Origin of the sequence: Advenella sp. S44, assembly GCF_002810445.1 — a bacterium.
Lineage (GTDB): Bacteria > Pseudomonadota > Gammaproteobacteria > Burkholderiales > Burkholderiaceae_B > Advenella.
Map to the genome: position 1 here is coordinate 286,323 of NZ_NEXS01000003.1, position 230,686 is coordinate 517,008.

Consider the following 230,686-nt stretch of genomic DNA (forward strand, 5'->3'; position numbering starts at 1 on the left):
ATGCCCAAGGATAAAGAGCGTTTTGAGATGTATCGCGATGTTTTGCAGTCCAGGGTGTCATGGGATGACCATATCATTCTGCCCTTGGGGCCCCACCTTCATATTGTGTGTTCCGCAAAAACAGGAGAGTGGGTCACCAAATGCGAATGTGGTCATGAGTTCGGCGCGTACGATCAGAACTGGAAGTTGCAGGCCAGCATATTTGTACGTGATACACCAGAGGCCATGGAGGAAGTTTACCCGCTTTTGATGGCCCCTGATACGCAATGGCAGGTCTATCGCGAGTATTATTGCCCGGATTGTGGCGTTATGCTAGATGTGGAAGCGCCTACACCGTGGTACCCGGTCATCCACGATTTTTCGCCGGATATCGAGGCGTTCTATAAAGACTGGCTAGGCCTTCCCGTGCCGAAAAAAGGGAAGTAAAAAGCAGGCGGCAGGGGGGGCAGCCAAGCAACCAAGCGGCCTGCCCCACGCAGAATTGTCTTGAAGCATAAAAGCGACATCATGATTGTAAGGGCTATTACATTCGTGATGTCGCCCTGGTTTTTTCAGTCGACGTTCTTTCAGCCTCGGCGCTTTCTGCCGGGAATCTTTCATCTCTCGCAGTTACATCCCGCAAGGGTGCTCGGTATTGCTGTACCGATACACCGTGAATGCTGGCAGCACAGTCGGGTCATTGCGCTTGACGTACACGTGGCTGCGTTATAACGAAGCCATGTGTCGGCCTTACAGCAACACCAGGCTTAGCAGCCATACCGTAATTATTCCCACTACGCCCTGAATCAGGGTGGCCATGGTCTGCGCGTAATAGGCGGTCGATACGCGCATACGGCTGAACTGGGTGACAACCCAGAAGAAGCTGTCATTGGCATGCGATACCGTCATGCCGCCTGCACCGATAGCCATGACTGTCAGAACCCGACCCATTTCACTGTCCAGGCCCAGTTGGCCAAGCATCGGCGCAACCAGTGCTGAGGTCGTTACCAGGGCCACTGTTGTTGAACCCTGGGCAGTCTTGAGCGCTGCCGACACGATAAACGGCATGAACAGGCCGATGCCCATGGCCGACAGCGTCGTGCCGATATAGTCACCCAGCGGCGTGACGTTCAGAATGGCGCCAAAGGCCCCGCCGGCGCCTGTGATAAGCAGAATCGGCGCGGCAGATGTCAGCCCTTCGGCAACGTAATCATGAAACTGTTGGCGCTTGCCCGTGCCCTTGAGCAGGAACATGGCAGAAATCAGGCCGGCGAGCAGGGCTACAACCGGATGTCCAAGAAACAGCAAAACGTTGGCAAAGGCGCCTTCGCCAAGTGGCTTGCTGGGAAACGCGACAACCGAGCCGATGCAGATCAGGATGATAGGCAGAAAGATCGGAGTGAACGCCTGAAGTGTACTTGGCAGTACGCCGTATTCTTCGCGAGTTTTCATCAATCCCTGATTCGGGCCGGTAGGCACCACCGGCTCTTCCAGTTCGATGTCTTTTTTCAGGAAAATATTGGCCCAGAGCAAACCGGCCAGCGCCGTAACGGCAGAGACGACCAGACCCACCAGAATGACAAGGCCCAGATTGTCGCCCAGCCCCAAATTGCCGGCCGCGGCAATGGGTCCCGGAGTCGGCGGCACAAAGGTGTGGGTTGCGTACAAGCCGGTAGCCAGCGCCACGCTCATGGCGATCAGTGACACATTCATACGTTTGGCGATGGCTTCTTTGAGAGAGTTCAGAATGACATAGCCCGAATCACAAAAAACCGGAATGGAAACCAGATACCCGATGACAGACATGGTCAGTGTTGGAAAACGGTTGCCCAGCAACTTGATAATGCTGTCGGCCATGGTAATGGCGGCGCCGGTTTTTTCCAGTATGACGCCGATGATCGTGCCCAGTACAATCACGATCCCGATACTGCCCATGATGCCACCGAAGCCGGTGGTAATGTGTTTGACAATATCCAGCAACGGCACCTGATACATAAAGCCGCCGATAAAAGCCGCAGCCAGCAGTGCCAGAAATGGATGGAGTTTGAGTTTTGTTGTTGCCAGTACAATCAGTGCGATCAGTATGACAAGAATGGCGACCAGGTACATTTCAGTTGTCCTAATGCAAGTGTGTTAAAAGTAGATGTAAAAATTGGTAATATTCCGGCGATTGTATCTTAAATATTGCCGCCATACCGCGCACTTTTTTCTTGTTGTTACGCTTATACCGAATTGTCCAGGATTACCGCTATGGCTCTCGCTCGTTAGTTACGTGCAGAGTGCCAATCCTGAGTTCATCAGAAAAAGTAAAGACCATTAAGAAAAAGTGGCTTGCGGGCAACAGGGGGGCTGCTTCACAATGATCTGAGTTCATCAGTTGGGGAGCACAATGACAGCCCGCTGTCCTTGGCAAACAGGTCGTGCCACCTCAAATATTATTTGCAACGCCAACCAGTTTGGCATACACAGGCAGTTCAGGAAAATGCAATGAAGGACAATACACAAGGCGAAAATGTGGGTCAGCTCCAGCTGATCGTTGGCATGGCCATGTCTGGGACCATCGGGCTCTTTGTGGTCTGGTCGGGCCAGAACCCCTTTAACGTCGGATTCTGGCGCTGCCTCATTGGCGGCCTGTGCCTGCTGTTATTTTGTTTTGCCAAGGGTTATCTGAAGCTCGCGCAAGTAACACGGTTACAGTGGGCGCTGCTTGGGGTCAGCGGCGTGGTGCTGGTGCTCAATTGGGCAGCGCTGTTCGCTTCGTATTTGCATGCGGGTATTGGCGTTGGAACGGTAATCTACAATACACAACCGTTCTTCCTGTTGTTGGCCGGCCCGCTGATGTTCGGCGAGCGCATCACGCTCAGGCAGGTCTTGTTGGCGATACTGGCCTTTGGCGGCGTGGTGCTGATTGTTCTGCCGGCGCTGCTCGGAATCCAAGTGGATGTGCTGTTTTTGCAAGGCGCCGGTTTCGCCCTACTGGCGGCCATTTTGTACTCGGGTTTGACGATTGCCACTAAAAAGCTGACCGGCATCAAGCCTCATGTTGTCGCAATGTGTCAGTTGGGAATCGGTCTGGTCTTTCTGGCGCCAATCATGGCGTTCGAGCAGTTGCCAAATACCTCGATGCAGTGGTTATCTGTCGGAGTAATGGGGGTATTTCACACCTTTCTGATGTATATCCTGATCTATTCGGCGTATCAGACACTGCCAATGGGCAAGATTGCAATTCTGTCGTACGTGTATCCGGTGGTCGCCGTCATTGCCGACTATTTTGCGTTTGGGCATGAAGTGGGCGGCTGGCAATGGCTGGGGATTGTCATGATTCTCGCTGCGGGCATCGCCAACGCAAGCCATTCGGCGGCTACTGTGCGTTCGTCGCAACAACTGGCAGACAAGGAAACCGCTGGCACCGGTGACAGCGCCACCGGACAGGCGACCGTCCATCCAGTGCGAACACAGTCGCGATAAATTAGAATGCAACACTTGGAACAGGCACCATAGCAGGAGTCGGCACCACAGTAGGAATAGGTATCACACCAGGAATAGGTGTAACAACAGGGAGACGGGCGACACCGAGATAGGATGCGACGCCTGGAAGAAGGGTAATACGAGGGAAAAGCGTATTGCCTGGGAGAAGTACAACACCAAAGAATGGTGCACGCCAGGAGGAAGGTAATACAGTTGTTCTGACGATCAGGCAGGTGTCCGTCGCCTTCTACGCCGTTCCGGTAAGCTGCCTGCTGCTAAAACTACCGATCGGAAAAACTTGGCGACTGTGTGTGATGCTGTGTCTGGTAAGAGGCAGCTTCCTGCAGTAGCCACTGCCGGAATTTTTGTGCGCCTTCGGACAGGCCGGCCAGTGACGGCCCAAGCAGAAAGTAGCCCAGTTCCGAGCGCAGCGTGAGCGGATCCAGCGCGACCAGCTTCTGTTCCTTCAGGAAAACATCCAGCAATACCATCCGCCCCAGCAGCACGCCCTGATGGGCAAGTGCTGCATCCACCGAAAGACCGGAGTCTGTGTAGGTAAGGCGATAGTCGGGCAATGTGGACTCTGGTGCCTTCGCGTGCAGCCACTCTCGCCATGTGACGTCCTGATCGTCCCCGCCCAGCATGCCCCGATCACCAATCAGTGGCAAACGGGCAAAATCGCCCGATTCGATCAGCGGGGCCCAGGCAGGATACTGTCGCGCAGTACAGACGGCCTGATGCGATTCTTTCATCAGGCTGTCGCACAAAGGCGTTTCGTATTGTCCCTTGCCATATCGGATTGCCAGGTCCAGGTCGTCAAAAGTGAAGTCGATCAATTTAGGTGAGCTGTCGATGTCCAGCCGGATCGTGGAATGCTGGCGAAAGAACGCAGGCAGACGCGGGTTGAGCCAGAATCGGGCGAATGATGGCAGCACGCTGATACGCACCAGCAGCGGATCTCGCGGATGCTCAAAAGACCCGGCCAGCAGGTCGAAGGCCTGCGATAGCTTGGGCAGCGCATCACGCCCGTAAGGGGTGAGGACCATGCCGCTGCGGGACTGAGTAATGACCCGCTGGCCCAGATGGTGCTCCAGCTGTTTAATTTGCTGGCTCACGGCCGATGGCGTGACGTGCAGCTCCTTTGCCGCCAGCGCCATGGATTTGAGACGAGCGCTCGCCTCGAATGCTTTGAGGCTGTTTAGCGGAGGAAGGGGCTGGCGGGTTTTCAAAAAAGGGCCTCGGCAACAAATGGATTTTAGTTTTGTTACATGCTGTCGATTGTAGGGCTAAACGGCGAATTTGCCGACAGGATTCGCACGCATCTCGCCGCGTGTTGTATAAAGCGGACGTGTTGAGCGCTTGTTCGGGAAAAATCAGCGTTTTTGACGCCCGTGGCGTGAATGTCGCGTCTCCCTGCATATGGCAAATGTATTGATCTCTGGCAAGCTTTCTCGCAAGTCATTCGCAAGCCGTCCGGGAGGCATGCGGGGGAAGTTAATCGGCGGGCGGCGCCAATCGGTGTGCGTCGTAATGAGCGTCCATAATAGACCCGGACAGGGCGAGTGTCCGCGTCTTCAAAGTAGAAAAGGCTTCGCTGTGCAACCACGATATTTTCGAGGGCCGGGACATCGAACGAAACGAGAGTGTGACGAAAAAGAAAAAGGAACTTAGGACGACTAAGGGAAAAACGCATACATAAAAACAAGCGCCAGCTAATAAAAAGGAAAAGCTCCCTGTGATAAAAAAATAGTCGCTTGTGGAGGAAAAAGAAAATACAACAGCGATCGCCTGGAAAGGTTTCTTCTGGTGAACAAGACAGGGCGCGCCGGTGAACGAGCAAAGGCTTGTTGAGCGAGCGAAAAAATCTTTCATAGAGAAAAAGAAAACGCCGCTCATGACAAAAGAAAATGCCGCCCATCATGAAAAAAGCTCCGGTCCGCGATGGGACAGGAGCTTTTTTCAGTTGCGTCGAGTGTCACTTACATTGCGTTTTTGAAGTCGCGATCAGCGCGGTCAAAGTTATCCGTCACAGCCTGTGATGGGGCTTTGGTCAACAGCGATACAGCGATAATCGCAATCACGCCTGCAATGAATCCAGGGACGATTTCATACAGGTCGCTGCCGCTGTACTGCTTCCACAAGACAACGACCAACGCACCAGCTACCATGCCTGACAGCGCACCTGCAGCATTCATGCGCCGCCAGAAAACCGACAGCAGGATCACTGGACCGAAAGCGGCGCCGAAACCGGCCCATGCGTATGCAACGAGGCCAAGTACGCGACTGTCCGGGTCAGATGCAATCCATATGGCAAGCAATGCGATCAACAGCACCATCGCTCGACCAATCCAGACCAGTTCTTTCTGGCCCGCATGCGGACGGATGAAACCTTTATAGAAGTCCTCGGTAATCGCACTGGAGCAGACCAGCAACTGGCAGCTGAGCGTACTCATGACGGCGGCCAGAATGGCTGACAAAATGACACCCGCAATCCAGGGGTTAAATAGAATTTGTGCCAGTTCGATAAAGATGCGTTCGCTGTTCTGGTTGACGGGGGCCGCCTGATCAGGATTGAGCTGGAACCACGCAATACCGAAATAACCAACAGCAACCGCGCCGCCCAGGCACAGAATCATCCATGTCATGCCAATGCGCCGCGCTGCTTTCAGGCTTTTGACCGAGTCTGCAGCCATGAAGCGGGCCAGGATATGTGGCTGACCGAAGTAGCCCAGGCCCCATGCCGCAGCACTCACAATTGCAATAAAGCTGCCGCCGGCGATCAGGCTTGAATAATTCTTGCCTGCTGTGGCTGCAGCCTGATCAATGGTCGCAGTAACGGCAGAAAAATCGCCCATGCCCAGCAATACCATGATCGGCGTGAGTATGAGGGCAAAAAACATCAGCGACGCCTGGATTGTGTCAGTCCAGCTGACCGCCAGAAAACCGCCGATAAAGGTGTAGATGATGGTTGCGCCTGCTCCGAGCCACATTGCGGTGACATAGTCGACGTGGAAGAGGCTTTCGAACAGGCGGGCGCCCGCCACGATGCCTGAGGCGCAATAGATGGTGAAGAAAAACAGAATGATGGCAGCCGCCGCAATCTTGATGATGACGCTGCCGCCGCCGAAGCGACGATGAAAATATTCGGGAAGCGTTAGCGCATTGTTGTTATATTCCGTGTGCATGCGCAGGCGACCGGATACCAGCAGCCAGTTGAAATAGGCGCCAACGGTCAGGCCGATGGCAATCCAGGCTTCGGACAGGCCTGCCAGATAAATTGCGCCGGGCAGACCCATAAGGAGCCAGCCGGACATATCAGAGGCACCCGCGGACAGTGCCGTTACAAAACTGCCCAGGCTGCGTCCGCCCAGGATATAGTCATCAAAATTGCGTGTCGAAAAGTAGGCGATAAACCCGACTGCCAGTACGACAATCAGATATATGGCGAACGTGATGATCATCGGATTAATGTCGCTCATTCCTCGTTCCCTGTTTCTATCTGTTTAAAGTGGTGGATTTTACGGAAATGCCAAAAAAATGAATATAAGGGTTAACTCTTATAAAATAAGGTTAACTTTATGATTTGATATAGATATTGTCGTGTGGTTTTTTTCGGAATTGGCCGGGTTAACCCCGGTTTTGCATCATTCTGTTCGCAGGTCGCCGAAAACAGGACCCTAAGCAACCTGCGATGCGCTGTGTGTGTTGCTACCAGGCTCAGGGTGCCCTGGCCAAGGAAACTGAAAAATCTACAGTTTTTCGCGCAGTTCATAATCGATAATCACATCGTGCGCGTCGCCGGCGCTCTCGGGACGCAGTCCCATCCAGGAGCCCAGGCCCAGGGGCGAAGCCTCGCCCAGGCGAATTCCCTTGACGTCCTCTCTTTTAAGCACGATTTGAGCATCCCAGTTCAGTTCAATGCCGACGTAATGTCGCAACCAGTGCGTCAATTGTCGGGCCTTGCGCGTACCCGGCATGAACTGGTCAAACTCGGTGCGGCTGAGCGGACCTAACGACAATCGAAATTTATGCTGGGCATCGCGCACCGAGCTGCCCAGGATTGTGTCCTGGCCCAATCCCATGCTGCCATTCAGGCCCAGTTGCTGCGCTGGGTCCAGGGCGATCCATTGCGGTACAAACTCTTTGAGGCTGACATTAATATTGAAGAAGGTTTTCAGTATCTGGATAATGCCTTCCGGATTGCGCGTCTGCCGAACCAGATGGCCTGCAAAGAAATATTTGGCGTGATCCATGATCGAATCGCGCTGCTTCAGGGATTCCTGTCCCTGATTGATCAGGCTCGCAACATGACGGCTGAAATTTTCTTCGGGGCGATCAAGACTTACCGTGCTTTGCGCATCTGCCCAGGCGCGGTAAAACAGTGCAATCAGGCGATGATGAAAAATATCGGCGAAGGCCGAGAGGGTGTGATCGCGGTGATGTACGATCCGTTCCCGCACATATTCTGTCAGGTGCAGCGGCAGAGGACCGTTGGGGCCAAACAGGCCATAGCTCAGAACGGAGACAACGGGCGGGCCGTCTTTATCACGATCGACATCGCAAATGGTGGAAGGCGCGAACGCCATGGACGGTTCCTGGCGCAGTCGCACCGGCTCACGCGAGGGCAGTGAGTCTCGTCCCAGCGGCTTTCTTGTGCCACTGCGTGCGTCCAGCCAGCGCAGTACATGATACAAACCGAATCTATAGGGGTCTGCTTCAAGTTTTTGCCAGAAGTCCGGCGGCAGCGTATTGGCTGGCGTCACAGGATCCGAAGGTGTATCCATGCGGTTGGTATACCTGTCAAAAGGTGTATAAGATATCTTGGCGAAATGACATGGCGGTTGCAGCCCGTGTATGACGTGGCGGTTACAGCCAGTGTACCTGAAACCTTGATATATTGCGCAAGGGCAGGCGTGCCGCAGGTGCACATCATATCAGATATCGAAAAGGGGGCGATATCTGTCAGAGCAGACAAAGCCGGCATCCCGCGCTGCGTCGACAAGGCCAGCGATGCCAATCCATGGCGCTAAATCGATGAATACGTCTTGGCTGCCAAAGAGCTGCAACTAAAGAGCCGCAACCAAAGAACTGCGCAGCCCATGACAAGCAAGCTGCTCGTTGTTTACATTTAGCAAAACTTTATGATTCGAAAAGCGGCGCAGATCACGTAACATACAGGGCATTCTTTCACAGGCAGGTCATATCTTTCGGTTACGCTTTTCAATCCACACATGACAGCAAGCAAAATAATCAATTATGTCTGAAATTAATCGCAGCGATCTATTTGGAAAACTCGACACTTTGCTGTACCGTGCCCTGGAAGGCGCGACGGCATTTTGCAAACTGCGGGGCAACCCGCATGTGGAATTGGTGCACTGGCTTCATCAAATCATGCATGAACATGATAGTGACCTGCAGAAAATTATTCGATATTTTGAGCTCAATCCCGATCAGCTGGAGCGCGGTATCGTGGCCACGCTGGATGAGTTGCCGCGCGGCGCCTCGTCCGTTTCTGATCTGTCTGAACATCTGGACAATGCGACCGAAAGGGCCTGGGTTTACGGTTCGCTCAAGTACGGCGAAGCGCGCATTCGCAGTGCGCATCTGATTCTGGGGATTCTCAAGACGCATTCGCTGCGCAATGTGCTCTATGGCATTGCACCCGAATTCAAGAAAATCACGCCCGATGTGCTGGCCGATAATTTGCCGGCCATCGTTCGCGATTCTGTCGAGCAGCAGGACAGCGCTGCGCTGTCTGCGGGCGCAACCGGCGCGCCTGCTGCCGGCGGCAGTGGCAAGTCGGCGTTGTCGCAGTACGCGGTCGATATGACGGCCCGGGCGCGCAACAATGAAATTGATCCGGTTTCCGGTCGCGACGAGGAAATCCGCCAGATTGTGGATATTCTGATGCGCCGTCGCCAGAACAATCCACTGCTGACGGGAGAGGCCGGTGTGGGCAAGACGGCCGTGGTCGAAGGGCTGGCGATCCGCCTGGCCAGTGGCGATGTGCCGCCTTCGCTGCGCGACGTATCGTTGTACCTGCTGGACATCGGGCTGTTATCTGCCGGTGCAAGCATGAAGGGAGAATTTGAATCGCGCCTGCGCCAGGTCATTGATGAAGTGCAGGCCAGCGAAAAGCCGATTGTGCTGTTCATTGATGAAATCCATACTCTGATTGGCGCAGGCGGGGCCGCAGGTACGGGCGACGCGGCTAATCTGCTTAAGCCGGCATTGGCGCGCGGGCAATTGCGCACGATCGGCGCGACAACCTGGGCGGAATATAAAAAGTATATTGAAAAAGATCCGGCGCTCACGCGTCGCTTCCAGGTAGTGCAGGTGCACGAGCCAGCCGAGGCGAAGGCGCTGATTATGTTGCGCGGTCTGGCAGGGAGGCTGGAGTCCCATCATCAGGTTCTGCTTTTGGATGAAGCCATTGATGCCGCGGTTCGGCTGTCACACCGTTATATACCGGCACGCCAGCTTCCCGACAAGGCAGTGGCGCTGCTCGATACCGCGTGCGCCCGCGTGGCGGTCAGTCAGCATGCACAGCCGCCGGCTGTTGAGGATTCGCGTCGCCGGATTGAGCACCTGCAGATTGAACGCGATATTGCACAACGTGAGTTGCAGGTAGGTGTTGGCAGCGAAGAACGCATTACCAATCTTGATAATGATTTGCAGGCGGCGCAGCAAGAGCTTGGTCGGCTGCAGGAAAACTGGCAGACTGAGCAGGGGCTGGCTGCCAGGCTATTTGAGTTGCGCCAGGTGTTGCGCAACGAGGATACCAGCGAACAATTACGCGCCGAGACACTGGCTGCGCTCAAAGAGGTGCAGCAGCAGCTGGAGGCTCAGCAGGGCGAGGCGCCGCTGATCTTTCCTTCGGTGGATGCCAATGCGGTGGCTGCTGTTGTGGCTGACTGGACAGGCATTCCTGTAGGACGTATGGTCAAGGACGAGGCCAGTTCGGTATTACAGTTGTCCGATTCCCTGGAAAAACGGGTGATTGGCCAGCGCGACGGGCTCGATGCGATTGCTCGGCGTATCCAGACATCTCGTGCCCGGCTGACAGACCCGAACAAGCCGGTCGGCGTGTTTCTGCTTTGCGGCCCCAGCGGCGTGGGCAAGACCGAGACAGCGCTGGCGCTGGCCGAAACGCTTTACGGCGGCGAGCAGAATCTCATATCTATTAATATGAGCGAGTTCCAGGAAGCACATACAGTATCCACGCTCAAGGGCGCACCGCCAGGCTATGTCGGTTATGGCGAAGGCGGCGTGCTGACCGAGGCCGTGCGCCGTCGTCCCTATAGCGTGGTGCTACTCGATGAAGTGGAAAAGGCGCACGCCGATGTGCATGAGATTTTCTTTCAGGTCTTTGACAAAGGCTGGATGGAAGATGGCGAAGGGCGCTATATCGACTTCAAAAATACGGTGATTATCCTGACCTCGAACGTCGGCACTGATCGCATCGTGGATCTATGCAAGGATCCGGATTTAATGCCGGATGCCGAGGGGCTGACCGGCGCCTTGCGCGAGCCGCTGCTTGGTGTCTTCCCAGCAGCGTTACTGGGTCGACTCGTTGTGGTGCCGTATTTGCCGCTGTCTGATCAGATGCTGGGCAGTATCGTGCGCCTGCAGCTGGAGCGCATCAGGCTGCGGTTGCAGCAGAATCACAATATTGATTTTGACGTAACCGATGCCGCCGTGTCGCAGATCGTCGGGCGTTGCACTGAGGTCGAGTCGGGGGGGCGCATGGTAGATGCCATTCTGACCAATACCGTGTTGCCGAAAGTGAGCCAGGAAATTCTGATGAGCACCATCGAAGGACGTCGTCTGAACCGAGTATCGCTGGATGCGCAAGAGGGTGAATTTGTTTATCAGTACAGCTGAAAGCCAATTCAATTGAAATTGAGCAACCGGACAGGCGACGCATGCTGATTGTGATCTCTGACGGTTAATTCCGATGAATTTGGATCGGCAAAATGCCCGTTAACGCAGCGGGCATTTTTCGTATGGGGTCGTGCGACAGGCGGTTTGCCCGGGACACGGCCTCGTCCTGAATAATGTTATTCGTTGCACAACCCGGTCTGAAAAACGATGTTATTTGTCGACACCGCCCGGTCCTGGGCGATCCTATTTGTCGTCCGGGTCCTTGTCTTTTTCTTTATAGCCGGAATGGGCGGCCCGGCGCAGCGTCTCAAGAATATTATCCTCCTTGTGGCTGTCCAGGGCGGTATCCTTGTTCAGGGTAGTCGGGCTGTCGTCGCTGAAAATCGTGTGACGATCTTTGTCCGCGCCGTCCGAGGGCAATGCCGCCAGTGGATCCCCGTCAATCGAAGGATGATGCATGCCTTGGGGCTTGAGCAGCTCCACCGGATTATGATGATTGCGATTGGCCGCCGACTCCATATCGAACGGGTGCTGCTCGTCCGAGGTTGTGGCACCTACTGGCAGTACGCCGGGGCCGCTGAGCAGATCCTTGAAAATATCGTCCGGGTTTTCTTCGGGAGCAGGGGTGGCCGCTGTAGCGCTTTCATCCGCTTGCGCGATGTTTGTATTGGACGATATTGGACTGGGCGATGAGGGCTCAGAAGTCGCGCCATTATCGTGCAGCGGAGCGACCGTGGTGTTGGGTGCGGGTGTCGGGGGCGGCATTCTATTGATAGGCGTGCCCAGCGGATGCTCTTGGGCAAGAGGGTCTGCCTGAACGCCGTCATCGCTTGTTTCTGCCGGTGGCTGGTAGGCCGGATGCCAGGTGGGCAGCTTGTCGCTACTGTCGGCGTGTGAAGTTGCAGAGCCTGTAGCTGCGCTTATGCCAGTCGCGCTCGCGCCTGCCGCTGCAGCGCCACCGGCGAAGGCGGCGGTGTCATACGGTGTTGCGCTTAGTGCGGCGTTATCAATGTCGCCGGCAGGGTCCGATGACGCTTGTGAATCACCTAAGGTGATCTGGTAATCACCCACGGTAATGCTGTCGCCATTGTTTACCGTGCTCTCCTGGGACAATCCAAGAGGCGTGTCGTTGACAGCGACGCGGCCCATGCTGCTCATGTTGAGCACGGTCGCGGCGCTGCGGCTGTCATCCAGTCGGACAATGGCCTGCAATGTGCTCAGTTCACCCGACGGATCGGGCAGATTCACGTCATTCTGCTGTCCACGGCCTATCGTGCCGCCGGGCGGTTGCAACTGACAGGTGAATGTGGTGGCGTTGTGCAGATGTTGTACGGTCAGTTTCATGATGGGTTCTGCTCCTTGACCGAGGACGGCGATGGCGTCCCCGTCATGCCGCGCCGGTCTATTTCGTCAGAGGGCGTATGGGCGTAATGCTGCCGCTGGCCGAGGCGCTGCCAGAGCCTGCGGTTTGCGCTGGCTGATGCTGTGCCTGTACCCGTTCAAACACCGGTCCCCATGACGGGTGTGATTTTTCGGCCGGAAGCAATGTGAAATTGGGGTTCAGTGTCAGGATCTGTTCAAATGTGCTGGCACAACTGCGCTTGGCTTCAGTCAGGCACTCGCTGAATGCCTTGTATTTAAGAGCCGTGGTGTGCAAGGCCACCGACCCGGTGCTTAGTGCCGGGGTGTTGCTCACCTGGGTAATTACCGCCTGGTATTGCCCGGCCATAAAAGTTTCGCGTACCGGCCGGATTTGAACTTCTTCGGACGAGCTCAATGCATTTGAGCCCGAGTCGCCCCACAGAGAGCATGCAGACATCATGACACTGGCAGCCAGCACACCGGACACGAGAAGCAGACGTGAAGCGCTTGTTTTTTTGAATTGAGACATGTTTGTGTAATAGAAATATTTCATAATGCAGTTTGACGTTGCCTGTTAATACAACTGAAATATACCGTTTTAATGTTGCATATGACAATTGCAGATTACCCGCGATGCCGGCATTTCCCGGAAGAAATATTTTTCATTGAATGTTATTAGCCACCGCGCTATGTACAGGATATTAATACTTCCAGATGACAATAGCATGTTAATTTGACGGCATCGTGCTTAGGAAAAGTAAATTATGTAACAAACAGGTAACTTTCGAAAAATACTGTTTAATTTAACTACATCTTAACCAATTTCAGTAAAAGTATAGGCTTTTGTGCTTGATGTTTTGGTCTGTCATAAACACAATTGAAATCGACGTATCCGCCGGGTATGAAGGAGCGGCCGGGATTGATTGCAACAGGCATAATATCAAGGGCCGACGGGACAGACAGCAACTGGCATAAAGCTCGGTCTGCAAATGCAGATTACGGCGGCAATCGCCAGCTGTGCCAACGCACGGTCAGCAATTGCAGGCTATTGAATGAGGACATGGTAAATGACATCAATTTATAACAAGATCATAAAGCTGGGGACAGTCGGTCTGATCGGCGCTGCTGCGCTAGCCGGGTGTGCTTCCACTGAATCCAAAATGGCGGTTCCCTACATTGTCGAATTAAAAGCAGATAGTCAGGTAAACCCCAATGCTTCGGGCAAGCCTTCTCCCATTAAGATCACGATATACGAACTGAAGTCAACCAATGCATTTGACACGGCCAACTATTTTGCCCTGATGAAGGATCCGCGAGCCGTACTGGGTGACCAGATGCTTGAGGTCAATTCAAGCATCATCAAGCCGGGAAGTACCGAGGAAATCAAGGCTTCGGGCAATACCCAGGCCAAGGCTATCGGTATTGTTGCATCGTACCGTGACCTGAATAACAGCCAATGGCGTCTGGTCGTAGACCTGCCGGAAGCTGAGACCACCAATTTCTATAAATTCTGGCAGTTCTCTCCCAACGAAGCCCGTATTCGCGTTGATGTGCAGAGAGCCGCTATTAACGTCAACAAAACAGAACCAAAATAAACTGCAGATTGTTTTATGAGCATAAAAGATAAAGTAGTCTGGTCCGAGGGAATGTTTCTTCGCCCTCATCATTTTCAGCAGTTCGAGCGATTCCTGGAACACAATCTGCGGGTGCGCATTGAAAGCATTTCAAGTGTGTTCTGGGGTTTCCAGGACCTGGATATCGATATCGATGCCCTGGCGCTGGGAAAGATCGCACTGAAAAAAGCAACAGGTCTGTTTCCCGACGGCACGCCATTCAGCTTTGATGCCGAGTCTGCGCCGTTTGCATTTGAGGTGCCCGCCGGCACCCTGGACACGCGGATATACCTGGCCATTCCGCGTGTACGGGAAGGCGCCGAAGACGTGGTGTTTGAAGAGACGGCCGACTCACTGGCTCGCTATAGCGTTATTGAAGAAGAAGTGGTTGACACTTGTGAAGTCTCGCTCGGAACGGCAGTTGTCCAGGTTGGCCGGTTGCGCTTTCGGCTCATGCTTGAATCTGATTTCGGTGACGAGTGGATCGGTATGCCGCTGGCCCGTGTCACGGAGCGCAGCGCAGACAACAAGGTGGTGCTCGATTTCACTTATATTCCGCCGGTACTGTCCAGCCACGTCAGTTTTGCGCTGACCAGCTTTATCCGCGAACTGTTCGGGCTACTCAATGCGCGTAGCGAGTTGCTGGCCGCCCGCTTGAACCAGCCGGGTCGCGGCGGGGTGGCCGAGGTTTCCGAATTCCTGATTCTGGAAACCATCAATCGCTATCGTGGCGCCCTGTGGCACATGACGACACTTGGCAATTTACATCCGGAACGGATTTTCCACGATTTTCTGATGCTGGCCAGCGACATGGCCACGTTTTCGGGCACGGGAAAGCGCATGGAGACATTTCCGGCTTATGTACATGATGATTTGCGCGTCAGCTTTGAGCCGCTGATGCAGGTGCTGCGCCGGGCCCTCACCACCATTCTGGAAGAGCAGGCCATTCGCATACCGCTGCATGACAAAGGCCAGGGATTGCGGGTGGGGCAGGTTACCGACCCGCATCTGCTGCAGTCGGCCGAGTTCATTATTGCCGTGCATGCGGACATGCCGGCAGAGCTGACACGCACGCGCTTTCCCGCACAGGTCAAGTTGGGGCCGGTAGAGCGTATCCGTGATCTGGTGCATCTGCAATTGCCAGGCGTGTCTTTGAAACCGGTCACCAACGTGCCGCGTCAGTTGCCGTACAGTGCCGGGCACATTTATTTTTCCCTGGAGAAAACCGGCGATATGTGGAAACAGCTGGAACGCACCGGCGCGCTGGCGCTGCATCTTGCCGGGGAGTTTCCGGGACTGACACTTGAGTTCTGGGCGATCAGAGAGGATCGGGACAGGTAAACATGGCAGAAAATTACGCCGGGACACCAATAGGTCCCTGGGCAAACTCCACTGCAATGCCCGAGGCAGGCAAGTTGCGGCCTGATGACTATGTCATCAGCGGTTCCAATACCCTGGTTGCCGCAGCCAATCCGCTGCTGGTGCTGATTCCCCAGATTCGCAACACGCGTTCGCATCCTTCGCCTGCCCAGTTGCGTGAGCATCTGGTGGATGAAGTGCGTCAGTTTGAATTGCGTGCGCAGCATGCGGGCATACGCAATGAGACGATTCTGGGTGCGCGTTATTGCCTATGCACCGCGCTGGATGAAGCGGCAGCGTTGACCCCCTGGGGCGGCGGCGGGATGTGGTCGGCCAACAGCCTGCTGGTGACATTCCATAACGAGACCTGGGGGGGCGAAAAATTCTTCCAGTTGCTGGCCAAGCTGTCGCAGAACCCCGCACAGCATATCGATTTGCTGGAACTGCTTTACTACTGTCTGGTGCTCGGTTTCGAAGGTCGTTACCGCGTCGTGGACAATGGTCGCTCGCAGCTGGAGACACTGCGCCAGCGCCTGTTGCTGATATTGCGCAATGCCCGTGGCCAATACGCCGCCGCATTGTCGCCGCACTGGCAGGATGCGCCAATTCTGAACAAGGTAAGACGTCTGCCGATTCCGTTGTGGGTGTTTGCGGTTCTGGCTGTGGCCTTGGGTTTTGTGTCTTTTCTGGGTTTGCAATGGAGCCTGGGAGACCGCTCGGACAAGCTGTTTGCTGATGTGATCAAAATCAAGCCGCCTACGGTGCAGATCAGTGCGCCGAAACAGGAAAAACGCGAGCCAGTCAAGACCAACCGGATTGCGCCGTTTCTTGCGCCTGAAATTCGCGAGAATTTGCTGACGGTGCGCGACGAAGCCGATCGCAGTGTGATCGTGCTGCGCGGCGATGGGCTGTTTGAATCGGGCGCTGATGGCATCAGCTCGCAATATCTGCCGGTGCTCTCCCGTGTGGCCGATGCGCTCAATGCTGTGCAGGGCAATATCCTGGTGACCGGATACAGCGACAACGTACCTATTAAGACTATTAAATACCCATCTAACTGGGAGCTGTCCCAGGCCCGGGCTGATGCAGTCAAAAAACTGCTGGATGAACGCTTGGCTGATAAATTGCGGGTGCGTGCAGAGGGTCGCGGCGAAGCCGATCCCGTGGCGCCCAATGATACCGCAGAAAACCGGGCGCGCAATCGGCGCGTGGAGATTACCTTGCTTGTTTCACCTGTTGCCCCGGGCGCGTCTGCCCCTGCCGATCCGTCGGCCATGCCTGAGCGGGGGGCAAACCGATGATCAGTCGCTTTTTCAGTTTTCTTTTCAGTCGCGGCCTGTGGGTTTTTCTGGGCCTGCTGGTCATCTCGTTTTTGATATGGACGATCGGTCCGAGCCTGTCGGTCAATAACTGGTACTTGCTGGATTCGCCCAAAGTGCGTCTTTGGGTCATCGGCACCATTTGGGGCATCTGGCTGCTGCGCATTATCTGGCGCAAGTGGCGAGAAGGGCGGCTCAATGCACAATTGCTGGGTCAGTTGCGCAAGCCCCGTCCCGAAGCGGAACTCAAGGCAATGCCCGAAGCCGAGCGGGCAGAGATCAAGGTCCTGTCCGAGCGGTTTGATGAAGCCATTACACTGCTGCGCAACTCGCGTTTTGAAGCCGGCCAGAGCAAGTCGCCGCTGGCGCGCTTTTCCAAGCAATATCTGTATCAGTTGCCATGGTATGTTTTTATCGGCGCACCGGGCTCTGGCAAAACCACTGCACTGGTCAATTCGGGTCTTAATTTCCCGCTGGCTGATCGTTTCGGCAAGGTTGCCCTCAAGGGCATTGGCGGTACCCGCAATTGTGACTGGTGGTTCACCGACGAGGCGGTGTTGCTGGATACGGCAGGCCGCTATACCACGCATGAAAGTGATCCGACGGGCGACGAACAGGAGTGGAAAGGGTTTCTGAACCTGCTGACCAAGTATCGCGGCCGCCAGCCGATCAACGGCGTGATGCTCACGGTGAGCGTGGCCGACCTGCTTAGCGCGACCGATACCGAACGCGTGGCGCATGCCGCTGTGCTGCGTCGCCGCCTGCAGGAGTTGCGCGAAGAACTGGGCATTCAGTTCCCGGTATACGTGCTGGTGACCAAAACCGATTTGCTTTCCGGATTTGAATCCTATTTTGCGACCTTCAGCCGTCAGGAACTGGACCAGGTCTGGGGTTTTACGATTCCGTATGAACAGGCGCAAAAGCCCGATTTCAAACTGATGGACGCTTACGACGCCGAATATGAGCTGCTGCAAAAACGGCTCTACGAAGCGTTGCCCGATGTGCTGGCTGCAGAGCCGGATGAAACACGACGGGCCCTGGCGTATTTGCTGCCGCAGCAGTTCGCCGGCCTGCGCCAGGTATTGGGACATTTTCTGAGCGATGTTTTTTCCAGTTCCAAGTTTGAATCGGTGGTTATTCCTCGGGGTATTTATTTCACTAGTGGTACGCAGGGCGGGCAGACGTTTGATCGGGTCACCGGCCAGCTCAGGAAATATCTGAAAATCGAAGGCATCCGCGACCAGGGACCGGGTATACCGCTGGAGGCGGGCAAGAGCTATTTCCTGCATAACCTGCTCAAGGACGTCGTTTTCCCCGAGTCCATGCTGGCCGGCCTGAACCTCAAATGGGAACGTCGCTATCGTACGATCCAGTGGGGCGGCTATGTGCTGCTGACCGCCATTCTTGCCATTTGCCTGCTGGGGTGGCTAAACAGCTATCGGAACAATCGCAACTATCTGGATTACGTTACCGATAAACTGCCAGAGTTTAACCAACTGAGCCGCGACATTAAGATTACCGAGTCGGGCGACGTGCTGGGTCTGGTGCCGTTCATGAATGCGACGACAGACCTGCCCAATGGCGAGGATTTCCCGGTTGAGAGTCCGCCGGTGTGGAATACTTTCGGACTTTACCAGGGCAGCAAACTGGCCGCTGCGGCCAATAGTATTTACGATGAGACAATCAAGCAGGTATTGCTGCCGCAAGTGTCGCGCCGCATTGAAAATGCGCTGGAGAACGCGCCGCCCGACGATCTTGAGTATTCATACGAGGCTTTGCGCGCCTATCTCATGATGTACGATGCTGAGCATTATGATCCGTCTTTCCTGCAGTCGTGGGTGCTGTCGGACATGCAGAAAATTCTGCCGGCCGGGTACACCACGCAGGATTATGATCAGCTCAAATTTCATATCAATCGCCTGTTCAACAATGGCGTGATGTCCTCGCCATTTCCGCGTAATGACGCGCTGATCGAACGGGTGCGCGCCAATCTGGATCGCCATGCCTTGGCCCAGCGGGTGTACAGCCGCATGCTGCGCCTGCTGTCCGGGCAGAACCTGACGCAAAGCACGTTTATTACACTGGGCGGGGCCGAGGCGTCTGCGGTTTTTTTTCGCAAAAGCGGCAAGCCGTTGAACGAAGGGATTCCGGGGCTGTACACCTATAACGGCTATTGGAATGTCTTCAGCAAGAACGTCGAAAATGTGGCGACGCAATTGCGCGAGGACGATACCTGGGTGCTGCAGGTCAAGGCAGGCAGCTTTGCCGATGGTAGCAATCGCAAGCTCTTTGAAGATGTAAAAAAAAGATACTTTGACGACTACGTGCGGTACTGGGACAACTATCTGGCAGATGTCTCGGTGCGCGAGCCGCAAACCATGCTGCAAAGCATAGAAATTGCCCGCAGCCTGTCTTCCGCCAATTCGCCCCTGGTCAAATTTGTCAAAGGCGTTGCTTTGGAGACCACGTTGCTGCGCGAAGACGAAGAAAACCAGCGTTCGCTGATTGACCGGGCGCGCGAGCGCGTGACTGGCTCGACCCAGTCGCTGGAGTCCATGTTCGGCGCAACCGGCATAGACAATCCGATACGCCGCGATGCGACTGACCAGAAACTGGAAAAAACCGTTGATAACCATTTTGTACAGTATCGCGAACTGGCACGCAGCGCCGGCCAGGGTGTCCCCCCGCCGATTGAGGGCACGACCGGGCTGCTCAACGAGTTGTATACCTATCTGACCGCTGCCGATACGGCCTTGCGCAGTCAGAGTCCACTGCCGCCGGCCGATGTGTTGACCAAGCTGCAGGCCGAAGCCGGGCGGGTGCCCGAGGCGGTGGGTGGCGTGTTGACGGATCTGTCTGTCACGGCATCGCGGCAGGTGGCTGCGGTTCGCCAGGAAAAAGTGGGAGAGGACGTCAATGCGGTGCTTGGCAATTTTTGCCGCAGGTCCATTGCCGGCCGCTATCCTTTCGGCAATTCGTCCAAGGACGTGGCGCCCAATGACTTTGCGCGTTTCTTTGGACCGCAACAGATGATGGACCAGTTTTTTCGTGACAACCTGGCCAACCTGGTGGACATGAGTGGCGGCAAATGGCGCTTCAAGCCTGGCATTGATGGCAACAAGGGTGGTGTTGCCGGTTTTTTGGACTCCTTTGAAAAAGCGGCGGTGATCCGCGATGTGTATTTTGCTGCCGGTAAAATGGAGCCGTCCTTCAAGGTCGCGGTGCGGCCCGTTGATATGGACCCGGAAATTACCCAAATGGTGATGGAAGTGGACGGCCAGACGCTCACATACGCGCACGGCCCGCAGGTAGGAACGACACTGGAATGGCCGGGCAAGCAGGGCAGTAACCAGGTCAGCATCAGCCTGCAGCCGCAAGTCGGAACGTCGGGTATTTCTGCCTCGGGCCCGTGGGCACTGAATCGCCTGCTCGATCGAGCCAGTCAGCGCCAGGGGCGCTCACCGGAAGTGACGCTCGCCACTTTCAATATTGGCGGTCGCCGGGTGACGCTGGAGTTCACTGCCTATTCAGCCAAGAGTCCATTTCGTCTGAGCGATATGCGCAGTTTCAGATGTCCGGGGAAGGGTTAGATATGGACGGGATCAGTATTGACCAACTATCAGACTCGCTGGGCTGGTATGGAAAAATGCCTTCCAGCGGGGATTTTGTGCATCGACGGCTCGACCAGAACATTATTGGCTGGTGGCACCGCTGGCTCAGTTCCGGACTGGTCGCCATGCACCAATCGGTACTGCTGACGGCCGAGCAGGAATATCTGAGCGCGCCTATCTGGAATTTCCTGATCCCGGCCTCGCTGGGATGCGATATGGTGCAAATGGGCTGTCTGGCGCCAAGTCGCGACCGGGTAGGGCGCGCCTATCCATTGTTGGCTGTGCTATATGTGCCGGCGGCGCAATATCAGGCACAACAAGTCTCGGGATCGGGACGGTTTTATGAACACCTTGGACGCAGCTTGCTGGCGGCGGTCGGGCATGGATGCTCGGCGGCACAGTTCGAGCAAAATATCCAGGGCGCTCGCGGCACGTTGACGCAAATGCTGACCCGGGCCTCGACACAGGTAGTTGAAGATGACGGCAGTAGCGATATACTGGATATTCTGAACGGCGGACATGAGACCCCGCCCATCGAGAAACTGGATCAGGATGATTCGCGCTGGCCGGAACTGGCGCTGTGCTTTAACAGTGATGCACACAACAGTTACTGGTGGACCAATCAGGCCAACGGCGCCGCGCAAAAATCGCTGGTGCACGGCGGGGCGCTGAATATTACCCTGTTCAATTCGCTGTTTATTACGCACACGAATTTCAGGTTGTAGTTATTTACCCATTAATGCATTTGACCAGCCTGGCATAGGAAACAACATTATGGCGATCTCAATACAGGACCTTATACGTAACGCTGATCCTTCATGGCAGTCGCTGGATAAGACTCCATTGGGAACAGGATCCGCATCCCAGGGTCAGTTGGAAGATCTGGTGCTCGATTTGCTGCCGCAACTGAAGGCGCTGCATGCGCAGCAGCGTGTTTACGCAGTCTGGTCGCCACAAACTGTGTTCCTGGATCCGGTCGGACGTGCCAAGTTGCTTCCCGGCGCGGGCCAGCCTTTTGTCAAGCAGGGTGCCCAAGCCATAGCAGGTTGCGAATCTTTTGCCGCCATCGAATTGCAGACCGACGATCCGGCCTGGCGTATCGGCCCCTGGACCGATGTGTACGGCCTGGGGTCGCTGCTGCGGGCTCTGATTTGTTCAGAGGCACCGCAAAGCCCGGTACGCCGTTTTGTCAAGGATACCCAAGAGCCGCTGGTCGCATCTGCGCCAGCGGGGTACTCACGCCAGTTTCTGCGCACCGTCGACCTGAGTACCGTGCTGCAATCATCGTTGCGGCTGCAGTCGGTCGATGAGCTGTCGGCCATGATGGGCTTGTCGGCAGCCAGCCCGGGTTCGCCGGCGCATCCATCGGCTGTACCAGGGGCCGTCGCAGGCGGGCTGGCAGCGCAGGCAATTCTGAGTCCAGCCGCGGGTCATACGGCATCCAATGCGGCGGCAGACGAGGCACCGGCAACCGGCCAGGCAACGGCGCAGCCGGCGACACAGACACCCCAGGCGCACGACGCTGCGCAGGGGCAAGCAGGTCTGGCCGACGCGGCCGGGACAGAACAGGGCCGGCAGGAGCAGGCCAGACAAGAACAAGCGAAGCAGGAACAGACTGTACAGGAACAAGCCAGCGGCGAGCAATTGCGGCAAGAGCAGATACGACAAGAACAGGCCAGGCAGGCACAAGCTAGTCAGGAAAAAGCTAGCCAGGAAAAAGCCAGGCAAGAACAGGCCCAACATGAGCAGATTGACCAAGAACAAGCCAGACAGGAACAACTTGAGCAGGAACAGGCCAGACAGGAACAGGCCAGCGAAGAACAAAAGCGGCAGGAACTGATCCGGGCTGAAGCGGCAAAAGAGGCACAGGCCAGTGCCGAAAAATCGCCAACACCGTCCATGACAACCAAGTCGCATGATGAGGTCGCCGCCGCCAGCGACGCGCAATACCGCGAAGCGCCGCTCTCCGAGTCGTCACCGGATGAGCAGGACCAGGCCGGACCAGAAGATGACAGCCCTACCCAAGCCGCTACAGAACCGGCCAAGAGCGAATCGCGTTTGCAGGCCGGCTCAGCCGGTGGTGGAGGTCGTGGTGGTGCGGGTGCTGATGATAGCGCCGGCGATCCCCCGCCGCCAGGCGGGGAAAGAAAAAAGGCGCCGGTCCTGCTGGTCGCGGTTGTACTGGCCGCCATCGCAGCAGGCGCGTATTTTGGGTTTGGCGGACAAGTGCCGAGCGATAGTGCCCCGGAAACGGCAGCGACAGATCGCTCAGCGCCTTCAGCGACGCCAAGCGATTCGAGCTCATCGCCGGCAGCGGGTCAGTCCGGCGAGTCTTCCACTGATACGCAGACGTCTACTGCAACAACAGCCGAAAATGCTACGACACCGGAATCAGAGTCGGCAACAGCCGGTTCAAGCGCCGCTGCAGATAGCGCTGCTTCAAACGATACTGGTAATCCGGAAAGCGCGGCCACCTCTGATGCGGCCGCGCAAATTTCTTCGACCGCAGCGACACCGGAAACTGCGGCCCCGTCTGATTCTGCCGAACAGATTTCTTCAACTTCCGCTACACCGTCAGCTGCGACTTCCGCTGCGGACCAGGGCGCAGGCAGTGGGGCGGCAACGTCAGACTCGACACCTGCTGCGCCGGCAACAGAACCTGCAGTGACTGAGTCGGCTGCAGGTCCGGACAGTGCTGCATCAGTTGCAACTACGGAAGGCAGCGCATCATCATCAACGGATACCAGCTCGATGTCCACGGGGCAGGCGGGCGATCCGGCAAGCTCCGGTGATACCGCTGCGTCTGGCGACTCGGCCAGTGAGTCTGGCAACCCGCAAGTGACTGCCGACCAGGCGCGCCGCGAGCAAGAGGCCAGGCGCATCGAAGAGGCGGCCAAAGCGGAAGAGGCGCGATTGGCCGCTGAGAGCCAGGCTTCGCCTTTGACATCGTCTTCCTCCCCTGACACGGGTTCTGGTGCGCCGGCGACCGATACTACGACATCGACCACACCATCGGCATCGCCCACATCAGAAGCTACATCAGAGGCCGCATCGGCACCGACCGCGTCATCGGAGCCGGCCAGCACGACAGCGCAGGAAACCGGCACGGCGGATGCGGGTGACACAGGCGCAGCCACCGACTCACAAACGTCTGCTGCCACGGAGTCGTCTGCCGCGCCGGTCACAGGCAATACCAACGGTGCGACGGCACCGGCAGGGCAGGCGGGCGCGAGTGCAGCAACTGCGGCTGCCGCTGCTGCCTCGGGCGGTCCGGCGGCTGCGGCGACCAATACCGCACCCGCCTCAGCCGCGAATGAGTCCGCTGAGATGAAAGCGGCAGATGCCGCTCGCGAAGAAGATCAGAACCAGCTTGCCCAGGAAAAGGCAGCGCTGGAAAAGGCGCGTCAGGAAGATGCACGCCTGAAGAAGGAGCGTGAACGCCGCCGAGCTGCCCAGGCGCGCGCCGAGCGCAACGCAGGCGCTACGAGCAATGCATCAAAAGGCACAGTTTCATTTGTGATCCGGCCGTGGGGTAATGTATTCATCAACGGACGTTCGCGTGGTGCCAGTCCGCCATTTCGCAGTCTGCGGCTGGATCCGGGCACCTATAATGTCATGATTACAAACGGAGATTTGCCGCGCTATGTTCGGGTGATTACCGTCAAGGCCGGTGAAAATATCACAGTTGTACATCAATTCCAGTAACATGCGGGGTAAGATCAATCACTAATACGGATGTGGACGGGATGAAAAGGGTAGTATTGCGCAGGTTTTTTCTTCCGGGGGCCTGTGCGGCATTATTGTTGCTGCATGCTCCTGTGGCTACGGCGCAAAGTGCGGGTGGCTATAAGCCTGAGTACTCGCTTTCGTTTGTGTCCGACGAGCGCATTGTGATCGGCAGGACTGCCAAGCGCTGGCGAGATCTGGTCGCGGAGAAAACGGAAGGACGTGTCAATATCCGGATGTATCCCAATGCATCGCTGGTCAAAGGCGAGCAGACCCGCGAAGCGACGGCCGTGCGCCAGGGTGTAGCCGATATGGCTGTCGCTTCCGCAAGTAACTGGTCAAGCCAGTTCCGCGCGCTGTCGGTGTTCTCCCTTCCATTTTTTATTCCCGACATTGATGGCACCGCGGCGCTGATCCGGGGCGACCTGGGTAACCTGGTGCGTGACAATATGGACAAGGCGGGCATCGTCACCCTGGCATGGGGAACCTCGGGCTACCGCCAGCTAAGTAACTCGCTGCGGCCGGTGCAGTCGCCTGCCGATCTGAAGGGTATGCGGATCCGCGTGATCGGCCTGCCACTCTTTATGGACTTTTTCAAGGCGCTGGGCGCCGCGCCGGTACAGCTGAATCTGACGAGTTTACCCGATGCTTTGCAGAAAAAGGCCATTGATGGACAAGACAATCCCCTATCGGTTTTTACTGGCTTTAAATTCAATGAAATGGGCCAGAAATATCTGACAATGTGGAATTATCCGGCAGAGCCGATTTTTATCGCCGTCAACAAGAACGTCTGGAACAACTGGTCCCGCGACGACCAGCAACGGGTTCGCGAGGCCGCAGAGCAGGCAATGAGCGAAACGGCCCCGATCCAGACCGCGCAGACAGCCCGACAGGCGCTTGATAAGACAGTCAGCCAACTGACGCAGGCAGGTGTGCAGGTAACACAGCTGACCGACCAGCAGCAGGCGGCATTCAAGAGCGCCACATCCGGCGTTGTGCAGAACTGGTCCGACAGAATCGGCCAGGATTTGATTACGATTGCCAATGCCGATATCAAACGGGGACCCGGTTTGCCGCCGGCCAGCGACCCCAATGCCGTCCCTGACTCTGCCTTGCCGGCTTCGCCCAATCCGCAGCCGCCGCCTGCCGATGAGACCAGCCCTGCCCCGTCCGACGCTGCACCAGATAACCCGGAACAAGCTGCACCAGATAACCCGGAACAAGCTGCACCAGATAACCCGGAACAAGCCACGCCTGATGACCCGGCACAAGCTACACCTGCAGACCAAGAGTCAGACAACTGACAGCGGTCCGGCCACCGCTGGCGGACTCGAACAAAACCGTGTTCGCCTGCCGCCAGCCAGGGTCGTGTTCCAGCCCCCATCGCTGACCGACACGCTGTACACAAAAAAGCACTGTCAGAATCCGGATTTTCATTCCGTTTCCTGCAGTGCATTTTTTGTCCCGATAGGGGCAGAGGCGGGTGCAAGTGCGCCTGCTGTAAAACAGACCGGATGCGCACTTGCAGGCCACTAACGCTGCCTGCGTTTAACGCCTGGCTGGTTTTAAGCGATAGTCATCAGGCTGGCGTTACCGCCGGCTGCCGCGGTATTGGTGCTGATACTCTGCTCATGGACCAGGCCACTGATGGCATAGCGACGTCCCTGCAGGATTTCATCCGTTTGCAGGCCCTGGGCAATGACAATCGGGCCTTTCTTTGCAGCCAATTGCAGATTCAATCGGCGCAGGGTGTCGCCATCGCCTTCGAATAGGGCAGCATCCAGCGCCGCATCGCTGATGCGGTCTTCAGCAATAAACTCGATGGGCTGGACAGCCTGGGCCCGGGCGATTGCGCTTATCCATTCCCGTACCGACGGCGTGTCCACAAACAGGGCCTGATTGCCTGAATCCAGAATTTGCTCCAGTTGAAGACCGGCGCCTTCGGCAGAGGCAGGCCAGGCCAGCACGGTGCCGCGCGGCACCAGCCGATACACATTGGTCTCGCCGGTAGGGCCTGGCAACAACGTGCCGGCAGGGTTCAGGCCCGGCAGGTCGACCCCTCTTGGCATATCGTCGTTGCCCTGGGAGAGCAGGCGATACAGATAGAGCGGGCCGCCCGCCTTGGGCCCGGTGCCTGATAGACCCTGGCCACCGAAAGGCTGAACGCCAACTACCGCGCCCACGATATTGCGGTTGACATAAATGTTGCCAGCGTGAATGCGGCTGCTGACGCGGGCAATGGTCTCGTCTATGCGAGAGTGAATACCGAAGGTCAGTCCATAACCTGTCGCATTGATCTTGTCGATCAGCGCGTCCAGTTCCGCCCGTTTGTAGCGCACAACGTGCAGGACCGGACCGAACACTTCGCGCTCCAGTTCGCTGATGTCATTAAGTTCGATAATGGTAGGTGCGACAAACGTGCCCTTGTCGGTGGCGCCGTCAAGCGGCAACTGTTCAACGATATGGCCAGACTGACGCATTTTCAGGATATGACGCTCAATAATCTGGCGCGCCTGCTCGTCAATGACCGGGCCCACGTCGGTAGAGAGCAAGTCGGGGCGGCCGACGGACAGTTCCTTCATTGCGCCCTTGATCATAGTCAGCACATGGTCGGCTGCATCTTCCTGAATGCACAGCACCCGCAGGGCAGAGCAGCGCTGTCCGGCAGAATCGAATGCCGAATTGAGCACATCGTATACCACCTGCTCGGCCAGTGCAGAGGAGTCGACAATCAGCGCATTCTGGCCGCCGGTTTCAGCAATCAGCGGGATCGGATGACCATGATTGTCCAGGCGCGCCGCCAGCTTGCCCGCAATAATGCGCGCCACCTCGGTCGAGCCGGTGAACATGACGCCGCGAATGTCCGGATGGGATACGAGCTGGTCGCCCACGGTTTCACCTGGGCCTGGCAGCAGTTGTACCGCTTCTTTGGGGATGCCGGCTTCATGCAGAATGGCGACGGCTTGGGCTGCGATCAATGGCGTTTGCTCGGCGGGTTTGGCCAGTACGGTGTTGCCCGCTGCCAGCGCGGCGCTCACTTGCCCGGTGAAAATTGCCAGCGGAAAGTTCCACGGGCTGATGCACAGTACCGGGCCCAGGGGGCGATGTCGATCTTCATTGAAGTCGTCTTCGATCTGGTCGGCATAATAGCGCAGGAAATCGACGGCCTCGCGCACTTCTGCAATGGCGTTGGGCAGGGACTTGCCGGCTTCGCGCACGATCAGGCCAAGCAGGGGCTGCATGCGCGATTCCAGCAATTGGGCAGCGCGACGCAAGGCACTGGCACGATCTTCAATCGGCGTGGCTTGCCAGATGGGCGCCATCGTTGTGGCCGCGGCCATGGCCTGGGTGACATCATCGGCGGTCGCTTCAATGACTTCACCGACCACATCGCGCTGATCGGCCGGATTGAGCATTGGCTTGCGGCTGGTGGTATCGCTTTGTTCATTGTCTGCGTCATACAGCGTGGGGGCGGCCAGCCAGGGCTGAGTGGCGCCATTGAGTAGTGCCGCCGCCAGTGAACCCAGGCGATGCTCGTTGGTCAGGTCCAGGCCGCTTGAATTGCGTCTGCCGGGCTCGCCATCGGTGCTGTATAAATCGCGTGGCAGTGGAATTTTTTCGTGTGGTGCACCCAGCGGCGTCATGGCGCTGGCCACCTCGATCGGGTTGGCAACCAGGGTGTTGATATCAATGTTTTCGTCGCCGATCTGGTTGACGAACGATGTATTGGCGCCGTTTTCCAGCAAGCGCCGCACCAGATATGCCAGCAGCGTTTCGTGTGTGCCAACAGGCGCATAAATGCGGCAGGGGCGATTGAGTTTTTTGCTGCCGACGACTTCTGAATAGAGAGCTTCGCCCATGCCATGCAGGCACTGGAACTCGTACTGACCCGGATAGTAATTATTACCTGCCAGGTGATAAATGGCAGCCAGCGTTTGCGCATTGTGCGTGGCAAATTGCGGATACACGGCATCGGGTGCCGACAGCAGTTTGCGGGCGCAGGCCAGATAGGAAACATCGGTGTAGACCTTGCGGGTATAGACCGGATAGTCTTCGAGCCCATCCAGTTGTGCGCGTTTGATTTCCGTATCCCAGTAAGCACCCTTGACCAGCCGGACCATCAGGCGATGACGAGTGCGACGGCCCAGGTCAATGACATAATCGATCACATGGGGTGCGCGCTTCTGGTAGGCCTGGATTACGAACCCGATGCCGTTCCAGCCTTCGAATTCGCGGGCGGCGCAAAGGGCTTCGAGCAGATCCAGGGAAAGTTCGAGTCGGTCGGCTTCTTCGGCATCGATGTTCAGACCGACATCGTAGGAACGAGCCAGGCGCGTCAGCGCTACCAGCCGTGGCAGCAATTGACTCATGACCCGGTCACGCTGGGCGCGTGAATACCGTGGGTGCAGGGCAGACAGCTTGATCGAAATGCCTGGGCCCTCATAGATGCCGCGACCGCCCGAAGCCTTGCCGATTGCATGAATCGCCTGCTCGTAGGATTCATAGTAGCGTTGCGCATCGACCGCGGTGGTGGCTGCCTCGCCCAACATATCGTAGCTGTAGCGGAAACCTTCGGCTTCGAATTTGCGGCTATTGGCCAGCGCCGACGAAATTGTCTGGCCCGACACAAATTGTTCGCCCATCATGCGCATGGCCATATTGACGCCCTGGCGAATGAGCGGCTCGCCCCCCTTGGCAATCATGCGGGTGAGGGCCTTGGACAGGTTTTGCTCGCTGTTGACTGCGACCAGCCTGCCGGTCAGCATCAGGCCCCAGGTGGCGGCGTTGACGAACAGCGACGGAGAGCTGCCCATATGGGACTTCCAGTCCCCGTGACTGATCTTGTCCCGGATCAGGGCATCGCGCGTGGCGCGGTCTGGAATACGCAGCAGCGCTTCGGCCAGGCACATAAGGGCGACGCCTTCCTGACTGGACAGCGCAAATTCCTGGATCAGGCCTTCGACACCGCCGCCGGGGCTTTTGTCTTTCAGTGACTTGACCAGTTTGAGGGCCAGTTCACGCGTCTGTTCAGGCTTGGCCAGCGCCGCCTGCTCCAGTAGCAGGGGAACGCATTCGGGTTCGGGCCGACGGTATGCCGAGGTAATCGCCGCCCGTAGCACCGATTGCGGCTGCACGTCCTGACCGAATTCATAGAATGGCGGCTTGCGGCTATCCAGCGGATAATTTACGGCATTATCGCTTTCCGTGGTTGTTGGTGTCAGGTGACGCAATTCGTCGGGCGTCAGGCCCCGTTCAATCTGCTCCAGATACGTAATCAGCGCCTGCTTATGCAGCCAGTGCGGGGTGCAGTTCAGTTTATCTGCATGATATTGAAGGCGATTTTTCAGGTCAATATCGACCTTGATGCCTAATGTGGTAGTCGTAGCCATATGCAACTCAAGTCTGATTGGGTGATGACGCTGAGCGTACCGAATCTGTCGAAAAAATTATATTAGGGTTAACCCGAAATAAAACGGTTAACCTATGGATTTATTGAAGTATTTGAGTGGTATTGGCGCGATAAAAAGCGAGGTTAACCGGTGATGGGCATTGGAGATGTGGAAAGCGTGGGACGAATAATCGGGCGGTTTGAAGCGTATGGCGCTTTCAATGCGGCTCTGCAACGGCGCAGTGGGGCCCCACGGCAACATGGCTAATGAAATTGCCGGGTGCCACGCGCGTCGGACGCGGCTTCCCAAGGCGCCTGTTCCACCGAAGGCATTACAGCAAGGTGCCGCCAAGGGAACCGGCAACCAGCAGCGTGCCGGTCCAGATATTGGCACGAAAAAGCGTGAAGCTGCGGTCAGGCTTGCGTACGTCAAAGGTGGACAGTTGCCAGTAGAAATGCAGGGCAATAACCAGCATGCTGACATAATACAGCCAGCCAAACCCCAGCATGATGCCGGGCACGGTCCACAGTATGACGGTGCCTGCGTAAAATCCGATAAGCCAGGCCAGCCCCTGATCGCCAAAGCGAAGCGCGGTTGAACGCAATCCCAGCTGTGCGTCGTCTTTCATGTCGGTATATGCGTAAATCGTATCGTAGCCGATCTGCCATGTGACGGCGCCCATCCACATAAGAATGGCCGCCAGCGGCACGCTATTGGTTGTGTCGGACCAGGCCATCAGCATTCCCCAATTGAAGGCAATGCCCAAAACCACCTGGGGCCAGTAGGTAAAACGCTTGCACAACGGGTAAAGGAATACCAGCGGCACCAACGCGACGGCCAGCCAGCGGCTGTAGCTATTGATGAAAAACAGCAGCAAACCGGCAACCGCCAATTGCGCCACCAGAAAGATAATGGCCTGTTTCAGAGTAATTTGCCCGCTGGTCAACGGACGAAAGCGGGTACGCTCTACATGTTTGTCGAATTCTCGGTCACAAATGTCATTGATCGTGCAGCCGACGCTGCGCATCAGCAAGGCACCAAGACAGAACACGACAAAGCGCAGCAGCGTGGGCAGGCCGTGTTGTGCCTGAATCAGTGCCGCGATACACGGCAAAAGCGTGAGCCAGGTGCCAACAGGCCGATCCAGCCGGCACAGTCGCGCATAAGGGCGCCAGGCCACGGGAAGATAGTGTTCTACCCAGTCATTATGGTGGATGTCATTAAGATCGGAATGGATGCTGGGCATGTTTTGATCTGAAATGTCGCAAGGGCGTTGCGGTGGTACGAAAAAGGAGATTTTAAAGGTTTTGCTGCTCAAGGGGGCGCGCGCAACAGGCAGGCTGCAATATCCGGGCAGGCGGGCAGCGACTTTTCCCGTAATGGCCCGCATTCTGGGTACAATTGGAGCCCCACTGTGCGGTGTTGGAAGCCATCCAATAGCGCATAGCCAATTTGCCGTTCATGCGCGCGGGGCGTTCTGTTTTGCGCCCAAGCGGCGTTGCAGCGACGTTCATTCTGTCAGACAGCCTATGTTCAGCTTCGATAATGTTTCCGGCTTCAAGTCGGTTTCCGCCATGTACGACAACCTGGTTTCCCAGGCTCGGTCCGTTTTTGATGGCGAGCCGGACCGAATTGCCAATGCCGCCAATCTGGCGGCACTCGTTTATCATACCGTACCCGATTTAAACTGGGCCGGTTTCTATTTCTATGATGGTAACGAACTGGTGCTTGGTCCCTTTCAGGGCCGGATCGCCTGCGTGCGTATCGCTATCGGAAAAGGCGTATGCGGTACGGCAGCAGCCACCGGTCAGGCGCAGTTGGTGCCCGACGTGTTTGCCTTTGCCGGCCATATCGCCTGCGATGTGGCATCGCGCTCGGAAATCGTCATTCCGTTGCACAAGGACAATCAGCTGATCGGTGTCTGGGACGTAGACAGCCCCAGGCCGGGGCGCTTTACGCAAGAAGATCAGGCGGGTATGCAGGCGCTGTGCCAGGTATGGCTGGACGCCTGTGATACGGTCGGCCAGTAGATTTCATCGGTATGGGATGGCATTTGGCGGGGTGGTGCTACACAGATAAACCCTTACTTGCCCGTGTTTCGATTGAAATCATCATAGGGATGTTCGTAAAATCCCCCAATTTGTCAGTCACACATAAAGGATAATAATGCCCGATAAGATCGAATTGATCGCAACGGTGCTGTTTGCGATCGCGATTGTGCACACTTTTTCGGTGCCGTATTTTGCCAGGAAGGCACATCAGGGCGGACCTCACTCAGGCTTGTGGCATGCCTTTTCCGAAGTCGAGGCGGTATTCGGCTTATGGGCCGCCGTTCTGATCATCTTCATGGGTGTGACCGGCGGGCTCGATAGTGCTGTCAAATACATGGACAGCCGCAATTTTACAGAACCGCTGTTTGTGTTTGCCATTATGGTGGTGGCTGCCAGCAGGCCCATTCTTGTGATGGTCGGTACAACGGTACGCTATCTGGCGCAGGTGGTGCCGTTGCATACTTCAATTGCCACTTTCCTGCTGACGCTGACCCTGGTGCCGCTGGCGGGTTCATTTATTACCGAACCGGCAGCCATGACGCTGGCGGCTCTGCTACTTAAGCGTTCGTTTTTTGATCATAGCAGTCACACCCGGTTCAAGTATATGACCGTCGGTGTGCTGTTTGTCAATATTTCCATCGGCGGGGTGCTCACTTCGTATGCAGCCCCTCCTGTGCTGATGGTGTCCGGTACATTCGGTTGGGATACCGTCTACATGGCAAGCCATTTTGGCTGGAAAGCCGCCATCGCGGTCTTGATCAACGCCGGAGTGCTTACCTTTCTGATGCGCAACGAGCTTTTGGCCGCCGGCGAGCATGCCTGTGAACAGACTCGCAACGACAGCGAGTCGCGCAGGCCGTTGCCGCGCATCGTGATTCTGATTCATCTGGCCTTCCTGGCAAGTATTGTGGTGTTTGCACACCATCCGGCCGTGTTTATCGGGTTGATGATGCTGTTTGTCGGATATTGCACCGCGTATGAACACTATCAGGACAAGCTGATGATCAAAGAGGCGTTGATGGTCGCATTCTTTCTGGCAGGTCTTATCGTGCTGGGTGGGTTGCAGCAATGGTGGCTGCAGGACCTGCTGGCTGGCTTGTCGCCCGATCTGCTGTATTGGGGCGCCACTGCATTGACCGCCATTACCGACAATGCTGCGCTGACTTATCTGGGCTCATTGGTGGAGGGCACCAACGAGGTCTGGCGCTATATGCTTGTTGCCGGTGCGGTGACGGGCGGGGGCCTGACCGTTATTGCCAATGCGCCGAATCCGGCCGGGTTTTCCATCCTGAAATCTTGTTTTCCCGACGAGGCGATCTCGCCCAAATACCTGTTTTTGGCGGCGCTGATTCCCACGCTGGTCGCGGCGGCGATGTTTTTGCTGCCCGTGCAACTTCTGGGAAATACAGGCCTGTGAATTGCGATAAAATAAGGGGTTAATTTGGGGATAAGTCCCCGCTTTTTTGGGTAAAATCCCGTTCACCTCTGTTTTTTGCGAGTTCGTTGTGCCTATTTATGCGTATAAATGCAGCGCCTGCGGCCATGCCAAAGATGTGCTGCAAAAAATGTCCGATGCGCCACTGGTCGCCTGTCCCGAGTGTGGTCAGAGTGCGTTTTCCAAGCAGGTTACTGCGGCCGGTTTTCAGCTAAAAGGTTCTGGCTGGTACGTAACCGATTTTCGCGGTGGCGGGGCCAATGGCGCCGGCAATGCCGCGGGCAAGCCGGAGACCGGCAGCGCCGGACAGAGCGCGCCCGCTGCAGCAACAACACCAGCACCACCCTCATCTGAAGGCAGCGCGGCGTAATTTGCCGTCTGCCAGCGGCGACGCGGTGTTTTTGACCTGCGTCGCTTCAAGCGTTTACACAAAATCAAAGAATTTCGGAGCATTTTTCATGCGTACCTGCTACACCGGTCAAGTCAGCCTTGATCAGCTGGATCAAACAGTCACCCTTTTCGGTTGGGTGCATCGCCGCCGCGATCATGGGGGCGTGATCTTCATTGATCTGCGTGATCGTGAAGGCATCGCACAAATTGTGTTCGATCCTGATAATGCGCAGGCGTTTGCAACCGCGGAAAGCATCCGCAATGAATATTGCATTCGTATTACCGGTCTGGTGCGCCGCCGCCCTGAAGGCACAACTAACCAGGAACTGGTTTCCGGTGAAATTGAAGTGTTGTGCCGGGAAGTCGAAGTGCTTAACGCCTCGGTCACGCCGCCGTTCCAGCTTGACGATGAAAACCTGTCTGAAACTACACGTCTGACGCATCGCGTGCTGGATCTGCGTCGTCCGCAAATGCAGCGCAATCTCATGCTGCGCTATCGTGTCTCCATTGAAGTGCGCAAATTCCTTGATGAGTTGGGCTTTATCGATATCGAGACGCCCATGCTGACCAAGAGCACGCCCGAAGGTGCGCGCGACTACCTGGTGCCATCGCGGGTGCATGACGGACAATTTTTTGCCCTGCCGCAGTCTCCACAACTGTTCAAGCAAATGCTGATGGTGGCCGGCTTCGATCGCTACTATCAGATTGTCAAATGCTTCCGCGATGAAGACTTGCGCGCGGATCGCCAGCCCGAATTTACTCAGATCGATTGCGAAACATCATTCCTGAATGAAGAAGAGATCCGTGAAATCTTTGAAGGCATGGTGCGTCATGTGTTCAAGCAAGTGCAGGACGTTGAGCTGGACGCAAGCTTTCCGATTATGAGCTGGGACGAGGCCATGCGTCGTTTCGGTTCGGATAAGCCGGACATGCGCGTCAAACTTGAATTTACCGAACTGACCGATGTCATGAAAGACGTCGAATTCAAAGTCTTTTCCGCGGCCGCTGCACAGCCGGGCGGACGCGTGGTTGCGCTGCGCGTGCCAGGCGGCGCCGAGTTGTCACGCAAGGAAATTGATGACTACACGCAGTTCGTCAGTATTTATGGCGCACGAGGCCTGGCGTGGATTAAAGTGAATGACCCGGCCAAGGGGCGTGAAGGCCTGCAATCTCCGATTGTCAAAAACCTGCATGACGCTGCCATTGCCGAAATCCTGCAGCGTTCAGGCGCAGCCGCGGGCGACATTATTTTCTTTGGCGCCGACAAGGCCAGGGTCGTTAATGATGCCATGGGCGCCTTGCGTGTGAAGCTGGGCCACAGTGACTTTGCCAGGTCCACGGGCTTGTTCGAAGACTCCTGGAAGCCATTGTGGGTCGTTGATTTCCCAATGTTCGAGTACGACGAAGAAGAGGGTCGCTATTTCGCTGCCCATCACCCGTTCACCAGTCCAAAAGATGGTCACGAGGATTTCCTCACAACCGATCCTTCCAAAGCCTACGCCAAGGCTTACGACCTGGTGCTCAATGGCTGGGAAATCGGTGGCGGCTCGGTCCGTATTCATCGGGAGGAAGTGCAAAGCAAAGTATTCCGTGCGCTCAATATCAGCGACGAAGAAGCCCGTGCCAAATTCGGGTTTCTGCTAGATGCCCTGCAGTATGGCGCGCCGCCGCACGGCGGCCTGGCTTTGGGACTGGATCGCCTGGTTACCCTGATGGCTGGTGCCGAATCCATCCGGGATGTGATTGCGTTCCCCAAAACGCAGCGGGCTCAGTGTCTGCTTACGCAGGCGCCGTCACCGGTTGACGAAAAGCAGTTGCGTGAATTGCATATTCGTTTGCGCAGCAAAACAGTCGTCGAATAACAAAAAAAGCCAGAACATGTTTCTGGCTTTTTTTTGCGCGCGATTGTCGGGTGAATGCGATATGCACGGCATGCATTTGCTGTGGCAGGACTATAATTTCGCTATCTTGCTGTCAGGTTTCTTTTTTGTTACCGAGCCAGGCGGTAAAAAAACATGCATTCGGGTACGATCACCCGCAAACCGTTCATTGAATTCAGGAGAGACGTTATGACGACCGAAATACAGACCTCGCTCGCGGGCAAAGTTGCATTGGTAACTGGCGCAGCCAGTGGGCTGGGCAAGGAAATTGCCGGGACTTATGCCAGGGCCGGCGCGGCGGTGGGCATTGCCGACCTGAATCTGGACGGCGCCAATCAGGTGGCCGATGAGATCAATGCGGCTGGCGGCAAAGCTTTCGGAATCGCCATGGATGTGACCGATGAGGCACAGGTGAACAAGGGCGTGGACGATCTGGTGGCCCAGTTCGGCGCACTGGACATTCTGGTCTCAAATGCCGGTATCCAGACGATCGAATCGATCGACAAGTTTGAGTATGCAAAATGGAAAAAGATGCTGGCCATTCATCTGGACGGCGCGTTCCTGACAACCAAGGCGGCCCTGCAGCATATGTATAAGGCGAAAAAAGGCGTGGTTATTTACATGGGATCGGTTCATTCCCATGAGGCTTCGAAACTGAAGGCGCCTTATGTGACTGCAAAGCATGGGCTGCTAGGCCTGGCCAGAGTGCTGGCCAAAGAGGGCGCAGCCCATAATGTTCGTTCACATGTGATTTGCCCCGGTTTCGTGCGCACGCCCATCGTGGAAAGGCAGATTCCTGAGCAGGCGAAGGAATTGGGTATATCTGAAGAAGAGGTCGTCAAGAACGTGATGCTGGCCGGTACGGTAGATGGCGAATTTACAACGCCCCAGGATATCGCGCAAACAGCCCTGTTTCTGGCCGCTTTCCCCAACAATGCGCTGACTGGCCAATCGGTCGTGGTCAGCCACGGCTGGTTTATGCAATAAGGCGAAGTCACATGGTCCAGTTGCCCGAATACGAGCGAATTGCACTGGTTTTGCAGGGCGGCGGCGCACTTGGCGCCTATCAGGCGGGTGTGTTCGAAGGTCTGGAACAGGCAGGGATAGAGCCGAACTGGATTTCTGGCATTTCCATTGGCGCACTCAATACCGCAATCATTGCCGGCAACCCGCCAGGCGAACGCGCTCAGCGGCTGCGGGAGTTCTGGGATACCATCTGCCAGTCCAATACCGGTTTTGGCATGGTGCCGTGGCTGGAACAAAGCCTGTTTCGGCTGAACGACCTGACGCGCAGCGGCCTGTCAGCCATGTACGGCATGTCGGCCATGATGGACGGGCAAAAGGGGTTTTTCACTCCGCGGTTTCCACCGCCCTCGCTGTATACGCCAGGCAGCGTCGAGCATACCGGATTTTACGACATGGCACCGCTGCGCGCGACGTTGGAGCGGCTGTGTGATTTCGATCTCATCAACGAAGGACATTTGAACGTGTCGGTTGGCGCCGTGAACGTGCGCACCGGCAACTTCACTTACTTCTGTAATGACAGGCATCGTCTGACGCCGGAGCATTTCATGGCATCGGGCGCATTGCCGCCGGCCTTTGCGCCAGTTCATATCGACGGCGAGTACTATTGGGATGGCGGCATCATGTCTAATACGCCGCTGGGTTATGTGCTGGACGCGCAGGTGAACGCCGACACTCTGGTTTTTCAGGTTGATTTATGGAGCGCCCGGGGGCATGTGCCCGACAATATGATGCAGGTCTACGACCGGGTCAAGGAAATCCAGTATTCAAGCCGCACCAGACTGGTGACCAATCAATGGGCGCGCATGCAGCGCATGCGCGGCGTCATGGCCAAAGTGCTTGAACAGTTGCCTGACAAGCACACGCTCGATAGCGATACCCTGGAAACGGCGCGGGCGATAGCCGACAGCAAGCATTGCAATGTGATCCAGCTTATATATCGTGATCGTGAGTACGAGTCCTTCAATAAGGATTATCAGTTCGGGATAAGCGCGATGCGCGACCATTGGAAATCCGGGCTCAAGGACATTCGCAATACACTGTCGCATCCGGAATATCTGGCTATGCCCGACAATGACATTTCATTTGTGACGCATGACATTCATCGCAATCAGAGTCAAGCGCGTTCCCGCCGGCAATTTTAAGCGAGGCGAGTGTTTGGGCAGATAATGACGATTGGTTTCGGTTGACGCTAACCAACCAGAAGCCCTTGGAGTTTCCTCTTAGCGGATGTAGCTCATATCCACGTAAGTCCATATCTGACGGCGCTTGAATCTTGCCCCCCTTACTCTTGCGCAAACGTATTGCACTGCTTCATATCGCCACTGCTCAGGCCGCGCTTGAACCAGCTCATGCGCTGTTGCGACGATCCGTGGGTAAAGGAGTCGGGCACGACATAGCCCTGCGCCTGTTTCTGAATGTGATCGTCGCCCACGGCAGCAGCGGCGTTCATGGCCTCTTCAATATCGCCATCTTCAATAATGGTGCCGTCTTTTTGCAGTTCATGCGCCCAGATACCGGCAAAGCAGTCTGCCTGCAGTTCGACGCGCACCGACAGGTCGTTGGCCTGACGCTCGTTCATTGAACTGCGTGCCTGGGCCATTTTGTCCATCACACCCAGCAGATTCTGTACATGATGGCCCACCTCGTGGGCGAGCACATAGCCCTGCGCAAAGTCACCCTGTACGCCCATCTGCGCGCCCATTTGATGAAAAAAGCTCATGTCCAGATAAACTTTACGGTCGGCGGGGCAATAAAACGGACCCATCGCCGCCTGGCCGACACCGCAGGCCGAGCGGGTAGCGCCCGAGTAGAGCACCAACGCGGGATCCTGGTACGTGCCGCCATTCTGCCTGAATATGTCAGACCAGACGGTTTCGGTCGTTTTAAGTACCTTGGAGATAAAGACTTTGTCTTTATCACTGGCAACCGACTGGCCCGACTGTGACTGCCCGACCGGCTCCTGCTGCAGGATATCGCCACCACTCAGAATGGCCATCGGATTGATGCCCAGGAAGTACCAGGCAGCCAGCGCGATGACGATCGTCCCGACGCCGATTTTGCCGCCGCCAAGCCGCATGCCGCGGCCCCAGCCGGGCCCGCCGGATCGGCGCCGGTCTTCCACATTGCTGCTTTGTTCCTGATCGTCTAATCGCATATTGATGATCCCTCTTGTGCAAATCTGCCATAAAAACAGCAGGTTGTTTTTTTATTTGAAATGAGTATGACTGCGTCCTGATTTTATACGGTAACCATGCGCCGCTTGCGGCAATTGGCGTAACCGGATGCAAGATCTACATTCCGGATGAAATCCCCCCAAGAACCCGGTTAGCATTCTTTTGCGGGTTTTCACGATTAAAATAGGGCTATGAAAAATAAGTTGAATCCTGTTGTTTCAGGTGCGCTGCAAGTCGCCGGCGCCAATGCTGGGGAGGGCGCTTGCCCATACGCCCACACGCTGCTGCCCGCTATCGGAATGCCCGTCCATTGCAGTGAGGGCCGCCGCGATCATGGCTGACATTATTCGTGCCATAACCATTTACGCGATTCCGCTGATTTTCGCCATTACGCTGGCCGAAGCGGCACGCGGTTTTGTTGCTCACAAGCTGGGCGATCGCACTGCGCTGATGCTGGGTCGCCTTACCCTGAATCCTGCCAGGCATATCGATCCTATCGGCACGATATTGGTGCCACTGCTCTTGATCGCCGCCAATCCGGGGTTTGTTATTGGATGGCCCAAGCCGATTCCTGTGAACGAGTCCCAATTTGCCAATCCCAAGCGCGACAGTATCCTGCTCGCGCTGGCCAGGCCGGTTTCCAATCTGCTGATGGGGATACTGTGGGTGATCACTGCACGTGTGCTGCTTGGCTTGGGCTTGTTCGACAGTTACTGGTGGAAGGTGGCGATTGCGGGCTTTACTCTGAATATATTCCTGATGGTCTTTAATCTGTTGCCCATTCCTCCGATGGACGGCAGCCGGATCATCGCGGGCTTTTTGCCTGCAAGACTGGCCATCCCGTACCAGCGACTTGAGCCTTACGGTTTTTTCATTGTGCTTGGACTGATTTTCCTTGGACTGTTGCAGGCTGTGCTGTTACCGGTAGTCAGCGTCGTGCTGGCGTTGCTTGGACGCCTGTTTCTGTTCGGATAATAACAAATCATGACCACACTTAAAGTTGTCAGCTATAACATTCACAAAGGCAAGTCGGCATTTGGCAAGCGCGAGTCGCTGGCCGATCTGCAGTCGGGCCTGACGCAATTGGGTGCCGATCTGGTATTTCTGCAGGAAGTGCAAGGCCGCAATAGCCGGATTGAATCGCTGCATGCGCAGCCGGACATGCTGGCAAATCATCTGTCCATGGATGTGTGCTACGGCTGCAACGCCGTACGCACCGATACCGACCACGGTAATGCGCTGTTGTCGCGGTTTCGTATCCTGAGCCACGAAAATGAAGATATTTCCGATCACCGCATGGAACAGCGTGGCGTGCTGCATGCACGTGTGGAAATCGACGGCAAAATGGTTCACTGTTTTGTCGCCCATCTCGGATTGTTTGCCGGCAGTCGCGGGCGCCAGGTTATTGCCATTATCGAGCGCATCAAGCGGATGGTGCCGGACAATGAGCCGCTTATCCTGGCGGGCGACTTCAACGACTGGAACGAAAAGCTGGCGCCTTATTTCGATCATGAACTAGGCCTGCACGAAGTGTTTGCCAACAGCCCGCTACGCATTGATAACGAGTTGCCGCGCCTGAAAACGTCGCTGCGCAGCATGATGAATGGACGCGGCCTGCTGTCGGTGGATCAGCTTGCGCCGCCTCGCACCTTTCCCGCCGTGTTTCCGTGGCTGCGCCTGGATCGCATGTATCAGCGCGGATTTACCATCCTGTCGGCGCAGGTGCTAAAGGGGCGGCCCTGGGCGCGCATTTCCGATCATGCGCCGATTCTGGCCGAACTGGAACTGGCGTAAATGGACTTGCCTGGCAATGAACCTGGCCTGCTCGTCGCTTGTGCGCGGGAACGCAGCGCCTTTGGGCAAATTCGCAAGCAAGCTGGGGCCGTTCTTCGCTACAATAGCGACCAATGTTCGGCGTTTGCCCGGGGTGGTCGGCCCAAAGTGTCCGCCGCCTGTCTTTACCCCTTAAGGACGCACCCAGTGACCCGGTGGCAGACCTTCGGGCAGTTCACAGTACGATAATCGCCAAGATGACAAAAAAAATCCTGATTGTTCGCTCTTCTTCCCTCGGGGATCTGGTGCATATGCTGCCGGCAATCTCCGACATCCATCGACACATGCCCGATGCGCAAATCGATTGGGTCGTGGAAGAGAATTTCGCTGAAATTCCGTCCTGGCATCCGGCTGTCCATGAAACTATTGTCATTTCTCATCGCCGCTGGCGCAAGCAATGGCTGTCGCGCCAGGCGTGCAACGAGCGGCGCGTCTTTGCCAGGAATCTGCGCAAGCGGGACTACGATATTGTGCTGGATATGCAAGGGCTAATGAAATCGGCCTGGGTGGTACGCCAGGCCAAAGGTCGTCGTCACGGCCTGGACTGGCGCTCGGCCCGCGAGTCGCTGGCTTCTCTTTTTTATCACGAACGCCATAAAGTGGAATTCTGGCAGCCGGCCGTGCGCCGTCAGCGCCTGCTGGCGTGCGCCGCGTTAGGCTACACATTCAGCGGAGAACCGGATTTTGGCCTGCAGTCGTTCACGGACAACACGCCGATACAGGACTACGCCGTCATCATGCCTTCGGCCAGCCGGGAAGACAAGTTATGGCCCGAACCAGACTGGTTGGCAGTATTTGATCTGCTCAAACAGGCAGGGCTGGGCCTGAAACTGCTTGCAGGCAACGAAAAAGAAGCCGCCAGGGCACAGGCTCTTATCCGGGATTTCGATAATGCGCAAGTATTGCCAAGAATGAATCTGACCGAAGTTGCTAAACTGTTGGCAGCCTGCAAAATTATGGTCGGTCTGGACAGTGGCCTGACGCATCTGGCAGCGGCGCTGGGCCGTCCCACGATTGGAATTTATAGCGCCTCGACACCGGTTCGAACCCCGCTTGAAGGAGCCGGGTTTACCGCTAGCCTGGGCGATCGCGGTCTGCCACCAACGCGAGATATGGTGGTGTCAAAAGTGAAGCAGGCTTTGCAGGCCTGATCGTTATCTTCCTTGTCGCCGTCCCGGTACCTAGAATCAGAACATGAATCGCTTTTTTTATACTGCAACCTTAAGACTGGCCTCCCCGTTGCTGCTGTGGTGGTTGCAGCGCCGCGCGCGCAAGGCCGGCGGCGTCTGGGATATCCGCGGGCCCGAACGTTATGGCCGCTATACCGAAAGACTGCAGCCGGGGCCTTATGACGATGAAGACGGTTATGCCGAGTCGGTTTTCGGTTTTGCTCGTCCTGTGTGGGTGCATGCGGTGAGCCTGGGCGAAACCCGGGCGGCCCAGCCGTTGGTGCAGGCCTTGCTGGACCAGGGACTGCCCGTCCTGCTTACGCATTTTACGGAAACCGGCAGGTCAATCGGCGCCAAACTATTTGCGCCGGACATCAACACCGGTCGCTTGTGTCAGGCATGGATGCCTTACGATTTTCCCGAAGCGGTGCAAGGCTTCCTGGATTACTGGAAGCCGCGCTGCTGTATCCTGATTGAGCGCGAGATCTGGCCGAATATGGTGGCGCAAGCCAAGAAGCAGAACATTCCCGTTATCGTGGCCAGTGCCCGTTTTTCTGCCGCTACGTTGCGCCGCGGCCAACTGCTGGGCAGTGTCCTGCGCAAGGCGCTTACCAGCATCGACCTGATCTTGACGCAGACGCACATTGATGCGGCGCGTCTTGCCGACATTGGCGTCAAGCGCACGCGGGTGGTCGGAAACCTCAAGTTTGACCTGCGCATCTCGCCCGAACAATCACATATGGGACAGGTGGCCCGGCGTCATATCGGGCGGCCGGTCATTGTGATTGCCAGTACACGCGAAGGTGAAGACGAATTGTTTTGCCGCGCGATCGCTGAAGTGAAAAAGACTTATCAGGGCGGGCAGGCAAGTGCGGATCGGCAAGCCGAACCGCAAGCCAAAGATGCGTCAGCCGGGGCCCACAATCGGATGCCGCTGTTTGTTCTGGTGCCCCGGCACCCGCAACGCTTTGAAGACGTTGCCGGTTATCTGGCAGATGACGGCCTGAGCGTTTGTCGACGCAGCGACTATCCGACTGACAGCCAATTGCGAACGGTCGATGTATTGCTTGGTGATTCGGTGGGGGAAATGTTCTTCTTCTATGGCCTGGCCGATGTAGCGATCGTCGCCGGCAGTTTTGCCGAACTCGGTGGGCAGAACCATATTGAAGCGAGCGCGCTTGGATTGCCCGTTATAGTGGGGCCGCATACTCGCAATTTCCAGCAATCGGTCGAGGATGCGCTGGCCGAAGGCGCCGCACGACGGGCCCAGACGCCGTCCGAAGCGGTCGGACTGGCCCTGAAGGTGCTGGATAATCCGGAGCTGCGCCTGGGCATGAGCCGCGCCGCCAAAGAATGGTTGTCCCTGCACGAGGGCGCGACTGATAGAATTATGGCTGCCTTACAGCCTTATCTTAAGTAAATCATGTCCCTGTTACCCAGCGCCTCCGTCCTGCAAAAGACCCTTTATAGCGCATTGCCCGACTTTGCCAGTATTGCTTGGGTCGAAAAAATCGGCTCGACCAACGTCAATCTGATGCAGGAAGTCAGAAATACGCAGTCCGCAATGGGCCGCCCGGCGCTGCTGGGCGCCCATACGCAGACCAGTGGCCGGGGCCGGGCGGGGCGGCGTTGGGAAAACCCGCCGGGCTCCACACTCATGTTTTCCTGCGCCTATGACGTGTTCGTTCCGCCGGCACGCCTGCCCATGCTGGCGCCGGTGGTTGGAATTGTCGCCTGCGAGCAACTGCGAAAAATTGCCGGACCGGCGATTCAAGATCGTCTGCTCATGAAGTGGCCCAACGATATTTTGTATGATCAGGCCAAACTATCGGGTTTGCTGGTCGAATCGACTCGTCCTGCGCGGCGCGAATCGCAGCATCATCATGTTGTCATTGTCGGCATGGGCATGAATTTGTCCAGTGCCGTTGAACTGACCCAGCATCTTGGGCGCAAGGTTGCGGACTGGACGTCGGTGCTGGGCGATATGAGCGAAGATCCGGGGCGCTCTGAAGATATCGCCTTGTTGGTTGCGCGTATCGCCAGGGCATGGCGAGATGCCTTTGCCCAGTACGAGCAGCAGGGATTTGCCGCCTTCATGGCACGCCACGCTCAGATTGATGCGCTGCGCGAGCATCAGGTCAATGTGATTCAGGATGATCGGATCGTGTTGTCAGGCGCCGCTTGCGGCGTTAACCAGGACGCCTGCCTGCTGGTAGAGTCAGCTGGGCAGCAACACGCCATTACCATTGGCGATATTTCCATCCGTCCTGAAGGGCAGGGCTAAGCCGATGCCAACCATTCTGATTGATGCCGGCAACTCCCGCATCAAAGTTTCGTTTTTCGATAATGCTGCGCGCTCGGCCGACAGCGGCCAGGTCCATGCCTTTGCCGCTGCCGACTTGAACAGGCTGGCCGATCTTGTCAGACAGTTGCCGCAGCCGCCGACACGGGCGCTGGGCGTGAGCGTAACCACTGAGGCGATTCGCCAGGAACTGGACGCGATTGTCGCGCCTTGCGCTATTGAATGGCAGACGCCAGGAGCGCGCCTGTTGCGCCTGAAGAACCGCTATCACAATCCGGCCGAACTGGGCCCCGATCGTTGGCTTGGCATGCTGGGTGTGCTGACAGCGCGACCCGTTGATGGGCCCAAGATGCTGGTCAGCTTCGGTACGGCGACCACCGTCGACACCATCGATGATCATGAGACGTTTCTGGGCGGGGTCATTTTTCCTGGTGTCAGCATGATGCAGTCATCGCTGGGAGCCGGCACGGCGCGCCTTCCCATTGCGCCGATGCCCGCGCAGGCTTGGCCCGCTTTTCCACAGAGCACCCAGGCGGCCATTGCTACCGGCATCGTCGCAGCGCAAACGGGTGGAGTGATCCGACAGTGGCAGCAGGTCACAGAACATCTGGGCCGCGCACCGCTCATGTTCGTGACCGGTGGCGCGCGCGCGGCCATTCTGCCGGAACTGCAGGCGCAAATTGATTCGTTCAGTGTCGATATGGGATTTGGTACAATACCGCTAATCGAATGCGAGTCGCCGGTCCTCGATGGCCTGCGCGCGCTTGCACAGCACTCACCGGACGCCTGATATGCGCACGCTTTTTTTTGTTATTGTCCTGGCTAATGTCCTGACTTACGGACTGGGCGCCGGCTGGTTTGGCCTCACACCCGACCAGTCGCGTCTGGGCGCCGCCATCAAGACTCCCACCGAATTTCGGCCCGGCGCAATTGATGTAGGGCCCATCAAATAATGGCGATCCAGACCAAACCCTTTGAAGCCGCCGGCCCGGCAGGTCGCATAGATTGTCTGGTCGACTGGCCCGATCCGGCTCAGCCACTATTGGGCTGGGCGCTCGTTCTGCATCCGCATCCGTTGCACGGCGGCACGCGCAACAATAAAGTCGTAACGACCCTGTCCCGCGCCTATGCGCAGGCCGGTTACGCCGTATTGCGTCCTGATTTTCGTGGCATCGGCAAATCCGAAGGCAGTTTTGACCAGGCGCGTGGCGAGACGACAGACATGCAGCAACTGATCCAGGCATTTGTGGATGCCCATCCCGATCTGCAAGGCAAGCCTTGGCTGCTGGCCGGCTTCTCATTCGGTTCTGCGGTGGCGGCGCAATTGTATTCGGTGCTGCAGCAAGAGGAAACACAGCCGTTGCCACAATTGCTCACGCTGGTGGGTACGGCAGTCAAACGGTTTGCCTGGCGTGAAGTGGTGCTGCCGGCCAATACCTTTGTCATTCATGGAGAACGGGATGAAGTGGTGCCGCTGCAGGAGGTCTTTGACTGGATTGCCGATTATCGCGTTGCCGTGACGGTTATTCCCGGCGCGACCCATTTTTTCCATGGGTATCTGATCGAGTTAAAAAAACTGGCAAGCGACGCTCTGCAACAGATCTCGGGCGAAACCGCCGTGTAACGCATTTTGTCCTGCAAGCGCTTATAATTCCTAACTGGCAGGCTTGTCACTTATTAAATCCCTTCTCTTATCCGGATCCGTTTCCATGTTCCTACGTCGTATAGTTCTTATCCTGATCCTCGTCCTGGTCGCAGGCGGTGCTTATGTCCTGTTCAATAAATCCAATAATGGCGCGCCTGCCGGTAGTACGCAGACCACAGGCTTAAGTACGACGCAAACGGATTCCGCTGCACAGCCAGGCCCGACCACGCCGCCCAAGCCGGAATCGCGTTCCAGCGTGCCGGTCACCAATGCCAGCACGCCGGTGCTCAGCGAAGTGGCAGGCATGACGCCACCGCAAACCAACGTGAAGGCATGGTTTCTGATAGACGCGACCTCGGGTCAGATTCTTGGCAACCAGGAACCGGATTTGAAAGTTGCGCCGGCATCGCTGACCAAATTGATGACGGCCAGCCTGGTATTTTCCGCGCTTGATCAGAACCGTATTCGGCCTGAGCAGGAAGTGACTGTTTCGGAAAAAGCCTGGCGCACCGGCGGTTCGCGCATGTTCATCCAGGTCAACACCCAGGTGACCGTAGATGACCTGATCAAGGGCATGATCGTGCAGTCGGGCAACGATGCAACCATCCAGCTGGCCGAGACCGTGGCCGGCAGCGAAGATGTTTTTGTGAACCAGATGAACCAGGAAGCGACGCTGTTTGGCATGAGCAATACTCACTTTACCGATCCCACCGGCCTGCCTGCGCCCGATCATTACACCACGGTGCGCGACTTGTCGGTGCTGGCCCAGCACGTCATTAAGGATCATGCCAAGTATTACCACTATTTCAGCCAGCCTGAATTTACCTATAACAAAATCCGCCAGCAAAACCGTAATGGTCTGTTGTCACGCAATATCGGCGTGGACGGTCTGAAAACCGGCCATACCGAAGATGCCGGCTACTGCCTGATTGCAGCCGCCGAGCGTGATGATCGCCGTCTTATTTCAATTGTGGTCGGCGCCGCTACCGTGCGGCAGCGTGAGCAAATGAGTCAGAGTCTGCTGGACTGGGGCTACCAGAACTTTACCGCCAGGCAAGTGGCAACCGAAGGCGCGCCGCTTGTCAGCCCGCGTGTATGGGAAGGCACAATCAAGCAGGTCAAGCTGGGTTCGGCCGATGGCGTCAGCGTAACCGTACCGCGCGGCATGGAAGACAAGGTTCAGACCATCACGCAGATCAATGGCAAGCTGGTCGCGCCACTGGCTAAAGGGCAGACGGTGGGTAATGTCCAGTTCGTGCTCAATGGCAAAGTTCTCAAGCAGGAGCAACTTACCGTACTTGAAGACGTACCGCAGGCCGGCTTCTTCGGACGCATGTGGGACAAGGTCCTGAGCAGTTTCAATAGTTAATCTTTCAGGCAGGGTGTGGTGATACAGGGTATAGACAGCGACAGCATCGTTTATCTGAACGGTGAGTATGTACGCGCCGACGAGGCGAAAATTTCGGTATTTGATCGCGGTTTCATTTTTGGCGACGGCGTGTATGAAGTCGTGCCCGCATACAACCGCAAGCCTTTCCGGCTGCAAGAGCATGTGCGGCGTCTGGAGCGCAGCCTGAAGGCCATCCGCCTGGAAACGGGAAAAACTGCGCAGTTCTGGGGCCAACTGATGCAGGACATGATCAGTCGCGCCAAAACCGATGATTCCTTCATCTACTTGCAGGTCACGCGCGGCGTGGCCAAACGTGAGCACGTATTTCCCGAGCCGCCGGTGGCGCCCACTATTTTCTGCTCCAGCGGCCCGTTCATCCGGCCCACTGCCGAGCAGCGTGAACGCGGTATTCGCGTGATTTCGGGTCCGGACGAGCGCTGGTTGCACTGCAATATTAAATCTGTGTCGTTGCTGGGCAATGTCCTGGCCCGCCAGGCCGCCGCCGAACGCGGCATGGATGAAGTCATACAGTTTCGCGATGATATGCTGACTGAAGGCTCTCTGAGCAATATGTGGGTGGTCAAAAACGGCACTCTGCTGGCGCCCATTAAAAACCATTTGATTCTTGAAGGCATCCGTTACGGCCTGCTGGCCAGGCTGGCCGAGCGCGCCGCAGTCCCGTTCGAAGCCCGCAATATCGCGCGTGCCGAAGTTTTTGCCGCCGATGAGATCCTTGTTACCTCGGCGACCAAGGAAGTGCTACCGGTGCTTGAGCTGGATGGTGCACCGGTTGGAAACGGACAGCCCGGCCCCATATATAGAAAGTTAAGGGCCGAATATGACAAGGAAATTTCCCGACTATGATGAAAGAGATCCCGCCCGAGCAGTCGCTGATAGAGTATCCCAGCGACTTTCCCATCAAGGTCATGGGCGTTCAGCATCCTGAACTGGCACAAATCCTCACAGACGTGGTCCTGCAGTTCGATCCGCAGTTTGATCCGGCTACCGTGGAAATGCGAGCAAGCAGCAAGGGCAACTACATTGGCCTGACATTTACGGTGCGCGCAACCTCGCGAGAGCAATTGGACAATTTGTATCGTGCGCTGCATGGTCACGAGCTGGTCAAAATCGTTTTGTAATGCAAGTACAGGTACGCCACCTGGACGGACCTGCGCCCTACGAGCCAGTATGGCAGGCCATGAAGTCGTTCACCGAGAGTCGCCGGAAAGACACGCCCGATGAAATCTGGCTGGTGGAGCACTGCCCGGTCTATACACTGGGACAGGCCGGCAAGCCGGAACATTTGCTCAACACCGGGGCGATCGAGGTAGTCCGTTGCAATCGTGGTGGACAGGTCACCTACCATGGCCCCGGGCAACTGGTCGTCTATCCACTGCTTGATTTGCGCCGCCGGGGCATCTACGTCAAGGAATACGTGGCGCTGATCGAGGACGTCGTGCTCGATACCCTGGCCAGTTTCGGCCTGCAGCAGGCCTGTCGCAAGGCCGGTGCGCCCGGTGTCTATGTGCCGTTGCAAGACGGCAGCCTGGCCAAAATCGCCGCGCTCGGCGTCAAGATCAGCCAGGGCTGCGCCTATCATGGCCTGGCCCTGAACGTTGACATGGACTTGCAACCGTTTGCGGGTATCAACCCCTGTGGCTACGCGGGTTTGCAAACGGTCGATCTGAAAGCCGTGGGCGTCAATACAACAGTGCAGGAAGCTGGCATGCGCGTGCTTGAGCGGCTATTGGCGCGATTTTCCTGACATGCGCGCTCGTTGCGGTTTGGCTGTATTTGCGCCAGGCTGCGACGCCGCAAGGCTCGAACCTGGCCTGGCGGTTCGCCCGGCGAATCTGCATTTGCACCCGGTGACCAGGTATGCACTGACATTGCTTAAATAGATGCGCTGGCGACGGCTAAATGCCTGCATTGGCATCCGCCAATGAGGAACACTGACACCGACTAAGCAGGTGCAGACATCTCCTAAACTTATGGCGCTCTTAGGGTTTTTGCTGATAAGCCTGTATTAAGCGTTAAAATGAGCTGAAATTTGCTGCGGTTTTCATGAACCGCCGTCAGGAATACCACCTGCCTTATTGCCGTAACGTCCATTCCCAAAAGGGCCGTGACATCACTATGACTACAAACACAGCAGTAACCCCGACTGTCAAAGACGAACAGTACGACGCCACCAAGAAACAGAAATCCTTCGATAAAACATCGCGGATTCCCATCAAGATTATTCCGGTTGAACGCCTGAAAAAGCCCGAGTGGATTCGAGTGAAGGCGGCGGCGCCCAATTCGCGCTTTAACGACATCAAGAAAATCCTGCGTGAACACAATCTGTTCACGGTCTGCGAGGAAGCGTCCTGCCCCAATATCGGCGAGTGTTTCGGCAAGGGTACGGCCACTTTCATGATTATGGGCGACAAATGTACGCGTCGCTGTCCATTCTGTGATGTGGGCCATGGCAGGCCCGATCCGCTGGATGTTAACGAGCCGTCCAATCTGGCCAAATCCATCGCCGCGATGCGCCTGAACTACGTGGTCATCACATCGGTTGATCGCGATGATCTGCGTGATGGCGGCGCGGCCCACTTTGTTGAATGCATCAACGAGACGCGCAGCCGTTCTCCCAAAACCCAGATTGAAGTGCTGGTTCCCGATTTTCGTGGCCGCCTGGACAAGGCGCTGGACATTTTCGGCAACGGCCTGCCCGATGTCATGAACCACAATTTGGAAACAGTGCCCCGCCTGTATAAACAGTCTCGTCCCGGTGCCGACTACATGCACTCGCTCAAACTATTGCGCGACTGTAAACAGCGCTACCCGAACGTACCGACCAAGTCCGGTCTGATGGTCGGGCTGGGTGAAACCGACGAGGAAATTTTGCAGGTCATGCGCGATATGCGTGATCACGATATTGATATGCTGACGATCGGTCAGTATCTGCAACCTTCAGAGCATCATCTGCCGGTGCTGCGTTACGTCCATCCCGATACGTTCAAAATGTTCGAGGAAGAGGCCTATAAAATGGGCTTTACGCACGCCGCCGTCGGCGCCATGGTGCGCTCGTCCTATCATGCCGACGAACAGGCTCATGCGGCCGGGTTCTGATCGGTAATTTGCAAGCAAGGTCCGGATAGCGATAAGGCTGACGCTTTATCGCTATTTTTTATGGCTATTGTCTGGGACGCGCGGTTGGACGGGTCAGATGAGCTTTCGTGCAAGGTTTACCACCTGGCAACCCCGCAGCCTTGAACCTTGCATTCTTGCGGGTATTTAGCCGACCGGCCATGCCGCCGATCGCCTGCTTGCATTTTTTCAGTCAGTTGCCGCGTCGGTTTTTCCGCGAGTCGTTGCACTATAATCCGCTCAATATCAATCCGATTTGAATTTGCAGAGTGGGAATCCCGGAATGAAACTTCTGATTACCGGCGGCGCCGGTTTTATTGGCTCGCACACCGTTGTCGAATTACTGAATGCCGGACACGAAATCGTCGTGCTGGACAATCTGTCCAATAGCTCGGTCACATCGTTAAAGCGGATAGAGAAAATCACCGGAAAGTCTGTCATCTTCATTGAAGGCGATATTCGCGACCGGCCTGTTCTGGATGCGCTGTTCGGTGCGCACAATATTGATGCTGTGGTGCATTTTGCCGGCCTCAAAGCCGTGGGCGAAAGCGTCAGGCAGCCACTGCAATACTACGACAATAATGTCGGCGGGACGATCACCCTGACCGAAGCGATGGACGAAGCCGGTGTCCGCCGCATCGTTTTCAGCTCATCTGCGACTGTCTATGGTGAGCCGCAAGCCATACCAATTGCCGAGACATGTCCGGTGGGCAACCCAACCAATCCCTATGGCAGTTCGAAACTGATGGTCGAACGCGTACTGCAGGATCTGGCCAAGTCCGACCCGCGATGGTCGGTGGCGATTCTGCGCTATTTCAATCCTGCCGGAGCGCACGAATCTGGGTATATCGGCGAAGACCCCAACGGCATTCCCAATAACCTGTTGCCTTACATTACCCAGGTGGCCATCGGGAAACTGGAAAAATTGGCCATATTCGGTAGTGACTACCCGACGCCCGACGGCACCGGTGTGCGTGACTATATCCATGTGGTGGATCTGGCGCAAGGTCATCTGGCTGCGCTGAATTTTATTCAGAAAAAATCCGGCGCCCATGTCTGGAATCTGGGTACGGGCAAAGGCTACTCTGTGCTGGATATTGTCAAGGCATTTGAAGAGGCGACCGCAGTGTCCATCCCATATACGTTATCCCCTCGTCGAGACGGCGACATTGCCGAGTGTTGGGCCAATTGCGACAAGGCAAGCCAGGAGCTGGGCTGGACGGCCAGACGCGGGTTGTCATTGATGATGTCTGACAGCTGGCGCTGGCAAAAAAACAACCCACAGGGGTATCGAAGCGATGACAGTGAGCCACAATAGCGACAAGCGCCTGGACGGCTCGCTAAATTAGAGCCCAAACGAGACGATCCGAACGAGGCGGTGCATGCATGATGGTTGACGCGAAGGAGACTGCTTAGACGAGACGGCCCGAACGAGACGGCCCGAACGAGACCGCCCTAACACGCCGGCGCAAGCGTGATGGTTGGCTCAAAGGAGATAGATCAAAACGAAATCACACCGGTGAAATCGTCTGGACGAAATAGGCCACATGAAACAGGGCGACCGAAATAGCGCGACTAAAATAACGCCACTAAAATAAGGCGGCTGAGCTAGAGCGATTGAAAATGGCGCCGATAAGCTTTCGCAGCCACCCGATCGCGTCTGGCGCACCAACTGGCGAGCTGGCCTAGCGCAGGTCTTTGTATACGTCCATCGTGCTGTTGGCAAATACCGACAGGTTAAAAAGCGCTTCGGCACGCTGCCGCGTATGCGCAGCGACGGTTGCCCGGGTGGCCGCATCGGGCAGAATCTGCGCAAGCAGGGCGCGCAATGCGGTAACGTCCTTGACCGGTGTAATCCAGCCTGACACGCCGTGTTCCAGGTTCTCGGGCAGGCCGCCGGCATCACTCACAATGGTGGGTAGCCCACAGGCCATGCTTTCCCGCGCCGCGAATGACAGGGCCTCTTTGTGCGACAGCACAAACCCCAAGTCGCTGGCTGCCAGCACAACGCGTGCATCGTCCAGTAACCCAGGAAAAATCACCTGATTGTGCATTTGCAGCCCGTTAATGCTCTGGACAGTATCGTCCGGTGGCGGGTCACCCGCGACGACTATACGGCAACGCCTGCGCAATGCGTCGGGCAGCCCCGCCACCGCATAGACCAGTTCGAGCCAACCTTTTTCAAAATCGGTCCCGCCGGTGCTGCCAAAGACAATCAGTTCAGGATCGTCCGTGCCCAGCAAGCTTTTGCGTGCCGCGCTGCGTTCGGCGTCGGTGGATGGTGCAAAGTGCTGCACGTCAACGCCGTGATGAATCACGTGTATGGGAAAATGGGAATAGGCACTGTCGGCGAACAATCCTGCAACGTAGTGGCTGACAGCAATGACGGCATCTGTAGCCAGTTTTGCGCGCAGCCAGTGCCCGAGCGTATGCACCGAATGATCGTTGTGCTTGGTAAACACAATGCGCGGTCGTTGTCGCTTTGGCAGCCCCAGGCAGGCCAGCATCACGTGCCGGTGGTCCGCAGAGGCATTGACGTGGATAATGTCAAATTGCTCCTGCCTGATCAACTGTCGCAACTGGCGGATTTCCGGAATCAGTTTGCCGATACGGGCGTTAAAGGCCTGTGCCCTGACCGTCGCCCCGTCCAACTCGCTGGCATAGCGAAACAGCCGGCTGGTACCGGGTGTGGCCAGCCAGCAGTCATGGTCGGTGAACTGTTGCAGCAGGTTCAGAATGTAAGTGACATGCCCGCCGCCGTTGCGCTTGTGGAAATTGGTAAAGAGAATTTTCATTCCATTTGCGAGCGAATGCGTTCAATCCAGTAACGGGTAGAGGCGTCGTGCGACGCATCTGCCGGGGCGCCTTTTAATTCGGCAGTAATGTCGGTTGCCAACACCTTGCCATATTCCACCCCCCATTGGTCAAACGGGTTCAGCCCCCACACCAGGCCCTGGACAAACACTTTATGTTCATACAACGCCAGCAAGGCGCCCAGGGAGAAGGGCGTCAGGCTGGGCATCATAATCAGGTTCGAGGGCCGTCCGCCAGGGTGGACTTTATGGTTTGCCACTTCCCTTGCGGCCGCTTCAGACATGCCTGCGGCTATGCTTTCCTGCACCGCCTGTTCGTAGGTTTTGCCATTCATCAGCGCTTCGCGCTGGGCCAAACAATGGGCAAGCAACTGGATATGGTGCTCTTTCCAGGCATGGTCCTCATGCTGACAGGCAATGAAATCGACCGGCGCACCGTCGCTGCCCTGATGCAACCACTGGAAAAACGTATGTTGTGCATCGGTACCCGGCATCCCCCAGACCGCCGGCCCGGTAGGCACGGTAATCGGTTGTCCATTGATATCGACTGATTTGCCCAGCGACTCCATTTCCAATTGCTGGATGTAGGGAATCAGGTTGGCCAATCGGGAATCATAAGCAGAGATATTGAGCGAGCCGTAATCCAGGATACTGCGATTGGCAATGCCGGCCATGGCCAGCTGCACTGGTGCATTCTGTTCGATGGGTGCAGTCATGAAGTGGTCGTCCATGGCCTTGGCACCGCTTTGCAGTCCCGCAACCACATCGGATCCCACCGCCAGGCCGGCAGCAACGCCCACGGCCGACCAGATGGAAAAGCGGCCCCCCACCCAGTCCCAGAACCGAAATATCTGGCTTTGTAGCAGCCCCCATGCCTGGGCAGCTTGCGGGTTCGCTGTGACAGCAATCACCTGATTCAGCGGCTTGGCAATACCAGCTGCCTGCATCCATTCGATCGCACGGTTGGCGTTTTCCAGGGTTTCAGCGGTTTTGAATGATTTGGACGCCACGACGATCAGTGTTTCGCGCGGATCCAGGCCCGCCAGGCCGCCCTCGACGGCGTGCCCATCAATATTGGCAACAAAACGGATATTGCGCCATATGCTGGCATAGCCAAAGGCGCCAACGACCAATCTCACACCCCAGTCGCTGCCGCCAATGCCGATATGAACAATATTGCGCCAGCGTCGCTCGCTGTCGCTGCGCCGAACGAACTCCAGCGCGCGCTTGCGTTCTTCGGCAACCTCTTCAATGGGACGGGGGGCACGCAGCTGCGTGTGCCAGGCGGCCCGGTTTTCTGTAGTGTTGACGTGTTCGCCATCAAACAGCGCCTGTCGGGCGCCCGTCAAGTCGCGTGCCTGGAGCAGGGCGGTGGCAGTATTGAGTACGTCCGCGCTATAGGTTTGGGCGGTGAGGTCTATCTGCATGCCACCGGCCTCGATAATCCGCGGGGCAGGAGCTACGCGGGGTGCCTCCTTGATAGCCTTGACGTAGGCTTGCCATTGCGGCATTTGTGCCAATGGCTTATGAGAATCCGATTCAGTATTCAAGTTGTTCCTGCCAAAAATAGTTCAGGGTTAAAGCTTGTCGGGCGATAGCGCCAAGTATACCGTAAGGAATAAATGAGAATGATTCTTCTTTCTTGCAGAGTTGGCCTGAAAGAAGGTCTTGCCGCCGATGCAACACCTTTGCAATACTTTAACGGCTGACGGGCGAAGTGGCGCTTTTAAGCGGTAAACTAGCTGCTTTGTTTTCCGATCCGTAGTGTAATACATGGCGTATATTATATGGACCAGTCCTGAAACGTGAACGAACTAATTCCTGCCCGCCGATTTGACCGCTTTTTCGAGCAGCTCCTGTTCTCCAGGGTGTTTTCGATCGTGATCGGCTGGAGTCTGAGCGTTGCGTTGCCCTATGTGTTGATGTGGGGACCACGGGCGATCTGGTCACCCGACAACGGCCAGGTAACGGCGGCACTGGCCACTACGCTGGCGCTTGTTCTGTCCAACGTGGCCGTATCCCGCCTGTTGACCCGTTACCCGGGTGGACGAAACGCCGCCCTCATTGCGCCTCAAGTTCTTGTAATCTATCTGATTTTGTCGCTGGTCGTATTAGTGTTTCGCCTGGAAGTGTCACGATATCTGCTGTTTGCCAGCGGTATTGTGGCGTTGTTCTGGCTGCATATTGAATTTATGGCGCTGCAGCATCTTAAAAAGGTGAAGCTCGCGGTGATTGACATGGGACGCGCCGTTGAATTGACAAAGATCCCGTTTATCGACACACGCATTCTGAAGGTGCCGGATCTGCAGGAAATCCGTTACGACGGCGTGGTCGCCGATTTCGATGCCATTGATGGCACCTGGGAGCGCTTTCTGACGCGCTGTGTGCTCCAGGGCATAGCGGTTTACAATGCCAAGCATTTGCTGGAGTCGCTCACGGGACGGGTATCGATCCGCAAAATGTCTGAGAACGATATCGGTTCGCTATTGCCTAGTCGTAACTACGAACGTCTTAAGTTCCTGTTCGATATTTTTATTGTTCTGCTTACATTGCCGCTGGTGCTTATCGTGTGCGCCGTCACGGCCGTCTGTATCAGGATAGATAGCCCAGGCCCGATCCTGTATAGCCAAACCCGCATTGGTCGCGGCAACCGGCCGTTTACCGTCTATAAGTTCCGCAGTATGGCCTGTACGGGCGATATGGCCGAGGCATTTGCGCAGGAATACGACGGTCGGATAACCCGAGTGGGCCGCGTTATCCGATTGCTGCGCATTGACGAATTGCCACAGTACATCAATGTGATCCGTGGTGAAATGAGTCTGATTGGCCCGCGCCCGGAGCAGCCCACTTTTGTCGAACAGTTTGACGAACTTATTCCATTTTATAGCTATCGGCATGTGCTCAAGCCGGGCATTACCGGCTGGGCACAGGTTCGCTCCGGTTACGCGGCCGATGTTGACGAAACGCAGATCAAGATCGAACATGATTTCTATTACATCAAGAACGCCTCTATTGCCTTGGATATATATATTGTCTTTCTTACAGTGAAAACGATTCTCACCGGCGCCGGGGCTCGATAATTATTCGTCGCGACGGAAACACCGAGCAAAAGCGACTGTGATGCGATAGTCATATCTAATTGATATGTTTATAAACTTGATTGGCTTTAATCATGAAACCTGCCCTTGTATTTGTTAGGTCTTTTGTTCCCGATTTTGACGGAAAATTAAAAAAATATATGTCGGTGCTCGACCAGGCGGGTGTTTCCTATCATTTTGTAGGGTGGGCAAGAGCAGATATTTCGTCCGAGCAAGGTGCACGTTTTTCCTATTTTAAGCGCCGAGCACCTTTGGGAAACGGATTGAAAAATATTTTCAACTTACTTCTCTGGAATATTTATTTGTTCCAATGGCTATTTAGTAAGCGAAAATATGTAAATTGCATACATGTTGTAGATTTTGACAGCGTCATTCCATGTTTTCTCTTCAGTCGGCTTTTCAGGCGTCCGCTGATATTTGATATCTATGACAAATATACATCCATGCGAAATATGCCGGGGCTTTTAGCGCGGGCCATCGACAAACTGGAGAATTATTGTATCAAGCGAGCAGATTTGTCTATTCTTGCTGATCGATGTCGGTATGAACAACACGGATTAAGTCCTGATGCAAAAAATGTTATCGTGCTTGAGAATGTGCCTATTGCTGCTATTGAAAAAATGCTTCTCCCTGCGCCCGAGGCAAAGCGGTTGAACATAGGCTATTTTGGTGTCCTAGAACCCGTACATAGAGGCCTAGAGGACTTACTCGAACTCGCTCATCAGTGTCCGGAAACGGGATTGCACATCGTTGGATATGGTCCTCTTGAAGCCTTTATTGCGAATAAAGCAGGAATGAGTGCAAACATTCATTTCTATGGGGCACGTTCGTCTTTGGAAGGACTGGCAATAATGGGAAGGATGGACGTCATGGCTGGCTTATATTATCGATCAGTCCCAAACCATTTATACGCTGCGCCCAACAAGTACTATGAGCATTTGATGCTTGGCGTGCCACTGGTAACGACAGATGGAACGCCACCTGGTAACAAGGTGGAGCAGTTCAATACGGGATGGGCCATATCGGAAGGACTTCAGCCTCTAATTGAGTGGGTGTGCAGTCTACAACACGAAGACGTAAAGAAAAAGTCTCGAGCTGCTACCCAGTTATGGGTGGCAAATTACGCGAATTACTATGAAACTCATTACCAGGGCGTATATGCGCGCGTAATCACCGAGTTGATGGATCGAGGGTGATATGGATAATGCGCAGATTAGTATCATTTTGCCGACTTATAACTCGGAGCGTTTTATATCAACGGCGATAGAGTCCGTGTTAGGGCAGACGTACCCTGACTGGGAACTGGTTGTCGTGGATGATGGATCGACAGATCAAACTAGGTTTATTATTGAATCATATGCGCGGCGGGACGCGCGGATTGTGTTTATACGGAATAGTCGGAATTCCGGCGTCGCCTATTCTCGGAATATCGGTCTGCAATATGCGAAAGGTGAATATATTGCCTTCATAGACAGTGATGATGCATGGAAAAGCCAGAAGCTTGCTATCCAGTATGAATTCATGCAGTCGTCGTCGGTTCAGTTCTCATATACAGCATACGAGCGACTGAAGAATGGGAGGAGATTGAATACAGTCGTTCCACCCGAGTTCATTAATTACAAGGGGCTGCTGGGTGGAAATTGTATTGGATTATCTACGACATTATTACGCCGTGCAGTAATTGGTGACGCGACCTTCATCAAAGCTGGTCATGAAGATTATATTTTTTGGTTGACAATTCTTGAAAAAAGCGGTGTGGAGGCCAGATGCGTCCCTCCCACAATACAACCCTGGGTTAGTTATAGCATCCACGAAAATTCGCTATCAGCGGATAAGGCCAGAGCAATGATGTGGCAATGGCGTATATATAGACAAATACTAGGCTTCGGTTTTTTTAAAAGTGCCTATTATTTTTGTACGTATGCACTGCGGGCCATAGCGAAACGAATGTAATGTACGGTGTCTCGATGTTTCGCAAATGGTATTTTTCCCCACATTATTTATGTCGATGATGACGGCGTAAAGTTGAGAGCGTATGCTTGGGAGAGACAAAAAAACGCCTTAAAAACCTAGCAGGTGCAGTCCATCTCCAAGAATGAGACGAGTGTATTTCGATTATTGCTCTGTTCAGAGAGTCAACTCTATCGTTCGCCTCTTGAGCCGTTTTATTCGCGGTATCAAGCTCCATCTGCATTTGTTCGATAGTGCTAGTATTGGCGATATTACTCGCATTCAAGCGCTCGATCTCCGTGATATGCTGGCGGTTTGCGACGGTTAAGTGCTCGTTCTGTTGTTCCAGTGTTTCCAATTTTTGAAGATATTTCTTCAAATCCAAATCGTACAGAAGGTTTCCATCTTTGCTTATCAAAGATTCGTTGAGCGTCAAGTTATAATCATCAAACCAATTCGTGTTGACATATAAGAGAAATATCTGCTCGCCTTGCCAGTAAGTATTCTGAATTTCTTTGCAATCAAGTGGTTTAGCCCATACGAGGCGAAAATTATTCGTGAGCTTTAGAGGGATGTTTTCTGCCAAGAAACTAAAAAAATGCTCCTCAATGCGATCAAGTTCGCGATAAGGAAGGGCAAGCGCAACACATTTGTCAGCGCGCGAGGCGATTCTGGATAACACCTCATATGGATTGTGGAAGTGTTCCAGTGTATTAGACGAGAATACTATATCGTATCGGTCATCAGTGGATTGTTTACAATCGAGCCAATCGCGACAAAGGAATTTGATGGCCGGGTATCTTGAACTCGCCTGATCAACTGCGACCATCGAAAAATCGACACCAGTAACCTGTTCTGGCGACAAATACCCCGCTAGAATATCGGTCCCGTCCCCTTGAGCGCAGCCCCAGTCGACGATAGTGAATTTCTGGCTTTTAGCCGATAGCCAAAGCCATGACGGTAAATTCTCAATAGCCAATCTGGCAAAAAAGCGTGATTGTTCGGGACCGGAATACGTTTTCCAATCTTGAGTAAATCGACTATTCCAATATTCGTCAGAATTAACTGTTTCGTTGCTTTCCATAGTGGCAGTATGAGCTTAAGATAAAGTGAGATATTTTTCATTTTAGAAAAATACAATATAGGAGCGTTTGTGCCATGTAGGCGCTACTCGTTTTATCCACCAATGAGACGTGACAACCCGGTTCCAAATTTTCTTTTAGCCCAGCGATAGCCACGTAATGGCACGTTCAATAAACTTTCGATTCGTGCATCGATCCAGTACCAACGGTGAGTTACCGCCCAACCCCACAAAATGGGAGCATAGCCGAATGTACGGGCAATTTTTAACTGCCAATAAGCTCTGCGTCCGAAAGACTCTTGAACGATACCGCTGTTGACCCAACTGTTGTCAAAAGTTTCGTCCGCAACCGCAAATATTTCTTTTAGCGCTTCTTTTTTTGAGTATCCCGTGAGCGTTCGTATTTTAGGTATCCAGGATACACAATGACGCACAACATAATACATCAGATTCATTTGATTTTGATCAAACGCATTTTTCTTTTTATAAAAATCAAGCATGTCTCGCAGGACAGGAACAATATTCATTATCCGTTTATCGGTTTGCTTGATTGACTGTGTGGGGCGGGTGATATCGTAGTTATAAAGCTCTCGGTTTACGTAATATATGTTTTTGGCGGCCAGGTAACTTTTGGGCACAAAATTTGCATCGGCAAAAATCACTCCTGGTAGGAACTTGACATCTTTGTCTGCAAATATTGAGCGATGATACAGACGTCCGCAAGGGGTAGGCCAGTTTCGAAATAGCATGCCCCTTTCGTCGTCCGAGAGCAATTTCTCGCCCTGAATCGGAATGGGAATGTAAGGAGCGGTATGGTCACTGAATATGTATAGTAGATTGCCTATTAACAGATCCGCATTGGATTCAGTGGCTTTGCTGTACATAAACTCAATTGTGTCCGGATCTATGAAATCGTCGCCGTCCAGAATCATGATGTATTCGCCGCGAGCCAATTCAATGCCAAAATTGCACGCGGAACCATGTCCGCCGTTTGGCTTGGTATATGGACGGAAAATATGCGGATATTTCTGCACATATTCATCTATGATAAGCTGACTATCATCGGTGCCCCCGTCATTGACGATAATCGCTTCGAATTGCTCAAACGTCTGGTTTGCAACCGATGCAAGGCAACGATCGATATAGAACTCGAGATTGTAGACAGGAACAACAACACTAACAGCGGGTGTCATGCACGCTCCTTAGGAATAATTTCCTGTTCGAAGACGTCGAGGGCTCTATTAATAATATTGTTCATATCATAATAGCGGTACTCAGCCAACCTACCGACGATAATTAAATTGGAAAGCTGCTGTGCCAAACTCTTGTATTTTTGATAAGCAGTTTCGTTATCGGGTTTTGGGATGGGATAATATGGAATATTTTTCGATGGATCATGCCGATCATATTCTTGAGGAAATTCCTTCATGATTGTCGTTTTTTTAGGCTTGTCGGCCATCATGTGCTTGTATTCAGAGATTCTTGTATATAAATGTTGATTCGGATAGTTGACAGTTCCTGTCGGCTGATAATATTCAACATCATGCGTTTCGAGGTCGAAACGCAACGATCGATAAGGTAATTCACCGTAACAGTAAGAGAACAACTCATCGAGGGCACCTGTATATACGACGGTTCCCGTAAACGGCTCATCTTTGTATGTAATCTGACCTGCTTCAGCGTCCATTTTGAGTACACTGTGGGCATTGGTAGACAAAACTATGTCAATGCTCGGGTGGTCCAGCATCCGCCTGAACATTTCTGTGTAGCCTTCTTTGGGTAAAGCTTGATGTGACTCTTGAAAATATCGATCATCATAGGAAATATGGACAGGTACACGCGCAGTAATGGTCTCAAAGTCCAAGTTTTCCGGCTTATCTCCCCATTGTTTGGTTGTGTAATTCAGATAGATATTCTCAAAGATGAAATCACCGAGTTGTTGTAACTTCGGGTTTTCGTGCTTTCGAAGCTTAGATACAGGCACCTTGACATCCATTCCAAACTGTTCAATAAGTAGTGTTTTCAATTGTTCGGCAGCATCAGGAAGCAGTCGTTCAAGAGACGTGAGATTGAATGGAACCGGCACCATTTTGCCCTGGACTTCGGCAAGGACGCGATGTTGATATGGGTGCCAATCGGTATATTGCGACAAATATTCAAGAACTCTTGGACTGTCGGTCCTGAAGAGATGAGGACCATATTTGTGAACCAAAATTTGATTTTCATCGTGGTAGTCAAACATATTGCCGGCAATATGATCTCGTTGTTCAATGACCAATACGGACCTTCCAAGTTGTGTCGCATATCGTTCGGCAATGATCGCACCAGCAAACCCACTGCCTACAACAATTACATCATACTTTTCCATAATCAATTCTCTCTATTGGCGGAGTAAAAAACAGCCTCCATTTGCTGGCTGATATTGTGACAAGCATACTGTTTGTAAACATCGAAATCCGGGCGCACTTTTTGATCAATATAACGCTTCAACACATATGCTATACGGTCAATTCGCAAATCGGCAACCAAATTCCCGGATGCGGTTAGAATATCGTAACTTGGACCTTTTGGCATTGTAATGCCGATGATGGGCCTTTGTGCGCCCATGTAGTCCGCTAGTTTGCCCGCCAAAAATGGATTGCAGTCCAAATCATCTTCCTGCTTATCGAAAATTCCGTCTATGAGCAATAGCGCATCACAATTTTGCATCATCCTCAGACTGTCCATATAGGATATGGGATCTTCAAACCGCACATGATTGCGATTTTTCATAAACGCGTGCACGCTGACATCGTGAGAGCAGGGAGATCCACCGTAAAATAAAATTTCAAACGTATTTTTGTAATGCGGGTATATTTCTAGTAGACGGTCCACCGCGCGTAACACCGGCTCTGCGGTACGTTTGACATGGTAAAGTGTTCCCAAATGCCCAATGATAAATTTCTCACTGATCGGTTTTTTTATTTTGTCGTACATCAGGGGATCATAGCAATGAGGTATGACAACCGCCTTGTGTTCGTATTTTCGCAGGGTGCCGTGAAACATCAGCTCTTTTTGATATGGATTGTTTAGAATAATCCGATCTGCCTCAATAATAGTCTTTTCTTCGGTCAGGCGATCTTCGTCTACCAAGGGGTAGCCGTGGATATACTTAATATAAGGATTCTTAGCGAATAAATCGCCAAAATAAGCTACCCATGGAAGCTCTGGATGTTTACGTTTAATTTCGCCTGCTACGGCGTGCGAAACTAGCTCGTTCGAATGAGACACTAGCACGTCGTATTTTTTTCGGCTCTCGTCGAAGAATTTTATGGTTTCTTCACTGAAGAACTGCCTTGCTTTTAGCGTTCTTGGATTTTTGTGGTCGGCTTTGATTTCCCTGGTATTGAAACGAGCATTGGTAACGTAATCAAGAATATGCTCGTCTTTGATATCGCGCTGCACCATCGCAATATCAAAATCGATATTCGTATCCTTAATTCGCTTAAAGAAATCGAGGTCAGCCGAACCAATATATGGTGCGAAAAACCAAGAAACGGTAAATGCTTTAAGTCTTTCCATTATATCCACATGTAGTATGACGCAGAAATGCGCATACGCTAAATTAATTTAAAATTTTGATAAACGAACAAATTATAGGCTAAGTCTGGATAATCCCAGCATTCCTAAAATAAAAGGCTCAATCACTACATTTGGCTAGATCTTAAGACGGATCCCAGTAAAGGTTACCTAGCCAGAATAGTCTGTTTAATCCTTGGTTGAAATTTACCGAAAAGTTTGGCTTCATCGAGAACGGAGAAATAATGCGCTCCCTCAATATATTCGTAATAATGAATGTCGTGATATTCCCTGTTTTCCACCGCGGCAACCAATAGGTATTTTCCACTGGTCAAGTAGTTTTCAAATGAGCACGTAACTGTAAATTGGTTCTGCTCAGGTAGCTTTTTTCCCGAAAAATCTTGGGTTGTAGAAACAATCAGGTCGTTACCTTTTAAGTCCTTGATTGAAAACGCTACGCTTAAATGATTTCGATCTATTGATTCGGGAATATTGAGTTCAATATGGACTTTAATGTTCTCTCCCCAATAGTGAAGATCCTTTCTCTCATTGTTTTCATCACATACCGAGGCGGAAGAAATGAGCCCTGTATGTGATCCCCAATGAGTGACCGGTCGCGAATCCAACGTAATCTTTGCATTGGGCATTGCCTTGCTTCCGACATGGCGTTCTGCAAGCTGGCTATCCTTACCGTTGTCTATATCGAAGCTTCCAGCGGAAGCTGGATCTAAAGCGGTTGGTACGTTCGCATCGCCATCCTTGAACAAATATTCAGTGTAGCGTCCAGTCACGGGAAATACTTTACCGTCATCAATAAGTACGCCTTTGTCGATCCAGATGGCGCGGTCGCATAAGGTTCGTACCGACCCGACATCGTGGCTTACAAATAAAATCGTTGCGCCTTTTGACTGTATGTCTTTTATTTTTTTCATGCATTTGGCAACGAACCGAGCATCTCCTACGGAGAGGGCCTCATCGATAATCAGGATTTCCGGGTCCACATGAATCGCTATCGAAAATGCTAATCTGGCAAACATACCGCTGGAGTAGGTTTTAACCGGCTGATCAATAAACCCTTCTAGCTCCGAGAACGATAAAATGTCAGGCATTTTTGATGCCGTCGCTTCATCAGAGAGTCCTAGTATAGCTGCATTCAAAAATATGTTCTCACGCCCAGTGAATTCGGGATTGAAACCCGCACCCAGTTCTAATAACGCGGCGACTCTCCCATGGGTTTCACAAGCGCCCTCTGTCGGAGCTACGGTGCCGCAGATCATTTGCAACAGGGTCGACTTCCCGCTTCCGTTACGCCCAATGATACCGACTGTTTCGCCCTTCATGATTTCGAATGAGGTTTGTCGTAACGCCCAGAATTCATTATAGTATTTGCGTTTTCCACGCAAGAGCATTTGCTTTAAGCGGTCACTAGGTTTGTTATATATATGGTAACACTTACCGATATCCCGAACGGAAATAGAGACTTCAGATGACATCTGCAAATCCTTTACGAGTTTTCTGGAACCACCAAAAACCGAAATAAGCGATAGCAAAGGATACGCCCATATATATCGCCCATCCAATCCAATTGATCGGAACGCCCCAAATCATAATATTGCGGACACTTTCCACGGCGAAAGTCAACGGACTGACATGTAAGAATATTTGATACTTTTCGGGCAAGGATTTACTTGAATAAAATATGGGCGATAAGAACATAAGGACGGTTGTGACTAGTCCAATAATTTGTGAAACATCTCTCAAATACACGCCCAGCGAGCTTAATATCCAACTCAGTCCCAAAGTGAGCAGCATGAGCGGTATGAGAATTAGGGGCAGGTACAGTATTGTCAATGGCGGGATGCCAAAGAAAAGCAGATAAAAAATGACCCATACAATTAAGCTACAGCAAAAATGGAAAAAAGCCGATCCCAGTGCAATTACCGGTAGTATTTCCAGCGGAAACACTACTTTCTTAACATAATTGGAGTTACTCAGAATGAGGCCAGGCGCTCTGTTTATTGTTTCGGCAAACAGATTAAAGATGATTAAGCCAGAAAATAGAACCAATGCGAATTCGGTTTTGGATTCGGAACCTCCCGGCCATCGTGCTTTGAATACGACACTGAATACAAATGTATACACGGTGAGCATAATTACCGGTGTAACAAAAGACCAGAACAGTCCCAAAAAAGACCCTTTGTAGCGACCGACCACCTCTCGCTTCGCGAGTTTAAAAATCAGTGCGCGGTTGGCGTAAAGCGAGGTTGCAATTCCGCGAGGGGAGTAACCTGAATGTGCTTTCGAACTCATAAATTTTGTTTAGTGCTGGCTTTAGAGTGAATGACTATGGATTTTTATTGAGATCTTTATCATTGCTGAGTTTGGTTCCGGAGCAGAAAACCAGATGGGAGGAGTCATATTACGATACAACGACGCTACTTAACGTCGAAAAATAATATCAGATTTTCAGAACACAAGCTGTCTATACAGGAACTGATCGCATCGTGTGAAACATATCTTCTACGCTGATAGCTGTGTTAATTGCAAGATTGACGTCGGGTCTGCTGAAAAGTGGAATTATAGTAGCACAAGTAAATCAAATCGTTTTGCCGCTATGGACTTGCCCCGGCAATACAAGCCGAAGTGTGCCAGTGATACTGCCGGCTGGTGGATATATCGACTTGCCAGGCAACCAGCGAGACCGATTGGCCAGGCTCGAATGTGCGTTGCTCCTGAGCCAGCTTCTCTGCAGTCGTCTAGCGCCTGCGGTGCTGGGCCTTCGTGGTCACCACGATTAAACCATTGTGATCTGATGAGCTTATTGTCGTGTACATAGTGTTTCCAGCTGTTAGTGTTGAAATACTGCTTGATCTATAAATTAGCGGTTAATTCAGGCTCGGACTACTAACTTCTATCGTTTACACTTAATTTTTAAGAATTCATTCTGAAATTGGGCAACGTTTGAAATAGCCGAAATTGTCAGTTTCTATCGTGGATACAACAGTTGTGTGTCTTATAAAACGGGCTTTGGGAACTTATGTGCATTTTGGGCCGTTTGCCTGCACGCTTTATCATTTCGTTTTTTGAGTTTACTTTTCGTCAGGGTATTCCAGCCACTTAAGCGCCAACGGTTACGAACAATTGATAAGAATTCCAAATAATATTTACAGATGCATATACACCACCAAGGATGTGACATCATTAATTTGTATTAACATAGTCCCGGTTATTCAATAAAGAAAGGCCCTGATGTCCCTGTTTTCAACGACTTCCAAAACGCAGTCCGCATCCTACGAACCTGGCGTTGATGGTCTTCGCGCTCTTGCGGTGATTGCCGTTCTGTTTTTCCACGCAGGCTTTCAGGCGTTCAGTGGCGGTTATGTCGGGGTTGACGTCTTCTTTGTTATTTCGGGCTATCTGATCACGGGGATCCTGCTCAACAGTTGCATTGATGGCAAATTCTCGTTTCTGCGGTTTATGGCGCGGCGTGTCGCTAGGCTGTATCCGGCTCTGTTGCTGACCCTGGTGCTGTGCCTGATTGCCGGTTTTCTGCTGTTTTCTCCTGCCGACTATGTCGCGTTGGCCGATTCCAGCGTATTTGCCCTGTTTTCGGTATCCAACTTCCGCTTCTGGCTGGTGTCGGGCTACTTTGACACGTCGTCGGAAACCAATCCTCTTTTGCACACGTGGTCATTAGGGGTCGAACAGCAGTTTTACCTGATCTGGCCGTTTGTCATTTACCTCGTATACCGGCTGAACCGAAGCCTGCTGCCTTGGGTGCTGCTGGTGTTGGGAGCGGCGTCGCTGGTATTGTCGCAGTGGTATCTGTCGGTTGACACATCGGCCAATTATTACCTGACGCCGTTTCGGGTTTTTGAGTTTGCCATTGGTGGGCTGATGGTGTTTGCCGTGGATTATCGCAGGCGGCATACGCCCGGCGCAATCCAGTATGAATGCATCATGGCGGTGGGTATCGCGCTGTTGCTCTACAGCATTTTTGCCTATGATAAAACCACTACTTTCCCGGGGCTGAACGCGTTGGTGCCTGCCATTGGAGCGGCCTTGTGCATCTACGCAAGCCCGGCCAAGTACCTGGGCAATATTTTCAGAAATCGCGCCATGGTCATGGTGGGGCTGATCTCGTACTCAATGTACCTGATTCATTGGCCGCTCATTGTTTTCTATAAATATTATATTTACCGTCCCTTGCTGCTGTCCGAAAAATGGGCTTTGGTGATCGCACCGTTCTTTATTGGTTATTTGATGTATGTGCTGGTGGAAAACCGGTATCGAAGAATTGATCTCAATAGCTGGTATTTCGGGCAGACCATACAGCGTGTATGTGCACTGGCGCTGATCCTTGTCCCGGCCCTGATCATTATGACCTCCAATGGCATGAGCTTTCGGATGAATGATTATTTTACCGAGCACACGGCCAATTCGCCGCGATTCCATGAAGAACAGTATGGCGGGCAGGGGTTTGCCATGGGCAGTCAAATATTAGGCGACGCCGATGGCCGTCGCAAGTCTGCCGTGATTGTGGGTGACAGCTATGCCCGGCAGTACGCCTTCGGCCTGAATCAGGAACTGGCCGCCCATAAGAAGTGGGTGGATACTTCGTTTGAAGATGGGTGCTTTTTCGGGCCGGGTTATACCCGTCTGCTCGATGGCGTGCCACGCCAGGACTGCACTGAACGGCTGGAATATGCGCTCAATGAAGCCAAACTGTCCAAGGTGCCGCTGTTGTATGCAGTGAGCTATCAAAATTACCAGACGACCATGGGTACTCCGGACGGCAAGCGCGTGGATTTTCCCGATGCGCAGGCCTATATCCATTTTCTTGAAAAAAACTTCGACGCCATTCATGACCGGATCGGGCTGGACAATACGCTTGTCATTATTGGCGCGCCGCCTGGCGCGGGCTCGCAGGTTGGGCTTGCTTCTTGCGTTGACCGGCCGGGCTACTTGCCGTTGGCTTGTGCCAAATACCTGGAACTGGAAGAAGAAAAAGGCAATGCCTATGCGCTCAATCGGAGCCTGGAAAACTATGCCCAAAGCCATAAAAATGTCGAATTCATCAACCCGTATTCAGTGCTGTGCGAAGCGGGCCGTTGCGTGACCATGATCGACCGCAAGCAGTTCCTGTATTCCGATGGTACGCATCTATCCAAGCAGGGCTCGGCCTATGTAATACGTGGCTTGTGGCCCAAGCTCAAGGCGATATTCGGATCCTGATTCATTGCGCAAGCTTTGCTACTTTGCTGCTGCTGTTGCGAATGCGTTGCTGATGCTTTTTTCTAATGCTTTGTCGCTGAGCCAGGCTCAGACGGCATAGCGCGAAGAGCCACAGAATCATTGCTCCTGTATCTTGCGGATCAGCCCTTCCTGTGTGGTAGAGGCGATCAGGTCGCCCTTGCTGTTGTATACGTGCGCTCGGCAAAAGCCCCGGGCATTGCTGGCGCTGGGCGACTCCAGGCTATAGAGCAGCCATTCGTCCATACGGAACGCGCGATGGAACCAGATTGCATGGTCTATGGTCGCCATTTGCATGCTTTTGGAAAACGGGGTCTGGTTATGTGGCAGCAGCGAAGTGAACAGCAGATAAAAGTCTGAGGTATAGGCAAGCATGGCGCGATGCAACAACGGGTTGCCCGGCAGCTTGTCTGCTGCGCGGAACCAGATATGGGCCTGCGGGTCGTAATTGCCCGGCTTGAGCATATGCATGGGTTCTACTGGCCGCATCTCAATGGCAAAATCCCTGCCGACCAGGCTGGCCAGGCGTTTGGGCAGTTTATGTTCAAAATCGGCGATGAGCTGCTTTTCGTTTTTGAGCGAATCGGGGGGCGTGACGGCAGGCGCGGGCGTTTGGTGTTGAAAACCCGGCTCTTCGCCCTGGAAACTGCTGCTCATGATGAAAATGGGCTGGTCCAGTTGCGAGGCGATAACGCGCCGGGCTGAAAAACTGCCACCGTCGCGAGTGCGTTCTACTTCAAAGCGGATTGGCTTGCTTGTGTCCCCCGGACGCAGAAAGTACGAATGCAAAGAATGCACAGCGCGACCCGGGCTGACCGTCAGCGACGCTGCCATCAGGGACTGCCCTAGCACCTGTCCGCCGAAAATGCGGCCCGTACCAAAGATGTCGGTGCTGATACCATTGAAAACGTCATTACCCAGTGACTCGATCTGCAGTTGCTCAATAAGGTCTGGCAGTACGTTCTGTTTATCCATAGGTGTTCATTTTGCCAAATGAGAGGAAAGTCTGATTCTAGCAGAAGAGTTCGGGCGACAATGCGTCGATCCGCGAATATTGTGGGTGTCGCGCCATTGCAGCCAATAGTTTTTGCAGCTTGATACAAATTTGGCCAAGTCTTAATAACCCGTTTTATAATTCCGTTCAATCAAAGTCTCCGCTTTGTCATGGGCTTTATGGAAAAGGAACATCGAATGCCGCATGTCATCCAGAACAAATTGGCAGGTCCTGTTTTTCTGACCTTCATACTGGCGCTGGTGGCGATGCCGCTGGCCATTATGAGCACGCAACGTGTTCCCAGCCCGCTTTTTTATTTTCTGATTGTTTGGTCGCTGCTCATTGTGGTGGCGTTTCGGCCGGCGCAAGATACGTTCCGGCTCAGAACATTCTCGTGGCTGTTCGCCCTGTGTGCCGTTTTTGTTGTCGCCGTATTGCTGTCCGAGCTGGTCAATGGCCGCAGCGATGGCGCCGGATTTGAAAAAGCGCTGCGCTTTTCTGCCGGTCTGCCCCTGCTGGTGGCTGCCGGTTGTTATATTCCGCGCCGCTGGTTATCCTATACCGTTGTTGGCGTTTATGCGGCGCTGCTGTTTGCTTTCGTATTCATCGTCAACCTTTCCCTGCCTGACTTTATCCGGCCGGAAACCAGCGCCGTCTATAACGCCGTGGGTTATGGCGATCTGACTTTTCTGCTTAGCGTCATTACGCTGTATTCCTGTAATATCACGTTCACCCGCTTTTCCAGGACGGAAAAGATTCTGAAAATCATTCTGGGCATACTGGGTATTGCTGCGTTTGTCCTTACCCAAACCCGTAGCGGCTGGGTGGCGGTGCCTTTTTTCCTGTTGTTTGGCATCATGATCCATATGCGTCAGAACAACCGCATGAAACTGGCTGGTTTATTTCTGGCTGGCCTGGTCCTGGCGGCAGCCGTCACGCTGACCGTACCTGGCATTAAGGACAGGGTAGCGCTGGGCGAGAAAGAGTTCACCGAATGCATTACGACCGACCGCGTCAAGCTGTCTTCAATATGCATACGCCTGCAGCTGTGGCGTTCAACCGTTGCCATTTGGGAAGAAAATCCGCTATTTGGATCTGGGGCCAATAACTATTTTTCTGACTTTATGAAAACGGAAGGCGTCGAGCGCGGGCTGGTTTCCGACGTGGTGGCCAACCAATGGGGAGAACCGCATAACGACTGGCTACAGGCATTGAGCAGTTACGGCCTTTTTGGCGTGCTGGGCCTGTTTCTGCTGTACTTTGCGCCGGCGGCCGTGTTTGTCAAGCGCATGTTACGCACGCCCGATGAAGAACTCAGAACGTATGCGGCAATGGGGGCCGCGGTCTGTGTCGGCTTTGCGGTCTTCGGGCTTTCGGAGCTGATGTTCCGGGGTTTGCGTACGATGGGTTTTTATACGGTCATGGTCGCCGTTTACCTGGCGCTGTCCACAAGAACCCGGGGTGTTGAACATTAATCAAGGAAAAAATCTTACGCGTTTTTGTCAAATACGTTATGCCGCAGTGGCCAAATTGATCTTGGGCACATTTAATATTTTTTCGGCGCACCCGGTATTGTGCAGTCATGTGGCAAATCGGATAACAGTAAAATAGCAATGTTGTCCGATCATGAGGATTGAAAGACATATATGGGCGAACAAGAAAAGGTAGCCATTCTGATGGCGCCGCGTCTGGGCGACTCTTTGCTCATGATGGTCATTGCCAATAATTTTCGCAACAATGGCGCTCAAGTGTCGATTTTTGGGGATTATATCTGGCAGTTGCGGGACTGGTTTCCGGGGTTTGCCGTTCATCCCTCACTAGCCCAGGAACAGGCGCAGGTCGTGTTGAGCGACTACGACCGCGCGATACAGATGCATCCGGGCTGGCCGTTTGATCTGACCGAAAAACATCCCAATGCACTTATCTACGACGAGCACGTTGTCATTACCGGCAAGGGGTTTGTCAAAGCCTATCAGATGCGTGATTTTTGCCGCGATTATTTCGGGCATGTCGCGGTCACACATACCAATGGCATGGTGGCGCCGGGTCAAATCAACAAAAGCCGTTATCCGAAGCGGGTGGCCATCCACCCGACATCTACCGGCGCATTACGGTGCTGGGCGCCTGGTCATTTTCGCAATCTGGCAATTGAATTAATAAAGGCAGGTTTTGAACCTGCCTTTATCGTGTCGCCGGACGAGCGTTCCGACTGGACCTGGGTCACGGCACTGGGCGCCGTGCTGCCAGAAAATCCGGAGCTGGCCGGCGTAGCGCGCTATGTCCGTGAGTGTGGCTGGTTCATTGGCAACGAGTCGGGAATCGGGCACCTGGCATCAGCCACCGGCATTCCGGTACTGACGCTCACGGGCCGCATGAAACGCACGCGGGCATGGCGGCCGGCCTGGAGCGTGTCTCGTATTGTGGCGCCACGGTATATTCCCGGAGGCCGATTGCGCGACAGATACTGGCGCGTCTTGCTCACGCCGCAACACGTGATGTGGGCGTTCGGCAAATTGCGGTCAGACACGGCAGCGGCAACCGACGCCAATAACGGCGCTGATACCATCATAAAAGCCAAGGAAGCGGTCTGATTCAGGCTGCTGTCACAACGGATACAGGGGATACACAATGAGTCTGGCCGAGCAGTTTGCCACCGTCAATGATCAGGTGCGTCTGGCGTGTGAACGCGCTGGTCGGGATCCGCAACAGGTTGCCGTTCTGCCGGTATCCAAAACGTTCGGACATGAAGTGGTCCGTCAGGCCATGGCGCTGGGCCAGCGTCGGTTTGCCGAGAACCGGGTTCAGGAAATGAAGGAAAAAGCATTGGTGCTGAATGATTCATCTATAGACTGGGTCATTATCGGTTACCTGCAAACCAACAAGGTCAAGGAAGTGGTGCGATATGCCGCCGAACTGCAGTCGCTTGACCGGCTGGACCTGGCGCAGGCGCTGGACAAGCGGCTGCAACAGGCTGGCCGCAGCCTGGACGTGCTGGTGCAGGTCAAGTCCAGCCAGGAAGAAAATAAAACCGGGATGGCGCCTGAATTGGTGCCGCAATTTCTCAAGGCCCTGCACGATTATGACACCCTGAACGTCAAGGGCTTCATGACCGTGGCGGAAAATACCAGTGACCCGAAGCGAGTGCGGCGCTGCTTTGAGCGCGTGCGCCTGTTGCGTGATCAGTGCCAGAATGAGCTGGGTGATGCACTGCCGGTTTTATCCATGGGCATGAGTTCGGATTTTGCACTGGCGATACAGGAAGGGTCGACGCAATTGCGTATCGGATCGGCATTATTTGGCCAGCGACCGCGCGCGGGCTGACGATTCTGGTTTGTCAGGACGCAAGCGCTATCATGCGCCGTAGCGACGCAGTCCCTCAAGATCAAGAATGCAGACTGCGCCGTATTCCACTTGTAATAATTTTTCGCTTTGCAGTTTTTTAAGCGCCTGATTGGCGCGCTGGCGCGAGACACGGGCCAGGTAGCCCATTTCTTCCTGCGTGATTGCCAGTCGCTGTTTCAGACCAGGATACAGCAAGGGATTGAACAGTTCAGCCAGGCAGCGGGCCACCCGCGCATCGGCATTCAATAGCCGGTCGTGTTCGGCGCGCCCGATAAATTGCCCGACGCGTTCGTTCAGCATATCCAGCAAATAACGATTGAATGGAATGCTGTTGTCCAGCAGCCATTCGAAAGTGCGTGCTGGCAACCTGGCTACATAAGAATCCCGCAGCGCCACAACATCGTACTTGCGACATTCCTTTTTCAGGATACTGCCTTCACCGAGCCAGCCGCCTACAGGGATGCCGGTAAGCGATGCGACCTTGCCATCGGCATTACCCACGGAAATGCGAATCAGACCGTCCATGACGCCGATCCAGTGATCGGCACTCTCGCCTTTGCGCGCAATGAGGGCGCCGTTTCCGTAATGGGCAACGGTTACATCCTGGAGAACGCGCCGCTGATGTTCCGGCGCAAGCAGACTGAACCACTGCGCGGCCTCTTGAGAAAAAGATGACATAGGACTTACCCTAGAAAATCATAGAATGTCGTGATGGCGACAGTTAGCTTACAATCAAACCGTTAACTTAGCAATACATAAAGTTTCCGGGACCATTGCCAATACACGGTTTCCGGACCGGGGCGGGCAAAACGAATAAATAACGGCCCGAAGACTAAGGCAAGGAGACAACATGCCGCAACACGTCAATAGCGCGAATGCCGTCTTTGCGCAGACATTTCCTGCGCTGCTGCAGCATCACGCAGCGGTCAGGGGCAGTCGGCCTGCGCTCAGGGAAAAAGACCTGGGCATCTGGCAAACCTATACCTGGGCACAGGTTGCAGCGCAGGTGCAACGCGTAGCCAATGGCTATTTGCATTTCGGTGTGCAGCCTGGCGAGCATATTGCAGTTGTGGGTGAGAACCGGCCGCGCCTGTATATGGCAATGATGGCCGCGCAGGCAGTAGGCGCCATTCCTGTGCCCATGTATCAGGATGCGGTGGCTCAGGAGATGGTCTATGTGCTGCAGGACGCCAGTGTACGAATTGTCGTGGCTGAAAACCAGGAACAGGTCGACAAAATGTTCGAGATACGCGAGCAGGTGCCTGCGCTGGCGCATGTGATCTATGACGACCCACGCGGATTGCGTCATTACAGCGATCCCGTGCTCATGTCCTGGGAAGCGCTGCAGCAATTGGGAGATGACCATGCGGCAAGTGCACCCGGCGCCTATACTGAGGCGGTAAACCGGATCCGTCCCGAAGATACCGCGGCCATGTTCTATACCTCGGGCACCACGGGCAAGCCCAAAGGCGTGGTGCTCACGCATGCTGCGCTGATCGACCGGGCGCAGGTGATTCAGAAGCTGGAAAACCTGACCGACAGGGAAGAAGTGCTGGCCTATTTGCCGCCGGCCTGGATCGGCCAGAATATGTTTTCCTATACCCAACTGCTGGTCACCGGCTTTACGGTGAATCATCCCGAATCGCCGGCGACTGTGGCGATCGACATGCATGACATCGGGCCTACTTATTATTTCTCGCCGCCGCGCATCCTGGAAGATTTGCTCACGCACGTGACCATTCGCATGGAAGACGCCGGCAAATTTAAAAAATGGCTGTTCGATACCTGCATGAAACTGGCTCATCGTGTCGGTGCACTTATTCTGGATGGCGAGTCTGTCGGCATGCTGGATCGCATCAAATATTCAATAGGTAATATTCTGATTTACGGCCCGCTGCGCAATACGCTGGGTATGAACCGGGTTCGCGTCGCGTATACCGCAGGAGAGGCCATTGGCCCGGACCTGTTTCGCTTCTATCGTTCAATCGGTATCAATTTGAAGCAGCTTTACGGTTCGACCGAAACATCGGTGTTCGTGTGTGTCCAAAGCGACGGGCAGGTATCGGCCGAGACCGTGGGGCCGCCGGTAGAGGGTGTGCAGCTGCGCATTGCCGACAGCGGCGAAGTCCAGGTCAAAAGCCCGGGCCTGTTTCGCGAATATTATCGCAATCCGGAATCGACTCGTGAATCGTTTACCGAAGATGGCTGGTATCACACGGGTGATGCCGGCATTATCGACGGGCAGGGCCAGCTGCGCATTATCGATCGCGCCAAGGACGTCGGCCGTCTGAGTGACGGGCGCATGTTCGCGCCAAAGTATGTGGAGAACAAGCTGAAGTTCTTCCCGTTTATCAAGGAAGCCGTGGCATTCGGCGCAAACCGTGACTTTGTCACGGCCTTTGTCAATATCGATCTGGAAGCCGTGGCCAACTGGGCAGAGCGGCGCAGCCTGGCCTATGCCGGTTACACCGACCTGGCCTCGCGCCCGGAAGTTTATGAATTGATTGCCGATTGTATTAACAAGGTCAATGCCGATGTTGCGCAGGACCCGCAGTTATCGGGACTGCAGATTCACCGCTTCCTGATACTGCATAAGGAGCTGGACCCCGATGACGGTGAACTGACGCGCACGCGCAAGGTGCGTCGCGCTTTCATTGCCGAGCGCTATGGCGTGCTGATTGACGCGTTGTTTGCCGGCAAGTCCAGCCAGTACATTGAAACCGAAGTGAAATATGAAGACGGGCGGGCCGGAAAAATTGCCGCAGAGCTCAAAATCCACCCCGCCGTTGTTGTCCCCGACACTCTGAAAAAGGCCGCATAAGCATGAGCCAGGAACGTGAAGCCCGAATCGGAAATGTAATTCTTGATATGCAGGGTATTTCGCTGCGGTTTGGCGGCGTCAAGGCACTGACCGACATTTCTTTCAATGTAAAGGAACACGAAATCCGCGCGATAATCGGCCCCAATGGCGCCGGCAAAAGTTCGATGCTCAATGTTATCAATGGCGTATATGTGCCGCAGCACGGCAGCATACATTTTGACGGCAAGCAGTTTGGCCGGATGACGCCACGCCGCGCCGCAGAGATGGGCGTGGCCCGCACCTTTCAGAATCTGGCGCTGTTCAAGGGCATGAGTGTGCTGGAAAACATCATGACCGGACGCAATCTGCGCATGAAGAGCGGGTTGTTGTCGCAGGCTTTGCGGATTTTCGGCGCGGAAAAAGAAGAGATCGCCCATCGCGAATTTGTCGAGAATATCATCGATTTTCTTGAAATCCAGGCCTATCGCAAAACGCCGGTGGGGCGACTGCCATACGGGTTGCAAAAGCGCGTGGACCTGGGCCGGGCGCTGGCCATGGAGCCGCGCATGCTGCTGCTGGATGAACCCATGGCCGGCATGAATATCGAAGAGAAGCAGGATATGAGCCGCTTCATTCTGGATGTCAATGACCAATTCGGTACGACGATCGTGCTCATTGAACACGATATGGGTGTGGTCATGGATATCTCCGATCGTGTGGTGGTGCTCGATTACGGGAAAAAAATCGGCGATGGCACGCCATCGGAAGTGCGCGCGAACGAGGACGTTATTCGCGCTTATTTGGGTGTGGAGCACTGATCATCATGGCCTATTTTCTGGAAACGCTTTTTGGTGGTCTGATGGGTGGCATGCTGTATGCCCTGGTCGGACTGGGTTTTGTTCTTATCTTCAAGGCATCGGGGGTCTTCAATTTCGCCCAGGGCGCCATGGTGCTGGTCGCTGCGCTGTCCATGGCACGGTTTTCGGTATGGATTCCGCAATGGCTCGGATTTGAAAGCCTGCTGCTAGCCAATATTCTGGCTTTTATTGTAAGCGCCGGCGTGATGGTGCTTATCGCCTTTCTGGTCGAGCGCCTGGTTCTGCGCCATCTGGTCAATCAGGAAGCGACCTCTCTGTTGATGGCCACGCTCGGTATTAGTTATTTTCTGGACGGCCTGGGACAAATTATTTTTGGCAGCTCGGTCTATTCCATTAATGTCGGCATGCCCAAGGATCCCGCTTTTATCCTGGACTCAGTATTCGAAGGCGGCATCCTGATCAGTCTAGAAGACCTGACCGCAGCCATCATTTCAGCGGTGCTGGTGGCGGTGCTGGCTTTCTTTTTTCAGTACACCTCCACGGGACGGGCCCTGCGCGCCGTGGCCGATGATCATCAGGCAGCACAATCTATCGGCATTCCCCTGAACCGGATCTGGGTCATTGTCTGGGTCGTTGCCGGCATCGTGGCTCTGGTGGCGGGCATTATCTGGGGCTCGAAATTCGGTGTGCAGTTTACGCTGTCCACGGCTGCATTGCGCGCATTGCCGGTTGTGATATTGGGCGGGCTGACCTCGGTGCCGGGAGCCATTATCGGCGGCCTCATTATCGGGGTCGGCGAAAAACTGTCCGAGGCCTATATCGGCCCGTTTGTCGGCGGCGGGATCGAGATCTGGTTTGCCTATGTGCTGGCGCTGGTGTTCCTGTTGTTTCGCCCCCAGGGTCTGTTTGGCGAAAAAATTATTGACCGTGTTTAAAAGGCAGGGGAATCCATATGTTTTATCGTGAAAACGGTCAGTTCAAAGTCAGTTACGGGCAGGATCAGCAGATTTTCCCCATCAGGCAGGATCGCATTTTTATTGCGCTGCTACTGGTCGTGGCCATCGTGGTTGTGCCGCTGCTATCGTCCAATTATTTTCTGGGCGGGATCATGGTCCCGTTCCTGATTCTGGCCATGGCGGCTATCGGGCTCAATATTCTGGTGGGCTATTGCGGCCAGATCTCCATGGGTACCGGCGCTTTCATGGCCGTGGGTGCTTATGCAGCCTGGAATTTCGGTGTGCGCTTTCCCGAGCTGCCGCTTATTTTCCAGCTTTTGCTCGGCGGCGTCTTTGCCACGCTGGTGGGAATACTTTTCGGCATTCCAAGCTTGCGGATCCGTGGTTTGTATCTGGCAGTGGCAACACTGGCCGCGCAGTTCTTTGTGGACTGGACCTTCCTGCGCATTCCGTTCTTTACCAATAACTCGTCATCCGGCAGTGTGTCGGTGCCACGCCTGGATTTTTTCGGGCTGCCGGTGCAAACGCCCTTGCAAAAGTATCTATTCGTACTTGCCCTGGTAATTGTTATTGCTGTGCTGGCCAAGAACCTGGTGCGTGGCGCCATCGGGCGAGAGTGGATGGCTATACGCGATATGGACGTGGCCGCTGCCGTGATCGGCATCCGGCCCATGTATGCCAAGCTGAGCGCATTTGCTGTCAGCTCGTTCATTGTGGGCATTGCAGGCGCCTTGTGGGCGTATATCCATCTGGGTTCATGGGAACCCTCGGCCTTTGATCTGAACCGCTCATTTCAGTTGCTATTTATGGTGATCATCGGCGGGCTTGGCTCTATTGTCGGCAGTTTCTTCGGGGCGGCCTTTATTGTTCTGGTTCCCATTATGCTGAACCGGATTCCGGAGATGCTGGGGCTCTCGCTCGGGGTGGATACGGCAGCGCATATTGAGCATATGGTATTTGGCGCGCTGATTGTATTTTTCCTGATTGTCGAGCCGCATGGGCTGGCGCGGCTGTGGAGTATCGCGAAAGAAAAATTGCGGATATGGCCGTTTCCGCACTAGTTGTGGTCAGTTTGCAGTGCTGGAAGTATTCAATAAATAAAACCCATCTGGATGAAAATCCGAGGAGAGAGACATGAAATTGAACATAAAACAATGGATCGCGGCTATCGGTGTTGCCGGCGTGCTGGGTACGCTGCCCATACAGGCGCAGGCGGCCGATGAGCAGTTTATCCCGCTGCTGACCTACCGTACGGGTTCGTTTGCGCCGCTGGGTATCCCCTGGGCCGACGGCAAGATTGATTACCTCAAACTGGTCAACGCGCGTGATGGCGGTATTAACGGCGTGAAGATTGTTTATGAGGAATGCGAAACCGCCTATGCGACCGATCGCGGCGTAGAGTGTTACGAGCGTCTTAAGGCAGCCCACGGCGGCGCCTCGGGGTTTGACTCGCAATCTACCGGTATCACATTTGCGGTTTCAGACAAGGCGCCGGGCGACAAGGTGTCTATTGAAACCGTGGGCTATGGCCTGTCCCAGTCTGCCGACGGCTCGGTTTTCGAATGGAATTTCCCTTTGCTGGGCACATACTGGACAGCCGCTGATGTAATGGTTCAGGATATTGCCAAAAAGCTGGGCGGCGAAGACAAGCTCAAAGGCAAGAAAATTGCGCTTGTGTACCACGACTCTCCTTACGGCAAAGAGCCGATCCCGTTGCTCAAGGCGCGTGCCCAGGCCAATGGCTTTGAACTACAGCTCTATCCGGTCACCGCCCCGGGTGTTGAGCAAAAATCCACATGGCTGCAGATTCGTCAGAAACGACCCGATTATGTGTTGCTGTGGAGCGCGGGCATCATGACGCCAACCGCCATTCGTGAAGCACAGGCAACCGGTTATGCGCGTGACAAGATTTATGCGATCTGGTGGGCCGGCTCGGAAGGCGATGTGAAAGATCTGGGTGAAGTGGCAAAAGGCTATAACGCCATCACGATTCACAATACTGGTGAAGCCAAAGGCAAGGTCTATGATGACTTGAAAACCCACTTATTCGACAAGGGCCAGGGTTCCAGCAAGAACACGCTGGGCACCATCGCCTACACGCGGGGGCTGGTCATTTCGATGCTACAGGTCGAAGCGATTCGTACTGCCCAGGAGAAATACGGCAAGGGCAAGCATATGACGTCCGAACAGGTGCGCTGGGGCTTTGAGAACCTGGATCTGACCGAAGACAGGTTAAAGCAAATCGGGTTCGATCAGATTGTTAAACCATTCAAAACATCTTGCGCCAATCACGTTGGCCAAGACTGGGCCAGGATCGTTCAGTGGGATGGCAGCAAATTTGTCCCGGCATCAGATTTGTATCAGGCGGACCAGAAATATGTGGGACCCCTGGTCAAGTCCGAAGCAGAAAAATACGCGCAGGCCAAGAAAATCACGCCTCGTGACTGCGACAAGGCTTCTTCCTGAGGCGCAGGGCACGTCCGCCCCCAACGCGGTACGGCGTTGACGGGCGGGCCACCTATCAGACAGCACATAGCGGGATATCAATATGCAAACCACGTCACAGACACCAGATGCCACCATCGCACCGGGATCGGAACGATTGTTATTGAACGTCAACGGCATTGAGGTGATCTACAACCATGTGATTCTTGTACTGCGCGGCGTTTCGCTGGTGGTGCCGGAAGGCAAAATCGTCGCGCTGCTAGGGGCAAACGGAGCCGGCAAGACAACGACGCTGCGTGCCGTCTCGAACCTGCTCAAAAGCGAGCGAGGCGATGTGACCAAAGGCACGATTCATTATCAGGATGAACGGGTGGACAGTATGACGCCGGCCGACCTCGTCAAGCGGGGCGTGGTTCAAGTCATGGAAGGCCGTCATTGCTTCGGTCACCTGACCATCGAGGAAAACCTGTTAACTGGTGCTTATACGCGCAAGGTGAGCAAGGGTGACATTAACGCCTCGCTGGATCGGGTCTACCAGTATTTTCCAAGGCTCAAGCAACGTCGCAGCAGTCAGGCCGGCTACACCTCGGGTGGCGAACAGCAGATGGCCGCCATCGGTAGGGCCTTGATGGCCGATCCGAAAATGATCCTGCTGGATGAGCCATCCATGGGCCTGGCGCCACAGATTGTCGAGGAGATTTTTGAGATCGTGCGCGATCTCAATACCCGCGAGCGGGTGAGTTTCTTGCTGGCCGAGCAGAACACCAACATCGCGCTGCGTTATGCGGACTATGGCTATATCCTGGAAAGCGGTCGCGTGATGATGGACGGCACCGCGCAGGCGCTGGCCACCAACGACGATGTGAAAGAGTTTTATCTGGGTATTGAAAGCGGAGATCGAAAGAGTTTTCGCGACACCAAATTTTATCGCCGCCGCAAGCGCTGGCTGGCCTAGGAGCAGAGAATGACTGAGTATTTCGATGCTCTGGAAGTGCGCGATCAGGGGCAGCGCGAAGCTGATCTGTTTGCTGCATTGCCCGCCGCGCTGGCAGCTGCACAAGACCGCGCGCCCGCGATTGCCGCGCAACTGGAAGGCATGCAGGTAGAGCAGATCCGCAGTCGACAGGCGCTGGCCAAGGTGCCGGTATTACGCAAATCAGAATTGCTCAAAAGGCAGCAGGCGCAGCGCGCCCGGGCCGGCAACGTGGCTAAACGCAATGTGGTAGAGCACGTTTTCGGTGGGTTTTCTGCTATTGGCTGGGGCCAGGCGGCCCGTGTGTTTGCTTCGCCCGGACCGATTTATGAGCCGGAAAGTAAACGCCCCGATTACTGGCGCTTTGGCCGCGCGCTTTACGCGGCTGGTTTTCGGCCTAACACCTTGTTGTATAACTGCTTTTCTTACCATTTCACCCCTGCCGGCTCCATGTTTGAAACCGCCGGGCTGGCCATTGGCTGCACGGTGTTTCCCGGCGGGGTGGGACAGACGGAAATGCAGGTGGCAACCATTCACGATCTGCAGCCCGAGGGGTATGCCGGCACGCCCAGTTTTCTCAAACTGATTCTGGAAAAGGCCGATGAAATGCAGGTTCCGCTACCTTCGCTCAAGCGGGCCCTGTTTTCGGGCGAAGCCTTTCCGCCGTCGTTGCAGACGTGGTTTGCGCAACGCGGCATCCATGGCTATCAGGCATACGGCACAGCCGACCTGGGCCTGATCGCCTACGAATCTGAGGCGCGCGACGGGCTGATTATTAGCGAGGATATCGTGCTGGAAATTGTGCGGCCCGGAACGAATGAGCCGGTGCCCGACGGTGAGGTCGGCGAAATCGTCGTCACCACCCTGAATCCCGACTACCCGTTGCTGCGGTTTGGCACAGGGGATTTGTCGGCCATCATGCCGGGACATTCGGCCTGCGGTCGGACCAACAAGCGGATTCGCGGCTGGATGGGGCGGGCAGACCAGACCACCAAGGTGCGGGGTATGTTTGTGCATCCCGAGCAAATTGCGGCGGTCGTCAATCGCTTTGAGCAGGTCAGCAAGGCCAGGCTGGTCGTTTCCGGCGAAACCGGGCGCGACGATATGACGCTGTTTGTTGAAGTGGATGGCACGCCTGCTGCCCAGCTGCAGGAAAAACTGGGCAACGTCGTGCGGGAGGTCACCAAGCTGCGTGCCACGATTGTTTTTGTTGGGGCTGGTGAACTGGCCAATGATGGCAAGGTGATCGAGGACAGTCGGTCTTACGAGTGACAATCGCCTCAGATGGGGGGATCCTGCAAGGCTTGCAACAGGGCTTGGTCAAAATCGGCGGCAGGACGGCCCAACTGTTCCATGACTGACGTGGTCTTTTGCGTCAGATAGCGCACCGGGCTCTGTAGCGCCGCTTCAAAGCGATTGGCCATGGCGGTCAGCATGGCGCTGTCGGCGTTAACCAGAATGACCGCATGGGACAACAGCGAGAACAAAGGCGTTGCGGCCGCCTTGTTGCGGCGCCAGTATTGGGCCGTGCCCGCAATTTTCTTGCCATCGACAGCCAGATTGAACCTGCCGTCGCAAAAGGAGCCCTGCACCGGCTGGGGCGTGGCCTCAATTGCGCAAGCGGCCAGTGTGCGGGCGATTAGTTCACAGAGCCCCAGGTATTGGGATTCTGCGTGCTGCAGGGGGTATTTGGCGGCTATCGGATAGGCCAGATGCAGATTGATCACACCCGATGCCTGTGGGACCACGCCGCCGCCCGAGAGGCGCACATCGACTGGCAGGCCTTCTTGCGCCAACTGGCTGCGGGCGGCATCAAATTGTGGATGGCGCTGATAGCTGCGCGGCACGCTGATGCCCGGTGTGGCATGGTGGATGACGGCATAGCGTTGCCCCTGGTCGGCCAGATCCAGCAGCGCTGTCTCGCCGTCTCGTCGGCTGCGTCCATCACGGAAAATGGTATTGGCAGCCAGCAACAAAAAGGGTGGATTCATGGGGGCAGGCAAGTCTCGCGTGAAATTGATCCATTCAGCGGGCAGATGGGATTGCGATAGCACTACCCTGCATGCCTTTGCTTACCCCTGGCGCGTCCAGGCTATCAGGCTTCGGCCTGTTCCTTTGCCTGCTTTTTCAGCTTGGTCTTAATACGATTTTGCTTCAATGGCGACAGATATTCGACAAATACCTTGCCCAGCAAGTGGTCCAGCTCGTGTTGTACGCAAACGGCCAGCAAGCCTTCTGCGTCAAATTCATACGTTTCGCCTTGCTCATTGAGCGCGCGCACACGGATGCTTGCCGAACGCTCTACCTTGTCGTATATGCCCGGCACCGACAGGCAGCCTTCTTCATAGACCTGTTTTTCGTCGCTTTTCCAGATGATTTCGGGGTTGATCAGCGCCAGAAGGTCGTCGCCTTCCTCGGAGACATCAATAACCACAACGCGTTCGTGTACGTTGACCTGCGTTGCCGCCAGCCCGACGCCGGGTGCATCGTACATCGTTTCGGCCATGTCGCGAACAAGCTGGCGAATGCGGTCATCCACCTGGGCTACGGGTTTTGCCACCGTATGCAGCCGGGGATCTGGAAATTGAAGAATAGGTAAGAGTGCCATGGCAAATATTATAATTGAAATCAACGTTGCTGGGGTACACAGCCGCAAGGCGGCTGTCAGCGACAAAGACGAGGCGGCAGTATAAAGTCCCAAGGCAGCGGGATCAGAAGGTTACAAGGCGATCAGAATAAAGTCACCACGTAGACAGAATAAAGTCATAAGGTGGCCGCAATAAAGTCATCCTGTGGGTGCCGCAGAAAAATCCCGCTTTGCCTAGCCGCTATGTTCTTATAATGGGGTGTTTTTTCACAAATTCAAGCGGGTGAGTATGGCAATGTCAGATGAAGAGCGGTATGCGTGGATTCGTCTCACGCTCGAGCCCGGTATCGGTCCCGTGACCGCCCGCCATCTGCTGGTTGCCTTCGGGTTGCCGCAGGATATTTTCGGGGCGTCGCCAGCGGCGCTGATGAAGGTGGTGCCGCAAAAGCTGGCATTGCAGCTGGCTGGGCCGGTCAATCCGCAAATCCACGCACTCATAGAGCGCACTTTTGAATGGCTGGGGCGTGCGGGCCATCATATTGTGACGCTGGCCGACGAACATTATCCGGCGCGATTGCTGGACACTGCCGATCCGCCATCGCTGCTTTACGTCGATGGCGACCCTCAGGTGCTTGCCGGGCCTGCCATTGCTATGGTGGGAGCGCGCTCCGCTACCGTTGGCGGCACCGATAACGCTTTTGCGTTTGCCCGGCACCTGGCCGAGGCCGGCTGGACGATCGTCAGCGGCCTGGCGCAGGGCATTGACGCGGCCGCCCATGAGGGGGCATTGGCCAGCGGCGTGATGCCGGCCACGATTGCCGTCATGGGAACCGGGATCAATCGCGTCTATCCGGCAATCAACAAGGATCTGGCCATGCGCATCCGGGAGCAGGGGGCGCTGGTCAGCGAGTTGCCGCTGGATACCGCAGCCGTGGCGCACCAGTTTCCGCGCCGCAACCGTATTGTCGCCGGGCTGTCCCTGGGCGTATTGGTGGTGGAGGCCGCGCAACGTAGCGGTTCGCTCACTACGGCACGCCTGGCAGGGGAAAATGGTCGCGAAGTGTTTGCCATTCCCGGTTCCATCCATTCTCCGCTGTCACGCGGCTGTCATGCGCTGATCCGTCAGGGTGCCAAGCTGGTGGAAACCGCCCAGGACATCGTCGAAGAACTCTCGCGCAGCGGCGCTGTGCCAAAGTCCGGGGCGGGGTCCGACTCCGGCTCGCAATCGGCGCAGCAAGAGCCGGCTGTACAGAAGCAGGGAAGACCTGTCGCGGCCCGCGGGTCGGCCAGATCTGACCTTGCGCCAGCCGTTCCCGACATGGCGACAGACAGCGTCAATCCGGTACACGAGCACGTTCTGCAGAAAATAGGATTCGATCCGGTTTCCATGGATATGCTTGTGCTCCGACTGCAGATTACGGTCAGTGAACTGGCGGGATTGCTGGCAGAGCTGGAGATGACCGGAAAAATCGTTCGGCTGCCTGACGGGCGTTATCTGCAACGAGCGAATCCCTTACAATAGTTGCATAACAAGGCCGTTATCATTCTCCCGCAAGCGGTACACCCGCAACATTCCCTTTATATTCAAGCCCAAACAGGAGCACTTAATGAGCGCCAGGTTCAAAGTTCTGATCATTATCGGCAGTCTTCGTGAAAAATCCTACAATGCTGCAATTGCACGGCAACTGAGTTCGCTGGCCCCTGACAACCTGGAACTGATTTACGCCCCTTCCATTGGCACGCTGCCGCACTATAACCAGGACGTGCAGGATGCTGGCTTTCCCAAGGAAGTACAGGCCTTTGCCGATGCCATTGTCGCAGCCGACGGCCTGATTTTTGTGACACCTGAGTATAACTACTCGGTGCCCGGTGTACTGAAAAATGCCATTGACTGGGTATCCCGAATGCGCCCCCTGCCATTTGACAACAAGGCAGGCTCGATCATTTCGGCCTCGGGTGGCGCCATCGGCGGCGCCAGAATGCAGTATCACCTGCGCCAGATCCTGGTCGCCATGAATATGCATCTGGTCAACCGGCCCGAGATCATGGTCGGCACAGTACAGAATAAAACCGAAGGCGAAGGCGGCAATATTACCGATGAAACCACACTGACTTTCATTGGCAATCATCTGAAGGAACTGGCTCGGGTGCTTGAGCTGCATCATCAAAAACAGAACCAGGCCTGATCGGAGATCATCATGGCAATTGCGCAACACGTAAAAGTGGTGGAAGTGGGGCCACGCGACGGCCTGCAGAATGAAAAACAATTTGTGCCGACGGAGGTCAAGATTGAATTAATTGATCGACTGTCGGCTGCCGGTTTCCAGAATGTGGAGGCGGCCTCTTTTGTCTCGCCCAAATGGGTGCCGCAAATGGCCGATGGTGCACAGGTCATGGCGGGAATTAAGCGTCGACAAGGTACCGTGTATTCGGTGCTGACGCCCAACCTCAAAGGATTTGAGGGGGCGCTTGCGGCCAAAGCCGACGAAGTCGTGATCTTTGGCGCGGCCAGCGAGGCGTTTTCGCAAAGGAATATCAACTGCTCCATCGCCGAATCCATTGAGCGCTTCGAACCGGTAGCCGCAGCAGCCAAAGACGCCGGATTGCGCCTGCGCGCCAGTATCAGCTGTGCGCTGGGTTGCCCGTACGAGGGCGAGATAGCGCCGGCAGCGGTTGCCGATGTGGTCAAGCGCATGTTGGCGCTGGGCTGCGACGAAATCGACATTGCCGATACGATCGGCGTGGGCACGCCGCGCAAGGTCACGGCAGTCATGAACGCCGTATCGGCGGTGGCCGACCCGGCCATGTTGTCTGCGCATTTTCATGACACCTATGGCATGGCGCTGGCCAATATTCTGAGTGCACTCGAAGCCGGGATCGCGATCGTGCATTCATCCGCGGCAGGTCTGGGTGGCTGTCCCTATGCCAAGGGCGCCACCGGCAATGTCGCCACCGAAGATGTCCTGTACATGCTGCATGGCATGGACATCGAAACCGGCATCGACCTGGATCAGGTCATCAACACCGGGCAGTGGATTTCCGATTACCTTCAACGCGCCAATGCCAGCCGTGCCGGCAAGGCGATTATCACTAAGAGACAGGCGGCGTAAGCGAATTTATGGTCATCAACTTTTTACCGCTTACCGAAGCGGAGCGCGACCAGTTGCTCGCCTCCATCCACCCTTTGCCCATCCGTGGACCGGCCTGGCGCACCTGGGTCAAGACGGCTGCCTGGCTTGTCCTGGGCCTGATCGTATTGCAGTTCTTTATTGCCTTTAACAAGGCAGGCATGCAGATGCTGTATTCCATGACCGGCCTGATCCTGCTGGTTGTTTTTGTGGCACTTGCCGTGACCACCCGCTATATGCAGACTTCAATCACCACCATTGACGCCGACGGCATGCGACAAAGCTGGCTGACCCGGCGTGAAGTGGCCTGGCAGGACGTGACCTTTGCCAAGTTCGTCCCCATGCTGGCCTCCAAGCGGCTGGTCGTCTTCACAAAAAAAGGCAAGCCCGTTGTGTTCCAGGGCGGAACCCGGGAACTTCAGATCGCGTTTGCCAAAATCTCGCTGGCATTCAAGAATCGCAAGGTTTGATGTAATAAAAAATGCGGTAAGCAATGGAATGAGTGTGGCTTTTCCTGCGTGTTGCCTTTTGCTGTCTAAGCAACACGGCGGATTTCTGAAATGGTAAAGAAGCCCCTCATTCAAGCTGTCGTCGCCACGCAGGATCAACTGGCGTTTAGCCGCTCGTCTGTTGCAGGCGACGCTTGCTAGGACGCAAGCCGGCGCGACGCTGTCGCAGGAGGGTGATGTTGATGTGCCATATAAGGAGAGGCCGAAATTGGAAGCGTCTTTAAGGTATGCTACTTAATTGTCCATTACTTTCCAAGTATCACGATTATGCTGAATGTTGTTTTTGCGGGAACGCCCGAATTTGCCCGCCAGGCGCTGGCAGCCATTGTGCAGGCCGGATTTTCGGTTCCTCTTGTCATGACGCAGCCCGATCGTCCCGCCGGCCGCGGGATGAAGCTGACGCCCAGCCCGGTCAAACAATTGGCTGTTGCGCAGAACATCCGCGTAATCCAGCCGACAAGTCTGCGATTGGACGGCAAGTATCCTGACGAGGCCGTCAGTGCCCGGCAGACGCTGCAAGCTCTGCAACCAGATGTCATGGTCGTGGCCGCCTATGGCCTGATCCTGCCCCAGTGGGTGCTGGATTTACCCCGCTATGGCTGTCTGAATATCCATGCCAGCCTGTTGCCACGCTGGCGCGGAGCGGCTCCTATTCAGCGTGCGATCGAGGCCGGGGACACTCAGACGGGAATTGCAATCATGCAGATGGATGCAGGTCTGGATACCGGCAATGTGATCGCCAGCGCTACCCTGCCCATCGGCGATCAGAACGCTGCGCAGTTGCACGATGAATTGGCCGTCATGGGCGCCGAACAAATTGTCGCCGTGTTGCAGACGCTGGATCAGGACAAAGTGCTGCATTCGCGCCCGCAGCCGCAAGAAGGCGTCACGTACGCTGCCAAACTGGACAAGCGCGAAGCGGCGCTGGATTTATCTGAAGATGCTGTTGCGCTGGCGCGCCGTATCCGTGCTTTTAATCCGGTGCCGGGTGCAACGCTGATGTTGCCGGGACTGAATGATCCGGTCAAAGTGTGGGATGCCTGCGCGTTGAAAACTGATGCTGCAGGAATGAGTGCATCGGCAGTGCCCGGACAGGTGCTGGCGGCAACGCCCGAAGGCATTGATATCGCGACCGTCAATGGCACACTTCGCCTGTTGCAATTGCAGAAAGCAGGTGGCAAGCGTCAGCCGGTTTCGGTGTTTGTTACGGGATGGAAACCGCCCGAGGAGTGAGTCAAGGTTTCTATCAGGTTCGGCCTATCAGGTCCACGCCGATCAGCCTGGTAATAATTGGAGCCGCAGATCATTTGGGGTGTCAAAAAGAAACTGCGGTCCTTGTGCCCGGAGCACGTCGGGATGGTTATATCCCCAGGCTACGCTGGCGGCGTGACAGCCCGATTCTCGCGCGGCGTCAATATCACGGATTTCATCGCCGATCAGCAGACAGGTTTGCGGCGTGCAGCCGGTCTGCCGGTACAGGGTCTTGAGCCGGGATGCCTTGCCGAACAGGTCGCTGCCGCAGCGATACTGGTCGATCAATGCCGTGGCCATGCCCAGTGTGCGCCGCACATTGACCTCACTGTTTGAGCTCAACACGGCAATCTGGTAACCGGCCTGTTTAAGCGCCGCCAGGGCCTGCTCTATGCCCGCAAACAAGCGCACATCCGGCGAGGCCTCTTGCATGCGCTGGCGAAACTCCATCAGAATGGCCGGCGCTTTCCAGAAGGGGATATTCAGCGTGCTCAGGATCTGGCGCACATCGCGATGCCGCAATTGTTCCTTCTCATCTTCGGCCGGATTGCGAAACCCGTATTTTTGCGCCACGCTGGCTAGCACCGTATCAAACCACGGCAGGGTGTCAGCCAGCGTGCCGTCAAAGTCAAAAGCCAGCAATTGATAAGGCAGGGACTTCATCGGTCAATCACAATCATGATAGCGGTTTGTGATCGGCCCACAGATCGTATTCGTTGCTGTCAGTCACGGTACAGCGCACGATCTGGCCAGGCTGCAGTTTTTCAATGCTGCTGATAAACACACAGCCGTCGATTTCCGGCGCATCGGCATGTGAACGACCAACTGCATCGCCATCTTCATCAATTTCGTCAATCAGAACGTCAATGTCGCGTCCGACCTTGCGTGCCAGCCGGGCAGTGGAAATCTCCTGTTGGTGAGCCATGAAGCGCTCCCAGCGATCCTGCTTGACCTCGTCGGGTACATGATCGCCCAGGGTATTGGCAGGTGCGCCCTCTACCGGCGAATACTGGAAACAGCCCACGCGGTCCAGTTGCGCTTCGGTCATCCAGTCAAGCAAATACTGGAAGTCTTCCTCGGTCTCGCCCGGGAATCCCACAATAAAGGTGGAGCGGATGGTCAGGTCTGGACAGATTTGGCGCCATTTGTGAATGCGCGCCAGCGTGCGGTCTTCAAACGCAGGCCGTTTCATGGCTTTGAGCACCTTGGGACTGGCGTGCTGGAACGGGATATCCAGATAGGGCAGAATTTTGCCTTCAGCCATCAGCGGAATCACTTCATCAACGCTGGGGTAGGGGTAAACATAATGCAATCGGACCCAGACGCCCAGCTCGGACAGGGCCTGGCACAGTTCGGTCATGCGGGTGCGTACAGGACGGCCATTCCAGAAGCCGCTGCGGTATTTGATGTCCACGCCATAGGCGCTGGTGTCCTGGGAAATGATCAGCAGTTCTTTGACACCTGCATTGGCCAGACGTTGCGCCTCTTGCAGTACGTCGCCCACCGGACGGCTGACCAGATCGCCGCGCATGGACGGGATGATACAGAAGCTGCAGCGGTGATTGCAGCCTTCGGAAATCTTCAAATAGGCATAATGCCTGGGTGTCAGCTTAATGCCTTGTGGCGGCACCAGATCCACATAGGGATTATGGTCGCGCGACGGCGGTGCGACACCATGCACGGCGCGGACCACTTCCTCATATTGTTGGGGGCCGGTCACGGACAAGACACTGGGATGCACCTGGCGAATGACTTGTTCCTCAACGCCCATACAGCCAGTCACAATCACTTTGCCGTTTGCCGAGATGGCCTCGCCAATGGCGTCCAGCGACTCTGCCTTGGCGCTGTCGATAAAGCCACAGGTATTGACCACGACAACGTCGGCGCCTTCATAGGAGGGAGAAATATCATAACCTTCAGTGCGCAGCTGGGTCAGGATGCGTTCAGAGTCAACGAGTGCCTTCGGGCAGCCCAGACTGACAAAGCCGACGCGGGGAGCGGACATAAAAAACCTTTAATAAATGGAGAATAAATACGAAAACAATCGCAAGCAACGTATTCGAATGGAGTATGGGAAGTAAAATGCCTTCTGCCAGTTCCATTGCGAGGTCGCCGATGCTGCCGGTTTGGCGTGTGCCCTTGTATTGCTGTACTGTTTGACAACAGTACAGGCAAGTGCAGGGCTTGCACAACAGTAGCGGTTTGCCTGCATTGTTGACAACGCCGCTGGTTGGCAGTGCGGGCAACATAGCCCCGCTTTCCGACAAAACTGCGAAAACTGCCATGGCTTGTTTTTGGTCTGCCAGCCCGCCGCCTGTCGCGACGCGTTTGCTATCGCAATGAATAATCAGGCAATTTTACCATTTCCGCTCACTAACGGTGTATATGCACAGTCAATTTTTTATGCTTGGGGATCTTAGTCTATGACCCGTCCCGCCCAGCCCGTCGTCTCGCCCCAAGCGACGCCGGCCACACCGCCCTTAAGCGAGCTTTTGCTGGCAACGGCATATGCAGTGCAGGCAGTCGGCGAAGGCCGCTCCCTGACCGATATTTTGAATGCCGAGCCGGCGAATCGTCGCGCCGCGGTGCAGTCCCTGTCATTTTACGTTATGCGCCAGTTGGCCCGCGGGCACGCGCTGGCAGACCTGCTGCTGGATCGCCGTGCGCCCAATGCGCTGGTGGAGAGTCTTTTGAGCACGGCCTTGTGCCTGTTGTCCATCGATGAGAGTGAAGTGCACCATGATCCGCGGGTGCCGGTCTATGAATCCTACACCCTGGTCAGTCAGGCCGTGACCGCGGCCGGCCTGGATCGAAAAACGGCTGGCTTTAAGGGGCTGATCAACGCCTGCCTGCGGCGCTTTGAGCGGGAGCGCCCGGCGCTATTGGAGCAGGCCCATCTTCGCAGCAATGTGCGCTGGGGCTTTCCCAAATGGTGGATCGCTCGGGTGCGTCAGGCCTATCCCGCGCAATGGGAATCAATCCTGGGCAGCAGTTTTCAGGCGGGACCGCTTACGCTTCGGGTCAATACACGCAAAATCAGCCGCCAAGCCTTGCTGGCGGCACTGCTGGAGCAACAAATTGCCGCCACGGCTATTGGCGAGCACGGCGTGATTCTGGCGCAGCCGCTGCCGGTGGCCAGAATCCCCGGTTTCGAGGAAGGCTGGTGGATGGTGCAGGATCCGGGTGCGCAACTGGCTGCCGAGCTCTTGCCGGTCACCGACGGTATGCGCGTGCTGGACGCCTGCGCCGCGCCGGGCGGCAAGACGGCGGGTTTGTTGATGCAGGCGCAGTTGCAGTTGACTGCACTGGATATTGATGAGCGCCGCCTGGATCGCGTAGCCGCGAACCTGCAGCGGCTTGACTTGCATGAGGAAGGCGTGAAGCTGCGCGCCGGCGATGCGATCGATTTGTCATCGTGGTGGGATGGTCAGCATTTTGATGCCATTCTGGCCGATGTCCCCTGTACCGCTTCCGGTATTGTGCGCCGGCATCCGGATATCCGATGGTTGCGCCAGGAGCAGGATATCGCGGAAACGGCCGCATTGCAGCGACGTATTGTGTCTGCCTTGTGGCAGACACTCAAGCCGGGCGGCGTGTTTTTGTACGTGACGTGTTCGATTTTTCCGCAAGAGGGCATTGAGCAGGCCCAGTGGATGGCGCAGTCCCTTGAGGGTGCCACTGCATTGCCGGCTCCCGGCCAATTGCTGCCCGGACAGGGACAGGAGCACGATGGCTTTTTCTACGCCCTGCTGCGTAAACAGGATGAACGCGCATAAAGGCAGCGGGTTTGGCTGTCGGCATCGGTTTGGTTGAGGTATCATAGGGACACCACTCACAGGGGACACCGCAAGCGCCGGTGTTGCCAGGCCCGATAACGAATCACGCATGCACACCCAGCCCGTTCCCATGCCGCTTGCATTTATTCTGAGGCTTGCACTGACCGTGCTTCTGGGACTGACCGTCACCTGGGGCGCGGGCTTGCACGCGCAAACGCCTGCCGCAAGACTGGGCGGGGCAACAATCAATAGTGTCCAGATCCAGCAGCAGTCCGATGGCTACGTGCTCAATGCAGACGTGGATCTACCGCTCTCGAATGACCTGGAAGTGGCGGCGCAGCACGGGGTGCCGTTGTACTTTACCGTAGAGTTCAGGCTGGTGGAACCGCGCTGGTGGTGGTTTGACCGCGAAGTCTATGACCAGTCCCAAACCTGGCGCGTCGCCTACAATGCGCTGGTGCGCCAATGGCGTGTGACTTCCGGCGATTATTCGGTGCCCGAAATGTCGCTGTCCGATGCCCTGCACACCATTACACGCATTTATAACTGGCCGGTAGGGCCGTTCACCGGCCTGGATCCTGACCAGCATTACGAAGCACAGTTTCGCATGAAACTGGATACCTCTCTTTTACCGCGTCCCTTTCGTATGGATGCCCTGGGCGGTCGCGCCTGGGCCTTATCGACACCATGGAAAAATTTCGAATTTCTATTTTCGGCAACCACGCCCAGTCCCTGATCAAATGGGTGGTGCGACTGGTATTTATTGCCGCCGTGCTCGCGGCCCTGGTATTGATGGGTCTGCTGGTTCGCTCTACGGGCAATTCCTCAAGGCTGGCACAGCAGTACGATTTGCTGCTGTTGCTCAACGGGGTACTGGCGCTGGCATTGTTCCTGTGGGTCTCGATGCTGACCATTCGCCTGATCCGGCAATTGCGGTCCAGGCAGTTTGGCGCCCGATTGACGTTTCGTTTTGCACTCGCGTTCGCCGTGATGGCGATTATTCCTGGCGTTGTCATTTATCTGCTTTCGGTGCAGTTTATGTCGCGATCGGTCGAATCCTGGTTCAACGTCAGGGTGGACAGCGCCTTGCAGTCTGGTCTGACGCTGGGCCAGGCATCGCTTGACAGCCAGGTGGGCGATTTGCTGTCGCGTGCCAGGCTGATGGCCGACGATTTATCCAACGTTCCCGATCAGGAATTGTCGGTCGCGCTAACCCGCCTACGTGAAAACACGACGGTGGGGGATGCCTTGGTATTTACGGTATCCGGGAGCCGGGTGGTCGCGTTCTCCAGTTCCTCTTTTGGCAGCTTGTTGCCGCAAATGCCGCCGGTATCGGTGTTGAATCAGTTGCGGCTGTCTCGTTCCTATGCCCGCACCGAGGCGGTTGACGGTACGGATTTTGAGAATCCGCAGTTGCGCATCCGGGTCATCGTGCCGGTGTTTTCCAATTCCTTCAAGCTGGATGCTCCGCTGGGGGCCTCGCCCGAGCCGTATCTGCTGCAGTTGACCCGTCTGGTGCCGGAAAATATCGGCAGCAATTTGAACGAGGTGCAGAAAGGGTTTCGCGACTATCAGGAGTTGGCCCTCTCGCGCAAGGGAATCCAGAAACTGTACGGCATCACCCTGACGCTGGCGTTGCTGGTGACGCTGTTTACCTCTATTGCCGTGGCGCTGGCTATCGCACGGCGTCTGGTCAAGCCGCTATTGACGCTGGCTTCCGGCACACAGGCGGTGGCTGTTGGAGACTACCGACCCTTGCCTGAACCCACGGCCATGGACGAAATCGGTCTGCTTACCCGATCGTTCAATGCAATGACGCGCCAGCTTGACGAGGCGCGACGCCAGGTCGAGACCAATCGCATTCAGTTGGAGCGCTCCAATGCCTATCTGGAAAGCGTCATGGCCGGCCTGTCCTCGGGCGTAATTGTTTTTGATGAGCGATTCAATGTGACCACGGTAAACAAAGGCGCCCAGTCCATTCTCGATGTTGATCTGCGCTCGGTGCCGGGGCGGCCGCTGGAGGTGGTCGATTCTCTGATTGAGTTTACCCGGCAGATTCGCAGGGCTTTTGCAGATCACGCGGCCGTCGGATCGGAGCGCCACTACTGGCAGGAACAAATCACGCTGTCGACCAGCAGCGAAAGCGATGAAACCGACGATGTCACGCTTTTGATGCGTGGCACCCGCTTGCGCATTGATGGACGGCCCACCGGCTATGTCGTGGTGTTCGACGATATTTCAGAAGTGATATCGGCAAACCGCGCGCGGGCCTGGGGCGAAGTGGCGCGGCGACTGGCCCATGAAATCAAAAATCCGCTGACGCCGATCCAGCTGTCGGCCGAGCGGCTGGCCATGAAACTGGAAGGGCATCTGGATGAGCGCAACGCCGGTATCCTGGCGCGCTCAACCAATACCATCATCAATCAGGTCTCATCGCTGAAAAAAATGGTGGATGACTTTCGCGAGTACGCCAGAACCCCCCCGGCGCAAATGCAGCATGTCGACATCAATGCCCTGATATCGGACCTGGCAGTCTTGTATGGCTGGGACCCCGAAGGCCATGGGCCACACGACGAGCCCCTGTATCGCCATATCCGCCTGGAGCTGGCGCCGGAGCTGCCGCTGGCCGAAGCGGATCCCACGCAGTTGCGCCAGGTCTTGAACAACCTGTTGTCCAATTCGCGTGATGCCATGGCTGAGATGCAGCTCGATGGCGATGAGCCCGGTATCACCATCCGCACGACGCTTACGCGTTCCGAAAAGGATCAGAGTACGGATGGGCAGGCAATTCGTATTACACTCGAAGACAGAGGTGGCGGATTTCCTGCCAAGGTATTGCAGACAGCCTTTGAGCCGTACGTCACGACCAAGGCGCATGGCACCGGCCTTGGTTTGCCGATAGTGCGTAAAATAATTGAAGAGCATGGCGGCAGAATCGACATTGCCAATCGCAAGGACGGTGGAGCGCGTGTATCAATATTACTCACGCGGCTGACTCCGAAAACCGGCAATTAGCGCGTTCCCGTGGTTATAATTGAACCCGGAACTTTGATCAGTACCAAAAAAATGCAGTCAGAAAGTAATAGGTGACAAGATATGGCCAGAATTCTGGTGGTTGACGATGAAATTGGTATACGCGAGCTTCTGTCGGAAATTTTATACGACGAAGGTCACACCGTAGAGCTTGCAGAAAATGCTTCGCAGGCCCGTGCCGCTCGCCTGCGCTACCGGCCCGATCTGGTGCTTCTTGATATCTGGATGCCTGATACCGATGGTGTCAGCCTGCTCAAGGAGTGGGGCTCTCAGGGTTTGCTGGATATGCCGGTTATCATGATGAGCGGCCATGCTACGGTAGATACCGCGGTTGAAGCCACCCGCATAGGCGCCATGGATTTTCTTGAAAAACCCATTACGCTGCAAAAACTGCTCAAGACCGTGCAGGCCGGGCTAATGCGCCCGCACGCCAAACAGGTCATGGCTGCGGCTGGCAATGGCGCTACTCGTGCGCCGGCTGCCGCTCCCGCTGCCCGAACAGGCATGGCGCCAACGCCTGTGGCCGCAGCGGCCCCGGGCGCGCCGTCTGTCGCCGAGCCGGAAGCACCGGCTCAAGGGTCGCAACTGGGCAGCATCTCGCTTGACCAACCGTTGCGCGATGCCCGCGATGAATTTGAACGCGTCTACTTTGAATATCATCTGGGTCGCGAAAATCACAGCATGACCCGAGTGTCGGAAAAAACCGGCCTGGAGCGCACACATCTGTATCGCAAGTTGCGCCAACTGGGTATTGATTCCTCTCGCAAACGCAATTCATGAAGATCCTGATCCTTGGCGCAGGACGCGTTGGTGCAAGCGTTGCCGAGAATCTTGTTTCTGAAAAAAACGATATCACCATTGTGGATACCGATGGCGAACGCCTGCGCTATCTGCAGGACCGCATTGACCTGCGCGGCGTGCAAGGCGATGCCTCCATGCCTGAAGTGCTGCGCTCGGCGGGCGCCGACGATACCGATCTGCTGGTCGCCTGTGCTGCTACCGATCCGGTCAACCTGGTGGCCTGTCGCATCGCCAAAGATGTCTTCAATATTCCCCGTCGCATTTCCCGTGTCCGCAGCTATGACTTTGCCAGCAATCCTGAGTTGATCAAGGAAAGCTTTGGCGTTGACTCGGTCATCAGTCCCGAAAACAGCGTAACTACGTATCTGCACAGCCTGATCGAATTTCCGGAGGCCTTGCAGGTGGTGGAGTTCGGCGGCGGTCGCCTGAGCCTGCTGATCATCCGTATCGGTCGCATCAGTCCGCTGATCAATCTGCGCGTCAACCGCAACGGACACAATCTGCCAGACCTGAACGCGCGCGTGCTGGAAATTTTCCGCAATGGCGCCTCGGTCGCGCTGGATCATCAGTCTGCCATTCAACAGGGTGATGAATTGGTTGTCGCTGTCGATACCCAGACCGGCAAGGAAGCGGTCGACAAGCTGCAGTATGCCTCACGCAAAGTGCGCACGGTCATGATAGCCGGCGGCGGCAATATTGGTTACCGGCTCGCGCGCAAACTCTCGCAGGGCAGCTATAACGTACGCATTCTTGAGAGCAACCGCCAGCGGTGCGAGACCCTGGCCACCTTGCTGCCCAGCAAAGTACTAATCTTGCAGGGCGATGCAACCGATGAAGCTTTGCTCGATAACGAAAACATCGAAGAGATGGATACGTTTCTGGCTGTGACCAACGATGATGAAGACAATATCATGTCGTCCTTGTTGGCCAAGCGGCTGGGCGCCCGCAAGGTCGTGGCCCTGATCAATCGCAAGGCGTATGGTGAATTGATGGAAGGCAGCCTGATCGATATCGCCGTATCGCCTTCGCAAGCTACCATCGGCGCGTTGCTGCGCGATGTGCGACAGGGTGCCGTTGTGGCCGGACACCGGCTACGCTGGGGCAATGCCGAAGCCATTGAGTTCGAAGTCAATGGCGATAACAAGAGTTCACAGGTGGTGGGCAAATCCATTGCCGAGCTCAAGTTGCCGAGAACGGCGATTGTGGCAGCCATTTTGCGTGAAGACGACGTGATCCTGCCCGAACCATCGACAACGATTCAGCCTGGCGATCATGTGGTTGTTTTTGCCGGCACCCGGCAGGACATGCGGCGGGTTGAGAAACTCTTTCAGGTTTCGGTGTTTTTCTTCTAGGCCGCCAACATGCGCAATATCCTGAATGTCCTGCATGCGCTTAGCCTGACAATGCTCGTCTTTTCCACGATACTGTTGTTTCCGCTAGGCGTCTCGCTCTATTTCGAGGATGGCGCGCACAATGCTTTTCTGATCAGCCTGGGTATTTCTATTGTGATATCCGGCGTGTTGTGGCGGCTTACCAGCAGCTCCAAGGACGAAATTAACGCACGCAACGGTCTGCTGCTTGTATCGCTGGTCTGGTTGGTATTTCCCCTGATTGCGTCCCTGCCATTTGTGATTGATGCACAAATAGAAGGGCATTCGCTGACCTTTACCCATGCCTACTACGAAGCCATGTCGGGTATTACCACGACAGGCGCATCGGTGTTGAACAATATCTCGTTGTTGCCGCCGTCCATCAATATCTGGCGCGTGACCCTGATCTGGGTGGGCGGTATGGGGATTCTGGTGATGGCTGTCGCCATTATGCCGCTGCTGGGAGTGGGCGGTTATCAGATCATGCGCGGAGAAATACCCGGCCCCATGAAAGAAGAGAAGCTCACACCGCGCATCGCAGGTACGGCCAAGGCGCTGTATGCGATTTATATCTCGGTGTCCGCGCTTTGCGTGATTTGCTATCGGCTGGCTGGCCTCTCGTGGTTCGATGCCTGGTGCCACGCGGCCTCGACCATGGCGCTGGGCGGATTTTCCATTTATGACGAAGGCTTCCAGCATTATGATTCGGCGCTGGTCGACGCCGTGGCCTGCATATTTATGATCGTCGCCGGTATCAGTTTTGCCACGCATTACAATGTATTTAGATTTCGCAAGTTGCGCTATTACGTGACATGCCCGCAAACCAAAGTGTTTGTCGCCATTATGCTGCTGGGCGGACTGAGTGTCAGTATCTGGCTGTACTTGCACGGTGTGTATCCCAGCATCGGCCAGGCGTTGCGTTTTGGCATGTTTAACACGATCTCGCTGGCGACCACTACCGGTTTTGCCAATACGGACTATCTGCACTGGCCGATATTGTTGCCGGTTGTGATGCTGTTGCTCGGCAGCTTTTCTTCGTCAGCCGGTTCCACCGGTGGCGGCATCAAGCTGATCCGGGTCATCGTGATTTTCAAGCAGATCGGAGCCGAATTGCGCAAGGTGCTGCACCCGCATGCCGTGTGTCCCGTCAAACTGCAACGGCAGATTGTGCCGCCCGCCATTATTTCGTCCATCATGGCTTTCGTGCTTGTGTTTGTACTCATGAATGTGGCGCTCACCGGGGTGATGGTCATGTCCGGGCTTGATTTCAGCACCGCGTCATCGGCTGTCTTTGCCAGCCTGTCCAATATCGGCCCCGGCCTGGGGGCCGTCGGCCCGATGGGCAACTATTCCGGCCTGAACGATTTCCAGATCTGGATTTGTACTTTTGCCATGTTGGTCGGCCGCCTGGAGTTTTTCACCATACTGGTTCTCTTTACGCCAGGTTTCTGGAAGAAATAGGGCGCATGTTGCGTCCCGCCCATTCCCCCTACAGCTAACGTTGCCCATGCTTCATATTGCCCTGTTCGAACCTAAAATCGCCCCCAATACCGGAAACATCATTCGGTTGATTGCCAACAACGGCTGCTGGCTGCATCTGATTGAGCCCATGGGATTTCGTATTGATGATGCCAAGATGCGTCGGGCAGGGCTGGATTATCATGATCTGGCCAACGTGACGATTCATCCAGACTATGCGTCGTTTACGTCCAGCGTACCGGGCCAGCGGATTTTTGCGATCACGACCAAAGGGACGCGGTCCTATACGGACGTCGCTTTCCAGGATGGCGATGTCCTGCTTTTCGGCGCCGAAACGACCGGCCTTTCGCCGCAAGTCATGGCTACGTTTTCCGACAGCACACGACTGAGGATTCCGATGCTGCCGAATAACCGGAGCCTGAATCTGTCCAATGCCGTGGCGATCGTCAGCTACGAAGCCTGGCGGCAACTGGGCTTTGTGGCCGGTAGCTAGTATCAGTCCGGAAAGCCGATAGCAGAGGGCTCATCGCGAATAACGCAAGGCGTTCGTGCAATGACAACGGCGAACACCTTTTGCACGCCCGCCGCTTTCAATGCGCGGGCCGCCGCATTCAGCGTACTGCCCGTGGTCAGCACATCGTCCACCAATACAACGCAAGGCAGCGGCGCATTTCGCGCGCAATAATACACATGTGCGGTATTGGCGCGCCGTTGCAGGCGATTCAGTGTGCTTTGCTTCAGACGCGCCGGCTCCCGGTACAGCAGTGAAAGCAGCACCGGCATTTTTAACAGGCGACCCAGCCTGATGGCGAACTCGCCTGCAGGATTAAAGCCACGTCGTTGCAATGAGCGATGGCTGCCAGGTATAGGCACCAAGGGTGTAGTCGCCGGCCATGGTGGCGTCGCGTGTTGGGCATGGCCCCACTGTATGGCATCAACCGCCAGTGCAGCAAAAATGGTTGCCAACTGAAATTGACGCGCATTTTTGAAACGCAGCACCAGGCTGTCGGCCGGGGCGACATAATCGAACGCGGCCACGACGTTTTGCACCGCAGGCGTCTGGTCGTCGCAGTCGGGGCATGGCACGTTAGCCGGCAGCGCCAGTGCACAACGTGCGCAGCGCCAGGGGTAATGGCGCATGGAATACTGCACATCATGGGTGCAGCCGGCGCATAAGCGTCCTATGGGCGCTGGGCCGTTGCATAGTGGACAGGCTGTCAGCGTCTGGCGGGCAAAGTGAGCGCGCAAGTCGGAAAATCGTCTGGAAAGCGGCCCCTTTTTGGCCATGGCGGATTCCCCTTCATTACAATGATAGATTGCATAATTTGCCGCAATACGTTTGCGGTATCAATCAGGTTTGTGATAACAATGTCCCAGCTCATTCACTCGGCCTCCCGGCTGCCCATCAATATGGCGCATGTCCGTCAGCAATTTGCCCGTCGTGGCACACTGGAGGACGCGCGTTTTTTCTACGATGAGATCGCCACGCGCATGATCGATCGGCTGGGCTATATCAAGGTGGCGCCCGAGCGGATTGTCGATGCCGGCTGCGGTCCCGGCAATTCATTTTATTTGCTGGCAGCGCGCTACCCGCAGGCATCGATTGTTGGGGTGGATCATTGCGCGCCGTTTATTAAACACTGCGAAAGTCAGTTTGTATCCAGGGGGCTTAAATCTGTCTTGCAAAAGATCAGGGGAAGACAGGGCTTTTCTTTTGCGCTCGCCGATATGGCTGCGATGCCCATGGGGCCGGAATCGGTCGATATGGTGTGGTCCAATCTGGCCCTGCACTGGCATCAGCAACCGCATGACGTCATACGTGAATGGCGTCGGGTCTTGCGCAACAACGGCCTGGCCATGTTCTCCTGTCTGGGGCCCGGCACCTTTCGCGAATTGCGCAGCGCGGTTGCGGCGGCCGGCATTCAGACCCAAACTATGCAATTTGTCGATATGCATGATTTCGGAGACATCCTGCTGGAAAATGGCTTCATGGATCCGGTCATGGACCAGGAGGTCATTACGCTGACTTATCGCACGGTGCCCGCCTTGCTCAAAGATGTACGCGGCTTGGGTGGCAATCCGAGTGAGGCGCGTGCCGATGGATTGAGGGGGCGGGCGTGGTATCGGCGCCTTTTCGAGGCATTGGAAGCCGGACGAGGAGCAGATGGCTTATTGCGCTTGTCATTGGAAGTGGCTTATGGGCATGCGTGGTGCAAGCCGGTGAGACAAAATGCGGCGGGCGAGACCCTGGTCCCCGTTAGCGCCATCAGGCGGGCGCTGCGCTGATAGACGGGCTGCGCGCAGTTGTCAACGCGAACCTCAGCGTGGCGCCTCCCCCAGCGTGGCGGACCCTGTATGACGACCCCCAGTACTGCGCCCCCAATATGACGACTGTGATTGAGGCGGCTTGAGCGGCGATTGGCGATGGCATGGGTAATGTGGGATAGGGGATGCAGATGTCGCGGTGCCGGCGTGCTGGCGCAGATTTCGGATGCAGGGACTGGCTTCGGGGTACAGTTGCCAGGTGCCAGACCAAATGAGCTATTCGCTGCGTGACTCGCGCGATAGCAGCCGCGACACGGCGTCAAGTGGCGATACCTTGTCGAACAGCACGCTGCAGACCGCCTCGGTAATGGGCATATCAATATCCAGGCTACGCGCCCGCATCAGGGCAGCCTGCGCGCAGCGTACGCCTTCGGCCGTCATGCCGGAAGACAGAATTGTATCCAGGTCCTGCCCCTGGCCCAGTGCGACGCCAACCTGCCGGTTGCGTGACAGGTCTCCGGTAGCGGTCAGGACAAGATCGCCAAGGCCGGTCAGTCCGCTGAACGTGGCAGCATCGCCTCCCAGAACTAGACCCAGGCGACTCATTTCAGCAAGCCCTCGTGTAATGAGCGCTGCGCGCGCGTTCATGCCCAGTGCCAGGCCGTCGGCAATGCCGCAGGCAATGGCAATGACGTTTTTCATGGCGCCGCCCACTTCAACGCCAACCACATCCTGGCTTCGATAAATTCGAGTATTGCCTGCATGCAGGGCTGCGGTCGCCCGTGTGCGGACACACTCATGGCGGCTGGCGACGGTGAGCGCCACCGGAAGCCCCTGGGCCACTTCACGCGCAAAGGAAGGGCCGGACAACACGCCGGTATGCGGTATGGTATCGGCAAGAATGGCCTGCGCCACTTCGTGTGGCAGGCGCGCCGTTTGCTGTTCGAACCCTTTGCACGTCCATAGTACAGGCGTTGTCTGCAGGCCGGCGGCGGGCAGGTGATCGCGCAAGATCGCGCAGGTGTGCGCGATGGCCGCTACAGGCGTGCCCAGGATAATGAGGGATGAAGATGCGTCCTGCAGAAAGGCGAACGCCTGTTCAAGGCTGTCGCAGGCCAGAAGCCCGGCAGGCAGGGCGATGTCCGGCAGGTATCGCCGATTGCGGTGCTGCAGGTTGATGTCATGCGCCGTTTTTGGATCGCGCGCCCAGATCATGACCTGGGCGTTATGACAGGCGGCATGCGCCAGTGCTGTGCCCCAGCTGCCCGCGCCAAGAACCAGCACACGCAATGGCAACAATGTGGACACAGACGTCATGCGTGTTTATTGGCGCGTTGTACCGGGCGGAACGTAAATGCCTGAACCACTACTGTCGGCGGCTTCATTTCCGCCAGCCTGACCTGCCTGCTCCTGTGCTTGCTGTGCGCGCTGTTCGAACAGGGCCTGGAAGTTGACTTCAGCCAGGTGCAGCGGAGGCAGAGAAGTGCGGTTGATGGCATCGGCCACGTTGGCGCGCAGATACGGAAACAGCATGGTAGGGCAGACAATGCCTATCAGAGGCTCGAACTGTTCTTCGGGCACATTGGCGATTTCAAAAATGCCTGCCTGGGTGGCTTCAACAAGATACAGCGTCTTGTCGCCGACTTTGGTGGTCGTTGTCACGGTGACAGTCGCTTCGAAAACGGTTTCGGCCAGCCGCTCGCCGCCAACGTTCAGGGAGACTTCGACATTGGGCGTTTCCTGTTCCAGGAAAATTTGCGGCGCATTAGGCATTTCCAGCGACAGGTCTTTCAGATAGACGCGTTGCATCGCAAATACCGGATCTGTTCCTGTTGCGTCGTTGTTGGATGCAGCGTTGTTTTCGTCAGCCATATAACTTCCTAATTATGTAAATGTATTAAAAATATGCGGGTTATGCACCCAGCATGGTAACCAGTTTTCCTTCGCGGTCAAGGGCCATCAGATCGTCACATCCGCCCACATGTTCGTGGCCGATGAAGATTTGTGGCACGGTTGTGCGCCCGCCTGAGCGTTCGATCATAGCAGCACGTTGTTCGCGATTGGTGTCAATGCTGATTTTTTCAAAATCGGCAACACCGCGTTCACGCAACAGTTTCTCTGCCCGTACACAGTAAGGACAGGTTTGCTTGTAATACATGGTCACTTTTTGCATGATGAGTCTCTACGTAGGAGTTGGTCTGGCGCTGCGCTGCAGCGCGGTCCCAGGTGAAGTCAGGCGTGGTGCTTGACGGGCATGCCCTCGGTTTTCCAGGCGCCCATGCCGCCGGCCAGCGTATATACGTTTTCGGTGTTCTTGCCGCGCAGTACGTCAGCCATTTTGGCCGATTCACGCCCATTATCGCATACCAGGATCAGTGGTTTGTTGCGAGGCAGTGTACCGGCCTTCTGTTCGAAGTCGGCTGCCGGAAGATGGCGCGCAGACGGGATAGAGCCGCTGCGAAAACTATCGACAGGCCGCAGGTCAACAAACACGGCGTTTTCACGGTTAACCAGATTGACCGCTTCTTTGACGTTCAGGCCGGTGTTGCCCTTGCCTCGCTTGCGCAACTGGGGAAAAATCAGCAGTGCGCCGGAGACCAGCAGAAAAATGAGAAAGTAAATCGAGTTCTGATAAAAGAGAAAATCCACGGTGCATCCTGTAAATGCGTTTTTTAAACGCTGAATTTACTGATTATAAAATAGCTAGCCTATTCGCGATAAGACTTCTGTAAAATAGAGGAAAATTAATGGTTGACCCGGGCCGCAGGCACGTGGCGGGCCGATTTTCAACCCGGTAACGTTTTTTAGTTTGTCTTGCGGGAATCAACAATGTATAAGCTAGTGTTAATGCGCCACGGCGAAAGCCAGTGGAATCTTGAAAACCGGTTCACCGGCTGGAAAGACGTCGACCTGACCGAAACGGGCCGCCAACAGGCCTGGGACGCGGGCCAGCTGCTCAAAAAAGAGGGTTTCACCTTCGATCTGGCATTCACATCTGTGTTAAAGCGGGCAATCCGCACGCTCTGGATTGCGTTGGACGCCATGGACGCCATGTATACGCCCGTGCATCCGAGCTGGCGCCTGAACGAGCGGCATTATGGCGCGCTCGAAGGGTTGAACAAGGCCGAAACTGCGCAGAAGTATGGCGACGAGCAGGTCCTGGTATGGCGGCGTGCCTACGCGATCGCCCCTGAACCCCTGGAGGGCAATGACGAGCGGCATCCCCGCTTCGATGAGCGTTACGGGCGCATCGCGCCAGCCGATTTGCCTGCGACCGAATGCCTTAAGGATACCGTGGCACGGGTATTGCCCTTATGGGAGGAGTCCATTGCTCCTGCCATCAAGGCAGGTCGCAATGTGCTCATATCGGCCCATGGCAATAGCCTGCGCGCGCTGATCAAACATCTGGATCAGATCTCCGAAGAGGATATCGTCAATTTGAATATTCCCACCGGTCAGCCCTTGGTTTATGAACTGGATGAAAACCTCAAGCCCATTAAACATTACTACCTGGGCGATCAGGAAGCCATCGCGGCTGCCATGGCTGCGGTTGCTGCCCAGGGAAAAGCCAAAAAGGACTGATGTGATCGGGGTCTTGCGCAAGTTGCGGCTTCTGTTTGAATGCCGGCCATAGGGAAGGCGCCATGAGTGGACGCGGCTCCCTGTTATCGCTTCGTTTGCTCGGGAGCGCCACGCTTGCCTGTATGGTGTTGCTTGCGGGCGGGCCGGCGGGCGCGCAATCGATCTCTTCGCTTACCAAACAGCAGCAGAATGCCGAGCAGTTGCGCCGCGATCTTCAGGAAAAAATTGCGCAAGTGCAGAAACGCATCGACGAATCGGAGAGCGACCGCAAGGATGTGACCGAATCGTTGCGTCAGTCTGAAACCGAAATTTCCCGGCTCAACGCGCGGCTTGATGATCTGGATAGTCAGCGGGACAAGACCGAAAGGGAGCTGGACAACTTGCGTAAACAGCAGGCCGGACAGCAGGCGCTGATGGAACAGCGGCGTCAGGAATTGGCCCAGCAGCTCAAGTCCCAGTACACGCACGGCGTCTCGCCGTGGGCTGCACTGCTCTCGGGCGATGATGCGCAAAAAATCGGCCGTGACCTGACTTATCTGAGCTATGTCGCCAAGGCAAGAGCGCAGGCCGTCCAGGCCCTCAATACTGAAATTGCCCGGCTGGACGCGGTCAAGAAAAAGGTGGCGGGTCATCAGAAAACGTTGCAGGCGCTGGCCAATGAAGCAGAAAAAGGCAAAGCAGAGCTGGAGCAGGAAAAACAGAAGCATGCCAAGGTACTGGCCACTATTGAGGCAGATCTGAAAGCGCGGCGCTCGCAAGCCGGCAAACTGGCGCGGGACGATAAACGCCTGAATGCGCTGATTGATGATATCCAGGGTAGTATTGCCAAGCAGCGCGAGGCCATCCGTCGGGCTGCTATCGAGCGGCAAGCGCGCGAGGCTGCCAGACGCAAGGCGCTGCAGCAGGCGCGTGAGCAGGCTGCGCGTCAGGCTGCCCAGCAGGCCGCGCTCGCGGCAAAACGCGCCGAACAGGCTGCGCGTCAGGCCCAACAGGCCCGCGAGGCAGAGCAGCGCGCCTACATGACGGCCGAAGAGCAGGCAGAGGCATTGCGTCGTGCCCGCGAAAATGCGCCATCTGCCGCGACCGGCCCGGCGCCTTCTTCGCCGGATCTGCAGACTGCCAGCCGTTCAGAGCAAGCGGCCCGGCAGCAATTGGCGCAGGCACGGATACAGCGGGAAAATCTGGAAATTGATCGCGAAAAAGCTCGCCTGGCTCGCCTCAGGGCAGAAGAAGAAGCCCGGCTGGCGCAAAAAGCGCGTGAAGACGAACGGAAGGCCGCAGCAGATGCTTCATCGGGCAGTGCCGGCCTGCAGCGCGGCGCGCCCTGGCCCGTGCGTGGTACTGTGCAAGGTCGGTTCGGCACGCCGCGCCCCGACACGGGTGACGTCTGGCGGGGAATCCTGATCCGTGCCGGCAACGGCGCACCGGTCAAGGCGGTGGGCGGTGGTCGCGTGGTTTATGCGGCGTGGATCCAGGGGTTTGGTAACCTCATCATTGTGGATCACCAGAACGGCTATCTGAGTGTATATGGTTACAATCAGAGCCTGAGCAAGGGCGTAGGGGATCGCGTGCGTATTGGCGAGACCATTGCCCGTGTCGGGGCTACGGGGGGGCAGGTTGAACCGGGCCTCTATTTTGAAATCAGACAAGGATCTACTCCGGTAGATCCTGTGAGCTGGCTGGCCCGGTAACGGTGCCCTGTATTTATCCGGAAAACTCTATGAAATTGTTTGCAGTACGCCAGTTATCATACGTGACCATGATCGGGCTGATTCAGGCTTGTCTGGTCTATTCGCCGCTGGCTTGGTCCCAGCAAAAGGCCGCTAATCCCTCGCGGCAGGTTCCGGCCCCAGAGACGCACGCGCCGCTGCCTGCCGAAGAGTCGCTGCCGTTTACCGAGCTGCAACGCTTTGCGCGGGTTTACGCCGCGATCAAAAACAGCTACGTTGAGCCGGTTTCCGACCAGAAGTTGATCGAAGCGGCCATCAAGGGGATGGTCGAGGACCTGGATCCGCATTCTGCCTACCTGGACGCGCTTGAATATGAAGAGATGCGAGTGTCCACGGACGGCGAGTTTGGCGGCCTGGGTATTGAAATCGGCCCCGAAAAAGGCTTCGTGAAAATCATTTCGCCGATTGAAGATACGCCCGCCGCCAAGGCCGGGATTATGCCTGGCGACATCATCACCGGTATCAATGGCGAAAGCATGGAAGGCAAGCCGCTCAACGATGTCGTGAAAAATCTGCGGGGAGAGGTGGGTACCTCCATCAAGCTGTCGGTCAGTCGTCCTTCCACGGGCAAACAGCTGGATTTTGACCTCGTTCGGGCAGTCATCAAGGTGCAGAGCGTGCGCAGCAAAATGCTTCCCGATGCGATTGCCTATGTGCGCATATCGCAATTCCAGGAGCGCACCGGGCCCGATCTGGTAACCCACCTCAAGCAATTGGACACCAAAGGCAAGCTCAAGGGACTGGTACTGGATCTTCGCAATGACCCCGGCGGCCTGCTAACGGGTGCCATCGGGGTCTCGGCCGCATTTCTGAAACCGGGCGTGAACGTGGTATCAACCAAATCCCGTGACGAGCATGATTCACGGGTATTCCAGGCGCAAGCGCAGGATTACGTCCACAATGGGACCGACTATCTGAAAGGACTGCCGGCCTGGACTCGGACGGTCCCGATGGTGGTGTTGATCAATGTCGGATCTGCGTCGGCTGCCGAAATTGTCGCGGGTGCGCTTCAGGATCACAAGCGCGCTACGGTCATGGGCAACCGCAGTTTCGGCAAGGGCTCGGTGCAGGTGGTCATGCCGCTGGATGATAATACGGCGCTCAAACTGACCACGGCACGTTACTTCACGCCATCGGGACGATCCATTCAGGCGACCGGCATTGTGCCTGATGTGGTGGTTACCGATAGCGAAAAGGGCGATCTTTTCAGCTTCCCGCGCGAGGCGGATCTGGCCGAGCACCTAAGTAACGAGCAGGCCGGAAAAGATGGCGAAGTCAAAGGTACGGCCTTGCTCAAGCCCGATGAAGCGGCGCAGGAGCAAGAGATCTTTGAGTTCGGTTCGGATGGCGACTTCCAACTGGCCCAGGCCGTCAATAAGCTGCTGGGCAAGCCGGTCAAGGGTAGCGCACCAACAGCTGATAAACCGTCGAGCGAGGGGAAAAAGCCGGCTGAAGCAAAAGCCTCGGAGCCCACTTCCGGCGATGCCCCAAAGACGCCGGAGGGCCAGAGCGATAAACCTGTCACGCGGGAGCCTGCAGACGCAGGCCAACCTGATAAGGCCGAGCCTTCTGTTGCGCCGCCAGCAGATCGCAAGGCGCCCGCCGATGCGCACGACCCCGCAGCGCCAGAGCAACCGGCAGGAAAATAGCAAATGGATGATAACCAGTTGCTGCGCTATGCGCGACACCTGATGCTGGACGCCATCGGTATTGAAGGACAGGAGAAACTGCTTGCCAGCTCTGCGCTGATCCTGGGGCTCGGCGGCCTGGGCTCGCCGGTCGCCGCTTACCTTGCTTCAGCCGGTGTGGGTCGGCTGGTGCTGGTGGACGACGATCAGGTTGAGCTATCAAATCTGCAACGCCAGATCATCCATACCACCGCGCGTATCGGGCAAAGCAAGGCAGTGTCTGCGCTTGCGGCCATTGCTGAACTGAATCCCGATTGTGTGGTCGAAACCGTGGTCGAACGGGTCGATACCGATAGGCTCGGACAATTGCTGCGCGGCGTCGATATTATTGTTGACTGCACCGATAATTTCCGCACGCGTCAGGCAATCAATGAAGTGTGCGTCGCACAAGCCAAGCCCTTTGTGTCGGCCGCAGCGATCCGGTTTGCCGGGCAGGTCACTGTGTTCGATACGCGTCACGCTGATGCTCCCTGTTACGCCTGCGCGTTTCCGCCATCGGACAATCTGCAGCCCGACAACTGCGCGACCATGGGTGTTTTTGCGCCGCTGGTTGGCATCATCGGCAGCGTAGAGGCGGCCGAAACCATCAAGACGCTGCTGGGGGTGGGGGAAAACCTGCGGGGCCGTTTGATGATGCTCGATGCCCTGTCAATGCAATGGCATACGCTTGAGCTTGAGCGCAACGCGGCGTGCCCCGTATGTGCGGGGCGTGACCGTTAATGGTAGTCCTGTGCTGCCTATTGCCTGATTAAATTACACTTGTCATTAGTGGGCGCCTGCAGGGTGAGCAGCGTGCTGCGCAATTCATCACGCCTGAAATAATGAATAGTGACCTGCTGACCTGCGCGATACCGGTCCAGCAGCTTGTCCCAGTTTCCGACTTCAATGCGCAGTCCGTCCATCGCCAGCAGGATATCGCCTGCCGACAGTCCTGCCGCATGCGCCGCGCCACCCTCCAGCACTTGCGCCAGTCCGGGCTCGCCTGTTGGGGTCGCTCGCATGGTCGCGCCAATGGCCGGCGCGCGGCGTTCTGCCTGCCAGGTCAGCGTCACGCCCTGTTTTTCCAGCAGCGCTGCCAGGGGCAAATCATCAGTGTGTTCGGTGGCCGCTTCAATAAATGATTGCAGATCCAGGCCCGTTGCCTGTTTCAGCACACTTGCAAATTCGTCTTCCTGCAGACCACGCTGGCGAGACTGGTAGAACCGGCGGCCATAGCGTTCCCACATCAGGCGCATGACGTCGTCCAGCGATTTGCGGTTGGCGGTGGCGTTGCGTATGCTCAGGTCCAGCGCCAGCGCCACAAGTGATCCCTTTGTGTAGTAGCTCACGATATTGTTGATGGAACTCTCGTCCTGGCGGTAATATCGATTCCATGCGTCAAAGGAACTGTCGGCCACGCTCTGCTTGTGGCGGCCCGGTCCCCGGTGCACGGCTGTGATGGTCTTGGCCAGAAGGCGAAAATAGTCATTTTCGTCCACAATACCGGCGCGTAGCAGCATCAGGTCATCGTAATACGAGGTAAACCCTTCGAAAATCCAGAGCAGGCTGGTCAGGTTGGGCTGACTCAGGTCATACGGCGCGAAAGCCTGCGGCTTGATGCGCTTGACATTCCAGGTATGAAAATATTCGTGGCTGACCAGTCCCAGAAAACCGGTGTAGCCCTCGCTGCGCTCATCGTTGCCGATGACGGGCAGATCCTGGCGCGATGCGACCAGCGCTGTCGAGGCTCGGTGTTCAAGCCCGCCGTAATCCTTGCCTGTCACATAAGTCATGAAAACATAGCGATCGGCGCTATCCAGAAACGGGGCGCGATGCGTGCGCGGTTCGAAAAAACGAATCTGGGTTTCGCAGATTTTCGCGGTATCGCGCGCAATGCGCTTGAAGTCGACATTGGGCAATACGCCGGTAAATACCATTTCGTGCCTGGCCCCGCATACGGTGAAGGTTTCCACATGGGGCGTGCCCATTTCAACAGGATGATCGACCAGCGCATCATAATCGGGCGCTTCGTACGCGCCGAATCTGTGAGGCAGGTTCGTGTTCCGACCACGGCGCGCCAGCGGCAAGCTAGTGTAAACGCGCCAGTGGCGGGTGCTGGCGCCGGGCGCGATGGTCACCTGGCATGGTTGCTTCTCGCGTCCATGTACCTTCAGAAAAACGCTGGTGCCGTTGAAAAAACCGTGGGTCTGGTCCAGGTGCGCACAGCGTACCGACAGATCCCAGGCATAAACCCGATAGCTGAGCGTCAGGCGTCGCGAACAGGGTGCAATCTGCCAAGTGTGATTGTCCAGCTTGTTGATGGGCAGCACAGATCTGCCGGTTTTGGCGGTCAGCTCATGGATGTGACGGGAAAAGTCCCGGATCAGATAGCTGCCGGGAATCCATGCGGGCAAAGAGACGATCTGCCCGCGACGATCAGGATTGTCAATTGTGATCTGGACATCAAAATAGTGAGCGGCGGGGTCGGCGGGCGTGATCTGATAGGAAACGGAGGGCATACTGACTCGGTAAAATTGAAGGTTAAGTCAGTAACTATAGCAAAAACCGACGGTTTGTCGTTTTTTGACCATTCCGTAGCTACAATAATTGACACAATTTCAGCGAAGATCCGAATACTCACAGGGAGACCGAAGCATGTCAGAAGAATTTGTATTATCACGTGTCCAGGGCGCTGTCGGCGTCATCACCATCAACCGTCCCACGGTGCTCAATGCGCTGAGTAATGAGCTGATGCAAATGCTCAGCCAGACGCTGCTGGCCATGCAGGCGGACAACAATATCAATGTTATTGTGTTGACCGGTTCCGAAAAAGCCTTTGCAGCCGGTGCCGATATTGCGGCCATGAAGGGCTGGGACTACATGGACGTGTACAAGAGCAATTACATCGGCGGCGACTGGGAAACCATGAAAAACGCCATTCGCAAGCCGGTTATTGCGGCTGTGTCTGGCTATGCCCTGGGCGGCGGCTGCGAGCTGGCCATGATGTGCGATACCATCTATGCTGCCGACAATGCCCGTTTCGGGCAGCCCGAAATCAAGCTGGGTACGATCCCGGGGCTGGGCGGCACGCAACGTCTTACCCGTGCAGTCGGCAAGGCAAAAGCCATGGATCTGGTGCTTACCGGTCGCATGATGGATGCCAAAGAGGCAGAAAGCGCCGGACTGGTCGCCCGGATTTTGCCGACAGAAAATTTTCTTGAGGAAGTGATCAAGATCGCGCAGGACATGGCAGCCATGTCCCAGACTACGCTCATGATGGCCAAGGAATGCGTTAATGTGGCGCAGGAAACGACGCTGGAGCAGGGCCTGTTGTTCGAGCGCCGTGTATTTCACGCAACATTTGCGACAAAGGACCAGAAAGAGGGCATGGACGCCTTTGTAGGCAAGCGCAAACCTGCCTTCAATAATATGTAAGAAAACATCCCCGCGTATTGCCTACGACTTGAAATATAAGATATACTTCCATGGCTTAACTGAATGCTAAAAACCGTTATGAACGGCGCGGGGGCTTTACTTATGAATCAACCATCGGGGGCCGCCGAAGCAGATCGTACGAAGCATTTGCCGGAAGGGTCGGTTACGCAGTCCGGGGCGTCCACAGATGCGCCCGTTGCCAAGAACCAACCTGCAGCAGGAAAGGCTGCGCCGGCAATGTCAGGAACGGCACAAACAACGCCAAAAGAAGCGCGTCCACTGAGTCTGACTCCACAAGAGCGGGCCAGAATGAACGCAAGGGCGGCCAAGGGGCTGGTTAATCTGGTGCTGGCGCAAGCAATGTTATTGCTGCTTGCAGCGCTGGCCAGCTGGCTTGTCGCGGGGAACTATGCGGCGCTATCTGCGCTGGCTGGCGGGCTGATTTATCTGATCCCATCCTCGTTCGCTGCCCTTCATATGCTTGTAAAGATTTACAGTCAGGCTAACGCCGGGGTGCTTACGTTCTTCTGGGCGCAAGCGCTCAAGATTGGCGGAACGCTGGCATTGCTGGCACTGGTTGTCAGGTTCGCGGGAACCTATCTTGTCTGGCCGGCATTGTTGCTGGGGCTTGTTGTTGTATTGAAGGGGTATGTCCTGCTGCTTGTGTTGAACAAACTCAGGTAGTCAGACATAAATGGGATAAATCAAAATGCAGCCTGAAACAGGCTGCGAATTTGGAGTACGTACTAAATGGCTGCACCTGCCGAAGTATCGCCTCAGTCAGCTTATGTCCAGCATCATCTGGCGCACCTGAACAATACGGGTCATCCTCAATCCACCATCCTGGATATGAGTGTTATCAATTACGATTCCGTGTTCTGGTCTCTGGCCATGGGCCTGGTTGTCGTATTCCTGCTGTGGCTGGCAGCCCGTCGTGCCACCTCTGGCGTGCCAGGCCGTTTCCAGGCCGGCGTTGAAATGGTTGTTGACATGGTCAATGATCAGGCCAAAAGCATTGTCCATAACGAAGTGTCACGCAAGTTCATCGCGCCGCTGGCCCTGACCGTATTCCTGTGGGTTACGCTCATGAATACGCTCGATCTGATTCCTGTTGATCTGGCCGGTGCCATTTTCGGCTGGCTCGGTCTGGCTGGCGATCATCATGCGCATGGTCCACTGTATTATCATCGTATTCTTCCTACTGCCGATTTGAACGTTCCCATGGGAATGTCTCTGGCTGTGCTGCTGCTGTCTTTTTACTACGGTATCAAAATCAAGAGCGCCGGCGGGTTTGTAAAAGAGCTGTTCACTGCGCCGTTTCATGCGCATGGCTTTGCCGCTGTGCTGCTGTCGCCTTTCAATCTGTTGCTCAATATCATCGAATACGCAGCCAAAACCGTTTCCCTGGGTATGCGGCTGTTCGGTAACATGTTCGCCGGTGAACTGTTGTTCATGCTGATCGCCTTGCTGGGTGGTGCGTGGACCGGTTTTTCCGCAATGAATATCGGGCTTGGCATCGGCCAGGTACTGGCCGGATCAATCTGGGCTATTTTCCATATCCTGATTATTCTGCTCCAGGCCTTTATTTTCATGATGCTGACCCTGGTATATCTTGGTCAGGCGCATGAGAGCCACTAAGATTTCGTCATAGCAGATTCTGTTATGCCGTAGTGGGCAGATCGGAAAACAAATCCGATCTGCCGAGTTTTAAGCAGTAATTTTCCATCTTTAAATTGTTTTAGGTTCATAACCACAAGGAGTTGTCATGACCACAGCAGCTTTCGTTGCTCTTGCTTGCGCTTTCATCATCGGCCTGGGCGCTATCGGCGCGTGTATCGGTATCGGTATCATGGGCGGTAAATATCTCGAAGCATCCGCTCGTCAGCCAGAACTGATGAACGTTTTGCAAACTAAAATGTTCTTGTTGGCTGGTCTTATCGACGCTGCGTTCCTGATCGGTGTTGGTATTGCCATGCTGTTCGCGTTTGCAAGCCCGTTTGGTGCCTGATAACAAGACGTAAGACCATCCTCGGATGGTGGTGAACAAGATGGAATAGCGAACCCTGAACTTCAGGGTTCGCCAATGACAAAAGTTCAAGTAAATTTCAGGATTTCGCCCAGGCGAAACCGCCCATTATTGAAGGGAAACGACCGTGAATTTAAACGCGACGCTCTTTTTCCAGACGATCGTTTTTTTTGTGCTGGCGTGGTTCACGATGAAATTCGTGTGGCCTCCGCTGATCAAGGCCATTGAAGAACGTCGTCAGAAGATTGCCGATGGTCTGGCTGCGGCCGACAAAGGCAAAGCGGATCTCGCTCAGTCCCAGGCTCGTATCAGCCTGATCGAGGCAGATGCCAAGCAGCAGACACATGCTCGCTTGCAGGACGCTGAAAAACATGCCGCATCAATTGTTGATGCTGCCCGTGGAGAAGCTGAAACGGAACGTTCACGCATCATCGCTCAAGCCCAACAGGACGCCGAGCGGGAAGTGCAGCGCGTACGGGACAGCCTGCGTGACGAAGTAGCTGCCCTGGCCGTCAAAGGCGCAGAGCAGATTCTCAAACGCGAAGTCAATCCTCAGACGCATGCCGAGTTGCTGAACCAACTCAAGGCACAGCTTTAATTCGGAAATACCATGGCAGAACTATCAACCGTTGCCCGTCCGTACGCCGAGGCGCTTTTTGCCACAGCGAAAAATGATCCGGCAGGTCTTGCTGCATGGTCGGATGCCGTCAATGAGCTCGCACAGCTTTCTGATCTGAAAGATGTGCGTGAAGCGATGTCAGATCCGCAACTGGAACGAAAAACAAAAGAAGACGTTTTTCTGGGCCTGCTCAAAACGTCGTTGTCGCAGCAAATGCGCAATTTCGTTGACCTGCTCATCGAAAACGACCGTCTTTTGCTCCTGCCACAAATTGCCGAGCAGTTCGAGGCGCTCCGAAATCGCAATGAAGGAACTGCCCAGGCAGAGATCACCAGCGCTTTCGAGATGTCCGAAGCCCAGGTGCAGGAACTGATTGCCGGGCTGGAAAAAAAATTCGGCTTTAAACTGAAGCCTGTTGTTACTGTTGATCCATCGCTTATCGGTGGTGTTCGCGTAACAGTAGGTGATCAGGTATTAGATACTTCCGTGCAGGCTCAGTTGAGCCGCCTGCGCGACACACTGGCGGCTCACTAAGCGCCATACATAACAGGATTTCAGGAGTCTGAACATGCAACTCAATCCGTCAGAAATCAGCGAACTGCTCAAAAGCCGTATTGAAGGCCTGGGCGCTTCTGCCGATGTTCGTACGCAAGGTACGGTTGTTTCCGTAACCGACGGTATTACACGTGTCCACGGTCTTTCCGATGTGATGCAAGGTGAAATGCTGGAGTTCCCCAATAACGTCTACGGTCTTGCTCTGAACCTCGAGCGTGACTCTGTGGGTGCCGTTATTCTGGGTGATTACACCGGCGTATCCGAAGGTGACCAAGTCAAAACAACCGGTCGTATTCTCGAAGTACCCGTTGGCCCCGAATTGCGCGGCCGCGTTGTGAATGCACTGGGTCAGCCCATCGACGGTAAAGGTCCGGTCAACGCGAAAGCAACCGACATTATCGAGAAAGTGGCGCCGGGTGTTATTGAACGTCAGTCTGTTTCCCAGCCTCTGCAAACCGGTATCAAGTCCATTGACTCCATGGTGCCTATTGGCCGTGGTCAGCGCGAACTGATTATTGGTGACCGTCAGACAGGTAAAACTGCTGTCGCCATCGACGCGATCATCAGCCAGAAAGGCAAGAACGTAACCTGCGTTTACGTTGCGATCGGCCAGAAAGCGTCTACGGTCAACAACGTGGTGCGCAAGCTCGAAGAGCTCGGCGCCCTCGAATACACCATTATTGTCGCAGCCACAGCCTCTGACTCTGCCGCTATGCAGTATCTGTCTGCTTATGCTGGTTGCACCATGGGTGAATACTTCCGTGACCGCGGTGAAGACGCCCTGATCGTCTATGATGATCTGACCAAACAAGCCTGGGCATACCGTCAGGTTTCCCTGTTGCTGCGTCGCCCGCCAGGCCGTGAAGCCTATCCTGGTGACGTGTTCTATCTGCACTCCCGTCTGCTTGAGCGCGCTGCCCGCGTTAACGCAAACTACGTCGAAAAATTCACCAACGGTGAAGTGAAAGGCAAAACCGGTTCTCTGACCGCGTTGCCTATCATTGAAACCCAGGCTGGCGACGTTTCCGCGTTCGTTCCAACCAACGTGATTTCCATTACCGACGGCCAGATCTTCCTTGAGACCGATCTGTTCAACGCCGGTGTACGTCCAGCGATCAACGCCGGTATTTCCGTTTCACGGGTTGGTGGCGCGGCACAGACCAAAGTTATCAAGAAACTGTCCGGTGGTATTCGTACCGACCTGGCGCAGTATCGTGAGTTGGCAGCATTTGCCCAGTTTGCCTCTGACCTTGATGACGCGACACGCCGTCAGCTCGAACGTGGTAAGCGTGTGGTAGAACTGCTCAAACAGCCTCAATACCAGCCTTTGCAGGTATGGGAACTGGCCATCTCACTGTACGCCGTGAATAATGGCTACCTGGATGACGTTGAAGTCGAAAAAGTCCTGCCCTTTGAAAAAGGCCTGAAAGACGAGCTTAAGAACAAGCACGCCGATCTGATTGGCCGTATCGAAGATACAAAAGAACTGTCCAAAGAAGATGAAGCTGCACTGAAAGATATCGTTGCCGGCTTCAAAACTGGTGGTTCATACTAAGTAAGTCCATGAGGTGTGTGGCCTGTTGCCACGCACCTTCCTGAAATTGGTTTAACAGGAAAGCGAAATGCCTGGAATCAAGGAAATTCGTACGAAGATCAAGAGCGTGCAAAACACGCGCAAGATCACCAAGGCCATGGAGATGGTGGCAGCATCCAAAATGCGCAAGGCGCAGGAAAGAATGCGTGCCGGCCGTCCCTATGCCAAGAAAGTACGCGAAATCGCTGCACACATGATGCAAACGCATCCTGACTACCGTCATCCGTACATGGAAGAACGTACCGATATCAAGGCGGTTGGTGTAGTGCTGGTCACCACAGACAAAGGTCTGTGCGGCGGCCTGAACACAAATATCTCCCGGATGGTGCTGGCGCGTCTCAAGGAATTTGAGGCCAAGGGTATCAAGGTCCAGACGACTGCCCTGGGTAATAAAGGGTTGAGCCTGCTAACACGTATTGGCAGCAATCTGGTATCCAACGAAGTGCAGCTTGGTGATCAGCCGCATCTTGAGCGTCTGATCGGCGCACTCAAGGTACAGCTGGATGATTACCTCGATGGCAAGATCGACGCCCTTTATGTGGCATCCACGCATTTCGTGAACACCATGAAGCAGGAGCCAACAATTATGCGGCTGCTGCCATTGCCTGATGGGCTGGCTGATCCGTTTGTCGCCGGTGCTGCAAAATCCGAAGACGAACAGGCTGCGATTGAATCGAGCTACAAGTGGGATTACATCTTCGAGCCCGATGCAAAATCGGTCATCGACGATCTGCTGGCTCGATACGTCGAAGGTCTGGTGTATCAGGCAGTTGCGGAAAACATGGCGTCAGAGCAGTCGGCACGGATGGTGGCGATGAAGGCTGCATCGGACAACGCAAAGAAAGTGATTGAAGATCTGCAACTGGTTTACAACAAAACCCGTCAGGCTTCCATCACTAAAGAAATTTCAGAAATCGTGGGGGGCGCCGCGGCCGTGTAACCTTCGGGTCAACGCGAACCGGCATCTTTCAATCGTTATTAAGTAAGGAATCGACATGAGTAACGGTACCATCGTTCAGTGCATCGGCGCCGTCGTGGATATTCAGTTCCCACGCGACAACATGCCAAAAGTTTATGAAGCCCTTGTCCTGGCGGACAACGAATCAAAATTCGCCGAGAAAGGTTTGACACTGGAAGTCCAGCAACAGCTGGGCGACGGTGTCGTGCGTACGATTGCAATGGGCTCCAGCGACGGCTTGCGTCGCGGCATGGCAGTTGACCGTACCAATGCGGCAATTTCCGTTCCTGTCGGTGAAGGCACGCTGGGCCGCATCATGGATGTGCTGGGTCGTCCAATCGACGAAGCCGGTCCTATCGCCAGCGAAGAAAAACGTGAAATTCACCAATCTGCACCAAAATTTGATGAACTGTCTCCTTCAGTAGAATTGCTGGAAACAGGCATCAAGGTGATTGACCTGGTCTGCCCGTTTGCCAAAGGCGGTAAAGTCGGCCTGTTCGGCGGCGCCGGTGTGGGCAAAACCGTTAACATGATGGAACTCATCAATAACATCGCCAAACAGCACTCCGGTCTGTCTGTGTTTGCCGGGGTGGGTGAGCGTACTCGTGAAGGTAACGACTTCTACCACGAAATGGAAGAATCGAACGTTCTGGACAAGGTCGCCATGGTGTTCGGCCAGATGAACGAACCGCCGGGAAACCGTCTGCGCGTGGCCTTGACCGGCCTGACAATGGCTGAAAAATTCCGTGACGAAGGCCGTGACATTCTGTTCTTCGTTGACAACATCTATCGTTACACGCTGGCTGGAACGGAAGTCTCGGCGCTGCTGGGTCGTATGCCTTCAGCGGTGGGTTATCAGCCAACACTGGCCGAGGAAATGGGTGTTCTGCAAGAGCGTATTACCTCGACCAAAACCGGTTCGATTACATCGATCCAGGCCGTTTACGTTCCTGCCGATGACTTGACCGACCCGTCTCCTGCTACGACCTTCCAGCATTTGGACTCTACCGTCGTGCTGTCACGTGACATCGCTTCTCTGGGTATTTACCCAGCGGTTGACCCACTGGATTCGACCAGTCGTCAGCTGGATCCCCAAGTGGTGGGTGAAGAGCACTATGCCGTGGCTCGCGGTGTTCAGCAGACACTGCAACGTTACAAGGAATTGCGCGATATTATTGCGATTCTGGGTATGGACGAGCTGTCTCCGGAAGACAAGCAGGCTGTTGCCCGTGCTCGTAAAATTCAACGCTTCCTGTCTCAGCCTTTCCACGTTGCCGAAGTCTTTACCGGTTCTCCAGGTAAATACGTGCCGTTGGCTGAAACCATTCGCGGCTTCAAGATGATTGTTGACGGTGAATGTGATGCGCTGCCAGAGCAGGCTTTCTACATGGTCGGCACCATTGACGAAGCCTTCGAAAAAGCGAAAGGCTTAAAATAAGGAATAGCTATGGCTACTTTACTCAAAGTAGATGTTGTCAGTGCTGAAGCATCCATCTTCTCGGGCGAAGCCAAGTTTGTCTCTTTGCCAGGTGAAAGCGGAGAGCTGGGTGTTTTGCCCGGCCACACGCCGCTGATCTCCAAAATCCGTCCAGGCACGCTTAAAATTGTGCGTGAAGACGGAACAGAAGAGCTGGTGTTTGTAGCCGGTGGTATTCTTGAAGTGCAGCCATTTGGTGTTACAGTGCTGTCCGACACGGCAATCCGTGCGGCAGACCTGGATGAAGCCAAAGCCGAGAAGGCTCGCCAGCAGGCGCTGGAAGCACTCGAGAGTGCACACGACAAGCAGGATATTGCGGCTGTCGAAGCCGAGCTGGCCATGCTGGCAGCCCAGGTTGCTGCTGCCCGCCGTCTGGCCAATATGAAAAATCGTCACTGATTTTTCATTAACGCTGCAGTACAGAAAGAAAAAAGACGCTCTCGTGGCGTCTTTTTTTGTGGGTGGCGCAGGCTGTGCGTGATGGCAGACCGCGTGTGGTGCAGGCTGTGGGCGGTTCAAACCGATACTCGGTCCGCCCACAAGTTTCATGCCTGATCTGCCAGGCCGGCCACGTTAGCCACGCCATCCGACGGTTTGAGACCCAGGCCTCAAGCCGTCGTCGAGCCTGATCTTACTTGGATTTTGATTGTTCTGCGGCAGCGCGCAGTTGATCCAGCGTGGCTGTCGGGGTAATGGCCTGCGGATCGATCAGGCAATGCAGGATGGCGGGCTTACCGCTAGCGACCGCTCGTTCGAATGCAGGCCCAAATTGCTCGTTCGTTTCAACCCGTTCGCCATGTCCGCCAAACGCCACGGCATAAGCGGCGAAGTCCGGGTTTTGCAAGTTGGTAGCGCTGACTCGACCCGGATAATGCTTCTCCTGGTGCATGCGTATGGTGCCGTACATGCCGTTATCAAACACCAGCACAATAATATTCAAACCGTACTGAACTGCAGTAGCAAATTCCTGGCCATGCATCAGGAAGCAGCCGTCACCGGCAAAGCAGACCACTTGTCGTTGCGGCATCACGCGCTTGGCGCCGACTGCGGCGGGCGCGCCATAGCCCATTGAACCAGAGGTGGGCGCAAGCTGGGTATTGAAGTGATTGAAGCGATGAAATCGATGCAACCACGTCGCGTAGTTGCCGGCGCCATTGGTCATGATTGCATCGGGCTCCAGATGTGCTTCAAGATACGCCATGACTTCACCCATCTGCAGCGCGCCGGGCGTGCTGACCGACTCGGGGTTGCTCCACGCCAGATACGATTCATGAGCCGATTCAATGTAGGCCTTGCGCGCAACGTCACTGCCGGCATCGAGCCCTTCGGCTGCATTAACCAATTGTGCCGGCGTCGCATTGATGGCCAGCGCTGCCTGGTAAACACGGTTTAGTTCCTGGCTGTCCGCGTGAACGTGAATCAGCGTTTGCCTGGGCACCGGGATATCGAGCAGGGTGTAGCTTTGCGATGCAATTTCAGACATGCGGCCGCCAACCAAAAGAATCACGTCGGCGTCCTGCGCCATCTTGAGCAGTTTTGGATTGCTGCCCAGACCAATATCACCCACGAAATTAGGATGCGTAGAGGGAAACAAATGCTGGCGGCGGAACTGGACTGCGACGGGAAGCTGCTGTTGTTCGGCGAAGCGGACAAAGCCCTGGACGGCCTCTTCGGTCCAGCGCGAACCGCCAACAATGGCCAGCGGGTTTTTCGCACCAGCCAGCAGCGAAGCCATTTGCGCCATTTGCTCCGGCGCAGGTGCACAAACAACCGGTTCTACGCGCGCAGCGTCTGCGACGTTGGCCATTTGCACCAGCATGTCTTCGGGCAGGGCGATGACAACGGGACCGGGGCGTCCGGACATAGCGACGTGGAAAGCGCGGGCGATAAGCTCGGGAATGCGCGTTGCGTCATCGATTTCCGTGGTCCATTTGGTCTGCGTACCGAAGACGGCGCGATAATCCACTTCCTGGAAGGCTTCACGTTCTCGCATGCCGGTTTCAATCTGCCCGACAAACACAATTAACGGGGTTGAATCCTGCTTGGCAATATGAATCCCTGCGAGCGCGTTAGAGGCGCCCGGACCGCGGGTCACCATGCAGATGCCCGGCCTGCCGGTCAGCTTGCCATGGGCTTCTGCCATCATGGCCGCGCCGCCTTCCTGGCGGCATACCGTTACATTGATGCTTGCATCGTGTAGCGCATCCAGAACGGCCAGGTAACTTTCACCTGGGACACAAAAAACATGATCAACGCCCTGACGGACGAGCTGATCGACGATAATTTCTCCACCTGGACGACTCTGGCTATTGTTTTGCATGAGTGTTCTATAATGATTCAATTGTGAAAGGAATGCTGCCTATGACGCCAAATCATGGCGTATTTCACGCGTATTGAGTGTCTCACGCAAAATCACAGACAACATAATCATTGTAAAGTATAGGCGATAAGAATATGAATTTGATTTCGAGAGGCTTTTTTCCGCGCGCTTTTTCTATTGTGGCTGGCTTAGGGATGTTAGCTGCAGTCAGTTCGGTGTCTGCGCAGGAAGAAGCATATCCATCAAAACCCGTGACGGTACTGGTTGGTTTTGCCGCCGGTGGTACAACCGATGTCCTGGCCCGTATCGTGGCCAAGGGCCTTGGCGATGAACTTAACGAAAGCTTCGTGGTCGAGAACAAACTGGGCGCTGGCAGCAATATTGCCACAGACCAATTACTTCGCAGGAAACCAGACGGTTATACGCTCATGATGATGGCCGTAACCACCACGATCAACCAAACGCTGTACAAAAACGCCCGGTTCAACATCGAAAAAGATATTGACCCGATCGTGCTGGTTGCCAAGGTTCCCAACATTCTGGTTGCCAGCAGCAAGACGCCGTATAACAACGTAAAAGAGTTCGTCGACTACGCCAAGGCTAATCCAGGCAAGGTCAATTATGGCTCTTCGGGTGCAGGCACTTCCATCCATCTGGCTGGTGAGCTCTTCAAGCAGCAGGCCGATATTGATATGTTGCATATCCCGTTTAGCGGCAGCGGCCCGTCCATGACGGCTCTGGTGGGCGGTCAGACAGACGTCGTATTTGAAAATATGCCGGCCGCCGTGCCGCAAATCAAGGCCGGCAAGATCAAGGCGTTTGCTGTTACAACCGATAAACGCTCCGATGCGTTTCCCGATGTTCCTACTTTGCAGGAATCCGGATACCCGCAGTTCAACGTTTCCTCGTGGTTCGGATTGGTCGCTCCCAAGGGGACACCCAAGCCCATTATTGACAAAATCAATGCCACCGTTGAAAAGATCCTGGCCAAGCCTGAAGTGATCGAGCAGCTTGCAAGCCTGGGTGCGACGGCAGAGAAAAATACTCCGGAAGAATTCTCCAAATTCGTCGCTGACGAAACCCACACATGGGGTGAGGTCATTCGCAAGGGTAATATTTCAATTGACTAATTGAGTTAGCGGCAGGCATCTGATTTTACGATAGCGGTGTCGGCATATAAAAGAAACGGCAGCAGGGCGTTGGCCCCGCTGCCGTATTTTATTGACTCGCGGTCATTCGTATTGGCTCCGCGATGAGTGCTGCCGGGGCCACTATCGGCTGGCAGCCGTTAATGATTCAGGTCGGTTGTATCGGTCGACGATTGCATCGATCAGGATCAGGGTAGTCTGCCCGGATGGTTTGCCGCTCGACAGTGACCTTGATTAGGACGGTTTCGTCGGTCGACCATGGTAATGATCCGGTCGGTTCGTTGTACTCGATTGCACTGCCATTTCCGATGAAATGCATTGCCTCGGAATTCTTGTTTGTTATTTTGGTTGTTATTGCGGTGGCGCAATATGTAAGATGCGGCGCCAGGCGATTTGCGAATCCGTTTTATAGGCGAGCCGTCGCTGCAAAAGCAAACTGGCACAACAGCGCTCCGGCTGGTTTTTCAGTTCGCTGTTAAGTTTGCTGCTATATAAAAAAGACAACATGCTGTGGCTAAAGACGCATGCTCTGGAAAACCAGTCTAGATGCTTCAATCGCGGCATTTGCCGGTATGGGAAGCTGGCTATCCTGTCTCTTGCGGGGACGCTGCTCTATACGGTTTGACATCTGCCTGCCGCTACAGTGGCCGTTGGCCGCCGTATTCTCATTTGCAGGCAGATGGACCGTCAGTCAATCACCCGATCGGCGCACGATTGCGTTCGCCATATTTACTGCTACAACGTTATTGCTACAACGTGATGCACCCGCGCACGTAGGCGCAGGAGCGGCAAGCCATTACCAGCTGAAACCGCCTTCGGAGTCGGTTTCATCGATGGCTTTTTCTGTTTCCTTGACCATCTCGTACATCATCACGCAAGCGGCGGCGATAGAGCTGGCGACAACTTTGACCAGACCGGTCAGGCTCAGTGCGCGTTCTTCGTTGATGGCTTTGTGGATCAATTCACGTTCCATTGAATCGCTGAAAGCAAGTTCAGGGGTATCGCTCAATGCGAGGGCGTTTCTCATAGATAAATTCATGGTATGGGCTCTTTAAGTGACTGTTAAACAAGTGGGTTAAGTCTAGGTATAAACCATTATAGGGTTAACCCTAGGAATAAGCAAGCAACGACAGCCTTTTGCTCCTGCAGTGCAGCAAAAACGTTGTTTTTTCCACAAAAACAGGGACTTAACCGTATTTGCCCTAGTGTGATAACTGCGAATTGCCGCAAGCCAATGGGACATTTATTCTGTACTTTTCGTTACATGAGGAGGGCAAATAAGGTGAAAGAACGACTCGATTGTGCGCTTATCCGTATTTCCGGGTGTGAAATGCTCGCAGAAACGCTGCTCAAGCAGGACCGTCTGCACAGTTGTCGTCTGCATTTGACCCCAATAGAGCCCGCGTGTGCCGTACAAAATGACCCATTCCCGCCAGTCACGCTGCTTCAGGACATGACCTACTCACTACGCCATTTTGATGCGATCTGCCTGCCGGTCTCGGCCGCCTCGCTGGTCTGGACCCGGCTGCTATTGCAGCAAACCCGAATCGAACAGCATCGTCCCATCTTTGTACTCGGATTGTCGCTGCGGCCGATCGGGCTTATTGATCTGCTGGAGCTGGGCGTGGTCGACTTTGCATTATGGCCCTGCGAGCCCGAAGAAATCCGCGTACGGCTCCTGCGTGCGCTGCAGCAGTTACGTAACCAGCACGCGAGACTGCCTTCGCTGCTGGGCGATACCGTCAGCACTCAGCAGTATGCAGTCCAAGATCCGGCTACCCTGTACCATGGCGATCATGGGTCTTTAGCCTGCATGCGGCTGACTGCCGACAAATCCGGATCGTCCATGCACTTGCTACGCAAGCTGTCTAATCAGGGGCCCACTACGGGCGAGATTCCCGGCGCGGGTACCATTCCCCATCATGCATCATCGCCAGCGTCGCCAGTATCTCTCTTGCATGGCGTCAGAAGCGCCGTACTACCGGCAGCAACGCCGGCAAATGCGTATCTGGCATTACCGACAATTCCCAAAGTATGCTGTCAGGAGATAGCGCAATTTCCTGAAGGCTTCCAGCAGCTCAAGTCGGTGGTGGTGGCGCAGTTTGAGCGCACCTACCTGACCCACGCGCTGGCGCGTAGCAAGGGCAATATTGCGCTGGCAGCACGCAATTCACATAAACACCGCCGGGCTTTCTGGGCGCTCATGCGTAAACACCAGATTAGCGCAGATCCATTTCGTGATCATGATTTTTAACCGAAAATGGCGCCTGATCACCAAACCGCTTAACGGCCAGGTGACTGTCTACGGATATTCTTACACCAGGTACGATACAATCTGTCCGGTAAGAAAATCACAGAATTAGAGATATTTTAAAGGTACACGATGGCTTTTCCGGTTTTGCAGAACGATGTATTCTTGCGCGCACTGCAGCGTCAGCATGTTCCCTATACGCCTGTGTGGTTAATGCGCCAGGCGGGGAGATATCTGTCCGAGTATAATGAGACTCGCGCCAGGGCAGGATCCTTTCTGGGGCTGGCCAAAAACCCAGACTACGCCACAGAGGTCACGTTGCAGCCGCTGGAACGTTTCCCGCTGGATGCGGCCATTCTGTTTTCAGACATCCTGATGCTGCCCGATGCCATGGGCCTGGGGCTGCAGTTTGTCGCGGGCGAGGGTCCTCAGTTTGCGCGGCCCTTGCGTACGCAACAGGACATCGAGCAGCTTGCCGTTCCCGATATGAACCAGTTGCGTTATGTGTTTGATGCTGTCAGCCAGATCCGCCAATCGCTCAATGGCAGTGTGCCGCTAATCGGGTTTGCAGGCAGTCCCTGGACAGTCACCTGCTACATGGTAGAAGGACGAGGTTCGTCTGATTACCGCCAAATCAAAACACTCTTGTATGCGCAGCCCGCATTGCTGCATCACATTCTTGAGGTGACTGCCCAGGCGACGGCACTATATCTGAATGAGCAGATTCGCGCCGGCGCCCAGGCAGTCATGATTTTCGACAGTTGGGGTGGTGTACTGGCCGACGGCCTGTATCAGCAGTTTTCACTTGCCTATATCACGAAAGTCATCAGTCAGCTCGAGCGCAATCATGAAGGCGCCGTCGTGCCGGTCATTGCCTTTACCAAAGGTGGCGGATTGTGGCTGGAAGACATTGTCAATAGTGGCTGTGATGCTGTCGGCCTGGACTGGACCGTCAATCTGAAACAAGCGCGTGAGCGCGTTGAGGACCGTGTTGCGTTGCAAGGCAATATTGACCCTATGGCACTGTTTGGAACGGAAGACGGCCTTCGTCAGGAAGTGCGCCGCGTCATTGACGACTTTGGTCCGGTAAAAAATGGGGGGCATGTGTTCAATCTCGGACACGGAATCTCACAATTTACCCCGCCTCAGAATGTGGCAATTATGGTCGATGAAGTACACCGCTATAGCACAAGCAAGCACGCTTAGGGCCAAGTTGTACACAGTTGGGGTGCATCTGTTGTTTTCCGGCAAACGGCGGTGACACAATCGGCACTTGTTTCAAGTTGTTGAAATTAAAGAAATTAGTTTATGGCGATTCTTCATTGAAAAATATTTCATCCCTTTTTCTATTTCAATAGTTTTTTTGTAATATAGTTTTCCCCAAAGTTATCCACAGGCAGTATCGGTTATTCAATAAGTGATTGGCCCCACATGCTTTAACGATGAAACCTGTGAAACTACTTTAAGTGTTGCCATGAAAGTGTAACTGAATGGCAATGCGCAAACCGATGGTTTGGGGCGCCATCAGCCTATTATTTTTTTCGGGAATTAAGCGTGCAAGTCAGCTGGGTTCGGGTCGTGTTGGATATTCCCCGTCAGGAAGCATTCGACTATCGATGCGAGCAACCGGTGGAAATCGGGCAACGTGTGATCGTGCCTTTCGGCTCCCGACAATTGGTTGGTGTGGTCATCGAACTGCTGGATGCTCCCGCGCTAGACCTGGATCAAATACGGGATGTGGATCAGGTGCTGGATGACTTGCCTGCCTTTTCCGCTTCATGGCTGGCCCTGGCCCAGTTTGCATCGCGCTACTACCAGCGCTCGCTCGGTGAAGTGATTCTTCCGGTATTGCCCAACGGGTTGAGAAAACCTGCCGCCTATCTTGGAAAGCGGGCAGCGGGAGGGCCGGTTGCGCGGGCTGACCGTAAGAAGCGACCCCCTGCAATAACAGCGGTGTCTTCCCCTATTGTATTGAATGCAGAACAGCAGTTTGCCGTACGGCAAATATGTGCATCAAACGGATATTCTCCGTATCTGCTGCACGGGATTACGGGCAGCGGTAAGACAGAGGTGTATTTGCATGCTGCGCTGCGCTTTCTGCAACAAGGGCGCCAGATACTGATGCTGGTGCCGGAAATCAACCTGACGCCGCAGCTGGAGACGGCTGTCCGCGCGCGATTTGCAGACCTCGTCGCGCCTGAAGAAATTGCAATATTCCATAGCGGGCTGGCCGATGGCGAGCGCCTTAAGGCTTGGGCGGACGCCCAGCGTGGCAAGCTCAAGGTGTTGCTTGGCACCCGCATGGCAATATTTGCACCGCTGGACAATCCGGGACTGATCATTGTTGATGAAGAACACGATGCTTCGTACAAACAACAGGAAGGCTTGCGTTATTCAGCCCGTGACCTGGCTGTCTGGCGCGCTCATCATGCCGGGATTCCGCTAGTGCTGGGGTCGGCCACTCCGTCTCTGGAGACCTGGCATCATGCACTCAGCGGCCGCTATACCCGGCTAGTTCTGGAGCAACGCGCCAAAACACGCTATCTTCCGCAAATCCGCCTCGTCGATACCCGTAAGGCCAAGCTTGTTCAGGGATTCGAGGCAGGCGTGCTTGGGGCCATTGGCGATCGGCTTGAACGCGGCGAGCAGTCCATGGTGTTCCTGAACCGCAGAGGCTATGCCCCTGTCATGCATTGCGCGGCTTGCGGCTGGGTGAGCCAGTGCTCCAGATGCTCGGTGCATACGGTACTGCATCGCAATCCGGGCAGCGGCTACCAACTGCAGTGTCATCATTGTGGTTTTCAAAGCCGTGTTCCTTCTATTTGTCCCGATTGCGGCAATCAGGACCTGCAGCCGCTTGGACGCGGAACGCAAAGGGTCGAGGAGTTTCTCCAGGAAACGTTTCCGGCTGCCCGAATCCAGCGGATCGACGCCGACAGCACGCGGTTAAAAGGCAGCGCCTTGCGGCTGTTCGATCAAGTACATACCGGCAATATCGACATTCTGGTGGGCACGCAAATGGTCGCCAAGGGTCATGATTTCAAGCGGCTGGGGCTGGTGGCCGTGCTCAATGCCGATTCCATGCTGTTTTCTGCCGACTTTCGTGCGCCCGAGCGCTTGTTTGCTCAATTGCTGCAGGTGGCCGGTCGCGCCGGACGTCACGCGGAAGGCGGGCAGGTGCTGATCCAGACGGGCTATCCTGATCATACCGTCTACCAGACATTGCTGAACAATGATTTCCCTGCGTTTGCCGATGACCTGCTGGCTGAGCGCCAGGACACCGGTTTGCCACCCTTTACTTACCAGGCCCTGATCACGGCCGAGGCGAAAAGTGTGAAGCTGGCACTGACCTTTCTAGAAAGTATCCGGGAATGCGCGGTGTCGATACTTTCACCCGATGGCCAGTCGCAGCCGGTGAATCTGTATGACCCGGTGCCCTTGCGAATTTTGCGGGTTGCGCATGTTGAGCGTGCGCAACTGCTGGTCGAATCAATATCAAGACCGGCGCTGCAGCGATTTTTGCAGCAATGGCTGCCGCAGGTTCAGGCTATCGGACAAAAACAGCGTATGCGTTATTTCATCGAAGTAGACCCCCTGGAAATCTGAATAATGAACAATGCTCTGCAATCGATGAACCCGGCGCAGCGTGAGGCGGTGCTGTACCTGAGCGGTCCGTGCCTGGTGCTGGCTGGCGCCGGCAGTGGCAAGACCCGCGTCATTACCCAGAAAATTGCGTATTTGATCAACGAATGCGGCTACGATGCCAAAGGTATCATCGCCCTGACGTTCACAAACAAGGCCGCGCGCGAGATGGCCGAACGGATTGGGCAAAGTGTGGAAAAAAAGCGGCTTAAAGGATTAACCATCAGCACGTTTCATGCGCTTGGGGTGCGGTTTCTGCGCGAAGAAGCCGTTCAGGCCGGCTTAAAGCCTGGCTTTTCCATTCTAGACTCGACCGATGCGCTGGGCGTGATCCAGGAATTGCTGGCCACCACCGACAAGGGGCGGTTGCGTACCGTACAGCAGGAGATCTCGCTTTGGAAAAACGGACTGATCACTCCTGATGACGCTGAAAAAATTGCCCAAACCCCCGACGAAATCGAAGCGGCTCGTGTATATCGCAGCTACGACGCCACCTTGCGCGCGTACCAGTCGGTGGATTTCGACGACCTGATCGTCATGCCGGCAAGGTTGATGAGTTCCAACGACGAAGTGCGTGAACGCTGGCAACGTCGCTGTCGTTATATGCTTCTGGACGAATACCAGGATACCAATGTCTGCCAATACCAATGGGTGCGATCCCTGACTGGACTGCGGGATATGTTCACAGCGGTGGGCGATGATGATCAGGCCATCTATGCCTGGCGCGGGGCAACCATAGAGAACCTGGCCAAACTGCCCCAGGATTATCCGGCGCTCAAAATTATCAAGCTGGAGCAAAACTATCGGTCTGTTGCCACTGTGCTGGATGCGGCCAACCAGGTCATCAGCCGCAATCCCAATCTGTTTGGAAAAAAGCTCTGGTCCACGCTTGGGCAGGGCGAACCCATTCAGGTGGTGGTCATGGACAATGAAGAGGCAGAGGCCGAATCGGTTGGCATGCGTATTTCGGCTTCGCGTTTTGAACGCAATGCGCGATGGAAAGATTATGCCGTGCTCTATCGTGGGAACCATCAGGGCCGCTTGTTCGAGCAGACCTTCCGCGAGTTGCGCATACCTTACGTCATCGCGGGCGGACAAAGTTTTTTCGATAAGGCAGAGGTTCGCGATATTATTGCCTATCTGCGGATTGTCGCCAACGAAGAAGACGATCCTGCGTTCATCCGCGCCGTGACCACGCCAAAACGGGGCGTGGGGCAGGCAAGCCTGACGGCGCTGGGCGATACTGCCACGCAGCTCAATTGTTCGCTGTTTGATGCCGTTCATGATGAGCTGACTGCAACGCGCATCGCGCCACGACAACTTGAGCCCCTGAAGGTTTTTGTTGATTTCATTCGCAATATACAATGGCGTGCCGGTCGCGGCAGAACCGATGGTCGCGCGGCGACACAGGCCGAAGGGGCAACCGAGTTGCTCGACGAATTGATGAAATACATCGATTACGAGCGCTATCTTTATGACACCCAGGAAGAACGCGCGGCACAATCGCGCTGGCAGAATGTGCTTGAGCTAACCAATTGGCTCAAGCGCAAGGCGCAAGAAGACGGTCTGACGCTTGCCCAGTTGGTACAGCATATCGCCCTGATCACCATGCTGGAGCGCAGCGAAGACGACGAAGATCCGGATGCTGTCAGGCTGACCACGATCCACGCCTCCAAGGGGTTGGAATATCCCTATGTTCATATGGTGGGCGTAGAAGAAGGGCTGCTGCCTCATATGGGCAAAGATGATGAATATGGCGATGCGAATAAGGACGCCGAGGCGCTGGAAGTGCGCATTCAGGAAGAGCGCCGTCTTATGTATGTCGGCATCACCCGGGCGCAATTTCATTTGACATTGACCTGGTGCAAAAAGCGTCGCAAGGCTCGTGAAGACCTGATTCGTGAGCCCTCCAGGTTTATTGGTGAAATGGGCCTGGAGAGTGGCGTCAAGGTCGTGGTCGATCCATTCAGCGGTATGACGCCCAAGGAGCGGCTGGTCCGGCTCAAAGAGATGCTGCAGAAAAAACGGTAGAATGTCAGCTTGTGCCGCTAGCTCGCATAGTGACGCATTGGGTATTGCCCGCAGCACGGTGAGCGCAGCGAGCCATCTTGTATCAAGCCTCAGAACCATGATTTAGCAGGCAAGCGAATGATTTTCACCAGATATGCGAATCATTTTAGTAAGCAAGCGAGCCATTTTTTGCACGCCCAGCAAGCCAACTTTTTTAATTAATCACGTTTGACATGTCAGTCGTAGACGACAACGCAATTTAAATACGGAGAAGCAGGAAAATGACACAGCGCATGGCGCCATTGGCGAACATCAGGGTACTTGATCTGACACGGGTGCTGGCTGGCCCTTGGTGTACCCAGAATCTGGCCGATCTGGGCGCCGACGTCATCAAGGTGGAACGTCCGGGCAGTGGTGATGACACTCGTGGCTGGGGACCTCCCTATCTGAAGGATCAGCAGGGGGCCGACACCACCGAAGCGGCTTATTATTTGTCGGCAAACCGGAATAAGCGTTCGCTAGCGCTTGATTTCACCTCAGAGGCAGGACGCGAAGTGATTTTGGCGCTGGTGGCAAAAGCCGATATTGTCGTGGAGAATTACAAAGTCGGTGGCCTGAAAAAATACGGGCTCGATTACGACAGCCTCAAGCAAATCAATCCGCGACTCATCTACTGTTCCATCACCGGATTCGGACAAACGGGGCCGTATGCCACCCGCCCGGGCTATGATTATATTATCCAGGGCATGGGCGGACTCATGAGTATTACCGGAGAACACGATGATCTGCCTGGCGGCGGCCCCCAAAAGGCGGGCGTGGCAGTGTCGGACTTGATGACGGGCATGTACGCAAGTGTCGCCATTCTGGCTGCGCTTAATGAGCGCCATACCAGCGGATTGGGACAATACATCGATATGGCACTGCTCGATTGCCAGGTGGCGATGCTGGCCAACCAGAATCTCAACTACATGACGTCGGGACAGGCGCCCAAACGCGCGGGCAATGCACATCAAAATCTGGTGCCTTACCAGGTCTTTGAAGTCGAAGACGGCCACCTTATCCTGGCAGTCGGAAACGATACGCAATTTGCCTCGTTCTGCCGCCTGATCAATATGCCGGAACTGGCGCAAGACGATCGTTATCAAAAAAATGCGGGCAGGGTGGTCAACCGCGACACGCTCATTCCCCTGCTTGTCACGGTGATGAAGACCCGTAAGCGTGATGCCTGGCTGGCCGACCTGGAAGCGAACAATATCCCGGCCGGACCCATCAACACGATCGACCAAGTCTACGCCGATCCGCAAGTGGTTGCGCGTCAAATGAAACTGCAATTGCCTCATCCGGCGGCCGGCACAATGCCCATGACGGCTAGCCCCATGCGATTTTCTGATACGCCCATTCAATACCGCAATGCGCCGCCGATGCTGGGCCAGCATTCTGAAGATATTCTCAGGCAAGAGCTCGGCTGGAGCAATGAGCAAATTGCCGCATTACTCGGCAAGTAGCTTGGTAGCACTGCCTGCTGGCCAGATGAGCGGTGTATTGGTACAGCAGGCAGTGATGAATGACTTCAAACGCAAAAGCCGGGTAATCGCTAATGCACGCTTCTGTCGATATGCTGATATTTGGTAGCGCAGAGGCACAGGCAGATAGTCCGAGCCAAGAAAAAGCCCACTTGAATTAAGTGGGCTTTTCAACGGCAAACGGGGTGGATGCTGATTATTTTACGGCCTTGACCATATAGTCGACAGCAGCCTTGACCACTTCGTCGGATGCGGAGGAGCCGCCTTTTGGAGGCATGGCGTTCAAACCATTGACGGCAGCGTCGTAAAGTTTGTCCATGCCAGTTGCAATACGGGCGTCCCATGCAGCCTTGTCGCCCAGTTTTGGCGCACCGGCAATGCCGGCGTCATGACAGGAGAAACAAATCTGTTTGTACAGCGCTTCGCCTTCGGCAAGCTTGTCATTTGCCGGGGCGGCGGCTGCAGCGCCAGCGGCGGCACCAGCAGCACCTTCAGCAGGAGTAGCGCCCTCGGCAGGAGCAGCACCTTCAGCAGGAGTAGCGCCCTCGGCAGGAGCAGCACCCTCGGCAGGAGCAGCACCCTCGGCAGGGGCAGCACCTTCAGCAGGAGTAGCGCCCTCGGCAGGAGCAGCACCCTCGGCAGGAGCAGCACCTTCAGCAGGGGCAGCGCCCTCGGCAGGAGCAGCGCCTTCAGCAGGAGCAGCGCCTTCAGCAGGAGCAGCACCTTCAGCAGGAGCAGCACCTTCAGCAGGAGCAGCACCTTCAGCAGGGGCAGCACCTTCAGCAGGGGCAGCGCCCTCGGCAGGGGCAGCGCCTTCACCGTCAGGAGCGGCCGGTTCCTTGAACGAGCCACCGGAGTGGTTGGCAAGATATACAACTGCGCGTTCCACTTCCAGATCGCTCAGGCTTGGGTCGCCCCCTTTGGGAGGCATGCCATTCAGGCCATTAATGGCCAGCTTAACCACTTCGGGCTGACCAACTTTAAGGCGTGGTGCCCAGGCGGCGTTGTCGCCGATTTTTGGTGCACCGGCAACGCCGGTGTCATGACAGCCCATACAGAGGCTTTTGTACACTTCTTCGCCGGTTTTGATCTTCTTCGGGCCGGCATCGGCAGCGGCAGCAATGACAGGAGCAGTGTTGTATTTGGCAACTGGCTCAATCCGAGCAGCGATCGATTCTTCAGTTTGCGAGTCGCTACCCGCCCCGGAGCTACTGGAAGAGCTGACAACACTGACCAGCAGGATAATGATAAGTACAGGGAGTATGAACGCGAGTACGACGACGACAATCAGCTGCTTGGGCGTTTTGATCGGGCTAACATGTTCGTCGTGTTCATCGTGGTGTTCTGTTTGATCGCTCATAGATACATCCTACAGGTCATTGCAATGTTAAATAATGGAAAAAAAGGAGCCAATTGACTCGCATACTGCCGGACCATGCCCTTTCCCCCCGAAAGTGAAATAATAAGTAATGTTGGATTATAACGATTGTCACCCCGTTTTGTACGTGAATACGCCCTGCAACGGGTGAAAGTCTCTGATTTATGCAGAAATTAACTGTGCAAGTATACCGCTACACCCTTACAGGAATCTGCACAATAGGGTAAAATAGCGGACTTGGTTAAATGTCTCCGTAGTTCAATGGATAGAATAAGAGTTTCCGAAGCTCTTGATACAGGTTCGATTCCTGTCGGAGGCGCCAAAATTTAGTAGTTAGTGTTATTAGCAGTTATTAGTTATGCCACCTAGTTATGCCACCTAGTTATGCCGCCTCGGCACATTGTAGTCTCAGGTGGTGGGTTAAAGAGGGGATAGCTTTAAGACAAGCGTCCATTTTGGGCTCTACCCCATAATCGGGGGATAGGGTACTCACCAAACCCAATTCATTTGACCATTCCAGCCGCATTGAGCCAAGACTCGCAAGCGGTAATTCTCAAAATTTCTGAACCCAAATGCCCGTCGTGAGAGCATTTCCATTTCCGCATGATTTATCTTGAATGTCGTATGTGAGTGTGCGGTCAGGCGAATATCGATAACGATTCAGCCTTGGCTTGAACACTATTGCCTGGATAGCGGATCGCAAGAATACCCAGCGATTTCTAATGTCATTTTTTCTTTCAACTGAAATTATTCTATTGCAATGAAAAAACCCTGCATTGATCAGCATCATTTTTTGATATAGACATAGACCTATACAGCACAGACACAGACTCAGAGACAGAACGATGGCCTGACGTACGCTTTGACAGGGTCCACAAGGTCTGCTACAAATCACACGGGCTAGATGCGAGCCTTTCGGCTGACGGTTGCCCGGCCAGTCGTTAATCCGCTATCGGTCGGGCAGCGTTGGGCCGGGCAGCAATTCATTCTAGGCGTCAGTACCGTAGCAATCGGCCCAGCAGTTTGGCGTTTCGTACAATCTGACGTGCGTCAGCTTCAGTTGATCGCCATATTTCGCAAGGTAAGCTGCGGCCAGGGTATTGAAGGCGATTTGTACCAGATTCTCGGCAGTCGGCACGCGATCCAGCACAACGGTTTTATGGTCTGGCAGTGAATCAAGAAAGGCGCGTACTGCGGTGTCGCCGTAATAGACCAGAAAAGCGTGGTCCCAGACGTCAACGATGCGCTCCTTGGCGATGGCTTTGACGTCGGAAAAATCCAATACCATGCCATGGTCAGCCGCGCCGGCAACGGTCGAAACCGGTCCTGATAGCGTAATCTCAAGGGTGTAGCGGTGTCCATGCAGATTGCGGCACTGGCTGCGATGATCGGGAATGCGGTGGCCGGCATCAAAATGCAGAGCACGGGTCACGGTAATCATGGAATTCCTATGTATTTATGTGTCTGCAGGCTCAGGCGCCACTGGGGATGATCCATGCAATACCGGACAGCGTGCTCAGTGGCTGCCCGTCGATCTGGTCCGTCCATGGGTTGCAGGAAAAAATGCGAAAAATCGAGTGCTTCAAAGCGTTCGGGCGGGGCGTCGCTCTGGTGAAAGACGAGCTTAAGTTCATTGCCTCGCGTTTGAACCAGTTTGTTATTTCCCTTGGGACTGACGCAAATCCAATCGATTCCGGCAGGTGCAGCGATGGTGCCGTTGGTTTCGATGGCAATTTCGAAGCCTTCGGCATGAACCGCGTCTATCAACGAGGCGTCCAGTTGTAGCAAGGGCTCGCCGCCGGTAAATACAACATAACGTGACGTACTATCGGGACCCCAGGTTTGAGCGAGCGTGCGTGCCAGATCGGCTGCGGCGCTGAATTTGCCACCGCCCATACCATCGGTTCCGATAAAATCGGTGTCGCAGAATGTACAGGCGGCCGCGGCGCGATCGACTTCTCGTCCTGACCATAGGTTGCAGCCGGCAAAGCGGCAAAAGACAGCCGCGCGGCCTGCGTGCGCGCCTTCACCCTGAAGCGTCTTGAAAATTTCTTTTACGGCGTATGCCATGAGTCCGGCCAAAAAATAATGCTAAGACCCTATTTTAGCCAATTGTGAAGAACCCAATCAATTTATTGCCGTATTCGGTTTTTTCAGTTCCTGCTATTTGTTCAACCCGCGAATATGGAAACCGGCGTCCTGCAATTGCCCAATCAGATCTCTGTGTTGTTCCTGGCTCAACGCCATCAGTGGCGGGCGAACGCGGGCCCATTGGCCGTTTGAACTCCAGTGGGAAATCGCCGATTTAAGCGCAGGAATCATAGGGAAACGCTGGAATATCTGGCGGATTTTATCAAGATCCTTCTGCTGGCTATCGGCGTCGGGTCCTTGCCAACTCCTGTATAAAGCATCAATGGCCTGCGCATTGACATTGGCCGTGGCGCTGATACATCCTGCGCCGCCGGCGCGCAGCGTCTGCAGCAAAAAGGTTTCACTGCCGGCAAACACGTCAAAGCCTTCGTGGGCGAACCGTTCTAACATGGCCTGTGTATTGCTCCAGTCCCCGGAAGAGTCTTTGACGCCGGCGACAACAGACGGATAGGATTTGAGCAGTTGTTCAATCAGCGGCAGGGTGATGCCGACCTGCGCAACCGGCGGAATATGATATAGATAGATTCTCAGGCGCTCATCGCCAACGCGCTGGATAACTTCAGAGAAGTAACGGTAAAGACCCTCGTCCGATACCCCTTTGTAATAGAAGGGCGGCAACATCAGCACGCCGGCGCAATCGCGTTCGACGGCATGCCGGGTCAGACGCACGGTTGTGGGCAGATCGCAGTTGCCTGTGCCTGGCATCATCCCGTTTGGGTCAAGTCCGGCGTCAATGACGGCGTCAATCATATCGATGCGCTCATCGGATGATAGTGAATTGGCTTCTGAATTGGTGCCCAGAAACGCCAGACCAATTCCGTTGGACTGAAGCCATTTGCATTGTTCGGTAAACCGCTGAAGGTCGACCGTCGAATCTTCATGAAATGGGGTAACAACGGGGGACAGTACCCCTTTGATTCTATTGGACATGATGTCTCCGGTTGGGATTGTGCTTGTGATGCGCGGGGGTGCCTGCGGGGGCGACAATGGCCTGCCATGATCTTGTCTCGCCGTCGAAAACCACCGGCGCATCCGCTTGGTGCGATGCGATGATTGGCATAAGATCGTTTTCCTGTTGATGACGAGTGAAATGACGAGGTCACATAGTGCTATTATTGAAAGTTCGTAACAGGAGAACAATATTGTTTTGCTGCATTTAGAAGTAAGAAAAACTGATTTTTGCGGCCCGTATTATCTGGATCGGGTTTGCTTTATCACAAGTGAGAGGATAGACGTGGACACCCGATTCCTGGAAAGCTTCGTGCAGGTCGTCGAGCTCGGGTCAGTGGCTGCCGCAGCCAGGCAGCTGGATTTGACGCCCACCGCCGTATCGCTCAGGCTCAGGGCGCTTGAAAGGGACGTCGGCACGGCGCTGATCAAGCGCGTCGGTCGCACGATGATGCCCACTGAGGCAGGCAGCAAGGCGTTGCGACAGGCCAAGCTGGTGCTGGCAGAAGTAAAAAATTTCAATTCGCTGGCCAGCAACACTGAGTTGCCCGCCGGCCCGCTAATGCTTGGTGCAACGCCATCGGTCGTCAAGGGTATGCTTCCCGGTATGCTGAGAAAATGGCTGGGTAAATATGAAGGCACCAAGATTGTGATAGAACCGGCGGCCTCCACCGTGCTCTACCAACGTTTGTTGCAAGGAGAACTGGATGCGGCCATTCTGGTGCATCCCTTATTCGAGGTGCCCAAAACCGTGTTGTGGCGGCCGCTAAGGAAAGAGCCGTTGATCCTGCTTGCGCCGGCCCGGCTGCAGGGGCAGGACCCGTTTTCGATATTAAGAAACTATCCATTTATCCGTTATGACAGACGTGTTGTCGCGGGGAAAATGGCCGACGATTACCTGAAATTACACGGGATCTATCCTGAACCCTGGCTGGAGCTGGATGGGCTGGACTATATTGCTGATCTGGTGAAGGCCGATCTGGGGGTCTCTGTCGTACCCGACTGGAGCTATGGAAATCCATATGATCCGGGTCTGGTTCGCCATCGGCTGCCGGGGCCAGTGCCTACGCGCAATCTGGGCATCATGTGGCTACGTTCCAATGTGAGAGAAAAGCTCATTCATGCGTTTATGGAGCTGGCCGATTGACGGGCGGTGCGTCGGCTCGCTGTCTTGCTGCGTCGCCAATAGCGTTCAATGCGCCAAGTCAGGCGCAGATTGCCTGTCGGTCACGCAAGAGATCTGTGCTTCTATGGGAAGTCTGCTGACGGGCACGCTGCCTGATGCCTCTGGTTTAGCATCTTTCGGACATGAAGTTCAATGGCCCATTACCAGCCAGGCCGTACTTGTCATCATCTTGCAGACTGCCATCACGTACGATGTCGACCAGCATTCTCGCAAAGATTTCGGCACAAGGCACCAGTTTCTGGTCTTTAATCTGCACCAATGCCCATTCGCCGAATCGGTTTCGCGTCATGGGTATATTCAGACGCACGGCATCTCGTTCCAGCAGCGCCTGCTCCATCATCAGGTTGCTGCTGACAAAAATGATATCCGAATCTGGCACCAGGCGATTGATGAGCGAAATATCATCACATTTGAAATTGACCGCAAACACGTCATTGTGATCCAGGCCAAGACTATGTTTGAACTCTGAAAAAACCAGAGTGGGCAGGCTGACAGAGGCAAAGGGGTAATCCAGAATTTCTTCGGGCCCGATTGCCCTTGACCGGTCGGATCGTATCAGAGGGTGATTGGCATCGCAAAACAAGGCAACCGTCAGGCCGCCAATCGGGGTCACTTTCAGCAACGGGCTGTCTTCCAGGTTGCGAATATCGGCGATGAAGTAATCAATTGCCCCTTCTTTCAATTGCATCAGAAGGTTGGTCCAGTTGTCTATCCGGATATCCAGGGAAATTCTCGGATATTGCATTTGCAACTGCCTGATGGCGGTGTGCAGGAAGCATTTGGCCGGAAAAGGTCCCGATCCCACTTTGATGGTGCCTTGCTCTCCTGTTTTGAGATATTCAAGATTCTTGTGAAAGTTGCGGGTTTCCGCCAGCAAGTGTTTGGCGTGCTCGATCACGAATCTGCCGGTGGGTGTAACAAGCACTGAATTTTTGGTGCGATCAAAAATGACGATTCCGATTTGTTGTTCAATGGCCTGGATGCTTTTGCTCAGGGCCGATTGGCTCAGAAAGACGCGCTCTGCCGCTTTGCCGAAGTTCAATGTCTCCGACAGCGCTACGATATGGTTCAGTTGTTTGAGGTTCATCTTTGTTTAAGTGTCGTTATGAGTTCCGTTCATCACCTCTACCCGAATTATTCATTATATAGAATCAGGGCCAACTGGTATATTGCCTGAACGATGCATAAACGGAATACTTTATTCCGATTTTTCAGCACAAAATAATTCTGTATTAAACAGAAAAAGGGAGACAGGCCCGTGAAGGAAACCGGTGGCTACAACACGCCTAGCGGATGGAATGCGGTTGCAAGCAACCGCATCGTCGGCAAACGGATGCAACGCGATCTGAAGGTCCGGTTTCTGGTGATCGGAGCCGGTTTCGCAGGGTTGGCCATCGCAAGGCGGCTTGCTGCACGCTTTCCTGACGAGGCAATCGCTCTGGTTGACGCGCTGGAGCCAGCCGAAAACAGTTCCGCACGCAATTCCGGGTTTATGATCAACCTGCCATTTGCCAAAATTCGCGCCAATTCGTCTTCAGACCAAAACCAATGGCAAACCCGACTCATGTCGATGGGCCAGCAATTGCTGGAGCAAACGGTTGCCCGGCACGGGATCGATTGCGACTGGCATACGGTTGGGCACTATAAAGTGGCGACAACACAATACGGCGTTACGCAACTGCAGCAACTGCGACAAACCCTTACCGCCAACCGAATCGCATACCGGTCATTGTCTTTAAGCGACATTCGGCAGGAACTTGGCACGTCCCATTACCGCGATGCAATCTGGCTTAGCCAGTGTTCCCTGGTGCAGCCGGCTGGGCTGCTTAATGGTCTGATCGATAGTCTGCCGCAGAATGTAGAGCGCTATTTCGCGTCTCCGGTTTCCCGCATTTCCGGCAGCGATCCCTACGTCGTACAAGCGGGTACGTCCGAGATTCGCGCCGAGACCGTTTTCCTGGCCGTCAATGCGTTGCTGCCGCAATTTGGTCACGCAAAATACCGGCAACTTGCCATGTATACCTATGCCGGTCTGTCAAGACCGCTGGACGGGCAATATGGTCAATTGCTGGGCAATCAGCAGCAGTGGGGCGTAACGCCGGTGGAACAGCTTGAGGCGACCACTCGCAAGACGCCGGATAACCGTCTGCTCCTGCGTGCCGGTTTCTCCTACAAAGCAGAGTTGGCTTGTGATGAGGTCAGACGAATATTGCAGTCGAAATTGCAGGCCCGCTACCCGGACGCGCCCGCAGATATGTTCGAGCACACCTGGGGCGGGGCAGTCAGCCTGACGCGCAACGGCCAGTCCGTGCTGGGGCAATTTGGGCGGCGCCTGTTTGGCGTATCCGGTTGTAATGCGTCGGGCATATTGAAGATGACGGCTCTGGGCACGCTGTTGGCCGACATGGCTTGTGGGGTTGGTTCATCGTTGCTGCAGGAGACCCGGATTCATTGTCGGCCCGGCTACATTCCTCCAGAGCCTTTTCGAACAGTCGCCGTCAATCTCAACCTGCAAAAGCTAAAGAGGCAGTTGCAACCCAATTATGGAAATTAAAATGATCGAAACCGTCAAAAGCAGTATTGTCAATCATCCGGATACCCCCATCAGCAACGCCGTACTGGCTGGAGCGATGGTCTTTACCGTACAAGTGCCACGCGATCCGCAAACCTTTTCACCTAGTGGAGAAGGGGATATTCGACATCAGGCCGACCGCGTTTTCTCACAACTGGCTCACGTGCTCGAATGCGCCGGCTCGGACATGCAGCATGTCGCGCAAATGACCATTTATCTGGTCAATTCGGACGACGCCGCGGGTATGAATGAAGTGTATAAACGTTATTTTCCGGCGGCTCCCTATCCGAACCGGGCGACGGTTGTTGTCAAGCAATTGCTTGGCCCCAACTGCCTGATTGAAATCGTGGTCCACGCGATGCGCAAGCAGGACGCCGCATGAACCCGGTCACCATCATTGGCGCAGGCATCGTCGGTGTCTGCACTGCAGTGACGCTGCAACAGCGTGGCATACCGGTGCGGTTGATTGACGAGCGAGAACCGGGAACCGGCACCTCTTTTGGCAACGCCGGTCTGCTTAGCATGGATAGCTGCATGCCGATAGCTATGCCCGGAATGATCAAAAAAATTCCCAAATGGCTGAGCGACAAGGAAGGGCCATTGAGCGTGCGACCCTCCTACTTGTCAACAGCGGCGCCGTGGTTGCTCCGATGGCTCAAGGCTGGATTTAACGAATCCGGTGTGCGACGCTTGTCGAGCGCCTTGCGCGCGCTACATCGGGACGCAGACCAGCTCTACATGCAATTGCTGGGGCCGCAAGCGTTTGCGCAGGCATTTCATATGACCGGTCAGCTTCATATCTGGGAAAGCGAAAAGGACAACGACGCGTTGGGACGCCAGATACGTGCGGACAATGGCGTGACGCCCAGAACGCTCAATGCCCAGGAAATACAGGATTTAGTGCCTCATATCTCGCGCAAGGTCAAACGCGGCGAGCTCTACGAAAAAAATGGTCATGTGGGCAACCCGTACCAGTTGGTCCAAAGCTTGTTCCAGCTGTTTTTGAATAATGGCGGTCAGTTCGTTCAACAGAAAGTTAACGGTATCAGTCGGGATAGCGACACGGGCCAATACCGCATTATCATGGCGGCACAGGACCTGAGCACTTCTCAGCTGGTTGTCTGCGCGGGTGCCTGGGCCAAACGATTGCTTGCCGGGCTCAATGTTGCGGTTCCGCTGGAAACCGAACGTGGCTACCATGTTTCATTCCAGCCCGATGCGCTGCAGTTGCCTATTCCGGTTCTGCATAAGGAACGGGCTTTTGGCGTCACGCCCATGGTTGATAATCTGCGTGTTGCCGGTTTTGTGGAAATTGCCGGACTGGACGCCGCACCGGATATGGCGCGGGAAAAGGTACTTCTGCAGCAGGCAAAACTGCTTTTTCCGGATCTTGAACTGGATAAAAAGAAAGGTTTCTGGCTTGGTTTTCGTCCGTCGACGCCTGACAGTTTGCCCATCCTGGGTACGGTCGAAAAGTTGCCGGAACTGTACCTGGGATTCGGCCACGGCCACACCGGTATCACCGGGGCACCCAAATCAGCCCAGATTCTGGCCAACCTGGTCACCAACACACCCAATGACGTAGATATTACGCCATATGGGCTTGATCGTTTCTAGCAGCTATTTTTGGGAGACAACCATGAAAAACAAAGACGTCAAAAGCAATCTCGCATTTACCCGTCGGACTGTATTGAAAATGGCGGGCGCCACTGTAGTTGCGCCTTCGATCTGGATAAAAAACGCGCAGGCAGCGCAAGATCGCGTGGTGATTCGTTCACCTGGCGGCGCCTATGATGATATTCGTAAAAAGTTGATCTATGAGCCGTTTACCAAGGAAACTGGGATCCGGGTTGTGCCGGTTGCCACAACCACCGGTAAGCTGGAAGCCATGATCCGTTCTGGCAATATTGAGATCGACATTATCGACAATGACGATAGCGTGCTGCTGCAATGGGAAAATGAGCTGGCGCAGCTTGATTACCAAAATTTCAAATTCACCGATCCGGATGATATTCTGCCTGAATATAGGCATGCCAATTATGTGGGCAATTTCGTGTATGGCGATGTCATGGGCTACAACACAGGAAAATTCAATAAGGAATCGGTCCCCAAAACCTGGACTGACTTTTGGGATTACAAACGAATTGCCGGCACCCGAGCCCTGGCTGACATAGATACCGGCGCGCCCAATCTTGAGTTCGCGCTGCTGGCCGATGGCGTGCCAATGGACAAACTTTATCCGCTGGATATACCGCGCGCCTTTAAGGCATTGAGCCGTATCAAACCGGGTGTAGCCAAGTTCTGGACATCCGGGGCCCTGTCCGTACAGTTGCTCAGTACGGGGGATGCTGATATCAGCCCGGTATGGAGCACCCGTATCCTCAAGGGCATCGAGAACAAGGCGCCGCTTGCCATCAACTGGAACCAGCATGGCGTGCGCGTGCAGGCGTACGCGGTTTTGAAGAAATCAAAAAATCAGCAGCAGGCTCAACAATTGATTGACTATTGCCTGCGTCCTGAGGTTCAAAGTCAGTTCAGCGCGTTGTGGAATAGTGGTCCTGTCACCAAGGCTGGCTATGAGGCATTGACCGCAGAAACCCGAGAGAAAATCCCCGGCGGAGATCGTACGCGCGATCACGGGTTTCTGATCGATGCTGGCTGGTGGTCAAAAAATCGTGCTGAAGTCGGCAAGGAGTGGGCAAATTGGGTGCTAAATTCATGAAACAGAAAGGACATATCCAGTTCCGCCAAATCAGCAAAACATTTGGTGCGCAGCGCGTGGTCAACGAAATCAGTCTGGAAGTGGCTCCCGGCGAGTTCTTTTCACTGCTAGGGCCTAGTGGTTCCGGCAAGACGACCACCCTGATGATGCTGGCCGGGTTTGTGTTGCCCGACTCCGGGCAGATACTGCTCGATGGTCGGGATATTAGTACGCTCAGCCCGCAGCAGCGCAATCTTGGGATGGTCTTTCAGAATTACGCACTGTTTCCCCATATGAGTGTGCTGGACAACGTCATGTTTCCGCTCAAGGTGCGCAAGATCGCTGCAAAAGAGTGTATCGAGCGCGCCAAATGGGCGATCGAAATGGTGCGCTTGTCCGGCTTCGAACAACGCCTTCCCAAAGCCCTGTCCGGCGGCCAGCAACAGCGTGTAGCGCTGGCGCGCGCCATTGTGTTCCATCCTGAAGTGGTGTTAATGGATGAACCACTGGGGGCGCTGGACAAAAATCTGCGTTATCAAATGCAGATGGAAATCAAGGAACTGCAGAGCCGCCTGAATATGACAGTTGTATTCGTCACGCATGACCAGGAAGAGGCCATGAATATGTCAGATCGCATCGCGATCATGAATAACGGGCGGATCGAACAGTTGGGCGAACCCAGGCAGGTGTATGAGTCTCCGTGCAATGTGTTTGCCGCAGGTTTTCTTGGAGAAGCCAATCTGCTGTCATATGAGGACCTGGACCAGAGCTGGCGTCAACAAATGAATATGCAAAGCGGCGATTGTCTGTTCATGCGGCCCGAACGCGTAACGCTGACAGAGGGCAGAAACAATGAACCGGACGGGACACCCCAGCTGTCTGGAGAGGTTATCCATGTTTCGTTTCTGGGGCATATTGTCAGATACCAGATAAAGATTAATGACAAGATCAAGGTTTATGCCGATATGACCAATGCTGCAGACATGCCTGTCTATGACATAGGGCACATTGTGCGCCTTGGATGGCGCAATCGGGACGATATAAGGGTGATTCGTTATGAATAACGCACTCGTGCTGCCGGGCGGGCACAGCGCAACCGGCAACAAATCGGCATTCAGTAACCGCTTGCTGTTGTATCCGGTACTTGCCTTCTTGTTGATCTTTTTTGTGCTGCCCATTGGATGGTTCTTTATCAAATCTGCACTTGACTATGAGGGCAACTTCCTGGTCATGCTTTATCAGACATTTACTTCCAAACTGTTTCTGGCGGTGGCATGGAAAACAGTCTGGCTGTCGCTGCTCGTAACATTGCTCTGCCTGGTATGTGCATATCCGATAGCCTACACAATGACCCGCGCCGGACCATTCAGGTTTACGCTGATCATTATCTGCGTCATCGTGCCTTACTTCACCTCGATCATCGTGCGAACTTATTCGTGGATGATCATTCTGGGAACTAATGGTGTGATCAATTCGTTTCTGATGCATACCGGACTCATCAACAAGCCGCTGGGCCTGATGTACAACATGACCGGAGTGACTTTTGGCATGACCTATGTCCTGCTGCCTTATTTCGTGCTTACGCTGTTCTCCGCAATGAAGGGAATCGACCTGTGGCTGTTGCACGCCGGGCGTGGCATGGGCGCCTCTAATTTGTACATCTTTCGTCGCATCTTTTTTCCGTTAAGCATGCCGGGCATTATTTCCGGTTTTCTCATCGTTTATATTCTTGCCATCGGCTTCTTTATAACGCCTGCCCTGATGGGCGGCCCCAATGACACCATGCTGGCCATGCTCATTCAGCGCAATATCGAGGTCTCGGTCAATTGGCCGTTGGCTTCTGCTTTATCGTTGTTTCTGCTGGTCATTACCCTGATCGTCTATGCGCTGTATTGCAGATATACGGATCTGGACAAAATGTTGGGGAAATAGGAAATTATGATGCGCGACCCTATAAGAATTGTTAACTTTATTTCGTTCCTGCTTTGCATCGTATTGATTGCGCCGATCCTGATCGTTGTCATCATGTCCTTTGGGCAAAGCAGCTATATGACCTTTCCACCGGAGGCGTTTTCTCTTTCATGGTACGGCGAGTTTTTTTCCAGTCCCGAGTGGATGAGTTCGTTGCTGTCCAGTTTCATCATTGCGATCCTTGCCAGTCTGATCGCCACCACGTTGGGATTTCTGGGCGCCTATTCGCTGGTGCGAGGCGACTATGGCAACAAGAAATTATTAATTTCCTTTTGTCTGCTGCCTCTGATTATTCCAACGATCATTACTGCCGTGGCCTTGTATTTTGCATCGGTACCGCTGGAGCTGGTCGGGTCCAAGATATGGATTGCCATTTGTCATGCCATGCTTGCTATTCCCGTGGTATTGCTCATTCTCATCAGTTCCCTGCAGAATATCGATGTATCGATTGAACGCGCCGCAGAAGTCTTTGGCGCCAGCAAACGCTATACATTTATGCATATTGTGATTCCGCTGGCCATCCCGGGCATCCTGTCATCTCTGTTTTTCAGCTTCCTGACTTCATTTGACGAGCTTATCGTCTCCCTTTTCCTGTCGGGCCTGGAAAGCCAGACAATGCCAGTTCGGATCTGGAATAGTTTGTTGATGAACATGGAGCCGGTTATTGCTGCTATCAGCACCTTCCTGATCGCTGTCACCGTTTTCTTGCTGCTACTCGAGCTGTTGGTGAGGAAATCCCGCGCACGCCGCGCCGGCATGGCCGGACAGTAGAAAACTTTTTCTGGTCGGCAGACAAATGCGCTGACCGCACTGGTGTTGCAAGTGCGGTCAGAATGCAGGCACTTGGCCAGATAGCTGATGTTGGAGGACGATTCACGGGCCTTACCGGTACCTGCGCGAAAGCGCCTAGTGAGCGCCATTGCCCAATGCCGCCACAGCCATCCAGACTGCCATCGCGACCATCATCAGGTTTTCGGTCAGGGAAACAAATCCCAGCGGTACCTTGCTTGATCCGCCTACACAGGCACACTTCAATTCCCGTTTATCAATGTAAACGGCTTTGAAAACTGAGACGGCGCCTATCGTTCCGATAAAAAGCGCAACGGGCACCGACAGCCACGTGAGGAGATGACCGATCATCAGTATGCCCGCCAGGGCTTCTGCGAATGGGTAAATATAAGAGTACGGTACCCACCGCCGGGCAAGTAAATCGTAATTGAGGAACATGGTGGAAAAGCTTTCCACATCTTGTAGCTTAAGCAGTGCAAGTATGGTCATGCTAAATGCAATAAACCACTCGATAGCCTGTATGGTCAGCGGCTGTCCATATACCAGGTAGCTGACGGCCAGCGACATCAGCAAGGTGGTGCCAAAGAGCGCGATGACAGGCTTGTAGCTTGTCTGATCGGAATCTGCCACCTCCTTGCCAAAATAACGCCGTACCTCGTCATAGCCGCCGATTCTTTGCCCATCGATAAAGATCTGCGGTGTCGTAGGTACTGCGTGCTGTTCCTTGAAAGACTCAGTTTCTTCGCGCGAGGTCAGCCAATGATCTTCGATGTCATAACCGGACCGGCGTAACAGGTCCTTTGCTTTCAGACCAAAAGGGCAGATGTGCTGCTCCATGACCATGCGATAAACGACTGCTTTTTTTCGGACTTGCGTTTTTTCCATCTCTGCCTCCTGACAATGTCGGATATGAGGGGTGTAGCAAGAAGTTAATTCAAGCGGCATCCTGTTGATTGAATGCCAGATGTAGTATTCAATTCCCGATGTCTTTCAACACCAGAGCCTGGCGTAGTGCTTGGCGCGATCTGCTTTGTCAGGTCGTGTAGGTTCATTATATGTTTTTTGCACGAGGTCTGTTATCTGCGTGTTAATCGGTATCAACGGCGCACCGGCGCATTGTGAACCCAACTTTGTATACCGGCCGTGCTGCGAAAGTCATCGGCTGATCTGACTGGTATTTCTGGATAGAGGGCATTCCACATCCGCGCCATGGCGCGACCCGGCCCGATCTCAAGCACGGCATCCGGTTGTTGTTCCCGAACGGCCTGCAGGCAGCTAGCCCAGTCCATGGCATGGCTTATCTGGCTAGCCAGCGCATCTAACGCCTGCCCCACGCGTAGGGCGGCGCGACCATCCACCGCGCTCAGCACTTTGAACAGTAGGGGCGCCGTATTGCGATAGAGAGCAAGATGCCGTGCGAACGCTGGCGTAGCGAACTGCAGGAGCGCAGTATGCGAAGGCGTCTGAACGGACAGCCTGACAACGCGTATGGCGCCTTGTTCGTAGGCCAGTTGCCCGGCATACTGCAAGTCGTGCTCAAAACCGCCAATGACATAGTGTTGCTCGGGATTGCTAATGGCAAGATGAGTATTGCTGGTGGCGGTAATCTCTTCGATATTCTTTAGGGGCAGACCCATGATGCTTATCATGCCAGCCTGTTTTTGAATGCAATCGTCCATGCAGGCAGCACGCTGTGCTGCCAGTGTGATCCCCTGCTGCATGTCGAAAGCGCCAGCTGCGCTGCAAGCAGCCAACTCTCCGAGAGAATATCCTGCTGCGCAAATCGGTCGCGGCAGTAGCGGCTCCAGTTTGTGCCATCGTTGCAGTTGAAATGCAAAGATAAACGGCTGGGAAATCCTGTTTTCACCCAGTGTCGCGCAATCGACAAAAGTTTGATTCCAGACATCTGACAGTTGCATCGACAATTGAGCCGCCATTTTCGGTGAAGCCGCTTCCCGCAGTGCCCGAAAATGCTCAGGAGATTGCTGTCCCTGGCCGCTGAACAAGATGGCAAGACGCATATTAGAGAGACTCCAGAAACAGCACGACACCTAACAAATCGGCGGATCCGCCCGGACTTAAGCGGCGCGCCACGAATTGTGCATGGAGGGTTAGGACCTGGCTTTGCCAGTCCCGAGCGTGCACCCCACCACGAGCAAGAAATGCTGTGGCGGCCTCGCGTGCAAAATTCAGGCCCTCACGACCGCCTCGCCAGAGCAGATTGGTGTCTTCAAGTTCGGCCATGAGCGCAAAGAAACACTGGATGGCGCTCTGTTGCGGGCATTGTGTTTGTACCAGCGCGCGGCGATAGGCAGGCAAGCCGATTTTGATGGCAGAGGGAAAGCCGGCGGCGGCCTCGGCCCGAGCGCCCCCACTGCCGTAACGTCGTTGAACGACAGCACCGTGACTATCGTTGATGGCTTTTGCCGTAGCCATAATGGCAGGGCCCCATAAATTTGCAACACGCCGGCTGACCGATTCGACAGAGCAGGAGCCGGCAAGGGCAATGTCAACACCTGTGGCCGCACACAGCAGACCAAGGTTGAAAATTGCCCCACGGTGAGTGTTAATGCCATTGGTAGCCTGCAGCATGCGCTTCTCTGCGATCCGCCCGCAACATTGCAACTGTGAATAAGTGGGGGTTTGCATGCCCAGGCGAGATATCGCCGGAAAATATTCTCGCAGTGCGTGAAGGCTTCGTACAAAGGTGCTGAAATCCATGTCAGTATGGCTGCCGCTGTCCATGGGGCTGACCAAGCCTGGTTTAGGTGCGAGTGCCACTTCCCGATACAGCGCCCGGATTGCCAGCCGGCCAATGGTTTCCGGTGTCCATGTAGTCTGCGGCGCGTGCTCGGTGCGTTGTTCAGGTTTGGCGGATTCAGCAAACATGCTCGTGTCCCTTTAAACGCGATAGCAGATCCGTTACGTGAAGTAACGCTACGCAGGTATTTTCCTTGGCGACAACCCGCAGCGCCGGTTGCAACAGTGCCTGGGAAAGCTCCTTCCAGTTGACGGCGGTACGATTGGCAAAGCGTATTTCACCGTCCAGCGAGCAGGGCAGGGCATGCTGAGCCTGCTGTAGGGCTGTCAGACAGGGGACAAGTTGAGGCGCACAGGCAATATCGCAGACAAGATCAATGTCAGACCGGTTGTGCCGATATGTCGTGCCGCTTAGTATTTCCCATGCCAGCGATCCATACACGCTGACTGCAATATCGTATTGTTCGCATTGCCGCAGCAAAACAGCCAGCGGCGCGCCGACGGCGCTAGAGCACGTATCTATGCAATATGCGAGCGTCAGCGGGGGCGTGATTTTGCGGACTGCATCGCGACAGACCGATATACTTATTCTTTTGGGCTCTGATTCCGGTGGCAATGTGAGCCCCAACAGGATCTGCGCGGCGTCCGTCGCTGATTGCCGGGCCACCACCAGTGGCCGCTGAGCCTGCAGCCAGCGCTGCAGGGCTTCGTCAGCGGCAGGGTACTGCATCGGGCTCAGCAGCCGGTAATTTGCGGTCGGGTAAAGATAGGCAAGATCATGGCGGCGCATGGTTTATTTCCTAGGCGGCCAGAATCTGGTCGACAATTCTGGCCGCCTGTACCCGTCCGGTCCTGTCCTGGCCTGTCTGCATGCGCAGGTCTGGACCGGCTTCGCCTTTTAATAATCTGGCAAGCGCAGCCTCAAGTAAGGTAGCCGAGGGCGTCTCCCATATATCCTCGATTGCACCCATGCGCTGGTAATTTTCGGCACCTGGTGCGAAGGTAGGGGAGCTGACTGACAGTTCCAGCAGTTTTGCATGATCTATTTTGGTTACACGCGCCATGGCCTTCAAATCCATGACCCGAACTTGCGAACTGGCCAGCGCGTAGGCGCGATCGGCCATGAGTCCGAAAGACAAATAGCCGCCGCTGACCGCCTCTCCGGTGACCAGACTCAGGCTGAGATGGCCATGTCGGCGGGCCAGGTCGACGCAGGCTGCCAGATGCGCCAGGCTCCCATTAAGGCAAAGAAGCTCTTGGGCACGCGATAGCGCCTGACCCTGGGTGTCGACGAGAAGTATCAGCGGCCGGCGAGGATGCGCATCAATCGTAGTCAATATCTGCTGTGCCAGAAAAAGTGCAATCTCATGGTCGATGGCAGCAGCATCCGTTGTTCCCAACACGGCTACCTTGCCGGCGTTGGTGCTTGCTGTTCCCGCCAGTTGATGCCCGTGGATTCGAACGTGATGTCCGGCTGGAAACAATGTATCCAGAATGGTTGTCAGGTTCATGTGTAAAGTTCCTCATGCAGTCGGGTCAGGCCCGTGCAGTTCATCATGGGAATGTCGGCAGGATCCTGGATGCCCAGGGCCTGCCAGACTTCCAGCCCATCGCGCATGCCTTTGAAATTGTCCGTTCGTGCCAGCAGGCGCGATTGGTTTTGTTTCTGCGCCGCCAGATCAGGTGGCGCAAATTGATTATCTGCAAGCAACTGCCTGGTGGCAGCCCGGAATGCAACCGGGTCGTCTTCTACCAGAGCGGCGCAGTCGTTCATCAGATAACGGTGTTTGCCGCCAGTCACACGCCATACCAAGGCCCGATCACGGGAATCGAACTCCTCAACGCCCGCCACGGTTTCGATGACCTCAGGCCCCGACAACGCAAGGCGACCTTCTTCGGACATGACAATTGCAGAACACAGGCAGGTCACAATACCCATGCCGCCGAACGCGCCGCAGCTGCCTCCCACCAGCGCTATTACCGGTACGCCAGCGGAACGCGTATCCAGTATGGCGCGCATGATTTCGGAAATGGCGATCAATCCGGCATTCGCTTCATGTAACCGGACGCCACCCGAGTCGATGAGAAACAGGACTGCAGCCGGTTTGTCGCGCCTGGCGCGGCGTAACAGGCCGACAATCTTGGCTCCATGGATCTCACCAACTGATCCGCCCATGAACTGGCCTTCCTGAGAAATAATGAATACCGGTTTTTCATCCAGGGCGCCTTCGCCAATGACTACCCCGTCATCGAAGGCGCCGGGAGTATCCAGTGCCGCCAGATGCGTGCTTGGCGAGCTCTCTGTCGGGGGTATCAGTTCGCGGAAACTGCCTTCATCCAAAATCCAGGAAAGTCGTTGTCGGGCAGTGGCTTCGAAGTAACTATGGCGTAACGATAGCGCTGATCCATTTTCCGTGGTCATTGCAAACCTCCTGCATATTGATTGATAGCCTGCGCGAGCCTGAGCGTGACCACCGCAGGTGTTGCGCCCATATCGTTAATGGCAATGTGCGTGCCGCCCGCGGGATGATGTGATATAAATTCTGCCAGAACGGCCTGCCAGATTTCCCCGAATCCGCGGGCAGATGTTGCTACCTCAATTGTGCAGGACCCCGCAGTATCAGCAGGTCGGACCAGGACTTCCAGGTTGCCCGAGCCAACGACGCCACAGAGCACTGCGCCGTTAGCGGGTTCGATAGTGGGTGTTGAAAAGTGATATTGGAGTTTTTCCATGCAGATCACCAATTTCTGAATCGGGAAGGGGGGGCATAAAGATCGCCGGACCATCTGACGAGATCTTTAACGGAGCGGGCCGCCAACAGATCGCGTGTTGCCATGCGAGGATCAATGCCCAAATCTTCGGGTCGGCGCACCACGCCACGATCGCGCAAATTTTCGACCATACGCCGGTCGCGTGCCATGCCTACAGGTGTAAAGCCGGCGACGCCGCGAATGGCCTGCGCGCGTTCCTCGGTGCTGCGACATAAAAGCAGATTGGCAATGCCTTCTTCGGTCACAATATGCGTGACATCGTCGCCGTAAATCATGATGGGAGGCAACTGGGCGTCCATGGTCGCTTTCAATTGCCAGGCATCCAGCTCCTCTACAAATACCGGGGTCATATGTTCGCGAAACGTTTCTACCGTTTGTACAACCAGCTTGCGCCCGCGTATCGCATCGGGTCCGGCTGCTTCTCTGCCCGCCTTGAGCCAGGCGGCAGAGGCATGTCGCCTGCCATGCGGGTCTGAGCCCATATTAGGTGCGCCGCCGAAGCCCGTAATGCGTCCGGTAGTCGCGGTTGAACTATTGCCGGCCAGATCGATTTGCAGTGTTGAGCCGATGAACATATCGCAGGCATACAGGCCGGCCGTCTGGCTGAGAGCGCGATTCGAACGCATACTGCCGTCGCGGCCTGTGAAAAATACGTCAGGGCGGGCCGCAATGTAGTTTTCCATGCCGACTTCCGAGCCAAAGCTGTGGATGGATTCCACACAACCGGATTCAATGGCCGGAATCAGGGTGGGGTGGGGATTGAGGGCCCAGTGGGTGCAGATTTTTCCTTTCAGACCAAGTGCGGTTGCATAAGTAGGTAGCAGTAGCTCAATCGCTGCGGTGTCAAAGCCGATCCCATGATTGAGCCGTTGTACGGCATATTCGGCGTAAATGCCTTTGATGGCCATCATGGCCATCAGGATCTGCACTTCTGTAATCTGAGCCGGGTCACGGGTGAACAAGGGTTCAATATAGTTGGGACGCGGTGCGACTACGGTAAAGTCGACCCAGTCCGCCGGAATATCGACCCGTGGCAGTGTATCTACCCGTTCGTTAACCTGAGCGATCACGATCCCGCTGCGAAACGCCGTGGCCTCTACAATGACGGGTGTATCTTCGGTATTAGGGCCGGTGTACAGATTGCCGGCAGCATCCGCCGCCTGCGCTGCAACCAGGCAGACATTGGGAGTCAGATCGGTGAAGTAGCGGCCGAAGAGTTCCAGATAAGTATGGATGGCGCCGATCTCAATCTGTTTATCCTGTACCAGTCGAGCCAGACGAGCTCCTTGCGGACCTGAAAAAGAAAAATCCAGTCGGCTGGCAATGCCGTTTTCGAAAAGATCCAAATGACTGGGCAGGGCGAGCACAGACTGAACCATGTGCAGGTGATGCAATTTTTGCGGATCGCAAGCGGCCAGCGAGTCGGCGAGAAAGTCGGCCTGTTTCTGGTTATTGCCTTCCAGGCACACGCGGTCGCCGGGCTCAATAACCGTCTGCAGCAACTGGGTAATCTGCTCTTGCGTGATTTTAGGGGCCAGGCCCAGATTGGCGGCGCGTTCCAGACGTCGCTGTCGTCCGCGTTTTCGTGTATCCCAGACGTTGGGGGAACCAGTGTGATTCATAGGATATTCCTGTTGCTTAAATTAACCGAATAACGCTCTTGTCGCGAGAAACAGAACAGAGGGCCCCATCAGGCAGCCCAGACCGGTATAAAACGTTGCCGTCAGCGCGCCATAAGGCACCAGACGCGGGTCTGTGGCCGCCAGACCTGCCGCAACGCCGCTTGTTGTTCCAGCCATGCCGCCAAAGACCATCGCCGAACGCGGATTATCCAGACGCATGAACCGAGCCGTGGCAGGGGTAAAGACCATAACAAGGATTGCCTTGATCAGGCCCACGCCGATGGACAGAGCGATGACGTCTGAACTGGCACCGATTGCCGCGCCGGTAACCGGACCTACAATGTAAGTCATGGCACCGGCACCAATTGTTGCCATGGATACGGGGTCGCGGTACCCGAATGCATAGGCAACACTGGCTCCCACAACGAACGGGAGTACGATACCCAGCATCAGTGAGACCATACCGATGAGTCCGGCCTTTTTCACTTCCTCTACCTGTACGTCAAATGCCGTCGCAACGATGGCAAAATCACGCAACATGGCGCCGCCCATCAGCCCTATCCCGGCAAAGAGCTTGATGTCAGCCAGCCCTTTGGTGCCACCCGTTTCCATTCCGCCCCAGTAGGCAAGAATTAAACCGATCACAATTGCAATGGCCGAACCATGTACGCGCCCGTTGGTCAGTCGTCGTGACAGATGGCCTGATATCCATATGATCAGACCGACGAAAGCGAAGGCGGCGATCAGATTGTTCTGCATAATGGCTTGTTTCAACATATCCATAGTCATGTCTCCCTTCAGGCCCGCTCTGCAGCGAGGCTGGCTTGCCAGGTAGCGCCGGCATCTTCAGGACCGCGGCGGTTGATCGCCGCGATAACGCATACAGTAAGCACCACCGTCAAGATGGCGCCCAGTATGGCGACCGGGCCGCCCTTGAGTGCGGCTACAACATTTTGTTGTGAAGCCATTGCAATGACGATCGGAATATACATGGCCGACCAGAATCCCACGCCAGCCAGTGTGGTGGCAGGCATGAGTCCTTTGTTGTGAAGATAGGTGCGGGCTGCGATCAACAGCATCATAGAGATGCCGACACCACCTACGTTGGCTTTGACCCCAATCAGCATGCCCAGCAGGTCGCCGACGTAGATTCCCAGTAAATGACATGCAGCCAGTATGGCTGTACCGTAAATAATCATGGTTTTGTCTCCGGATGTTTTTTTATGACGCATCGTTAAGCGTTGTTGTAACCAAAAAGAAATCCGGTCTGCATAGACAACATTGCGAACAATGCTAAGATCCCTTTTCGTAAGACAGACAATAGACAGGGACGGCGGGCGTTTCAATCAACCTGTACGTTAATCGTTTAGCCTGAGGTTAAATATTTTGCGGTCCCGCAGTGCGTTTCTATAGTCAACGGGCGTGCTGTTTAACATGACCTATCGTTTACCCTAGTCATCATGAAAGATCCTGTGAGTTAAAGCCTATGGCCATTGACGAATCCATTACCCTGAAAAAATTGGAAGTTTTTCTGGCTTTCATGGATCGCAATAGCCTTGCGCGGGTCGCTGAGGATCTGGGCCAGAGTGTTGTGAGCGTACACCGTGCGTTGCATTCTCTTGAGCAGGCCATCGGCTGCCCGTTGTTCAAGCTGGAAGGAAGGAATCTGGTTCCGCAGGATACGGCGCGACGACTCGCCGAATCTGCCCGCAGGGTCGTGGCCGAATGTGAAGAAGGCATTCACGCGGTGCGAGACATGGCGGGAATCAATGCGTCCCGGCTCAGGCTGGGCGCCATTTATTCCCTGACGCTGCATTGCATTCCGCACTTGATTGTCGGAACCAAGTTGCGCAAGGACGGGCTCAATATAGAACTGACACTCGGTTCGAATGACGAACTGCTGCAAAAACTGCAAGCGGGCAGGCTCGATGCCATTGTCATTGGGGTACATGATGGTGTCGACAGCAAGCGCATGATTACGGTGCCATTATTTTCTGACGAAATGTTTTTGGCTGTGCCATTGGATTCGCCCTATGCGAGCCGCACCGAGGTCGATTTGCGCGAGCTGGCTAGCGAGAATTTTGTGACACTGGCCGACGGGTTCATAACATCATTCAGTTTTAACCAGATGATGGAGAACGCGGGTATCTCACCTGTGATAGGGATGCATGTGGGCGATATTTTTTCGCTGATCAATTTGGTTAGCAACGGCATGGGAATCAGTTTGCTGCCCGGCCGAATCGCCTCCTTTACGCCGCGTATCAAATTAATTCCATTAAGTCCTGGTCATACCTATTCCCAATACATCGCATTGCTGTTTCTGGATAGCCGGGGACAGGACCGCAATTTGCTGGCTCTGGCAGCAGAGGGGCGCACCTACAGTCGCCGCCTGTTGCACGATGGAGATTTCCCATTGTTGGGCGAGGAGGAATGAATGGGCGGGCAGTCTATATGGCCACCCGTTGTGCATACACCACAAATCCCTGTAGATGTCCGTAATCACGGGGCTTTCAGGGCCGCCCTCGGCGAGAGTGGAGTACCCTTTATTCGAACAAATGTCGCAAATATGTCACAAATGTAATAGAAAACGGCTAGCGTATTCACTATGAGTGAAAACCCTTATGGCCTAAGCGTGCAAAATAATTGCCTGGGCAAGAATCATGCCAGTTTTATGTATCTTCCAACGAAACGTCTCTAAGCCAGTGCTAGTGAGAAATGAAACGGTAACCTGCTGATTACAAATGTAATTACGTATAAAAATACGACTAATTCAATTGTAATTTGATTATTACCATGGCCAATATAGTCTCGGTAATTTGGCAGCCAACATCATCGCTGCTATGTGTGCAAACTGCCGTATCGGCGATTTTTCACGGCGGGTGGTTCCTTTACATAAATGTATCAGAACTTTATATTGCTTGAGATCTGAATAGTTTCTGAACCGTTCGGGTAAGAAGATGACCATCCTTGAGGAGATTAGATACATGAAAAAGACTTTGCTTGCTGCAGCATTGGCAGTCGGCTTCGCCGGTGTAGCCCACGCAGAAACTTCTGTAACCCTGTACGGTATCGTCGATGCCGGTATTGGCTATCAACAAACTAAAGTGACCCAGGGCGATGCCTGGGCCAAAACACGTGACATTGGCATGATTAACGGTGTCAGGAACGGTAACCGCTGGGGTATGAAGGGTGCTGAAGACCTGGGCAACGGGACAAGCGCGATCTTCCAATTGGAAAGCGGCTTCGATATGGGCAACGGCAGATCTGCACAGGGCAATCGCCTGTTCGGTCGTTACGCTTATGTCGGCCTGACCGGCAGCAACTGGGGTACGCTGACTTTGGGTCGTCAGACCCACGTGGGATCTGACACAGTCTCGTCACTCAACCCGTTCGGCGTCAGCTATATGCAGGCCGGTGTACTCAATGGTGCATTCGGTGCTTCTACCTATGCGCGCATGGATAACTCCATCAAATATATGAGCCCTGATTTTGCCGGCTTCAAGGTAGGCGTCGGCTATTCTGGCGAGAATACGAAAACTACTGGCAACGATGGTTTCAGAGAGCGTGATACTTCCAACTGGATCACGACCGGTATCTCTTACGATAATGGCCCAGTCTCTGTTGGCGCTTCTTATGATCGTTTCCGTACAGACGTGCGTCTATCCGGCGTTGAAGATCAGAAGGGCACTACACATATGTGGAACCTGTTTGGCGCCTACGATCTTGACGTTGTCAAACTGTTCCTGGGTTACGGTCAGGTCCGCGGCTCAATGGCCAATGATGTCATCGTATCAAGCGGTGTAGGTAGCACCGGTCTGAACAGTGAATTTAACGATTTCACTAGATTGGTCAATCCGCAAGGTCCCAACTATGCAGAAACAAACAGCTACCGTCAACAGGCCTGGATGGCTGGTTTGACAGCCCCAGTTGGCGACAGCGGCAAGGTTATGTTCTCGTATCAGGGAAGCGCAACCAAAAACAGCGATGACCAATTCGACGGCGCCAAAGGCCGACTGAATATTTTCAGCCTGGGTTACGAACAGAAATTGTCCAAACGTACGGCTGTTTATGCAATCGCATCTTACGGCACGGGCAAACTGAAGTTTGACAACACCGAAAACGTTAAACTGAAATCAACGCTGGTTGGTGTCGGTCTGAATCATCATTTCTGATGACTTGACGTATCGGCGATGCCATTTGCAAGCATTGCCGATACGGCTTGATGCAGTAGAATAAAGGCTTGGAGCTCTGCAGCCAACCGTGGTGAGTGAATATGTTCCGAACATTCCGCTCATCCAAGACGTGCGGTTGCCTGGCAACGTATCTCGGATTCTCCAGGCCCTTGCTCCATCTCCGTAGTTTGAACCCCAGGGCGCCAGTCGTTTCTGGGGTTTTTTCTGGTGAGTACAATCAATGCATTCGCTTGCAGCAATGAAATATATTATCGTCGCAATTGGCCAAGGCTATTTACGACGACTATTTATGGCGACTATTTACGGCCGCTACTTACGGCAGCTAATGACGCAGGGTATTGCAGTCGGAGCAAGTTGGCCTTGTGTTTATTTAAAAAGGTAATAATGCGAGCGCCTCTGTCTTACAGTAACTCTGCAGGCATTAGGGGGCCGGGGTCATAGTCTTGAAGGCAGGTTCGTTTGTTTTGCCGCAAATCTAATATCTAATAGCGGCGGAAAGCATTCCCTTGAAATGATTGCAAGAAGCAAATCATTGTGGCACCATATCTTGAGTAACAACGGGAAGCCCGGGGAAGCAGATTTATGTCAGAGTCAACTTCAGCCTCACAGCAAAACCAGCCCTTACAAATTGACGATATCACCGTCATTGACGATACCAAGCTCAAGAAGGCGGTGACCGCTGCCGCGTTGGGTAATGCCATGGAGTGGTTTGATTTTGGCGTGTATGGTTTCGTTGCTTATGCGCTTGGTAAAGTGTTTTTCCCTGACGCCTCTCCTGCTGTCCAGACCATCGCCGCCCTGGGCACGTTTTCCGTTCCGTTTCTTGTGCGACCGCTGGGTGGGGTATTTTTTGGCGTCATGGGTGATCGTTTCGGGCGACAGAAGGTGCTGTCGCTGACCATCATCATTATGGCCATCAGCACATTTTGTATCGGGTTGATCCCTTCCTATGCGACCATCGGCCTCTGGGCGCCTCTGCTGCTACTGTTATGCAAACTGGCCCAGGGCTTTTCGGTGGGCGGCGAATACACGGGCGCTGCGGTCTTTGTGGCTGAATACGCACCTGACCGGCGACGGGGTTTCCTGGGAAGTTGGCTCGACTTCGGATCCATTGCCGGCTTCGTGCTGGGCGCCGGACTAGTCGTTCTTTTGCAGACAATCCTTCAGGAGCAGACTTTTCTTGACTGGGGCTGGCGTGTTCCTTTCTTTATCGCAGGCCCCTTAGGGCTACTCGGACTCTATCTGCGTCACGCTGCCGAAGAAACGCCAGCTTTCACGCAACAGCTTGAAAAGATGGAAAAAGAAGATAAGGACGCGATCAAGGAGAAGCCTAGCGTATCCTTTCGCGAAATTTACACCAAATACCGCAAGGCATTGCTGGTCAGCATCGGCATGGTGCTCGTAACCAATATCACGTATTACATGTTGCTTACCTATATGCCCACCTATCTGTCCAGCAGCCTGGGCTATACGGAAGAGCATGGTGTGCTGATTATTGTGGTGGTCATGATCGGGATGCTGTTTGTACAGCCTGTGGTCGGTTTCTTCAGCGACAAGATCGGAAGAAAGCCCTTTCTCAGGTTGGGCAGTATCGGCTTGCTGTTGCTGGCCATACCGGCCTATTACTTTATTGGCAGCGACAATACCGGTCTGATTTTCCTGGGGCTCTTATTTATCGCCATCGTGCTCAATTGTATGACGGGAGTGATGGCATCGACACTTCCGGCACTGTTTCCCACGCGTATCCGCTATAGTGCACTGGCCAGTTCGTTTAACGTCGCCATTATTATTGCCGGCTTAACGCCCACTGCGGCTGCATGGCTTGTGGAAGAAACCGGAAATCTCATGATGCCGGCCTATTATTTGATGGGCGCTGCCATGATTGGCATTATTACTTCTTTTTATCTGCCAGAGACCGCCAATAAACCCATGCGTGGCGACACGCCCACCGCTTCCAACAGACATGAAGCCAAGGCGTTGCTCAAAGAGGCTTACGAAAGTATCGAGGAGACCGTCGCAGATGTTGATGAGGAAATTATCGCGCTACAGGAACAGCTTGATGCCCTTCAGGCCCGTCGCCAGCGCCTGGTGGATCGTCACCCTGAGATGGAATAAAGGCAATTGGGAAGTCGGGGGGATAGAAACGCTAAAAGAAGTCGGTTGAGATGATACCCGTATTACCCATCTCAATGGCGTTTCGCTGGTTGTGCAACATAGCCTGATCGGGCTTAAATAGAGCGATGAAAGCACGCACGCAGGTGCTGGTCCTAGAACCAGTGCTGGCGCCCAACAACAAGATACAGCTCTCATTCAAATGCGCTTCTGTCTGTAACGGTGGCGTATGCTGTACTGTCAGCTGGCCTGACGTACGTCATGATCCTGCCGGCGACTTATCCGGTGATTCGTGCTCGTTTTGTCATCGGCTTGCAAATTACTTGATCCAAATCAAACATTCACCGTGCTCAGACTATTTTGTTTGAGAAAATGCAATATTCATTTGTGATTTTTGATGCACTCTGTAAGTTCTTTAACAAAGTCCTGAAGGAGAAAAAATGTATGTCATGCGTCATATAGTCGCAACATGTGTGATTGCGCTGGGCTCGCTGGTCGCCGTGCCGGTCGCTGCCCATGAGGCAGGCGACTGGATCGTCAAACTTGGTATAACGCGTGTGTTGCCCACATCAGACAATGGCACTACAGGAAAGGATATAGTTCCGCGTGGAATAGCGCTGGATGTCAAGGACAGCACGCGCCCCAGCTTGAGCCTGACTTATATGGCAACTCGTCATATGGGCATTGAGTTGCTGGCAGCAGCGCCTTTTAAACACGATATCCGGGGTAATGCCCCCGATCTGGGCGGAGATCTTGGCCGGATCGGCACCACCAGGCAGTTGCCTCCAACGCTTAGCGTTCAATGGCACTTTTTGCCAGAGGCCAGGGTTCAGCCTTATGTCGGCGTCGGGGTCAACTACACGACGTTCTTTGACACGAAACCGACCGGCGCGCTGCGGGATCTGGGCGTGGAAAAGCTCAAACTCTCTGACTCCTGGGGGCTGGCGGCACAGGTGGGGGCAGATGTAAAAATCAATGAGAACTGGTTGTTGAATGCCAGTGTTCGCTATATTGATATCAAAACCCGCGTTCGGCTTGACGGCACTAAAATCGGCACCGCAAAAATCAATCCATGGGTTGCCACGGTTGGTGTAGGATATCGATTCTGATGCGCACCAGGCGAACATACGTGACCTGCTGCGGCGGGCTCAATCCACCTGCTTTCAATCCTTATTGCTGTCACGGCCGGAAGCGATCACGTTCAAGATGAACATTGTCCGTTGCGCTACCGGCAGGCGGGGCACGCGCACCAGTGCATAGCCATATTGTGAATACGTCTTCATCATCGCACGATAGGTTGCAATGGCGGTCGGCAGGTCCTGTCGGCGTTCCTGGTCACGGCGATAGATCTGTGGCCACGGCGGCAAAATGAATGCTGTCGTATGATATCGACAATGGAATGCTGCTGATTGCAGGAGTTCAGGGACGGGCAATTGCTCCAGCTGCAGGTAGGCGATGACGTCCACAATACCGCGGTCAAAAAAAACCGGACCATTCATCCTGCATGCACGCTGGTAGGACGCCATGTCGCGTTCGTACATGCGCTGGGCATACGCGGTTTTGTCGTTCCATGGCAGAGCAACGCCACCAAAGCCCAGCTGCTGGCGTATCACGGCCCGGCCTGCTTCGGGCATACAGAGGTAGCCCATATCGGCCAGATGGTTGATCAAAGTCGTTTTGCCGGAGCCGGGTCCGCCGGTCAATACAAAAAAGTTGGCTGATTGAGGATTCATGTCTGATCAGGGTCTGATTCACAAATTAAAGATGCAACAAAGAACGATCGCGTGTGTTGCGCCAACAGGAGGTCAACAACAGAACGCGGCATTGTGTGGAGGGAAAAGGCGAGGGTGTTGGCTGGACGAACAGAACTGGTGCACCGGCAGGCGCCGCCGCGGATCAGGAGGGGTATAACAAGAAGAGGGCGCCCGAAAACTGAGCGATGGGGAGACACAAGCCGTTGCTGCGAGTGTCGGGTGAGGGCTAGCCAAAGTGGTTGCTAGCGGATGATCGGTAGATGTTGTGAGTGGCGCTAGCTCTAGCTCTAGCTCTGCATATTGCCCTGATCATTATTGGCAGGCCTGTTATATCAATGCATCGATATCAATGCATTGATATAACTATCGATAGGATTTTACCCAAACCCCTTATATGGCGTCAAAGGCAGCCTGCAAATCGTCTTTGCTCGACTTGCCGCTTTGTAGCAGAAGCATCAGCAGAATACGAGCCTTTTGCGGGCTCAAATTGCCCGCCATAATGGCACCGGCGTCTGCTGTGGTTTTACCACCACCTTCAAACCCATAGTTGTCCATCACGCGACCGTTGTATACGCGGGTGGAAATCACAACCGGAATTTGTTTATCCAGGGCATATTTGACAGCGTCGAACATTGGCTTGTTCATATTTCCCATGCCCAGCGCCTGGACAACGATGCCTTTTGCGCCCTGGTCCACGGCACTGCGCAGCAGGCTGCCATCGGCGCCGCCGTACATGGCAATAATTTCCACTTTCGGCATGGTTTCGGCGTCAATGGCGATATGCTGGCGATGCAGGGGCGCTCTGGCAAAGATCACACGGTCAGGATAGACCTCACCCAGAAATCCGTAGTCGCCCGATTGAAATGTTTCCACATTGGCCGTGTGTGTCTTGGTGACGTGACGTGCGGCATTGATCTGGTTGTTCATGGCCAGCATGGCGCCTTTTCCCTTTGCCTGTTCATCGACGGCAATGCGCACGGCATTCAGCAGGTTGCGTGGCCCGTCAAAATCGGGCGAGGAGGCATTGCGCTGGGCGCCAATCAGGACGATAGGCTTGTCAGTCTGCACGGTCAAATCCAGCCAGAATGCGGTCTCCTCCAGGGTATCGGTACCATGCGACACAATGACACCGGATACTTCAGGTCGTTGCACTGCGGCGCTGACCGCCTTGCTCAGTTCAACCCAGCGAGGCGGATCCATATAGTCAGATGGCACGTTCGATAGATTGTTCACTTCGATTTTTGCATATTCAGCCACGTCCGGCACCGTGGCAAGCAGGTCATCGCCGGTAATGGCAGGCACGGGTGCTTTCTTGACCGGATCAATTTTCATGGCGATTGTGCCGCCGGTGGCGATAAATTGAACGGTTGGTTTTTCCTGGGCGTGGGCGGCGCTGACTAGTGTCAGGCACAGTCCGGCTAATACAACTGAGATTTTTTTCATGATCGTCCCCTTATTGTGATTTAATTAACATGAATGTGATCCTTGTACAGGGTCGGCATAAAGCCATCCTGTGCCAGCATATGGTACCAGTATCAAGTTTCACATTTCAGCATTCCCGCAATTTCCCCATCAGTTCCTTTCCCAGCTCATCCGGGTCAACTGGCCCGCCCGTCAAGGAGTCCGCAACATGAAACGAAAAAAAGCGAGTGATTTTCATCCCGAAGTCCTCAAGCTGTTTGACGCCTATGTGCACGGAGGCATCAGTCGCAGGCAGTTTCTTGAGCGCTCGACGCGCTATGCCGCAGGCGGGGTCACTGCGTCTGCGATTCTGAGTAGCCTTGCACCCAATTTTGCCTGGGCTCAGCAAATTGAGCCTGATGACAAGCGAATTAAAGCCGGCTATGTGCAATACCCGTCCCCTCAGGGCACTGGCACCATGAAAGGCTATCTCGCACAGCCGGCGGAAGCCAAGGGTAAATTGCCTGGTGTGGTAGTCATACATGAAAACAGGGGTCTCAATCCCTATATCGAGGACGTCGCAAGACGACTGGCCATAGAAAACTATGTCGCTTTTGCGCCCGATGCGCTGACGCCCGTCGGCGGTTACCCTGGAGATGAGGACAAGGCGCGCGAGCTTTTTGCAAAACTGGATCCGGCCAAGCGCACCGAAGATATGTTGGCGGCTGCGCAGTTTCTGAAAGAGCACGACGCTGTGAATGGAAAGATTGGCGCCGTAGGATTTTGCTATGGCGGCGGGGTGGCCAATATGCTGGCCGTTCGCATGCCGGATCTGGCCGCTGCAGTTCCATTCTATGGAGGTCAGCCTGCCGCTGCGGACGTGCCGAAAATCAATGCGCCGTTGCTGATCCATTATGCCGGCATTGACGAGCGTATCAACGCGGGATGGCCGGATTACGAAGCCGCGCTCAAGGCCAACAATAAAAGATATGAAATGCACATGTATGACGGCGCCAATCACGGTTTTCATAACGACACGACGCCTCGTTATGATGAAGCGGCAGCTAAGCTGGCGTGGTCACGTACGATGGAGTTTTTCAAGTCGAATCTGCAGGGGTAGTGACGGTCCTGACCTGAACAGGTGGACAAGCAGCGCGGGCTTGACGCCCGCCGCTTGCCGACACTTAGCGTTTATCGCGATGAATCCAGAACGTAAATTTGAATTTGTCTTTTGGATAAATGTTGACTGTAATAAGAAAAACTTTTTTTGCCTGATCCAAATAATGGCGGGTTATCTCCAGACCTACCGAGTCGGCTTTTACCTGCAGTAAGTGAGCCACCGCTGCGGGAACCTGGGTAGCCCCGACTTGCTGTTTCAAATCAATGACGGTACGGCCTGTGCGCTGTTCGATGAAATGGCACAACAAGCCGGAGCCATCCTTGAGAAGATCCAGTATGGCCTGTCCATCGTCGGGGTCCATATAGGCATCGGTCCAGCAAATAGGATGATCCCTGTCTGTTAGTTCGGTGCGCAGTATCTGAACACGGAGCCAGCGCTTTCCGGCCTTGCACTCCAGCGTAGCTGCCAGTGCATCATCACAAATAATTTGGCTGATATCCAGGACATTTCGGATGGTTTTGCTCGCATAATTAACCAGATCCTCAATACTATGCAGTGATTTGCTGTACTGGCTGGCGGGGTTGGCCGCCTCTACAATTGTGCCTGCCCGGCGCTTGCGGGATATCAGTCCCAACTCTTCTACAACCCTCAAGGCAGACCGTATCGTTGTTCTGCTGACATCGAACTGGCGTGCAAAATCAACCTCGCTTGGCAATCGGGAGCCCACCGGATAAATGCCATCCCTGATGTTTTTTACGATGGTATTGGCCAGTTCCGAGTATCTGACATCCATAATTTGCATTCCTCTAATAGATGCACATTGTACTTAGGAAACGGCTTCTGAGTCATTGGGCTTGTCTGCGCGTTGCCTTGGCGGTTCAGCAATATGGGTTCTTGACGGATGCAAAGAAATTACTATAATAGTACGTACCAATAAATAGTACGTACCAATAAATGGTACGTACTATTAAATCTAAAATAATGCCCAAGGAGACTATGATGAAAAAATATGTCGTTGGACTGGCCGTTGGCTGGAGCCTTGCTGCTGTGAGCTGCGCGCAGGCGCAGTATCCCGAAAAACCTGTGTCAATAATTGTGCCGTTTCCTGCCGGACAGACCGGCGATCTTATCGCCCGGACTGTGGGTGAAAAACTGTCTAAAGCGCTGGGCCAGGCATTTATTGTCGAAAACAAAGGCGGGGCTGGGGGCACGATTGGTACGGGTTATGCAGCGCGCGCAAAACCTGACGGTTATACCTTGCTGTTGACCAGTACGGGTCCGTTTTCGATTGCGCCCCAATTGTATAAATCGCTAAGCTACGACCCGCTGAAAGATTTACAGCCTGTTGCCGAAATAGCCACCTCTCCGCAAGTATTGGCTGTGAACCCTGACAACGGCATCAACTCCTTAAGAGACCTGGTGGCAAAGGCGAAACAGGAAGATTTAAACTTTGCTTCTGCCGGTACGGGCTCCACTCAGCATCTGACAATGGAATATTTTCTAAGTACAGCGGGTGCAAAAATGACCCATGTTCCATTCAAAGGCAGCTCGGAGGCTCAGCCGCAGGTGATCAGCGGCCTGATTAGCGGACTTTCTGACACGCTCCCGGCGATTTTGCCGCAGATCAAAGCAGGCAGACTCAAAGCGCTGGCTGTCGTCGATTCAGAGCGCTCAGAGTTTCTGCCTGACACACCATCGACAGACCAGGCCGGGTTCCCAGGTCTGAATACCGTAGCCTTTTTTGCTTTGATGGCGCCCAAAGACACACCGCCAGACGTTATTGAATTGCTGAATACACAAGTGAATAAGACGTTAAAGGATCCGGCCATGCTTGAGCAGTTTAAAAAATTGGCACTGACTCCAGCCAAGGAACAAACCGCCGCGCAATTTACCGCTTATCTGGAAGACGAGGCGCAAAAGTGGGAAAAAATTACGGATACAGCCAAAGTAGAAAAAAAATAATAATAGACGGAACCAGCAAATGAAAATAACCCGCATTATCGAACGTCCCGTGCATCTGAAAAGTAATATTTCAAATGCACTGGTCAATTTCTCTGAGCATACCGTGTCGCTTGTGGCTGTCGTGACTGATCAGATACGCAATAACAAGCCGGTAGTCGGCTTATCTTTCAACTCTATTGGCAGATATGCGCAAAGCGGCATTATAAATAGGCGGATGATTCCCAGAGTAGCGCAGGAGCCGGCTGACGCATTATTGGACGAGAACGGAATGATCTGTGCGGAAAAAGTGTTGGCTTGCGCGCTGCGTAATGAAAAGCCAGGAGGACACGGGGATCGTGCTGCAGCCGCCAGCGCATTGGAGCTGGCTATTTGGGATCTGAATGGAAAACTGCAGGATTGTCCGGTGAGCCAGTTGATCCGGCAGCGGTACCGATTGGACCATGATGGGGGTCGTGTATTTGTGTACGCTGCTGGTGGCTACTATTATGAAGGCGAGGGTAGCCGAAAACTCAAGGACGAACTTCGATCCTACCAGGACAGCGGCTTTACGATGTACAAAATGAAAATCGGCGGCGCCAGCCTACAGGAGGACACGCGCCGGATTGAGGCAGCTCTGACCGTCGCAGGAGCGGGGAAAAATCTGGCAGTGGACGCCAATGGCCGGTTTGACCTTGCCGCCGCAAGAGCGTATGCCCAGGGCATTCAGCCCTATCAGTTGCGTTGGTTCGAAGAAGTCGGTGATCCCCTGGACTTTGAACTGAATGCAACTATCGCAAGCGAATATGAGGGGCCGATAGCGACAGGCGAGAATCTGTTCTCGCACCAGGATGTGAAAAACCTTGCATTGTATGGCGGAATGCGTCGCAATCATGATGTTTTCCAGATGGATTCGGGATTGGCGTATGGCATCACAGAATATGCGCGCATGCTAAATGAAATAGAGCGTCGTGGCTTCAGCCGAAAATTCTGTTTTCCTCATGGCGGCCAGTTGATGGCCTTGCAAGTGGTCGCGGGTTTTGGTTTGGGAGGCTCCGAGGTATATCCGGGCATATTCCAGCCTATGGGCGGTTACGGCAATACAACGCAAGTAGTCGATGGAATGGTCAACGTCCCGGATGCGCCCGGCTTTGGGTTCGAATGCAAGCCGGAGCTCATTTCGCTTTTTGCAAATATGATTGGATAGGATTGAGAAAAAATGCGTGAAATTAACACTGAACTGATAACGAATACGGTTGCACAATTGTGTATTGATGCCTGCCATCATTTGCCGGAAAACTTGGTGAGTAGTTTTCATCGTGCAGCGGAAACTGAAGTGTCCCCGTTGGGAAAACAGGTATTAATCAAACTAATCGAGAACGACCGCATTGCCAGAGAGAACAATGTTTCTTATTGCCATGATACGGGCTTGACCATTGTCTATGCGGAAGTGGGACAGGATGTTCATATTACAGGCTGTAATTTCAACGACGCGCTGCAGAGCGGGGTCAGAAAAGGCTATGCCGAGGGATTTATGCGTAAGTCCGTTGTCGGCGACCCGTTAACAAGAACGAATACGAATGACAATACACCTGCCGTTCTGCATACGGAAATTGTCCCGGGCGAACAGATTCGCTTGACGGTTTTGCCCAAGGGAGGGGGAAGTGAGAACTGGAGCACGATGAAATTTTTGCTGCCAGGCGAAGGTGTTCAGGGTGTTAAAGACTTTGTTCTTCAGGCAATTATCAAAGCCGGAGGAAGTGCCTGCCCGCCATTGACTGTTGGGGTCGGACTGGGAGGAAGTTTTGATAAGGTAACAGAAATTGCCAAGAAAGCCATTTTGCGAGACATTGGCGTACATAGTGAGCTGCCGCATATCGCACAGCTGGAGTCAGAGTTGCTGGCTGAAATAAACAGAACAGGAATCGGTCCGCAAGGTTACGGGGGTTCGAATACTGCATTGTGGGTCGCTGTGGAAACGTATGCCTGTCATATTACGGCGCTGCCCGTTGCTGTCAATATACAGTGTCATGCCTCACGTCGCAAAACCGCCGTTATTTGAAGAGAGATATGTCATGAAAACCTATTACCTGACAATGCCCATTTCCGATGACCAGATCAGCCAGCTCAGGGTAGGCGATGAAGTATATCTGAGCGGGGTAATCTACATGGCGCGTGATGCTGCGCATAAGCGGCTTATTACGCTGCTTGATCAGGGAAAATTGCTGCCGGTAAATCTGAAGGGGCAGGTGGTTTTTTACGGTGGGCCTGGGCCGACCAAACCCGACCATGTCATCGGTGTGGTGGCGCCAACGTCGTCTTACCGAATGGACCCCTATACGCCGAAGTTATTCGAATATGGGGTTAAAGCCGCTATCGGAAAAGGAAATCGTTCAAAGGAGATTCGCCAAGCCTGCATTGATTTTAACGCCGTGTCGTTCTCGGCCATTGGCGGCATTTCTGCAACTCTGTTTGCCTGTATCAGGAAAGCAGATGTGGTTGCGTATGAAGATCTTAAGACCGAAGCGATTCAGCGACTGGAAATAGAAAACTTTCCCCTTCTGGTGACCAACGATACCTGCGGCGGTGACCTTTACGAGCAGGAAGTGCAAAAATATCGCAAGCTGCTTAACGCCTGAAAAAAGACGTTATCAAAAAGTCGAAAACGCTCCTTTTGCGGCATACTGTTTCATACGATTAAGTAGAACAACTGGCGATTGCGCTGTTGCTGGGATAGTGAAATTGGTACATTTGCAAAGACTGTGCTTTTTCAACTTCCTTTATTTAAACTTTAGAGTCATCATGAACCACTTTTCCGATCGATTTCCCCCTTTGCCGCCAGAAACCTGGAGTGCCGAACAGAAGCAGTACGCGCAAGAAATTATCAATGGCCCGCGCGGTGCGCTTTTGTCGCCTTTCGTGCCCTTGATGCGCAGCCCCGAGCTCATGGCTCATGCCAGTCGTATGGGAGAGTACTTGCGGTATCGCAGTGCGCTGGGACAGCGGCTGTCTGAGTTGGCCATTCTGATTACATCAAGGCGGTGGTCGCAGCAGGTCGAATGGGCAATTCATGCGCCGATTGCGCTGCGCGAAGGGGTGGCTGAACAAACGATTGAGGCCATCCGCCAGGGCCGGCAACCTGAAGGTCTGCCAGAAGACGAGGCAGCACTTTATGCGTTTTCAACAGAGCTTTTTTGCAATCAGTCGGTCAGCGATCACACTTACGATCGCGCTTTGGCGCTTTTCGGCGAACAGGGCGTGATGGACCTTGTCGGAATCAATGGCTACTATTCGTTGCTTTCCATGGTCATGAATGTAGCCAGAACGCCGGTTCCGGCTTCCACGGCGCAGCCGCTGCCGGCAATGCCTGCAGTATAGCGTTGTTGCGTGGTATGCGATTGCAGGCGTGATGGATTACAAGCGCAATAGATACACATGCAATAGATACACATGCAATGTATACAGATGCACTGGTTACAAGACAGGCGCATTAAATAGATCGTCTGGCCGGCGCAGCTTGTGTCCTACCGTGAGGTCAGGGCAGATTTTCCCGGAAAATGATTTGGCTTTGAACCGAATCGATTCCGCTCATGACCGGCCGTCGATCGCGCAAGTTTGCAAAGATCCGGATGCAGTTCATGGTTGATGACTGTGGATTCTGAGTAATGACCGCGTCCATGGTGCCGTCGATCAGCAAGGCGCGGGTGTCGGGGGTAAGTCCATGCCCGATAAACACAATTTTATGCGCCAGTCCTGCTTCCTTGAGTGCTCTTGCCACGCCGTCGGATGCGCCACCAATATTGTAGATGCCGGCAAGGTCCGGTGATTGTTCCAGCAATTGTCGGGTCAGGCGGTAGTTTTCTTCGGCACTGTCCAGCCCTTCGCGCAACCCAGCCACTTCAACAGTGGGAAACAGTTCCTTGAACATATACAGAAAGCCCATTTCCCGCTCTTCGTGAGCGCGATAGCTCAGACTACCGGCAATCATGGCAACTTTAGCTGGGCGCGCGCCGATGAAGCGGGCAATCAGGTACGCTGCCGTACGGCCGGCAGCACGATTGTCCAGTCCAACATACGCGGCGCGACGGGTGTTGGAAATATCGGTGATCAGCGTTATTACATGCTTGCCCTTATCGACAAGTTCCTCGACAGCATCGCGCACCAGCGGATGCTCGATTGCCATGCAGGCAACGCCATCGGCGCGTTCTGCCTGTCGTCTCAGGCTTGTGGCCAGTAACTCGGGATTGAAACCTTCCACATATTCGACTCTGCATTTGACGTTGTAGGGAGCCCAACTGTCCTGGGAGTAGGTGACGGTGTCGCCCAACATCCTGACAAAGCGATTGGTGCCTTTGGGTAGCACAAACGAAATACGCATGGCATTGGGTGTGAGCGCCGCATAAAGATCATGTTCGGGCAGATAGGACAGCTCGGCGGCAGCTTTCAGGACCCGTTGGGCAGTGGCTTCGCGTACACCCGGTCGCCGGTTCAGGACGCGGTCTACCGTCGCCGTGGACACATTGGCCAGTTTAGCGATATCAATGATATTGGCTTTGCCGGAGGCTTTCTCAGATTCCATCATTACATCAAAAACCATCATTTAATTTAATTGACTCTAGTATGTTAACACTATATCGTTGCGGTTATAAAAATAATAAAATCAAAAAACATCATTTTTTTTGTCTGGAGACAAATATGCAGAAGTATTCCCGCCGCAGCATGCTGCGCACTCTCTCTGCCATGCCGCTGGCGGGCGTCGTCGGTGCGTTACCCCAAGTGGCACGCGCTGCCGAATTTTCCTATAAGTATGGCAATAACCTGCCGCTGTCTCATCCACTGAACATTCGTGCCAAGGAAGCTGCCGATGAAATCCGGGAAAAATCCGGCGGACGAGTCGATATTGCCATTTTCCCTAACAACCAGCTGGGCGGTGACACAGATATGCTGTCGCAAGTGCGCTCGGGTGGAATCCAGTTCTTTACGCCGTCTTCACTTGTGATTGCCACGCTGGTGCCAGTGGCCGCCATTAATGCGCTGGGCTTTGCATTCAGTGATTATGATCAGGTGTGGAAAGCAATGGACGGCGAGTTGGGTGCGCATGTGAGGGCGTCGATTCGCAAGATCCGTCTGTATGCCTTTGACAAAATGTGGGACAACGGCTTTCGCCAAATGACCAGTAGCAAGGGGCCGATAGAGCAGGCATCTGATCTGGAAGATCTGAAAATCCGGGTGCCGGTCAGCCCACTGTCGATTTCCATGTTCAAAGGGCTGGGCGCGGCACCAACCAGCCTTCAGTTCAGTGAAGTGTATTCGTCCCTGCAGACCAAAATCGTGGATGCTCAGGAAAACCCTTTGCCGATTATCCAGGTGGCAAAGCTGTATGAAGTGCAAAAATACTGCTCTCAGACCAATCACATTTGGGATGGTTTCTGGTTTATTGCCAATGGCGCGGCATGGGATCGTTTGCCCGACGATCTGAAAGCGATTGTTGCCGATGGTATCAATGGCGCGGGTATGCGCCAGCGCGAAGACATCAAAAAGCTGAATGAATCAGTCCAGACTGAATTGCAAGCGAAGGGGCTTGCCTTTAATGCGCCTGGCCCTGAAACGTTCCGGGAAGCCTTGCGTAATGCAGGTTTCTATCAAGAGTGGAAGCGCCGCTTTGGTGATGAGGCCTGGGCAGCGCTGGAAACCTCGGTAGGGAAACTGGTTTAGTGATGGAAAACGTAATAATGACCGAGCCTGCCATGGCGATGCAAACGCCGGCTGCAACAACCGCGTCCGGTACTGGCAGGCTTGTGCTTGCCGCAGACAAGGCACTGGGCCGCTGCGTTGAGCTGGTCGCAGTTGCCTTGATCATTCTAGAAGTTGTGATTCTGTTTTCAGGTGTTGCCGCAAGATACATACTGCATGTGCCGCTGGTGTGGACCGATGAACTGGCATCAATCCTGTTTCTGTGGTTGTCCATGCTGGGCGCTGTAATCGCGCTGCGACGCGGACAACACATGCGAATGACAGCCTTCATTGATCGTGTCTCGCCCAGGCAGCGGCTGTTGCTCGAAGGGTTTGCTTACTCTGCCTCGCTGGCTTTTCTGCTGCTGTTTCTTTATCCGGCATTTGAGTATGCCTACGAAGAATCCTATATTGTGACGCCAGCACTGGAAATCAGTAATGCATGGCATGCTGCGGCATTGCCGGCAGGTATTGCACTCATGATTCTGACTTCGGTGTTCCGCATGGTCATCAGCACAGATCGCAGGCAAATGTTGATCAGCGCCGGCGTGACGTTGACGTTGATGGTCATATTCTGGGCAGCCCACCCCCTGCTCATGGAGCTTGGTAAATTCAATCTAGTGATTTTCTTTGTGTTTGTGGTGGCCGCTTGCGTTTTTTCCGGTGTCCCGATTGCATTTTCGTTTGCGCTGGCCACGTTCGGATACCTGACTCTCACTACCCAAACGCCAATTGTGGTAATGGTAGGGCGGTTGAATGAAGGCATGTCCCATCTGATACTGCTGGCTGTGCCGCTCTTTATCTTTCTGGGGGCGCTTATTGAGATGACTGGTATGGCGCGCGCCATGATCCAGTTCCTTGCCAGTTGCCTGGGGCATGTTCGCGGCGGACTCTCTTATGTATTGATTGGCGCTATGTACCTGGTGTCCGGCATTTCGGGTTCCAAGATTGCGGATATGGCTGCTATTACGCCGGTGCTGTTTCCCGAGATGGAAAAACGGGGCGCCAAAAAAGGTGAACTCGTGGCATTGCTATCGGCCACAGGGGCGCAGACCGAAACGATTCCTCCATCTATCGTGCTGATCACTATCGGCTCGGTCACCGGCGTATCTATCGCAGCGCTTTTTACCGGGGGTATATTGCCAGCCGTTGTTCTGGGGTTGTGCCTGTGCGTGGTTGTCGGCTGGCGCTACCGTGGCGAAGACCTGACAAAGGTCGCCAAAGTGCCCAAGCGTGACATTTTCCGCTTTCTGCTAATTGCCTTGCCAGCCATCTCCTTGCCGTTTGTGATACGCGCTGCGGTGGTGGAAGGTATTGCGACAGCGACCGAGGTATCGACCATTGGCGTGGTCTATTCGATCATGCTGGGCCTGCTGGTCTATCGGCAGTTTGACTGGAAGCGTGTGACACCTATTCTGGTAGAAACGGCCACGCTCTCTGGCGCCATCATGCTGATTATTGGTTGCGCCACGGCCATGGCCTGGGCGCTCACCCAATCGGGATTTTCCAGTGACCTGGCAGCGCTGATGGCGGACGTGCCCGGAGGCGGCTATGGATTTCTGATTATCTCGGTGTTTGCATTCATCATACTGGGAAGCATTCTGGAGGGCATTCCGGCCATCGTCCTGTTCGGCCCCTTGTTGTTCCCTGTTGCGCGCGCCCTGGATATTCACGATGTGCATTATTCAATCGTTGTTATCTTTGCAATGGGTATCGGACTGTTCGCGCCACCATTTGGCGTGGGTTATTACGGCGCTTGCGCCATTGGCAAAGTCAATCAATCCGAGGGCATGCGATATATCTGGGGCTATATTGTTGCGCTGTTCGTGGGACTGATGATCGTCACGTTCGTGCCCTGGATATCTATTGGTTTTATCAAATAATTCCGATTCTCCTACAGGTTCATGATACCTGTTGCTGCAGGCATCATTTTTCTCAAATAGCTGGAACACAATATGAGTACATTCTTTGGCGAAATACGCCAACTGGGATATGTCGTCGACGATATCGAAGAGGCAATGGCCTACTGGAGTAACACGCTGGGCGTCGGCCCCTGGTATTACAACCCCAGGGTACCGATCAGAAATTATCAATATGATGGTCAGAATTACGAGCCACATAATTCAGTGGCGCTGGCCAACTCCGGTTTCGTGCAGGTCGAACTGATACAGACGCGCAACGATGTGCCCTCGATGTACCGGGATTTCCGGCAGGCGGGCCGAACGGGCTTGCAGCATGTCGCCTATTGGACAGAACACTATGATGCTGATCTTGAACGGTTGCTCAATCAGGGCTTCAAGCCGCGCATGAGCGGCGAGGTCGGCGAGCAGGGCAGGTTCATCTATTTCGATACGGAATATCATCCGGGTACAGTGATCGAGCTGTCCGAAGTGGCGGGGCCCAAAGGACGCCTGTTTGATCTGATTCGCGCTACCTCGGAAAACTGGAACGGGCAACAGGCCATTAGACCGTTTCCGGACCTGGATACATTATGAGCGAGACCGAAGTACACGCGCGTTATGTGGTGGAAACGCCGTTCGAGCCGGCCCAAGTGGCTCAAATCATGGCGGGTGAGCAATCTAGCGGTACGTTTACTCGGGTTGCTGGCGAGACCGACGAATTGCGCAGCAGAACCCGTGCTACAGTAACTGCCATTCATGAGTTGCCGGCGGGCAATGCGCCCAGCCTGCCTAATGCCTGGCTTGAGCGCAAGAATATTGGCGGCCCATGGCGGCGGGCACAAATTGATATTTCATTTCCGATAGCCAATTTTGGCGCAAACCTGGCGACATTAGCTGCGACGGTCTCGGGTAATCTGTTCGATCTGGGTGAAGTCACCGGTCTGCGTCTGGAATCGCTCACATTACCCCCTTCGTTCCGGATGCGTTTTGCCTTGCCATGCCTGGGCGTTGAAGGCACACGGTCCAGTATTGGCGTGACTGACGGCGTCATGGTTGGCACTATCATAAAGCCCAATGTCGGCATGAGTGCGGCGCAAACCGCCGCGCTGGTCAAAACCCTTTGCGAGGCCGGCGTTGACTTTATCAAGGACGACGAGGTGTGTGCCAATCCGGACCATGCTCCGCTTGCCCAGCGTGTGCCCGCAGTGATGGCGGTCATCCGTGAACATGCCCAGCGCACCGGAAAAAAGGTGATGATGGCATTCAATATCAGCGATGATTTGGATAGTATGCGGCGTCACGCCGAGCTGGTCGAGCAGCAGGAAGGGACCTGCATAATGGCCAGCCTCAATTATTGTGGGTTCTCGGCAATCCAGAGTTTAAGAAACAGCACGTCGCTGGCGATTCATGGACATCGTAACGGTTTTGGAGCACTCTCGCGGCACCCCATGCTGGGTATGGCATATCAACCGTATCAAACGTTGTGGCGGCTGGCGGGGGTGGACCATATGCATGTGCATGGCTTGCAGGGAAAATTCTCACAGTCAGATAGCGAGGTGATAGCCGCAGCATCCGACTCCCTGACGCGCATGTCTGACACGGTCGATGACCGGGTGTTGCCGGTGTTCTCCTCGGGACAATGGGCCGGTACGGTGCCGGTGACCTGGCAATCGGTCCAAAGCCAGGACCTGTTGTTCATGTCGGGCGGAGGCATCCTGGCCCATCCAATGGGGCCGACGGCCGGTGTGATTAGCTTGCGCCAGGCCTGGGCTGCACAGCAGGAAGGGATAGCGCTGGAGCAATTCGCTCGTAATATGCCCGAACTTAAAGCTGCACTGGCATTCTTTGGCGACAAGCAATCATGAGTCTGAAGTTCGGCTGGTATGGTGATGATTTTACCGGGGCAACCGATACGCTTGCCGTTGCGGCGCGCGCAAACCTGCGTAGCATCCTGTTTCTGGACGTGCCCACCGACGCGCAACTGGCGCGTGTCGGTCCGCTGGATGCAATTGGTATAGCCGGTACAGCTCGTGGCATGGACCCCCAACAAATGCAGGACTATCTACCCCAAATCGGCAACTTCTTCCGGGACCAGCATGTGCCGGTGCTGCATTACAAATGTTGTTCCACTTTTGACAGTGCGGCGCATACCGGTAATCTTGCGGCCGCAGTCAGGATCCTGGGCGATTATGTGGGAGCGCCGTTTGCCCTGTTTGTTGGTGGACAGCCCGATATTGGCCGTTACTGCTGTTTCGGCAATCTATTTGCCGCTGCCGGCGAGTCGGGTCAGGTGTATCGTATTGACAGGCATCCCACGATGCAGTGTCATCCGGTGACACCGATGCATGAAGCCGACCTGAGATTGCATCTGCAATCGCAGGCAATGGCAGATGTTACTAATATTCCTTATACGGCATATCAACAGCACCCGGCCCTCCTTGATGCGCAAGTGGATCGATCCGTTCAGAGCTACCGTAGCGCCAACGCCAACGGCAAAATGAACACAGGCGTACTTTTCGACGTTTCTGATAGTAGGCAACTCGCAAGCGTGGGGCGACAGATCCTGCGTATCGTCAATGACCATAGCACAGCATTGGTTGTTGGCTCAAGTGTGGTGCTGCAGGCGGTGGTGGCAGCAGAAAACATCGGCGAAAGCTTCCATCGCGCTCCAGAGCGCGTGATGGGCGACCCGCAACGTCCGGTACAAACCGGCCCGACCTTCGTGCTGGCGGCAAGCCTGTCTCCGGTTACCGCCGCGCAGGTTCAGGCTGCCAGCGGATATGTGAAGCTGCCGTTGAAGGCACGCTCGCTGTTGAATGACGCTGTTTACCGGACTGAGCAATGTCAACGTATTTGCGATGAGCTGAATGCTAACCGTAATGTGCTGGCCTACGTTGACCAGAAAAACGGGCGCGACTGCGCAATAAAATCGGGGGACCTGGCCACGGCGACGGCCCGGTTTGTACATTTGACGCTGCAATTGTCGGCCGAACGGGGTATACGCATGGGTCAGCTTGGCATTGCAGGTGGAGATACCTCAAGCCAGGCGATCGCGCACCTGGGTGTGTGGGCATTGTCTTATTCAACCGTACTGTCGCCCGGAGTGACCGTTTGCTCGATGCATAGCGACAACCCTGCACTACACGGCTTGACTGTCATGTTAAAGGGCGGGCAGATGGGCAGCGAGGATATTTTCGATAAATTTCGGCAGTGCCGGTATTCTGATACAGCACAAGAATAGTTGCAAACAACCGGAATAATTTATTGTGAGACTATTAAAAGTTGAAAAACTGACTTGTTTCTCATTCACAAAGGCAGGATTGAAGGTTGTGTTCAAAATAAGCGGCATCTTAAGATGCCGCTTATTGAGTACCGATATATATGTTACGGGACAGGGTGTCAATTGAACGCAGGTTCGAGCTTTTCACCTTGTAGCATAATTCTATATAGATATCGATATTCTTCAGGGTCATAATCGGCATTTGCCTGATGCATCACACTGCGATTGTCCCAAATAACAAGATCACCTGCACGCCACTGATGACGATATTCATATTTGGATTGGGTCGCGTGTGCATAAAGCTGCTCAATAAGTGCAAACCCTTCTTCGGGATCCATACCTTCGATCCCTTCCATACGGCCGGTATTCAGGTATAGGGCTGGACGCGCGCTTATAGGATGCCTGATAACGATCGGTTGTATGACATTCGGGATCGCAGCATACTCTTCCGGCGTGAGTTTGGCAAAGCTGCGCGGGCTCCTGCTGCTTTCATATACATGTTTGGAAAATAATCGGGATATTTTCTCTTTCATATCGTCGGAAAGATCGTCATAGGCTTTTCTTACATCAACGAACTGTGTATCACCACCATATGAAGGTATTTCAACTGCGACGAGACTCGTTGCCATTGGAGGTGCCAGATAATTTGAATGATCGGTATGATAATTTTCACCTCGTACCTGCAGTTTTCCATTTTTTCTTGGGAGATCCCGTGTCGAATTACATCCGACCAGGGGATAGTCGGGGAGGACAAACTTCTTTAGCTGTTGATCCATGAGCTGACCAAATATTCTGCCTGCCTCAATAAATTGTGGAGGAGTCAGATGCTGGTCTCGAAAGACCAGCACGGCGTGTTCAACAAAGAGGTCGTTCAGTTCCTTTTTTATCGCATCGTTCACGGGCCTGGTCAGATCAATATTCGAGATTTCTGCACCAAAGACGTTATTGATAGGTGAAACTTGTAAATTCATGACTATGTCTCCTGTGTAATGGCCTTAACGGCTAAGTCCTGTTTGTCTGGCAACCGTTGCCCATCTGTCCGTTTCAGCAGTGATTTTTTTTGTGAAATCCTCGCGACTGCTACCCTGTATTTGCGCTCCTTCACTTGCCAAACTGTCTTTCAGTTTGCTATCGGAAAGCACTGCATTGATGTTTTCGTGGAGTGACTGGACCACTTTGCTGGGCGTTCCTTTCGGAGCCATGATGCCCCACCAGTTGCTCGCATCGACGTCAATTCCTTCTTCTTTAAGTGTCGGAATATCTGGAATCAGTGCAACTCGCTCCGGTCCTGCGATAGACAGTATTTTCACTTTTCCAGAGTTTATGTACGGCTGCATCTGAATCAAACTGCCTAAGGCGACCTGCACGTTTCCCGAGGCCAGATCGACAAGAGCAGGAGCACCACCCCTGTACTGGACGACGGTCAAGTCCGCGCCCGTTTTTAGCTTGAACAACTCGATAGCAAAATGTTGAAAGCTCGCTACACCTGAAGAGCCAAAATTTACCTTTCCGGGGTTTTCCTTCGTGTAGGAAATAAGCTCCTTGATCGAGTTGACAGGCAGAGATGCGTTGACTGCAATGACGCTTGGGCCCTGTCCTAACATTGCGACTGGAACAAATGAATCGACTGGATCGTAGTTCAGTTTCATGACAGACGGATTCATAGTGAATGTGGAGGAGATTAGTAAAAGCGTATTGCCGTTAGGCGCGGCTCTGGCGGCTTTTTCCGACCCGATCGTGCCTCCTGCTCCTGGTTTGTTTTCTATGATGACGCTGCGATGAAGGCGAGCAGTGAGTAAATTCGCTACTGCGCGGCCTACAATGTCGTTACTGCCGCCCGGAGCGAAAGGCACAATGATCTGTAACGGCTGTGATGATTCCTCGGCTTGCGCCCAGCCCTGTGCAAACGCAAATAATCCGCATAAACTCAGTGTGTATCGCAGGACTTTACGCCGAATGGCTAATTTTGTGTTAGTCATGAGTTGTCTCCTCTAGGACATAATCTCGATTTCAAGAATTGAAACCGTAGAGTTTTCTCGGGTTATCCACGAGTATTTTTTGTAGATGGTCGTCAAAATCAGTCCAGATCGCGATGCGATTGAGCGCTTGAATGTCATCCACATCGTTGAATGGCTCAATGCGCGCTTTGCTGCGGGGCTGACCAGCTTGTGCACCGGGATGCGGCCAGTCGCTTCCCCAAATGACGCGTTCAGGATTGGCTTCTATCAGTGAGCGAGCTATCGGTTCGACGTCGGCGCAGTCGGTAAGAGTAGAAATGCGCTGAGCTGCGGACATTTTTACCCAAACTTTTCCAAGCGCCATCAGATCTAGCAGTCGCGGGAATCCTACTTGCTCATTTCCCAGGGAGGCGCTTGCCTGAGAAAAATGATCGACAACGACGTCGGTAGGAAGCGAAAGGATGGTTTTGTACAAGTGATCCAATACCTGCAGATTGGTAAATATTTGTATATGCCACCCGAATGCAGCGATTCGGTCGGCTATCCATTGCAACTCGTTTTCCGCGTATAAGGGATCACTGATTCCGTGAGTCTGCAGATTGACGCGAGCGCCTCTGATCCCTCCTTCATGCATTGCCCTCAATTGTGAGTCTGTTGTGTACCGGTCGATTACCGCAACGCCTCTTCCTATTTGCGGTATTTGGTTTAAAGCGTCCAACAGACAAGAATTGTCTGATCCGTACGGTGACGGCTGCACCAGAACAACCCTACCTAGTTGGCAATCGTTCAAATGTGATAACAACCCGCTCAACGGAGCAAATGCCGGTGTGTAAGTCCGCTGTGGTGAGAGCGGGTACAAATCGTGCCTTTCAAAAATATGCGTATGACAGTCGCATGCGTTTTCTGGCATGACAAACTCTATCGTGCTGCTATTGTCTTGTCGCATGATTACCTCGCTTTTCGCAGTCCATCACGTATATTGAATATCGGAGACCTGTTTTGCCTTAGTAGTACACGCTGACAGCAAAAATGCGATATCAGTTCCGGTGGAGACATATCTGGCGCCCATTTTCACAAATTTCTCTACCAGGTCAGGTCTGGACGACAGCCCTCCGACGCCACAATGCTTTCCTGCTTTCTTACATGCCGCGATGGTGGTTGAAAATGCTTTTTCGACCAAAGGGTGATCGTATTGACCTGGAATACCCATATCGGCCGTCAGATCGTTGGTCCCGATCAATACCATGTCGACACCGTCGACAGCCACTATTTCATCTGCTTTGTCCACTGAACAAGCCGTTTCAAATTGAACGATAACCATTGTTGCTTTGTTCAAGACTGGATAAGCCTGGGCTGCTGGAATGGCTCGGTACTCCAAATGCGGAAGCCCGCCAGCCGCAGAGCGATCCCCCTCTGGCTGGAATTTTGCATAGGAAACGATCTTCTGTGCTTCGTGCGCGGATGTAATGTGAGGTGCAATAATGCCTAGCGCACCGGCATCGAGCACACGAGAAATCCATTCCGGACTTTTTGCCGGTACACGGACGAACGGAGCGATGCCGATACTGAGTGCTGCCATACAGATTTGTCCAGTAGTATCTACGGAGAGACTACTGTGCTCCATATCGATATATATAGAGTCGAACCCTGCCGTTTTAGCAATTTGAGCAATTTCGATTCCGCGGACCAGGCGCACAGTCATTGAAGAGACGAGCTCGTTTTTTGCCAGTTTTTCACGAACATTGTTTTTCAGAATATCGTGGGCTTGCGTGTTCATTTGTTTTTCCTATTGCGTGAATGGAGATGTCTGTTTCTTGGCGGCGTCAGTTGACCTGGTTGACGGGCGGCTGCCCATTCAAGACATCTATGACCTGCTGTGCAACCAGCAATGAACTTCTTTCCTGTGTTTCCCGGGTGCCGCCGGCCGCATGTGGTGTTGCAACTACATTGGGAAGAGAGAGAAGAGGATGATCAGAGGGCGGAGGCTCCTGTTCGAACACATCCAGTCCGGCCCCAAAGAGATGTCCGCCGTCCATGACCTCAAATAAAGCCTTTTCGTCGATAATTCCGCCTCGCGAGGTGTTTACAATTACGGCATCTGCTTTCATTGCCTTGAGCTGACCGTGTCCGATCAAATGGCGACTTTCCGGCGTCAGGGGAAGATGGAGCGAAAGGACATGCGCCTGTGCCAGCACTTGTTCCAGTGTGTGGCAGCGGATATGAGGAATGTCACTCCAGGCGTTTTCCGGCGCATAAGGGTCATATGTGACGATCTGGGCTCCAAACGCACCGATCCATTTTTTTGCTACGCGCGTGCTGATATTGCCCATGCCTATCAGACCGACAGTTTTTCCTTCCATCTGTATGCCCAAATGATCGGGGCGAACGATTTTTTCTCCGGCACGCAACATGCGATCAAACCGTGCAATACGGCGCGTAACGCTAAGCGCCAAAGAAAACGCCAGCTCGGCCACTGCTTCGCTATTGACGCCAGGAGTTCTGCATACTGGTATATTGTGTCGTTTTGCCGCTTCCAGATCGATGGTGTCTACACCGACGCCTTGTTTGCAAATGATTTTTACATTTTTCGCTCTGGTCAGATCGGCTTCGGTGACGGGGGTCATTCTGACCATGACGCCATCAGCGTTTTCCGGCCAATTGACAATTTCCGGGTCAGGCCAGCAGACAACGTCTGCATGCTGTTTTGCCAGCTTGATACCTGCTTCGTGAAACGCATCTAATATGTAGATTTTTTTCATGTTTGGTCACACTTATGGTAAATAATTATTACTGTTTAGGAATACCTGCGGCCTCAATGACGTGCTTCCACCAGTCTGTGTCTGAGCGAAGTAATTGAGTCATTTGTCCGGGTGTATTGGCTTTTGCAGTTACGCCCAAGAGTTGAAATTGTTGTTGCGTGTCGCTGGCTTGTACTGCCTGATGAATTGCGGAATTGAGCTTGGCAATGATTTCAGGCGGTGTTCCCCGGGGGGCGGCCAATCCATTCCATGCGGAGACGGCATAATCCGACAGACCACTTTCGCTTATGGTGGGAACATCAGGTAGTCCTGAAAAACGACTTTTCTCTGTAACTGCGATAGCTCGAATATCGCCGGACGAGACGTGGGGAATAAGAGGGGCAATTGTTTCGAAAGCGGCATCAACATCACCGGCTCGCACAGCGCGAATAACGTCTGCGGAAGATTTGTACGGCACGATATTGATATCCAATCCGGCCATCGATTTGAACATTTGTGCTGAAAGGTATTGAGCGCTGCCTACAGAAACAGTGGCAATAAAAAAGTCTTTTTGTTTCGATTTCGCTTGCTTGACCAGACTCTGGAGTGTATGCATCTCAGATTTGCCGTTGACGATCAATGCAAATCCGAATGTGCCGATCAATGAGACCATGTCGAAATCTTCGATAGGATCAAAAGGGAGAGACTTAAAAAGGGAGGGCGTCATCGCGAAATTGCCGGCAGCAATAAAATTTAATGTATAGCCATCAGGCTTGGTTTTTTGTGCCATTTGTGACGCTACTATGCCGCCGGCGCCGGGCCGGTTTTCAACGACAAAAGCCTGGCCCAATGATTGAGATAATTTTTGCGCGATGATCCGTATTGTCAGGTCGCCGGTTCCGCCTGGCCCATATCCAACGACAATCTTTACCGGCCTGTCGGGATAGTCGGTGACGGCGGCCCCGACACTTGCCGTACCGATCCCCAGCGCCACCAGGCCACAAACGATCACCGCACTCAACAAGCGTGCCAGGGTAGAAGTTTTCATTTTTGCTCCATTGTATTCTGTTGAAGAGATTCATATGAATCGCCAGGTTATTATTGTTGAGCGAATTATGACCGGGGGGGGCAATAGGTAGCAAATCGTTTTTTATGGGTGGTTCATAACCTATACTTATGGCTGCCGTTACCTACCGGACCATCGCAATGATTAATTTTCGTCATCTTGAGGTGTTTCACGCCATAATGAGAACAGGTTCGATCACCGCAGCTGCGCGATCATTGCATGTCTCGCAGCCGGCAGTCAGCGAGATGCTCAAGCAGGCGGAATCACGGATGAAAATTCAGCTATTCGAGCGAACGGGCGGCCGGTTGATTCCTACAGCAGAAGCGCGTGCACTGTTTCCAGATGTCGCGGCGGTATTCGGCCGACTCGATGCCGTTGATCGGCAGGTCCAGGATTTGGCAGGAGGCAGGTTAGGCAATTTGTCGCTTGCCGCAGCCTTTCCTATCGCTAACGGCTATTTGACAAAAGCCGTGGCAAACTTTCTTCAGTCAAGGCCATCAGTCCAGGTGGCGCTTCAGTCCCTGACTTCGCCGCAAGTGGCCGAACGCGTTGCGATAGGCGAGGCGGAACTTGGTCTTGCCTACAATTATGAATCTTTGAGCAAAGCGGTGGAGGCTGAAGTGGTGGTGCATTCTGCTATTGCTTGCGTACTACCGGAGACACATCCTCTGGCAAAATATGAAGAAATCGATTTAAAGGATCTGACACCCTATCCGATAATCACCTATTTGCCTCAGGCGGTGTTAAGAGGTTATGTTGATCGCGCCCTGGCTGATGCAGGGGTGGCTCCCGTCGTCAGCGTTCAGGTCAGTTTGTCGTTAACAGGAATCATGATGTCCTATTATGGCGCGGGTATTGCACTTGTAGAGCCCTATCTGCTGACCTCGCTTACTTTTCCGGGATTGGTTGCAAGGCCGTTACGGCCATACATTGGTCTTAAAACATTGTTGATTAGAGCTGCCGGTGCACCCCGTTCGCTGGTGGCGAACGAGTTTGTCGTTGAGTTAAAAAAGACAATTTACGAAAGTCAGGAGAGATTGTTGCAGACATATGGAACTGCTTTTACCGCAGACTAGTATGAAAAATCAATCGGCGCTGGATGCGCTATTCATATTGAACGCCTGTCTTAAATTGCATCGTGCATGCATTCATGAAATATACGATTCAATAATTGCATATCTTTTCCAATCGCCGTAACATGGTAAATGCCTATTCACCCTACAGGGAGCAGCGCCATGAGCGATCATGTCTATAAGCATATTGAGTTGACGGGTTCATCAAAAACCAGCATCGAAGATGCAGTGAATAACGCACTGGCCAAAGCCAACGAGACAGTCAGGAATATTCAGTGGTTTTCAGTCACAGAGACGCGCGGACACGTTGTCGACGGCAAAGTGGCACACTGGCAGGTCAGTATTAAGGCTGGCTTTACGCTGGAGTGAACAAGCGGCGCACAGTTAATCCAGGTTCAGTGAAAGGGCCTGGATCGCCAGGCGCGCCACGTTCAGGTTCTGTTGCGCTTGCGCATCGTTTGCGTCCTGAGTGAACCAGACCGCAGACAGCCCGGCGAATGCCAAGATCCAACATAATAAACGGCGATGATTCAGGTCGGCCGCCTGCGATACGACTTGAACCTGGCGAGTGAAGCGAATCGGGTCCTCTGCCGTTGGTAAATCCGGATTGACGATCAGATTGGCGTAGTCAAAGCCTCGTTCGCCGATTAAGCCTTTGGGATCGATGGCTAGCCAGCCACGGGCGTCAAAGTCCAGAATGTTGTCGTGGTGAATGTCTCCGTGCAGCACCACAATATCCTGAGGTTCGGCCAGCAGCCGCTGCGCCTGAGAGCAACACCGTCGCAAAATCGGGTTATTCCCGGCGGCTTCGGTCAAATCATCGAACCACAAATGCAATGGGATCAACTCGGGTCGATCCGATGCGCGCAGCGTATTGGCATGCAACTGAGCCACCGTCTGACAGGCAATCTGGCTCGCCTGGTCATCGCTGCCGTGTAATGCCATATGCATCAGAGATCGCTCGCCCTGGGCTCGTTCCATCACCAGTGCATTGGTGCTACGGAAAAAAATCCTGGCTGCGCCATGGCCCTGCCACCATTCCAATACCCCGGCGCCTCGTATTTCGTGCTCATCGCCAGTCACCTTGAGCATTGCCGCGATATTGTCTATTTTGACCGGTAGCAGCCAGTTGGCCTGGGTGGCAATGGGAGCGCCGTCCTGACGCAAACCCCATTTTCTCATCCACGGCACAAAGACGTCTATCGGCGGGTCAGACGTGGCCTGCGCGCGGGTGGGCGCGTGCGGCTCTTGACCTGCAGAGCCGAGCCCCTGTTTGCCATCAGTCATCGAGCTGGTCATATTTTTTCGCATTGCCTTTGCTTTTTCCCACCGGATACTTCTGGGCATTCAGTTGTAATTTCTCCTGGGCGGCTTGCAATATGTCGATATTGAGCACCCTGCTGATAGTGAGCAGATATAGCAATACATCTGCAATTTCGTGCCGCGCCGCGCGTTGGTCTGCTTCATTCAGTTTGGCCGATTCGGCCTCGGTCTTCCATTGAAAAATCTCCACCAATTCGGCCGCTTCTACCGAAAGCGCCATGGCGATATTCTTGGGCGAGTGGTATTGATCCCAATCTCTGGCTTTAGCAAAGGCTTCAAGATCTGTCTGAATGGAGTCTAGGGTTGGTTTCATAATATCCTTGATATCTTCGGTATAGACGCGGCGTTCTTTAACGCTTTTCTCAGCATGCAGCAACGGCAGCCATTTTTCAACATAAACGGCTTGAGTATTATGCCTTTGATTGTGCCAGACTGCATAAGCGTGTTCGGTTGCGCGCAACGAAGGCAAACGTGGTCCCGATCCCGTCGGCCACAAAACCTGGCCCCAAAGCAAACTCGGCCTGGATCTGGCCCGGGTCAGCCTTGGGAACCAAGAGTTAAAGGTTTAGGCCAGCGATCTGTCCTGCTGGTGGACCGCTATGAGTTGTGACGCGTCGATCGGGTAACCGGTGTTTAAGAATAAATTGTTCATCGATCATTTCGTATTGAATTAGCAATTTTTGAATGTTGTATACAATAGGCCGGGTGAATTCTTGCTTCGGGCACAGAGACACAAAAACTGGTGAAAATCATGTCGGGTAAGCGTAGCCAGACATAGCGGCTGCGCTAGTTACGGGCAAGACAGTTACACTATCCCTTTTGTTTTCAATTGGCAGTGACTTGGTCAGCTATAACAATTTTTTCAGACAAGAGGGTAATGACAAACACGAATACGAATACTCAGCCTGACCTGGTCAGAAGCAAGCAGGATAGTCGGGCAGGCTGGATGGTACTAATTTTGACTTTGACCATCCAGGCTCTGGCGACCATGGTATTGCTAGTGCCTCCGGTGATGGCTCCGGTGCTTTCAGCCCAGTTGGACGTGCCTGCTGGTTACATCGGTTTTTATATTGCAGTGGCCTACCTGTCCGCGATGTTAAGTAGCCTGAGTGCGGGCGCGATGCTGACTACGGTGGGGCCGATCCGGCTTAGCGCCTTGTGCCTATTGTCGTCCGCCATCGGCCTGACATTGTTTCTGGTGGCGCCTTCGGTGTGGACGCTCGCATTGGCCGGTATCTTCATCGGCTTGGGGTATGGTCCGGTTACCCCGTGTAGTTCTCAGATACTGATTAAAAATACACCCATGCACCGGCTGAGTTTGATTTTTTCCATCAAGCAAACTGGCGTGCCGCTGGGTGGTGTGCTGGCTGCTATGATCATGCCTAGCCTGGAGGAGATGGTCGGCTGGCGCAGTGCCATGGGTGTAGTCTGCGCGGTGCTGTTCGCTTGCGCGGCGGTGTCGCTTTTTACCCCGCGCTCCTGGGAACCTGACGCCACCGGAATCACAAAATCTTTCAAAGAGGAGTTCTTCGGTGCCCTCAGAATGATTTATCGCATTCCGGTATTGCGGACACTGGCCATCTGTTCTTTTTGCTTTTCGGTCTGCCAGCTCACGTTAATGACATATGGCATTACCTTTCTGCATAACGAAGTTGGTATGTCGCTGGTTCTGGCTGGCGTTTATCTGTCGGTCTCCCAGGCCGCAGGGGTGATTGGGCGCATATTATGGGGCTATCTGGCCGACAATCTCCTGTCCACCTGGAGCATGTTGCTGCTGCTGGCTGCGGGTATGTTGTTGTCTGCTATTGGCGTGTTTTATATTGACGCCGGTTCAGGTCAATGGTGGACCATACTTATCTTTATCGTTTTCGGTGCCACTGCCATTGGCTGGAATGGCGTGTATCTGGCAGAGGTTGCGCGTCGTGCACCCGAAGGCAAATCGGGCTCGGTAACAGGCGGTACGCTGGCTGTGACATATCTGGGCGTTGTGTTGGGGCCGCCGGCCATCGGCCTGATATCCCAGGCGGCAGGCGGTTTCGGTTACGGCTTTCTGGCATTGTTATTGCCTACCGTCGCTTCAATCCTGTTGTTGGCCAGGACCAAACGACATTTTCAGGGGGCGTAAAGCCGAGCCCGGAACGAGTCTTCTTTGTTCGAGCAGGGCCGTCAGTCTTGGGCGTATTGATCCGGCCAGGATGTCAAGGAGCAGTCACCATCGACATGTAATAAGCCGTTGCGCCCGAAGCAAGCACGTTGCTTCCTTGGTGCTATCGATAAGCTCTTACTGCTGGGCGCTCAAAAATCATGGAGGCGTGTCGCCAAATAGCGCGGCCGGGCAGGCGAGCGCCTGAAACACTTTTGTGATCATTTTAGGGTAAACCACAATTTAAAGACATCAGATAACATACAACAATAAGACTCATAAATTAATGTTGTATTTCAGTTGGAATATTCGTGCAAGAGACAAAATCCTTTAAACGCCTACTATTAACCGGTGCTGCCGGCGGACTGGGTACCGTGCTGCGCCAAACCCTGAAGCCCTTTGCGGACACCATAAGGCTGTCGGACATCATTGCTCCTGATGACAAATCCCAGGCGGAAACGGGTGAAGAACTCGTTCTTTGCAATCTGGCTGACAAGGCATCGGTAGAGCAGTTGGTGGCGGGTTGCGATGCCATCGTGCATATGGGTGGGGTATCGGTTGAGCGTTCTTTTGAGGAAATTCTTGAGGCAAATATCAAGGGCGTGTTTCATATCTATGAAGGTGCTCGATGCCATGGTGTCAAAAGGGTGATTTTCGCCAGTTCGAATCACGCCATTGGCTTTTACCGGCAGGATGAAGTCATTGATGCCGGTGTACCGCGCCGCCCCGATGGCTATTACGGTTTATCCAAAGCCTATGGCGAAGAAATGGCCAGTTTCTATTTCGATCGTTATGGCATTGAAACGGTCAGTATCCGTATAGGATCCTGCTTTCCGGTTGCGAAAGACCGGCGCATGATGCACACATGGATTAGTTCCCGCGATTTGACAGAACTCATCCGTTGCGCTCTCGTCACAGAGGGAGTGGGGCATACGATTGTGTATGGGATGTCCGATAACAAGCAAGTGTGGTGGGACAATCACCTTGCGGCCAGGCTTAACTTCGTGGCGCAGGACACATCGGAAATATTCCGCGAGCAGGTTGAGCGTCAACCCATGCCTGCCGCCGATGATCCCGTGGCCGTCTACCAGGGAGGCGCGTTCACCGCCCAGGGGCCGTTCGAGTAAAACCAATGACTGCAGGACTATATAAAACCGGCCAGCGTGGATGGGAGATATAAGTGCAGTATGATTTTAATTTCGCGGGTCTGCTACCTTACTGGCATACGTTTCTTGATGGGGCATTGCTGACGCTTGAGCTGACTTTGGCCTCGACGGTATTTGGTCTGGCTATCGGTATTTTTTGCTCGATCGGCAGTCGTAGCCGGTACCGCTGGGTAAACCGTGTTTGCGCTATCTATGTTGAGACGATTCGCAATACACCGTTTCTGGTGCAAATATTCATTTTCTATTTCGGGTTGTCCAGCATCGGGCTGCAGATGCCGGCGGCGGTGGCTGCGGTCATTGCCATGGTCATCAATGTGGGCGCCTATTCTTCGGAGATCATCCGCGCCGGCATGGACGCCATTCCCAAGGGGCAGATTGAGGCCGCCGAGTGTCTTGGGCTGTCCCGGCCTCGCATCTACTGGCACGTCATTATGCTTCCGGCCTTTGAGAAAGTGTATCCGGCCATTACGAGTCAGTTCATTCTGATGATGCTGATGTCGTCCATTACCTCACAGATATCCACCGAAGAGCTTACTGCGGTGGCCAATAATGTGCAGTCGGAAACGTTTCTCTCGCTGGAGTCCTACATCGTGGTTGCTGCCCTTTACTTGCTGCTGGCAGTCGTGCTGCGACTGCTTTTCTGGCTGGCCGAGCAACTGCTGTTTCGGCGCAAGCGTATCATTGCCCAGGCGCAGCGCCGCTCGGCCTCCATGGGCAATGCGGCCGCCAGCAAGCGAAAAGCTGTGTCGCGCAAATTGCCCGCCGTTACGATCAGAGGGTAACCATGGACTCATTTTCTTCTGTGCAATTGATGTATCTGTTCAAGGGCGTGGGCTGGACGCTGGTGTTGTCACTTATTTCCTTTGCACTTGGTTCTGTGGCAGGGTTCGCAGTCATGCTGGCACGCGTCTCGGTTCACAAACCGGTTCGGGTGATCACATCTGCATATATCCAGATTATTCAGGGCATTCCCTTGCTGGTCCTGCTCTTTATTGTCTATTTCGGAGTCGGTATTTTCGGCATCAACGTCGCGCCACTGGTGGCATCGGCCATCGCACTGATGATACATGTGAGCGCATTCCTGGGTGAGATTTGGCGTGGCAGCGTGCAGGCCATAGAGAAAACGCAATGGGAGGCGTCGGAGTGCCTGGGCCTGTCGCGCTGGCAATCGCTGCTCCTGGTGATCATTCCACAGGCATTGCGTATGTCATTGCCACCTTCGGTGGGCTATTTGGTGCAGGTCATCAAATTGACCTCACTCGCATCGGTTGTCGGCTTCGTGGAACTGACTCGCGCCGGCCAGATTATCAATAACTCGCTGTTCCAGCCATTTCTGGTTTTCGTGCTGGTGGGTGCCTTTTATTTCGTGCTCTGTTATCCATTGTCGCTATGGAGCAGGGCCATGGAGAGAAAACTGAATGTCGGCAATCGTTAATGTGCGGGATGTGCACAAGAAGTTCGGAGAGAACGAGGTGCTCAGGGGCGTGTCGTTTGAAATAGAACGAGGCCAGGTGGTGGCGATCATCGGGCAGAGCGGTTCGGGCAAAAGTACGGCGCTGCGCTGCATGGATCATCTGGAGACCATCAACAGCGGTTCCATCTCGGTCTGCGGGCATGAACTTGGTACGGGTACGGTCAACCTGCGCCAATTGCGCAAGGATGTTGGCATCGTGTTTCAGAGCTACAACCTGTTTCCGCACCTGACAGTCCAGCAAAACATCATGCTTGCGTTAAAGCATGTGCGCAAACTATCGCGTGAGGAGTGTAGCCGCAAGGCGCAGTACGTACTTGAAAAAGTGGGCCTGGCCGAAAAGGCAGAAAGCTATCCGGAACAGCTGTCGGGCGGGCAGCAGCAACGGGTAGCGATTGCCCGGTCGCTGGCCATGGAACCCAAAGTAATGCTGTTTGACGAAGTGACCTCCGCACTGGATCCGCAATTGACCGGTGAAGTGCTCCGGGTGATCGAAGATCTGGCCAAAGGCGGAATGACCATGGTGCTGGTCACACACGAAATGTCTTTCGCTCGCCGAATTGCCGACAAGGTGATTTATATGTATCAGGGCATGGTATGGGAAACCGGCGGCCCGGAAATCCTGACCAATCCACAAACTCGTGAGCTGCAGCAGTTTATCGGCACCGGGTTATAGCAGTTCATCGCAGTTCACTATATTTATAAAAGGTAGGACGACAAATGAAATTAATACAGACAATGAAAACACTTGGTCTCGGTCTGGGCCTGATGGGTGTTTGTGCGGCAAGCCATGCCGATGCCCTGGATACCATCAAGAAAAATGGCACGATACGTGTGGCCATTGCAATGGGTGTGCCCATGTTCAGCTATGCCAATGCCAGTATGGAACCCGAAGGTTCGGATGTGGACACGGCCAAACTGCTGGCCCAGGATCTCGGTGTCAAACTGGATCTGGTGCAAATTACCAACGCGGCGCGGGTTCCCAGCATTCAGACCGGCAAGGCAGACTTGACCGTATCGAGCCTGTCGATTACGCCTGAGCGCGCCAAAGTGGTGGATTTCACGGTCCCGTATGCTTCGCTGCAGACCATTGTTGCTGCGCCAAAGGATGTGCCGATCAAGAGCTATGCAGACCTCAAGGGCCTGCGCCTGGGCGTGACGCGTGCCACGGTCAATGACGCCGATGTGACCAAGAATGCGAAGGATGCCAATATTCGTCGTTTCGAAGATGACGCCACACTGGTGACCGCCGGTGTATCCGGGCAGGTTCAGGCGGTCTCTTCCCAGTGGCCTATCGTTGCGGAAATAAACAAAAAGCAGACCAGCAATCCCTTTGAGAGCAAATTCGTCCAGCATGAATTCATGCTGGGCATCGCCATGCCGAAAAACAATCCCGAACTCAAGGCATGGCTGGATAAGTGGATTCTTGAGAACCTGAAGAACGGCAAGCTTAATGATATTTATAAAAAATATCACAGCAATGAGCTTTCATCGCAAGTGGTCAATCAACAGTCTTGATATCTGATAGGGAATATGAAAAGGAGCCAATGGGCTCTTTTTTTATGCGGCATAAAAATCATGCTGCGTATTCATCTTATCCGCAGAACAGTACTGGTGAGACTAGGCTGATCGATGACGTCTTTCGTGGATGAGGGGTTTTACCGATATAGTGCCTGCCTATACACGCATCAGAATTTAATATTTGATTGTCTTACCATAATCCGGTCTACTCTTTCCTGATTATCAGTTTTTGCGCGTCAGGCGCATCGATATTACAGGAGACAACATGCCGCAAGCCACGAAATCCATATACATCAACGGCGTCTGGATAGAGTCAGAGAACGGGAAGCAGATTGATATGCTGGCACCCAGCAATGGAAAAAAAATCGGGGAAATATCGCGGGGCGACAAGGCTGATATCGATAAGGCGGTATTGGCTGCAAGAAGCGCATTCGAGGGTGTATGGGGGCAAATGACTGCAGTGGACCGAGGTAGATTGTTGTCCCGGCTTGGCGTAAAAATACTGGAAAACCTCGAACAATTGGCCTCGATCGAAGCGCAGGATACTGGCAAACCCATGACTCTGGCTCGCAACGACATCGCAGCGACAGCGCGATACTTCGAATATTATGGCGGGGCGGCAGACAAAATTCATGGTGAGACCATACCGTTTTTGAACGGTTATCAAGTGATGATTCTTCGTGAACCACGGGGAGTGGCCGGACACATCATTCCGTGGAATTATCCGGCACAGATGTATGGGCGAACAATTGCGTGTGCATTGGCGGCAGGTAACACAACAGTATTGAAGCCTGCCGAGGAGGCGTGTATGAGCATCATCAGGCTGACTGAACTTGCTCACGAAGTCGGTGTTCCGCCCGGCGTCATCAATCTCGTTACCGGTTTGGGTGAAGAGGCCGGAGCTGCACTGTCTGCACACAACGGCATCGACTTTATGTCGTTCACGGGCTCACCTGAGGTCGGCACGCTCATTCAGAAGGCGGCGGCAGAGAATCACGTGCCGTGTGTCCTGGAGTTGGGTGGAAAATCGCCGCAGATTGTATTTGACGACGCCAATGTTGATGAGGCCATTCGAGTAATCATTGCTGCGATTATTCAAAATACCGGGCAGACTTGCTCTGCGGGCAGTCGTGTGCTTGTGCAACGATCAATATTCGAAGAATTTGTGGATGCACTGGCAAAGCGTTTCAGGGCAATCAAGGTGGGCTCTCATGAGTCGGATCTGGACTGCGGTCCGGTAATCAGTCATGTCCAGTGTGAGCGCGTAAAAGGCTTTCTGGAAAGAGCGAAACAAAATGGTATCGAATTGATCGCCGAAGGCAGCCTGGATGCTACCGCGGTGGCATCCGGTTTTTACGTCACCCCCGCGCTACTGGGACCCGTTGATCCCGCAAATGAGTTGGCTCAGGACGAAGTCTTCGGACCGGTATTGGCCGCGATTCCATTTGATGATGAAGACGATGCCATCGCGATTGCAAACGGAACACAGTTTGGTCTGATCGCAGGCGTGTGGACTGAAAGCGGGGCGCGCCAGATCAGAATGGCCAAAAAACTACGCGTCGGTCAGGTGTATCTGAATGCCTATGGGGCCGGGGGCGGAATCGAACTGCCATTTGGTGGATTCAAGAAAAGCGGTCATGGGCGCGAAAAGGGATTTGAAGCACTTAAGGAATATACGGTATCAAAAACAGTCGTCATTAAGCACTGACCTGATTGACGTTGCGAGACATGTCGCATTTGATTCGGTAAGAGACAGGAAACAAGCTGTCCGGACGTTTGGCTGAGAATAATAATTTTCTGTATCTGTTTATGCATATACAGAAATATATGCGCATGTGAAAAATCTAATTAGGAGACAAAAATGCACAAGCTATCCAAGCGTAGCGCCATCATGCTACTGGTGGCCGGTTTCGCCCTGACGCTCTTGGCGGAGCAGTCGGTGAATGCAGCGCCTATTAAACTACGGCTTGCTCACGTTTTCGCCATTGGCAGTCCGGTCGATGAATCCAGTAAGCAGTTTGCCAATATCATTAAAGAAAAGACCAGTGGTGAAATAGAAATCTCGGTGTTTCCCAACAGCCAGCTTGGCGGAGACGAAGCGATTGCCCGCGATATATCTCGAGGGTCCCTGGATATCGCCTTTGTCAATCCCGGCTCTCTCTCGGGGCTGGATCCTTTGCTCGATATTCATTACCTTCCCTATATCGTGGCCGACTTTACGCAGGCCGACAAGATCTTTTATAACCCTGACGGCATTATCCAGCGGACGTTAAGAGAAACGTTGAAGAAACACAAAATGGAGTCGCTGGGTTTTTTCGAGCTTGAATTCCGTGCGTTGACCAATTCAAAGCATCCGGTCGAGACTGTTGCAGATCTCAAGGGCCTGAAAGTACGGGTGCCAGGCTCGGCCGGAATTCGTGGATTCTTTGACGAAGCTGGTGCGCAGGCAGTGACCATGCCGTTCCCGGAGCTATTTACAGCACTGCAACAGGGAACGGTAGATGGTCAGGACAACGGTGCAAGCATTACGCATAATTCACGTTTGTTCGAAGCGCAGAAGTTCATGACTGAACTCAATCACGTCTATGCAATGGGAGCGATTGTCTCCAGCCAGCGTGTCTGGAACAGACTTGACGATTCGCAAAAGGAACTCTTCCGGGAAACAGCAGCAAAGGTATCGGCTGAAGAAATCATGAAAAATCGGCAGATGAATGCGGAATACATGGAAAAAATCGCAGCCGGTGGCGTCAAAATACACAAGCTCACACCGCAGGCGCTGGCTCAGTTTAAAGCGCTAGGAGAAAAAGTATGGGAGAAGCTGACGCCGGTTTATGGTGAAAAGCGCATCAAGGCACTTCGGGCGGAAGTGCAGGCGCTGGCAAAAAAGTGAAGCAACAAGCAAGGAACACGAGGAGATGCTATGCAACAGGGAAGCAGACTGGCCGTGGGTATGGCATGGATTGAATGCAGGCTATATACAGTTGAGAAATTCTTATGTTCTTTAGGCCTGATGGTCATGCTCCTGACGATATTTCTAAGCGTTTGCGTAAGGTACTTCAACCTGCCGCTGCCAAACGTTTCCGAATGGGCGCTGGTCGCCATGTCGCCATTGACTTTTGTGGGAGCGGCAATGTGTACCAGGCTTGGGCAGCACATCGCGGTCGATTTCGTGAATCAGTCTCGCTCAGTGATGCTCAGAAAGTGTGCACATCTTCTTGTGTCCTTGTTGTTACTGTTGTTCTCCGGGATATACACCTGGCTCGCGTGGATGTTACTGGATGACGCAATATCGTCGGGAGAAACAATGATTGATTTGGGTACGCCAGTTGCTATTCCCATTTTTTGCTACTTTTTTGGCATGCTATTGATGTTGATCCACGCCTTATGTCAATTAACGCGGGCTGCGACATTCAGTGCCTTGCCCGAACTCGCAACTGCGGGAGTGGAGTGATGATTGTCTCTATTCTTCTGCTACTGCTTGTTGTCGGTACGCCTATTGGCATTGCATTCGCGCTGATCGCCATGGTCAATGCGGAGTCATGGAATATCGACCCGTTCACACTGGCGGCATTGCCCTATGATACGGTCAACTCATTTCCTTTGCTTGCCATTCCCCTATTTCTACTGGTAGGAGAACTGATGAATAGAGGTGGGCTTGTAGCCCAACTCATATCAGTATGTGATATTTTTTTAAACAAAGTCAGAGCGCCGCTTGGTCATATCATGATTTTTGCCAGTGCGCTGATGGGGGCTATCACCGGATCATCAGTGGCGACAGTAGCCGCTATCGGCAGTACGGTGGGCAGCGAAATGCGCAAGCGTGGATATCCCGTCGGATATATTGCTGCTCTGAATGCCGCTGCCGGTTTGCTCGGCGTTCTGATTCCACCTTCTATCCCATTGATTTTATACGGATCGATTGTGGGCGTTTCCATTACCAAGCTTTTTATGGCGTCCCTGATGCCGGGCCTGCTGACCATTGTCGTGTTCTGCATCATTCATTTGGCTTTGTCCCGGCGGGTATTAAAGGACGGACAGGAAACGAGGGCAGAAGATACGCTGACAGATATAGGTATCGGTCGAAAGCCCGTTCAGACCATTGTTCATGCCGTGCCGGCCCTGTTACTCCCCGTACTGGTGCTGGGCGGAATCTATTCAGGCATATTTACGCCAACAGAAGCCGCAGCAGTTGCAGGCGTCTATGCCATGGTTGTTACGGTGATATCGCGTAAAGCAGGCAAAGGAGACATGCGCAGAATATTTGAAAAAGCGGTTCTTGCCACGGCAGCCATTCTTGTCATCATTGCATTTACCAGCGTATTTAACCGAGCCATGGTGCTTGAACAAATACCGCAAAGTATCGCAGATTTCACGACGACATTCACCGGCAACCCATTCCTGTTTCTGCTTGTCGTCAATATCGCGCTTATCCTGGTCGGGATGTTTATGGAGACAAATGCTGCCACTTTGCTGATGGGCCCTTTGCTGGCGCCTGCGGCTATCCGGTTTGGTGTTGACCCTGTGCATTTCGGAATCATACTCGTTACCAATATTGAAATTGGCCTGCTTACGCCGCCATTGGCTGCAAATCTGTACGTAGCAGCAAGAACGAACAATGCCAGGCTGTCCGCAATGATGCGATATACCTGGTGGTTTCTGGGGGGAACATTGCTGATGCTTATGCTGATTACTTTTATTCCCCAACTGACCATGTGGCCCAATTATTTTAAGGTGAGCTGATTATGTCATACGTGATACCTGAGTATTCCCGCGCCGCTGTATTAAGAGCTTTCAAGACGCCGCTTAATATTGAAGATGTGCCTGTGCCGACCACCCTTGAGCCCGGTAGCGCTCTGGTGAAAATGGATGCCTGTTCGATATGTGGTACAGATGTTCATTTGTGGCAGGGGTCGCTGTCGCTGAAAGTGGATTTGCCGGTCATTATCGGCCATGAGATGGTCGGCACCATGGTCGCCTTTGGCGATGGCGCTCGCCAGGATTCGGTAGGCAATGCATTGAAGCCCGGTGATCGTGTCGTATACACGCATACATCTTGCGGTAGTTGCTTCTTCTGTACAACTGCTCGGTCTCCTACTTTGTGTATTAATCGAAAAGCCTATATGTACGAGACGATGGCAAAAGCGCCGTATCTGCTTGGCGGCTTTTCCGAGTATGGGTATATCATGCCGGAAGCAGGACGTCTAAAAGTGCCTGATAATGTGTCTAGTGAGCTGGCCAGCTTGTCAAGCTGCGCATTGCGATCGGTCATGAATGCCTTCTCGCAGGTGGGGCAGATTGAGCCATATCAGACAGTTGTGATACAGGGCGCCGGCCCATTGGGATTGCTGGCCGCTGCCAACGCAAAGGTACGTGGCGCCAAGGTGGTGATCGTAATCGGTTCGCCCGCTGCACGTCTAGAGCTGGCCCGGGAGTTCGGCGCCGATGTCTGTATTCCCGTTGAAGGTACCACAGATCAGGAAAGGCTTGATACCGTTCTCATGCATACGCAAGGGCGAGGGGCCGACATTGTGATGGAGTTTACGGGTGTGCCGGCGGCTTTCTCAGAAGGGCTGATGCTGTGCCGCAAGGGGGCGCGATATCTTGTTGTTGGTCAGTTGGGAGAAGGCAAAACGCAATTTCAACCGTCCATGATCGTCAAGAAAAATATCAACGTCATCGGCTCTTTCTCGGGCGACGCGCGCAGCTACTCCCTGGCGCTGCAATTCATGGATCGTCATATGCATAATTTTCCATTTGAGCGCATGATTACAGGCCGCTATACCCTGGACGCTGTCAATACCGCAATGGAAAGAATGAAGGGCTATCAGGAAATTAAACCTGTTATTACATTCTCTTGAAGGACCGGGATGATTCATCAATTCAATGAAAGTGAAAAGGGCCCCCTTGACGGCGTACGGGTTCTGGATTTGTCAAGATTGGTTGCCGGCAACATGCTCACCTTATTCCTTGCAGATTTTGGCGCAGACGTCATAAAAATAGAAAAGGACGGCAAAGGGGATGATTTGAGAAGCTGGAAGGAATCGGATGAACCGATTTACTGGAAAATCTACGGGCGCAACAAACGCTCCATGATTCTGGATCTTAAGTCGGAGCCGGGCAGGCAGGCGTTGAAGAAATTGGCCTCACACGCGGATATTCTGGTTGAAAATTTTGTTCCTGGCGGCCTGGAGAAAATGGGTCTTGGACCGCAAGTGTTACTCGAGGCAAATCCGAAATTGGTCATTGTCCGCGTGTCCGGTTGGGGCCAGACCGGCCCGTTTAGCCACAAGCCCGGTTTCGGAACGCTGGTAGAAGCGATGTCGGGGTTTTCCTATTTGAACGGTCACGCTGATAAGCCTCCGACCCTGCCGCCACTGGCCTTGGCAGACATGATTGCTGGCGTATATGGGGCCGCAGGCGTGTTGACTGCGCTGAGGGCAGCGGAAAAAGAAGGCATCGGGCAGGTTATCGATTTGTCGCTGTTCGAGCCTATTTTTTCTTTTATTTCCTCCGAGGCGCTTAAGTATCAGTTGTCAGGTGTGCCGACCATGCGTTCTGGAAACCAGTCGTCACATACGGCGCCGCGCAATGTGTATGAATGCAGCGATGGAAAATTCGTGGCGATGTCCGGCTCAATGCAATCGATGGCGCTGAGAATCCTGGACACTATCGGTCGCCCGGAACTGAAGGTGGACAAACGGTTTCATGATAATGACGCGCGGGTTGAACACAGAGATGAGCTGGATTTGATTATTGGTGACTTTATAAAGCAGAAAACTCAGCAGGAGAATCTGGCGCTGTTTGAGGCCGCGGGCGTCACAGTCGGACCGGTGTGCTCGGTTGCCGACCTGGTTGACAGCCATTATATCCAGAGGCGTGAAGTGATGGTTCAACTGCAAGACGATGACCTGGGTAGCATTACGACACATAATATAGTGCCGCGCTTGAACCGGACCCCAGGCCACTTTTTTCGAGCAGCGCCGTCTCTAGGTCAGCATACCAAGGAAATAATTAAGCAATTCGGATTGGAGAATATGCTATGAACGATAAACAGATTCGGTGGCGATCTTTGCTCTTTGTGCCGGCAACCAGCGACCGCTTTGTGCAGAGTGCCACAAAGCAGCGAGCCGATGCTCTGCAGATTGATCTGGAGGACAGTATCCCCCTGACTGACAAGGCGCAGGCACGAGCCAATGTGCATAACATTTCAGAGAAATTTGCCAATGCCGGCTTTGATGTTGTGGTTCGGATCAATCGCGGCTGGCGGCATGCTGTCCGGGATCTGGAGCACTCGGTTAACAAAAACGTGAAAGCAATCTGTCTGCCCAAAGTCCCGGACGCCGGATATGTGCAATCAATTTCCGAAGTCATAGGCGAACTCGAACAGGAAAGGGGGTTGGAACAGGGCGCGATCAGATTGATTACGATGATCGAAGACGCCCTGGGTCTGTCAAACATTAATGATATTGCCGCCGCTGACGCCAGGGTCTGCGCACTGATTGTTGGCGCCGAAGACCTCGCAGTGTCGCTGCAGTCGGATGTTTGCTCGGACGCGCTGTATGTTCCGAATATGCTGGCCGTCATTGCTTGCCGCAAGGCAGGAATTTTGCCCATTGGCTTTGTCGGCTCAATTGCTGACTTCAATGACGAAGAAGTGTTTCGAACTAAAATCCGGCAGGCGCGGTCGATGGGGTTTGAAGCATCCTTTTGTATTCATCCGAAGCAGGTTGACATTGTCAATGAAACATTCATGCCGGACGCCAATGAAATCTCTCATGCCCGAATTATTATGGAAGAATATGAAAAGCATGCCAGTCTGGGCAAGGGCGCTTTCACGGTAAACGGGCGTATGGTTGATCTGCCAGTACTTCTTCAGGCAAAAAACATCATGGATAAGGTACATATGTATAATAGAGCCGACTGCCCGTAACCGGAAATTTCCCCTCTCATGAATCTGCGTCAGCTTGCCTATTTCGTCGCCGTTGCAGAGCAGCGATCTATACAAAAGGCGTCGGCTGTTCTGCATATATCGCAGCCCTCTGTTAGTACGCAGATCAAGCTTCTTGAAGAGGAATTGCAGGCTCAGTTACTGGAGCGACGACAGAGCGGGACCGTTCTTACCCCAGAAGGGGAGCTGTTTCTGAGCTATGCAAGAACAGCGCTGGATGCGCTGGATGCCGCGAAAATCAGTCTGCGCGCTAAAACATCATCGGAAGTTGGCAAGGTGGTTGTCGGTATACCCGGCTCTCTGAGTACTGTACTGAGTCTGCCGCTGGTGAGGCAGGTACAGCTTGAGTGTCCCAATATTCGGCTCAAGCTCGTGTCTGGCCTGTCTGGCCATCTGGCAAAGTGGATTGAAGATGGGGACGTTGACTTCGGCCTGGTGCACGGCATTCCCCAAGAGAGCGGGCTGGATTTTGACTTTCTTATGCGCGAACATTTGTTTCTTGTGTCTTCGTTCGGAAACGCGAGCCTTCAATCGAAATGTACCGCAGAGGGTGACATTCCGTTTGCTCATTTGCATAATCTGCCGCTTGTGCTGCCAGGCAAAGAACACGGACTCAGACGCATCGTAGAAGAGCAGGCCCGACTTGTTGGCGTCAAGCTCTATATCCGAACGGAACTGGATGCCCATGAGTTGCTGGCCGAATGGGTAAAAGACACCGCCGACTGCGCCGTGTTGTCATTGGCTGCATTGAAGATGCATGGGGATATCAACGATTTTTTCATCGCTCGTATTGTCGATCCGGTTATTGAGCGTCGGGTATCAATTGCCTATGCAAGTAAAAGGCCACTGAGCAGGGCCAGCCGCAGAGTCGAGGGAATTTTGCGTAATTTGCTGTTGACCGAGATTAATAAAGGCTGGTGGAAGTATGCTACGTTGAACAGTTGAGCGTCGCTTGATCGCTTTGGGAACAATGGTCGGCACCTGACTGCTTTATCTGCAGCGGTGCCGGTTTTTTTACTCGTTAACGTGGATATTGTTATCCCTGATCAGTTTTGCAAATCGCTCAACTTCGGAATTGATCAACTGCTTAAGCGCTGCGGGGCCACGCTCCTCTTTTGGAGGAATGGGTGCGGCAAACGTCTCCATTTTTGCAATGACATCGTTGTTGCTAAAGGAGGCTTCAAGTGCCGCCGAAAGCTTATCGATAACTGCCGACGGCGTTCCTTTTGGGGCAACGATGGCATTCCAGACTTTCATGTCGAACGCCGGCACGCCTGCTTCCTTGAACGTGGGAACGTTGGGTAGTTGTTCGACCCGCTTGTCACCGGAGATGGCGATGGGCAGGATGCGCCCACCTTTGCTTGCCGGAATCATGGTTACAGTCTGGTCAATGACGGCGTCAAGAGTGCCGGCCATAAGATCTGCGATGGACGGTCCTGCACCCCGATAGGAGATTTGTTCAACGTTGCCGTTGGTCACGCTGTTGAAGTACACAGATGAAATATGGCCCGTCGAACCCGCTCCAGAATTGCCGAAATTAAGCTGCTTTTGAGAACCTTGTGATTTTTCCAATAATTGTTTCATGTTTTTTATACCGCTCTTCTGGCTGACCGATAGTACCATCGGTACGCTGGCGACAAGGCCGATTGGCTCCAGGTCGCGGCGGGGATCATAATTGGCTTTTGGGTAGAGAGTGCCAGCAATGGCGAAATTGCCCATATTGCCAAATGAAATAGTATAACCATCTGCGTTGGCGTGCATGAGTTTCTGCAGGCCGATGATGCCGCCGCCGCCACCGACGTTTTCGACAACGATGGTCTGGTCAAGCGCCTTGCCCATGGCGTCAGCGATAACACGTGCAAGTGCATCTGTGGATCCGCCAGGCGCATACGGAACAATCATGGAAATGGGTCTTGAAGGATAATCGTTTGCTTGGGCCACTGTTGGCAGTAATAATGAGGCTATGATTACAGCTGGTATTTTGTTCATGTCTCTTCAAGGCGTAGCGTTTGTATCGCATTGAAAAAACGCGTATGCCTTTCTCCTTTTAATGGATGGGTTTATCTGATATATTGAAATGCAGGTAAATCGGCGGAGGGTTATGGCTTACCGTCGCCCAGTTCGGTTTGGCTAAGGTTTTCCAATAGTTTTGCCAAGGCGGTATGATCCTGGCCTGGTCCGAGCAAGCCTGCTGCAGATGCCCACATTTCTCTGCAGAGCGCCGAAAAAGGAGCCGGCGTTGCTGATTCTGCCGCCAGCCCGGTTGCGATGGTCAGATCTTTGATCATCAGATCCAGTCCGAATCCAGAATCGAATTTTCGTGAGAGTACGAACTGTTTGAATTTCTTCTGCGTCGAATTATTCATTCCGGTGGAAGCGTTCAGAATATCGATCATGACCGAGGGGTCAAGACCAAATCGTTGCCCGATGAGCAGGGCTTCAACACCGATAAGGAATCCTCCCGCAGATACCAGGTTGTTCAGGGCCTTCATTGCATGGGCAGAGCCAACATCACCGGTATGCGAGATAGTCTTGCCCATCACAGACAGTATCGGGCGTACCCTCTGAATGATGTCATCCGCGCCGCCTGCCATAATGGCCAGTTCGCCGGTACGTGCGCGCGCCACGCCTCCCGATACAGGAGCATCAATGAGCGCTCCTCCGGCTTCCTGTGTCAATTTGGCCAAGCGCAGTGTCTGCGTGGGTATGCCGGAACTCATATCAATAATGACAGTATTCGGATTGAGTGCGGCAAGAACGCCATTGGCGCCGGTGAGGACTGTCTCAACGATGGCGCTGGTGGGAAGCATGGTGATAATAAAATTGCATTCCCGGGCCATCTCGTACCCGGTTGCCGCAACCGTGACACTGCTTAGCCGGGCTAACGGTTCTGTCAGTTGAGCGTTGGTATCCATAACAAGCAATGGGTAGCCCGCCTGCTGAAGCCGGGAGGCCATGGGATAGCCCATGCTGCCGACTCCGATAAATCCAATTTTCTGATCTGCCGGGTTCATTTTTTTTCCCCGTCCTGATCAAATTGGCCCGCCTCCTGCAGTACCTGATTGGCAACTTTGAAGGCATCCAGGCCCGCTGGAATACCGCAATAGACGGTGGCCTGTAGCAGGATCTCCTTTATTTCATCAACGGTCACGCCATTGTTGAGTGCGCCCTTTATATGAAGTTTGATTTCAGCCGGACGATTGAGTGCTGTAAGCATCGCCAGATTCAGCATGCTTCGCGTCTTGCGTTCGAGGCCCGGACGGTTCCACGCATATCCCCAGCACCATTCCGTTGTGATGTGCTGGAAGGCCATCATGAATTCGTTTGCACTGGCCAGTGAATTATCCACATATTCGGCACCGAGCACTGATCTGCGGGTAGCCAGCCCTTGCTTGAACAACGTATCCAGCGGATTATTTGCGTCTTCTGTCATTTGATTTTCTCCTGATGGTCAGCTCTACGGCCAGATTGAAATCGAGCCGTAGAAAAAATATAGTATGATTGTCATACAATAATACTATATGGTAGATGTCGTTTTTTGTAAATATAATTTTTTTCGGCATCAGCATTGCGGCTGGGCACGGTGGCCGCATGTCATGACCGAGCGTTTGTGATAGGATTTGCTAACTTTTTGAGGCTTGAGTCAGGTTATGACTACACCAATGGATTTGCATATACATCGGGAAAATACTACGTTGCGGCAACACGTCACAGAGCGTTTACGTGAAGCCGTGATTTCCGGTACGTTTACGGCAGGCCAAAAGCTGGTGGAAAAGGACCTGTGTGCGATGCTCGGAATCAGTCGGACGGTATTGCGTGAATCCCTGCAGCAACTAAATGCTGAAGGACTGATTACAAACATTCCCCATAGAGGGCCGGTAGTCGCGACCATTTCGCGCGAGGAAGTAAAAGATATTTACCAGGTGCGCCAGGCGCTGGAGGCACTGGCGGGCGAGGGTTTCGCCATTCATGCGACCGGGGCGCAAATACAGGCTTTGCAGGGCTGCCTGGAGCGTTTGAAGGCGATTGGCGAAGGTCGTTCTGCAGATTCCGTACTTGATATCAAGAATCTGTTTTATCGAATTTTGCTGGATGGCTGTGGGAACGAAGTCGTGAAAAATCTGTTAACCCAGTTGAACAATAGAATCATGATTCTGCGCCGTATCTCGTTGTCCGGCACAGAGCGCCTGCCGCACACCATTAAAGAGATTTCTGACATTGTGGATGCGGTGTCCATGAGAAACGCTAAATTGGCCAAGAAACTTTGTGCTCGCCATGTAGCCAATGCAGCAGAGGCGGCAATGAAACATTTGGATCTATAATTTGTCATGGCTTCGCCATGTCCTTGCAGACGGAAAATTCATCCCAAAACGCTTTTGCAAAGCGAACATTCTGCGACCAGGAAATATGCCATACTGACCGGGTTGAACCGCCAAACTTAAAGTCAATTAACGCAATCCTGACACTGTACTGATGAGTGCCAGGAGGAAACTCAGTGGTCGGCCTACAGGTCCTGAAGTATTTGGTGCGCGACGTCAATCCTCACGGTTCCCTGGGCGATCATGGCATTGGCCACTTGATGAATTTGCTGCCCGACCGCACCTGCCATCATCGCAACGTTTTGCGCATGTAGCGCCATATGTCCCTTCTGTATACCGGTGGTTGCCAGCGCTTTTAGCGCGGCAAAGTTTTGCGCCAGTCCGGTTGCGGCAATCACGCGCGCCAATTGCTGTGCAGTGTTGATGCCAAGTATTTGCAGATTGGTTTTTGCCATCGGGTGAAGTTTGGTTGCGCCGCCAACCAGGCCGACTGCCAGGGGAATCTCGATGCTGCCCACAAGGTCTCCGCTCGCATTGATTTCCCAATGCGTGAGACTGGCATAGCGTCCGTTACGCGCCGCATAGGCGTGAGCGCCGGCTTCAACAGCACGCGTGTCGTTGCCGGTAGCCAGCACGACTGCAGACACGCCATTCATAATGCCTTTGTTATGCGTTGCGGCGCGATACGGGTCAGACTCGGCGAAATGATAGGCACTTAAAATGCCGTCGCGTACTGCGGTGCCGCCGATTGCTTCACAAGTCCATGTAGCACGCGCCCGCGCCAGCCGCCTGTCAGCCAGGTTCGACAGAATCCTGAGATATACCTTGCCGCCGGTCCATTGCTCAATCAGAGGCGCCAGTTGCTCTGCCATGGTATTGACTGCATTGGCGCCCATGGCATCACGCGTATCGACGATCAGGTGTGTAATGACCATGGGGCCGCTGGCCGAATCAATGACGCGCACTTCAATATCCTGAAAACCACCGCCCAGGGAAAGCAGGACCGGGTCACAGTCGTCACATAGTTTTTTGATCTGTTCCTTTTTTTCCAGGATGGTGATTCTGCAAAAATGCGGATTGGTAATATTCACCAGTTGAATCTGCGCAATCATATGCGAGCCCGACATTGAGGTCGCGAATCCGCCGGTGTCATAACACTGCCGTGCCGCATTACACACGGCAGCGACAACCGACGATTCCTCTGTCGCCATCGGCACCAGGATGTCGTGGCCGTCAACTTTCATGTTCGTGGCAATACCCACCGGGATATTCATGGTGGTCACGACATTTTCGATGAGATGGTCGGCTGTCTCAGGAGGCAAATTGCCGGTGTTAAGCATGCCTGTGATCGCTGTTGAATCCAGATTGCATTTTGTTTTCAGAATATCCAGACGACCCTGTATTCCCAGTTTATGAAAGCCGGCAATTCGGGAGTTGAGTTCATGCATGGTATTTCGTTCCGTGTGAAAAAGAAAAAATCAGCGTCTGTCCATCAGGGACGGAAGCCAGGTGACAAGATCGGGGAAGGCTGCGCAAAATACGAGCGCGCACATTTGCAATAGCATGAAGGGGAGCACACCCCGGTATACCGTCCCCATGCCAAGGTGTGCGGGTAGCGGCCCCTTAATATAGAACAGGGTGTATCCGAACGGAGGGCTGATATAGCCAGTTTGTATCGTGATGGCATACAAAACGCCAAACCAGATTTCATCGAATCCGAGCAATTTGACGATAGGCAAAAAGACCGGCACCGTAAGCAGGATGATTCCGATTTCGTCCAGGACGGTGCCCAGAAAGATCAGAATCAGCATCATTGCCGCCAATATGACGTAAGGGTGAACCTGCATGTCGCGGATCAGATTCAGGAGGGTATCGGCGCCGCCCAGGCCGGTAAAAACAGAGACATAGGCCTTGGCGCCAATGGTAATCCACAGAATCATTGTGGTGGCTTTCGCAGTTTCAAATGTGGCGTGCCGAACGCCGGAAAAGTTCAGTTTCCGTTTAAACAAACCGATGGCAAATGCACCGGCCACGCCAACCGCAGCCGCTTCGGTGGGCGTGGCTATGCCGAAAAAGATTGATCCCAAGATCAATATGACTAGAATAAAAGGAAAGATAACGCCTTTTGTGCTTCGCAGCTTGGTCGACAAGGGCACGGGCTCGAGCTGGGAATGAGGAACGCGCTCGGGATGAGCATAGGCAATGTAAAGAATGTACAGGATATAGAAAGTCGCAAGGATCAACCCAGGTACGATGCCCGCGATCAGCATCTTGCCAATGGATACCTGTGCCGTGACGGCATAGACAATGGTCAGAATTGATGGTGGGATAAGAATGCCAAGTGTTCCCGAGGCGCAGATTGTTCCGGTAACCAGCTTTGGATCATATCCTCGCTTTAGCATTTGTGGCATAGCCAGCAACGCCATTGCAGTGACTGCGGCGCCTACAACCCCTGTCATTGCCGCCATCAACACGCAGATAAGGACGGTGCCTATGGCCAGTCCGCCACGCAAGCGGCCGAACCAGATCTCCATGACAGCGTATAGTTCTTCAATCACGCCAGTTCGCTGCAAGATGGCCGCCATAAAGATATATAGGGGAATCCCCAATAACGCTTCGGAGCGCATGGTATCGAAAATCTGCAATACCATGATGACAACTGCATTTGGGTCCCAGAGGGTTACCGTGATTAAAAGCGATAAGCCGCCAAGCACAAATGCAATCGGCAGGCCGGTAAGCATAAAGAGCGTCAACCCGGCAAACATAATAATTAGAATGATATTCGCGCTCATGACTGGGGGTCCTGTTCTTTATACAGAACGGTCAGCATTTCGGCAAAGCTTTGCAGCCCCAGCAATAAGACCGATATGGGGATGGCGAACTTGACCGGCCAGACGGGAGGGTTCCAGGCAGAAAACGAGGTTTCCTTGTAATCCCAGGCCTGCATCGCAGGCGAGAACGAATAGGAAAACAGGATGATGCTGAAAACAATAATGATCACATAGGCAAATAAATCCAGGAGGCGCTGATTTCTTTGTGACAGTTTATTTTTCAGCAAATCAAGATTGACGTGGCCGCGCAGGTGCAGCAAATAGGCGCCTCCAAGCAGGAAGTACGGCCCAAAAAGCAGCGTTGCCAGCTCCATCCCCCAGATGGTGGGAGCATTGAAAACATAGCGGCTGACAACTTCGTACAACATTGAAAATACGATCACAAAAATAAGCAGTGATGCAATATTGAAGAAGAACTTGTTGATACGTGTGATACCAAGAATAAAGGCGGACACAAAAGAAGGCATAGGCCAAACCCAAAAAAAGGCGCATCCCGAAACGGCGCCATATGGAAAATGAGCGTTCTATCTGACTGCAACCGTCATGACAGCAGACCGAGGTCTTTCATAAAGGCGATTTGGCTATCCATCATTTTTTTGGCAAGTGGATTGCCATTGGTTGCCGATTCCCAGGCTTTCATTGCCTGCACCCGGCCTTGCGCAAGCTCGTCTTCGCTTAGTGCTGTGACTTCGACGCCCTTGCTTTGGAAGGTTTTCAATGCCTGTGTGTCGGCCACGAGGATATGCTGACGCAATGCACCTGACACTTCCCTGGCCGTAGCCGCCAGTGCGGCTTTATGCGGTGCTGATAGTTTTTCGTATGCAGCGCGGTTGGCGATATAGCTGGTGGCTGTCGTGGGTTGATGCGGGCCGGGCATGATAATGTACTTGGCCACTTCGGCCAGACCCGCTTCAAGGTTGGCGGTCAGATCGCCACGATCAGCGAAATCAATGACGCCCTTGTCCAGCGCAGAGTAAACTTCGCTGGTTGCCAGTGTGGTGACTGACACTCCCAGGGCGCTCATAACGGTAGAAGCCAGTCCGACGAACCTCCCTTTTTTGTTTTTCATGTCTGCGAGCGACTTGATGGGGACGCGCGAATGAATGGGCTCTGGTCCATATACCGTAGGCGCCACATAATACAGGCCGGCGGGGGAATACGCTTCACGTGCCAGCGCAAGCCCGTCTTTTTCGTAGAACCAGGCTTCGTATTGGTCTGGTTCCGGAAATCCGAAAGGCACTGTGCTGGTAAAAGCCAGTCCGGGGATCTTGCCAGCCTCATAGCCATCAAACGTCTTCATCATCTGAAAGGCGCCGCCGCGCACCGCATCAAAGGCCTGGTTGGCAGGAACAAGCTGGCCTGCCGAGTAAAGTTGAATTTGGAATTTGCTGTCGGTTAACTCGGCAATACGTTTGACAAACATTTCTTCAAATTTTTGCGGCGTGGTACCGCCATCCCACAGCGATTGCATTTTCCACTTTACGATCTCCTGGGATCGTGCGATGGCAGGCACACCCAGGATACCGACACCGGCGACGGTTCCCGAAGCAAATGTTTTGAGCAGATTGCGGCGTTGGACTTTCATTCATGTCTCCTTTGGATTTTTTAAATATACCGGTACAGTATTGGGTACGGTTAAAACCTGTCCGGTTATCGATTTATCGCTATGATGCTGATTTATACGTGATTAAACAAGGTACAGTTATGAACAAATACGTAGATACTGTACCCGTATGTGTTTGGGTATGGTTATTGTGCACGGCACCATTTGTCGGGAGCGAAGATGAGTAAAGTCAACAGCATTGTCGAGCATATGCTTCTTGCGATACAGAATGGAAGCCTAAAAGGCGGACAGAAATTGATGTCTATCAGAGTTGCTCGTGAACACTTCAATGTGTCCAAAAACACGATGATCGATGTCTATGACCGTCTCGTCTCTTTGGGACATGTCACCGCCAGGCCCGGATCCGGCTACTATGTGAGCACGCTAAGCAGGAAGCAACATAAGAGCGGCGCTACGCATATATCTGAAGCAGTTGATGCAATATCATTGCTGCGAGAGCAATTGAACCAGACCTATCGGGTTCGTGTCGGGGACGGCCGGCCGCCATCGTCATGGATGAGCCAGTTCGACTTCGATATGCGATTGAAAATACCAAATGATAGTAAATATGGCTATGGCCATCCCATGGGCTTCGAGCCATTGCGCGAAGCGATCGCGCAAAACCTGATCGAGCGATCTATCCAGGCTTCGGCCGACCAGGTGCTGCTCACATATGGCGCCAACCACGCCATGGATTTAATTATTAAACAGTTTCTCTCCGCAGGGGATACGGTTCTTGTGGATAGTCCCGGGTACTATCCTTTATTTGCCAAACTCAAGCTGTACAAAATTAAAATGATTGGCGTCAGGCGCAGCGGTACGGGCCCCGATACCGAAGATCTGGAGGATAAGGCCAGACTGCATCGCGCAAAGCTGTTTTTCACACAAACGCTGGGCCACAATCCTACTGGTGGATGCGCAACCCTGGCCGCGCAATATCAGGTGCTGAAGCTGGCCGAAAAATATGATTTCAGGGTTGTCGAGAATGATGCGTTTGCAGACTTGTTGCCACCGGGTATGCCGCGTATGGCGGGGCTGGACCAGTTGGATCGCGTCTTGTATATAGGCACCTTTTCCAAGACGCTGTCGGCCAGCTTTCGAGTCGGCTATGTTGCTGGCAGACAGGCGCTGATTGATTCTCTTTGTAATATTAAGATGCTGACCGTTGTCACATCATCAGATTATCTTGAGCGATGGCTTTACAGTTTGATTGCCAACGGACAATATCTGAAGCACTTGCGACGGCTCAGGCCAATGGTTGAACAGGCGAGCGCTCAGGCGTTAAACAATTTTTCATCGTTGGGATTCCATGTTCCCTATCAGTCTGAAGGCACTTATTACATGTGGCTCGAATTGGCCAGCCACCTGGATGATATCGAAGTTGCTCGACAGGCGGCCGAAGAGGGCATATTCCTTGCACCGGGTACGGTGTTTTATCCGGAAAAAAAATCCAACCAAAAACCGGCGCTGCGAATTAACGTTGCTTATGCCAATGATCCTGATTTTCTGACCTTCCTCAGAAAATTGCGCGCAGGTGCTGTTGGAAACGAATAGAAACCCCTGGTCTAGTGTTAATGCGACGCCACTGATAGGCAGATACCGCCAGGCGTAAAGGGCGATGGGACATCGCTGGACGTGGAACGTGCTGTATATGACAAATTAAATGTCTGTTAAGAACATGCCATGCAAATTTTTCTACACATTTATTACAAGTGTCCTGTTTTAGTGCGCACATACAATGGTCGGGAAATATGGCATACTGATTACGCATTCTGCAAATTTTTAATCAAATAAAATCATAATTTCTTATTCTGTTTTCCGTTTCAACTGATCATTATTCACGTCCTGTTTTAAGGAGATACTAATGAAGTCAAGTTCGAAAAAATCGGTTTCCCGCCCCGCCAATGGGGCGAAAGACGAAGTTGGTAACGCCGGAGAACTACAACAACAAGCTGGTGGCACGCATCCGGCCATGACTACTCAGCAGGGTCTGACCATCAGTGATAATCAGAATTCATTGCGCGCAACCCCTCGCGGTCCGACATTGCTGGAAGACTTCGTGCTTAGGGAGAAAATCACGCATTTCGACCATGAACGTATTCCTGAGCGAATTGTTCATGCCCGAGGCACCGGTGCACACGGGTATTTTGAATTAACCCACTCACTGTCGAAATACACAACGGCAAAAATTCTTACCGAAAAAAATGTCCAGACACCGGTGTTCTGTCGATTCTCCACCGTGGCCGGCGGCAGTGGCTCGGTGGATACCCCCCGTGATGTGCGCGGTTTTGCCGTAAAGCTCTATACGCAGGAAGGCAACTGGGATTTGGTCGGCAATAACATCCCTGTATTTTTTATACAGGACGCCATGAAGTTTCCCGATTTAATTCACGCTGTCAAAATGGAACCGGATCGTGGCTTTCCCCAGGCGGCCAGTGCGCATGATACATTCTGGGACTTTATCTCGTTGATGCCAGAGTCCATGCACATGGTCATGTGGGCCATGAGCGATCGCGCAATTCCTCGCTCCCTGAGAATGATAGAAGGCTTTGGCATTCATAGCTTCCGTCTGGTGAATAAGGAAGGAAAAAGCACATTTGTGAAGTTTCACTGGCGTCCCAAAATCGGACTTCAGTCTACCGTGTGGGATGAGGCCGTCAAACTGGCAGGCGCCGATCCGGACTTTCACCGGCGCGACTTCTTTGAGGCGATTCAGAATGGTGCTTTTCCGGAGTGGGAGCTGGGTGTCCAGTTGTTTACCCAGGAAGAGGCTGATGCCTTCCCGTTCGATCATCTGGACTCAACCAAATTGATCCCCGAAGAGCTTGTGCCACTGAAGATGATCGGCCGGATGGTGTTAAATCGCTGGCCGGACAACTTTTTTGCCGAAACCGAGCAGGTCGCATTCTGTCCCGCCAATATCGTACCCGGTATTGATTTTTCCGATGACCCACTATTGCAGGGACGACTGTTTTCCTATCTGGATACGCAATTATCACGGCTGGGTGGATCCAATTTTTCCCAAATTCCGGTTAATGCCCCCAAATGTCCTTTCCAGAATACGCAACGCGACGGGCATATGCAAATGCAGCCACAGAAGGGAAGAACGGCATATGACCCGCAAAGCCTGGATCCCCATGCGACGCGCGCCAGCATCAAAACGGGCTTTCACAGCGCTGCAGTGCAAACAGAAGGCGCCAAATCCCGTATTCGTGCGGAAAGCTTCGCCGATCATTACAGTCAGGCACGGATGTTTTATCGCAGTCAGTCCGACATTGAGCAGGCACATCTGGCTTCGGCGCTGGTTTTTGAGCTGTCCAAGGTCGAGACCGAGCATGTGCGCCTGGCAGTCGTCAGTCAACTGCGTACGGTAGACGAGAGTCTGGCAAAACGTGTTGCGGACGGGCTTGGACTCAAATCGTTGCCGGCAGCCGTCAAGCCCGTGGTGCCCGTCCAGGACCTGGCTTTGTCTCCTGCCTTGCGCATTATTGATCGAATGAAAGATACGCTGGAAGGGCGAAGCATCGGAATATTGATTGCCGACGGGTCCAACAACGAGAGCATCAACGCAATGAAGAGCGCGCTGGAGAAGGCAGGTGCGGCGGTGAAACTGGTTGCGCAAAAACGCGGCGTGACGCTCAAGGACGGCAGCTACGTGACAGCCGATGGGCAATTGGCGGGTACGCCATCAATCGTGTTTGATGGGGTGGTCAGTATTTTGCCGATGGCCGAAGCGGAAAAGCTGGTTCATGAGGCGGCCGCAGTAGACTGGTTCCGCGATGCCTTTGGGCATTTGAAAGCCATTGCCGCGTGCAAGGGAACGCACAAGATTCTGGAGGCGGCCGGCATCAAGCCTGATGCGGGGGTGGTCGCACCGGAAGACATCAAGGCGTTTATCAAGCTGGCAAAAACACGGCAGTGGAAGCGGGAACCAACGTTGCGGACATTGGCCTGACTGTTTGACCCGTGCGTAAGAACAACGAGACCACGGGCCGTGTAACCAGTGGTTTTGCTGTTTGTCAGATGGGATGCCGAACTGGTATCAGGCCAGGGAGTCCCGGTCAGTGGCCAGCGTTGAATCCTGGCCTTTTGCCTGCGTGACTGACGTGACGGCGGCTGGGGGCTCCAGCGTTTCCTGCAGGACCCAGCCGCGGTCTGTATGGCGCAGCAGGAAATACACATTCTGATCTCTCGCCACTGAGCGCGCTTCAAGGCGTTGTACTCGTTCCGGGCGGTCCAGATGCACGGCATACATAATTCGAATAAAGGTATCGGCATGCCGGGGAATCTGCCTGGCCGACTCCCATTCTTGCAATTGTGATTCAGTGAGTACCAGCCGCTTGCAAAGCACTGCAGACGTGATTTGCAGTTCCCTGCACAGATAGCGAAATTCGGCGCCGGACAGCGGTACGCTTTTTACGCAGAGCGCACTGCAGATCGTTCTTTTGAGCCCCTGGGGATTATGGACGACGATGTTCCTGCCATTTCTGGTCTCCTTTATCCGATAACCATTGCTAAGCCAGACGTTTTGCAGGCCGCCTTCAACAAATGGATGCATCATCAATCCCGATCAGTCGTTTTTTTGAGTCAGCTTTTAAAAAGTATACAGGAGGTTAACCCTGATATGACAATTGGGCGACAGATAAATGTCATGCTGCCGTAGCCAATTAATACTATTTTTTTATCAATTTATCAAAATAATTAATTTAAGTTTTCAATCAAAAATCAATAGAATCAATTCATAAATCGTTTCCATTAACATCAGGGGGACAAATGCGAAGTCTGCTTATAGGCTGTGGCGCCGGATTTTCCGGAGACCGCATCGATGCCGCCCAGGCGGTGGTCAGGACGCTGATTGCGCGTGGCCAACCCGCGGTGCTTATCTTCGAGATGCTGGCCGAACGGACGCTGGCGCTGGGCCAGTTGGCCAAAAACCAGAATCCCGAGCTGGGATATGAACCGTTGCTACAGGATGTGCTGGCGCCCATACTGGTGGACTGCGTGGCCCACCATATCCCGATCGTCAGCAATTTTGGGGCAGCCAATCCTGTGGGTGCGGCCAAAGCGATTCAGGCGCTTGCGCTTGAACAGAATCTGGCCGGTTTGAAAATTGCTGTTGTTGAGGGCGACGATATTCTTGAGAAAGTCGACATCTCGAACCTGCAGATTTGGGAAGGAGATCGGGAACTGGCTGCGGGCGCCGGCGCGCCGATAGCAGCCAATGTCTATCTTGGCGCAAACGCCATTTCCCAGGCCCTGGCCGATGGCGCGCACATCGTCATTACCGGCAGGGTGGCTGATCCGGCCCTCACTGTCGGGCCTGCCATGGCCCATTTCAATTGGGATTGGCAGGACTGGGACCAGCTGGCCGCAGCGACACTGGCCGGACATTTGCTGGAATGCGGCTCACAGGTGACAGGCGGATATTTCGCCGATCCGGGCTACAAAGACGTACCGGATGTCGCCAATGTCGGCTTTCCCATCGCGGAACTTTTTGAAGACGGTCGAATTATTATCGGCAAGGCCGACAGCACGGGCGGCACGGTCAATCTGATGACGGTCAAAGAACAAATGCTTTATGAAATTCATGACCCTGCCTGCTATGTGACGCCCGATGTCATTCTTGATATTTCCCAGGTGCTGGTGCGTCAGATTGGGCCCGATCAAGTGGTCGTGACCGGTGCGCGTGGCGCACCCAGGCCCGATACGCTCAAGGCGACGGTGTCGTTTATGGGCGACTGGTTCGGCGAAGGAGAGATCTCCTATGCCGGCCCCAATGCCGGCGCGCGAGCGCGGCTGGCTGCGGACATACTGGGCGAGCGGGCAAAACTGCTGGATGAACCTTGCCGGTTCCGGCGCGACCTGCTTGGCGTTGTCAGTGTGCTGGATTCGGACACCGCAGTGTTGCGCGACAGCCTGCCATTGGAGCAGGTCACGGACGTACGCCTGCGGCTGGCAGTCAATGCGCCGGCCCGAGCGACGGTTGAACGCCTTTTGCATGAAGTCAATGCGCTGTATTGTTGCGGCCCCGCCGGCGGCGGCGGTGTGCGAACCAGTGTCAAAAGCAGTGTGCGCACCGTGTCGTATCTGGTTCCGCGCGAACTGGTGCAGGAAGGCTGGCGCTACGTTGTGGGAGCTTCGTCATGACACAGTGGGTGAAACTGCATGAGATCGCACATGCCAGGGCAGGTGACAAGGGTAACCGCCTCAATATCAGCCTGATCCCGTATGACGACGCGCATTGGCCGCTATTGCTGGAGCAGGTCAGCGCGCAAAAGGTCAAAGCCTGGTTCGCCCATCGCGGCGCAACGCAAGTTGTGCGCTACGAATTGCCAAACTTGAAAGCACTGAATTTCGTGATCGATAACGTGCTGGAAGGGGGAGTGAACACCAGCCTGAATCTGGACAAACACGGTAAATCAAATTCGTTCCGACTGCTGGATATGCCTGTGCAGATCGAAACTCATAAAGGAGACAATTAATGAAGATAAAAAATTTCAAATCCAAATTCGTCCTATCACTCGCAGGTTTTACCCTTGCGGCGGGAAATGCCATGGCGGCCTATCCGGAACACCCGATCACATTTGTGGTTCCGTTTGGTGCAGGAAGCGGTACCGACAAGTTGGCCAGGGTGCTGGCAGAGGAAGTATCAAAGCAGGTGGGACAAACGGTTGTCGTGGAAAACAAAGGCGGAGCCAGTGGCTTTATTGCGGCACAGGACATTGCCCGCGCCAAGCCTGACGGCTATCGCATATTTGTGACATCCAATACCACGCATGCCAGCAATTCGGCACTATTCAAAAAACTGCCGTATGATCCGGTCAACGATTTTGCTCCGATTTCCAAATTGGGAAATATTCCACTTGTGCTGGTGGTAAATCCGAACAGCATTCCATCCAAAACCGTACCGGAATTCATTGAGCACCTGAAGCAAAATCCCGATAAAGTGTTTTTTGGCAGCGGCAGTACATCCGCAAGAATCGGCGGGGAGCTGTTCAAAATCCTGACCGATACCAAAATCAGCAACGTGGATTACAAAAGTAACCCGCAGGCAGTCGTGGACACCGTGGGTGGACAAATTCAGATGATGATTGCCGATGCCGCCACCACACTGCCCCTGGCGCGTGACGGCAAGTTGCGAGCGCTGGCAGTATCGACTAGCAAGCGTACCGATATTGCGCCTGACTTGCCGACACTGGCCGAAACTGGTGTGCAAGGCTACGAAATGGTGGCCTGGTTTGCCTCGTATGCGCCTGCGGGAACCCCCGACGATATCATCAAAACACTGAATCAGGCGTTTGTCAAAACCTTGAATGATCCGAAAATTGTAAAAAATCTGCAGATTCAGGGCATTGAGGCCGAGGCCAGTACGCCGGAGGAGCTGGCCCAATTTCAGAAAGCCGAAACCGAAAAGTGGGTAGACATCGTCGCCAAGGCCGGTGTTGAAGTACGATAGCAGTAGTCGGGGTGGCTGCCGCTGGCGCCACCCACTCAACTACCGGGCTATCCATTACATTTGTGAATCTTTCTACCAAACACCTGAAGGCCTTCAAGGCGCTGGCCACTGAAAAGAACTTTACCAAGGCGGCAAGCCAGTGTCACCTGACGCAGCCTGCGCTTAGCGTGCTTATTCAGAATCTGGAAGAGCAGGTGGGTGCCAGGCTCTTCGAGCGCAATACGCGCAACGTCATGCTGACGCCCGAAGGGTTGCTGTTTGACGCGTTCGCAGACAAACTGCTGGATGACTTCGAGCACGCGCTAAGTGAATTGCGGCAGCACGTTTCCAAAAAAGCGGGGCACGTGACGGTAGCGGCATTACCGTCGGTTGCAGTGGGCAGTCTGATTCCGGCTGTGGCGCAATTTAACCGCACCTATCCAGGTATTGCAGTGGCCTTGATTGATGTGACGGCTGATGAATGCCTGAATCTGGTCAAGGCGCGCAAAGCTGATTTTGCTGTGACATTTGTAGGTGAAAATCGTCCGGAATTGATTTGCCAGCCCTTATGCTCGGATTCATTTTATGTCGTTTGTTCGGCAGACCATCCGCTAGCGAGCAGAAAAAAACTGCATCAACGCGATATGCTGCGTCATCCCATTATTCAGTTTGTGCGCAGCACCAGTATCCGACAGCATCTGGATGCTTCTTTCTATCCCGAGAAGCTGATTACCCATATGGAAGTATCCAACCTGTCGACGGTAGCGGGACTGGTAGCCAATAATATGGGCATTTCCATCGTGCCGGGCCTGTCCTTGTTCCTCTACACCAAGCCATCAATTGCCGTTATTCCACTGGAGTTGGAACTGGCTAATCGCATGATTTCACTTGTGCAGTCACGTGACCGAGTGCAGTCAGTGGCAGCGCAGGCGCTGATCTCACATTTGAAAGAGACGATTTCAGCCTAGGTCTTCCTCAAGGTGAAGACAGCCTATTGTCGCTCGATATCGTTATTAGTCACAACCTTATATGGTTGAGAAAAGAAACTATATTCGCCAGAAAGTATTCCATATCTAAAATAACGCAACGGCGACCAGCGCTAACGGCGCTGCCGCAGCGCTTTTACCTGCTTAGGGAAAAGTCTGCAAACAGGCTGCGACACCGGTCATGATCACGATTTCGCCTGGCCAAGTGCACCGTTCGTCTGCTTTTTGCGACCGGGTTGCAGATCCATCAAAATCTTGGTGCGAAAAATCAGCTTTTCGACGATGACGTCAAACTGCTCTTTCTCCTGCTGCGTCAGCACATCAAGGATTTCATTGTTTCGCCGCAGTGCAATGGGAAATGCTGAGGCATAGAGTTTTTCTCCTTCTTCCGATAGCGACAACTGAATGCTGCGCCCGTCACTATCGCTGCTTTTTCGCTGAATCAGCCCGCGCTCTGACAGGCTCGCTACCGCCTTGCTGGCGCGGCTCTTGTCAATATTGGCTTCCTTGGCCAGCGTTTTCAGGGACATGGGGGCAAAAGCGGCCAGCAGACCGATAAAGCGCCAGCTCTGCTTGTCCAGGCCGAACAGGTCCTGGTTGATGGATTCGGCCAGCGTGCTGCTTAAAAACGCCAACCGATTCAGGCGATACGAAAACAGCTCTTTGATGTTCTCAGGTTGCTTCATGATACTCGTCATCTTTTGGTTTCCAATGACATGAATCATGCGGGATGTAATAAAAAAAATCAACAAAAATAGTTGAATAATGAAACTATATGGTTTACGATCTGTTTAATGGTTGAAAAATTCAACTAGTTTGCCGCGTTGTTTTACGTAAGCTCGCTGGACTAAGCGGCAATACCAGCAAACATTAATTTTTATTTCGAACACTTTGTTGATCAGGTCGGCACCGCATGAAAACCCGTATTACCCAGATGCTAAATATTGAATATCCGATTATCCAGGCGGGCATGAGCTGGGCTTCGTCCTGCGCGGCTTTGCCTATCGCAGTGTCCAACGCGGGTGGACTGGGCACAGTGGCGGCCGGCCCGATGTATGAGCAGGATTTCCGCCAAGTGCTGCAAGCGGTGCGCGCCGGCACCGATAAACCCTTCGCGGTCAATATTCCGCTGTACCGGCCAGGGGCTCAGGCTTTCCTGGACATGGCCTATGAATTTCGGGTACCTGTCATTTTTGCTTCGCAGGGTGGACCCAAAGCCCACCTGTCCCGTTTCCGAGAGATAGGGACAAAGTGGGTTCATGTCGTGTCTACCTTGGAGCATGCAGGCAAGGCTGCCGCCGCGGGCGTTGACGCCCTTGCTGTGGTGGGAGCAGAGGCTGGCGGGCATCCGCCGGCCAATGAAGTGAGCTCGCTGGTCATTGTGCGTAAGGCAGCTCGGGATTTTGCGCTGCCGATCGTGGGTGGCGGCGGTGTCGCCGACGGATATGGCATCGCTGCCATGCTTGCACTGGGTGCGGATGCTGTGCAACTGGGAACCCGCTTTTTGATGACAAAGGAAGCCAATGTCCATGACGCCTACAAGTCCGTGGCGCTGACAACGGACGTGGATGGCACCGACCTGGTCGGCCGCAAGGGGTTGCCGGTCAGAATGATTCGCAATGACTTCGCAGCGCATATGCAGCAGGTCGATCTGTCGGCTTGCGACAAACAAGAATACGAAACCGAATTTCGGAAAAGTACGCTCAGGCAGGCGGCGCTGCACGGCGATGTGGCATGGGGGAAAGTGGAGCTTGGCCAATCGGCCGGGCTGGTCGACAGCATTGTGCCGGTGCACCAGCTCATGCACCAACTGGTTGCTGAATTGAATGATGCCCGGCGCACGCTGAGTGAAATATGAAATGCAATCTGAAGTGGAATATGAATGTGATGAAAGGAGGGAAACCATATGTCTGTCTTGCTGACTGAAATTGAAAACAATGTTCTGACCATCAGTTTGAACCGCCCTGAAAAACATAATGCCCTGAATACGGCGCTAACCCAGGCTTTGCTGGATGCCCTCAGGTCGGCAGAGCGGGATTCGCAGGTCAGGGCGGTTATCGTGCATGGCAATGGCAAATCTTTTTGTGCGGGGGCCGACACCGGCGAGTTCAGCAGTCTGACGCCGGATGCGTCAGATCAGGTGCTGGATCGCGCCGACTTGACGACTGCATTGCATTTGGCATTTTCCAAAATTGCCAAGCCGATTGTCGCTGCCGTACATGGCAATGCACTGGGCGGCGGGGCAGGGCTCGCGCTGGCCTGCGATCTGGTCGTGATGGCCGAAGACGCACGGTTTGGCTATCCCGAACTCAAACACGGTATTGTCGCCGCGGTGGTGCTGGCCAATCTGGTACGGCAGCTGGGACAGAAAAAAGCCTTCGAGCTGGTCGCGATGGCCAAGCCCGTGGACGGTCGGCGTGCCTATGAGCTTAATCTGGTCAACCGGGTGTGTCCGGCCGACGATGTGCTGGGCGAGGCCCGAGTCTATGCAGAAACCCTCGCCGGCTGGAGTTCCATCGCAATGGCCACCACTAAACGCACTTTTTATCGGGCCGCCGACCTGGGTCTGGAAGAGGCGCTGGCTGTCGGTCGAGATGCCAATGTCATGATGCGCGGGTTCAGAAACTAATGAAGGAAAACAGCATGCGACCACTGGAAGGCTTGAAAATCCTTGATTTGTCGCGGGTACTGGCGTGTCCGTTTGCGTCTATGATTCTTGCTGAAATGGGTGCGCAAGTGATCAAGGTGGAACAGCCTGTCACCGGCGATGAAACGCGTCATTTCGAACCACGCGTGGCAGGAGAGCATGGCAGCGAATCGGCCTATTTTTTTGCATTCAACCGAAGCAAGCAATCGATTACCGTCAATCTCCGATCGGAAGACGGGCAGAAAATAATCCGTGAACTGGCGGGGCAGGCCGATGTGTTCCTGGAGAATTTTCCGGTCAATACCCTGAAAAAATACAATTTGCACTACGAAGCCATCAAGGAACGCAACCCGGATATCGTTTATGTCTCGTGCACCGGCTTTGGCATGACCGGACCGTATTCGCCTCGCAAGGGTTACGACACGGTTTTTCAAGCCATGGGCGGGATCATGAGCCTGACCGGAGAGCGCGGCGGCGGCCCTGTTAAACCCGGTTTGCCGGTAGCAGATCTGACTTCGGGCTTATGGGTTGTGATTGCGATACTGACGGCGCTCGTTGGTAAAGATCGGAGCCATCACGGCTGTCATGTGGATTTTTCGATGTTCGATGGCCAGGTTGGATTGCTGTCTCTGGCTGCCGCCCGCTATTTTTCGCTGGGAGAGGTACCGGCCAGGCTGGGTACCGAGCATCCCGGACGGGTACCGTCTGCTGCATTTGAATGCGCCGACGGTCGTTGGGTACAGATTACCGGCAGCGACCAGCACTGGAGGCCCTTGTGCGAACTGTTGGGATTAGACGAGTGGGCAACGGATCCGCTGCTGGCAAAAAATGTCGAGCGAGTTCGGCGTCGCGGCGATGTAATGGCGCAATTGCAGCTGGCGATCGGCAAATTGGACCGCGCGACACTTTGCGAGCTATGCGACGAACGCGGTGTGCCGGCAGGCCCGATCCTGTCGGTTGATGAAATTTTTGCCGACCCTCATGTGCTTAGCAGGGAACTGGTGCAACGCTTTACTCACCCGCAGGTGGGCGAGTTCGAAGGGATTTGCGTGCCGTTCAAATTCACGGGCTATGACAACCCGGTGATGGGACGTCCACCCCTGCTGGGCGAACACACGGACAAAATTCTGATGGAAAAACTGGGATTGACTGAAGCCCAGATTCTGGGCTTGAAGCAACTGAAGGCAATTTAACACCGAAAGCAATTGAAGCAGACGGCAATAGATACCAACGGCATTTGCATATTGCATATTGCTTTTTCGGATAGCCATTACAAGTGTTATTTTTCGAATGATAAAAAAATCAGCAATAAAGGAGACAGACATGTCCAACTATTTTTCTCGTAGCAACCGGTTTATATCCTGCGCCGTAATGCTGCTGGCTGCGGGCGCCATGCAAAGCGCGCAGGCCGCCGGCTACCCCGACAAGCCCATTACCTTTATCAATCCGTATGCGGCCGGAGGGCCTGCCGATATTCTGGCGCGAATCGTGGCTAAGCAGATGAGCCAGGTGCTGGGGCAGTCCATTATTATCCAGAGCAAACCGGGAGGCGGCGCCAGTATTGGCGCCGAGTATGTCGCCCGTGCCAAACCTGACGGTTATACCGTGCTATTTGGCACAGCCGCTGCCCATATTGTGACGCCTCTGATGCAGACGGTACAGTATGACGGTATCAAGGATTTCACCTTTGTCGGCATGGTTGGCAATATACCGAATGTGCTGACGGTTGCGGCCGACTCAGGCTTGAAGTCGGTTGACGAACTCATCAAAGACAGTCAGGAAAATCCGGAAAAATATACCTATGCCTCTGCGGGCAACGGTAGTTCACCCCATTTGACAGGCGAGAATTTCAAGCAGCAAACGCAAGCCAAATTGCTGCATGTGCCCTATAAGGGAGCTGCGCCGGCATCGACCGACCTGGCTGGCGGGCTGGTCAAGGTTGGCTTTCTGAATTTGCCGGCGGTGTTACCGTTTATCAATCAAGGAAAATTGCACGCGCTTGCGATTGCCGCCAATAAGCGTTCTCCTGCCTTGCCGGATGTTCCAACCATGGATGAGCTGGGTTATGACGGATTCAAGGGTTCAAGCTGGTATAGCATGGCGGTGCCTGCCGGCACACCGAAGGACGTGGTTGATTCGCTTTATGCTGCATTGAAAAAAGTCTCGGAAAATCCTGACACGATCACTATGTACGAGAAGCAGGGCGTTGAATCGTTTCTCATGGACAGCAAGGAGGCAGGCCAGTTCGTTGCCCAGGACCGGGAAAGAATACAAAAGCTGCTGAAGGCGGCCAATATTACGAGTAAATAAGGATACGACAGATGCCATATGAAACGATTGAGCTGACGGTAGAGGAAAACGGTGTCGCCACTGTACTGTTGAATCGTCCGCAAAGCCGAAATGCGCTGAATGTAAAGATGTGTGCGGAACTGGTCAGCGTCACTGAACAGATAGAGCAGGACGAGCGCGTACGGGTGGTTGTTTTTCGTGGAGCGGGCCCGGCATTTTGCGCAGGTGCAGATCTGAAAGAGCGCAAGGATATGACCCTGTCTGATATGACGGCTCGGCGTGTTGCCGGATTTGCGGCCTATGATGCGATCGAAAAACTGTCGCGCCCGGCTATCGCGCTGGTGCATGGTCCGGCCTTCGGTTCGGGCTGTGAAATCATCGCCGCTTGTGACTTTGCCTGGGCCACGCCCGAAGCCACTTTTCGCTATCCCGAAGTCAGCTGGGGCACCGTGGGTGCGACGCAGCGCATTAGCCGGATTGCAGGCATCCGTATAGCCAAGGAGCTGCTCTTTAGCGGTCGGGTTTTCGATGCGAAGCAGGCGCGGGAATACCGACTGATCAACCGGATTGTTCCGCAAGAAGAGATCGAAGAGCAATTGATGCAGATGGCTGCCGATATTGCAAATGCAAAACCGTTAACGGTAAAGCTGACCAAGCATTCCATAAACGCCGGCGTAGAAACGACGCGCGAGGGCGCCATGGCAATCGAGCTGCTGGCTATAGAAAAGAACCTGCGCAATAGCGACTGGAAGGCTGCCATATCCACGTTCGGCAGCGCCAAGGGAGAATGATGATGCTGCCCAGAGGCAACAATCTGAGCCAAGTGCTGGCCGAAACCGTGGCCGTTTATCCCGGCAAAGACGCTTTTATCGACAATGAATCGCGGGAAACGTGGCAGTCGCTGTCAGACAAAGCGAATCAGACGGCGGCTGCATTGTGGAAATTGGGCATTCGAAAAGGCGACCACGTAGCTGTGATGTTGGGCAATAGTGTCCAGTGGCTGCAGACGTTTTTTGCCTGTGCCCGCATCGGGGCCGTCACGGTGCCCGTCAATACGCGATTCAAGAAAGAAGAGCTGGCTTTTTGCCTCAAGCAGGCCGATATCAAGGCGATTGTCCTGACGGAAAAATTCCTGGACATTGATTTCTCTGCATTGCTGGCCGAGGTGGAGCCCGCTGTTTCGGTGGCGCTTCCGGGACAGGTTTTGCCCAATTTGTCGCTGGCCCTCATGTTTGACAGTACGGCCATACCGGCGGGGGCGATGGATTTTGACGGGTTGATTGCAAATGTGAGCGACGAGGACGTCAACGCTTGCAATACACAATGTGACACTGTCAATCCCGACGATATCCTGCTTATTCAATATACCTCTGGCACAACATCATTCCCGAAAGGTGTCATGCTCAGCCACGACAATATGTTGTCTGATGCCTATGCGGTTTCGCTGCGCATGGGTATCACGCCGGAGGATCGCTATTTCAGCATTCGGCCGTTTTTCCATGTGGCCGGCTCCACCTTGTCGATACTGGTTTCGGTCAGTACGGGGTGTTGCCTGCTGAGCCTGCCCAGGTTTGATGTTTCCCAGGCCCTGGCCATGCTGGAACAAGAGGAGTGTACGCTGACCTCGGGGAATGACACGATTTTTCTCATGCTGATGGGCCATCCGGATTTTGATGCGTCGAAACTGCATCTGCGTGGTGGCTGGGCCGCTGCGGGTCCGGAAGTGATGCAGAAGATCCATGACCAGATGAAGGTCCCAAACCTGTGCAATGCCTATGGACTATCGGAAGCATCGCCCAATGTGGTCATGTCCTGCTGGGACGATCCACTGCCGTTGCGCATGGAAGGCTGGGCATTACCTCACGCAGGCGTCGAAGTACGGATTGCCGATACGAACACAGGTGAAATCATGTTGCCGGGTGCGCCCGGTGAGATCCAGGTGAAGGGGTGGAGCGTTATGCGCGGTTATTACAATTTGCCTGAAGTGACTGCCCAAACGTTTACCGGGGATGGCTGGCTCAAGACCGGCGACTTGGGGAAAATGGACGCCGAAGGCCGACTGAAAATGGTGGGACGATTAAAGGATATGTTTCGCGTGGGCGGAGAAAACGTCGCGCCCACAGAGGTCGAGGGATTCATTCTCATGCATGAGGCGATTGAACTGGCACAGGTGGTTGGCGTGCCGGATGCACGACTTGGGGAGGTGCCGGCCGCCTTCGTGATCCTCAAACAGGGGTATAGCTGCACGCCCGATGAACTCATTGCCTGGTGCAAACCCCGTATTGCCAACTTCAAGGTGCCTCGCTATGTACAGATGGTGGATAGTTTTGAAGAAATCGGCATGACAGGCAGTTCAAAAGTACAGAAGAACAAGTTGCGAGCGCATGCCATTGCCTTGCTCGGACTGACGGAGCAAAGTCAATGAGCGATATTGTCATTTGTGAATGCTTCGCCCGGGATGGCCTGCAACATGAGCCAGTCATGCTGCCCCTGGAAACCAAAATCGCCCTGATCGATCGCTTTACCGACATGGGGTTGACACGTATCGAAGCGACTTCCTATTCCAATCCGAAAGTGATTCCGCAGTTCGCAGATGCCAGCGAGTTGCTTGCCGGCATACGTAGACGGCCTGGTGTGTTTTACAAGGCGACATGCGCCAACGTGCGGGCCGTGGAGCGGGCGCTAGTGGACACGGACACAGGCATCGGCGCGAACGAGATCAGCCTGCTGGTCTCGGCAACGGACAGTCATTCGCTGAAAAACCTGAAGCGCACGCGCGAGGAACAATGGAAAAATATTGCAGATATGGTTCGCGCTGCCAGCGGGCAATATCGTCTGGTGGGAACCATATCCATGGCGTTTGGCTGTCCGTTCGAGGGGCTGGTTAGCGAGTCTGACGTGCTAAGGGATGTGGAAACATTCAGCGAAGCCGGTGTCCAGCTCGTTGCTCTGGGAGATACCACGGGCGTGGCAGTGCCGGCGGCAACGCAGCGGCTGTTTAGTGCAGTTATGAGAGAATTTCCGCAAGTTATACCGGTAGCCCATTTTCATGATTCGCGAGGAACGGGCATGGTCAATTACCTTGCGGCCTATGAAAGCGGCGTGCGATATTTTGACTGTTCCATGGGCGGCGTCGGCGGACATCCGACCAAAGTGAAATACGGCGGCGGCTTTACCGGGAATGTCTGTACCGAAGACTGGGTTAACCTGCTCGAGTCCATGGGCGTTCGCACCGGCGTTGACCTGCAGGGCATGCTGGACGCATCGGCCTATTGCGAGTCTGTGCTGGGCCGGACCCTGCACTCGAAAGTGGCCCTGAGCGGGCTCAATCCCTTGCTGCCTTTGAAGGCACAGCAGCCGTCTGACTCAAGGTGAACACCTGATGGAGGCGGGCGCCAGCGCGACAGGCAGCCGCCTTTCTGGTTGAAAAGGTTAACGCCCCTTGAATACAGGCTTGCGTTTCTCCAGGAATGCTGCACGGGCTTCGTGCGCGTCTTCTGTTTTCGCTATGGCAGCTGTCATATCCTGTTCATAGCGATAGCCGTCACGCAAGCTCATGTCTTCAATCGCATTGGCAGTTTGTATCAAAAGCTGAATGGACAGTGGACTCTTCTCGGCAATCATCCGGGCGATGTCCATTGCCGTCTGAAGCAACGTGTCATCTGGTACGCAGGCTTCGACGACGCCGAGCCGGTACAGTTCGTCGCCGCTTACACGCATGCCAGTGAGCATCATCCGACGAAGGCGGGAGTGGCCAAACAGACGTTGTGCATGACGAACCCCACCCAGCAGACCGACGTCGACTTCAGGCAGGCCCAGCTTTGCCGATTGGCCGGCAACCAGGATGTCGCTGGATGCTACGATGCCTAGACCGGCGCCCAGAGCTGCTCCGTTTATCGCACTGATGACCGGTTTCGAGCATTCCCGGATTGCATGGAATGCTTCGCGCGTACGACGCGAGTGTTGGTGCAAACCACCCGGGTTGGCGGTAATCTCACCGCGGTTCTTCAAATCTGCACCGGCGCAGAAGACTTTGCCTTTACCGGTCAAGACGACGGCGCGCACGTCATCGTTGTCTGAGAATTGGTCCATGGCCAGTGCCAGGCTATTGAGCATGGATGTGTTGACTGCATTGACCGGGGGGTTGTCCAGATAAACAAGTGCGATGTAATCTTTTATCTGGATATCGAGGCATTCCAGTTGGTTCATAGTGTGTCCTTGTTTGGTTAAATAACAGACTGTTCTTTTAATCGGGCAATGTCGCCATCCGTGTAGCCCAGGGCGGATAGTACTTCCAGATTGTGCTGCCCGAGCATGGGGGGCGCCTGATCAAGCTTGAGATCGGTATTGCGAAATCGGAAGGGGTTGACCACTTGTGGAATATCTTCGCCCAGCGGATGCGGGAACTTTTTGAGAAGCCCGCGATGCTCAACTTGCGGATCCCTGAATACTTCAGCAATATTGTTGATGGGCCCCGATGGTACACCGGCCACCTCCAGGGCCTTGAGCAGTGCATCCTTGTCCTGTACGGCCAGTGCCTGATCCAGAAACAGATCCAGTTCAGGCAAATTGATGACACGTGCGGCATTCGTTTTAAACTTTTCTGACTCGGCTATCTCCGGATGGTCGAGGATCTGGCAAAGCTTGGCAAATTGACTATCGCTTCCAACAGCCAGGATGATTTGCCCGTCTTTGCATGTGTACACCCGCTGTGGTTGGATATTGGGGTGGTTATTGCCGCGTCGTACCGGAATCTGATCGGTAAGAAGGTAGTTCATTGCCTGATTGGCTAGCAGGGAAACCTGAACGTCCAGCATAGCCATATCGATATACTCGCCCTGTCCGGTTTCGTTCCGATGAACCAGTGCAGACAGGATCGCCGACGAAGCGTATACGCCGGTAATAAGATCAATCAGGGGAATGCCGATTTTTTGCGGACCGCCGCCGGGCTTATGATCGGCCTCGCCGGTCACACTCATGATGCCGCCCATGGCCTGAATCATGAAGTCGTAAGCGCCCTGGGATTTTCTTGGTCCAGATTGTCCGAAGCCTGTTATTGAACAATAGACGAGGCGTGGATTGATTTTTTGCAAATCATCGTAGCCCAGGCCCAGCTTTTCCAGTGTGCCAACCTTGAAGTTTTCCAGGACAACATCGGCCTGTTTGGCAAGTGTCTTGATGATTTTCTGGCCCTCAGCTGACTTTATGTCAACTGAAATAGATTTCTTTCCCCGGTTGGCAATCAGATAGTAGCCCGACTCGCGGGTGTTGTTTCCCTGTCCATCCTGCAAAAACGGCGGGCCCCAGGCACGGGTATCGTCGCCAGCGCCCGGACGTTCAACTTTGATGACATTGGCGCCCAGGTCGGCCAGGATCTGGCTGGCCCAAGGGCCGGCCAGCACTCGGCTCAAGTCCAGTACGGTGATATGGGAAAGCGGGTTTGACAACGTTATTACTCCTGTTAATTGCTCGAGTTCAGACTAAAGAAAGGGAGAGACTACTTGGGCGACAGGTCGGCACCGTCAATGACTTTTTGCCATTTGACCTGTTCTTTGCCAATCAGTGCCTCTATTTCCTGCTGGCTGCTTCCCTCGGCAAGAATCCCCTGTTGGAGCAGCTTGTCTTTGACGTCCGGCTCCTGAATGGCCGCGTTGACGGCTTTGTTCAGAATGCTGACGATGTCGTCGGGCGTGTTTGCCGGAACCGACAGGTAGTTCATCGGCGACGCGTCATATCCGGGAAGTGATTTGCCGATTGGTTCGATACCGGGAAGCAGGGATATTTCTTTGGGAGTAGTTACACCCAGCGGCGTCAGTTTGCCGGCTTTGATATATGGCATATACACGGCCAGTGTGTCGATTGCCATGTCTGTATTACCACCGACAATATCCTTGAGCGCCTCTCCGGTTCCCTTATACGGGATATGTTGCAACTTGATATCTGCCATGGTCTGCAATAGCTCGCCGTTCAGGTGACTGCTTGCGCCAATGCCTGCGCTGGCATAGCGGATCTCGCCTGGTTTCTTCTTGGCAAGCAAAATCAATTCGTCCACCGATTTGACCGGCAGATTACTGTTAATGACCAGCACGCTTGGAGCAATGGACACCTTGGAGACCGGCCGCAGATCCGAAGGCTCGTAGGGCAGGGATTTCATCAGATGAGGATTGGTAATCTGCGGACCGGGCGTCGTGTACAGGATCGTGTATCCATCGGGGGCGGATCTTGCAACGTAAGCGGCTCCAATTGTGGCTCCGGCGCCGGCCTTGTTTTCAACAATGACAGGCTGTCCAAGTTTTTTTGCCAGCGTTTCGCTGATGATTCTCGCGGTCATATCCGCCCCGCCGCCAGGAGCAAACGGCACGACCATTCGTAGCGGTTTATTGGGAAATTTCCGGGTGTCGGCTGCCTGTGCGCCAGTGCACAGCAGTAACGCTGTTATGACAGAAGAGATGGAAAGCACTGTTTTCATATTGTCTCCTTGGGAGGCGGTTTACTGGTGGATACGACTTTTATCAAACAGAGAGCGTATGATTCGGCTCACTGTCCGGGTCGCTTTCGATGGATTGTTGTTCACCACAATCGAAATATTTCGCGAAATTTCCGGCTCGACGATACGTGTAGCCTGAATTTGCCGATTCTCGACTTCTTCCTTAATAGCGTGCCAGGGCAAAACGGTGTAGCCTCCCTGTTGTTCGGAAATGCACTTTTGCATCAGGCCAGAATCGGCATCAAGGACGACATTCAGGTGTATCTTTTCTCTTCTGGCCAGTTCGTCCAGTTTCATCCGAACTGCACTGGGCTTACTTGGCAAAATCAAGGGGATTTGGTGCATTTTTTTAAATGCGACGGTGGCACCTCTGGTAAGCCTGTCGCCAACCGGGCCAACCAGGTAAGACTGCATTTGAATAATAGATTCGTCGGCATACTGGCTTTCATTATTATTTCGATAGGGCAGGCCAATATCAATTTGCTGGGTCAAAAGCCAGTTGTCAATTTGGCCGCCAGAGCCTTCCTGAATTTTCAGGCGCACACCGGGGAACTCTTTTTGCATCAGAAAAAACAGCGGCACGAATATGTCTCTTGACAGTGAAGGCAGCGTACCGATGCGAACCAGTCCGCTGAGTCTTTCTGCTTCTTCGCGGACGATTTCCGAAAGCTCGCCCAGATCCTCCAGTATCTTTTCCACAAGCGGATAGATGCGCTGCCCCAATTCGGAAAGGGATACACCTCTGCCGTGTCTCTGAAACAGGTAACCGCCTGCCCGCTTTTCCAGATTCGACAGATACCGGCTGATCGCTGACTGCGACATCCCCAGCTCGACGCCCGCTTTGGTGAGATTGCCTACGCGCGCTACAAGAATAAAAATCCGCAACGATTTAATGTCCCAATTGACAGGGCTGTCGCCGGTTTTTGCGGTGGAATTTTCACTCATGATCGTCTTCATGCTAACTGCCGGCGATATTCAGGCGTTTGATAAGACTGCCCCAGCGTTGCGTTTCCTGATCAAGAAATTGTTTGAACTGCTGCCGATCGCGAACCTGAATGACGGTGCCCAGACCTTCGATCTTGTTGCGGGTTTGCGAATCCTGCATCGCATCTGCGATGGCGCGGCTGATTTCTGCCTTAATGGTTTCAGGGGTTTTGGCGGGAATGAATACGCCGAACCAGCTGCCGGCCAGAACATCCGGGATGCCCGACTCGGCCATGGTCGGGACTTCTGGATGACTGGGCACACGTTTTTGCGCGGCCACGCCCAGGACTGTCAGTTTCCCCTGTCTCACATAGGGCATCGACTGCATGGTGTCAAAGTACGCGTCTACCTGTCCGCCCAGAAAATCGGCAATTGCAGCCGAGGTGCCGCGGTATGGGACGTCGGTGGCGCTAATTTTCGCTTTGTCCTGGAAAAGCGCAGCTGCAAGATGCGGGCTGGAACCAATCCCGGCGTTGGCAAAGGTGAGCTTGCCGGGATTTTTCCTGGCGTACTCAACCAGCTCGCTGACAGATGTGACGGGCAACGACGATCTGGCGTACAGAACATTCGGCGCTTCGGAGATCTGCAGTAACGGTTCCAGGTCTTCTGGCTTATACGGAAGGGATTTGAGCATGAACTGATTGGTAACCATGCCCACGCTTCCAATCAGCAACTGATAGCCATCCGCTTTGCCATTGGCCACTGCCGCAGTGCCGATGGCTGCGCCGGCACCGGGTTTGTTCTCCACGACCACAGGCTGCTTCCATGTCTGGCCCAGTTTGTTGGCCAGTATGCGCCCGATCTGGTCTGTGATACCGCCAGCGGAATAAGGAACGATGATTGTTACTGGTTTCTCGGGAAAAGCGGCTGCATGCACCGAAGCTGCAGGAATAATGGCAAGCATCGCGGCAAGGCAAGCGGCTTGTTTCATGTTTGTCTCCTGTTCGTTGTTTTTATCGATTCTATTTCAGGTACAGCTGTTTTGATATGTCAAATATGTGATATCTGAATAATGCATTGTGTTATATCTCGCGCAATTGAATCGATTTATGATGAATGGGCACAAACAAAATCATCTGAAGCTTACGGAGGCATCTATTCATGGCATTTGAAATCAATGAGCTAATCGCAGAGTCGAACCGGGAATTCGCCGAAAGCGCGCGTCGTCTGATTCAAAGTGAATCGTCCCTGACCAGATTGCGACGCATGAGAGATAACGCCCCGGGTTTTGAAAAGCTGATGTGGAGCAAGCTTGCCGATGCAGGCTGGATCTCGGCCATCATTCCCGAGCAAAGAGGGGGGCTCGGGCTGGGGCTTGATGCAAGCGCGGCTATTGCAACCGTTATTGGCGAGACGCCGATTCCCGAGCCGTATGCCGCCGCCGCTGTCATTCCAGTGCTCGCCCTGCTTGAGATTGCGCCCTCCGATTCTGTAGATGACCTCTTGAGGCGCATTGCGCAGGGAGAGCTGATTTGCGGCTTGGCTTGGCAGGAAAAAGCCGGCGAGCTGAATGTAAGCGATGTGGCCACACGGCTGACGCCAGAAGATTCGCTGTTTCGCCTAAGAGGACGAAAAAAATGGGTCAGCCCTGGCAATGGCGCAGATGGATGGCTGGTCCCGTGCTCACAAGACGGGGAAGATATTCTGGTGTGGGTCGATCGTAACGACGAAGGCGTCAAAGTGCAGAGCGTGCGTCGGATTGACGGTTCGTTCATGGCCCATCTGACGTTTGATGTTGTGGTCTCCAGGGAACGTATTCTTGCAAGCGGCAGTACCGTCAGACTCGCGCTGGACAAGGCGCTTGATGCGGGCCGATTTGTTGTCAGTCATGAATTGCTGGGTGTTTCCGCACGTGTGTTCAATATTACGCTTGAATATCTGAAAACCCGGGAGCAATTTGGCAGGCCGATTGGAGCGAACCAGGCATTACAGCATCGGATGGTTGATGCCTATATGCATATTCTGCTGTTGTCGGCGTCCCTGAAGGAAACCTGGACTGCCTATTACAAAGGCGATATCACGCTCTCGGCCATGGCCAGTTTGGTCAAGGCACGCGCCAATCAGGTTGCAGTGTCCGTCTCCAGTCTTGCCGTCCAGCTGCATGGCGCGATCGGCTATACAGATGAACTCGATGTTGGTATTTACCTGAAACGCGCCCTTAATCTGTCTGCGTGGCTGGGTAATGAGGACAGCCATCGTCTTCGCTATATCAGTGGCCAGCTCAATGTCCAAAGCCATGACAGCGAAACAGCGGATGTCGCTCCAGCAGATCATAACGGGGATCTGAATGCGATGACCGACAGGCAGTTTGCGTCCATGGTACGCCAATTTCTGGCGGATAATTATCCGCCGTCTTTGCGGCATGTTGCACGCAGGCTGTACTGGTCTGAAGTCAGAGACTGGTATCGTTTGCTGTCTGACAAGGGCTGGCTGGCGCCCGCCTGGCCCAAGGATTTCGGAGGAATGGGACTGACGCCCGAGAAGCAGCTTATTTTTTTCGAGGAAATGGAAAATTATGGTGTGGCCCGGCTGCCCGACCAGGGCATCATCAATCTGGGACCTGTCCTGATCAAGCACGGCACAGCAGAGCAACAGCAGACATATCTGCCTAAAATCTTGTCAGGAGAGCATATCTGGTGTCAGGGCTATTCTGAGCCGAACGCCGGATCGGATCTGGCTTCTCTGAAAACCGAGGCCGTGGCCGACGGTGATGATTTCATTGTCAATGGACAGAAAATCTGGACAACCCTGGCCCACAATGCAACACATATCTTTGCCCTGGTACGAACAGACAAGACAGTCAAGAAGCAGGCGGGCATCAGTTTTCTTCTGATTGATTTGTCCTCTCCCGGCATTACTGTGTCGCCCATTACCAATTTGCTGGGGGATCAGGAGTTTTGCGAGGTGTTTTTCGATGAGGTCAGAGTGCCGCAGGCAAATCTTGTCGGCCGGCTCAATGAAGGATGGACCATCGCTAAAGCCTTGCTTGGATTTGAACGTATTTTTGCAGGAAGCCCGCAGCAGTCACAACATGCGTTTTCCATACTGACTACGCTTGCCAGGCAGGAAAATCTGTTTGAAAGTGAACATTTCCTGCAACGCTATGCACAATTGCGTATGGACATTGCAGATCTGGAAAGTCTGTTTTCAATGTTTGCCGGATACGTCAAAAACGGCATTGACCTGCCGCCGTCGATATCGCTGCTTAAAATCTGGGCGACGGAAACCTATATGCGAATCGGCCTGGCGCTGGCCAGCGTGGCGCATGAGCACGGGGGCGAGTTTGACGACACGCGCTATGAAGATGATACGGTGATCAATAGCCTGGCTCCATTCACCCACTCCATGGTGACAACCATTTATGGTGGTACAAATGAAATACAGCGCAATATTGTTGCCAGACATGTGCTGAACTTGCCAGTCTAATCGAGCGCAGCAATGAAACGTGACAAGCGTCG

At 54.0% G+C, this 230,686-nt stretch carries 204 protein-coding genes and 1 tRNA gene (1 of these 205 running past the window's edge); 132 read left to right on the forward strand and 73 right to left on the reverse strand.

What is annotated here, in order from left to right:
- A protein-coding gene (locus CAP48_RS05355; protein ID WP_100694989.1) for an acetone carboxylase subunit gamma crosses the window boundary here: on the forward strand, nt 1-426 show its 3' portion. Its footprint begins 81 nt before the window's first position; 426 of the gene's 507 nt are visible here — the last part of the coding sequence; its start codon lies beyond the left edge, outside the window; the stop codon is at nt 424-426.
- Nucleotides 427-729: 303 nt separating this feature from the next.
- Here the strand turns inward: CAP48_RS05355 and CAP48_RS05360 are convergent, their stop codons facing one another.
- The gene (locus CAP48_RS05360; protein ID WP_100694990.1) at nt 730-2,088 is read right to left on the reverse strand and encodes a GntP family permease; all 1,359 of its coding nucleotides are present in this window, start codon (nt 2,086-2,088) and stop codon (nt 730-732) included.
- 378 nt (nt 2,089-2,466) lie between these two features.
- Here CAP48_RS05360 and CAP48_RS05365 point away from each other — a divergent pair, with 378 nt between their 5' ends.
- Nucleotides 2,467-3,447: a DMT family transporter gene (locus CAP48_RS05365; RefSeq protein ID WP_100694991.1), complete on the forward strand. Its 981-nt coding sequence runs from the start codon at nt 2,467-2,469 to the stop codon at nt 3,445-3,447.
- Nucleotides 3,448-3,728: 281 nt separating this feature from the next.
- Here the strand turns inward: CAP48_RS05365 and CAP48_RS05370 are convergent, their stop codons facing one another.
- From CAP48_RS05370 to tssG, 3 genes are all read right to left on the reverse strand, one after another.
- On the reverse strand, nt 3,729-4,676 hold the full coding sequence (locus CAP48_RS05370) for a LysR family transcriptional regulator (RefSeq protein ID WP_153045654.1): 948 nt from the start codon (nt 4,674-4,676) through the stop codon (nt 3,729-3,731).
- A gap of 750 nt (nt 4,677-5,426) precedes the next feature.
- On the reverse strand, nt 5,427-6,926 hold the full coding sequence (gene putP, locus CAP48_RS05375; RefSeq protein ID WP_100694993.1) for a sodium/proline symporter PutP: 1,500 nt from the start codon (nt 6,924-6,926) through the stop codon (nt 5,427-5,429).
- 270 nt (nt 6,927-7,196) lie between these two features.
- Entirely contained in the window at nt 7,197-8,231 is a 1,035-nt protein-coding gene (gene tssG, locus CAP48_RS05380; protein ID WP_100694994.1) for a type VI secretion system baseplate subunit TssG, read from the reverse strand.
- Between the two features lie 472 nt (nt 8,232-8,703).
- On the opposite strand from tssG, the gene tssH reads away from it, so the two are divergent.
- Nucleotides 8,704-11,331, forward strand: a complete 2,628-nt coding sequence (tssH, locus tag CAP48_RS05390) for a type VI secretion system ATPase TssH (protein WP_100694996.1) — start codon at nt 8,704-8,706, stop codon at nt 11,329-11,331.
- A gap of 243 nt (nt 11,332-11,574) precedes the next feature.
- On the opposite strand, the gene CAP48_RS05395 is transcribed toward tssH, so the two are convergent.
- Both CAP48_RS05395 and CAP48_RS05400 read right to left on the reverse strand, forming a co-directional pair.
- Nucleotides 11,575-12,675: an FHA domain-containing protein gene (locus CAP48_RS05395; RefSeq protein WP_100694997.1), complete on the reverse strand. Its 1,101-nt coding sequence runs from the start codon at nt 12,673-12,675 to the stop codon at nt 11,575-11,577.
- Nucleotides 12,676-12,733: 58 nt separating this feature from the next.
- Entirely contained in the window at nt 12,734-13,222 is a 489-nt protein-coding gene (locus CAP48_RS05400) for a TssQ family T6SS-associated lipoprotein (protein ID WP_153045655.1), read from the reverse strand.
- Between the two features lie 538 nt (nt 13,223-13,760).
- On the opposite strand from CAP48_RS05400, the gene tssJ reads away from it, so the two are divergent.
- The 7 genes from tssJ to dctP (CAP48_RS05435) are packed head-to-tail and all read left to right on the forward strand — an operon-like array spanning nt 13,761 to nt 25,625.
- Complete coding sequence (gene tssJ, locus CAP48_RS05405) at nt 13,761-14,288, forward strand: type VI secretion system lipoprotein TssJ (protein ID WP_192871292.1); 528 nt, start codon at nt 13,761-13,763, stop codon at nt 14,286-14,288.
- Between the two features lie 15 nt (nt 14,289-14,303).
- Nucleotides 14,304-15,647 carry a type VI secretion system baseplate subunit TssK gene (gene tssK, locus CAP48_RS05410; protein ID WP_100694999.1) on the forward strand — a complete coding sequence of 448 codons (1,344 nt, stop codon included), beginning with the start codon at nt 14,304-14,306 and terminating at the stop codon, nt 15,645-15,647.
- A gap of 2 nt (nt 15,648-15,649) precedes the next feature.
- The gene (locus CAP48_RS05415; RefSeq protein ID WP_100695000.1) at nt 15,650-16,966 is read left to right on the forward strand and encodes a DotU family type VI secretion system protein; all 1,317 of its coding nucleotides are present in this window, start codon (nt 15,650-15,652) and stop codon (nt 16,964-16,966) included.
- On the forward strand, nt 16,963-20,574 hold the full coding sequence (gene tssM, locus CAP48_RS05420) for a type VI secretion system membrane subunit TssM (RefSeq protein WP_100695001.1): 3,612 nt from the start codon (nt 16,963-16,965) through the stop codon (nt 20,572-20,574). The genes CAP48_RS05415 and tssM overlap by 4 nt, the downstream gene beginning before the upstream one ends.
- Nucleotides 20,575-20,576: 2 nt before the next feature.
- The gene (gene tagF / locus CAP48_RS05425) at nt 20,577-21,320 is read left to right on the forward strand and encodes a type VI secretion system-associated protein TagF (protein WP_100695002.1); all 744 of its coding nucleotides are present in this window, start codon (nt 20,577-20,579) and stop codon (nt 21,318-21,320) included.
- A gap of 49 nt (nt 21,321-21,369) precedes the next feature.
- On the forward strand, nt 21,370-24,300 hold the full coding sequence (locus tag CAP48_RS05430; protein ID WP_100695003.1) for a hypothetical protein: 2,931 nt from the start codon (nt 21,370-21,372) through the stop codon (nt 24,298-24,300).
- 41 nt (nt 24,301-24,341) lie between these two features.
- Nucleotides 24,342-25,625 (forward strand): TRAP transporter substrate-binding protein DctP, encoded by a 1,284-nt coding sequence (dctP, locus tag CAP48_RS05435; RefSeq protein ID WP_100695004.1) that lies wholly within the window; start codon nt 24,342-24,344, stop codon nt 25,623-25,625.
- A 261-nt stretch (nt 25,626-25,886) separates the two neighbouring features.
- On the opposite strand, the gene putA is transcribed toward dctP (CAP48_RS05435), so the two are convergent.
- Both putA and ubiA read right to left on the reverse strand, forming a co-directional pair.
- On the reverse strand, nt 25,887-29,711 hold the full coding sequence (gene putA / locus CAP48_RS05440) for a trifunctional transcriptional regulator/proline dehydrogenase/L-glutamate gamma-semialdehyde dehydrogenase (RefSeq protein WP_100695005.1): 3,825 nt from the start codon (nt 29,709-29,711) through the stop codon (nt 25,887-25,889).
- A 331-nt stretch (nt 29,712-30,042) separates the two neighbouring features.
- Nucleotides 30,043-30,957: a 4-hydroxybenzoate octaprenyltransferase gene (gene ubiA, locus CAP48_RS05445; RefSeq protein WP_100696629.1), complete on the reverse strand. Its 915-nt coding sequence runs from the start codon at nt 30,955-30,957 to the stop codon at nt 30,043-30,045.
- A gap of 283 nt (nt 30,958-31,240) precedes the next feature.
- Here ubiA and CAP48_RS05450 point away from each other — a divergent pair, with 283 nt between their 5' ends.
- From CAP48_RS05450 to CAP48_RS05480, 6 genes are all read left to right on the forward strand, one after another.
- Nucleotides 31,241-31,741 carry a GAF domain-containing protein gene (locus CAP48_RS05450; RefSeq protein ID WP_100695006.1) on the forward strand — a complete coding sequence of 167 codons (501 nt, stop codon included), beginning with the start codon at nt 31,241-31,243 and terminating at the stop codon, nt 31,739-31,741.
- 136 nt (nt 31,742-31,877) lie between these two features.
- A complete protein-coding gene (locus tag CAP48_RS05455) occupies nt 31,878-33,179 on the forward strand; it encodes a putative Na+/H+ antiporter (protein WP_100695007.1) in 1,302 nt (433 codons plus the stop codon).
- 88 nt (nt 33,180-33,267) lie between these two features.
- Nucleotides 33,268-33,567, forward strand: a complete 300-nt coding sequence (locus CAP48_RS05460) for an FmdB family zinc ribbon protein (protein WP_100696631.1) — start codon at nt 33,268-33,270, stop codon at nt 33,565-33,567.
- An 88-nt stretch (nt 33,568-33,655) separates the two neighbouring features.
- A complete protein-coding gene (gene aspS, locus CAP48_RS05465) occupies nt 33,656-35,449 on the forward strand; it encodes an aspartate--tRNA ligase (RefSeq protein WP_100696633.1) in 1,794 nt (597 codons plus the stop codon).
- 207 nt (nt 35,450-35,656) lie between these two features.
- Nucleotides 35,657-36,454 carry a 3-hydroxybutyrate dehydrogenase gene (locus CAP48_RS05475; RefSeq protein ID WP_100695009.1) on the forward strand — a complete coding sequence of 266 codons (798 nt, stop codon included), beginning with the start codon at nt 35,657-35,659 and terminating at the stop codon, nt 36,452-36,454.
- A gap of 11 nt (nt 36,455-36,465) precedes the next feature.
- Nucleotides 36,466-37,635 carry a patatin-like phospholipase family protein gene (locus CAP48_RS05480; protein WP_100695010.1) on the forward strand — a complete coding sequence of 390 codons (1,170 nt, stop codon included), beginning with the start codon at nt 36,466-36,468 and terminating at the stop codon, nt 37,633-37,635.
- 140 nt (nt 37,636-37,775) lie between these two features.
- Here CAP48_RS05480 and CAP48_RS05490 read toward each other — a convergent pair whose 3' ends face one another.
- Together CAP48_RS05490 and CAP48_RS20540 are read right to left on the reverse strand one after the other, a co-directional pair.
- Nucleotides 37,776-38,648, reverse strand: coding sequence for a neutral zinc metallopeptidase (locus CAP48_RS05490; RefSeq protein ID WP_100695011.1), 873 nt, complete (start codon nt 38,646-38,648; stop codon nt 37,776-37,778).
- A gap of 237 nt (nt 38,649-38,885) precedes the next feature.
- Nucleotides 38,886-39,011, reverse strand: coding sequence for a hypothetical protein (locus tag CAP48_RS20540; RefSeq protein ID WP_255411699.1), 126 nt, complete (start codon nt 39,009-39,011; stop codon nt 38,886-38,888).
- Between CAP48_RS20540 and CAP48_RS05495 the strand changes: the two genes are divergently transcribed.
- The 14 genes from CAP48_RS05495 to galE all read left to right on the forward strand — a co-directional run bounded on the left by CAP48_RS05495 (nt 39,001) and on the right by galE (nt 51,459).
- A complete protein-coding gene (locus tag CAP48_RS05495; protein ID WP_192871293.1) occupies nt 39,001-39,642 on the forward strand; it encodes a site-2 protease family protein in 642 nt (213 codons plus the stop codon). The two genes, CAP48_RS20540 and CAP48_RS05495, sit on opposite strands and share 11 nt — an antisense overlap.
- Before the next feature lie 9 nt (nt 39,643-39,651).
- On the forward strand, nt 39,652-40,461 hold the full coding sequence (locus tag CAP48_RS05500; RefSeq protein WP_100695013.1) for an endonuclease/exonuclease/phosphatase family protein: 810 nt from the start codon (nt 39,652-39,654) through the stop codon (nt 40,459-40,461).
- A 236-nt stretch (nt 40,462-40,697) separates the two neighbouring features.
- On the forward strand, nt 40,698-41,651 hold the full coding sequence (gene waaC, locus CAP48_RS05510; protein WP_100695015.1) for a lipopolysaccharide heptosyltransferase I: 954 nt from the start codon (nt 40,698-40,700) through the stop codon (nt 41,649-41,651).
- Nucleotides 41,652-41,694: 43 nt separating this feature from the next.
- On the forward strand, nt 41,695-43,089 hold the full coding sequence (locus CAP48_RS05515; RefSeq protein WP_100695016.1) for a 3-deoxy-D-manno-octulosonic acid transferase: 1,395 nt from the start codon (nt 41,695-41,697) through the stop codon (nt 43,087-43,089).
- A 3-nt stretch (nt 43,090-43,092) separates the two neighbouring features.
- Nucleotides 43,093-43,953 (forward strand): biotin--[acetyl-CoA-carboxylase] ligase, encoded by an 861-nt coding sequence (locus CAP48_RS05520; RefSeq protein ID WP_100695017.1) that lies wholly within the window; start codon nt 43,093-43,095, stop codon nt 43,951-43,953.
- A gap of 4 nt (nt 43,954-43,957) precedes the next feature.
- On the forward strand, nt 43,958-44,761 hold the full coding sequence (locus CAP48_RS05525; protein WP_100695018.1) for a type III pantothenate kinase: 804 nt from the start codon (nt 43,958-43,960) through the stop codon (nt 44,759-44,761).
- Nucleotide 44,762: 1 nt separating this feature from the next.
- A complete protein-coding gene (locus CAP48_RS20290) occupies nt 44,763-44,924 on the forward strand; it encodes a hypothetical protein (RefSeq protein WP_192871294.1) in 162 nt (53 codons plus the stop codon).
- On the forward strand, nt 44,924-45,595 hold the full coding sequence (locus CAP48_RS05530; protein ID WP_100695019.1) for an alpha/beta hydrolase: 672 nt from the start codon (nt 44,924-44,926) through the stop codon (nt 45,593-45,595). Before CAP48_RS20290 ends, CAP48_RS05530 begins: the two co-directional genes overlap by 1 nt.
- Nucleotides 45,596-45,680: 85 nt before the next feature.
- Complete coding sequence (locus CAP48_RS05535) at nt 45,681-46,985, forward strand: D-alanyl-D-alanine carboxypeptidase family protein (RefSeq protein ID WP_100695020.1); 1,305 nt, start codon at nt 45,681-45,683, stop codon at nt 46,983-46,985.
- 18 nt (nt 46,986-47,003) lie between these two features.
- Nucleotides 47,004-47,870: a D-amino acid aminotransferase gene (locus CAP48_RS05540; RefSeq protein WP_100695021.1), complete on the forward strand. Its 867-nt coding sequence runs from the start codon at nt 47,004-47,006 to the stop codon at nt 47,868-47,870.
- Complete coding sequence (locus tag CAP48_RS05545; protein ID WP_100696635.1) at nt 47,870-48,145, forward strand: DUF493 family protein; 276 nt, start codon at nt 47,870-47,872, stop codon at nt 48,143-48,145. The genes CAP48_RS05540 and CAP48_RS05545 overlap by 1 nt, the downstream gene beginning before the upstream one ends.
- A complete protein-coding gene (lipB, locus tag CAP48_RS05550) occupies nt 48,145-48,771 on the forward strand; it encodes a lipoyl(octanoyl) transferase LipB (protein WP_100695022.1) in 627 nt (208 codons plus the stop codon). Before CAP48_RS05545 ends, lipB begins: the two co-directional genes overlap by 1 nt.
- Nucleotides 48,772-49,142: 371 nt before the next feature.
- Nucleotides 49,143-50,123: a lipoyl synthase gene (gene lipA / locus CAP48_RS05555; RefSeq protein ID WP_100696638.1), complete on the forward strand. Its 981-nt coding sequence runs from the start codon at nt 49,143-49,145 to the stop codon at nt 50,121-50,123.
- Between the two features lie 301 nt (nt 50,124-50,424).
- Entirely contained in the window at nt 50,425-51,459 is a 1,035-nt protein-coding gene (gene galE, locus CAP48_RS05560; RefSeq protein ID WP_100695023.1) for a UDP-glucose 4-epimerase GalE, read from the forward strand.
- Between the two features lie 367 nt (nt 51,460-51,826).
- Here galE and CAP48_RS05565 read toward each other — a convergent pair whose 3' ends face one another.
- Nucleotides 51,827-52,936 carry a glycosyltransferase gene (locus tag CAP48_RS05565; RefSeq protein ID WP_100695024.1) on the reverse strand — a complete coding sequence of 370 codons (1,110 nt, stop codon included), beginning with the start codon at nt 52,934-52,936 and terminating at the stop codon, nt 51,827-51,829.
- The gene (gene pgi, locus CAP48_RS05570; RefSeq protein WP_100696641.1) at nt 52,933-54,465 is read right to left on the reverse strand and encodes a glucose-6-phosphate isomerase; all 1,533 of its coding nucleotides are present in this window, start codon (nt 54,463-54,465) and stop codon (nt 52,933-52,935) included. The genes CAP48_RS05565 and pgi overlap by 4 nt, the downstream gene beginning before the upstream one ends.
- Before the next feature lie 294 nt (nt 54,466-54,759).
- On the opposite strand from pgi, the gene CAP48_RS20420 reads away from it, so the two are divergent.
- The 3 genes from CAP48_RS20420 to CAP48_RS05585 all read left to right on the forward strand — a co-directional run bounded on the left by CAP48_RS20420 (nt 54,760) and on the right by CAP48_RS05585 (nt 58,005).
- The gene (locus CAP48_RS20420; protein WP_100695025.1) at nt 54,760-56,034 is read left to right on the forward strand and encodes a sugar transferase; all 1,275 of its coding nucleotides are present in this window, start codon (nt 54,760-54,762) and stop codon (nt 56,032-56,034) included.
- 92 nt (nt 56,035-56,126) lie between these two features.
- Nucleotides 56,127-57,248: a hypothetical protein gene (locus CAP48_RS05580; protein WP_100695026.1), complete on the forward strand. Its 1,122-nt coding sequence runs from the start codon at nt 56,127-56,129 to the stop codon at nt 57,246-57,248.
- A gap of 1 nt (nt 57,249) precedes the next feature.
- Complete coding sequence (locus CAP48_RS05585; protein WP_100695027.1) at nt 57,250-58,005, forward strand: glycosyltransferase family 2 protein; 756 nt, start codon at nt 57,250-57,252, stop codon at nt 58,003-58,005.
- Nucleotides 58,006-58,048: 43 nt separating this feature from the next.
- On the opposite strand, the gene CAP48_RS05590 is transcribed toward CAP48_RS05585, so the two are convergent.
- From CAP48_RS05590 to CAP48_RS05615, 6 genes are all read right to left on the reverse strand, one after another.
- A complete protein-coding gene (locus CAP48_RS05590; protein ID WP_100695028.1) occupies nt 58,049-59,086 on the reverse strand; it encodes a trans-aconitate 2-methyltransferase in 1,038 nt (345 codons plus the stop codon).
- 92 nt (nt 59,087-59,178) lie between these two features.
- Nucleotides 59,179-60,276: a glycosyltransferase family A protein gene (locus CAP48_RS05595; RefSeq protein ID WP_100695029.1), complete on the reverse strand. Its 1,098-nt coding sequence runs from the start codon at nt 60,274-60,276 to the stop codon at nt 59,179-59,181.
- Nucleotides 60,273-61,451, reverse strand: coding sequence for a UDP-galactopyranose mutase (gene glf / locus CAP48_RS05600; protein WP_100695030.1), 1,179 nt, complete (start codon nt 61,449-61,451; stop codon nt 60,273-60,275). Before glf ends, CAP48_RS05595 begins: the two co-directional genes overlap by 4 nt.
- Nucleotides 61,452-61,453: 2 nt before the next feature.
- Nucleotides 61,454-62,644 carry a hypothetical protein gene (locus tag CAP48_RS05605; RefSeq protein WP_100695031.1) on the reverse strand — a complete coding sequence of 397 codons (1,191 nt, stop codon included), beginning with the start codon at nt 62,642-62,644 and terminating at the stop codon, nt 61,454-61,456.
- Nucleotides 62,645-62,808: 164 nt separating this feature from the next.
- Nucleotides 62,809-64,134, reverse strand: a complete 1,326-nt coding sequence (locus CAP48_RS05610; protein WP_100695032.1) for an ABC transporter ATP-binding protein — start codon at nt 64,132-64,134, stop codon at nt 62,809-62,811.
- A complete protein-coding gene (locus tag CAP48_RS05615; protein WP_100695033.1) occupies nt 64,124-64,951 on the reverse strand; it encodes an ABC transporter permease in 828 nt (275 codons plus the stop codon). Before CAP48_RS05615 ends, CAP48_RS05610 begins: the two co-directional genes overlap by 11 nt.
- A 939-nt stretch (nt 64,952-65,890) precedes the next feature.
- On the opposite strand from CAP48_RS05615, the gene CAP48_RS05620 reads away from it, so the two are divergent.
- Nucleotides 65,891-67,876: an acyltransferase family protein gene (locus CAP48_RS05620; RefSeq protein WP_100695034.1), complete on the forward strand. Its 1,986-nt coding sequence runs from the start codon at nt 65,891-65,893 to the stop codon at nt 67,874-67,876.
- A gap of 117 nt (nt 67,877-67,993) precedes the next feature.
- On the opposite strand, the gene CAP48_RS05625 is transcribed toward CAP48_RS05620, so the two are convergent.
- Nucleotides 67,994-68,869: an acyl-CoA thioesterase II gene (locus tag CAP48_RS05625; RefSeq protein WP_100695035.1), complete on the reverse strand. Its 876-nt coding sequence runs from the start codon at nt 68,867-68,869 to the stop codon at nt 67,994-67,996.
- Between the two features lie 216 nt (nt 68,870-69,085).
- Between CAP48_RS05625 and CAP48_RS05630 the strand changes: the two genes are divergently transcribed.
- From CAP48_RS05630 to CAP48_RS05640, 3 genes are all read left to right on the forward strand, one after another.
- Entirely contained in the window at nt 69,086-70,363 is a 1,278-nt protein-coding gene (locus CAP48_RS05630; RefSeq protein WP_161495202.1) for an O-antigen ligase, read from the forward strand.
- Between the two features lie 171 nt (nt 70,364-70,534).
- A complete protein-coding gene (locus CAP48_RS05635; protein ID WP_100695037.1) occupies nt 70,535-71,479 on the forward strand; it encodes a glycosyltransferase family 9 protein in 945 nt (314 codons plus the stop codon).
- A gap of 37 nt (nt 71,480-71,516) precedes the next feature.
- Entirely contained in the window at nt 71,517-72,209 is a 693-nt protein-coding gene (locus CAP48_RS05640) for a YggS family pyridoxal phosphate-dependent enzyme (protein ID WP_100695038.1), read from the forward strand.
- 30 nt (nt 72,210-72,239) lie between these two features.
- Here the strand turns inward: CAP48_RS05640 and CAP48_RS05645 are convergent, their stop codons facing one another.
- Nucleotides 72,240-72,908 (reverse strand): Crp/Fnr family transcriptional regulator, encoded by a 669-nt coding sequence (locus tag CAP48_RS05645; protein ID WP_100695039.1) that lies wholly within the window; start codon nt 72,906-72,908, stop codon nt 72,240-72,242.
- A 172-nt stretch (nt 72,909-73,080) separates the two neighbouring features.
- On the opposite strand from CAP48_RS05645, the gene CAP48_RS05650 reads away from it, so the two are divergent.
- From CAP48_RS05650 to CAP48_RS05680, 7 genes are all read left to right on the forward strand, one after another.
- The gene (locus CAP48_RS05650) at nt 73,081-75,051 is read left to right on the forward strand and encodes a long-chain fatty acid--CoA ligase (protein ID WP_100695040.1); all 1,971 of its coding nucleotides are present in this window, start codon (nt 73,081-73,083) and stop codon (nt 75,049-75,051) included.
- A gap of 2 nt (nt 75,052-75,053) precedes the next feature.
- Entirely contained in the window at nt 75,054-75,848 is a 795-nt protein-coding gene (locus CAP48_RS05655; RefSeq protein ID WP_100695041.1) for an ABC transporter ATP-binding protein, read from the forward strand.
- A 5-nt stretch (nt 75,849-75,853) separates the two neighbouring features.
- Nucleotides 75,854-76,783, forward strand: a complete 930-nt coding sequence (locus tag CAP48_RS05660; protein WP_100695042.1) for a branched-chain amino acid ABC transporter permease — start codon at nt 75,854-75,856, stop codon at nt 76,781-76,783.
- 17 nt (nt 76,784-76,800) lie between these two features.
- Complete coding sequence (locus tag CAP48_RS05665; protein WP_100695043.1) at nt 76,801-77,865, forward strand: branched-chain amino acid ABC transporter permease; 1,065 nt, start codon at nt 76,801-76,803, stop codon at nt 77,863-77,865.
- Between the two features lie 73 nt (nt 77,866-77,938).
- Nucleotides 77,939-79,270 (forward strand): ABC transporter substrate-binding protein, encoded by a 1,332-nt coding sequence (locus CAP48_RS05670; RefSeq protein ID WP_100695044.1) that lies wholly within the window; start codon nt 77,939-77,941, stop codon nt 79,268-79,270.
- An 82-nt stretch (nt 79,271-79,352) separates the two neighbouring features.
- Entirely contained in the window at nt 79,353-80,204 is an 852-nt protein-coding gene (locus CAP48_RS05675; protein ID WP_100695045.1) for an ABC transporter ATP-binding protein, read from the forward strand.
- Nucleotides 80,205-80,213: 9 nt separating this feature from the next.
- Complete coding sequence (locus tag CAP48_RS05680; RefSeq protein WP_100695046.1) at nt 80,214-81,494, forward strand: phenylacetate--CoA ligase family protein; 1,281 nt, start codon at nt 80,214-80,216, stop codon at nt 81,492-81,494.
- A gap of 8 nt (nt 81,495-81,502) precedes the next feature.
- Here the strand turns inward: CAP48_RS05680 and CAP48_RS05685 are convergent, their stop codons facing one another.
- Both CAP48_RS05685 and def read right to left on the reverse strand, forming a co-directional pair.
- Nucleotides 81,503-82,276: a hypothetical protein gene (locus CAP48_RS05685; RefSeq protein WP_100695047.1), complete on the reverse strand. Its 774-nt coding sequence runs from the start codon at nt 82,274-82,276 to the stop codon at nt 81,503-81,505.
- A gap of 41 nt (nt 82,277-82,317) precedes the next feature.
- Complete coding sequence (def, locus tag CAP48_RS05690) at nt 82,318-82,830, reverse strand: peptide deformylase (RefSeq protein WP_100695048.1); 513 nt, start codon at nt 82,828-82,830, stop codon at nt 82,318-82,320.
- 274 nt (nt 82,831-83,104) lie between these two features.
- Between def and dprA the strand changes: the two genes are divergently transcribed.
- The 5 genes from dprA (at nt 83,105) to fmt (ending at nt 87,679) form a co-directional block, all read left to right on the forward strand.
- Nucleotides 83,105-84,331, forward strand: a complete 1,227-nt coding sequence (dprA, locus tag CAP48_RS05695) for a DNA-processing protein DprA (RefSeq protein ID WP_242444341.1) — start codon at nt 83,105-83,107, stop codon at nt 84,329-84,331.
- An 85-nt stretch (nt 84,332-84,416) separates the two neighbouring features.
- Nucleotides 84,417-84,995, forward strand: coding sequence for an NADPH-dependent FMN reductase (locus CAP48_RS05700; protein WP_100695050.1), 579 nt, complete (start codon nt 84,417-84,419; stop codon nt 84,993-84,995).
- Between the two features lie 12 nt (nt 84,996-85,007).
- Complete coding sequence (locus CAP48_RS05705; RefSeq protein WP_100695051.1) at nt 85,008-85,919, forward strand: hydroxymethylglutaryl-CoA lyase; 912 nt, start codon at nt 85,008-85,010, stop codon at nt 85,917-85,919.
- A gap of 8 nt (nt 85,920-85,927) precedes the next feature.
- Nucleotides 85,928-86,407: a hypothetical protein gene (locus tag CAP48_RS05710; protein ID WP_100695052.1), complete on the forward strand. Its 480-nt coding sequence runs from the start codon at nt 85,928-85,930 to the stop codon at nt 86,405-86,407.
- 309 nt (nt 86,408-86,716) lie between these two features.
- Nucleotides 86,717-87,679, forward strand: coding sequence for a methionyl-tRNA formyltransferase (fmt, locus tag CAP48_RS05715; RefSeq protein ID WP_100696643.1), 963 nt, complete (start codon nt 86,717-86,719; stop codon nt 87,677-87,679).
- Nucleotides 87,680-87,721: 42 nt separating this feature from the next.
- On the opposite strand, the gene CAP48_RS05720 is transcribed toward fmt, so the two are convergent.
- Both CAP48_RS05720 and rimO read right to left on the reverse strand, forming a co-directional pair.
- Nucleotides 87,722-88,351 (reverse strand): HAD hydrolase-like protein, encoded by a 630-nt coding sequence (locus CAP48_RS05720; RefSeq protein WP_369806342.1) that lies wholly within the window; start codon nt 88,349-88,351, stop codon nt 87,722-87,724.
- Between the two features lie 22 nt (nt 88,352-88,373).
- Nucleotides 88,374-89,702 carry a 30S ribosomal protein S12 methylthiotransferase RimO gene (gene rimO, locus CAP48_RS05725; RefSeq protein ID WP_100695054.1) on the reverse strand — a complete coding sequence of 443 codons (1,329 nt, stop codon included), beginning with the start codon at nt 89,700-89,702 and terminating at the stop codon, nt 88,374-88,376.
- 418 nt (nt 89,703-90,120) lie between these two features.
- Between rimO and rsmB the strand changes: the two genes are divergently transcribed.
- The 7 genes from rsmB (at nt 90,121) to CAP48_RS05760 (ending at nt 98,649) form a co-directional block, all read left to right on the forward strand.
- Nucleotides 90,121-91,473, forward strand: a complete 1,353-nt coding sequence (gene rsmB, locus CAP48_RS05730; protein ID WP_100695055.1) for a 16S rRNA (cytosine(967)-C(5))-methyltransferase RsmB — start codon at nt 90,121-90,123, stop codon at nt 91,471-91,473.
- Nucleotides 91,474-91,582: 109 nt separating this feature from the next.
- Nucleotides 91,583-92,209, forward strand: coding sequence for a DUF4390 domain-containing protein (locus tag CAP48_RS05735; protein ID WP_100695056.1), 627 nt, complete (start codon nt 91,583-91,585; stop codon nt 92,207-92,209).
- Nucleotides 92,209-94,488, forward strand: coding sequence for an ATP-binding protein (locus CAP48_RS05740; RefSeq protein ID WP_369806343.1), 2,280 nt, complete (start codon nt 92,209-92,211; stop codon nt 94,486-94,488). The genes CAP48_RS05735 and CAP48_RS05740 overlap by 1 nt, the downstream gene beginning before the upstream one ends.
- Nucleotides 94,489-94,569: 81 nt before the next feature.
- Complete coding sequence (locus tag CAP48_RS05745) at nt 94,570-95,286, forward strand: response regulator (protein ID WP_100695058.1); 717 nt, start codon at nt 94,570-94,572, stop codon at nt 95,284-95,286.
- On the forward strand, nt 95,283-96,659 hold the full coding sequence (trkA, locus tag CAP48_RS05750) for a Trk system potassium transporter TrkA (RefSeq protein WP_100695059.1): 1,377 nt from the start codon (nt 95,283-95,285) through the stop codon (nt 96,657-96,659). The genes CAP48_RS05745 and trkA overlap by 4 nt, the downstream gene beginning before the upstream one ends.
- Before the next feature lie 9 nt (nt 96,660-96,668).
- Nucleotides 96,669-98,138: a TrkH family potassium uptake protein gene (locus CAP48_RS05755; protein WP_100695060.1), complete on the forward strand. Its 1,470-nt coding sequence runs from the start codon at nt 96,669-96,671 to the stop codon at nt 98,136-98,138.
- Between the two features lie 46 nt (nt 98,139-98,184).
- On the forward strand, nt 98,185-98,649 hold the full coding sequence (locus tag CAP48_RS05760) for a tRNA (cytidine(34)-2'-O)-methyltransferase (RefSeq protein WP_100695061.1): 465 nt from the start codon (nt 98,185-98,187) through the stop codon (nt 98,647-98,649).
- A gap of 2 nt (nt 98,650-98,651) precedes the next feature.
- Here CAP48_RS05760 and CAP48_RS05765 read toward each other — a convergent pair whose 3' ends face one another.
- A complete protein-coding gene (locus tag CAP48_RS05765) occupies nt 98,652-99,443 on the reverse strand; it encodes a ComF family protein (protein ID WP_100695062.1) in 792 nt (263 codons plus the stop codon).
- Between the two features lie 81 nt (nt 99,444-99,524).
- Between CAP48_RS05765 and CAP48_RS05770 the strand changes: the two genes are divergently transcribed.
- Nucleotides 99,525-100,442 carry a methyltransferase domain-containing protein gene (locus CAP48_RS05770; RefSeq protein ID WP_100695063.1) on the forward strand — a complete coding sequence of 306 codons (918 nt, stop codon included), beginning with the start codon at nt 99,525-99,527 and terminating at the stop codon, nt 100,440-100,442.
- Nucleotides 100,443-100,697: 255 nt separating this feature from the next.
- On the opposite strand, the gene CAP48_RS05775 is transcribed toward CAP48_RS05770, so the two are convergent.
- From CAP48_RS05775 to CAP48_RS05790, 4 genes are read right to left on the reverse strand one after another with little or no spacing between them, the layout of a single operon-like run.
- Nucleotides 100,698-101,738 (reverse strand): NAD(P)H-dependent glycerol-3-phosphate dehydrogenase, encoded by a 1,041-nt coding sequence (locus CAP48_RS05775; RefSeq protein WP_100695064.1) that lies wholly within the window; start codon nt 101,736-101,738, stop codon nt 100,698-100,700.
- Nucleotides 101,739-101,744: 6 nt separating this feature from the next.
- Nucleotides 101,745-102,293 (reverse strand): protein-export chaperone SecB, encoded by a 549-nt coding sequence (secB, locus tag CAP48_RS05780; protein WP_100695065.1) that lies wholly within the window; start codon nt 102,291-102,293, stop codon nt 101,745-101,747.
- A gap of 40 nt (nt 102,294-102,333) precedes the next feature.
- Nucleotides 102,334-102,594, reverse strand: coding sequence for a glutaredoxin 3 (grxC, locus tag CAP48_RS05785; protein WP_100695066.1), 261 nt, complete (start codon nt 102,592-102,594; stop codon nt 102,334-102,336).
- A 59-nt stretch (nt 102,595-102,653) separates the two neighbouring features.
- The gene (locus CAP48_RS05790) at nt 102,654-103,070 is read right to left on the reverse strand and encodes a rhodanese-like domain-containing protein (RefSeq protein ID WP_161495203.1); all 417 of its coding nucleotides are present in this window, start codon (nt 103,068-103,070) and stop codon (nt 102,654-102,656) included.
- 180 nt (nt 103,071-103,250) lie between these two features.
- Here CAP48_RS05790 and gpmA point away from each other — a divergent pair, with 180 nt between their 5' ends.
- The 4 genes from gpmA to CAP48_RS05810 all read left to right on the forward strand — a co-directional run bounded on the left by gpmA (nt 103,251) and on the right by CAP48_RS05810 (nt 108,141).
- A complete protein-coding gene (gene gpmA / locus CAP48_RS05795) occupies nt 103,251-104,003 on the forward strand; it encodes a 2,3-diphosphoglycerate-dependent phosphoglycerate mutase (RefSeq protein WP_100695068.1) in 753 nt (250 codons plus the stop codon).
- 62 nt (nt 104,004-104,065) lie between these two features.
- A complete protein-coding gene (locus CAP48_RS05800; RefSeq protein WP_242444342.1) occupies nt 104,066-105,694 on the forward strand; it encodes a murein hydrolase activator EnvC in 1,629 nt (542 codons plus the stop codon).
- Between the two features lie 29 nt (nt 105,695-105,723).
- Nucleotides 105,724-107,382: a S41 family peptidase gene (locus CAP48_RS05805; RefSeq protein ID WP_304529017.1), complete on the forward strand. Its 1,659-nt coding sequence runs from the start codon at nt 105,724-105,726 to the stop codon at nt 107,380-107,382.
- A gap of 3 nt (nt 107,383-107,385) precedes the next feature.
- Nucleotides 107,386-108,141, forward strand: a complete 756-nt coding sequence (locus CAP48_RS05810) for a HesA/MoeB/ThiF family protein (protein ID WP_100695069.1) — start codon at nt 107,386-107,388, stop codon at nt 108,139-108,141.
- Nucleotides 108,142-108,158: 17 nt separating this feature from the next.
- Here CAP48_RS05810 and CAP48_RS05815 read toward each other — a convergent pair whose 3' ends face one another.
- Nucleotides 108,159-109,919, reverse strand: coding sequence for a M61 family metallopeptidase (locus tag CAP48_RS05815; protein WP_100695070.1), 1,761 nt, complete (start codon nt 109,917-109,919; stop codon nt 108,159-108,161).
- 136 nt (nt 109,920-110,055) lie between these two features.
- Here CAP48_RS05815 and CAP48_RS05820 point away from each other — a divergent pair, with 136 nt between their 5' ends.
- The 10 genes from CAP48_RS05820 to CAP48_RS05865 all read left to right on the forward strand — a co-directional run bounded on the left by CAP48_RS05820 (nt 110,056) and on the right by CAP48_RS05865 (nt 118,463).
- Complete coding sequence (locus CAP48_RS05820) at nt 110,056-110,835, forward strand: enoyl-CoA hydratase (protein ID WP_100695071.1); 780 nt, start codon at nt 110,056-110,058, stop codon at nt 110,833-110,835.
- 102 nt (nt 110,836-110,937) lie between these two features.
- Nucleotides 110,938-111,519, forward strand: a complete 582-nt coding sequence (locus CAP48_RS05825; RefSeq protein ID WP_242444343.1) for an ATP synthase subunit I — start codon at nt 110,938-110,940, stop codon at nt 111,517-111,519.
- A 66-nt stretch (nt 111,520-111,585) separates the two neighbouring features.
- Nucleotides 111,586-112,473, forward strand: a complete 888-nt coding sequence (atpB, locus tag CAP48_RS05830) for a F0F1 ATP synthase subunit A (RefSeq protein WP_100695072.1) — start codon at nt 111,586-111,588, stop codon at nt 112,471-112,473.
- 127 nt (nt 112,474-112,600) lie between these two features.
- On the forward strand, nt 112,601-112,843 hold the full coding sequence (atpE, locus tag CAP48_RS05835) for a F0F1 ATP synthase subunit C (RefSeq protein ID WP_014749574.1): 243 nt from the start codon (nt 112,601-112,603) through the stop codon (nt 112,841-112,843).
- A gap of 145 nt (nt 112,844-112,988) precedes the next feature.
- The gene (locus CAP48_RS05840) at nt 112,989-113,459 is read left to right on the forward strand and encodes a F0F1 ATP synthase subunit B (RefSeq protein WP_100695073.1); all 471 of its coding nucleotides are present in this window, start codon (nt 112,989-112,991) and stop codon (nt 113,457-113,459) included.
- Between the two features lie 12 nt (nt 113,460-113,471).
- Nucleotides 113,472-114,014, forward strand: coding sequence for a F0F1 ATP synthase subunit delta (locus CAP48_RS05845; protein ID WP_100695074.1), 543 nt, complete (start codon nt 113,472-113,474; stop codon nt 114,012-114,014).
- A 34-nt stretch (nt 114,015-114,048) separates the two neighbouring features.
- Nucleotides 114,049-115,590 (forward strand): F0F1 ATP synthase subunit alpha, encoded by a 1,542-nt coding sequence (gene atpA, locus CAP48_RS05850; RefSeq protein ID WP_100695075.1) that lies wholly within the window; start codon nt 114,049-114,051, stop codon nt 115,588-115,590.
- 67 nt (nt 115,591-115,657) lie between these two features.
- Complete coding sequence (gene atpG / locus CAP48_RS05855; protein WP_100695076.1) at nt 115,658-116,569, forward strand: F0F1 ATP synthase subunit gamma; 912 nt, start codon at nt 115,658-115,660, stop codon at nt 116,567-116,569.
- A gap of 55 nt (nt 116,570-116,624) precedes the next feature.
- Nucleotides 116,625-118,025 carry a F0F1 ATP synthase subunit beta gene (gene atpD / locus CAP48_RS05860; protein ID WP_100695077.1) on the forward strand — a complete coding sequence of 467 codons (1,401 nt, stop codon included), beginning with the start codon at nt 116,625-116,627 and terminating at the stop codon, nt 118,023-118,025.
- Nucleotides 118,026-118,034: 9 nt separating this feature from the next.
- The gene (locus CAP48_RS05865; RefSeq protein ID WP_100695078.1) at nt 118,035-118,463 is read left to right on the forward strand and encodes a F0F1 ATP synthase subunit epsilon; all 429 of its coding nucleotides are present in this window, start codon (nt 118,035-118,037) and stop codon (nt 118,461-118,463) included.
- A gap of 232 nt (nt 118,464-118,695) precedes the next feature.
- On the opposite strand, the gene CAP48_RS05870 is transcribed toward CAP48_RS05865, so the two are convergent.
- Nucleotides 118,696-120,384, reverse strand: a complete 1,689-nt coding sequence (locus CAP48_RS05870) for a thiamine pyrophosphate-binding protein (RefSeq protein ID WP_100695079.1) — start codon at nt 120,382-120,384, stop codon at nt 118,696-118,698.
- 134 nt (nt 120,385-120,518) lie between these two features.
- Between CAP48_RS05870 and CAP48_RS05875 the strand changes: the two genes are divergently transcribed.
- Entirely contained in the window at nt 120,519-121,514 is a 996-nt protein-coding gene (locus CAP48_RS05875) for a tripartite tricarboxylate transporter substrate binding protein (RefSeq protein ID WP_100695080.1), read from the forward strand.
- Between the two features lie 814 nt (nt 121,515-122,328).
- Here CAP48_RS05875 and CAP48_RS05880 read toward each other — a convergent pair.
- Nucleotides 122,329-122,559 (reverse strand): hypothetical protein, encoded by a 231-nt coding sequence (locus CAP48_RS05880; protein ID WP_100695081.1) that lies wholly within the window; start codon nt 122,557-122,559, stop codon nt 122,329-122,331.
- A gap of 255 nt (nt 122,560-122,814) precedes the next feature.
- Here CAP48_RS05880 and CAP48_RS20295 point away from each other — a divergent pair, with 255 nt between their 5' ends.
- The 5 genes from CAP48_RS20295 (at nt 122,815) to CAP48_RS05905 (ending at nt 130,940) form a co-directional block, all read left to right on the forward strand.
- Entirely contained in the window at nt 122,815-123,786 is a 972-nt protein-coding gene (locus CAP48_RS20295; protein WP_242444344.1) for a hypothetical protein, read from the forward strand.
- 129 nt (nt 123,787-123,915) lie between these two features.
- Nucleotides 123,916-124,989: a uroporphyrinogen decarboxylase gene (gene hemE, locus CAP48_RS05890; protein ID WP_100695083.1), complete on the forward strand. Its 1,074-nt coding sequence runs from the start codon at nt 123,916-123,918 to the stop codon at nt 124,987-124,989.
- Between the two features lie 348 nt (nt 124,990-125,337).
- Nucleotides 125,338-127,389, forward strand: a complete 2,052-nt coding sequence (locus CAP48_RS05895; protein WP_100695084.1) for a primosomal protein N' — start codon at nt 125,338-125,340, stop codon at nt 127,387-127,389.
- 3 nt (nt 127,390-127,392) lie between these two features.
- A complete protein-coding gene (locus CAP48_RS05900; RefSeq protein WP_242444345.1) occupies nt 127,393-129,456 on the forward strand; it encodes a UvrD-helicase domain-containing protein in 2,064 nt (687 codons plus the stop codon).
- Between the two features lie 260 nt (nt 129,457-129,716).
- Nucleotides 129,717-130,940: a CaiB/BaiF CoA-transferase family protein gene (locus CAP48_RS05905; protein WP_100695085.1), complete on the forward strand. Its 1,224-nt coding sequence runs from the start codon at nt 129,717-129,719 to the stop codon at nt 130,938-130,940.
- Nucleotides 130,941-131,154: 214 nt separating this feature from the next.
- On the opposite strand, the gene CAP48_RS20425 is transcribed toward CAP48_RS05905, so the two are convergent.
- Complete coding sequence (locus CAP48_RS20425) at nt 131,155-132,318, reverse strand: cytochrome c5 family protein (protein WP_242444346.1); 1,164 nt, start codon at nt 132,316-132,318, stop codon at nt 131,155-131,157.
- A gap of 265 nt (nt 132,319-132,583) precedes the next feature.
- Here CAP48_RS20425 and CAP48_RS05920 point away from each other — a divergent pair.
- A tRNA-Arg gene (locus CAP48_RS05920) sits at nt 132,584-132,658 on the forward strand.
- Nucleotides 132,659-133,324: 666 nt separating this feature from the next.
- Here CAP48_RS05920 and queD read toward each other — a convergent pair.
- The 3 genes from queD to CAP48_RS05935 all read right to left on the reverse strand — a co-directional run bounded on the left by queD (nt 133,325) and on the right by CAP48_RS05935 (nt 135,417).
- A complete protein-coding gene (gene queD / locus CAP48_RS05925) occupies nt 133,325-133,777 on the reverse strand; it encodes a 6-carboxytetrahydropterin synthase QueD (protein ID WP_100695086.1) in 453 nt (150 codons plus the stop codon).
- Nucleotides 133,774-134,406 (reverse strand): 7-carboxy-7-deazaguanine synthase, encoded by a 633-nt coding sequence (gene queE, locus CAP48_RS05930; RefSeq protein ID WP_100695087.1) that lies wholly within the window; start codon nt 134,404-134,406, stop codon nt 133,774-133,776. The genes queD and queE overlap by 4 nt, the downstream gene beginning before the upstream one ends.
- Before the next feature lie 93 nt (nt 134,407-134,499).
- Nucleotides 134,500-135,417, reverse strand: coding sequence for a dihydrodipicolinate synthase family protein (locus CAP48_RS05935; RefSeq protein ID WP_100695088.1), 918 nt, complete (start codon nt 135,415-135,417; stop codon nt 134,500-134,502).
- Nucleotides 135,418-135,721: 304 nt separating this feature from the next.
- Between CAP48_RS05935 and CAP48_RS05940 the strand changes: the two genes are divergently transcribed.
- The gene (locus CAP48_RS05940; RefSeq protein WP_100695089.1) at nt 135,722-136,582 is read left to right on the forward strand and encodes a LysR family transcriptional regulator; all 861 of its coding nucleotides are present in this window, start codon (nt 135,722-135,724) and stop codon (nt 136,580-136,582) included.
- A 145-nt stretch (nt 136,583-136,727) separates the two neighbouring features.
- On the opposite strand, the gene CAP48_RS05945 is transcribed toward CAP48_RS05940, so the two are convergent.
- Nucleotides 136,728-137,708 (reverse strand): LysR family transcriptional regulator, encoded by a 981-nt coding sequence (locus CAP48_RS05945; RefSeq protein WP_100695090.1) that lies wholly within the window; start codon nt 137,706-137,708, stop codon nt 136,728-136,730.
- 171 nt (nt 137,709-137,879) lie between these two features.
- Here CAP48_RS05945 and CAP48_RS05950 point away from each other — a divergent pair, with 171 nt between their 5' ends.
- The 7 genes from CAP48_RS05950 to CAP48_RS05980 are packed head-to-tail and all read left to right on the forward strand — an operon-like array spanning nt 137,880 to nt 144,636.
- Nucleotides 137,880-139,175, forward strand: coding sequence for an FAD-binding oxidoreductase (locus CAP48_RS05950; RefSeq protein WP_100695091.1), 1,296 nt, complete (start codon nt 137,880-137,882; stop codon nt 139,173-139,175).
- A gap of 1 nt (nt 139,176) precedes the next feature.
- On the forward strand, nt 139,177-139,575 hold the full coding sequence (locus CAP48_RS05955; RefSeq protein ID WP_161495204.1) for a RidA family protein: 399 nt from the start codon (nt 139,177-139,179) through the stop codon (nt 139,573-139,575).
- A complete protein-coding gene (locus tag CAP48_RS05960; protein WP_100695093.1) occupies nt 139,572-140,810 on the forward strand; it encodes an FAD-binding oxidoreductase in 1,239 nt (412 codons plus the stop codon). Before CAP48_RS05955 ends, CAP48_RS05960 begins: the two co-directional genes overlap by 4 nt.
- A 22-nt stretch (nt 140,811-140,832) precedes the next feature.
- Complete coding sequence (locus CAP48_RS05965; protein WP_161495205.1) at nt 140,833-141,915, forward strand: ABC transporter substrate-binding protein; 1,083 nt, start codon at nt 140,833-140,835, stop codon at nt 141,913-141,915.
- Nucleotides 141,912-142,958 carry an ABC transporter ATP-binding protein gene (locus CAP48_RS05970; protein ID WP_100695095.1) on the forward strand — a complete coding sequence of 349 codons (1,047 nt, stop codon included), beginning with the start codon at nt 141,912-141,914 and terminating at the stop codon, nt 142,956-142,958. The genes CAP48_RS05965 and CAP48_RS05970 overlap by 4 nt, the downstream gene beginning before the upstream one ends.
- Complete coding sequence (locus tag CAP48_RS05975; protein ID WP_100695096.1) at nt 142,951-143,826, forward strand: ABC transporter permease; 876 nt, start codon at nt 142,951-142,953, stop codon at nt 143,824-143,826. Before CAP48_RS05970 ends, CAP48_RS05975 begins: the two co-directional genes overlap by 8 nt.
- 6 nt (nt 143,827-143,832) lie before the next feature.
- Nucleotides 143,833-144,636 carry an ABC transporter permease gene (locus CAP48_RS05980; RefSeq protein ID WP_100695097.1) on the forward strand — a complete coding sequence of 268 codons (804 nt, stop codon included), beginning with the start codon at nt 143,833-143,835 and terminating at the stop codon, nt 144,634-144,636.
- Between the two features lie 135 nt (nt 144,637-144,771).
- Here CAP48_RS05980 and CAP48_RS05985 read toward each other — a convergent pair whose 3' ends face one another.
- From CAP48_RS05985 to madL, 10 genes are all read right to left on the reverse strand, one after another.
- Nucleotides 144,772-145,539, reverse strand: a complete 768-nt coding sequence (locus tag CAP48_RS05985; RefSeq protein ID WP_100695098.1) for a MauE/DoxX family redox-associated membrane protein — start codon at nt 145,537-145,539, stop codon at nt 144,772-144,774.
- 212 nt (nt 145,540-145,751) lie between these two features.
- Nucleotides 145,752-146,675 (reverse strand): malonate decarboxylase subunit epsilon, encoded by a 924-nt coding sequence (locus CAP48_RS05990; RefSeq protein WP_100695099.1) that lies wholly within the window; start codon nt 146,673-146,675, stop codon nt 145,752-145,754.
- A 1-nt stretch (nt 146,676) separates the two neighbouring features.
- Entirely contained in the window at nt 146,677-147,543 is an 867-nt protein-coding gene (gene mdcB, locus CAP48_RS05995) for a triphosphoribosyl-dephospho-CoA synthase MdcB (RefSeq protein WP_100695100.1), read from the reverse strand.
- On the reverse strand, nt 147,533-148,204 hold the full coding sequence (gene mdcG / locus CAP48_RS06000) for a malonate decarboxylase holo-[acyl-carrier-protein] synthase (protein WP_100695101.1): 672 nt from the start codon (nt 148,202-148,204) through the stop codon (nt 147,533-147,535). Before mdcG ends, mdcB begins: the two co-directional genes overlap by 11 nt.
- A 10-nt stretch (nt 148,205-148,214) precedes the next feature.
- Nucleotides 148,215-148,925 (reverse strand): biotin-independent malonate decarboxylase subunit gamma, encoded by a 711-nt coding sequence (locus CAP48_RS06005; protein WP_100695102.1) that lies wholly within the window; start codon nt 148,923-148,925, stop codon nt 148,215-148,217.
- Nucleotides 148,922-149,836, reverse strand: coding sequence for a biotin-independent malonate decarboxylase subunit beta (locus tag CAP48_RS06010; protein WP_100695103.1), 915 nt, complete (start codon nt 149,834-149,836; stop codon nt 148,922-148,924). Before CAP48_RS06010 ends, CAP48_RS06005 begins: the two co-directional genes overlap by 4 nt.
- Nucleotides 149,833-150,147 carry a malonate decarboxylase acyl carrier protein gene (mdcC, locus tag CAP48_RS06015; RefSeq protein ID WP_100695104.1) on the reverse strand — a complete coding sequence of 105 codons (315 nt, stop codon included), beginning with the start codon at nt 150,145-150,147 and terminating at the stop codon, nt 149,833-149,835. The genes CAP48_RS06010 and mdcC overlap by 4 nt, the downstream gene beginning before the upstream one ends.
- 5 nt (nt 150,148-150,152) lie before the next feature.
- Nucleotides 150,153-151,808, reverse strand: coding sequence for a malonate decarboxylase subunit alpha (gene mdcA / locus CAP48_RS06020; RefSeq protein WP_100695105.1), 1,656 nt, complete (start codon nt 151,806-151,808; stop codon nt 150,153-150,155).
- A 21-nt stretch (nt 151,809-151,829) separates the two neighbouring features.
- Nucleotides 151,830-152,591 carry a malonate transporter subunit MadM gene (gene madM / locus CAP48_RS06025; RefSeq protein ID WP_100695106.1) on the reverse strand — a complete coding sequence of 254 codons (762 nt, stop codon included), beginning with the start codon at nt 152,589-152,591 and terminating at the stop codon, nt 151,830-151,832.
- Nucleotides 152,592-152,605: 14 nt separating this feature from the next.
- Nucleotides 152,606-153,007, reverse strand: coding sequence for a malonate transporter subunit MadL (gene madL / locus CAP48_RS06030; RefSeq protein WP_100695107.1), 402 nt, complete (start codon nt 153,005-153,007; stop codon nt 152,606-152,608).
- Between the two features lie 287 nt (nt 153,008-153,294).
- Here madL and CAP48_RS06035 point away from each other — a divergent pair, with 287 nt between their 5' ends.
- The 4 genes from CAP48_RS06035 to CAP48_RS06050 all read left to right on the forward strand — a co-directional run bounded on the left by CAP48_RS06035 (nt 153,295) and on the right by CAP48_RS06050 (nt 159,222).
- On the forward strand, nt 153,295-154,242 hold the full coding sequence (locus CAP48_RS06035; RefSeq protein WP_100695108.1) for a LysR family transcriptional regulator: 948 nt from the start codon (nt 153,295-153,297) through the stop codon (nt 154,240-154,242).
- Nucleotides 154,243-154,792: 550 nt separating this feature from the next.
- Nucleotides 154,793-155,980, forward strand: coding sequence for a porin (locus CAP48_RS06040; RefSeq protein WP_100695109.1), 1,188 nt, complete (start codon nt 154,793-154,795; stop codon nt 155,978-155,980).
- Between the two features lie 603 nt (nt 155,981-156,583).
- Nucleotides 156,584-158,116, forward strand: a complete 1,533-nt coding sequence (gene proP / locus CAP48_RS06045; protein WP_100695110.1) for a glycine betaine/L-proline transporter ProP — start codon at nt 156,584-156,586, stop codon at nt 158,114-158,116.
- A 437-nt stretch (nt 158,117-158,553) separates the two neighbouring features.
- Nucleotides 158,554-159,222: an OmpW family protein gene (locus CAP48_RS06050; RefSeq protein WP_100695111.1), complete on the forward strand. Its 669-nt coding sequence runs from the start codon at nt 158,554-158,556 to the stop codon at nt 159,220-159,222.
- Between the two features lie 54 nt (nt 159,223-159,276).
- Here the strand turns inward: CAP48_RS06050 and CAP48_RS06055 are convergent, their stop codons facing one another.
- Nucleotides 159,277-159,846, reverse strand: coding sequence for an AAA family ATPase (locus CAP48_RS06055; protein ID WP_100695112.1), 570 nt, complete (start codon nt 159,844-159,846; stop codon nt 159,277-159,279).
- 411 nt (nt 159,847-160,257) lie between these two features.
- Nucleotides 160,258-161,310, reverse strand: a complete 1,053-nt coding sequence (locus tag CAP48_RS06060) for an asparaginase (RefSeq protein ID WP_100695113.1) — start codon at nt 161,308-161,310, stop codon at nt 160,258-160,260.
- 187 nt (nt 161,311-161,497) lie between these two features.
- On the opposite strand from CAP48_RS06060, the gene CAP48_RS06065 reads away from it, so the two are divergent.
- Nucleotides 161,498-162,388 carry a dienelactone hydrolase family protein gene (locus CAP48_RS06065; RefSeq protein ID WP_100695114.1) on the forward strand — a complete coding sequence of 297 codons (891 nt, stop codon included), beginning with the start codon at nt 161,498-161,500 and terminating at the stop codon, nt 162,386-162,388.
- A 64-nt stretch (nt 162,389-162,452) separates the two neighbouring features.
- On the opposite strand, the gene CAP48_RS06070 is transcribed toward CAP48_RS06065, so the two are convergent.
- The gene (locus CAP48_RS06070) at nt 162,453-163,181 is read right to left on the reverse strand and encodes a GntR family transcriptional regulator (protein WP_100695115.1); all 729 of its coding nucleotides are present in this window, start codon (nt 163,179-163,181) and stop codon (nt 162,453-162,455) included.
- A 203-nt stretch (nt 163,182-163,384) separates the two neighbouring features.
- On the opposite strand from CAP48_RS06070, the gene CAP48_RS06075 reads away from it, so the two are divergent.
- From CAP48_RS06075 to CAP48_RS06095, 5 genes are all read left to right on the forward strand, one after another.
- The gene (locus CAP48_RS06075) at nt 163,385-164,350 is read left to right on the forward strand and encodes a tripartite tricarboxylate transporter substrate binding protein (RefSeq protein WP_192871295.1); all 966 of its coding nucleotides are present in this window, start codon (nt 163,385-163,387) and stop codon (nt 164,348-164,350) included.
- A 19-nt stretch (nt 164,351-164,369) separates the two neighbouring features.
- Nucleotides 164,370-165,533, forward strand: a complete 1,164-nt coding sequence (locus CAP48_RS06080) for an enolase C-terminal domain-like protein (protein ID WP_100695117.1) — start codon at nt 164,370-164,372, stop codon at nt 165,531-165,533.
- A gap of 12 nt (nt 165,534-165,545) precedes the next feature.
- A complete protein-coding gene (locus tag CAP48_RS06085) occupies nt 165,546-166,388 on the forward strand; it encodes a fumarate hydratase (RefSeq protein WP_100695118.1) in 843 nt (280 codons plus the stop codon).
- 13 nt (nt 166,389-166,401) lie between these two features.
- Complete coding sequence (locus tag CAP48_RS06090; RefSeq protein WP_100695119.1) at nt 166,402-166,965, forward strand: FumA C-terminus/TtdB family hydratase beta subunit; 564 nt, start codon at nt 166,402-166,404, stop codon at nt 166,963-166,965.
- Nucleotides 166,966-167,128: 163 nt separating this feature from the next.
- A complete protein-coding gene (locus tag CAP48_RS06095) occupies nt 167,129-167,704 on the forward strand; it encodes a carboxymuconolactone decarboxylase family protein (protein ID WP_100695120.1) in 576 nt (191 codons plus the stop codon).
- Between the two features lie 157 nt (nt 167,705-167,861).
- On the opposite strand, the gene CAP48_RS06100 is transcribed toward CAP48_RS06095, so the two are convergent.
- Complete coding sequence (locus CAP48_RS06100) at nt 167,862-168,926, reverse strand: LacI family DNA-binding transcriptional regulator (protein ID WP_100695121.1); 1,065 nt, start codon at nt 168,924-168,926, stop codon at nt 167,862-167,864.
- A 95-nt stretch (nt 168,927-169,021) separates the two neighbouring features.
- Here CAP48_RS06100 and CAP48_RS06105 point away from each other — a divergent pair, with 95 nt between their 5' ends.
- From CAP48_RS06105 to CAP48_RS06125, 5 genes are all read left to right on the forward strand, one after another.
- Nucleotides 169,022-170,041 (forward strand): TRAP transporter substrate-binding protein, encoded by a 1,020-nt coding sequence (locus tag CAP48_RS06105; RefSeq protein WP_100695122.1) that lies wholly within the window; start codon nt 169,022-169,024, stop codon nt 170,039-170,041.
- 38 nt (nt 170,042-170,079) lie between these two features.
- The gene (locus tag CAP48_RS06110) at nt 170,080-171,942 is read left to right on the forward strand and encodes a TRAP transporter large permease subunit (RefSeq protein ID WP_242444434.1); all 1,863 of its coding nucleotides are present in this window, start codon (nt 170,080-170,082) and stop codon (nt 171,940-171,942) included.
- Between the two features lie 72 nt (nt 171,943-172,014).
- On the forward strand, nt 172,015-172,554 hold the full coding sequence (locus CAP48_RS06115; RefSeq protein WP_100695124.1) for a VOC family protein: 540 nt from the start codon (nt 172,015-172,017) through the stop codon (nt 172,552-172,554).
- Nucleotides 172,551-173,825: a ribulose-bisphosphate carboxylase large subunit family protein gene (locus CAP48_RS06120; RefSeq protein ID WP_100695125.1), complete on the forward strand. Its 1,275-nt coding sequence runs from the start codon at nt 172,551-172,553 to the stop codon at nt 173,823-173,825. Before CAP48_RS06115 ends, CAP48_RS06120 begins: the two co-directional genes overlap by 4 nt.
- Complete coding sequence (locus CAP48_RS06125; RefSeq protein WP_100695126.1) at nt 173,822-175,201, forward strand: four-carbon acid sugar kinase family protein; 1,380 nt, start codon at nt 173,822-173,824, stop codon at nt 175,199-175,201. Before CAP48_RS06120 ends, CAP48_RS06125 begins: the two co-directional genes overlap by 4 nt.
- Before the next feature lie 158 nt (nt 175,202-175,359).
- On the opposite strand, the gene CAP48_RS06130 is transcribed toward CAP48_RS06125, so the two are convergent.
- The 6 genes from CAP48_RS06130 to CAP48_RS06155 are packed head-to-tail and all read right to left on the reverse strand — an operon-like array spanning nt 175,360 to nt 180,984.
- On the reverse strand, nt 175,360-176,211 hold the full coding sequence (locus CAP48_RS06130; protein WP_100695127.1) for a TauD/TfdA family dioxygenase: 852 nt from the start codon (nt 176,209-176,211) through the stop codon (nt 175,360-175,362).
- A 24-nt stretch (nt 176,212-176,235) separates the two neighbouring features.
- Nucleotides 176,236-177,219, reverse strand: a complete 984-nt coding sequence (locus CAP48_RS06135) for a tripartite tricarboxylate transporter substrate binding protein (protein ID WP_100695128.1) — start codon at nt 177,217-177,219, stop codon at nt 176,236-176,238.
- 31 nt (nt 177,220-177,250) lie between these two features.
- On the reverse strand, nt 177,251-178,144 hold the full coding sequence (locus CAP48_RS06140; RefSeq protein ID WP_100695129.1) for an amidohydrolase: 894 nt from the start codon (nt 178,142-178,144) through the stop codon (nt 177,251-177,253).
- 24 nt (nt 178,145-178,168) lie between these two features.
- A complete protein-coding gene (locus CAP48_RS06145; RefSeq protein WP_100695130.1) occupies nt 178,169-178,975 on the reverse strand; it encodes an HpcH/HpaI aldolase/citrate lyase family protein in 807 nt (268 codons plus the stop codon).
- Between the two features lie 46 nt (nt 178,976-179,021).
- Nucleotides 179,022-179,957, reverse strand: a complete 936-nt coding sequence (locus CAP48_RS06150; RefSeq protein WP_100695131.1) for a D-isomer specific 2-hydroxyacid dehydrogenase family protein — start codon at nt 179,955-179,957, stop codon at nt 179,022-179,024.
- A 28-nt stretch (nt 179,958-179,985) separates the two neighbouring features.
- Complete coding sequence (locus CAP48_RS06155) at nt 179,986-180,984, reverse strand: tripartite tricarboxylate transporter substrate binding protein (RefSeq protein ID WP_100695132.1); 999 nt, start codon at nt 180,982-180,984, stop codon at nt 179,986-179,988.
- 158 nt (nt 180,985-181,142) lie between these two features.
- Here CAP48_RS06155 and CAP48_RS06160 point away from each other — a divergent pair, with 158 nt between their 5' ends.
- Both CAP48_RS06160 and CAP48_RS06165 read left to right on the forward strand, forming a co-directional pair.
- Nucleotides 181,143-182,078, forward strand: coding sequence for a LysR family transcriptional regulator (locus CAP48_RS06160; protein WP_100696654.1), 936 nt, complete (start codon nt 181,143-181,145; stop codon nt 182,076-182,078).
- 159 nt (nt 182,079-182,237) lie between these two features.
- The gene (locus CAP48_RS06165; RefSeq protein WP_100695133.1) at nt 182,238-182,444 is read left to right on the forward strand and encodes a dodecin; all 207 of its coding nucleotides are present in this window, start codon (nt 182,238-182,240) and stop codon (nt 182,442-182,444) included.
- 15 nt (nt 182,445-182,459) lie between these two features.
- Here CAP48_RS06165 and CAP48_RS06170 read toward each other — a convergent pair whose 3' ends face one another.
- Nucleotides 182,460-183,386, reverse strand: coding sequence for an aminoglycoside phosphotransferase family protein (locus CAP48_RS06170; RefSeq protein ID WP_242444347.1), 927 nt, complete (start codon nt 183,384-183,386; stop codon nt 182,460-182,462).
- On the reverse strand, nt 183,355-183,711 hold the full coding sequence (locus CAP48_RS06175) for a nucleotide pyrophosphohydrolase (RefSeq protein ID WP_100696656.1): 357 nt from the start codon (nt 183,709-183,711) through the stop codon (nt 183,355-183,357). Before CAP48_RS06175 ends, CAP48_RS06170 begins: the two co-directional genes overlap by 32 nt.
- 564 nt (nt 183,712-184,275) lie before the next feature.
- On the opposite strand from CAP48_RS06175, the gene CAP48_RS06180 reads away from it, so the two are divergent.
- From CAP48_RS06180 to CAP48_RS06245, 14 genes are all read left to right on the forward strand, one after another.
- Nucleotides 184,276-185,523: an MFS transporter gene (locus CAP48_RS06180; protein WP_100695135.1), complete on the forward strand. Its 1,248-nt coding sequence runs from the start codon at nt 184,276-184,278 to the stop codon at nt 185,521-185,523.
- 329 nt (nt 185,524-185,852) lie between these two features.
- Nucleotides 185,853-186,668, forward strand: coding sequence for an NAD(P)-dependent oxidoreductase (locus tag CAP48_RS06185; protein WP_100695136.1), 816 nt, complete (start codon nt 185,853-185,855; stop codon nt 186,666-186,668).
- A gap of 53 nt (nt 186,669-186,721) precedes the next feature.
- Complete coding sequence (locus tag CAP48_RS06190) at nt 186,722-187,489, forward strand: amino acid ABC transporter permease (protein ID WP_100695137.1); 768 nt, start codon at nt 186,722-186,724, stop codon at nt 187,487-187,489.
- Nucleotides 187,490-187,491: 2 nt separating this feature from the next.
- The gene (locus tag CAP48_RS06195) at nt 187,492-188,142 is read left to right on the forward strand and encodes an amino acid ABC transporter permease (RefSeq protein WP_197707243.1); all 651 of its coding nucleotides are present in this window, start codon (nt 187,492-187,494) and stop codon (nt 188,140-188,142) included.
- Nucleotides 188,126-188,854 carry an amino acid ABC transporter ATP-binding protein gene (locus CAP48_RS06200; RefSeq protein WP_100695138.1) on the forward strand — a complete coding sequence of 243 codons (729 nt, stop codon included), beginning with the start codon at nt 188,126-188,128 and terminating at the stop codon, nt 188,852-188,854. Before CAP48_RS06195 ends, CAP48_RS06200 begins: the two co-directional genes overlap by 17 nt.
- A 44-nt stretch (nt 188,855-188,898) precedes the next feature.
- The gene (locus CAP48_RS06205; protein WP_100695139.1) at nt 188,899-189,696 is read left to right on the forward strand and encodes a transporter substrate-binding domain-containing protein; all 798 of its coding nucleotides are present in this window, start codon (nt 188,899-188,901) and stop codon (nt 189,694-189,696) included.
- Nucleotides 189,697-189,964: 268 nt separating this feature from the next.
- Nucleotides 189,965-191,407, forward strand: a complete 1,443-nt coding sequence (locus CAP48_RS06210) for an aldehyde dehydrogenase family protein (RefSeq protein ID WP_100695140.1) — start codon at nt 189,965-189,967, stop codon at nt 191,405-191,407.
- Nucleotides 191,408-191,560: 153 nt separating this feature from the next.
- The gene (locus CAP48_RS06215) at nt 191,561-192,589 is read left to right on the forward strand and encodes a TRAP transporter substrate-binding protein (protein ID WP_242444348.1); all 1,029 of its coding nucleotides are present in this window, start codon (nt 191,561-191,563) and stop codon (nt 192,587-192,589) included.
- Between the two features lie 30 nt (nt 192,590-192,619).
- Complete coding sequence (locus CAP48_RS06220) at nt 192,620-193,150, forward strand: TRAP transporter small permease (RefSeq protein WP_100695141.1); 531 nt, start codon at nt 192,620-192,622, stop codon at nt 193,148-193,150.
- Entirely contained in the window at nt 193,150-194,439 is a 1,290-nt protein-coding gene (locus CAP48_RS06225) for a TRAP transporter large permease (protein WP_100695142.1), read from the forward strand. The genes CAP48_RS06220 and CAP48_RS06225 overlap by 1 nt, the downstream gene beginning before the upstream one ends.
- A gap of 2 nt (nt 194,440-194,441) precedes the next feature.
- Nucleotides 194,442-195,557 (forward strand): zinc-binding dehydrogenase, encoded by a 1,116-nt coding sequence (locus CAP48_RS06230; RefSeq protein WP_100695143.1) that lies wholly within the window; start codon nt 194,442-194,444, stop codon nt 195,555-195,557.
- A 9-nt stretch (nt 195,558-195,566) separates the two neighbouring features.
- The gene (locus CAP48_RS06235; protein ID WP_100695144.1) at nt 195,567-196,742 is read left to right on the forward strand and encodes a CaiB/BaiF CoA-transferase family protein; all 1,176 of its coding nucleotides are present in this window, start codon (nt 195,567-195,569) and stop codon (nt 196,740-196,742) included.
- On the forward strand, nt 196,739-197,629 hold the full coding sequence (locus tag CAP48_RS06240; RefSeq protein ID WP_100695145.1) for a CoA ester lyase: 891 nt from the start codon (nt 196,739-196,741) through the stop codon (nt 197,627-197,629). The genes CAP48_RS06235 and CAP48_RS06240 overlap by 4 nt, the downstream gene beginning before the upstream one ends.
- An 18-nt stretch (nt 197,630-197,647) precedes the next feature.
- Nucleotides 197,648-198,592, forward strand: a complete 945-nt coding sequence (locus CAP48_RS06245) for a LysR family transcriptional regulator (RefSeq protein WP_100695146.1) — start codon at nt 197,648-197,650, stop codon at nt 198,590-198,592.
- Between the two features lie 69 nt (nt 198,593-198,661).
- Here CAP48_RS06245 and CAP48_RS06250 read toward each other — a convergent pair whose 3' ends face one another.
- The 3 genes from CAP48_RS06250 to CAP48_RS06260 form a co-directional block, all read right to left on the reverse strand.
- Nucleotides 198,662-199,636: a tripartite tricarboxylate transporter substrate binding protein gene (locus CAP48_RS06250; RefSeq protein ID WP_100695147.1), complete on the reverse strand. Its 975-nt coding sequence runs from the start codon at nt 199,634-199,636 to the stop codon at nt 198,662-198,664.
- 110 nt (nt 199,637-199,746) lie between these two features.
- Complete coding sequence (locus CAP48_RS06255) at nt 199,747-200,661, reverse strand: NAD(P)-dependent oxidoreductase (protein ID WP_100695148.1); 915 nt, start codon at nt 200,659-200,661, stop codon at nt 199,747-199,749.
- On the reverse strand, nt 200,658-201,080 hold the full coding sequence (locus CAP48_RS06260) for a carboxymuconolactone decarboxylase family protein (protein WP_192871296.1): 423 nt from the start codon (nt 201,078-201,080) through the stop codon (nt 200,658-200,660). The genes CAP48_RS06255 and CAP48_RS06260 overlap by 4 nt, the downstream gene beginning before the upstream one ends.
- A 217-nt stretch (nt 201,081-201,297) precedes the next feature.
- Here CAP48_RS06260 and CAP48_RS06265 point away from each other — a divergent pair, with 217 nt between their 5' ends.
- Entirely contained in the window at nt 201,298-201,969 is a 672-nt protein-coding gene (locus CAP48_RS06265; protein ID WP_242444349.1) for a GntR family transcriptional regulator, read from the forward strand.
- A 182-nt stretch (nt 201,970-202,151) separates the two neighbouring features.
- Here the strand turns inward: CAP48_RS06265 and CAP48_RS06270 are convergent, their stop codons facing one another.
- The 4 genes from CAP48_RS06270 to dctP (CAP48_RS06285) all read right to left on the reverse strand — a co-directional run bounded on the left by CAP48_RS06270 (nt 202,152) and on the right by dctP (CAP48_RS06285) (nt 206,382).
- Nucleotides 202,152-203,414, reverse strand: a complete 1,263-nt coding sequence (locus CAP48_RS06270; RefSeq protein WP_100695150.1) for a hydroxymethylglutaryl-CoA reductase, degradative — start codon at nt 203,412-203,414, stop codon at nt 202,152-202,154.
- Between the two features lie 30 nt (nt 203,415-203,444).
- On the reverse strand, nt 203,445-204,758 hold the full coding sequence (locus CAP48_RS06275) for a TRAP transporter large permease subunit (RefSeq protein WP_100695151.1): 1,314 nt from the start codon (nt 204,756-204,758) through the stop codon (nt 203,445-203,447).
- Nucleotides 204,755-205,264, reverse strand: coding sequence for a TRAP transporter small permease subunit (locus CAP48_RS06280; RefSeq protein ID WP_100695152.1), 510 nt, complete (start codon nt 205,262-205,264; stop codon nt 204,755-204,757). Before CAP48_RS06280 ends, CAP48_RS06275 begins: the two co-directional genes overlap by 4 nt.
- Before the next feature lie 74 nt (nt 205,265-205,338).
- Nucleotides 205,339-206,382 carry a TRAP transporter substrate-binding protein DctP gene (dctP, locus tag CAP48_RS06285; RefSeq protein WP_100695153.1) on the reverse strand — a complete coding sequence of 348 codons (1,044 nt, stop codon included), beginning with the start codon at nt 206,380-206,382 and terminating at the stop codon, nt 205,339-205,341.
- Between the two features lie 198 nt (nt 206,383-206,580).
- On the opposite strand from dctP (CAP48_RS06285), the gene CAP48_RS06290 reads away from it, so the two are divergent.
- Entirely contained in the window at nt 206,581-207,954 is a 1,374-nt protein-coding gene (locus tag CAP48_RS06290; RefSeq protein ID WP_100695154.1) for a PLP-dependent aminotransferase family protein, read from the forward strand.
- A 310-nt stretch (nt 207,955-208,264) separates the two neighbouring features.
- Nucleotides 208,265-210,355, forward strand: a complete 2,091-nt coding sequence (locus CAP48_RS06295) for a catalase (protein WP_100695155.1) — start codon at nt 208,265-208,267, stop codon at nt 210,353-210,355.
- An 87-nt stretch (nt 210,356-210,442) separates the two neighbouring features.
- Here CAP48_RS06295 and CAP48_RS06300 read toward each other — a convergent pair whose 3' ends face one another.
- Nucleotides 210,443-210,961 (reverse strand): hypothetical protein, encoded by a 519-nt coding sequence (locus CAP48_RS06300; RefSeq protein WP_100695156.1) that lies wholly within the window; start codon nt 210,959-210,961, stop codon nt 210,443-210,445.
- A gap of 212 nt (nt 210,962-211,173) precedes the next feature.
- Between CAP48_RS06300 and CAP48_RS06305 the strand changes: the two genes are divergently transcribed.
- From CAP48_RS06305 to CAP48_RS06320, 4 genes are read left to right on the forward strand one after another with little or no spacing between them, the layout of a single operon-like run.
- Nucleotides 211,174-212,547 carry an acyclic terpene utilization AtuA family protein gene (locus tag CAP48_RS06305; protein ID WP_100695157.1) on the forward strand — a complete coding sequence of 458 codons (1,374 nt, stop codon included), beginning with the start codon at nt 211,174-211,176 and terminating at the stop codon, nt 212,545-212,547.
- Complete coding sequence (locus tag CAP48_RS06310; RefSeq protein ID WP_100695158.1) at nt 212,544-212,882, forward strand: hypothetical protein; 339 nt, start codon at nt 212,544-212,546, stop codon at nt 212,880-212,882. The genes CAP48_RS06305 and CAP48_RS06310 overlap by 4 nt, the downstream gene beginning before the upstream one ends.
- A complete protein-coding gene (locus CAP48_RS06315; RefSeq protein ID WP_100695159.1) occupies nt 212,882-213,856 on the forward strand; it encodes a tripartite tricarboxylate transporter substrate binding protein in 975 nt (324 codons plus the stop codon). Before CAP48_RS06310 ends, CAP48_RS06315 begins: the two co-directional genes overlap by 1 nt.
- Nucleotides 213,857-213,867: 11 nt before the next feature.
- A complete protein-coding gene (locus CAP48_RS06320; protein WP_100695160.1) occupies nt 213,868-214,803 on the forward strand; it encodes a LysR family transcriptional regulator in 936 nt (311 codons plus the stop codon).
- A 203-nt stretch (nt 214,804-215,006) separates the two neighbouring features.
- On the opposite strand, the gene CAP48_RS06325 is transcribed toward CAP48_RS06320, so the two are convergent.
- Entirely contained in the window at nt 215,007-215,519 is a 513-nt protein-coding gene (locus CAP48_RS06325) for a MarR family winged helix-turn-helix transcriptional regulator (RefSeq protein WP_161495207.1), read from the reverse strand.
- A 215-nt stretch (nt 215,520-215,734) separates the two neighbouring features.
- Here CAP48_RS06325 and CAP48_RS06330 point away from each other — a divergent pair, with 215 nt between their 5' ends.
- The 7 genes from CAP48_RS06330 to CAP48_RS06360 all read left to right on the forward strand — a co-directional run bounded on the left by CAP48_RS06330 (nt 215,735) and on the right by CAP48_RS06360 (nt 223,132).
- A complete protein-coding gene (locus CAP48_RS06330) occupies nt 215,735-216,679 on the forward strand; it encodes a nitronate monooxygenase family protein (RefSeq protein ID WP_100695162.1) in 945 nt (314 codons plus the stop codon).
- A gap of 48 nt (nt 216,680-216,727) precedes the next feature.
- On the forward strand, nt 216,728-217,450 hold the full coding sequence (locus CAP48_RS06335) for an enoyl-CoA hydratase/isomerase family protein (RefSeq protein ID WP_100695163.1): 723 nt from the start codon (nt 216,728-216,730) through the stop codon (nt 217,448-217,450).
- A 14-nt stretch (nt 217,451-217,464) separates the two neighbouring features.
- On the forward strand, nt 217,465-218,661 hold the full coding sequence (locus CAP48_RS06340; RefSeq protein WP_100695164.1) for a CaiB/BaiF CoA-transferase family protein: 1,197 nt from the start codon (nt 217,465-217,467) through the stop codon (nt 218,659-218,661).
- Between the two features lie 130 nt (nt 218,662-218,791).
- Complete coding sequence (locus CAP48_RS06345; protein ID WP_100695165.1) at nt 218,792-219,778, forward strand: tripartite tricarboxylate transporter substrate binding protein; 987 nt, start codon at nt 218,792-218,794, stop codon at nt 219,776-219,778.
- A gap of 11 nt (nt 219,779-219,789) precedes the next feature.
- Complete coding sequence (locus CAP48_RS06350; RefSeq protein ID WP_100695166.1) at nt 219,790-220,548, forward strand: enoyl-CoA hydratase/isomerase family protein; 759 nt, start codon at nt 219,790-219,792, stop codon at nt 220,546-220,548.
- A complete protein-coding gene (locus tag CAP48_RS06355; protein WP_100695167.1) occupies nt 220,548-222,182 on the forward strand; it encodes an AMP-binding protein in 1,635 nt (544 codons plus the stop codon). Before CAP48_RS06350 ends, CAP48_RS06355 begins: the two co-directional genes overlap by 1 nt.
- Nucleotides 222,179-223,132, forward strand: coding sequence for a hydroxymethylglutaryl-CoA lyase (locus tag CAP48_RS06360; protein WP_100695168.1), 954 nt, complete (start codon nt 222,179-222,181; stop codon nt 223,130-223,132). The genes CAP48_RS06355 and CAP48_RS06360 overlap by 4 nt, the downstream gene beginning before the upstream one ends.
- Nucleotides 223,133-223,189: 57 nt before the next feature.
- Here CAP48_RS06360 and CAP48_RS06365 read toward each other — a convergent pair whose 3' ends face one another.
- From CAP48_RS06365 to CAP48_RS06385, 5 genes are read right to left on the reverse strand one after another with little or no spacing between them, the layout of a single operon-like run.
- Nucleotides 223,190-223,966: an enoyl-CoA hydratase/isomerase family protein gene (locus tag CAP48_RS06365; protein WP_100695169.1), complete on the reverse strand. Its 777-nt coding sequence runs from the start codon at nt 223,964-223,966 to the stop codon at nt 223,190-223,192.
- A gap of 17 nt (nt 223,967-223,983) precedes the next feature.
- Nucleotides 223,984-225,204: a CaiB/BaiF CoA-transferase family protein gene (locus tag CAP48_RS06370; RefSeq protein ID WP_100695170.1), complete on the reverse strand. Its 1,221-nt coding sequence runs from the start codon at nt 225,202-225,204 to the stop codon at nt 223,984-223,986.
- Nucleotides 225,205-225,254: 50 nt separating this feature from the next.
- Nucleotides 225,255-226,226: a tripartite tricarboxylate transporter substrate binding protein gene (locus CAP48_RS06375; RefSeq protein WP_100695171.1), complete on the reverse strand. Its 972-nt coding sequence runs from the start codon at nt 226,224-226,226 to the stop codon at nt 225,255-225,257.
- A 21-nt stretch (nt 226,227-226,247) separates the two neighbouring features.
- Entirely contained in the window at nt 226,248-227,189 is a 942-nt protein-coding gene (locus CAP48_RS06380) for a LysR family transcriptional regulator (protein ID WP_161495208.1), read from the reverse strand.
- Between the two features lie 13 nt (nt 227,190-227,202).
- Nucleotides 227,203-228,159: a tripartite tricarboxylate transporter substrate binding protein gene (locus CAP48_RS06385; protein WP_100695173.1), complete on the reverse strand. Its 957-nt coding sequence runs from the start codon at nt 228,157-228,159 to the stop codon at nt 227,203-227,205.
- Nucleotides 228,160-228,329: 170 nt separating this feature from the next.
- On the opposite strand from CAP48_RS06385, the gene CAP48_RS06390 reads away from it, so the two are divergent.
- Nucleotides 228,330-230,654 carry an acyl-CoA dehydrogenase gene (locus CAP48_RS06390; RefSeq protein WP_100695174.1) on the forward strand — a complete coding sequence of 775 codons (2,325 nt, stop codon included), beginning with the start codon at nt 228,330-228,332 and terminating at the stop codon, nt 230,652-230,654.
- Nucleotides 230,655-230,686: the final 32 nt, after the last annotated feature.

Bases quoted from the DNA above. Each gene is read 5' to 3' on its own strand.
- CAP48_RS05480 (WP_100695010.1), top strand. From the start codon at position 36,466: ATGGTCCAGTTGCCCGAATACGAGCGAATTGCACTGGTTTTGCAGGGC.
- CAP48_RS05990 (WP_100695099.1), bottom strand. From the start codon at position 146,675: ATGCGTCTTGCCATCTTGTTCAGCGGCCAGGGACAGCAATCTCCTGAG.
- CAP48_RS05665 (WP_100695043.1), top strand. From the start codon at position 76,801: ATGTTTTATCGTGAAAACGGTCAGTTCAAAGTCAGTTACGGGCAGGAT.
- CAP48_RS06035 (WP_100695108.1), top strand. From the start codon at position 153,295: ATGGCCATTGACGAATCCATTACCCTGAAAAAATTGGAAGTTTTTCTG.
- CAP48_RS06060 (WP_100695113.1), bottom strand. From the start codon at position 161,310: ATGAAAAAAATCTCAGTTGTATTAGCCGGACTGTGCCTGACACTAGTC.
- CAP48_RS06130 (WP_100695127.1), bottom strand. From the start codon at position 176,211: ATGAATTTACAAGTTTCACCTATCAATAACGTCTTTGGTGCAGAAATC.
- CAP48_RS06125 (WP_100695126.1), top strand. From the start codon at position 173,822: ATGAGTCTGAAGTTCGGCTGGTATGGTGATGATTTTACCGGGGCAACC.
- CAP48_RS05800 (WP_242444342.1), top strand. From the start codon at position 104,066: ATGAGTGGACGCGGCTCCCTGTTATCGCTTCGTTTGCTCGGGAGCGCC.
- CAP48_RS20290 (WP_192871294.1), top strand. From the start codon at position 44,763: ATGCGCACGCTTTTTTTTGTTATTGTCCTGGCTAATGTCCTGACTTAC.
- CAP48_RS06175 (WP_100696656.1), bottom strand. From the start codon at position 183,711: ATGAAACCAACCCTAGACTCCATTCAGACAGATCTTGAAGCCTTTGCT.
- putP (WP_100694993.1), bottom strand. From the start codon at position 6,926: ATGAGCGACATTAATCCGATGATCATCACGTTCGCCATATATCTGATT.
- CAP48_RS06050 (WP_100695111.1), top strand. From the start codon at position 158,554: ATGTATGTCATGCGTCATATAGTCGCAACATGTGTGATTGCGCTGGGC.
- CAP48_RS05660 (WP_100695042.1), top strand. From the start codon at position 75,854: ATGGCCTATTTTCTGGAAACGCTTTTTGGTGGTCTGATGGGTGGCATG.
- CAP48_RS05805 (WP_304529017.1), top strand. From the start codon at position 105,724: ATGAAATTGTTTGCAGTACGCCAGTTATCATACGTGACCATGATCGGG.
- CAP48_RS06200 (WP_100695138.1), top strand. From the start codon at position 188,126: ATGTCGGCAATCGTTAATGTGCGGGATGTGCACAAGAAGTTCGGAGAG.
- mdcA (WP_100695105.1), bottom strand. From the start codon at position 151,808: ATGAATCACACTGGTTCCCCCAACGTCTGGGATACACGAAAACGCGGA.
- CAP48_RS05985 (WP_100695098.1), bottom strand. From the start codon at position 145,539: ATGGAAAAAACGCAAGTCCGAAAAAAAGCAGTCGTTTATCGCATGGTC.
- CAP48_RS05965 (WP_161495205.1), top strand. From the start codon at position 140,833: ATGAAAAACAAAGACGTCAAAAGCAATCTCGCATTTACCCGTCGGACT.
- CAP48_RS05625 (WP_100695035.1), bottom strand. From the start codon at position 68,869: ATGGATAAACAGAACGTACTGCCAGACCTTATTGAGCAACTGCAGATC.
- CAP48_RS05645 (WP_100695039.1), bottom strand. From the start codon at position 72,908: ATGTCATCTTTTTCTCAAGAGGCCGCGCAGTGGTTCAGTCTGCTTGCG.
- CAP48_RS05450 (WP_100695006.1), top strand. From the start codon at position 31,241: ATGTTCAGCTTCGATAATGTTTCCGGCTTCAAGTCGGTTTCCGCCATG.
- CAP48_RS05495 (WP_192871293.1), top strand. From the start codon at position 39,001: ATGGCTGACATTATTCGTGCCATAACCATTTACGCGATTCCGCTGATT.
- grxC (WP_100695066.1), bottom strand. From the start codon at position 102,594: ATGCAAAAAGTGACCATGTATTACAAGCAAACCTGTCCTTACTGTGTA.
- CAP48_RS06010 (WP_100695103.1), bottom strand. From the start codon at position 149,836: ATGACCACGGAAAATGGATCAGCGCTATCGTTACGCCATAGTTACTTC.
- CAP48_RS05430 (WP_100695003.1), top strand. From the start codon at position 21,370: ATGGCGATCTCAATACAGGACCTTATACGTAACGCTGATCCTTCATGG.
- tssM (WP_100695001.1), top strand. From the start codon at position 16,963: ATGATCAGTCGCTTTTTCAGTTTTCTTTTCAGTCGCGGCCTGTGGGTT.
- CAP48_RS05765 (WP_100695062.1), bottom strand. From the start codon at position 99,443: ATGGCCAAAAAGGGGCCGCTTTCCAGACGATTTTCCGACTTGCGCGCT.
- CAP48_RS05900 (WP_242444345.1), top strand. From the start codon at position 127,393: ATGAACAATGCTCTGCAATCGATGAACCCGGCGCAGCGTGAGGCGGTG.
- CAP48_RS05705 (WP_100695051.1), top strand. From the start codon at position 85,008: ATGGCAATTGCGCAACACGTAAAAGTGGTGGAAGTGGGGCCACGCGAC.
- CAP48_RS06300 (WP_100695156.1), bottom strand. From the start codon at position 210,961: ATGATGCATCCATTTGTTGAAGGCGGCCTGCAAAACGTCTGGCTTAGC.
- CAP48_RS06110 (WP_242444434.1), top strand. From the start codon at position 170,080: ATGCAAACGCCGGCTGCAACAACCGCGTCCGGTACTGGCAGGCTTGTG.
- CAP48_RS05615 (WP_100695033.1), bottom strand. From the start codon at position 64,951: ATGAGTTCGAAAGCACATTCAGGTTACTCCCCTCGCGGAATTGCAACC.
- CAP48_RS06315 (WP_100695159.1), top strand. From the start codon at position 212,882: ATGAAGATAAAAAATTTCAAATCCAAATTCGTCCTATCACTCGCAGGT.
- CAP48_RS06055 (WP_100695112.1), bottom strand. From the start codon at position 159,846: ATGAATCCTCAATCAGCCAACTTTTTTGTATTGACCGGCGGACCCGGC.
- atpE (WP_014749574.1), top strand. From the start codon at position 112,601: ATGACCACAGCAGCTTTCGTTGCTCTTGCTTGCGCTTTCATCATCGGC.
- proP (WP_100695110.1), top strand. From the start codon at position 156,584: ATGTCAGAGTCAACTTCAGCCTCACAGCAAAACCAGCCCTTACAAATT.
- CAP48_RS05820 (WP_100695071.1), top strand. From the start codon at position 110,056: ATGTCAGAAGAATTTGTATTATCACGTGTCCAGGGCGCTGTCGGCGTC.
- CAP48_RS06120 (WP_100695125.1), top strand. From the start codon at position 172,551: ATGAGCGAGACCGAAGTACACGCGCGTTATGTGGTGGAAACGCCGTTC.
- CAP48_RS06290 (WP_100695154.1), top strand. From the start codon at position 206,581: ATGAGTAAAGTCAACAGCATTGTCGAGCATATGCTTCTTGCGATACAG.
- CAP48_RS06380 (WP_161495208.1), bottom strand. From the start codon at position 227,189: ATGAGTGAAAATTCCACCGCAAAAACCGGCGACAGCCCTGTCAATTGG.
- CAP48_RS20425 (WP_242444346.1), bottom strand. From the start codon at position 132,318: ATGAGCGATCAAACAGAACACCACGATGAACACGACGAACATGTTAGC.
- CAP48_RS06235 (WP_100695144.1), top strand. From the start codon at position 195,567: ATGATTCATCAATTCAATGAAAGTGAAAAGGGCCCCCTTGACGGCGTA.
- mdcG (WP_100695101.1), bottom strand. From the start codon at position 148,204: ATGCGCCGCCATGATCTTGCCTATCTTTACCCGACCGCAAATTACCGG.
- CAP48_RS05670 (WP_100695044.1), top strand. From the start codon at position 77,939: ATGAAATTGAACATAAAACAATGGATCGCGGCTATCGGTGTTGCCGGC.
- glf (WP_100695030.1), bottom strand. From the start codon at position 61,451: ATGGAAAAGTATGATGTAATTGTTGTAGGCAGTGGGTTTGCTGGTGCG.
- tssG (WP_100694994.1), bottom strand. From the start codon at position 8,231: ATGGATACACCTTCGGATCCTGTGACGCCAGCCAATACGCTGCCGCCG.
- CAP48_RS06265 (WP_242444349.1), top strand. From the start codon at position 201,298: ATGACTACACCAATGGATTTGCATATACATCGGGAAAATACTACGTTG.
- CAP48_RS06345 (WP_100695165.1), top strand. From the start codon at position 218,792: ATGTCCAACTATTTTTCTCGTAGCAACCGGTTTATATCCTGCGCCGTA.
- CAP48_RS06280 (WP_100695152.1), bottom strand. From the start codon at position 205,264: ATGCCTTCTTTTGTGTCCGCCTTTATTCTTGGTATCACACGTATCAAC.
- CAP48_RS06355 (WP_100695167.1), top strand. From the start codon at position 220,548: ATGATGCTGCCCAGAGGCAACAATCTGAGCCAAGTGCTGGCCGAAACC.
- CAP48_RS05845 (WP_100695074.1), top strand. From the start codon at position 113,472: ATGGCAGAACTATCAACCGTTGCCCGTCCGTACGCCGAGGCGCTTTTT.
- CAP48_RS05365 (WP_100694991.1), top strand. From the start codon at position 2,467: ATGAAGGACAATACACAAGGCGAAAATGTGGGTCAGCTCCAGCTGATC.
- CAP48_RS05870 (WP_100695079.1), bottom strand. From the start codon at position 120,384: ATGCAAAACAATAGCCAGAGTCGTCCAGGTGGAGAAATTATCGTCGAT.
- CAP48_RS06245 (WP_100695146.1), top strand. From the start codon at position 197,648: ATGAATCTGCGTCAGCTTGCCTATTTCGTCGCCGTTGCAGAGCAGCGA.
- CAP48_RS05955 (WP_161495204.1), top strand. From the start codon at position 139,177: ATGATCGAAACCGTCAAAAGCAGTATTGTCAATCATCCGGATACCCCC.
- CAP48_RS05585 (WP_100695027.1), top strand. From the start codon at position 57,250: ATGGATAATGCGCAGATTAGTATCATTTTGCCGACTTATAACTCGGAG.
- CAP48_RS06140 (WP_100695129.1), bottom strand. From the start codon at position 178,144: ATGCGACAAGACAATAGCAGCACGATAGAGTTTGTCATGCCAGAAAAC.
- CAP48_RS05595 (WP_100695029.1), bottom strand. From the start codon at position 60,276: ATGACACCCGCTGTTAGTGTTGTTGTTCCTGTCTACAATCTCGAGTTC.
- CAP48_RS05490 (WP_100695011.1), bottom strand. From the start codon at position 38,648: ATGCGATTAGACGATCAGGAACAAAGCAGCAATGTGGAAGACCGGCGC.
- CAP48_RS06075 (WP_192871295.1), top strand. From the start codon at position 163,385: ATGATGAAAAAATATGTCGTTGGACTGGCCGTTGGCTGGAGCCTTGCT.
- CAP48_RS06160 (WP_100696654.1), top strand. From the start codon at position 181,143: ATGATTAATTTTCGTCATCTTGAGGTGTTTCACGCCATAATGAGAACA.
- CAP48_RS05680 (WP_100695046.1), top strand. From the start codon at position 80,214: ATGACTGAGTATTTCGATGCTCTGGAAGTGCGCGATCAGGGGCAGCGC.
- CAP48_RS05605 (WP_100695031.1), bottom strand. From the start codon at position 62,644: ATGGAAAGACTTAAAGCATTTACCGTTTCTTGGTTTTTCGCACCATAT.
- mdcC (WP_100695104.1), bottom strand. From the start codon at position 150,147: ATGGAAAAACTCCAATATCACTTTTCAACACCCACTATCGAACCCGCT.
- CAP48_RS06065 (WP_100695114.1), top strand. From the start codon at position 161,498: ATGAAACGAAAAAAAGCGAGTGATTTTCATCCCGAAGTCCTCAAGCTG.
- CAP48_RS06330 (WP_100695162.1), top strand. From the start codon at position 215,735: ATGAAAACCCGTATTACCCAGATGCTAAATATTGAATATCCGATTATC.
- pgi (WP_100696641.1), bottom strand. From the start codon at position 54,465: ATGCCGCAATGGCAAGCCTACGTCAAGGCTATCAAGGAGGCACCCCGC.
- CAP48_RS05675 (WP_100695045.1), top strand. From the start codon at position 79,353: ATGCAAACCACGTCACAGACACCAGATGCCACCATCGCACCGGGATCG.
- CAP48_RS06095 (WP_100695120.1), top strand. From the start codon at position 167,129: ATGAACCACTTTTCCGATCGATTTCCCCCTTTGCCGCCAGAAACCTGG.
- CAP48_RS05650 (WP_100695040.1), top strand. From the start codon at position 73,081: ATGCCGCAACACGTCAATAGCGCGAATGCCGTCTTTGCGCAGACATTT.
- galE (WP_100695023.1), top strand. From the start codon at position 50,425: ATGAAACTTCTGATTACCGGCGGCGCCGGTTTTATTGGCTCGCACACC.
- CAP48_RS05520 (WP_100695017.1), top strand. From the start codon at position 43,093: ATGTCCCTGTTACCCAGCGCCTCCGTCCTGCAAAAGACCCTTTATAGC.
- tssK (WP_100694999.1), top strand. From the start codon at position 14,304: ATGAGCATAAAAGATAAAGTAGTCTGGTCCGAGGGAATGTTTCTTCGC.
- dprA (WP_242444341.1), top strand. From the start codon at position 83,105: ATGTCAGATGAAGAGCGGTATGCGTGGATTCGTCTCACGCTCGAGCCC.
- CAP48_RS06385 (WP_100695173.1), bottom strand. From the start codon at position 228,159: ATGAAACAAGCCGCTTGCCTTGCCGCGATGCTTGCCATTATTCCTGCA.
- CAP48_RS06295 (WP_100695155.1), top strand. From the start codon at position 208,265: ATGAAGTCAAGTTCGAAAAAATCGGTTTCCCGCCCCGCCAATGGGGCG.
- CAP48_RS06305 (WP_100695157.1), top strand. From the start codon at position 211,174: ATGCGAAGTCTGCTTATAGGCTGTGGCGCCGGATTTTCCGGAGACCGC.
- lipB (WP_100695022.1), top strand. From the start codon at position 48,145: ATGCAAGTACAGGTACGCCACCTGGACGGACCTGCGCCCTACGAGCCA.
- CAP48_RS05935 (WP_100695088.1), bottom strand. From the start codon at position 135,417: ATGTCCAATAGAATCAAAGGGGTACTGTCCCCCGTTGTTACCCCATTT.
- CAP48_RS06205 (WP_100695139.1), top strand. From the start codon at position 188,899: ATGAAATTAATACAGACAATGAAAACACTTGGTCTCGGTCTGGGCCTG.
- CAP48_RS05535 (WP_100695020.1), top strand. From the start codon at position 45,681: ATGTTCCTACGTCGTATAGTTCTTATCCTGATCCTCGTCCTGGTCGCA.
- CAP48_RS05630 (WP_161495202.1), top strand. From the start codon at position 69,086: ATGCCGCATGTCATCCAGAACAAATTGGCAGGTCCTGTTTTTCTGACC.
- CAP48_RS05400 (WP_153045655.1), bottom strand. From the start codon at position 13,222: ATGTCTCAATTCAAAAAAACAAGCGCTTCACGTCTGCTTCTCGTGTCC.
- CAP48_RS06135 (WP_100695128.1), bottom strand. From the start codon at position 177,219: ATGACTAACACAAAATTAGCCATTCGGCGTAAAGTCCTGCGATACACA.
- CAP48_RS06390 (WP_100695174.1), top strand. From the start codon at position 228,330: ATGGCATTTGAAATCAATGAGCTAATCGCAGAGTCGAACCGGGAATTC.
- CAP48_RS06195 (WP_197707243.1), top strand. From the start codon at position 187,492: ATGGACTCATTTTCTTCTGTGCAATTGATGTATCTGTTCAAGGGCGTG.
- CAP48_RS05545 (WP_100696635.1), top strand. From the start codon at position 47,870: ATGAAAGAGATCCCGCCCGAGCAGTCGCTGATAGAGTATCCCAGCGAC.
- CAP48_RS05980 (WP_100695097.1), top strand. From the start codon at position 143,833: ATGATGCGCGACCCTATAAGAATTGTTAACTTTATTTCGTTCCTGCTT.
- CAP48_RS05760 (WP_100695061.1), top strand. From the start codon at position 98,185: ATGCTTCATATTGCCCTGTTCGAACCTAAAATCGCCCCCAATACCGGA.
- CAP48_RS05815 (WP_100695070.1), bottom strand. From the start codon at position 109,919: ATGCCCTCCGTTTCCTATCAGATCACGCCCGCCGACCCCGCCGCTCAC.
- CAP48_RS06100 (WP_100695121.1), bottom strand. From the start codon at position 168,926: ATGATGGTTTTTGATGTAATGATGGAATCTGAGAAAGCCTCCGGCAAA.
- CAP48_RS06260 (WP_192871296.1), bottom strand. From the start codon at position 201,080: ATGACAGAAGACGCAAATAATCCGCTGGATACGTTGTTCAAGCAAGGG.
- CAP48_RS05360 (WP_100694990.1), bottom strand. From the start codon at position 2,088: ATGTACCTGGTCGCCATTCTTGTCATACTGATCGCACTGATTGTACTG.
- madL (WP_100695107.1), bottom strand. From the start codon at position 153,007: ATGATTATTTACGGTACAGCCATACTGGCTGCATGTCATTTACTGGGA.
- CAP48_RS05735 (WP_100695056.1), top strand. From the start codon at position 91,583: ATGCACACCCAGCCCGTTCCCATGCCGCTTGCATTTATTCTGAGGCTT.
- CAP48_RS05610 (WP_100695032.1), bottom strand. From the start codon at position 64,134: ATGTCATCTGAAGTCTCTATTTCCGTTCGGGATATCGGTAAGTGTTAC.
- secB (WP_100695065.1), bottom strand. From the start codon at position 102,293: ATGGCTGACGAAAACAACGCTGCATCCAACAACGACGCAACAGGAACA.
- tagF (WP_100695002.1), top strand. From the start codon at position 20,577: ATGGACGGGATCAGTATTGACCAACTATCAGACTCGCTGGGCTGGTAT.
- trkA (WP_100695059.1), top strand. From the start codon at position 95,283: ATGAAGATCCTGATCCTTGGCGCAGGACGCGTTGGTGCAAGCGTTGCC.
- CAP48_RS06115 (WP_100695124.1), top strand. From the start codon at position 172,015: ATGAGTACATTCTTTGGCGAAATACGCCAACTGGGATATGTCGTCGAC.
- CAP48_RS05975 (WP_100695096.1), top strand. From the start codon at position 142,951: ATGAATAACGCACTCGTGCTGCCGGGCGGGCACAGCGCAACCGGCAAC.
- CAP48_RS06150 (WP_100695131.1), bottom strand. From the start codon at position 179,957: ATGAAAAAAATCTACATATTAGATGCGTTTCACGAAGCAGGTATCAAG.
- CAP48_RS06360 (WP_100695168.1), top strand. From the start codon at position 222,179: ATGAGCGATATTGTCATTTGTGAATGCTTCGCCCGGGATGGCCTGCAA.
- CAP48_RS05700 (WP_100695050.1), top strand. From the start codon at position 84,417: ATGAGCGCCAGGTTCAAAGTTCTGATCATTATCGGCAGTCTTCGTGAA.
- CAP48_RS06005 (WP_100695102.1), bottom strand. From the start codon at position 148,925: ATGAACCTGACAACCATTCTGGATACATTGTTTCCAGCCGGACATCAC.
- def (WP_100695048.1), bottom strand. From the start codon at position 82,830: ATGGCACTCTTACCTATTCTTCAATTTCCAGATCCCCGGCTGCATACG.
- CAP48_RS06090 (WP_100695119.1), top strand. From the start codon at position 166,402: ATGAAAACCTATTACCTGACAATGCCCATTTCCGATGACCAGATCAGC.
- CAP48_RS05810 (WP_100695069.1), top strand. From the start codon at position 107,386: ATGGATGATAACCAGTTGCTGCGCTATGCGCGACACCTGATGCTGGAC.
- CAP48_RS06240 (WP_100695145.1), top strand. From the start codon at position 196,739: ATGAACGATAAACAGATTCGGTGGCGATCTTTGCTCTTTGTGCCGGCA.
- CAP48_RS05525 (WP_100695018.1), top strand. From the start codon at position 43,958: ATGCCAACCATTCTGATTGATGCCGGCAACTCCCGCATCAAAGTTTCG.
- CAP48_RS06145 (WP_100695130.1), bottom strand. From the start codon at position 178,975: ATGAACACGCAAGCCCACGATATTCTGAAAAACAATGTTCGTGAAAAA.
- atpG (WP_100695076.1), top strand. From the start codon at position 115,658: ATGCCTGGAATCAAGGAAATTCGTACGAAGATCAAGAGCGTGCAAAAC.
- CAP48_RS06210 (WP_100695140.1), top strand. From the start codon at position 189,965: ATGCCGCAAGCCACGAAATCCATATACATCAACGGCGTCTGGATAGAG.
- CAP48_RS06230 (WP_100695143.1), top strand. From the start codon at position 194,442: ATGTCATACGTGATACCTGAGTATTCCCGCGCCGCTGTATTAAGAGCT.
- dctP (WP_100695153.1), bottom strand. From the start codon at position 206,382: ATGAAAGTCCAACGCCGCAATCTGCTCAAAACATTTGCTTCGGGAACC.
- CAP48_RS06215 (WP_242444348.1), top strand. From the start codon at position 191,561: ATGCACAAGCTATCCAAGCGTAGCGCCATCATGCTACTGGTGGCCGGT.
- rimO (WP_100695054.1), bottom strand. From the start codon at position 89,702: ATGTCCGCTCCCCGCGTCGGCTTTGTCAGTCTGGGCTGCCCGAAGGCA.
- rsmB (WP_100695055.1), top strand. From the start codon at position 90,121: ATGACCCGTCCCGCCCAGCCCGTCGTCTCGCCCCAAGCGACGCCGGCC.
- atpA (WP_100695075.1), top strand. From the start codon at position 114,049: ATGCAACTCAATCCGTCAGAAATCAGCGAACTGCTCAAAAGCCGTATT.
- CAP48_RS06350 (WP_100695166.1), top strand. From the start codon at position 219,790: ATGCCATATGAAACGATTGAGCTGACGGTAGAGGAAAACGGTGTCGCC.
- CAP48_RS05755 (WP_100695060.1), top strand. From the start codon at position 96,669: ATGCGCAATATCCTGAATGTCCTGCATGCGCTTAGCCTGACAATGCTC.
- aspS (WP_100696633.1), top strand. From the start codon at position 33,656: ATGCGTACCTGCTACACCGGTCAAGTCAGCCTTGATCAGCTGGATCAA.
- CAP48_RS05945 (WP_100695090.1), bottom strand. From the start codon at position 137,708: ATGAACCTCAAACAACTGAACCATATCGTAGCGCTGTCGGAGACATTG.
- CAP48_RS06085 (WP_100695118.1), top strand. From the start codon at position 165,546: ATGCGTGAAATTAACACTGAACTGATAACGAATACGGTTGCACAATTG.
- CAP48_RS05590 (WP_100695028.1), bottom strand. From the start codon at position 59,086: ATGGAAAGCAACGAAACAGTTAATTCTGACGAATATTGGAATAGTCGA.
- queE (WP_100695087.1), bottom strand. From the start codon at position 134,406: ATGGCATACGCCGTAAAAGAAATTTTCAAGACGCTTCAGGGTGAAGGC.
- CAP48_RS06105 (WP_100695122.1), top strand. From the start codon at position 169,022: ATGCAGAAGTATTCCCGCCGCAGCATGCTGCGCACTCTCTCTGCCATG.
- CAP48_RS05415 (WP_100695000.1), top strand. From the start codon at position 15,650: ATGGCAGAAAATTACGCCGGGACACCAATAGGTCCCTGGGCAAACTCC.
- CAP48_RS05635 (WP_100695037.1), top strand. From the start codon at position 70,535: ATGGGCGAACAAGAAAAGGTAGCCATTCTGATGGCGCCGCGTCTGGGC.
- atpB (WP_100695072.1), top strand. From the start codon at position 111,586: ATGGCTGCACCTGCCGAAGTATCGCCTCAGTCAGCTTATGTCCAGCAT.
- CAP48_RS06340 (WP_100695164.1), top strand. From the start codon at position 217,465: ATGCGACCACTGGAAGGCTTGAAAATCCTTGATTTGTCGCGGGTACTG.
- CAP48_RS05620 (WP_100695034.1), top strand. From the start codon at position 65,891: ATGTCCCTGTTTTCAACGACTTCCAAAACGCAGTCCGCATCCTACGAA.
- CAP48_RS06070 (WP_100695115.1), bottom strand. From the start codon at position 163,181: ATGGATGTCAGATACTCGGAACTGGCCAATACCATCGTAAAAAACATC.
- CAP48_RS06080 (WP_100695117.1), top strand. From the start codon at position 164,370: ATGAAAATAACCCGCATTATCGAACGTCCCGTGCATCTGAAAAGTAAT.
- CAP48_RS06250 (WP_100695147.1), bottom strand. From the start codon at position 199,636: ATGAACAAAATACCAGCTGTAATCATAGCCTCATTATTACTGCCAACA.
- tssH (WP_100694996.1), top strand. From the start codon at position 8,704: ATGTCTGAAATTAATCGCAGCGATCTATTTGGAAAACTCGACACTTTG.
- CAP48_RS05500 (WP_100695013.1), top strand. From the start codon at position 39,652: ATGACCACACTTAAAGTTGTCAGCTATAACATTCACAAAGGCAAGTCG.
- dctP (WP_100695004.1), top strand. From the start codon at position 24,342: ATGAAAAGGGTAGTATTGCGCAGGTTTTTTCTTCCGGGGGCCTGTGCG.
- CAP48_RS05475 (WP_100695009.1), top strand. From the start codon at position 35,657: ATGACGACCGAAATACAGACCTCGCTCGCGGGCAAAGTTGCATTGGTA.
- CAP48_RS05960 (WP_100695093.1), top strand. From the start codon at position 139,572: ATGAACCCGGTCACCATCATTGGCGCAGGCATCGTCGGTGTCTGCACT.
- CAP48_RS05565 (WP_100695024.1), bottom strand. From the start codon at position 52,936: ATGAAAATTCTCTTTACCAATTTCCACAAGCGCAACGGCGGCGGGCAT.
- CAP48_RS06220 (WP_100695141.1), top strand. From the start codon at position 192,620: ATGCAACAGGGAAGCAGACTGGCCGTGGGTATGGCATGGATTGAATGC.
- CAP48_RS05640 (WP_100695038.1), top strand. From the start codon at position 71,517: ATGAGTCTGGCCGAGCAGTTTGCCACCGTCAATGATCAGGTGCGTCTG.
- CAP48_RS05745 (WP_100695058.1), top strand. From the start codon at position 94,570: ATGGCCAGAATTCTGGTGGTTGACGATGAAATTGGTATACGCGAGCTT.
- CAP48_RS05970 (WP_100695095.1), top strand. From the start codon at position 141,912: ATGAAACAGAAAGGACATATCCAGTTCCGCCAAATCAGCAAAACATTT.
- lipA (WP_100696638.1), top strand. From the start codon at position 49,143: ATGACTACAAACACAGCAGTAACCCCGACTGTCAAAGACGAACAGTAC.
- CAP48_RS06275 (WP_100695151.1), bottom strand. From the start codon at position 204,758: ATGAGCGCGAATATCATTCTAATTATTATGTTTGCCGGGTTGACGCTC.
- CAP48_RS05865 (WP_100695078.1), top strand. From the start codon at position 118,035: ATGGCTACTTTACTCAAAGTAGATGTTGTCAGTGCTGAAGCATCCATC.
- CAP48_RS06270 (WP_100695150.1), bottom strand. From the start codon at position 203,414: ATGCATGAACTCAACTCCCGAATTGCCGGCTTTCATAAACTGGGAATA.
- CAP48_RS06180 (WP_100695135.1), top strand. From the start codon at position 184,276: ATGACAAACACGAATACGAATACTCAGCCTGACCTGGTCAGAAGCAAG.
- CAP48_RS06375 (WP_100695171.1), bottom strand. From the start codon at position 226,226: ATGAAAACAGTGCTTTCCATCTCTTCTGTCATAACAGCGTTACTGCTG.
- CAP48_RS05655 (WP_100695041.1), top strand. From the start codon at position 75,054: ATGAGCCAGGAACGTGAAGCCCGAATCGGAAATGTAATTCTTGATATG.
- gpmA (WP_100695068.1), top strand. From the start codon at position 103,251: ATGTATAAGCTAGTGTTAATGCGCCACGGCGAAAGCCAGTGGAATCTT.
- CAP48_RS05770 (WP_100695063.1), top strand. From the start codon at position 99,525: ATGTCCCAGCTCATTCACTCGGCCTCCCGGCTGCCCATCAATATGGCG.
- CAP48_RS05825 (WP_242444343.1), top strand. From the start codon at position 110,938: ATGAATCAACCATCGGGGGCCGCCGAAGCAGATCGTACGAAGCATTTG.
- CAP48_RS20540 (WP_255411699.1), bottom strand. From the start codon at position 39,011: ATGTCAGCCATGATCGCGGCGGCCCTCACTGCAATGGACGGGCATTCC.
- waaC (WP_100695015.1), top strand. From the start codon at position 40,698: ATGACAAAAAAAATCCTGATTGTTCGCTCTTCTTCCCTCGGGGATCTG.
- CAP48_RS05710 (WP_100695052.1), top strand. From the start codon at position 85,928: ATGGTCATCAACTTTTTACCGCTTACCGAAGCGGAGCGCGACCAGTTG.
- tssJ (WP_192871292.1), top strand. From the start codon at position 13,761: ATGACATCAATTTATAACAAGATCATAAAGCTGGGGACAGTCGGTCTG.
- CAP48_RS05905 (WP_100695085.1), top strand. From the start codon at position 129,717: ATGACACAGCGCATGGCGCCATTGGCGAACATCAGGGTACTTGATCTG.
- CAP48_RS06255 (WP_100695148.1), bottom strand. From the start codon at position 200,661: ATGAACCCGGCAGATCAGAAAATTGGATTTATCGGAGTCGGCAGCATG.
- ubiA (WP_100696629.1), bottom strand. From the start codon at position 30,957: ATGCCCAGCATCCATTCCGATCTTAATGACATCCACCATAATGACTGG.
- CAP48_RS06155 (WP_100695132.1), bottom strand. From the start codon at position 180,984: ATGAAAACTTCTACCCTGGCACGCTTGTTGAGTGCGGTGATCGTTTGT.
- CAP48_RS05580 (WP_100695026.1), top strand. From the start codon at position 56,127: ATGAAACCTGCCCTTGTATTTGTTAGGTCTTTTGTTCCCGATTTTGAC.
- CAP48_RS06335 (WP_100695163.1), top strand. From the start codon at position 216,728: ATGTCTGTCTTGCTGACTGAAATTGAAAACAATGTTCTGACCATCAGT.
- putA (WP_100695005.1), bottom strand. From the start codon at position 29,711: ATGGCTACGACTACCACATTAGGCATCAAGGTCGATATTGACCTGAAA.
- CAP48_RS06165 (WP_100695133.1), top strand. From the start codon at position 182,238: ATGAGCGATCATGTCTATAAGCATATTGAGTTGACGGGTTCATCAAAA.
- CAP48_RS05455 (WP_100695007.1), top strand. From the start codon at position 31,878: ATGCCCGATAAGATCGAATTGATCGCAACGGTGCTGTTTGCGATCGCG.
- CAP48_RS06325 (WP_161495207.1), bottom strand. From the start codon at position 215,519: ATGACGAGTATCATGAAGCAACCTGAGAACATCAAAGAGCTGTTTTCG.
- CAP48_RS06310 (WP_100695158.1), top strand. From the start codon at position 212,544: ATGACACAGTGGGTGAAACTGCATGAGATCGCACATGCCAGGGCAGGT.
- CAP48_RS06365 (WP_100695169.1), bottom strand. From the start codon at position 223,966: ATGAACCAACTGGAATGCCTCGATATCCAGATAAAAGATTACATCGCA.
- atpD (WP_100695077.1), top strand. From the start codon at position 116,625: ATGAGTAACGGTACCATCGTTCAGTGCATCGGCGCCGTCGTGGATATT.
- madM (WP_100695106.1), bottom strand. From the start codon at position 152,591: ATGGATATGTTGAAACAAGCCATTATGCAGAACAATCTGATCGCCGCC.
- CAP48_RS06040 (WP_100695109.1), top strand. From the start codon at position 154,793: ATGAAAAAGACTTTGCTTGCTGCAGCATTGGCAGTCGGCTTCGCCGGT.
- CAP48_RS06225 (WP_100695142.1), top strand. From the start codon at position 193,150: ATGATTGTCTCTATTCTTCTGCTACTGCTTGTTGTCGGTACGCCTATT.
- mdcB (WP_100695100.1), bottom strand. From the start codon at position 147,543: ATGTTTGCTGAATCCGCCAAACCTGAACAACGCACCGAGCACGCGCCG.
- CAP48_RS05880 (WP_100695081.1), bottom strand. From the start codon at position 122,559: ATGAGAAACGCCCTCGCATTGAGCGATACCCCTGAACTTGCTTTCAGC.
- CAP48_RS05395 (WP_100694997.1), bottom strand. From the start codon at position 12,675: ATGAAACTGACCGTACAACATCTGCACAACGCCACCACATTCACCTGT.
- CAP48_RS05775 (WP_100695064.1), bottom strand. From the start codon at position 101,738: ATGACGTCTGTGTCCACATTGTTGCCATTGCGTGTGCTGGTTCTTGGC.
- CAP48_RS05530 (WP_100695019.1), top strand. From the start codon at position 44,924: ATGGCGATCCAGACCAAACCCTTTGAAGCCGCCGGCCCGGCAGGTCGC.
- CAP48_RS06170 (WP_242444347.1), bottom strand. From the start codon at position 183,386: ATGCGAAAAAATATGACCAGCTCGATGACTGATGGCAAACAGGGGCTC.
- hemE (WP_100695083.1), top strand. From the start codon at position 123,916: ATGGCTTTTCCGGTTTTGCAGAACGATGTATTCTTGCGCGCACTGCAG.
- queD (WP_100695086.1), bottom strand. From the start codon at position 133,777: ATGATTACCGTGACCCGTGCTCTGCATTTTGATGCCGGCCACCGCATT.
- CAP48_RS05875 (WP_100695080.1), top strand. From the start codon at position 120,519: ATGAATTTGATTTCGAGAGGCTTTTTTCCGCGCGCTTTTTCTATTGTG.
- CAP48_RS05515 (WP_100695016.1), top strand. From the start codon at position 41,695: ATGAATCGCTTTTTTTATACTGCAACCTTAAGACTGGCCTCCCCGTTG.